Raw genomic sequence first — 230686 nt, forward strand, 5'->3', positions numbered from 1 at the left:
AATCCGGATTCTGGTTACCATAAGGCTTAAATTTTTTGGTAGCACCATGTATAGCATAATATCTATACATTCTTGTATTACCTTGGTCGCCAATACTTAAATAATAACTCTGAAGTTTTTTAAAGTCTAGACTGTCCAACTCAATATTTGGTGTATTAATAAGTCGTTTTATTTCATCCTTATGGTAGGTGAAAGTATCCCTGTGTTTAAGATAAGCTTCTTTAAACCAGCCATTCCATTCGCCCATAGCTGCTGTATCAGCTGTCTTAGCATATTCTGCCATTATAAGCTCTGGCTTATACTTAATGATTTTCTTAGCCATTGGTTTATAAGCACCTTTAACAATTTTTGGTAATTGGTGCATATCACCAACTATTAATATCTCTTGTTGTATTTGTTGAGCATTCACAGTAACTGCTAAAATGAAGAATAACCCTAAAAGTAATTTTGATAAATGATTCATGACGATGTGTTTTTTAATTACAACTCAAAGGTCATATACTTCTACTCCATTTAAAAAGAGAATCTATGAACTTTAAAGTCTTATCGGTTATTTTTCAGAGAGTTGGCTTGAAGTAAAAAAGTGAAATTTGACCGATTACAATATTGATTTCACAGATAGATTTTCTAAGAAACCTTGCAAATTCTTAGATTCGTAACTATGAAATACCAATTAAAACAGCTTTGCGTTGTATTCATTTTATACTATTTGGTTACAGATATTATAAAAGAATTGTTCGATAAAGGATTCACCAATGCCATTAACTACTTTTCTCAAGGTTATATAATAGTTCTTACCATATCAGTAATGTGCGTATTGCTTCTATATGTTATGACATCATACACCGCATTTTGGAGGTTTTATAACAAATGGACATTATGGAAAATCTTGACTGTAATTATAACGGTCTCATTTATAATCATTGGTTTAAGATATCTCCTAGAAGAAGTACTATTTAGAACCCTTTTTGGATTCGGTAATTATAAGGGCAATGTTTCTGCGTCATATTATATTCTAGACAACCTTTATTACACTATTCAGTATGTCATCTTAGGCATTATATTTTATTTCTGGCAATATTCAAAATACAATGAACAACGTAGTAACCAGTTATTAATTGAAAACCAGCAAATGGAATTAGATTTATTACGTTCTCAAACCAATCCTCACTTTTTATTTAATACACTTAATAATATTTATGCCTTAGTCAATATTGACTCCGATAAGGCATTAAGCGCCATTGAAAAATTATCACTTTTATTACGCTATTCTTTGTACAAAACTAAAACTAATGTTACTCTAGAAGACGAGATTGCACAAATTAAAAACTTTATTGATTTAGAAAGTATTAGACATCCTAAAAAACCACAGGTTAAGCTAGATTTAAATGGTGATATTTCAAACCTTAAAATACCACAGTTTATACTGTTACCTTTTGTAGAAAACGCCGTAAAACATGGCAATCTACAAAGTAAAACCACACCTGTTACGATAAAAATTTCAATTGTTGAAAATTTACTGCAATATGAAGTTATCAATGAAATAGAACAGAAACAAAAAGATAAAATTGGCGGTTTGGGACTAGAAAATTTAAGAAAGCGTTTGGAACTTTTATTTCCAAAAAGGCATAGCTTTGAGTGTAAAGCAGAAAATGGCATTTTTATTTCTAAACTCGAAATTCCTTTAAAATGACTTGTATAATTATAGATGACGAACCATTAGCAATCAAATTGCTAGAATCATATGCTTCTAAAATTGAAGATTTACAAGTTGTTGGGAGATTTAACAATGCACTTGAGGCACTTAAAATTTTAAGAGAACAAACCGTAGATATTTTATTCTTAGATATACAGATGCCAGAAATTACAGGAATTGAATTCAAAAAAATTATAAATCCAGATATAAAAGTCATCTTCACAACTGCATATTCTGAATATGCCTTAGAGAGTTACGATTTAAACGCAATAGATTATCTTTTAAAACCAATTACATTTCAGAGATTTTTACAAGCATTAGAAAAAGTAACGCAGAAAAAACAAATTGTCCAAGAAATTAAACCAACTACTGATTATTTCTTTGTTAAAACTGAATATAGACATCAAAAGCTCTTTTTCTCTGATATTTTATTTTTAAAAGGGCTAAGCGATTATGTTGCTATTCAGACTAAAGAAGGCAAGGTTTTAACGCTCCAGAACATGAAAGATTTTGAAAAGGATTTACCTAAAGACAGATTTATACGTGTTCATAAATCATATATCGTAGCTTTAGAGCATATTGATTACATTGAGCGTAATAGAATCGTAATTAATAAAGAATATATTCCAATTAGTGCAACATACAAGGAAACTTTTTGGAATATAATTGATAATAAATAGCGCATAAAAAAGCCTTTCAGTTTTGAAAGGCTTTTTCGCTATTAATCAAAGTTAAAACTCACTCTAGAATAATTTCTGATAATAATCATCTGCCATTCTGTGACTTGTAAACTTTGGAATGACATCGTCCATACCTTTAAATACAATACTTTGCCATTTCTTAGGATCATTATAGTACGTTGGAATAACTTCGTTTTCTAATATATCATACAAGTTATCTCTGTCTATGTTATCTTGTTCCCAAACCGGTAAATTGTGATCTAATTCAGGTAAAACAAAACAGTTCTTACCATGTTTTTGAAACTCAGGAATCCATCCATCATTTATTGACACATTTACAGAACCATTCATTGCAGCGGTCATACCACTTGTACCCGAAGCTTCTCGAGTTATTCTTGGGGTATTTAACCAAACATCAGAACCATCTTTTAGTTTTTTAGATAAATCCATCTCATAACCGGTTAATACGGCTAAATTCGGTGCTTCTTTAGACTGTCTTACCAAATGATTAAACACATCTATCGCATAAAAATCATAAGGATAAGGTTTGCCTGCCCAAATAATCTGAACTGGATATTTCTCATTTGAAATTAATTTTTTAAAACGTTCTAAATCCCCTAACAACAAATCTGCACGCTTATAACCCGCAAAGCGTCTTGCCCAAACAATCGTAAGTACTTTTGGATCAAATGTTTTCCCTGTTTGTTCAAAAACAGTTTCAAAAAGCTGTTTTTTTAATTTAGTTTTTCGACTCTTATACGACCTTACTTTTTTATCTGTCCAAGCTTTTTTGATGCTTTTATCTTGCCAAAAGTTTTGATTTTGTGCGTTAGTGATAGGAATAATTTTACTGACTCCTTCATAATCCTTCCACATATCATTGGCCACTTTAGCATGAAGTTTAGAAACCCCATTTGCTTTTTTAGCCATTCTTAAAGCAGAAATGGTATAATTTATCATTCCATTGTTCACCATTTCCTTAGAGAGTTCTTCTTCTGAAAGGTATCTTCCAAAGAATCCGCATCTATTTAAATGTCTTGCATCTCGTTCCTCATTTCCAGCCTTTTCAGGTGTATGTGTGGTAAACACCATTTGATTTTTCTTAATGCCTTTATCTCTTAAATAATAAAATGCTGGTAAGGCATGTCCTTCATTTAAATGATATGTATCTGCACCACCTAAAGCTTCTACCACCTTGGCACCACCAATACCTAATATAATACTTTGAGATACTCTTGTTACTTCGTTAGCATCATATAAATGGTTAGTTACAGTTCTAGACAAATGATCGTTACCTTCAACATCTGTAGTTAAAAAATACATTGGTACAGTACCAAAAACTTCAGGCTTTAATACATATGCTCTCACCTTTACATGTGGATTATCGTGCAATTGTACTTCAACTTCTATACCTGTATCTTCAAGAAACTCAAAACGTTTTTCTAAGAACTCAGTTCTTAGAGTTTCATCCTCATTTCTTGCTTGGTCGTAGTAACCATATTTCCAAAGCATACCAATTCCAATCATATTTTGCTTTTGTTCAAAAGCAGATCTCATATGAGAACCAGCCAAAAATCCTAATCCTCCTGAATAAATATTAAATCTTTGGTCAATACCAAACTCCATACTAAAATATGCGACTCTTTTGTTATATGCTTTAGCTGGTTTATATGGGTGCATCCATGTGCTATAATCTTTCATAATTTGGGTGTTATTTTTAAAGGAACAAAGTACCGTATATTAAATACATTGGAACATGACAAATGTCATTAGATTGTACTTTTATTGTTAAGAAATGGTCAATAAATAAAAAAGCCTTTCAATAAGATGAAAGGCTCAATATTCTGTTATTCATTTTGAATTAGCAGCTACTATACATGAGATGCTCAAACGTGCTCAGCTTGCACTAAGCATTAAAAAGTGGTCGTCCACCCATTAATTCATTCACTTTTTCAGCAACACCTTCTAGTACAGTTTCGTCTTCAAAATTGTTAACCACTTCATCGATTAAATCCACAACGTAGCTCATATCATCTTCCTTTAAACCGCGCGTCGTAATAGCAGGCGTTCCAACTCTAATACCAGATGTTACAAATGGTGATTCCGTATCAAATGGTACCATATTTTTATTAACAGTAATATCGGCTTTAACAAGTGCTTGCTCAGCATCCTTGCCTGTTATACTTTTATTTCTGAGGTCAATTAACATCATATGGTTGTCAGTACCACCAGAAATAAGGTTGTAATCTTTAGCCACAAATGCCTTAGCCATAGCATCAGCATTCTTCTTTACCTGAAGCATATAATGCAAGAACTCATCTGTTAACGCTTCACCAAAGGCTATAGCTTTAGCTGCTATAATATGTTCTAATGGACCACCTTGATTACCAGGAAAAACTCCAGAATCTAATAAGCCGGACATCTTTCGAAGTTTTCCGCTTTTTAAAGTAATACCAAAAGGATTTTCAATATTTTCACCCATCATAATCATTCCGCCTCTTGGACCTCTTAATGTTTTATGAGTTGTTGTTGTTACAACATGGCAGTGTGGCATTGGATCATTTAAAATACCTTTTGCAATTAAACCAGATGGATGAGAAATATCTGCTAATAAGATAGCACCAATACTATCAGCAACTTCTCTAAATTTAGCAAAATCTATATCACGTGAATACGCCGAAGCGCCAGCAATAATTAATTTTGGCTTTTCTTTCTGAGCTTGGTCAGCTAACATATCATAATCTATGTAACCTGTATCTTTCTTTACACCATAGAATGTAGGACGATATAATTTACCTGAAAAGTTAACTGGCGAACCATGCGTCAAATGTCCACCATGTGATAAATCAAAACCAAGAATAGTATCACCAGGTTTTAAACACGCATGAAAAACTGCAGTGTTTGCCTGACTACCAGAATGTGGCTGCACATTTGCATACGCAGCACCAAACAATGTTTTAGCTCTTTCTATAGCAATTAGCTCTACCTCATCTACAATCTCACATCCACCATAATAACGCTTTCCAGGATAACCTTCAGCATATTTATTTGTCAGCACTGAACCTGCAGCTTCCATTACTTGATCGCTAACAAAATTCTCAGAAGCAATCAATTCTAATCCGTCTAACTGGCGCTCCTTTTCAGCATGAATAAGTTCAAAAATTTGTTCGTCGCGTTGCATAAATTATCTCTATTATTAAATCGGAACAAAAATAATGAATCATTAGTTTTAATATCAAAAAATCATTAGGTTTGAATAGAAAATAATGAACAACTAATCAACAACAAGACTATATTAATATGCCATTATCAGCTAACGATCCAAATAGAACATCGTGGTTATATGTAAATAAATATTCTGATTTCCCAATTCAGAATATTCCATTCGGTGTTTTTCTTACAAGAGAACATATTATTACAATCGGTACACGAATAGGTGATACAGCCATTGATCTTGGTGCTATGCACCAGTTAGGTTACTTTGATGGTATCCCTCTAACTGATGACATTTTTTTACAAGATTCATTAAATGACTTCATAGCTGATGGAAGAAAAACTTGGCGTGCAGTAAGAAACCGTGTTGCTGAAGTTTTTGATTCTGAAAATGCAACCTTACGAGATAATACAAAACATAAAGAAATCATTTGTTTTCGATTAGATGAGATAGAAATGCAAATGCCTGTTCACGTTGGTGATTATACAGATTTCTACTCTAGTAAAGAGCACGCGACTAATGTAGGCGCCATGTTTAGAGATCCTGAAAATGCTTTATTACCAAACTGGCTTCATGTACCTGTTGGTTATCATGGTCGAAGTTCATCTATAGTTACAACGCACATAGCTATTCATAGACCACAAGGTCAAACAATGCCAGAAGGCGCCACTAAACCTGTTTTTGGACCAAGTAAATTGGTTGATTTTGAATTAGAAATGGCTTTTATAACCACTGACGCTAATGATTTAGGTGAGCCCATACCTGTTTCAGAAGCTGAAGAATATATCTTTGGTCTTGTATTGTTTAACGATTGGTCAGCTAGAGATATTCAAAAATGGGAATATGTGCCTTTAGGCCCTTTCTTAGGCAAGAATTTTGCTTCTTCAATGTCACCATGGATTGTAACTTTAGATGCTTTAGAGCCATTTAGAGTTGAAAGTCCTAAACAAAGTCCTAAACCTTTACCTTATCTTCAAACTAAAGGGAAACACAGTTTTGACATCCACTTAGAAGCAGGTATTGTACCTAAAGGAGGAAAGGAAACTACAGTTTGTAAAACCAATTTTAAATATATGTATTGGAATATGGCGCAACAACTAGCACATCATACTGTTAATGGTTGCCCTGTTAATTCTGGTGATATGATGGGAAGCGGAACAATTTCTGGTCCTACTGAAGATTCATACGGCTCTATGTTAGAATTGACTTGGAAAGGTACAAAACCTCTGAAAATGAAAGACGGTACAGAACGTAAATTTATCAATGACCATGATACTGTTGTAATGCGAGGTTATTGTGAAAATGATGATGTTCGTATTGGTTTTGGTCAATTAAAAACGCAACTGCTTCCTGTATTTAAGAAGTAGCTACTTAATTTAAAATTTAAATAAATCATAAAGCGCTAATAATTAGCGCTTTATTTTTTTGGCATAATCATTGGTTTATACTTCGTATAAAACCTTAAAAACCGTAAGATTATGAGACAATTTTTACTTTTAACAGTCCTTGTTTCGGTACTATTATCTTGTAGTGCCAAAAAACAAATTGAGTCAGCCATTAGTAATGGTAATTATGACCAAGCCATTTCTGAAGCATTAAGAAGGCTAGAAAACAATAAAGACAAAAAACGAAAGCAAGCTTACATTGTTATGCTTAAGGATGCTTACGATAAGGTTTTAACTGAAGATTTAAAGCAGATTGCTTATCTAGAAAAAGACGGCAATCCGGAATTATATAAAACTATATTTGAAAGCTATGTAGATCTTGAAGCGAGACAAACAGCCATTAAAAGAATTCTACCTTTAAAGATTAATGGTAAAACTGTTGCCTTTAGCTTTAACGATTACAGTACTAAAATTGTAGATTACAAATACAAAACTTCTGATTACTTGTTAGATAAAGGCACAGGTCTTTTGGATATAGATAACAAGTTTAAAGCTAGAGAAGCTTACAACCTTTTTAAGTATATAGATAACATTAATCCTGATTATGATAATGTAAGTGCTTTAATGCAACAAGCACACTTGGCTGGTATAAATTATGTACATGTATCTATTAAAAATGATACACAACAAATGATACCTCAACTTTTAGAAAATGAGTTATTAGATTTCAATACTTATGGATTAAATCAATTCTGGACAAGCTATCACGCTATAGCAGATGATACAATTGAATACGATTATGCTATGGAATTACAACTAAAACAAATTAATGTGTCACCAGAAAGAATTAATGAGAGACAACTCTTAAGAGAAAAAGACATTGTTGATGGATGGGAATATCTTTTAGATGACAATGGTAATGTTGCCAAAGACAGCTTGGGTAACGACATTAAAATTGACAGAATTATTACTACTAGAGCTAGATTCTTTGAGGTGTTACAGACTAAATCTGCTCAAGTTATTGCAGAGGTCGTTTATACCGATTTAAAACAAAATCAAATAGTTGACACCTTTACTATTGATAGCGGATTTGTATTTGAAAATGTTTTTGGAAGATTTAGAGGAGATAGAAGAGCCCTAAATAGAGATGACAGAAGACTATTGAGGCAAGAACAAATACAGTTTCCTACAAACGAACAAATGGTTTATGATTCAGGTGAAGATCTAAAGCAACAGCTTAAAGATATTATTAGAACCTATGCTTTTAATGATTAGAAATAAAAAAAACCTCTCGGAAATACCGGGAGGTTTTTTGCTTTCAATATCGACTTAAATCACAAAGGTAGTGAAACTTCAACCTTGGTCCCTTTTCCTACATCTGAAGTGATGTTAAAAATACCTTCGTGATCCTTAATGATAGAATATGTAATGTACAAGCCTAGTCCTGTTCCTTTACCTGGAGATTTTGTAGTATAGAATGGATCCATCACTTTATTTATATCTTCCTCAGATATACCTGTACCATTATCTATAATAGATATATAGACTTCACCAGATTTTATAAACGTATTAATTTCAATTTTACCTTTTAAAGGAATTGCATCAATAGCATTTGCTATTAAGTTGAGAAAAGCCTGATGAAGTTTACCGTTATTTCCCTTAACAATAACTTCTTCTGAGGTGAAATCTTTTATTATATCAACTTTATTAAAATACTTATTCCTAAGCATTAATAAGCAATCTTCTATTATTTCATGAATATTACACGACTCTACTTTCTCCTTATTTTCTCTACTAAAGAGGTTTAATCCTTTTACAATTTCTGCGCTTCTATGAAAACCCGCATCAATCCATTCTAAATATTCTAATAAATTATCCTTACTAAAATTAGTTTCAGCTCTTAACTCTTCCCTGATGGCATTGATACCACCTGATATATAATTGAGTGGATTATTCAACTCATGAGCTACACCAGCTGTTAAAACACCCAATGACGCCATTTTTTCTGACTGAATTAAATGAGATTGTGTTGCCTTTAATTTGTTTAAAGCCAATTGCCGTTCTTCTACGAGTTCCATCTCCTTTGTTATCTCATAGTCTGTCCCAAATACGGCAATTACATTTCCTTCATCATCAAATTGAGCTTCAGCTTTAACTCTTATGTATTTTATTTGATTAGTATCTAATGTTTTAATTTTATACATAAGATCCATTGGTTTCCCATCCTCGATACTTTCACGTAATGCTTTTTGAATTAATGGAACAAATTCTGGTTCTATGGTTCTTAAAAAACTTTCAAACGGTACATTATTATCTTTAAAATCTTCTTTGTTTAAACCAAATATGGCGAACTCAGTATCATCCCATAAAGCATAGTTTTGTTTAATATCTAAATACCAAACACCTACCATGGCATTTTGAGCAGCAGTCTTATAAATCTTTAATTGATTAATGATTTCCTCTTTTTCGACTGCAAGCTGCATCTCCTTCGTAATATCATAGTTAGTTCCAAACACCGCAATAGTATTACCTTCATTATCTAATTCTACCTTAGCCTTTGCACGGATATAACGTGTCTGACCTGTTTTTTGATGAATTATTCTAAACGATGTATCAAAATCAACTTGGTTTTCTATCGTAACCTGAAGTGCTTTTACAGAAGGTTCTATATCGTCAGGATGAAGACTTGTTTCCCATGCTTCATAAGCACCACTAAAACTCTCTTTGTCAATCCCATAGAGATCGTACATAATATTATCCCATATCAATGAATTATCGCGTACATCATAATGCCAAACACCAGTCTTTGCATGTTCAGCAACTAAATAATAACGTTCTAATTCTCTTGAAAGGTTAATTGCCTTTTGAGCACGTTCTTCAACTAGTTGTTCCAGATTCTTATTAATCTGTGCCAGCTCTTCTTCAGCTTTTTTTCTTTTAGTAATATCAATACCTACTGTATCCCATATGACTGAACCATCTTTTTGTTTGCTTGGCACACCTCTTAAATCTACCCATTTTGTTCTATTATTAGCAAAGACAATTCGATACTGAAATTCCCAAATGGACAGTTCAGCCGCAGATTTTTGTATAGACGGTATCATGAGTCTTACATCATCCTCATGTATTTTATCCCAAATTAAAGCTCTATCCTCAAGAGCTTCTGATTGAGTTATTTCAAACAAGTCTTCAACACCTTTACTTATATATAACAACTTGTCCGTTCCATCAGTATTTAATTGATACTTTAATACAACTCCTGGAACATTGTCAGTTACATTTTGAAATTCTTTTCGTCGTGCTTCTAATGCTAATTCAGCGTTCTTCTGATCTGTAATGTTGAAAAACACACCATTATGGACTATATTACCACTATCATCTTTAGAACCTGACGAATATGCTTCAATCCAAATTAATTCGTTTTCATTATTAAACGCCCTGAAAGTGTGAGACCAGTTGGTTTGATCATGATTAACAGCTAAAATAGATTGCATTATACCTTCATAATCATCTTTATGAATCTTTGACAACAAAAACTCTGTATTAGTCATTTGCTCTGCCGTAAAACCAAGATGATTAATTGCTTTTTCATGTACAAAAGGCATAGAAAAAGAACCGTCTTTATTAAAAACAAACTGATAAATAACTCCAGGTATAGAGTCTACTATCTGTCTAAACTGATTCTGTAGTTTATTAGTTTCTAATTCTTGTGAAACTCTATCTGTTATATCTTGAAACACACCAGATAACCCTATTAGATCATTATCTTTTATTTCTGGTCTACCTATGGCATATACCCATTTCAATCTATTTTTTGCCGTTATTATTCTCGCCTTAAAGCTGATAGTTTTTTTTAATCTAATAACATCGTTAATTGAACTTGTAACTAATTCTTGATCCTCTGGATGATAAAAGTTGATTGCATCTTCTAACGTAGGTAAAACATTGTTGGGTAAATCATGGATATCAAAAGTACTTTGAGTCCAATATAATTGATTGGTTTTAATGTTAAGATACCAACCTCCTACCTTTGCAATTTCACCAGTTCTATTTAAAAAATCTTCATTATCAATAAACACATAATCTTTAGTTTTATCATTACCGAAGTTTTTAAAACCTTTGCTACCCTTTAAATTATTTAACTCGGTTTCAATTAGTCGTAACCTTTGCTTGGTATACTCAAGTTCTTTCGTTAATTCTTTTAAATTCTTATTACCCTCGGAAGACTTCATACTACAAAATCAATAATAGATTAACTTATTTAAATGATTTAGATTGAATTTAGTTGGATTTATTTCGATATAGACTCGAGAAATAATGAATGATCCCTCTGTAATTTAATCATATTCTAGCACAATTACACTAAAGAAAAGTAAATAAGAATGTTTCTAAATTATACATCCCTATTTTGTATGAAGAAAAAAACCTCTTGAAAATTCAAAAGGTTTTGTAGTAATCTCTCTTTTTAATCATTTAATTATATATCACATTATCTATAGTTAATGCCGAAGAAAAAATATGATCCGTAACATCGGTAACGGTAAAAATTATAAATGCGGAACTACCGACATCACCAACGTCTATTGATTGATTTATCCAACCTGTTTCACCTGAATATGGATCACCATCATCAGGCATTCCGGCAAAACCATCACATTGTGTGTTAGTCGTACCAACAGTATTTACACTTGTTAAAAATTGTGAATACACCCCAGCATCGCCCACAATAGTTAGTAAAACGGAATCATCAAACTCACTATATACCCATTCCTGAAACTCAGCTGATAAAAAGTTGTAATCAAACGACACATTAGTAACATCAGATGTAATTGGACCTAAAATCATCATACTTGAGGCATCACCGATTGCATTTTCTGAGGACACCAAACTATCACCAGAAGTAATTGCTGCAAAATCATTACCCTCAGTAGCAGAAACACAACCTTGTGTTCCTTGCATAATATTTCCATCACCTAGGAAAATAACTCCATCCGATCCATTTTCAAAGCTCCCATTGTTATCAAAATTGCCTGTTGGTGTATTATCTGTAGAAAATGCTACTATATAATCTTCACCCGCATCAAAACTGTTTCCACCATCGTCGCTAAATCCACTTTTTAAAGTAAGTTCTATTGACGCATTTGGCTCAAAACCATTTTTTGGTATGAAGGTTAAAATTGCATAACCATTTGCTGCTTCGTTAATAGTAATTGTTCCGCCTTTCATTTCTCCATTTTCTGTAACTTCAAAATTACTTTCTATTGTTGAAGTATCTAACTTATCATTAAAAAATAATATAATAGGCATAGATTTAGGATATGTTGCATTTTGAACGGAAGGTACGGCCTGTGCAATTCCTAGAGCTTCATTGTCATCAGAATCAGTTTCACCATCTACAGCGCCAAGACCATTATTGACTATAGTATAAAGTGCTTCATCGGTCTGATTATTAGAATTATCTTCTTCACTACATGCGATGAAGACCAGAGTACTAAGTAATAATACTCCAAAACGTTTTAGTTGAGTCATGTCTTGGTTGTTTTTAGTTAAGACTCTCAATTTAACAAAAAAACATTGACCCACAAATCATAATTCATTAAAAACTAAACTGATACAACATAATCTAGTAGATTTTCCTATTTATGAAGTATTAATTTACACTCAATATTTACTCAAGTCTAAATCATTTATGGCACCATGAGACGCATAAGCAACCGCAATTCCATTTTTAATCACCAATAATTGCGGCGATTCATGCAATACTTGAAACTTATAACCTGTTTCATTCGAAACATCTCTGTAGCTCAACAAATCAAGATAGTATAAATCTGCATTTGTATCTAAGTCATATTGTGATACAAATTGATTCATCACCATTCGACTAATACCACAACGTGTAGAATGTTTAAAGATGAGCTGTGTTTTGGTTTTAGATTTGTCTTCTATAGCATTGAGCTGCTCAATTGAATTAAGTGCAATCCACGGTAATACCTTTTCTTCTTTAGGTTCTGTAGAACCAAACATTTTATTAAATAAACCCATGCGCTTGTTGTCGGTCTTAAATTATAGAACTTACAATATTATTCTTTAATAAATTTTTGAGTTGCCGTTGTGCCATTTTCAAAAGTGACTTCAACAACATACAAGCCTTCGTTTAAAAAAGTGATGTCATAATGTAATTGATTATTGAGATTGGTAGAGAAATCTTTTTCCTTAATTAGTCGGCCTTTTAAATCTACTATTTGAAGTTTCTTTATTGGACTTAATGTTTGAATTGATAAAGCATCCTTTACAGGATTAGGATACAAACTTATCATGTTGTTTGCATCAAATTCATCAACGGACATGGTACTTTCTTGATACACTCTCACATAATCCACTTCCATGGCACTTTCAGTAAAGCCAGTACCAACTATAGAAGGTAAAATAGCTGTATTCAAAAGTATATATTGATTTGCAATAAAAGGCCAAGTATCTAAATTTTGCACATCTGGTTCGTACACATAATGCGTAACACCATCAACTTTAAACACCATTCTGTCTGGAAACCAATCTACCGTATAAATATGAAATTCTGTTGAAACCGTCGGTATGGTTTGTCCACCATGATTTACTGTAGCACCAAAACTAGATGGCGTATGCATAGCGCTTTGTACATAGTTTTGATTATGTCCCCAATGTTCCATAATATCAATTTCACCACAAGCTGGCCAATTTGTGGTTCCAAAACCTTGTGTGGTCCAATACGCACCTGTTTCAATAATATTTTGTCCAAGCATCCACATTGCAGGCCATGTCCCAACGCCAAATGGTAATTTTGCCCTTATCTCTACTCTACCATATGTAAATGCAAACTTAGAATTCAATCGTGCTGATGTATAATCTTTTGTCACACCTTGTGATGTATAAGTTTCTTCTTTGGCAACTAAATACATAATGCCGTTGCTGACATAAGAATTATCTATGCGACTTGTGTAATGTTGTATTTCTCCATTATACCAACTATTGCCATTTGGCAATAAAAACTGATGATGCCATTTGGTATTATCTAAAGCGCCATCAACATCAAACTCATCAGACCACACCAAATTATCGTACACAGGATCATTTGGATATGGGTTATTATAAAAATGTGTAACATCGTCTATGTAGGCCACTACAAGATCATTATTATTTTCACCATTTACTTGAATTAAAACACGATTTAAATCTGTTCTTTGAATCGGAACAGGTGAGCCAGCATCTAAATTGAGATAAGCGTCATTTTCAAAATCAAAAACAATGTCTTGCCATTGGTCTAGGACTAAAGGTTTAATAATTTCAGTTTGTGTTGTCCAAGGTTGTGGTAATGTTCCGTCCTGTAATTTTAAAGACACTTGATTGTTCTGATTACCAGTAATTCCACTTGAAGGTACATATATTTTAATGCTGAAGGCGTTATTCTGAGTCAAATCGAAATTTGAAGCGGCATCAAAACGCACATTTGCATATTGCCCACCAATATCATTGTATTCTAAAACAGTAGCTGATGTGTTTTCAGCATTTATATGGGGATTTGACAGACTCGTATTTATTCCACAATCATCACCAAACCACGACGTTATATTACCGTTACCTTCAAAGTCATCAAAAGGTACTTGTGCATGCGTAACAAAAGAAAATAGTACAGCTGCGAATAGTAAACAATTCTTCATATTTCATTTTTTTTTCAAGATACATATAATCAGCAAAAACTAAAAAAGCTAAAACCACGACATAAGCCATACAAATGATGCAAAACACTCAAATACAGACAAAAAGTCATTACAAATTACCCAAAATCAGTCAAAATGTCCTTCTTTTTTAATTGGTAAGAAAATTGAACAACATCAACCAAACATAAAAATTACATAAATGAATTTCAATAATTTCACAATAAAGTCACAAGAAGCGATACAGCAAGCACAACAGCTCGCTCAAGGCTTTGGTCATCAGCAAATAGAGAACGAGCATCTCTTTAAAGCTATGATGACGGTTGATGAAAACGTCATTCCATTTATTTTAAAAAAATTGAATGTTAACGTTTCACTACTAGAACAAATATTAGATAAGGAACTCAGCAGTATTGCAAAGGTATCTGGTACAGATATTATGCTATCTAGAGAAGCTGGTAAATCTTTAAATGAAGCCTCAATCATCGCTAAAAACATGAAAGATGATTTTGTTTCTATAGAGCATTTAGTCTTAGCAATCTTTAAATCAAAAAGTAAAATTGCACAAATATTAAAGGACCAAAGTGTTACCGAAAAAGGTTTACAAGCTGCAATAGAAGAACTACGAAAAGGCGATAGAGTAACATCTCAAAGCCAAGAAGACACTTATAATTCTTTGAATAAATACGCTAAAAACTTAAATCAACTTGCTAGAGATGGTAAATTAGACCCAGTAATTGGTCGTGATGAAGAGATAAGACGTATTCTTCAAATCTTATCGAGACGCACAAAGAACAATCCAATATTGGTTGGTGAACCTGGAACAGGTAAAACGGCTATTGCAGAAGGTCTAGCACATCGTATTATTGATGGCGATATTCCAGAAAACCTTAAAGACAAACAGATTTTCGCTTTAGATATGGGTGCTTTAATTGCTGGTGCAAAATTTAAAGGTGAGTTTGAAGAACGTCTCAAAGCTGTAATAAAAGAAGTAACTACAAGTGAAAGTGATATTGTTTTATTTATAGACGAGATTCACACTTTAGTTGGTGCTGGTGGTGGACAAGGAGCAATGGATGCTGCTAACATTTTAAAACCTGCACTAGCAAGAGGTGAACTTAGAGCTATTGGCGCTACCACATTAGATGAATACCAAAAGTATTTTGAAAAAGATAAAGCTTTAGAGCGTCGTTTTCAGAAAGTAATGGTTGATGAACCGGACACAGAAAGTGCCATTTCAATCCTTAGAGGAATTAAAGAAAAGTACGAAACACACCATAAAGTTCGTATTAAAGATGAAGCTATTATTGGTGCTGTAGAACTTTCAAACAGATATATTACCAACAGATTTTTACCAGATAAGGCCATTGACCTTATGGATGAAGCGGCTTCAAAACTGCGCATGGAAATCAATTCTAAACCTGAAGAATTAGATGTTTTAGATAGAAAAGTAATGCAGCTTGAAATTGAAATTGAAGCGATTAAGCGTGAAAAGGATGAAGCAAAACTAAAGTCTTTACGTTCTGATTTGGCAAATCTAAAAGAAGAACGAAATGAGCTTAATGCTAAATGGAAATCGGAAAAAGAAGTAGTTGAAAATATCCAAAATACAAAACAAGATATTGAGAATTATAAACTTGAAGCTGAAAAAGCAGAACGCGAAGGCGATTATGGCAAAGTAGCTGAACTACGTTATGGCAAAATAAAGGAAGCTACTGAAGCTCTAGAAGCACAACAAGCTGTTTTAGCAAAGCAACAAGATAATTCTCTGATTAAAGAAGAGGTTACTTATGAAGACATTGCCGAAGTTGTTGCTAAATGGACAGGTATTCCTGTAACTAAGATGATTCAGAGTGAACGCGAAAAACTATTAAGACTTGAGCAAGAATTACACAAACGTGTGGTTGGACAAGAAGAAGCCATTGTTGCTGTAAGTGATGCTGTTAGACGTTCTAGAGCTGGACTTCAAAATCCGCAAAAGCCAATAGGTACATTCCTTTTCTTAGGAACAACTGGTGTTGGTAAAACCGAATTAGCAAAAGCATTAGAAGAATACCTATTTGATGATGAAAATGCCATGACACGTATTGACATGAGCGAATATCAAGAACGTCATGCTGTTAGTAGATTGGTTGGTGCACCTCCAGGATATGTTGGCTATGATGAAGGCGGACAACTTACCGAAGCTGTGAGACGTAAACCATATTCGGTAGTATTATTAGATGAAATTGAAAAAGCACATCCAGATACGTTTAACATATTACTACAGGTTCTAGATGAAGGCAGATTAACAGATAATAAAGGAAGAGTCGCAGATTTTAAGAATACCATTATTATTATGACGTCTAACATGGGAAGTCATATTATTCAAGAAAAATTTGAAGCTGTTAAAGATATAGACACCGCTATGGAAGCAGCTAAAGTGGAAGTTTTAGGGATTTTAAAACAATCCGTAAGACCAGAATTCTTAAACAGAATTGATGATACTATAATGTTTACGCCTTTAACAAAAGAAAACATTACAGACATCGTTGGCTTACAGCTAAAGTCTGTTACAAAAATGATTGCACAACAAGGCATTACTTTTGACGCTACACCAGAAGCAATCACATATTTAGCAGATAGAGGATTTAATCCAGAGTATGGTGCAAGACCTGTAAAGCGTGTGATTCAAAAAGAAGTATTGAATGCTTTAAGTAAAGAAATACTTGCTGGCAAAGTCACAACAGATAGCATTATTTTACTAGATGCCTTTGATGACGAATTGGTGTTTAGAAATCAAGGTGATTTAGTGAGTGAAGAATTTTAAAAATTAGTTGGTTAGTTAGTTGAAGAAGAATCAGCGCTTATCTCAATTAAGTAGATAAGCGCTGATTTGATTACTAGTTATTTATTTAGTTAGATTCTTACAAGATAATCTTAATCCCGAAGTTTATATTCATAGAGTTAAATCCGAATGAAGTTGTACCAGTAGCATCACCTTCTTTTGGCTTAACAGCGTTGTAACCAAACTGACCAAAAGTTGCCTCTAAAGTTACCTTAGGAGTTACGAAGTAATCAATTCCAGGTCTTAAATTAAATCCGTAACCTGTAGCCTCTTCAAAAAGTAAAACAGGGACGTCCGCTTGACCAAAGAAAAAGAAGTTATCAGTAATAGACCAATACTTTCTTGCTAATGGTTGAAGAATAATTGCATCTACCGCATCAGCACTACCAACAGTTGTACTTGTGTAACCAACACCTGCACCAATAGTTACCGTTGGGCTAATAAATACACCAGCAACAGGTAATATTGTAAAAGACTGTGTGTCGGTTGCTTCAGTATCAGTATATTCTAATTGACCTAAAGCCCACCAAGCACCTTCTAATCCATTATTATCAGAGTCCTGTGCATTAACACCAACTGTTATAAAAGTCATTGCGATAATTGCTAAAAATAATTTTCTCATAATTTTTCGTTTAAATGTTTGATGCAAAAATATTGTCAAGAAATGATGAAAAAACTGATAATTATCAGTACTTATTACTTTTATTCTCTTTAATCATTTTCCTGTAACAAAATGACTTTTCAATAGTCTATATTATGATTGGTTGAGAAAGCAGCACAGAAAAAATCGACGCGTAGATTTACATTATTGTGTTGCTTTCCTTTTTTCATTACTTTTTTGTAACAATTCTAATATCATTAATACCAACAGTAAAGAATTTTATTTATATGAAAAGCATTGCACTCGTATTTACCACTATACTACTTAGCATATTTAATCTCAACGCACAAGATTTAGAAGATACCTTACTTTGGGAAATTTCGGGAAATGGTTTAGAAGAATCATCCTATTTATACGGAACAATTCATATTACTTGCGACGCCACATTGAGCAGCAAAATTCTTAAAGCATTAGACAATACAGAACAACTTGTTTTAGAACTAGACATGGATGACATCAACATGCAAGCAGAAGCAATGAAATTAATGATGCTTGAAGATGGGGAAACATTGAGCGATTTTCTTTCTGAAGAAGACTATAAAACCTTGGATAAGTTTACAACAGAAAAATTGGGTATGCCACTAAAAATGTTAAACAACATGAAACCCTTTTTTATAAATGCCATGTTTTATCAAATAATGCTTGATTGTCCTTTGGAATCTTTTGAGACCGAACTTATAAAAATAACAAAGGAACAAGAAGAAGAGGTTTTAGGTCTTGAAACTGTAGCGGAACAAATTCAAGTTTTTGACGATATTCCTTACGAAGATCAATTAAAAGACATCATCAGAGGCGCAACTGATAATCTCGAATACGACAAAGCATTTTTTGAGAGTATGCTAGAAGCTTATGCAGATGAAGATTTAAATAAGCTTAATGAAATCATGAAGGATGAAAGTTATGAAGTAAGCTCTAAACATGCTGATAAATTATTAGAAAATAGAAACAAAAACTGGATACCTAAAATTGAATCAATAGCCAAGGAAAAAGCCACATTCTTTGGTGTTGGCGCTGGTCATTTACCTGGCAAATATGGTGTTATTGAACTTTTAAAGGCGCAAGGCTATACTGTAAAACCAATAACCGAGTAGTATATAATACTATTAAAATTCAATAGAACAGACTAATGTTTATTCATAACCCTTTACTGATTTTCAACAGGTTATATTATCTAACAGAAACTTTTCGATGAAATACATGTTATTTCATCGATTAAATTCACGTTTTAACGGATTAATTACTACTTTAGTCGGACCAATTAATTATCTCCATTTAAATAGATCGAAAATCTATTTGTATTCCCTCGGATTAGACAGGAATTACAATATCAAACAATTTACTTAAAAATAATATTCAACAATGGAATTGAATAAATATATAGACCATACATTATTAAGCCCATCAGCAACTGAAGGAGATATTTTACAACTGTGCAAAGAAGCTCTAGAACACGAGTTCTATTCAATTTGTGTAAACAGTTGTTATGTTCCAATAGCAAAACAAGCATTAGATAAATCAAATGTAAATATTTGTACTGTTGTCGGTTTTCCGCTAGGCGCAATGTCTTCTGAAGCCAAAGCTTTCGAAGCAAAAAACGCTATAGAACATGGCGCTACCGAAATAGATATGGTGATGAATATTGGTCGCTTAAAAAGTAAAAATTACTTGGCAGTTTTAAAAGACATTTCTGCTGTGAAAACTGCGATAGGTGATGTACCTCTAAAAGTAATTATTGAAATAAGTGAGCTTTCAAAAAATGAAATTGTCAAAGCCTGTGAAATATGTATTGATGCAAAGGCGGATTTTGTAAAAACCTCTACTGGATTCTCTAAGAGTGGTGCTACGCTGACCGCTGTAAAAATCATGAAGAAAAGCGTAAAGAATGTTCTTAAAATAAAAGCTTCTGGTGGCATTAGAGATGCAGAAACGGCACTTAAATACATAGAAGTTGGCGTGCATAGAATTGGCGCATCTTCAGGTGTTGCCATGATGTCAAATCTTACTTCGCATTCAGCCTATTAGTTTAGATTACTTTGTGTAAATTTACCGCATGAGTGTACATATCGGAGCGCAAAAAGGCGACATTGCAGAAACTATTTTATTACCAGGTGATCCACTAAGAGCAAAATGGATAGCCGAAACCTTTTTTGAAAACCAAGTTTGCTTTAACGAAGTTAGAGGTATGTATGGTTATACCGGAACTTATAATGGTAAACGCATTTCTACAATGGGCTCTGGGATGGGAATACCTAGCATGTCTATTTATGCCAATGAATTAATAAAAGATTTCGGTGTTAAAAATCTTATTAGAGTTGGAAGCGCAGGATCTTATCAAAAAGATGTTAAAATAAGAGACGTTGTTTTAGCAATGGCGGCATCTTCAAATTCTGGTGTTAACGAACTTCGTTTTGGAGGTGCTGACTATTCACCAACAGCCGATTTTGAATTATTCATAAAGGCTGTAGACATTGCCAAGACTAAAAACATACCAATTAAGGCTGGTAATGTTTTATCTTCTGATGAATTCTACGAGGACAATATAGAATCCTATAAAAAATGGTCTAAATTTGGTGTACTTTGTGTAGAAATGGAGGCTGCCGGTTTATATACTGTAGCTGCTAAACATAATGCAAAAGCATTAGCCATTTTAACAATTTCTGATTCTTTAGTTACTGGAGAACGCACTACTAGTAAAGAAAGAGAAACCACCTTTAAAAGTATGATTGAAATAGCATTAGAGTTGGCTTAATTATATTTAACATGCTTTTAAATAGAAAAGAGATTTTCTAGGCTATTTTTGAGAGTATTAATCTAACACTCACAGTATGAAACCTCTATTAATAACTTTATCTTTCTTCTTTTCTTTCTTTTTATGCGGTCAAGAGCGTTCGGACAAAGAGCTAATTGAAGCCACCTTAAACAACTATATTGACGGCTTTTATCAAGGAGACACAACCAAGCTAAAAGCGGCTCTTAAACCAAGACTATACAAATTCGGTTATTTAAAAGATAAAGAAACAGGCAAATATAAATACTATCAACATCTAAGTTATGACAATGCCTTAAAACTTGCCCAATCAATTAAAGACAATGGACGAACACGTACTGAAAGCAAAATGCGTAGTGTTAAGGTCCTAGAAATTAGTAATCACATTGCATCTGCAAAGGTCACTGCAGCTTGGGGAATTGATTATGTTTTATTATCCAAAGACAATGATAAATGGATGATTGAAGAAGTCATTTGGGAAGGTCCTTATCAAGATAAATACCAAGAAGAACAAAAGGTTACCACATATTATTTGATTAGACATGCAGAAAAAGATAAATCAGATAAACAAAATAGAAATCCACACCTAACAGACATTGGCCAAAAAAGAGCTGAAAACTGGCTTAATGTTTTTGAAGATGTTGAATTCGATATGATATATTCAACAAATTATCATAGAACCATAGAAACTGCGCTTCCAACCGCCAAAGCAAATGATTTGGAAATTATCTATTACGATCCCAGAAATATGGATATAGACACTTTCATGGAAAAAACTAAAGGAAAAACTGTGTTAATTGTAGGACATAGTAATACAACTCCTACTCTAGCCAATAAAATTATTGAAGAGGATAAGTATTCTCAGATTGATGAAACTAACAATTCAAATCTTTACATAATTAACAAGAATGATAGTTCAATAACATCTACACTTTTAAAAATTAATTGATTACAATTCAAAAGATTAGTATCTAATTTATAATAAATCTGATTCGATAAATTCATGACTTAATCGAATATTAAATCAATTCATGGATAATTCGTTTTTATTCAGAAATAATGGCTAGTTTTGGAGTAACAAATCAACCATTAACCGCTAAATAATCTATGAAAACAGTAATGATTTTAGGTGGCTCTAAAGGAGTCGGCAAAGAAATACTTAAATCTTGCCTCAATAAAGGTTATAATGTCGCATTTTGCGGAAGAGATCAAAAACTTGGTAATGAAATCATCAAGTCCCTTAATGCAGAGGATAAACTGTATTTTCATAAAATTGATTTAAACTCAATTGATGGTATTGAAAGCTATTACAATGAAACCATCAAAAAATTCAAAAAAATTGACGCTTTAGTATTATATGCTGGAGTGACTCCTGTGGCGTCTTTAATTGATACTGAAGAAGAGGTTTATGACCAAATATTTAATGTAAATCTTAAAGCACCTTACTTTTTAACCAAACATGTTATTAAAAACATGATGGAAAACAAAACAGGTTCCATCATATTCTTTGGTTCTGCACATATGGATTATGGTCAAGAGGATAGAACACCATATGCTTTGACTAAAAGTACGCTTTATACTTTATCTAACCATATTGCGCATCATTATGCCAAATATGGAGTTAGATCTAATTACTTAGTTATGGGATGGACGCATACAGAAGGTGAGTTGGCTTTACGAGCTAGTGAAGGTATAAGCGAAGAAGATTTAAAAAATGAAGCTAGTGGAATTATACCAATGGGGCGCATGCTAAGTCCATATGATCCTGTACCGGCAGTAATGCATTTTATTTCAGATGACTCTGCAATGACCACAGGTTCTATAATGAGAGTAACAGGCGGAGAATATATATAGTTTGAAATTCATGAAACCTACACTCGTTCATTTTTCTGAAACTGCTGAATTATTTGAAGGACCTATTTTCGACTCAAAACACAAACTTTTGTATTTTGTTTCTATTCTTGATGGATTGACATTTTGTTATAATCCAGAAACAAAGGAAATACTTAGTATTAAATTAGATTCGCCTTCAAGCAACATATATGTAATAGACTTTAAAAAAGTATTAGTTGCTTCAAAAAATGGCTTTTACAATATAGATTTCAATACGCTTAAAGCTGAGTTTGCCTTTCAAATTGATATAGCACCTAATGTGAGATATAATGATGGCATAGTAGATCCCAAAGGCAGATACATCATTGGCACTATGGGATATCCTGAGGTAATAGGTAATATAGGCAAGGTTTACTCCTACTCTAATGGAATATCTAAAGTAATTATTGAAAACACTACTATTTCTAATGGCTTAGCTTTTGCTGCCGACCAAAAATCTTTATTCTTTATAGATACTCCAACTCAAAAAGTGGCCAAGTATCATTATGATATTGAAACTGGTGATGTAAACTTCGATTCTTATGTGATTAAATTTACAAACGAAGGAAATCCAGATGGTATGACCATAGATAAAGATGGAATGCTATGGATTGCAGAATGGAATGGCTACTGCGTATCTCAATGGAATCCTAATACAGGAGAAAAACTAAATGAAATAAAACTACCATATAAAAATGTGACCTCTTGTTGTTTTGATAACAATTCAAACTTATACATTACAACAGCTAAAGAAGAAGATGTAACAGAAAATAATGGAAGTGGATTATTTTATGTTGAATTAAACAAGTTTTAGAATTTATGAACACACCAAAAATTAGTGTCATTGTTCCTATTTATAGAATTGAAAACTATTTACCACAATGCGTAGACAGCTTGTTAGGGCAATCTTTTAAAGATTTTGAACTGATTTTAGTCAATGACGGAAGTCCAGACAGTTGCCCACAAATATGTGATAGTTACGCAAAACAAGATTCTAGAGTAAAAGCAGTTCATAAGGCCAATGGTGGTTTGCTTTCTGCTAGAAAAGCTGGTTTAGAAGCGGCGTCTGGCGAATATATTGCTTGGGTTGATGGTGATGATTGGGTAGATCCTCATTTTTTAAGTATTTTATATAAACTAGCTAAAGAGAATGATGCAGATCTTACAGTTACCGGACATTTTAGAGAATTTGATGGTAAGATTGAAACTATAAAACCAAATAATCCAGGTGTTTACAATGAAGAAGAAATTAAGTCTTCTATCATTACAAAAGCTATCTTTAATGGAGAATTTTGTGAACATGGCATGTCTACATATGTCTGGAATAAACTATATAAAAAAGACCTACTAGAAAAAGTACTTTTTAATGTTCATAATGATATTGTAATGGGAGAAGATGCTGCCATAACATACTCATACTTAGCACTCTCTAAAAGCTTAGTAATAAGTAAAATTCCACTGTATTACTACAGACAGAGACACGATTCAATAGTAAAATCTATTGAAAATCCTGCGATGGAATATTACAGACTTGGTCTTTTAATGAATCATTTATACAGACACTTAGAGGTAGCTATTGACAAAGTTGCTCTTAAAAAGCAAATCGACTTTTATTTGTATTCTCAATTATTAGTGAGGTCTGGTGGATTAATTAATCTAGATAATGGTTCGAAAGTTTTCAATCCTTTTAAAAACATAAAAAAAGGTTCTAAAATTGCAGTATACAGTTCTGGTTCTTTTGGTCAACATGTGGTTTCGACGAATTTAAAAACCAATTACTTCAACATAATGAATTGGGTTGATATCGATTATCATGATTTAAAAATAGGGAATACCATGGTCGAGCCAATTAGCGCAATTAACAATGATGATATCGATAATCTAATTATAGCTACCATCAATCCTTCAACTCATAGAATGATAGAAAAAGAGCTCGAACTTTTTGGAATTTCAAAAGATAAAATAGAAAAAATAGAAATCAACGACTCAAAAATAAATCAGCTATTCAAAGACTTGGGTTTCGATGAGAATTTTCTTTTTCAAGCAGATATTGCAGTAAAAAAATAAATTATTTAACAAAATAAAACAACATAAACACATGTCTAAAAAAATAATAATCCTTGGTGGTAATCCTGAAACTGGCGTTTTAGTAGAAATAGCAAACAGCATGGGACTTCATACTATTGTTATAGACCCAAATCCTAATGCACCAGCTAAAAAATTTGCTACCGAAACTTTTGATATCGATGGTTTTGATATCGAAGGAATCGTTAATGTTGCTAAAGAAAATAATGTTGATGCAGTATTAGTTGGAGTTGCCGATATATTAGTAAAACCATATAAAGAAATTTGCGAAAGACTTGGTCTTCCTTGCTATGCTACAGATGGTGCTATTGAAGCTTTTTGTAGCAAAGACGGTTACAAACGCTATTGTGAAAAATACGGCGTTCAAGATATTCCTGGAATCTATATAAAAAGAGGTGAAGCAATAAGAAAACCAGACAATGTAGATTTACCTTTAATGGTAAAACCTGTTGATAGTGGCGGTGGCGTTGGTATGAAAATATGTAGAGAAGAAGCTGATTATATAGAAACTGTTAAGCATGTTCTTAAATACTCTAAAAAAGGTATTGTTTTAGTAGAAAAATACATGGATGTTAATTGCGATGATATGGCTGCTTACTACACATTTAAAGATGGTATTCCGTATTTATCTGCAATATATGATAGAACGTTAACAAGACTTCAAGGAAACTCTAGCCCTATTGGGCTTGCCACGCTATATCCTTCAAAGTATACCGAAGCATTTGTTGAAAAAGTACACCCAAAACTTTCTGAGCTTTTTAAAGGCACTAAAGTTCAAAGTGGTGTGCTTAATGTTCAATTTTTTGTTGAGAATGGAGAATTTTATAGTTATGACCCAGGGTTTAGGTTACAAGGTGAAGCACCACATATCGCTCTTGCTGATATCAACGGCTTTGACCACCGTAAAATGTTAATCAATTTTGCTTTAACTGGTAAATTTGGAGAAGATAACTTTTCAGAACAAAATGATTACATGTTAGGAGGCAAAAAAGCGTGTTCTATTTGGGTACTATTAAAAGAAGGTAAAATTGAATCTATAAAAGGGCTTGACGCTATTAAAAATCATAAAAATGTAATCTTTGTAGTAGAAAGATTTAAAGAAGGTGATACTGTAGCGCCAGAAATGGTAGGTACAGAAAGACAAGTACTTTATAGAATTTATACTGTATCTGATTCAGTCAAAGAAACAAACCAAACAATACAAGACATTCAGAACATACTAGATGTTAAGGATGAAAATGATGAGGATATGGTTTTAGAGTGGACAAAACTTTGGAATGAAGATGATTTTAGTCATCAACTATAACTAATTTATAACTAACCAATCAAAAAAACTATCATTTCAATTCTATTAAAAAATAAAAATGAAATGAGAGAATAAGTAATAAAATGAAAAAAAACATATTAGAAGCTTTTAGTTTAGAGGGTAAAAAAGCCATTGTTGTGGGTGGCGCTGGAGACCTTGGTAAAGCCATGGTTGAGGGTTTAGCTGAAGCTGGAGCTCAAGTTGTCATTATTGACCTAGATGATAGAATGTTTGAAATAGCAAAATCATTTAAAGCCTGTAACCTAAACGTAGAAGCGATAAAAGCAGATGTTAGCAAACTTGAAGAAGTTCAAAGTTCCTATAAATCAGCCTTAGAAATGTTGGGTGGTCGTGTGGATATTATGGTGAACTCAGCAGGTATACAAAGAAGATATCCTAGTGAAGATTTTCCAGAAGAAGAATGGAGTAAAGTCATTGCAATTAATCTAGATGCAACCTTCTACTATTGTAAATACGCTATTAATACGATGTTAGAACATGGTGGTGGAAAAATCATAAATATAGCATCCTTAATGAGTTTCTTGGGCGGCATTACAATTCCGGCTTATGCGGCTTCAAAAGGTGGTGTAGGGCAATTAACTAAAGCACTATCTAATGACCTCGCCGCAAAAGGTATTTGCGTTAATGCAATTGCACCAGGTTATATGGATACGCAATTAAATACGGCACTTATAAACGATAAAAAGCGTACAGAAGAAGTCTTTATGAGAGTACCTATGAAACGTTGGGGAACAGGCGATGATCTTAAAGGATTAACTGTATTCTTAGCGTCTGCAGCAAGCGACTACATTACTGGAACAATCATTCCTGTTGATGGCGGTTATTTAGGAAGATAACTAATATCCAGAAAAATATAAATAGCATTGAATATGATTCAATGCTATTTTTTTATTCTATAAGTTCTACCTCAACATTTTCTAATTCAATTTTAGAAAGTAGTTTGAGTTGCTCATCCTCAAAAGCTTTACCTAAATCAAAAAGATCGATTTTTTCTTCAGATTTGTAATTGTTATAGTCTACAATTCTAATACCCTCTAAATAACGTTCGTTGTATGATGATCTAAATCGTATCCCTATATCATCATCTTCATTATAGGAATATGCTAAATAATCAACTTTAAAGTTTTTCTTATTCACCCAATACACAAAGACATCTTCAAAATCCTCACCGCCACCTTCTTCATCAAACGTTACCTTGATTTTATAATAATTTTCATTATTTATCGATTCCTCTTCAAGTAATTCTTTGTTGACTGCTTTATCATTTAACCCAAATGGTAACACTGAAAAATAATGTACCGAATTTACTGATGCTGAATACAATATCTTTAAAGAATCTGAAAGTCTTACTGAAGAGCTATTAACTGAACGTTCAAAGTTATTGCTTGACATCAAATCAAAAATAGAATCCTTACCTTCTGCAAAAATTCTGATATAAGTCGCATTACCATTAGATCTCCTGGCCACATAAAACTTATCCCTAAAATTGAATCTTATAACAGAATTTTTAAACTTTTCGCCACCTGATACTTTAATCGATTCATTGATAATATCATCCGCTGACAAATCCTTGGCTTTATTTTCTTCTTTACACCCAAAAAATACGAAACAAATTAATCCTAGAAATATATACTTCATGTATTGTTAATTTTATGGTCTAAAACTAATTCAATTAGATATGACTTTCAAGTTTTAAGGAATTACTTTTAACTTTTCACTTTAAGGATTAACTTTGTCTTCAATGCAGAGAAACATAAACATACTCAACAAAAAGGCAAAATTTCAGTATGAAATTTTAGATAAATACACTGCTGGAATAGTACTCACCGGTACCGAAATTAAATCCATAAGAGCAAGCAAAGCTTCTATTGCTGAGAGTTTTTGTGAATTTAATGAAGGTGGCGAATTATTTGTTATTAACATGACCATTGAAGAGTATGTTTATGGAAATTACTACAATCACAAACCAAAAGCAGAACGTAAACTACTCCTCAATAAACGCGAACTCAAAAAACTTGAAAGGGAAGTTAATGTAAAAGGCAATGCTATCATTCCGCTTCGTCTATTCATCAATGAAAAAGGCCTAGCAAAACTAGAAATTGCTCTAGCTAAGGGTAAAAAACTATACGACAAAAGAGAAACTATTAAAGATCGGGATAACAAGCGTAGTTTAGATCGTATTAAGAAAAGTTTTCGATAATTTTAGGAAAATTACAACTTACCAAAACTTTTAAAAATCATAAGTTTGACTTTTCGAGACAACCATTTTACTAAAAATGACGTCTCTTATTAAAAACCATCAATCATAATTTATGAAGAAACATTCGCTTAGTGCGCTGTTCATCTTTTTATGCACAATCATTTCCACTGCGCAAGTCACAGGCACAATTACAGACACAAATCAACAACCTTTACCATTTGTAAATATTCTTATAGAAAAAACCTATAAAGGCACAACCACAAATGATGACGGTTATTATGAACTAGATATTACCCAACCAAACACATATACCATTGTTTATACATATTTAGGGTATAAAACGGTAAAAAAAACAGTCGCTATTGACAAATTTCCATTTAAACTAAATATTACTTTAGAAGAAGAATCTGTTTCGCTTAATGAAGTTGTTGTTAGTACAGAAGATAATCCTGCCAATGCCATCATCCGTCAGACAATAGCAAAACGAAAAGAAAATTTAGATAAAATTGAATCCTTTAGAGCTGAATTCTATTCAAGAGGATTAATACGAATAAAAGATGCCCCAGAAAAAATTCTCGGACAAGAAGTTGGCGATCTTGGGGGCGGATTAGATTCTACACGTAGCGGTATTATTTATCTTTCTGAAACCATTTCTAAAATACAATATCTTAAGCCTAATCAACTTAAGGAACGTATTACCGCATCAAAAGTTAGCGGTGATGATAGTGGATTTAGTTTTAACAACGCTCAAGACGTTAATTTTAATTTCTACAACAACGTCATAACTTTTGGTGGTGAAAATGTTTCACCAATTGCAAATAATGCCTTTGGATATTACCGTTACAAACTAGAAGGTATATTTTATGACGAGAGAGGAAATCTCATCAATAAAATTAAAGTTATTCCAAAACGCGAAAATGATCCTGTATTTTCGGGAACCATTTACATTGTAGAAGATCAATGGACTATTTATGCCTTAGAGTTAGATATTACAGGTATTCAGGCTAGGATTCCGGCTGCAGATATTATATCATTAAAACAAAGTTTTTCTTATTCTGAAGAAGATAATATATGGGCATTGATTTCTCAGAGTATAGATTTTAGCTATAAATTTTTTGGCATTAAAGGTGATGGAAGATTTACTGCTGTCTATAGTGATTATGAGTTTAATTCTGGGCTTACCAAAAAAGATTTTGGTGCCGAATTAGTATCGTTTGAAAATGAAGCTAACAAAAAAGATTCGCTTTTTTGGAAGACTATTAGACCAGTTCCATTAACACTTGAAGAAAAAACTGATTACACCAAGAAAGATAGTATTCAAACTGTAAGAGAATCTAAAACTTACTTAGACTCCATTGATAAGGTAGAAAATACCTTTAAATTAAGTGACGTTCTTGGCTATACTTATCAAAACTCTTACAAAGACTATAGAATCGGTTTTGACATACCGCTTAGTGGTGTCCAATTTAATACAGTACAAGGTTATACAGCTCAGGCCAATCTTTTCTTTAACAAAAGTTTTGACGATTACAAACGCTACTTTAGCGCTAGTGCCGCTATACAATACGGTTTTTCTGACAAAAGACTCAGAGCGAAAGGTTATTTAACCTATAAGTTTAATAATACCAATAGACGATTTCTAACACTTAGTGGTGGAACTGAAGTACGACAATTTAATCCAATAAATCCTATAACACCATTTGGCAACACTTTAGCTACACTGTTTTTTGAAGAAAACTACATGAAACTTTATGAGCGTCGATTTCTGCAATTAGACTATTCCGAAGAACTCTTTAATGGCTTTAGATTGTATTCTGGTTTGTCTTATGAAAACCGAACTGCTTCATTTAATGCAACCGACCAAACCTTTTATCCTCAAGAGGACAAAATATACACCTCAAATAACCCTGTAAATCCTACAAGTACAGATGCACCTTTTGAGAATCATAATATCATGAAATTCAACATCACCAGTCGCATAAATTTTGGACAAAAATATTTGAGTTATCCAGATAGTAAATTCAACATTAATAGTGATGCCTATCCTACTCTTGTGTTGAGTTATGAAAAAGGATTTGGATCAACTAATGAAGATTACAATTTTGATCAAATCAAAGCCAGAATTTACCAATCTTTTAATATTGCCAACAAAGGTAGGTTTAGTTATAACATGCGTGCTGGTAAATTCTTTAATGCTGATGATATCGCTTTTATGGACTATCAACATTTTAATGGTAACCAAATACATATAAGTAGACGTGGCAATTATACGGATGTGTTTAATAATCTCGGCTATTATGACCTCAGCACAAATGATAGTTATTTAGAAATGCATGCTGAGCACGATTTTAATGGTTTTATACTTGGTAAAATTCCTGGTTTAAACAAACTTAATTTTAATCTTATCCTAGGCGCACACAATCTATCTACACCCGATAATAAACCTTACCAAGAATTTACTGTAGGTTTAGACAATATTGGTTGGGGCAAATGGCGTTTCTTAAGAGTAGATTACATTCGTTCTTATCAAGGCGGCTATCAAGGTGATGCTATTATGTTTGGGTTGAAGTTTTTCTAATATATTTTTTTGCAATTTGGAAATTAAAATAGACGATAAAAAATTGATGTGTTTCACAACTTAATATCCTACAAATTTATTAGGAAATTACATTACTTAATTATTGTTTTCATAAATTGATATTCTTAGATCAATAGAATCCTTTTTGAATATCACCTAGGTATTCTGGATTTTTGAATCTAACAGAAAACATAATATCTAAGCATTTTATGAGGTTTAGGTCGTATTTAATTTCAGAATAATAATCGTGATAATAGATATTTATTTACAATACTTGACCAATGACAACCAAAAACCAGAGAAACAGATGATCATTAATATTAAAAGAAAGACAAAAGACGGCTAACAAAAAAAGAGCGCATTTGCGCTCTTTCTTAGTTATATGACGTTATATTAGCTTTTATAGTAATTAACACCATTTTTACGTTCCTTTTGAATTGTTACATCACTTCTATTACCAGTTCTGTCTAGAATTATTCTTTGGTTATTATGAGGCCAATAACCCTTTATTTTGCTAATATCTTTGTTTAAATTGGCACCATTAAATCCGTTCTGTCTAATAATCATTAAACTAGGCGTGCTGTTTCTTAAGTCAGAACCAAAATTCCATACTCTCTTACCTTTTACACCTAACCAATTTGCAGGAAAGTCAGCTCTGTCTGAATCATGATAAAATAATCTTCCAGCTACAAATCCATTTGGCAAAGTTCTTGTTGGTTGATTATGTGCTTTTAATACTTCACCATTATCTACTCTAAACATCTTGTAATTTCTACCATTGTTACCAAAGAATACAAAGATTTGATTAGAATTGTTTCCTGGCTGCATAATTCTAGCATCCTTAGAATTATTTTTGCTCAATGTATCCCAAAATCCGGCAATACTGCTTGATCTTGCTTCATTTATTCTAGTCCACTCGTTTGCACCTGTTCTTAAATAAACACGTCCGGGATTTTGCGAGTTTTCTTTAACAATAAACCCAAGTTCTACTTCACCTCTATTATATGCGCGATGTGTATTTCCATAAATACTTTCTACAAAATCAAACGTTGAAGTGTCTGTTAAAACATCAGTAGAAACTAAAACAGGATTTGATTTTGAATCTAACGAAGTGTCAATAGAGTCATCTACTTCTTCTTTAGAGCAAGAAAAGACAAACAAGGCTGTCAATAATAATAAACTTAATTTTCTCATAATTTCTAGTAATTTAATTAATTAATAACTTTCATAAAGATAGATTGTTAATCTTTCATTTTTCTTTAAAAAAATTGAATTTCCCTTAAAAAAATGGTTACCCCAAGGTAACTTCACCTTAAAATGCATAAAACTCCGACAAATGAATTTTCAAGACTACAAATAATTGCTTACCAAACAATTAATAGTTACCTTTTAGTAACCACTAATACATAAACACACTTTTTATTTAGATTAAATCAAATTATCTTTGAGCGTATATGACTAAGAAAAAGACTCTCATCTGCCCTTTAACAAAGTTTACAAAAATATTAGGTGGCAAATGGAAAATACCAATTCTATTTGTGCTATCGAAAGGGGAAACTCATTACGGGAAATTACATTTCTTAATTCCAAAAATTTCAAAAAAAGTACTTAGTGAAAATTTGCAATTGCTCCAAGAGCACAAATTTATTAAACGTAAGCTCAACGTTGAAGACAACAAAGTGTATTATAAATTAACCAAAAGAGGTGAAAGTATCATACCTATTCTTAAAGATATAAACATTTGGATTAAGAATACTTACCCAAATGAAAATTTTGAACCTTCAATATCTACAGAAAAATAAGAAGGCACTTATTTACACAAGTGCCTCATTGATGATTTATTAACGCTATTAATCAATCATTATTCAATATAAGATTATTTTAAACTGATTATAATAAATGCCTTTGAAATAAAGATAAACATTATTTCAGGTATGTGAATAGTGTTGACTATTTTAGTTTAGAAAAAGTGGTTACTTCGAGGTAATATCTAATTAGGATTTATTAAAGTCTAAAACAATTTAAATAACAAAAAAGAAGAACATCTTTTTATCCTTTAAAATATAAAACCTGCTAAAAACAAGCGGATTAAAAATTCGTACTCTGCAAGAACTACCTAGTTTTTCACCAACTTAAAAGTTTCTACAGCATCACCCTTTGTCACTTGAAGAAAATATATACCACCATGTAAACTACTTGCATCTATATGATCTCCAGATAAGGCAATCTCAACTTGTTTGCCTAATACATCATACATTCTAATTTCTACACCATCAAAATCTGAAGAAAGTCTAATAAAGTCAATGAAAGGATTCGGTGAAACTGTAAGGTTATCTATGCCAACCTCTTCAAGGTCTAAAACATCATTACAATTTGGATTAGTCGTTGAAGCAGTCATAAAAACACCGTTGTTCACATACCAATTTTCCCATGTACCACCGCTTCCACTCTGCCAATCAGATAGATCAAAATAATTTGTACCACCAACCATTCCTGGTACCTTATAAACCTTTACAGCTTCATTATTGCGTGTCCAATTAAGGGCATTTCCATCAGTACAGTTTTCAGGTAAAAACTCATTAGCACAATTAGATTGTAAAAAATATGCATATTCAGGGTATGTAGGGTACTCTCCATAGACATAAGCCTTACCATCATCATCTACACATACTGCCGTATATTCATTACAGGCTATCCCAAACGCGCGAGAGCTATTATCTGTGGCATATCTGGCTAAAAAAGCAGTATGTCTAGCTCTTCTATCAGGATCATCATAATGTGTGTCAGTAATTACATGTTCTAAAAAGGAAATATCTAAAAAATCATTATAACCTATTGTCATTCTGTTATGATAAGGATTAGACAACGCCTGTGCATTTGTTACAGTGCCATTTTCTGCCGAAAAATAACCGCTACCCAAAATTGCCATACCTGCACTTGTACCACCAATAACACCACCTTTTACATTTACAAAATTGTTTAAGGCATCTTCCATAGCATTATCCTTAAAGAAACTGACATAATCAAACTGATCACCACCTGCAAACCAAATAGCTTCAGCATTGTTTACTTTATCTAAAACATACGCATTTGTAGCTCCTGCTTCACTAGATATGACAAATGTTCTCACAGAATTAATAGTGACGCCTAACTGTGAATAAAAATAGTTGTTGTACCCATCACTACCAGAGGCTCTTAAAACAACAATATCACCACCATTTGCCTTATTTAAAAACCAAGCCATGGCCTCATCATTTTCACTAGCACCGCCCATTAGACAAATACCACTTTCATGACTGGTATTTACATCTGTGGCATTACCAGTTAAATATTCTGTATAACCTTGACTAAAGGAAAACTGAAATAATACAACGAATAAAAAAGTAATTTTTTTCATAGTTAGTTTTTATCTTCAAGCATTGGTACAAATCTAAACTCACCATGCTCATGTTTTTCAAATTCTTTAGGTCCTTTTCTTATAAAAAGGGTCATCACTTGCACTTCATCACCAACAGGAATCACTAAACGACCACCAACTTTAAGCTGACTTAATAACGGTTTTGGTACAAATGGGGCACCAGCAGTAACTATAATACTATCAAAAGGTGCTTCGTTTGGTAAACCTTTATAACCATCACCAAAGATGAGTTTTTTAGCTCTATAGCCTATTTTAGGGAGAAATTTTGAGGTTTTCTTAAACAATTCTTGTTGTCTTTCAATGCTATAGACTTTAGCACCTAAATCAATTAGAACGGCACATTGGTAGCCACTACCTGTACCTATTTCTAACACTTTATCACCAGGTTTAATTTGTAATAACTCAGACTGAAATGCAACCGTATATGGTTGGGAAATAGTTTGATCCGCAGCGATTGGAAAGGCCTTATCTACATAAGCATGATCAATAAAACCAGAATCCATAAATAAATGCCTTGGTATTTTACCAATAGCATTAAGTACTGCTTTATCTGTAATACCTTTTTTTATCAGAGTATCAACAAGTTGTTGTCGCATCCCTTGATGCTTAAAAGTGTCTTTCAAATCTTAGTTAGGTTTAGCGCTAAATTAGTTGAAAGAATGGCAATTTCCAATCCCATTTTTCAATTATTGAATTCGCAGTTTTTTATAGTTTCTTTTTTAAATTTTTAGAGGAAATCAATTATTTTTGTTCAAAACTGAAAAATATGCTAAGAGCTGGTGTTCTTGGTGCTGGTCACCTCGGGAAAATTCATTTAAGACTGCTTAATCAATCAGAAAAATATGAGCTTGTTGGCTTTTATGATGCTGACCCAGAAAATGCCAAACGCGTTGTAGAAGAATTTGGATACACCTATTTCGATACCATAGAAAAATTAATTGACGCTGTAGATGTCGTAGATATTGTTACACCAACCTTATCTCACTACGATTGCGCCAAAGAAGCCATAAAAAAAGGAAAGCATATATTTATTGAAAAACCGATTACAAATACGGTTGAAGAGGCTGAAACCATCAGAACTTTAGTAGCAGAACATGGTGTAAAAGGTCAAGTTGGACATGTAGAACGTTTTAATCCAGCTTTTATAAGTGTAAAAGACAATATTGAAAACCCTATGTTTATTGAAACGCATCGTTTGGCTGAGTTTAACCCTAGAGGTACAGACGTTCCTGTGGTTTTAGATTTGATGATTCATGACATAGATATTATTCTCAGTGTCGTTAAATCACCTGTAAAACATATTTCAGCAAGTGGTGTATCAGTAGTAAGTGAAACACCAGATATTGCAAATGCACGAATTGAATTTAAAAATGGCTGCGTTGCTAATTTAACGGCAAGTCGTATTTCACTAAAGAATATGCGCAAATCCAGATTCTTTCAAAAAGATGCTTATATCTCTGTTGATTTCTTAGAAAAAAAGTGTGAAGTAGTTAAAATGAAGGATGCTCCCGAAAATCCTGGAGATTTTGATATGATCCTTCAAAATGCCGAAGGTGTGAAGAAACAAATCTATTTTGATAACCCGGAAATAGAAAACAATAATGCTATTTTAGATGAACTAGAAACCTTTGCAGATGCCATAAACAACAACACTAAACCTATTGTAACTTTACACGATGGTACTGAAGCATTACGTGTGGCAACAATGATTATCAATCAATTTTAAAAAAAAGCCTTCCTTAATCCTTCCATAGGAAGGAAAATCGAAGCATACCAAATAAATAACAACTAATAGATTCCTGCTTTCGTGGGAATGAAAATAAATTTTTAATGAAAAACATAGCAGTTATTGGAGCAGGAACAATGGGCAATGGTATTGCGCACACATTTGCTCAATCTGGCTTTAAAGTACAACTTATTGATATTAGCGAAGCTTCTCTAAAAAAAGGTATAGAAACCATTTCTAAAAACTTAGATAGAATGGTTGCTAAAGAAAAAATCTCTGAAGCTGATAAAGAAGCAACTTTAAACAATATAACGACATTTAGTGATATCACTGCTGGTGTTGAATATGCAAGTCTTGTTGTTGAAGCAGCTACTGAGAATGTGGATCTAAAGCTTAATATTTTTAGACAACTTGATAAAGCTTGCCCAGATGATACAATCCTGGCAACAAATACATCTTCAATATCAATTACTCAAATTGCTTCAGTGACGTCGAGACCGGATATGGTTATTGGAATGCACTTTATGAATCCTGTACCAATTATGAAGTTGGTTGAAATCATTCGTGGATATAATACAAGTGATGAAGTGACAAACACCATTATGGAATTATCAAAAACCCTAGGCAAAATTCCAACAGAAGTAAATGATTATCCTGGCTTTGTAGCGAATAGAATTTTAATGCCTATGATTAATGAATCAATAGAAACATTATATAATGGCGTTGCTGGTGTAGAAGAAATAGATACTGTAATGAAATTAGGAATGGCACATCCAATGGGACCTTTGCAACTTGCCGATTTCATTGGTCTAGATGTGTGTCTGTCTATTCTAAACGTCATGTACGATGGATTTAAAAATCCGAAATACGCACCATGTCCTTTATTAGTCAATATGGTTAGAGCTGGGAAATTAGGTGTAAAATCTGGTGAAGGATTTTATGATTATTCAGAAAGTAGAAAAGCTGAGAAAGTTGCGAATCAGTTTACGAAATAGTTAAAAGGCATTAGGTAATAGGCATTAGAACTAAAATACTTCACACTAATTCCTGATCCCTAATCCCTAATCCCTTAAACCATGGCCAAAGTAAAACCGTTTAAAGCTGTACGTCCAACAAGAGCAATTGTTGGTTTAGTTGCTGCTCGTCCTTACCAAAGTTATACTATTGAGGAAAGAGAATCTAGAATGGATTATAATCCCTATAGTTTTCTTCATATTGTGAATCCTGGCTATAAATATGACCAAGTTATTACAGGTGAAGAACGCTACAAATTAGTTAGAAATAGATATCTCGAATTTAAAGAAGATGGCATATTTATTCAAGATGAAAAGCCTTCTTTTTATGTCTATAAAATTGTGAATAGACATGGGCAAGAATTTAATGGAATTATTGCGGCTACAAGTGCTGAAGATTACGAAAAGGATATTATTAAAAAGCACGAAGAAACCATTGCAAATCGAGAACAAACCTTTAAAAACTATTTACAAACAGTAGGATTTAATGCAGAACCTGTACTTCTCACCTATCCAGATAATGACATTATAAAATCAATTATCATAGAAACTCAAAAAGGTCATGCAGAGTTTGAGTTCACGATGACCTATAGAGACACTCATTATCTTTGGAAAATAGATAACCAAGAAACAAATGCCTTAATAGAAAAGGAATTTGAACATATAGAAACCATCTACATTGCTGATGGTCATCATAGGTCTGCTTCATCTTTTCTCTATTACAAAGACCAAAAAGAGAAAAACTCTTCTCATAATGGAAGTGAGTCATACAATTATTTTATGTCTTATTTAATTCCGGAATCTGACTTGGTTATTCAAGAATTTTGCAGATTGATAAAGGATTTAAATGGCTTATCTAAGGAAGAATTTCTAATAAAACTAGACGCTAATTTCAGAATAAAAAATAGAGGTCAAGAACCCTATTCACCTTCAAAACCCCATCATTTTAGTATGTATCTAGATGGTGAATTCTATTCTTTGTATCTCAGAAAGACCATCTATAATTTTGAGACTGCACTAGAAAAGCTTAATGCGCAATTACTTTACAAAACCATTCTACAACCTATTTTAGGAATTGAGGACCTACGAAACGATAGCAGAATTGAATACATTCATGGTAAACATGAAGTGACCTCAATGAAAAGTTCTGTTGATAGTGGTAAATTTAGTGTTGGCTTTGGTATGTGTCCTGCTACTGTAGAGCAAATGAAAGAGATTGCAGATGAAGGCTTAAAAATGCCACCAAAAAGCACTTATATTTTACCAAAATTGAGAAGTGCAATTACGATTTATGAATATTAAACGTTGTTTATCTGCTGAGTCGTTTAGGTGTTTAAGTAATTTAAACGATTAATCAGATAAACGAATCAACTATAAAATGAGGATAAGCGATAACCTTCAGAAGATACAATCATCCATACCAAGCCATGTTACGCTTGTAGCAGTTTCTAAAACAAAACCTGTTTCTGACCTTATGGAAGCCTACAATGCTGGTCAGCGCATTTTTGGTGAAAATAAAATACAAGAAATGGTTGATAAACATGAGCAAATGCCAAAAGATATACAATGGCATATGATTGGGCATGTACAAACTAACAAGGTTAAATATATGGCAGCGTTTGTTGACCTTATTCATGGTGTTGATAGCTTCAAACTTTTGAAAGAAATTAATAAACAGGCTCAAAAGCATGACAGAGTCATTGACTGTTTACTTCAAATAAAAATTGCAGAAGAAGATTCAAAATTTGGTATGTCTGCAAATGACGCTTCGGAACTACTTCAGTCTGAAGAATTTTCAGAGTTAAAACATATTAAACTAGTTGGTGTAATGGGAATGGCAACCTTTACAGAAAATATGAATCAGGTTGAAAACGAGTTTAATTATTTAAAATCTACTTTCGATAAATTAAAAACAGATCAAACTGAAAACTGTCATCTACAAACCATCTCAATGGGAATGAGTGGCGATTATAAATTAGCTATAACATGTGGTAGTACAATGGTTAGAGTTGGAAGTAGTATATTTGGTTCTAGGAATTACAATTAAAGCTAGAAACACTAAGACAGAAGCTTGAAAATGATACTAACAACTAATCCCTAATTACTTATAACTCATTTACGCAATACTAGACATAGAAACCACTGGCGGTAAGTACAACGAAGAAGGTATTACTGAAATTGCTATCTATAAATTTGACGGACACGAAGTTGTTGATAAATTCATAAGTCTTGTAAATCCAGAACGTGAGATTCAACCTTTTGTAGTAAAACTTACTGGCATTAATAACAATATGCTTAGAAATGCACCAAAGTTTTATGAAGTCGCGAAACGCATTGTAGAAATCACAGAAGACTGTATCCTTGTTGCTCATAATTCTGAATTTGATTATCGCATTCTAAAAACAGAGTTTAAACGCCTTGGTTTTGAATTCAAGAGAAAAACACTTTGTACGGTAGAGCTTTCTCAGAAACTAATTCCTGATATGGAATCTTATAGTTTAGGGAAATTAGCTAGAGCATTAGGCATACCTGTGAGTGACAGGCATCGTGCTAACGGTGATGCTATGGCAACCATAAAACTATTTAAACTATTACTGAGCAAAGACACCGATAAGTCTATTGTTAAAAATGCAATTAAAGTTGAGAAGAAGTCTAAAATTAAAGCCAACCTCAAAGAAATTTTAGAGGAATTACCAAATGCAACCGGCGTCTACTACATACATGACGCAAAAGGAACAATATTATATATAGGCAAGAGTAATAACATCAAAAAGCGGATTACACAGCACTTTACCAATACCAACTCTAAATCTAGAAAAATTCAGACATTAGTTGCATCAGTAACTTATGAAAAAACAGGTAGTGAACTTGTGGCACTTCTTAAAGAAAGTGAAGAAATAAAAAAGAACAAGCCTATTCTAAATCGTGCATTACGTCGTAACCTATATACACATGGATTATACCATTTTGAAGATAAAAATGGATATATAAACCTTAGCATAGAAAAAGCAAACAAAGAAAATTTACCAGTAACTACTTTTACCAATAGACAGAGCGCAAAGCATTTTATGCTTAAAATTATGGATGACTATATGCTATGCCAAAAACTAATAGGTATGTATCATACTAATACCAATTGTTTTAGACATGAAGTCAAAGAATGCAATGGTGCTTGTGTTTTAGAAGAGTCTTCAGCTGATTATAACAAACGTGTGCTAATGCTGATAGACAAGCATAGCTATAAAAATAAAAATATGCTTGTCATAGATCGTGGTCGTGATATTGAAGAAAAAAGTGTCGTACTCATAGAAAATGGAGTATTTAGAGGTTTAGGCTTTTTCGATTTAAACTATCAAATTAACAACCCTGACATTTTACAAACTCTAATTACTCCAATGGAAAATAATAGAGATACACAGCACATAATTCAGAGTTATATTCGTAGAAATAAACGTTTAAAAATTGTGGAATTTTAGATTAAAAAGTATAAATTACTCCACAGAATAATTCTAAAACTAAATCAATACAATTTAATGAAACACTACATGTTTATTGCTCTTGCAATAATTTCCTTTCAGGGTATTTCTCAGAATTTTTTTCCAAAAATGTCTGTATCTCAAATAGAGTTAAAAACAAACCGATATGACAAAGACACTACGGCTAACGCACTTGTAATCTATGATTATGGTAAAAGCTTTTTTGACAGTGAAACATTTTGGTTAAGGTGTCAAATAGAACAGAAAATTAAGATACTTAGACCAGAAGGTGTCGATAGAGGTCAATATGAAATAAAACTATATAAAGGCAAATCATCAAAGGAAAGAATAAAAAATATTAAGGCAACAACTTATAATTTAGAAAATGGTTCAGTTAAAACGTCTTCACTCAAAAAGGATGCTATCTTCGAAATTGAAGAGGACAAATACACAGTTGTAAAATTCGTTTTACCCGAAGTTAAGGTCGGTTCTATAATTACTGTAAGCTATGAGACTCAATCTCGATTTATTTCTAAATATCAGCCGTGGTATTTTCAGGGTAAAGATCCTGTAATTTACAGTGAATATAACACTAGTATTCCCGGTAATTATCAGTACAATATTAAACTTGTTGGTGAAATACCTTTAGATACAGAAGAAACTGGTATAGAAAAAGAATGTGTTGATTTTGGTTATAACGGTAGCGCAGATTGTAGTATTGCTAAATATGTGATGCGGAACATACCAGCTTATAAACCTGAAGATTTTACAACAACAGCATTAAACTATATGTCGCGTATAGAATATGAACTAAGTGTTATAAAAGGTTTTGATGGCAGTGTTGACAAACTAACTAAGACATGGTCAGATGTAGATAAAGAACTTAGAACAGATAAAGACTTTGGCAAACAAATTAGTAAAAAGAGTTTGGTAAAAAAGGTGTTACCTTCTGAAATTATAAAACTCGAACCAAATATAGAAAAGGCAAAAGCCATTTATAAATTTGTACAAGACAACTATAAATGGAATAAAAAATATAGTAGGTATGATGTCTCAATAAAAAACCTCCTCAAAGAAAAAATTGGAAGTATTTTTGAAATTAATCTACTATTAGAAAACTTGCTCTCTAGTCAAGGTTTTAAAATTTACCCTATTTTAATATCAACACGTTCTAATGGGTTAGCAACTAAAGTGTATCCCGTTCTAACAGATTTTAACTATGTCATTTTAAAAACAACTATTGACGGGAAAGACTACCTTTTAGACGCGACCAACCCTTATTTATCTTTTGGAGAAATTCCGTTTAGAACATTAAACCAATATGGTAGGTTAATGGATTTTGAGGATGGTAGTTATTGGGAAGACATCGTTATTGAAAATAGTTCTTACAGACAACATAGAGTACTTTTAGATGACTTTACATCCGTATCCGTTACAGGCAAAATCGAAAGTAAATTTACTGGTTATCACGCACATAATAGTAAAGAGTCCTATGACAAAAATGCAAATGCTTATAAAGAGAATAAAGCTGAACAATACGAATCCATTGAAGTGACATCTCATGATGTCGTAGACTTCGAAAAAGATAATTACGACTTTAAAGAACTCATAGATTTTGAATTTGAGCCAGAATTTATTGGGAATAAAATTTATCTAAATCCTTTCCTAATAAAATTTTTTGAACAAAATCCATTTAAACTCCAAGAACGAACTTATCCCATTGACTTTGGATATAAGGACACATACTCATACACCATGCTGATAGAACTTGGAAATGATCTTAAAATATTAGAAACTCCAAAAGCGTTAAATATTAAACTACCTAATGACTCCGGTTCATTTACGTTTAATACTAGCATTCAAAATAATATACTTACACTAAATTTCAAAGTAAGCTTTGATAAAGCAGTATACAGTTCTAATTACTATAGCTATTTAAAGACCTTTATGAATAGGGTTGTAGATATCCAAAAAAATGCACTTGTTGTACTAGAGAAATAAGAATAGAATTTTCTTTTTGTATTTTTAAATTATGGAAGCTAATACCAAACATAGCTGGCGAAGCAAACTGCATGAAATCATTTATGAAGCTGATACACCAACAGGCAAAATATTTGATGTTACACTATTAGTGTTAATTATCTTAAGTATTGTGCTTGTAATGCTAGAAAGTGTTTGCGATTCTGGTTGTACATCTGAGTATTTTGGATTAAGTGATAATAGCATTTTAAGTGATTTTGTTAAACTCTTAAATGCACAATTCTTTTACGTTGCAGAATGGGTAGTTACCATATTATTCTCATTAGAATATATTGCAAGAGTTGTTACTGTAAAAAAACCAAGTAAATACGTTTTTAGTTTTTATGGTATAATAGATTTTCTCTCCACTATACCAATGTATTTATCCTTCTTTATAGTAGGTTCTCAGTCTTTAGTAGCGTTAAGAGCATTAAGATTAATGCGTGTATTTAGAATTTTAAAACTAGCACGCTTCATCGGTGAATCTACTAATTTAATTAGAGCATTAAAGGCAAGCAGAGCTAAGATTTCGGTATTCTTACTTTTTGTTTTTGTCTTGTGCATTATTCTTGGTACCATTATGTACCTAATTGAAGGAAATGCTGAAAGTGGTTTTACAAGTATCCCTAAAAGTGTGTACTGGGCAATAGTAACAATGACAACTGTTGGTTATGGTGATATTGCTCCAACTACACCAATTGGGCAGTTTATAGCCTCAATAATTATGATAATGGGTTATAGTATTATCGCTATCCCTACGGGCATAGTATCTTCTGAAATGACAAAAGTAAATAAGCATAAAGTTGATACAAATACGCAATGCTGTGAAAATTGTTTAGCAGAAAATCATCAAGATGATGCTAGATATTGTTACAACTGCGGGCACGAATTGCATCATGACTAAATTTCTTATTTCTATAATAGGTCCTACTGCTATTGGTAAAACAGCTTTAAGTATAAAACTTGCACAGCATTTTAGTACTGAGATTGTTTCTGCAGATTCTAGACAGTTTTTTAAAGAAATGAATATTGGTACTGCTGTACCTGATGAAGGGGAACTCAATGCGGCAACACACCATTTCATTCAACATAAATCTGTCAAAGAAGACTATTCTGTTGGTGATTTTGAAAAAGATGCTATTGCTACCATAAAAGACATTCATTCTAAACATGATGTTGCCATTATGGTTGGTGGTTCTGGTTTATATGTTAAGGCTGTAACCAAAGGATTAGATGATTTTCCAGAAGTTGACTCAAGTATTAGAGAAGAACTGAACCGAATCAATGAAAAAGACGGTTTAAAACCACTTCAAAAACAACTAAAAATATTAGACCCAACTGCATACAATACCATTGCAATTGATAATCCTCAACGACTCACTAGAGCTTTAGAAATATGTATTGGCACCAATAAACCATATTCTTCATTTTTGACCAATCCTGAAAAAACACGCGACTTTGAAACCATGTCAATCGGACTTATTGCGGATAGACCAGTTATTTATGATAGAATTAATCAGCGTGTTGATATAATGGTTGCTAATGGATTAATTGATGAAGTAAAGACACTAGTTGAGTATAAACATTTAAACGCTCTAAACACAGTAGGCTATAAAGAAATCTTTAAATATCTCGAAGGTGAGTGGACTTTAGATTTTGCTATTTCAGAACTCAAAAAGAATACAAGAAGATTTGCTAAACGTCAATTGACATGGTTTCGAAAAGACAACCAAACCAAATGGTTTGATTACGAAACCAATACTGAAGACATCATCAAACACGTTGAAGACCAAATAAAAAATCCGACATAGAAGTCGGATTTTTTAATTTATATATTTAGAAAGAACTAGCTATTAATGACTAACCTAAATCCTTCACCATGAATATTTAAAATTTCAACTTTAGGATCTGGTTTCAAATACTTACGAAGTTTCGCAATGTAAACATCCATACTACGAGACGTAAAGTAATTATCATCTCGCCAGATTTTAGTTAACGCTAACTCTCTAGGCATTAAGTCATTTTCATGTAATGCCAAAAGACGTAATAATTCATTTTCTTTTGGTGATAATTTTGTTGGTTCTCCACCATCAAACTTAAGAAAACGCAATTTTGAGTTTAAATCAAAACGTCCAATTTTAAATTCAAACTGTTTGCTGTCAGCAATAGAATCTGTAGCTTTACGCTGCATAATTGCCTTAATTTTCATTAGAAGAACTTCACTATCAAAAGGCTTGTTTAAATAATCATCAGCACCTACTTTATATCCCTTAAGTACATCTTCTTTCATAGCTTTAGCCGTTAAGAAAATAATAGGTACGTCTGTGTTTTTCTCACGGATTTCTTTAGCTAAAGTAAATCCATCTTTGTAAGGCATCATCACATCTAAAATACATAGATCGTAATCTCCTTTCTTGAATTTTTCAAAGCCTTCCATACCATTTTTGGCATGAACAACATCGTAATCATTCATTATTAAATAATCCTTTAAAACAATTCCAAAATTTGGATCGTCTTCAACCAAAAGAATTTTCTTGTTCTGTTCTTCCATAATTTATTTTTATGATATTAACGGCAATCTTATAATAAAAGTACTGCCTTTTCCTTTTTCACTTTCTACTGTTATATGTCCTTGATGGTCTTCTACAATTCGTTTAACATAAGCCAACCCAAGTCCATGTCCTTTTACATTATGCACATCACCAGTATGTTCTCTATAAAATTTTTCAAACACTCTCTTTGCAACTTGCTTACTCATTCCATTGCCTTGATCAGCAATTTTAAGTATGATATTTGTCCCAACATTCTCAGTGTAAACATCAATCTTTGGCTCATCATCCGAGTATTTTATTGCATTGTCTAACATATTAACGATAACATTAGTAAAATGTGTTTCGTTTGCTAGAACTGATGATTTTACAGCATCAAAATGCGTTTTAATATAACCTTGCCTATTCTCTACAATCAGCTCTACATGAGTTATTGCGTCTTCTACTATGTCGTGTAACTTTAGACGTTCCTTACTAATATTAAGCTCGTTTTTCTCAAGTTTAGAAATACGTAATACATTTTCAACCTGAGCATGCATGCGCTTATTTTCGTCTTTAATCATCTTAAGATAACGCTTTACTTTATCTTCATCTGCAATGATTTTTGGATTTCTTATCGCATCTAAAGCCAAATTAATTGTGGCAATAGGAGTTTTAAACTCGTGCGTCATGTTATTAATAAAATCAGTTTTAATCTGAGATATACGACGTTGCTTAATTAATTGATAAATAGCACTTGAATAGGCAATAATGATTACACCTGTAAATAAAACAGATAAGAAAATCATCCACATCACTGACGAAAACAAATACTTTCGTCTTTCTGGGAAATCGACATACAAAGTATAACCCTCATTATTTGCTCCATCTAATAAAATTGAGATTCCTATAGTGGTATCTGGGTCTTTACTAAAATTTAATGTCTGAATTTTAGTAGCCAAATCCTCATCATAAATAGCGAATTCAAAATTTAAGTCAACACCTTCACTTTCTAATTCTCTTTTGAGTAATGTTGCGACTTGTTTTACAGATATCCTTTTATATATTGGAGTGGTCTCTAACAATGACTCAAATATTTTTTCATACATCTTCTTACTAATGTCAGGAAGATTTGAAAACTCAGTTATACTGCGTTGTGGCTTAATAGCATTGTTGCCATCAACACTAGACTTACTGTAATATTTTGTACTAAGTTCGTTGGTATATTTACTTATATCAATACTGTCTGCATCAATTTCAAAGAACAATGATGGCGGCACCTTAAAGCGCTCTTCTAAAACTGTATTACGGTGTACTATAGTCTGGTCATTGATATCATCTTCTGTTGTGATATACAAGTCTCTTATTATAATAGAATCTGGTTCCTTTTGATTTTGAACATAAGGTTGAATTAAATCTATATACTTCCTTAATTCATAGTCTTTTATGTCCCTAGAAACACGACTTAACGCCCTCGTAACACTTAGCGTAAAATTTTGATCCTCATTCTTTAAACTATTATTTATAAAGAAGGATTGTACAAAAATTATCCCAATAAGAGACAGACTCATTAATACTACCAATAAGATGAATAGCTTCTTGCCCATCATTCAAATTTAACATTTTAACATTTAGGGATTATGATGTTTAACCTTACATTAACAAACTACAATGTATGGTTTATGCAGTTCTTTGCAGTAGTAACTGATGTATTTCTTCTGTCTGTTTTTTTGCGGTATCTAAATCATTATTTTCGATGATAAAATCTGATTTTTTAATTTTCTCATCATCAGATAGTTGATTATTTATAATGGCTTTCACTCTATCTATTGATGAATTATCTCGCTTTACAACACGACCTATCCTTAAATCTTCATCTGCAACAACAGTAATAATAACATCATATTGCCCTTCAAGACCATTTTCAAAAATAATTGCAGCCTCTTTAATGATATACGGAGCATCTTGTTTTTTTAACCAACGTTTAAAATGCGCACCTACTTTAGGATGAACTATGGCATTCATTTTTGATAAAAGTGCCTCATCTGCAAAGATTTTTGATGACAAATAACTTCTATTAAGTTCGTCACCAACATAGGCTTTTTCACCAAACAATTTGACAAGTTTTCTTCTAATAACCTTAGAGCGTTTCATCAGATCCTTGGCTTCTTTGTCCGCTATATATACCGGAATACCCATAGATTTAAAAAACTTACCAATAGTTGTTTTACCACTACCTATTCCACCAGTTAATCCGACAATAATCATACTATAGTTTTATATAATCTATTCGATTCTGTTTAATGATTACTCGTTTAACAAACTCTGGCTTGTTCACAATTTTTGATATCATATAACTTTGATTATCTATAGCTTCGTTGTAATCACATTCCACAACAAAACTCGTTTTATCAATCTTCTTATAGTTATCTAAATCAACATAATAAGAAACTACTATTGTTTTAGGGAAGAAATTTAAGCTTATATCATTAGGCTTATTTATAACTGATACAGGCACTTCTATTTTACCTTCTGTAAAACGTTTAACTTCTGCTTTTATATTAACCACATCCGGAAATATTTCAACATCGGTAGGTTTTACAAGTTTAATATCTTCATCTATGTTATTATTGACATCTTGTTTTCGAAATTGCTCTGAGCTTATAGATTTAATTTTTGAGATATAGCTCATAGCACCAACAACCTTTACACTATCTACGTTTAATTGTATACTTTTAAAAGTATCATAGCCAGAACTAAAACTTATATCTGTATTCAATTCTATAGGAACATATTTTGATGCTCTTTTAGAATATGAAATTGTGAGTGTATCTGGTTTTAAAGATAAAACATTGTAAGATTGACCAAGTTGCGCCTCAATGAGATATTTGTGTTTTTGAACATCGAATATAAAATGATCTGGCCTAGAGACCACATCCTCATTGGCATCTAATACAATAGTCTTAGAGTCTTTAAACAGAAATGGAATTAATGAAAATCCTTTAGCTTCAACAAATGCCTCAATTTCATTTAATGAGTCATTTAATAACATAACTTCATCCTCATAATTTATGAGGTTTGGTTCTAATTTGATTTTTTGCTTATAGTCAGTAGATAATTTTGAAAACACTAAAAAGACAAAGGCAATAGCCAAAAAAATGCTAAACCGCTTTGCATTACGCTTTTTTAAAAATTCTGATATTGATGATTCCTTTTTCAAATTATTTAAGAATTCAAAAGAATAATTTAGGGAACGCTTCTTTTGGCTTTTTTCCTAAAATTACTAGTTTAAAGTAAGATTTTAAAAACCCCAAACCATAACCAGCAAATTGTACCACAATAGCTAAAACTGATTTTACAGCAACAACTATGTTTTTACTCGAAATAAAAGCTAAACAAAAAGCTATAACAAAATACAAAATATAGCCATATAACAACCAAGGTATATTAACAACTAAGAGTACCATAGAAAACATTAAACCTACCAAAAAACATGTTGGAAACCAATACACCATACTTTTAGACTCTGGATGCCATTGATTTAATATAGGTCTTACTTTACCAAATTTATTAACCTGATTAAAAAACTTAGACCAAGAAATACGACGTTTATGGAAGACATATGCCTTATTAATCAGTGTCGTTTTATAACCTAATTTATGCAGTCTTAATGATAAATCAGGATCTTCTCCAGGATGGATTTTGCCAAAACCACCAGAATCTAAAAACGCTTTTTTTGAAATCCCCATATTAAAACTTCTTGGCTGAAAATCTTCAACCTGGTTATCGCCTCCTCTTATTCCGCCTGTAGTTATAAAAGAGGTCATAGAAAAGCTAATCGCCTTTTGCAAGCTAGAAAAAGAAGGATGGGCTGCATCCGGACCACCAAAGCAATCATAATATGTTTTTGATAAGAATGAATTTATATTAATCAGATAATTACTTGGTAAAATAACATCTGAATCTAGAATGATAAAATAATTACCTTTTGCCACACGCATGCCAAAATTCCTTGAATCACCCGGTCCGGAATTATCCTTATAATAGTAAGCAACATTTAACTTAGACTTGTAAGAAATTATCACATTTTCTGAACTAAGCTCAGAGCCATCTTCCACAATTACAATTTCGAATTGAAAATTTCCTTCGAGCTCACAAAAACTATCCAAAAGTTCTTTAATTTCTTGAGGTCTATTGTAAACAGGTATGATAAAAGAAAATTCTAATGGTATCATTAGAACAAAAGTAAATAAACAAAATACAAAAGCCACCTAAAAGGTGGCTTTTGATAACTTATATAAAGTTTTGGTTATTGCTTAATAACTTTTACTGTTTTAGTAATACTAGAAATTGTTACCGCTACAAAGTAAGCACCAGATTGTAATCTAGTCATATCAATCTCACCATTTACATTGTTTGGTTGCGCTTTAAGAACAGCTTGACCTAACATATTATAAACAGTAACATTATCAATAGTATTCTGAGCTCTTAATGATAACATATTGTTTACTGGATTTGGACCAATCTTTAAGTGATTAGGATCAAACTCATCTACAGACAAAGAAGCACCTTCTGTAATATTTAGATGTTGATTTGCATTTACATTAAAAAATACGTCTTCTAAACCACTAAGCCATTTAACTTTAACGTAATCTACGGTTGTTGCAGGGCCTAGACCAAAAAACTCAGTACCTGAATTTTGAGACAAGTAACCTTCCCCTAACAATGTATAGCGATTTTGTATTTCACCGTTTATAGAAATTTCTATAAATGATCCGATACCTTGTTTATTACTTACAGTACCTTCTAAACTAACACCCAACCAATTATTGACAAAATTGGTATTATTCTTCCACAAAAATATGTTGTTGTGACTGATGTTATTGACAACTATATCCGGAAAGCCATCATTATCTATATCGCCTAATGCATTTCCATGACTTGATGCAAAATCACCCGGAACTGCGCTGTTATTAAGTGTAAATGTACCATTATCATTATTGATATAAAATGCTGAAGACAACTGATTTGATATTATACCATTATTTTCACCACTCACATATAAGTCCAAATCTTTATCATTATCTGCATCAATAAAAATAGCACTCCAAGATGTACTATTATAAGTTACATTATAACTTTGAGCCATATCAGTAAAAGTACCATCACCATTATTAACAAAAAGTACATTCCCCTGTGGTTCATTAGTAATATACATATCTAGCCAACCATCATTATTTAAATCTTCCACCGTCACCGACATAGCATCTATACTAATGTTAGTACCCGTTATGGCGCCCACCTCCGTGAAGGTCCCATCACCATTGTTTCTATACATTAAATTAGGTACAACAGTCTTATCATTTGATACATAGATATCTTGATCACCGTCATTATCATAATCTAAAAAAGCAGCACATAAAGTCATATAACCAGTTGTTAATAAACCTGCTTGATTGTTAACTAAGGTAAATGTTTTATCGCCATTATTCTTATATAAAATATTAGGTATGCTATTATCTCTTACACAAATAAAAACATCCAAAAACCCATCATTATTATAATCACCCCACGATGCACCATAATATGGAAAATTATCAGGTAACATTCCAGAAGAAGAAGTAATGTCTTGCATTATCATATTGCCTGTATTCTCATACAATCTATTTCCAGAACTGGCGGAAGTTACGAACAAATCATTATCACCATCATTATCTATATCTACCCAATTAATTTGTTTGTTTTCTAAAACATTATTTGGAATATTGATATTGTGCGAGATAAAATTCCCATTAAAATTTTTAAAAAAATGTATAGGATCACCGTCAGCAGATGCTATAGTAATATCATCCCATCCATCCTTATCATAATCATAAAAACTAATGCCGTTACCTAAAAAGGTGTAACCACAAGTTACAGAAATACCTAAATCTTGAGCCTTCTCAACAAAGCTCACTTGCGCAGAGGCCATACTGCCTACAAAAAAAATTAAAATCAAAAACCTCATAATCCTGATATCATAACTAGAAAGATATTCATTTTTTCACAAAAAAAAAAGCCGCTTCGCAGCGGCTTTTAAAAATTATCTTAAACTAAGCCTATTGCTTAATTATTCTAATAGTTTTAGTTATGCTAGAAATGGTTACTTCTACGAAGTATGCACCAGATTCTAATCTTGACATATCTAACTCACCATTAACAGCATTAGGTTGCGTCTGTAAGACCGCTTGACCTAACATGTTATATACAGTTACATTTTCTATTGCGTTCTGTGCATTTAAAGTAAGCATATCGTTTACAGGGTTTGGATAGTAAGTAAATGCCGCTTCTCTCTCTAAGTCATCAACACCTAGAGTAACTACAACATCTACATCCATATCCACAGTTACACCCCAAGAACCATTATAACAAGGGTTTGGAGTAGCCTGCCCACTATCAGCAGTTCCAATTCTCATTCTGTGCGTACCTAACGTCGCTGCAGCTAATGTAAATGACGCATCGAATGTTGTTGGATTGTCAGCGGTAGACATACCATCAAAAACTTGCTCAGTAGCTTCAAATACAAAGTCATCATTAAAGTCTATCCAAACATTAACATCATAAGTATAGCCTGTTTCAAACGTAATTTGTAAGTTGGTTGTACCATCTTGAAGAATTTCTACTGGGGAACCAATAAAGTTTTCGTATGATACAGCAGTACCTACAAAATCAGTAGTTCCTATTTGTACATTGGTAATACCATTTCCATCAATACTTGAAGGCACAGATTCACAATGTCCTGCATTAAAAGTAAACGGTCCTGCCCAAATACTAGTATCACCTCCACCACAATCTGACTGTACATATAAGTCATAAACTGAATCTGTCATTAAACCAGTAGCTGTTGCAGTTAAATCTACAGTACTTCCACTATCAACAACACTAACACCTTGACCACTACCTGTAGGCACAACTTCCCAGTTATATCCTATTGGTGCAGTACCACTTGATGGTGCAACCCATGAAATATCAGCCGAACCAGCTGGACCATATTGAGCAGCTAAACCAGTAGGCTCAAAACAAGAAGGTGCAGTACCAACACAAACATCAAAAGTAGTTTGAGCTGTAAAGTCAACACTTGATGACCATCCATATACTCTTACATAATACGTATTACCAATAGTTAGTCCTGTTAAGTCTAATGAGTTAGGATCACTTGTTGCTGTAAATACTAGAGCACCACATCCACCTGTACCATCATATACACCTATTCCCATATCAGTAGAAGTAGGACCTCCTGGTGCATCTGTAACATTTTCTAGCGATACTCTGTGCTCTGCACTAGTTGCTACAAATGTAAACCATACATCATTATTTGGAGTACCACTAACATCATCTGCTTGAGGTGACGCCGTTGCTTCTACCGTAGTTCCTGGTGTTACTACGCCACAACCATAATCAGGATTAACTGTAAGTGCTATTGCATCCTCACACTCGTCATTTGAAGGTGGACAAGCAGGATCATAAGTGCCTAATACTCTGTCACAATCCGTATCACTTTCGTGTACTAAAGTAATTTCTACTGGCGCACCAAGTGCGAAAGGTCCAACAGTAACAACACCTAAGGCGTTTACACCTGTAGTTGCAGCTACACCAGCGTCATTTGCAATGGAAATTGCAGCAGAATCACCTAAACTAGTTACATCTACATCTAATGAGAATTGGGAATTCGCACAGTCAAGTACTACAGCAACTGTTGCTTCCGCAGCGATACATGCAGGAGGTTCGTTAAAACTAACATCGTCAATAGCTATATCGTCGGCAAAATCGCCAGGAGTTGGTTCAGAGAATGTAAATCTCGCTTGAGCTGGACCAGTAAAGGTTAAACCTGACAAATCAATGACTCTTAATTCCCATCCGTTGGTGTTAGTATTATAAGTATTCATTAAATTCCATGCTGCACCGTCCCAAACCTCTACATCTAATTGAGAGTTTGCATCCGTACCTGCATCACTAATTTCATAAAATGTTAATGTTGGTGAAGTTAAACCACTAACATCAACTAATCTAGTTGTTAAGAACGAAGGACCATTATCACCACTAGCATCAACAACTGCATAATATCCGTCAGAAGCTGTGTTACCAGACAACGTTCCGCCAGACCCAACATTATTTGGTCCTGTTAGATTAAATAACCAATCTTCTCCACCACCCATTGACCAACAAGTAGGGATTGCACCAGCATTTTCAAAGTCTTGCGTATATGGTGCTGCTATTGGGTCACATGCTGTCGTAAATACAAAAGGTCCTATCCAGTCACTATCAACAGCTCCACCAAAACAAGAAGATCTGTAATATACGTAATATTCAGTCTCTGACGTTAAAGGTGAAAGTGTAGCAGTAGGATTTGTTGTTACAGATGTTGCGCCATCTTCCTCCATATTTCCTGGAGTAAAATCTGCACCAGCTTTCCACTCTACATCCCAATCCGTTGCAGATCCATTTTCAGTCCAAGTTAAAATAGCACTTGTATTAGAAACAAAATCTCCTACCATATCTGACGGGTTAGAACATAATATCGCTTCAATACAAATTTCTGATGTACCTGTCGTTGGTCCTGAATCTTTAAAAACTGCTAAATAATAGGTATTACCTGGAGTTAAACCTCCCACTTCATGAGAAGCAGCACCTGGGTTATTACAAACCACTTCTGTACCACCACATGAATCTAAAACCACTATTTCATTAGAATCAGAAGTATTTACAAATACTGCACCTGTAAATGGAGCTTCAAAAGAAAACCATAAACCAGTATTTGTTTGCCAACCTTGAGCACAAGACCCTGGTTCACCAAGATCAAATGCATCAGTATAATCCATAGTGTACGGCGTTTCAGTAGAACAATCTTCAACTACTGTTAAATCAATTGGCGCAGCACATGTCTCACCTAATGAAGGTTGTGTCCAAGTAACCTTAATCCAGTTACTAGTGTCACCACCACCACAATCTGCTTGTACATAAAAGTCATATGTTTCACCAGCAGTTAACATTGTTAAATCAACTGTTGGTGTTGTCGCCACAGACCCAGTTGTCCCAGTACCTTGCGTAAAACCAGTTACACCGTATTCATAATTCCAAGCTGTTTCAGCAGATGGTCCTGCTGACCATGAAATTGTAGCCTCTGTTAATGATGTTGCATTTGCGGATAAACCACCAGGTACAATACAAGACGGTAACTCATCAATCATAAAATCATCTATTGCAATATCATCATAAAAATCGCTAGATGTTGGCTCTGTAAATGTATATCTTACTTGTGCATCACCTGTAAAAGTTAGTCCTGATAAATCTAATGTTTGAAGTTCCCAACCTGTAGTATTAGTATTATATGTTGCAACTAAATTCCATGCAGCTCCATCCCAAACATCTACGTCTAATTGAGAATTAGCATTACCTTCATTATCACTTATAATGTAAAAAGATAAAGAAGGAGTTGTTAGACCAGAAACATCTACTAATGGACTTAATAAAATCGCATCTGCATCAGTACCTGACGCATCTACGTACCCATAATAACCACCAGAAGCAGTACTTCCTGTAATATCACCCGCATTACCTACATGATCACCACCATCATCAGCAAACACCCAGTTCTCAGCACCTGTATCAACTGACCAACACAATGGAGCAGCACCAGCATTTTCAAAATCTTGAGAATAAGGTGCCGTGAACGTAACACATTCAGTAGAAAAGGCAAACGGTCCTGCCCAGGCTGATACTGGACCACCACAATCTGCCTGTACATAGTACTCGTAGTCATTTGCAGGAGCTAAACTCATTACTGTATATGGATTTGTAACACCTGTTTCTGTTGCTGTACCTGTTGCTGTACCACCAGCTGTAATATCTACCAATTCAATATTCCATGCTGCTGCAGAGCCATTTTCTGTCCATGTTAATTCTGCAGATGTCGCTCCGACAACTCCAGTACCTAATGCTGAAGGAGTAGGACAAGCTTGCGTGATACCACCTAATATAACATTTGGTATAAACGCAGCTGTACCTGTTGCAGCAGGAGGTGCTACAGGATCAGGGTTGGTATTATCATTTCTATACCAAATAGATCTATCATTCGCTACTGCCGAACAATAAAAATCATCATCGAAGGTATCCCATCCAGCGGTATTTTCATCTACAACAACTAACAGGTTATCGGTATTGTTGTACGTAAACGGAGTATCAAACGTTACTGTGATCCATCCTGGACCTGCTGGTGTACCAAGTGTACCCGCATAAACTTGTGTTAAACCTGCATTATCTACCCAATCCGTTCCATTATCAAATTGTGTTTTAGTAGTATGAGCCATCCATACCACAATATCCTGAGTATTGGTCAAAGTAGACGTACCACTAAAATACCATTGTATAGAAGTGATATCACCACCTGCATTTACCTCCGATTGTAAGTAAATTGATTGCGAATAGGTGTAACCAAAATAGGCCTCTATGGGCACTGCTTGTGCCTCATTTGTTCCAGCACCAATAGTCACCTGAGCGTAAGACAATAATGCGCATAAGAAACTCATTATTGAAATCGTAATTTTCTTCATAAAAAACTATAAGTTTAAGTTAGTAATTCTTTAAAAATATGTTAATTCTTTAGAAGACCGCTATTGTCATTACACTAATCGATAAATGGTAATAATATTCGTTAAAAAAAGTTAAAAAAAAATGCTATTAACAGGTTATAAACAAAATAACCACCTACAGTGAGGTGGTTTATTTATTCAATTGTTGTAAGGTTATTCTTTATCTATAAATGCATCCATTACCGCATCACTTACTCCCATATTACTGAAACCACCATCATTGTATAAGTTTTGCAATGTCACACGTCTAGTTAAATCACTAAATAAGGTTACTGTGTAATTGGCACAATCCATTGCTGTAGCGTTACCTAATGGTGACATCTTCTCTGCATAAGCTATAAAACCGTCAAAACCTTTTACACCACTACCTGCTGTTGTTGGTGTTGGTGATTGCGAAATTGTATTGACTCTTACATTCTTATCTCTACCGAAGAAATACCCAAAACTACGTGCTATACTTTCTAGATACGCTTTGTTATCTGCCATATCGTTATAATCTGGAAATACACGCTGTGCGGCCATATAGGTTAAGGCAACAATACTACCCCATTCATTCATTGCATCTGCCTTATACAAAGTTTGCATTACCTTATGAAATGACATTGCCGAAACATCGGTTCCCTTTTGTGTCCAATCGTATTTTTGATCCGTATACGCTCTCCCCTTTCTTACATTAATAGACATACCTATTGAATGCAAAACGAAATCTAATTTACCACCTAAAATTTCCATAGATTTTTCTACTAAATTCTGGAGATCTTCTTCTGAGGTAGCATCCGCAGGAATGATTTGAGAGCCTGTCTTTTCTGCCAGTGCATTAATTTGCCCCATGCGCATTGCAACAGGCGCGTTAGTAAGCACAAATTCACCACCTTCTTCATGCACACGCTCAGCAGTTTTCCATGCAATTGAGTTTTCGTCTAATGCACCAAATATAATTCCTTTTTTACCTTTTAATAAATTATACATTGTATCTATTTTTAGTCAGTTTTGTTTGAATTAGGCTTCAAATATACTATTTAATTATAGATTCCTGCCGCTGTAATATTGACAATTAATTGAGTAATTGTTTTGCATGCGCCAATGCAGACTCAGTAACATTTAAGCCACCGAGCATTTGAGCAATTTCCACGATGCGTTCATCTTCATTTAATTGTTTAAGATTGGTGTGTGTTGTATCATCACTATCGGTTTTGTACACCTTAAAATGCATACTACCTTTAGAAGCAATTTGAGGTAAATGTGTAATTGCAAAAACTTGCATTCTACTACTCATTTGTTTCATAATACTTCCCATTTTATGAGAAATCTCACCTGAAACCCCAGTATCAATTTCATCAAACATTATAGATGGTAATTGAATATACTCGGCTAAAATCGCTTTTATTGCTAACATAATTCTTGAAAGCTCACCACCAGAAGCTGACTTTTTAAGCTCATTAAAACTTGAACCTCTATTAGCCATAAATAAAAACTGAAGTTCATCAGTCCCATTTGATAAGAAACGTTCAATTGATTGTAATTTAATTTTAAATTTAGCATTAGGCATTCCTAAGTCAATAAGCATGGCCTCAAGCTTTTTAATAAGTTTAGGTACAATACGCCTTCTTTTCTCGCCAATTATTGAAGCTAACTCGGTTAAATTTTTCTTTGAAGTTGCTATTTCAATTTCCTTCAAAGCAATATCGTCATCTAAACTTTCTGTATTTGAAACCTTAGTTTCGAGGTTAGCTTTAATTACTATTAATTCTTCAACTAAAGATACAGAATGCTTCTGCATTAAATTATTAATGGTTTGAAGTGTATTGCTTACGCGTTCTAGCTCTTGTGGATCAGTAATTAAACTATCTTCTAGATTATCTAATTCTGAAGAAATATCATTGAGTTCTATATTGACACTTGATACTCTGTCGTACAGTGTTTCATAAATTTTACCAAATGCGGTGAGCTTAGTCAACTCTTGTTGAATCATATTTAATTGATCCATTACTCCAACATCTTCAGTGTTGAGTATTGCTTTTGTTGCATTCAACTTCTCTCCTATTAATTCAACATTATTTAAACTTTCGTAAGTTTCTTCAAGTTCTTCTAGTCGAATAGTTTCTAATTTAACTTCTTCTAATTCCTTTAACAAGTATAAATTATAATCATACTCTTTAATCAATTCAGATTTAGCCTTAATCAGATGTTCTAATTCCTTTTCAAGTGATTTAAATTGTAATAACTGTGTTGAATATTGTTGTAAATCTTCTGAATTATTTGCTAAGGCATCTAAAACCTTAAATTGGTAATCATCCTTTGTTAACTCTTGCGTTTGATGCTGAGAATGGATATCAATGAGATGATTGCTCAATTTTGATAAATCATCTAAGGTTACCGGAGTATCATTAATAAATGCTCTTGACTTACCCGATGGTGAAATTTCTCTTCTAATAATAGTTTGCACTTCATAGTCTAAATCTAAAGTTTCAAACAAACGTTTTAGATTGTAATTAGCTATATCAAAGGTAGCTTCAATTATACATTTATAATCTTTACTTTTTACTTGAGATAAGTCTGCTCTTTTTCCAAGAACCAATGATAATCCACCAAGTAAAATTGACTTTCCGGCACCTGTTTCGCCAGTAATTATGGTTAATCCGTTTTTGAAACTAACATTTAATTCGTCAATAAGTGCGTAATTCTTTATGTATAATGACGTCAGCAATATTATTAAGATTTATAAATACAAAAATATTGAATCTAGGTAAAGTATGGACTCAAATAACAAAGATAAATATGGATATTTTAAAACTTAATGTTTCGCCATTTTTGCGAATGCATAGGCGCTATGCGGTTTAGAATATCTAAAGCTTCAGTAATGTTAACGCTGGGACCGCCAGACAATATATCCATGATTTCATCAGATTTGGCATCAAAAAAGACACGTAATACAAATGAATTTGGACGTCTTCTATGTACCTTTTGCAATTCCGAAAGCGATGCAATAATAGCTTCCTTTCCTTTCTTTATGTTATCGCTCATCAAATCTAAGGCCTCTATATGATACACATACATTGTTGATCTTACTTCTTCAAAAGTTGGCGATAAAAGGTTATCAATTAATGCAAATCTCGATTGTAATCCATCCTCAAGTTTCCAGCCTTGACCATTTAATTGTTGGGAATAATTTGCTATTGTCTGTGCTTGTGCAAAATATTCATCTCCACCATTTAATGAAAACGTATCGGCATCCATAGCCAAAATCATATACACATGAAATGATAAGACAGATATTAAATTTGACTCAAATTGCTGAGGATTATACACTAAATTTTGAAACTCTAAATATTGAAAATTAAAGTCCCTATCGTTGTAGTTATAAACTGGTGAACTGTATGTAGAATTAAAAATTGGTCGAGAAGATGAAACCTGTAACGTAGCATTAAACGCATCATTCTCGTAATTACTAACATTAATTACCATACTACAATTAATACGTTCTTCTGCTTTAAAGGTCTTTTCAGTCCACTTTGTATTATTTATAAACTCATTAAGCTGTTTTTCTAATGTCTTAAAAACAACATTATTATCATTACCTGTTTGCTGCGCAATTACACTAACTGTGCAGTTAAGCTCTTGAGACAAAAGCAATGTTGGAAATAAAAACCCTAATAAAAATAGTACTTTACGCATTAGATTGTTTTATAATCTGTTTCATTAAGTCCTTAGCAACCTCTGACTTTGACTTAAGCTCTTGATGAATAACTTCATTTGAAGCCGTTATAAATGTAACTTTATTTGTCGATACTCCAAAACCAGCACCTTTATCTCTTAGCGAATTTAAAACGATCAAATCTAAGTTTTTTGACTTTAATTTCCCTTTAGCATGTTCTAACTCATTATCTGTTTCGAGAGCAAAACCAACTAAAAATTGATTTGTTTTAATTTCACCAAGTGATTTTAAAATATCCTTTGTTTTTTCTAATTCAATACTAAACGTAGATTCTTTCTTCTTTATTTTCTGTTGAGCTACAATTTTTGGTTTATAATCTGCTACTGCTGCAGAAAGTATAGCAATATCAGAAGTATTATAGTGCTCATGAACTTCATTATACATTTCTTCAGCACTAACTACTGGCTTTACTGCTACTAATGAATGATTAATTTTTTGATGTGTAGGACCAGTCACCAAAGTAACCTCAGCACCTAAATTTGCAGCAGCGTAAGCTATTTCAAATCCCATTTTACCACTTGAGTGATTACCTATAAAACGCACAGGATCGATTGCTTCGTAGGTTGGACCGGCAGTTATTAAAATCATTTTTCCTCTTAAAGGTAATTGATCTAAAATATCATTCTCTATGAAAGCAATAATATCTTCTGGCTCTGCCATGCGGCCTTCACCAACCAATCCGCTTGCCAACTCACCAGTGCCAGCTGGAATCATTTTATCACCAAAGCTGATTAATTTCTCAAAGGATGTTTTTGTAGACTGGTGTTTATACATGTCCAAGTCCATTGCAGGTGCAAAATACACCGGACACTTTGCAGATAAATACGTTGCTAAAAGTATATTATCACAAACACCATTAGCCATTTTTGCCATAGTATTTGCAGTCGCTGGGGCTATTACAAAATAGTCCGCCCAAAGCCCCAAATCAACATGGTTATTCCAAACCTGGTTATCGTCCTCTTCATCAACAAATGACGAGTATACAGGATTTTTTGAAAGTGTAGATAATGTAAGTGGTGTAATAAAGTCTTTTGAAGCAGGCGTCATAACAACTTTAACGCTAGCGCCTGCTTTAATAAATAATCTTACTAAACTTGCAGATTTATATGCGGCAATACCGGCAGTAATGCCCAATAAAATGTTTTTGTCTTTTAGTACAGACATTAATACTTATGACTGAGTGTCCTCAGTATTTCTATGATAAATTTTATCATCTAACCATTCCTTAACCGCTAATGCATGAGGCTTTGGTAATTTTTCGTAAAACTTAGAAACTTCTATTTGCTCTTTGTTTTCAAAAATTTCTTCAAGACTATCATTATACGTCGCAAACTCTTCTAGCTTATCTATTAACTCACGTCTGATATCTGTATTAATTTGCTCAGCACGCTTAGCAATCACAGAAATTGCTTCATATATGTTGTCTGTAGGAGCATCTATCTCATTTCTGTTGTAAGTTACCGTAGAAACCGGTGCATCTGTCTTCTTTAAATCCATCTCTATAGTGATTTTATTTTGTAGTACTATATAACTTTAATTGCTCTTGCAATTCTGATTCTCTTTGTTTGGCATCATCCATATGCCCAGAACTTGGATATGCCTTTTTAAATGCGTTGTAATAACCAAGCGCATCTTCTATTCGCTCTTTCTTTAACTGCTCTATACTGTTTACAGCTAAATTATAGGCTGCATCAAATCTGTAAAACATCGCATCATCTCTTAAAGATGTTCCAGGGAAATCTAATAAAAAATTATTAAATGACTTTATTGATGCCTTGTAATCTCTGATTAAGTCGTATTGTTTAGCAATTTCGTATGCCTTTTTTTCTAGTTTATAATCCAATTCTTTTATGAGCTTATTTGCCTCTGACAAATAACTTGATGTTGGATAAGCGTTCACAAACAACTGTAGTTTTTCAATGGCCTCAACAGTTTCTTTTTGTTCCTTAGAATATACGGGCGAATTAAAATAATAACCCTTTGCTGCTAAAAACATTGCCTCTTCTGCCTTTTCACTTTGGGGATATAAATCTTTAAATTTATCAAAGTGATAACTCGAAAAGTAGTAATCCTTCATTTTGTAAGAGCACATCGCATGCATAAAAGTCAATTTTTCTGCCTGAGGTTTACCTCTATACTTAGGTAAAATTTGATCAAAAAGACGATAAGCCTTACTATATTTTTCCGCTTCAAAAAGCTCTATTCCCATTTTAAATTTTTCAGCAGAATCTTCAGATTTTAATACTTTCTGAAAATCACTACAAGAAACGAGTAAAAGTGTTACTAATAGTATGTAAAGTCCTTTTTTCATATATTTTAAACAGGTGGCAAAACTACACATAATTAACGGATTTTGAAAACAAAAATTATGAGCGAAAATAAACCATGTTAATTCTGGCTAATACAATTTAAATTAAGTTTAACTTTTACCTAATTCAGTCAAGGCCTTTTTAATGTTTTTCTTGAGATCTTCGGTAGCCTCGACTAATGGTAAACGCACGTAAGAATGAGATACATTTAGCGCCTTTAACACTGCTTTAATACCAGCCGGATTATTTTCCGAGAATATTAAATTTGTTAATGGCATTAGCTTAAAATGAATATCGTAAGCTTCTTTTGCTTTACCAGCAATCCCTAAACGAATCATTTCTGTAAATTCCTTCGGTAATGCTTGTCCTATAACGGAAATTACACCAGAACCGCCAGCCAAAGCAACACCAAGCGCTAAATCATCATCACCAGAAAGTACAAGAAAATCCTTAGGCTTTGTTCTTAGTAATTCCAAATATTGATGTACGTTATTACCAGCCTCTTTAACTGCTATAATATTTTCAAAATCATTGGCCAACCTTATTGTAGTTTCTGGGGACATATTAGAAGACGTTCTTCCGGGTACATTATATATTATAATTGGCTTTGGAGATACCGAGGCAATGGCCTTAAAATGCTGATAAATTCCTTCTTGTGTTGGTTTACTATAATATGGAGATACAGATAAAATAGCATCTATATGAGATAAATCTGTTGCTTCAATTTCTTTGATTATGCTAGCTGTATTATTACCACCAATGCCTAAAACTAGTGGTAAACGCCCATTGTTTGTTTTAATAATAAAATTGACAATTTCCTGCTTTTCTTCAGCTGTAATTGTCACACTTTCACCTGTAGTACCGCTAATAACCAGATATTCTGTTCCGTTTTTAACATTTAACTCAATTAAACGTTCTAGCGCTTCAAAATCTACAGTTAGATCTTCCTTAAATGGTGTAATTAAAGCTACTCCTGTTCCTATAAATTTGGTCATTATATCTTATTTAGTATGTTTAAGTATTTTTTAAATTCTTTTTTGAAAATGTTCATTTGTTTAGGATCTAAATCAATGATGAGATCGTATAATCGTTCGTCATTACGTGACAAACCAACTTTAAAATTTGCTTTAGACAAAGTTGTTATCATATCTAACTCTAAACCGCCTTGCCTGTAATAACTAATTAATACATCAAAATCCTCTTGAATAAAATTCTTTAAATCGATATTATTCAATTTACCTTTCCATCCAAAATCTTTTGGACTGTATATGGTATCCCAGTGATTCAGTTCTAATTTATCATTACTCGAATAAGCAATGATCCTATGTTTTGGTGACAATAATTGTAACTCTTTAAAATACGCTCTAAAAGCCTCAAAATCATCAAATTCATCAACATTTAATAACACCGCTATGGTATTCACCTTTTTATTGTTAACCATTGATTTACGGCTAGACAATAATTTGTTGATGTATTTTTGATTTGATTTTTCTTTAAATGCCTTTAAAATCATTTATATTTAGCCTTTGTGCAAATTTAACAAAAGCACTCACAAATAATTGTTAACTAATCACAAGTTATTTAATGGCTAATAAACATTATGTCTTACTTCTACTTTCGTTTTTAGTTTTATGCTGTCGGCAGAGTAATAATGAAAGTACTTTGACTAAAATTGAAGGCGAACGCATTGAAATTAACAATGATCTTAAACCTAAACCTGAAATTGAAGAATTCATAGCTCCCTATAGAGAAAACGTCAATAAAAACTTAGACAGTGTTATTTCTTATGCACCAGAGACTTATGCAAAAGGTGATGGTGCGTTTAATACGGCTATTGGGAATTTTATGGCAGATGCTGTACTTGAAGAAGGCAATATTATTTTTAATAAACGCACAGGTCATAATATTGACTTGGTTTTATTAAATTTTGGTGGAATAAGATCGATTATTTCTCAAGGTGATATAACAACTAGAACAGCTTATGAAGTAATGCCATTTGAAAATTCTGTCGTAGTTGTTGGTATGAAAGGTGACAAAGTCATGGAAATGATGAACTATCTTTCTAAGGCTAAAAAGGCACATCCGGTATCTAAACAGTTACAACTTACATTAGGAAAAGACTTTGAGATTACATCGGTCTCTATACATGGTAAACCAATAGATTTAAACAAGACTTATTATGTAGCAACGAATGATTACCTATATAATGGAGGTGACAGAATGGGATTCTTTCAGCCAAATGAAGGTTTAGAAATTTTAGATTATAAAATTAGAAATGTCCTTATAGATCATTTCAAAAAACATGATACTATTCATCCTAAACGCGATAATAGATTTATTAAACTTAATGATTAATTCATTTTCAATCCGTTGAAAAGGTAAATGAAATTTTAAATGAAAAGAAGACAGTTTTTACAAAAATCTACTGCAGCGACAGCTCTAGTCGGACTATCTGGTTTAGGTCTGCAATCTTTTGAAACGTATACCACTAAAAAAATTACCATTCTTCATACCAATGATGTCCATAGCCATATTGACCCATTTGGACCAGATCATAAAAAGAATCCAAATAAAGGTGGCGTCGCTAGAAGAGCCACTTTAGTTGATCGCATTAGGAAGGAGAACCCCAATACGCTTCTTTTAGATGCAGGTGATATTTTTCAGGGTACACCTTATTTTAATTATTATGGTGGTGAATTAGAATTTAAGCTTATGAGTATGCTTAAATATGATTTGGTAACTATTGGTAACCATGATTTTGACAATGGCATTGATGGATTATACGCTCAACTGCCACACGCAAAGTTTGACTTCGTTTCAGCAAATTATGACTTTTCTAATACAGTATTAGACACACATGTGAAACCTTATAAAACATTTGTCAAAAATGGGATTAAAATTGGTGTTTTTGGATTAGGCATTCAGCTTGAAGGTCTTGTAGACAAAAAAATGTATAAAGAAACTATTTATCACAATCCAGTAGAAATTGCCCAAGACATGTCAAGAATTTTAAAAGAGGATGAAAAATGCGACTTGGTTATTTGTCTCTCACATATTGGTTACTACTATAAGAATAGTCCTAACCGTGTTTGTGACTTAAACCTAGCCAAAGCAACAAAAGATATTGACCTTATAATTGGCGGACATACGCATACGTTTTTACCAAAACCTACGATAGAAAAAAATAGTGTTGGCAAAAATGTTCTTGTCAACCAAGTTGGAGCCTATGGACTTTATTTAGGGAAAATAGATTTTTACTTCGAAAAAGGGAAAGCACCGAAAGCAGAAGGCACAACAATATTGGTGTAATTTTTTTTCTTAAAAGTACTCTGGCTCAGGCTCAGGACCAGTAAACTTAAGCTTAGATTGCTTATACAAAAACACAAAGGCTAAAACTATGAAAAACCCATAGATAAAGTTAATAAAGGGTTCCTCGAGCACATAAAAATAGGTCAACTGCATTATCTCAGAAAATACAATACAGATTGATCCAATTAGAATGAGCATCGATTTATTATCATAGCGATGTAAATAATTTATTAAGGCCATGGATAAAACTAACATAATAATACCCGTATAAAAATATTCTACTAGTTGACTGAATATTTGATACTCATCTTTTGGTAGTTCTGAAAGTGTAACCTCCGTAACTAATATGACGAAAAACACGTCTAAAACTAGCAATACAATCGAGACGAAAGGTGACTTCAGGAGTACTTTTTTCAAATTGAGTCCCTGAATGATTTTCATTATTAAGAATGTATAGGCAGAAATATAAAGTATATTTCCACTAAAGTAAAGTGTATTTAAGGTACTTTGATTTATATCTTCAATGAAAAAGTCTATTGACGACACTAAAAATCCAAGAGTGAAAAAGAGAATAAACAACACAAAATTCGTTGCTTTGGTATTACCCCAAATTAAATAGTAGACTAAAAAAAACACTAAACTAGCTGAACCAGCAAGTAAGCTAATTTTTTCTAAACCCATCCATTGTAGCGTAACAAAGGATACGGATAAAAGGATGATTAGTATTTTTACAATTTTACTTAGCGGCATTAAGTAATTCTCTTTATTTCAAGCAAATATAAAAATAATAATCAATATTTAAACGATAAAAAACATTATTTATCGTTTAAAAGATTTATTTGAGAAGTTTTTTCTTACTATACCATTAACAAGAAGTCTTGTTCAGAGATTATTGGCACATTATTTTTTTCCGCCTTTTCGCGTTTACTAGGTCCCATTTTATCACCAGCTACAAGGTAACTTGTTTTAGAAGAAATTGAAGAAGATACCTTACCGCCATTATCTTCAATACGTTTTTTTAATTCGTTTCTCGAGATGGTTTCAAATACACCTGACACAACAAATGTTTGACCTTTTAACTTTTCGGTTTGGTTTAATAATTTGTCAGCTGAAATTTCTAATTGTACCCCAAACGTCTTTAACCGCTCAACAATTATTTTATTTTCTTCTAAGGAAAAGAACTCTACAACGCTCTCAGCAATGCGTTCACCAATTTCATCCACAGCTACTAAATCTAAAGCTGATGCAGAACTTAAAGCACCTATTGATTTATAATGTTTTGCTAGTTTCTTAGCTACTGTTTCTCCTACATATCTAATTCCTAAGGCAAAAAGTACACGCTCAAACGGAATTTGTTTAGAAGCTTCAATTCCATTTACTAAGTTCTCAGCACTTTTTTCCGCCATTCGCTCTAAAGGAATCACTTGTTCCTTTGTGAGTTCGTATAAATCAGCATAGTTAGAAATTAAACCTTCTTTTACTAACAAGGCTACTGTTTCACCGCCCAAACCTTCTATATCCATAGCTTTACGAGAAATATAATGTTGAATACGACCAACAACTTGTGGTGGACAACCATTATAGTTTGGACAGTAATGTTTTGATTCACCTTCTGGCCTAATAAGCTCAGTTCCACATTCAGGACAGTGCGAAATATATTGTGTTATTACTGAATCTTCAGGGCGTTTTGATAAATCAACTGAAATAATTTTCGGTATGATTTCTCCACCTTTCTCAACAAACACCTCATCTCTTACTCTTATATCTAACTTCTCTATCTGGTCAGCATTATGTAATGAAGCCCTTTTTACAATTGTACCCGCTAATTGAACAGGTTCAAGGTTAGCTACAGGTGTAATAGCACCCGTACGACCAACTTGATAGGTAATTTCGTTTAATCGCGTGGACACTTGTTCTGCTTTAAACTTATAAGCCATTGCCCAACGTGGCGCTTTTGCTGTGAAGCCAAGTTCATCTTGCTGATACAAGCTATTTACCTTTATCACTACTCCATCGATTTCATAAGGTAAGTTATGCCTATGCTCATCCCAATAGGCAACATAGTCTAAAACCTCTTTAATAGAATTTACCAACTTAGCTTCTTTTGGTACTTTAAAACCCCATTCTCTAGCTTTTTCTAAACCTTCAAATTGTGTTGAAATATTAAGATTATTTCCTTTTATACTATATAATAAACATTCTAATGGTCGTTTTGCAACTTCTGAACTATTTTGAAGTTTTAAACTTCCAGAAGCTGTATTTCTCGGATTTCTATATGGCTCTTCATCATTAGCTATGCGTTCTTCATTCATTTTTAAAAATCCTTCAATAGGAAGAATGATTTCGCCTCTAATATCAAATCGCTCAGGAAAATCACCTTTTAACCGAAGTGGTACCGTATTTATAGTCTTTACATTAGCTGTAACCTCATCACCTTGCACACCATCGCCACGTGTTACTGCTCTAATAAGTTTTCCGTTTTCGTAAGTCAAGTTCATTGATGCGCCATCATATTTCAGCTCGCAAGTATAATGAACATCACCATCAACCATCTTTTTGATACGTTTTTCCCAATCTTCTAAATCTTCTTTGGAATAGGAATTATCTAAGGAATACATTCTAAAATCATGAACTACAGTTTTAAAGTTTTTGGTAATAGTACCACCAACGCGTTGCGTTGGCGAATTGGCATCAAAAAACTCAGGATTGGCATCCTCCAAAGCCTGAAGCTCTTTTAATTTTATATCAAATTCATAATCACTAATTGTTGGATTATCTAAAATGTAGTAATTGTAATTATGTTGACGTAGTTCGTCTCTTAATGCTTCTATTTTTTGTTGTGTATTCATTCTGTCTGTTATTCCTTATAAGAAATAGGAATTTTATTATTTTCAATTATTGCTTTAACTTGATGAGATTCCTGCCTTGCGCCTCCGCTAAAGCTTCAACGAACGCGGACGCAGGAATGACATAATTAATAAAAATCGTAAATCTAAATTCATCAATCGTAAATCCTAAAGTCCTTCTTTATTTAACCATTTTGGTGCTGGTAAAGGCACATAATTATTCATTTTTTCTAATAACCCTTCTATAGTTGTATCTACAACCACAGCATCTAAGTTTTCTTGTTTTAAAAAACCTCGCTGCACCATAACCTTGCATTGTTCTATTAAAGCATCGTAATAGCCGTTAATATTTAAAATCCCTATCGGTTTGGTGTGCAGACCTAATTGTCCCCAAGTGGTGATTTCAAAAAACTCATCCATAGTACCAAAACCACCAGGAATAATAATAAAACCATCACTTTTATCGTACATCAACACTTTTCTGTCGTGCATATTATCTGTTATGATAAGCTCCGTAAGTTCTGTGTTTACAATTTCTTTGGTTTGTAAAAATTTTGGAATTACACCTATTGTTTCACCATTGTTATCAATAACTGCTTGTGCTACTTTACCCATAATGCCAATCTTGGCAGCACCATATACGAGTGCTATGTCTCGTTTTGCAAAAATTTCACCAAGTTGATATGCGGTTGAAATGATTTCTGGGTCATTTCCTTCACTACTTCCACAAAATACTGATATGCTTTTCATAAGCCTTCCTTAATCCTTCCACAGGAAGAAAACTGTAATGTTTTATTTAATCTTTAGTTGCTTTCACCATTCGGTCATTGCCATACAAATCTATTTTCAACTCTACATTTTTAAGCCCTTTCTCTTCAAGTAATGCTATCATTTCATCACCAAGATATTGGTTAATCTCAAAATACAATTCACCTTTTATCGTCAACTTTTTAATAGCAAAATCAGTAATTGCATTATAAAAGACGAATGGTTCATCATTCTCAACAAACAAAGCTAAATGTGGCTCATTATCCAACACATTAGGTTTCATTTCTTGTTTCTCTAATTGTCGCACGTATGGCGGATTAGATACTATAATGTCAAATTCCAAATCTTTAAAAATCAAATTCCAATTGAGAATGTCAAGGATATCTAAATTCATAAACGTCACCTCAACCTCATTCATTTTAGCATTACTCTTAGCAATCTCTAACGCTTCTTTTGACACATCTAAAGCATAAACTTTTGCATTGGGCAAGTGCTTTGCCAAACTAATTGCAATACAACCAGAACCTGTGCCAATATCAAGAATTTTTAATTGTTGAGATACTTCACTTCGTTCTGAATCACATGACAAAATCCAATCTACCAATTCTTCGGTTTCTGGCCTTGGAATAAGTACATGCTCATTAACATTAAACTTTAAACCAAAAAATTCGGTTTCTCCTAAAATATACTGAATTGGTTTTTGTTGTTTTAAATCTTCAAGTACTTGAAAAATTGCATCAGATTCAGCCTTTGAAAAAGTAAATTCTGGTTCTAACGCGAGGTGAATTCTGGGAACATTAAAGAAATGTTCTGTTGTCAAAAAGAAAAAGCTTTCAACTTCATCAGAACCATACATTTCATCTAACGTCTTGTGAAATATTTCTCTTAAATCTAGCGCTTTCAATCTTTCAAATCCTTTAACATCCATACATTACACGAGTAATGACCTGTATCACCCATTGGTTCATCAATAAATTCAAACCCAACTCTTGTATACAACTTTCTCGCGTCATCCATATATGGCATAGTTTCTAAATAGCACTTTTCAAAACCAGATTCCTTTGCGAAAGACAAACAATATTGCATCATCTGTGTGCCTACACCTCTACCTCTTGCTTCTGGCAAAAAATACATTTTCTGAAGCTCACATATATTACCTTCATAATTTGCTAATGCAGCAATACCAGCACCACCAACTATCTTTGAACCATCTTCAACAACAAAATATTTCATTCGTGGATGATTATAGGTTTCGGTCATATGATCTAACGATACATCCTCGTAAGCTGTACCAACTTTTGGCACTCCCATTTCTATGAGCACATCTCTAATGGTCTGTGCAATTTTTGGGTCGTCTTTCTTTTGTATTTCTCTGATTATTAACGCTGATTCACTCACGATAAAAGCTTATTTTTGCAGTGTGAAGATAGTTTTATTTTAAATCTTTTAAGTCAATGTCTTGATTTGATTTTTAACAACTTCATAAAACTTTTCAACCAAGTAGCTAAAATCATTTGAATAAGGACGAAATCTATATCAATAGGTGCTTACAAATAGGCAATAACGGATTAGGAACTACCAGACCAAATCCTATGGTTGGCGCTGTAGTTGTTTATAATGATAGAATTATCGGAGAAGGATTTACAAACCCATATGGTGGTGCACATGCCGAAGTAAATGCTATAAATGCTGTTGCCGACAAGTCGTTGTTAGAAGGAAGTACACTTTATGTCACTCTTGAACCATGTAGCCATTATGGTAAAACACCTCCTTGCAGTGATATGATCATTAAAAATAAAATTCCTCGTGTGGTAATTGGCTGTATAGATGACAACCCTGAGGTAGCTGGAAGAGGTGTCAACAAATTAAAGGCTGCTGGATGCGAAGTCTTAGTTGGTGTGCTTGAAAAACAATGCAAAACGCACCTCAAACGATTCTTTGCATTTCACAATAAAAAACGTCCTTATGTTATATTAAAATGGGCACAAAGTATTGATGGATTTATTGCACCAAAAACTAAACGTCATAAAAAGTCTGTTTGGATTACGAACACCTATTCGCGTCAGCTCGTGCATAAATGGCGTGCTGAAGAACAAGCTATTTTAGTCGGTTCAAATACGGTGACTGAAGACAACCCAACTTTAGACGTGAGGGATTGGAAAGGCCATAATCCTATTAGAATTGTACTTGGAAAAATCAACCAACAGGGTACTTCATTTAATATCTATAATAACAGTTCAGAAACCTTCACCTTCAACCAAGATTTTTTAGATTATAGTAAACCAATTGCCGAACAGATTTGTGCTTTACTTTACTCCAATAATATTAATTCGGTAATTATTGAAGGTGGCTCACAAACACTTCAAACTTTTATTGATGAAGATTTATGGGATGAAGCTAGAGTGTTTCATGGGAATATCCGATTTGAAGAAGGCGTTAAAGCACCACATCTCATAGGTGATTTACAATCAGAATCACAACTACTAGAGGATATCTTAAAAATCTATACACGTGATTAAGACCATTATTTTCGACTTCGGTGATGTATTTATCAATCTTGACAAAAAAGGTACGATAGAACGCGCTAAAAATATCTTTGGGTATGATATTATTTCAGAACAAAAAGGCATTGCTAGTAATGCTATTTCCGAAACAAATGAAGCTTATGAAACCGGGAAAATAACCACTGAAGCTTTTATACATTTCTACACAAAGTTTGCTAAAAATGTTTCTTCTGAAGACTTAATACATTTATGGAATGGATTGATAAAAGACTTCCCTAAACATCGATTAGATTTTATAAAACAGCTTAAAGAAGAACAGAAGTATAAACTTATTCTTTTAAGCAATACTAACGAGCTTCATATTAATCATATTATAGAATATGTTCCTTTCTATGAAGAATTCAAAGCTTGTTTTGATGCCTTTTACTTATCTCATGAAATAGGTTACCGCAAACCAAATGAAGACATTTATAAATTCGTTCTATCAGAAAACAAACTTATACCGGAAGAATGTCTGTTTATAGATGACACTAAGCAGAATACAATTGCTGCGTCTAAACTTGGTATACATACTTGGAACATAGACGAGACTAAAGAGGATGTTGTGAATTTGTTTAAAGTTAAAAGTGAATTGTTTTGATTTTCCTAGCGATCAGTATTTTATCATCAACTGGCATATTTGTATTATTTAAACTTTTTAGGAAATACAATGTTAATACGCTACATGCCTTAATAGTAAATTATATAACCGCAGTTACATGCGGACTACTCATTCAGAATAAAGAGATAAACCTAAGCGATATAATCGGTTCTAGCTATTTTTATGCTGCCATATGTCTGGGCTTTCTGTTTATTAGCATCTTTTATGTCATGGCGCTTACTGCACAAAGAAATGGTCTTTCTGTAGCATCTGTAGCAAGCAAAATGAGTGTTATTATTCCGGTTTTATTCGGAATTATTATTTACAACGAGGGCGCTGGAATGCTAAAAATAATTGGAATTATACTTGCCTTATTTGCCGTTTATCTCACCTCTGTAAAACCTAAAAGCGATATCGTTTTATCCCGATCTATATATTTACCTATTATTTTATTTCTAGGATCTGGTATCATCGACACTGGTACCAACCATTTTGCACCAGAAAATGAAAAACCTTTATTTTTAGCATTAATATTTGGAATTGCAGGCAGTATCGGCATACTAATTTCCACTTACCAATCTTTAAAAAAGAAACTTCCCTTTAAAATAAAAACCATTCCTTTTGGTGTTGCACTTGGTCTTGTAAATTATAGTTCAATGCACTACTTGCTAAAAGCCCTTAGAGTAGAAGGTTTTGAAAGTTCAACCATATTTACAGTAAATAATGTAGCAATAGTAGCCTTGAGTACACTTTTTGGACTCGTCATATTTAAAGAAAAGATATCCTCAAAAAATTGGATAGGAATTGGTATAGCGTTAATTTCAATTGTATTAGTAACGCTCTACTAATTCCTATCTTTTATAATTCAAGAATTGTTAAGGTGTATTACTCCTTAATCACCTTCACAACTTGTGATCGGTCTTCTGAAGTCACTTCTACTAAATATAAGCCGTTTGTTAGTGTTTTTAAACTAATGTCATTTACATTCAAAGCATTCAACAATAGTTTACCTGACATATCAAATACCTTTATTTCATCAAGGACAACCTGAGTAGAAAACCTCAACATATCCTTAGTTGGATTAGGATAGAATGTCAAAGAAGTTAATGTTCTGTCATCTACTGAAAGTGCAACAACACAATCATCAGATATTACATTCTGATTTTCTATAATACCTGTGTTATTAAAGGTGACATTATCAAAAGCTGGATAATCTACAGGATATCTGTGAGCTCTAAATGAACCATTACCAGTTGGTGTCGCAAACTGGTCGAATACTGCCCCATCATTAACAGGTATTATATAAACCCATGCAATTTCACCAGTATTGGTAATTTCAGTAATTCTTCCTATATCTGACTCATTAATTAAAGAATTACCATTAGGCAATACCTGATAACCACATTGCGCGCCAGCATGCATTACCTCTGTCATTATAGTACCATCCCAAGACCAAAAGTAATCATTAGGTAAAAATTTACCATTACTCATGCTATAAACCCCATTAGTGTCATTCTGGTCAATAATATGAACAGAAGATGCTGTCATATTACTCCCATAACCATCATTACAAAATACAGACATTTTACCAGCGTTTGGACCATCAGTAATCCACTTTATATCATGTTGTCTTCCTAATTTTCTGTCAGTGATAGTACCTTGATTGTATGCTTCAGGATTACCCCAACGCCATAAAAAATCACCTCCTTTACCATATGTACCGCCAGTATGGCCAGCTGCCTCAGCTGTAGTGGTACTATGGTCAATTACAAAAACTTCACTTAAATGTCTACAAGAGACAGCAATTTGATCTAATACTGGATTATAATCAATTGCATTAGCATGTATAGGGTTAGACCCATTACCATTATCATAGTTAATATTGTACAACTCCGGATGATTGGAAACATCTCCGAAATTGGGTTTTGTATTATCAAAATCTTGAACTATATGGTCTATCATTTTCCATTCCCAAACAATATTTGCCGAATCTGTACCTACAGGTTCAATTTCTATGATTCTTTCAATTACAAAAGTAGGATTAGTATATGCTGTATCCATTCCATAATTATACATCTCAGTATTTGTGTATGAATCCCTTACTAATACCAAAAAATTTCCATTTGGTAAAGGCTCAATATCATGATGTATACGCCAACCAAAAGTAGACTGATAGTTAATACTCCATAACACATTATCGTCCCAGTCTTTTATCATAGCCTCTAAACCACTGCTCAATAATATATTTCCATTTTCTAGTAAATAAGTATTTCTAGAATTGTTGGCTGTAAAAGTCCATTGATTTAAAACCTCGCCACAATTATCAATCAAATAAACATTGTCGTCTGAAGTTGCTTTAAATAAGGTATAACCTTCATACTTATCAATATTGACATCGTTGTAAACTAAACCTATCGTTTCTTGTGAATTAGAAACACTGATAAGGATCAAACTTAGGAATAATGTAATCTTCTTCATTGCTTTTTCTTTTTTTAGCTAATATAAAAAATGTCGCACAAAAATGTAAATCCTTAACATAATTCACAAATATAAAGTCATCATTTTCTACATAAACCAATAAGTATTTTGATTATCAGAAACTTATATAAAAATAGTTTTGTATTAAGAAAAAGATATAAATACAACTGAAATCTTTAGTTTAGCAACACTGAATTAATGAAATCAAAAGATACATATAAAACCATTTCTAAAAAGGCCGAAGGCGAACTTTTTAAAGACAAGAACAGTAAATTCATAGGATTTGCATTTCCCGTATTGAATGATAACGACATTAAATTGAGAATTGAAGCTGTTAAAAAAGAACATCATGCTGCAAGACATTGGTGTTATGCTTATCAATTAGGCACCAGTGAAATCGTATATAGAGCCAATGACGATGGCGAACCAAGCAACTCGGCAGGAATGCCAATTTATGGTCAGATTAAATCATTTGACGTCACAAATACCTTAATTGTAGTCGTTAGATATTATGGTGGTGTAAAACTAGGTGTTGGTGGACTAATTAATGCCTACCGTACAGCTGCAAAGTCATCATTAGAAAATGCTGAAATTATTGAAAAAACAATTAACACTGTATTTAATCTCGAATTTGACTACAAACACATGAGCAAAGTAATGCGAATTATTAAGGAATACCGATTAAACGTATTACAACAAAAATTAGAACATAATTGTAATCTTAAAATATCTGTAAGAAAAAGTAACGCACCAGAAGTTTTTGAAATATTCAATCAATTTTACCAACTAGAAATCAGTGAATTATAACGAATAATCTTGCAGTTTATCTAAAAGGTACTTAGGACATCTTGTTGGTCTATTTCTTTTTTTGTCAATAAAAGCCAGAATTGTATTACCTGTAGCTAACAATTGTTCGTTATAATTTATGAGTTCATATTCAAATTCTATAGAAGCTGTGGGCAATTTTTTCAATCTAGTTTTTACTTTAAGCAGGTCGTCATAACGTGCTGAATTTTTGTAGTTTACAGACAACGAAATAACGGGTAACATTATTCCTTCTTCCTCCATCTTACTATAACTCAAACCAAACTCTCTTAACCATTCAGTTCTTCCCACTTCAAAATACACCGCATAATTTGCATGATACACCACACCCATTTGATCTGTCTCACCATAACGAACACGAATTTCAGTAACATTACTTTTCATTAATTTTATATTTGATTTAGGAAAAAATTTGTACATTTCAACGGGATTAAACATGAGAAAAAAATTCTTAATATTCTATTAATTTTGATTTTTTTTTTAAATATTTTGTTCACATATTTGTCATGTAAAAGTCAATAAGAGAATCACATCATTCTCTTTTTTTTTGCTAATCTAACTAACAATAAAATCTAACTAAACGAATGGAGATCACAGCGCAATCTGTATGGAGTAATTGTCTCGCTTTTATAAAAGATAATATTCAACCTCAGGCATACAAAACCTGGTTTGAACCTATACAAGCTGTAAAACTTTCGGGTAATGCTTTAAGCATTCAAGTGCCTAGTAAATTCTTTTACGAATGGTTAGAGGAGCACTATGTTAAAATACTTAAAGTAGCGCTTACTAAAGAGTTAGGTGAAGATGCCAAATTGGTATACGTTATTAAAATGGAAAACACCTATGGTAACAGACAACCATTTACAGAAAAAATACCAAGTTCTAATAGAACACCTGTAAAGTCACAAGATGTTGATGTGCCATTTAATAATAAAAGTCCAGAATTAAAAAATCCATTTATAATCCCAGGGATTAGAAATGTTAAGATTGAATCTCAACTTAACCCAAGTTATAGTTTCGAAAACTTCTTAGAAGGTGACTCTAACAGATTGGCAAGAAATGCAGGTATAGCAGTTGCTAACAAACCTGGGGGCACATCATTTAATCCACTTTTAATTTTCGGTGGTGTTGGTCTTGGTAAAACACACCTAGCGCACGCTATTGGTGTTGATATTAAAGATAAATATCCAGAAAAAACGGTGCTTTACATCTCTGCAGAGAAATTTACACAACAGTATATAGATTCTGTAAAAAAGAACAATAGAAATGACTTTATTCATTTTTATCAAATTATAGATGTACTTATCATTGACGATGTTCAATTCTTATCTGGTAAGTCTGGAACGCAAGATGTCTTTTTCCATATATTCAATCACTTACACCAAAACGGTAAGCAGGTTATTTTAACAAGTGATAAGGCACCTGTAGATATGCAGGATATTGAGCAACGTTTACTCTCTCGTTTTAAATGGGGTTTATCAGCAGAGTTACAAACACCAGATTTTGAAACAAGAGTTTCAATCTTAAAGAATAAACTCTACAGAGATGGTGTTGAAATGCCTGAAGAGATCATTGAGTATGTTGCAAAGCATATTAAAACAAACGTTAGAGAGCTTGAAGGTGCTATCATTTCACTTATCGCACAATCTTCTTTCAATAAGAAAGAGATTACAATAAACCTAGCAAAAGATATTGTAGATAAGTTTGTTAAGAATACCAAACGCGAAGTTTCTATTGATTATATCCAGAAAGTAGTTTCAGATTATTTTCAAATGGATGTTAACACACTACAATCTAAAACAAGAAAGCGTCATATAGTTCAAGCAAGACAATTAGCGATGTTCTTTGCTAAGAAGTATACAAAAGCTTCTTTGGCAAGTATTGGTTCACAAATTGGGCAACGTGATCACGCTACAGTACTTCATGCTTGTAAAACGGTTGATAACTTATCCTCTACAGATAAGCAATTTAGAAAGTACGTAGAAGATCTATCTAAAAAGCTTTCGCTTTAAATCATTGTTGTTATGACTCGAATTTTAGTGGTGTGCCTTGGCAATATTTGTCGTTCACCATTAGCACATGGTATTTTAGAGTCTAAATTACCGTCTAATCATTTTTATGTTGATTCTGCCGGAACTGCATCTTATCATTCAGGAAACCAACCAGATTCTCGTTCTATTGCAGTCGCAAAAAAATATGGATTAGATATTAGTCATCAAAGTGCCAGACAGTTTACAACTATGGATTTTGATTTGTTCGATTATATCTACACTATGGATCAGTCTAACTACAATAACATCATTAGCTTAGCAAAAAGCTCTTATCATATTGATAAAGTCAAGCTTTTTCTAGAGGAAAATGATACTGTCACGAACAAAAATGTACCTGACCCTTATTATGGTGGTCCTGATGGTTTTGAACGTGTTTACAAGCTAATTGAAGAAACCTCTACTATTCTTTCAGAAAAATTGATGCGTAAGCATCTTTAAACCAAGTTTTCCTTTCAAATTGATTATTAGTATTTTTGTTAGGGTACAGAATATCTCTACTGTGATGAAAAAAATTATTATACTTCTACTCACTTGTTCTATTGAGCTTTCCTTTTCACAGAATTTAGATTTACAATTATTTGCTACCGGACTAAACAGGCCTGTGAACATAAAACATGCTGGAGATGACAAACTCTATGTCGCAGAACAAGATGGTATTATTAAAATTATAAATGCAGATGGATCTATTGAAACTCAACCATTTTTAAATATAGACCCAATAGTCAGAAGCATTGGTAATGAACAAGGTTTATTGGGTTTGGCATTTCATCCCAACTATATCAACAATGGGTTTTTCTTTGTCAATTACATAAATAATTCAGGAAATACGGTAATCTCAAGATTTACGAGAAGTACCGGAAATCCTTTGGTTGCTGATGTTAATTCAGAATTAATTTTACTTACAATCACGCAACCTTTTTCTAATCACAACGGAGGCGAGATGCATTTTGGTCCAGATGGCTATTTATACATTTCTACGGGTGATGGCGGTTCTGGAGGAGACCCTCAAAACAATTCCCAGAATCTCGGAAATTTATTAGGTAAAATCCTTAGAATTGATGTGAATAATAGCTCTGCTACCAACCTTTATGACATACCATCTGACAATCCTTTTTTTGGAAGTATTACAGCTCAAAACGAAATATGGTCTTACGGATTAAGAAACCCATGGAAATTTTCATTTGATAGAAGTACAGGTGACCTCTGGATTGGTGATGTTGGACAAAATAATAGAGAAGAAATCAACTTAACTCTAGCTTCAGATCCGGGAGGTTTAAACTATGGATGGAGATGTTATGAGGGTAATTTACCTTTCAATACAACTGGCTGCCCAAATAGCTCATCATTAACTTTTCCTGTTGGAGAGTACACTCACTCTAGTGGTAGATGCTCAATCACAGGTGGATATAGGTATAGAGGTACTGCGCATCCTGGGTTGCAAGGCACTTATCTTTATGCTGATGCCTGTTCTCAAGAAATCGGTTTTTTGCAGTTAGAAAATAACAATTGGAATTCCACTTTTATTTCTTTTTCCGGAAATTTTGTGGCATTTGGTGAAGATCAAAACGGCGAATTATATGTATCAACGCTACAAGGTGATATTTATAGCATTATTGACACCGATTCTTTGGGCATTAATGATAACAGGGAAGACGAGTTTTTAATATATCCAAACCCAGTTGACAACACACTTTTTATAGAATTTTCAGATCATACGACAATAAGAAACATCGATATTAACTTATTTGATATTCATGGCAAAAGATTGAATGTTCAGAGTAAAAACGAAGTGCATAAACTACAACTTGACGTCTCTAATCTTACAAATGGCATGTACATATTAGTCATTCAATCTGAAAATTACGGCCGTATTACTAAAAAAATAGCCATCAAATAACATGCAAATACAACCAGGCACGCTTTATCTTATCCCTACGCGTTTAGGAGATAATCCACCATTAGAAGTCCTTCCAATCTCTATTAAAAAAGTCATTGAAGACTTAGATCATTATATTGTGGAAAACGAAAAAACAGCAAGACGATTTATTAAACGTGTCACACCAAGTAAATCTCAACCGTCTTTAAAACTTAGTGTTCTTAATAAATACACCACAGAAGCTGAACGCAACACCTATTTAAACGCATGCCTTCAAGGTGAATCTGTTGGTTTACTATCTGAAGCTGGTTGTCCGGCCATTGCAGATCCTGGTTCAGATATTGTAAGTCTTGCGCATCAAATGAATATTAGGGTTGTACCATTAGTAGGACCTTCATCTATTCTGTTAGCGCTCATGGCTTCTGGAATGAACGGACAAGGTTTTACCTTTAACGGATATCTACCAATAGATAAAGGCGAAAGGAAATCAAAAATTAAAGCCTTAGAACGTATTTCTTCAGAACTCAACCAAGCACAAATTTTTATTGAAACACCCTATAGAAATATGAAAATGCTTGAAGATTTAACCAAGACATTGCAGCCTAATTCAAGAATCTGTGTGGCATGCGATATTACATTACCTACTGAGTACATCAGAACCAAGACTGCGAAAGATTGGAAACAAAATAAAGAAGACCTCCATAAGAGGCCTGCTATTTTTATAATTCAAAAAGATTAAAGAGTCACCTTAGCTTTTTTATTCGGTTTAATCACAGAAGTGTCATAACCTGCAAATCGCTTCATGTAGTATCTTACAGTAGATCCGTAAGCATCGGCAAAATTATCTGAACCATAGCTGCGTAAGAATTTCTTAACGCTTCCTGCCCCTGCAAGATGTGCAGCTGCTAAAATGCCCGATTCAGTCACCTTTACACCAGCAATTACTTTACCGTCAAAACGTTTAATATCACGTCTTAGAATCCACTTATTACGTTCAGCATTTGCTATAAATGCCTTTTCTTGTAATTCTGGGTTGTATAAGAATTGATTTGGTGAATAAATGCCTATCATCTCTAAGGTTGAAGCACCAAACTGATACTTACCAAGATAACCTAATGTATTTACTGTAAAATAGTCACCTCTTGATTCTTTGAATGCCAAAGCTTCTTTGAAACCATCAAAAGACTTACCTAAATGTGGTGTGAAGACCTCTTTTGCATCATCTAACTCAGCAGTCATTGCTAAATCTTTTGAAATATTATAATTGAGATCTAATCCTTCTGTAGAATAATCGCTAGGATTTAAGGATGAATTTGGATACAACGCCAATGCGATTAGTAAACAAATTACGAAGGGTAATACAAAGTTTTTCACTCTATTTTTAACCATAACAGCTAACCTTTATTAGTAAAATATTTCCCCAAATAGACTTTACTAAATTGCGGTGCAAATATACGAATTTTTTCTAAATACTGAAAGTCAGGCTATTAAGCTTTGTTAAAAGTTATCAAAAGTAGATATAATGCCACTTTACAGCGCCTTGACTATTTAACGAAAACGTTGGAAATGGAACTTTAATTATGTTAAAAACGCTAAAAATTGTTTTCAAGACGGAAGAATTTGTCTTAATTCGGGTAAGGTCGACATCTAAACTTAAATAAAATTGTCGCACTCTATTTTGGTTAAGAAAATTGTCATCATTTGGGTTTCCTGTTAACATGCCGTCGGCACCATAACCAAATGCAATATTTAACCATTTTGGAAAATTTTCGGTTTTAAAGAATGTACTAATATTTGCACTCAGCCAATAGGTTTGTCCATTATAATCTTTAAGAAATTCTTCAGACAAACCATTTCCTAACTTTTCTGGCCGTTGACTTACAAAATCAGATCTAGAAAAGGAATACTTAAGCAATATGCGCTGTTCTTCCCAAAGTAACTCTTGCCCTACATATAAACCTGTACCCAATCCGTTAGCCATCATATCGCCCCAAGAAAAGCCCCATTCTTGCGAAAAGCCGTCCATCACTTCTACAGCGGTTAAAAACCCTAATCCTAAAGTAGCTCCGTAAAGCAATTGATTTTTTTCAGAAACACCTGCCCAATTCAAGGTATTGGCACCCAATTGTCCTAATTGATATGCTGAGAACACATGGCCAAGCTTATCCATTTGTAACCACTCTTCATTATCATTCAGTGTTTTAAACTTTGAGCGTGGATAATCTGCGTACCAAAGTCTATCAAGAGCTACCAATGTTACAGCCGCAAAAGTTGCTTCTGTAATTACAACTGCATTTTTTCTTGAATTATTAAGGGTATCACTAGGCTTTAAAAACTGATTAATTCTAGACTGAGCTGAAGTATTACACAGAAAACAAAAGAATACTACTATGCTATAAACCGAATATTTCAATCTCTATTTGTTAATACCTTTAGAAGACAAATATCTTTGATAAGCTCTAGCATTGTTATTATGCTGCGCTAAGGTCTTTGCAAACTTATGGTATCCTACACGTTTTGCATCAGCCGCAAAGTATAGGTATTTATGACTCTCAGGATTTAATACGGCTTTTACTGCAGATAAATCTGGCATGGCAATTAAGCCTGGTGGCAATCCTTTATTTTGATAGGTATTGTAAGGTGAATCAATGTCTTTATGTACATTAAGCACACGTCTTATCACAGTATTTTTATATTTCGGTAGCTGGTAAGCGGCAAACTTTAATGTCGGATCAGCTTGTAATGGCATACCTATTCTTAACCTATTTAAATACACTCCGGCTACTCTAGGTTGTTCATCTGCTTGTTTAGATTCTTCATGTACAATGGAAGCTAAAGTCATCACCTCATTTGGTGTAAGGTTTAATGCCTTTGCCTTTTCCATTCTATCGGCATTCCAGAACCGTTTATATTCAACCAACATTTTATCTCTAAAACCTTCTGCAGACGTATTCCAAAAGAATTCATAACTATTTGGCAAATACAATCCTAATGCTGTAGCAGCACTAAATCCATTCTCAGCTAAAAAGGTTTCATCTTTCATAGCTTTAACAAGTGAAACACTATCTGCATCAATTTGACGACTTATTCTTCCTGCTAAATCTTCTAAAGTATGTTGATTGTTGAATGATAATTTTACAGGAATATTGTTACTTCTAATGGAATTAATAATGTCATTGTTATTCATTCCTTTTGTGATAGTGTATCTACCAGCTTTAATGTTTGTGGTATATTTCTTTTGTTTTGCTAAAGCGTCAAACGAACTAATATCCTTCAGTAAAGGCTCCAACTGAGCTTTAACATCCTCATAACTATCTTTACTCGAAATATTTATAAAGGCACTATCATTATTAAATTTTGTATTTGGCTCAAACATAGCACCATAAATGTAATATGCAAAGGCACCAAAAACGAGAAGTCCGATAAGTGCTATAGCCCAAAGAATTCTTTTTAAATACATAAACTATTTAGAAATACGTTGTAATATATACTGATTAGAGTATGTTTCACCATGACATATCCAATCCTTTTTTAAACCCACAATATTAAAGCCATTATTTTGAAATAGCTTTAGACTTGGCACATTATCTTCTGAAATATTTGCAAAAACTTGATGTAAATGCAATGTTTTAAAGCAATAATTCACTAAGAGATCTAGCGCCTCCTTACCGTAACCTTGATGGCGATCATTAACGTTTTTAATAAGTATACCTATCCCTGCACGCTTATTCTTTGCGTCAAAATCGAAAACATCAATAAGACCTTTTACCTCATCATTATGAGCACAAATGACCAATCGTAATTGTTTAGCTTCATAAATGTCTTGATGCGCATTTTCAAGATATTGCTTAATTAAAAATTTAGAATACGGTGTTTGCGTATCACTCAATTGCCAGAGTGACGTATCATTTTCAATGTCATAGATAAACTCAAGGTCTTCTGGCTCTAAAGCTCTTAAATAGATATGTTCACCATTTAGTGTTACCATACTATTTCACCTTTAAAAACAAACTTGGCTGGTCCGATAAGCCATATATCTTCATAGCCGTTGTCATTTTTCCGGAATTTCACACTTAACTCACCACCTTGTGTTTGTAAAGTGATGTTGTTGGCCATAGATTTTTCAGACTTATGCATGGCTAGTGCCACTGCAGTAACTCCAGTTCCGCAAGATAAAGTCTCATCCTCAACACCACGTTCATAGGTTCTTACAGCGAAAGTATCATCTGCAATTTGTTCAACAAAATTAACGTTACTTCCAGCCTTACCATAAGGTTCATTATACCTTATTTTAGCTCCATTGGTTTTCACTTCAAATTCACTAAGATTAGAAACCATCTCAACATGGTGTGGCGAACCTGTATCTAAGAATAGATGATTTTTATGAGCTTCAATACTGTCAACATCTTGCATTTGTAGTTTAACACTACCATCATTAATTTCTGCTTTGTGCAAACCATCAATGGCAAGAAATTCTGCTTCAGATTCAATTAAACCAATGTCTTTTGCAAAAGCCACAATACTTCGGCCACCATTACCACACATGGTACTTTCGTTACCATCTGAATTGAAGTAAACCATTCTAAAATCAGTATTTTTGTCATTTTCTAGTAAGATAAAGCCATCAGCTCCAATGCCAAATCGTCTGTCGCATAATTCTGCGATACGTTTGGTATCATTTTTGTCTATTTGAGATGAACGATTATCAACAATAATAAAATCGTTTCCTGTACCCTGATATTTATAAAATGTCACTTGCATAGTAGCCGCAAATATAAGAATAATGCGAGTAAAATTGAGGAGTTAAGGCAGCGTTAAAGTTAGCGTTAAATAGTCGTTAAAACAGTAATGAAGATTCAATAAAAATCTAAATTTAGTCGTTAAATAGTTAAACTTAAATCTGAAAAAATCATGAAGAGAATTTTGACATTGGTATTTGTTTCGGCATTAGGTGGTCTATTAACCCTTGGTGGTTACAAACTTTTTGTAGAACAAGACACTCAAAAAGAATCACTTGCGGTTGAACAAATTGAAGATACACCAATATATGTTCCAACAAATACCTCACCTATTTTAAATAGCACAGCTGTAACACCAAGCTTCGTTGAAGCTGCAGAAAAATCTATCGACGCCGTAGTACATGTTAAGAACACCGCTGTAGTTTCTGGAAGATACACCATGGAAGATTTATTCTTTGGTCGCAGTTCTCAAAGACAACAAATAGGTACAGGAAGTGGTGTTATTATTTCACCAACAGGTTATATCGTTACCAATAACCACGTGATTAAAAATGCCACTGAAATAAGTATTACGCTTAATAACAATAAAGTATACACTGCCGAACTTGTTGGTACTGATGAAGGCACTGACATCGCACTATTAAAAATTGAAGCTGACGAAGAATTACCGTTTATGGCATTCGGTGATTCTGATAACGCTAAGGTTGGAGAATGGGTATTAGCAGTAGGTAATCCTTTTAATCTTAATTCTACGGTCACTGCTGGTATCATAAGTGCAAAATCGAGAGATTTAAGCGGAAAGAACTTGCAATCTTTTATTCAAACCGATGCAGCAGTTAACCCAGGAAATTCTGGTGGTGCTTTAGTGAATACAAATGGTGATCTTATAGGAATAAACACTGCAATTTCATCGAGAGACGGTTCTTACATCGGATACTCATTTGCGGTACCAAGTAATATTACACGTAAAATTGTAAATGATATTATGGAATATGGTAATGTGCAAAATGGCATATTAGGTGTAGTTGGCGAAGCTTTAAATAGTAAAGCTGCCGAACGTCGTGGTATAGATATTACAGAAGGTTTTTATGTGAGTGAAGTTACTGAAGACACTGGTGCTGATAAAGCAGGCATCCAATCTGGTGACATCATTCAGAAATTAGATGATGTAAAAATTAATAAATTCTCTGATTTATCTGGCTACTTAAAAACCAGAAGTCCTGGTGATATTGTTTCGGTGACATTGCATAGAGATGGTGACAAAAAAATAGTTCCTGTTACCTTGTTGAGGAAAAATATGACCATCATCCCGATTATAGGAAGTGTAAAGAACGCCACAGAAAAAGAATTGAAAAAAAATAATCTTGAGTATGGTGTAAAAATAACTGATCTTGTTGATGATAAAGAATTTGAATCTTATTGGAAGGAAAATGGTGTGGATGAAGGCAGTATTATCACACGTATTAATGGGCAAAAATTATATACTATAAATGATGTTGAAGAGGCTATCAAGAAAAGAAGCTATAATCAAACGTTTCAAATTGAAATCTTAAATAAAGAAGGTGAAAAGGTCGTTTATAATTTTAGATAACCTTTTACAAACTATAAAATTCAAACCTTCAAGTGAGTACTTGAAGGTTTTTTTATGTCCTAAAACCTATACATACGCAACCTCATCACCTATAAATTTCTTACAAGAAAAAAATATTGACAAAACATGCTACGAAAACGTTTGAAATATGTACTTTTGATCAAATTTTAACACTAATATATCTACACAAAATGGGTTTTAATGACACTTATGAAAAAGAGTTAGCCTTTCAAGCAGATCGTCGAAGAGCGACTGTAGAATTTATTAAAACTGTAAGCGATTTATGGTATGACAATTCCATTGAATTGGTATTATTCAGAAATCAACTTATTGACAGAAACGTCAGTGAAATTTTAAACCTTCACGAATACGCAGGTGAATTTGTACAAAAGCCAATTTCAATTTTTGATTCCGTTGAAATAGCTCAAGCTATTAAACAACTTAATTTGCAACCCGCTAAATTAGACATTGGTAAATTAACGTATGAGTATCAGTTAGAGGATCAGAAATACGGAAATGCCACTGCTTTTGTTTCTGATAAACTTGTTGAAGCAAAAAATGCTAGAGTTATAGAACCTAAAGATGTGGTACTATACGGTTTTGGAAGAATCGGAAGACTTGTTGCTCGCGAGCTCATGACTCAGGCTGGTAAAGGCATGCAGCTTAGACTTAGAGCAATAGTAACTCGAGGCGAAATTAACGCCACTGTATTAGAAAAGCGCGCATCCTTATTACGAAATGATTCTGTTCACGGTGACTTCTCTGGTATGGTATCTATTGATGTTGAACAGGACTCACTTATTATTAACGGTACTACCGTAAAGATTATTTCGGCTAATAATCCAGAAGATATTGATTATACTAAATATGGAATTAATGATGCTTTAGTTATTGATAACACAGGTGCTTTTAGAGACGATAAAGCCTTAGGAAGACATTTAAAAGCTAAAGGCGTTAGTAAAGTTTTACTTACTGCACCAGGCAAAGGAGTGCCAAATATTGTTCATGGTGTTAATCATAAAGAACATGACCCTGAAAAAGTAAACATCTTCTCTGCAGCATCTTGTACCACTAATGCTATTACGCCTGTTTTAAAAGCAATGGAAGATTCATTTGGTGTAAAATCGGGTCATTTAGAAACTATACATGCGTATACTAACGATCAGAATTTGGTGGATAATTTCCATAAAAAATACAGACGCGGTAGAGCTGCTGGTTTAAATATGGTTATCACAGAAACTGGAGCAGGAAAAGCCGTGAGTAAGGCTTTACCATCTTTGGAAGGTAAATTAACATCTAACGCCATTAGAGTACCAGTACCTAACGGATCTTTAGCAATTCTAAATCTTGAATTAGAAAAGAAAACCTCGGTTGATGCAGTTAATACCATCATGAAAAAATATGCGCTTGAAGGTAATTTGGTAGAGCAAATTAAATATGAAATGAGTGATGAACTAGTGTCTAGCGATATTGTTGGTAGTTCTGCACCATCTATTTATGATAGTAAAGCAACTATTGTAAGACCAGATGGAAAAAACGCTATTCTATATATCTGGTATGATAATGAATATGGCTATTCACACCAAGTAATACGCCTGGCAAAATATATTTCTAAAGTAAGACGATTTACTTACTATTAGAATAGAAATGAAGAAGAAAGAAGAGAATCTTGCCGATTGGCAAGATTTTTTTGTTTTAACGCAACCAAATTGCAATTTCTGTATCTAAATAATATAACGCTAAAAAATCAATCATGAAAAAGCATTTCTTGTGTTTCGGTATCATTTGTGTACTTATCACTAGCTGTATCGGTTGGGGTCTAGACGATGACGTCGTTAATGAAGATCCTTTTGGTCCAACTTTCAATTATCAACCTGTTACTATGAATCGCGCTGAGTTTGAAACTACAACTTCTGTAGAATCTACACCACGTACCATTATTAATTCAGGAAAGATTTATGTAAAGGGTAATTATATTTATGTCAATGAAGTTAATAAAGGATTTCATATTATTAATAATACAGACCCAACAAATCCTGTAAACATTGGATTTATACAAGTACTGGGTTCTTCAGATTTAAGTATTAAAGAGAATGTCTTTTACGTAAATAATGCCACTGATCTTCTCGCTTTTACTTTAGACGAAAGTACAGAAACCATTACTATCACCAAACGCTTAGAAAATGTGTTTCCACAGATTTGGACACCTGAAGGTCCAGGCTTTTATGACATTGCAGACAATGAAGTTATCATAGATTGGGAATTTATAAACTAAATCATCATGAAATCAATTATTCAACATATAAAATTGCACATATCATCACTTTTTAATTTTAAGAACTATACTTTTTTGCTTTGTACATTAATACTCATAGGCTGTAGTTCGGATAATGCAGGTGGCACCGCAAATGACGCTGGTTCATTTTCAGAGAATGGCCAAGGAGGTTCTTTAGCAAGATTTGCTATATATCAAGATTATCTTTATGTGGTTGACGAAAGCGATTTAAATGTATTCGCCATTACCAATAGAGAACAACCAGTCCTTGTTAATTCTATACCTATTGGTTTTAATATTGAGACACTCTTTAATTATAAAAACTATTTATATATAGGCTCTAGAAATGGTATGTTTATTTATAGTGTAACAAATCCTGAATTGCCTTCATATATGTCAGATGTGCAACACTTTACAGCTTGTGATCCGGTTGTAGCAAATGACACACACGCCTTTGTCACTTTACATACTAATATAGGTTGTGGAATAGATATTAATGTCCTAGAAATATATGATGTTACAGATGTTACAAACCCGATCTTAATCTCTAGCAGAAACTTAGTACGTCCTATAGGTCTTGGTCTTTTTGGTGATTACCTTTTTGTGTGTGATGATGAATTGAAGGTGTTTGATGTATCTAATCCAGAAAGTTCTCAACTGGTTACATCAATAGACGTAGAAGCATTTGATGTTATTATTAATAACGGTAAGTTGGTTTTAATTGGCGACAATGGATTATATCAATACAGCTTGGATAATAACGACATTACAAATATCACACATTTAAGCACCATAAACATCTAAATTGGGTGATGTAGGCGTATATAAACCGTCAAATTATAATACTCTTAATTGACCTAAAGGTTTATTTTATTATTATATTGGCATCGTTTATTACTAACAAACCAAAATTAATCAAAGATGAAATTCCTAATAAGAATTGCCTTTTTATTAGCCATAGTATATAGTGTTGAAGTCACCGCTCAAAACTCAAATGATCAAACTGAAGAACAATATTCCTTAAATAGTGGAACAATAGATAATCAATTTGAATATGTATTTAGAAAATCTGGAAATTTTAAAGGTACAGATGGTTCTAAGTACGAAGCAGTGAAATACTCTAATTTACTGACTTTAAAAAATCATGTTTTAGACTCACTTAAGACGACTTATAAAAAATTAGAGAATTCTGAGAATACAGTTCAAAATCAGGCTAATGAAATTGAAGACTTAAAGACGAAGTTACTAAACACACAAAGTACATTAGACCAAACTAATACAGAAAAAAATAATATGGCACTACTCGGTATGCAAACTAGCAAAACAAGTTATAAAGCCATTATGTGGAGTATTATTGCTGCCTTATTTGCACTACTCTTATTCTTCATCTTTAAGTTTAAGAATAGTAATTCCTTAACTAAACAAGCCAAATACAAGCTAGAAGAAGTTGAAACCGAATTTGAAGAACACCGACGCGTCGCTTTGGAGCGCGAACAAAAAGTAAGGCGTCAACTTCAAGATGAAATCAATAAAAATAAAACGAAATAAATCCATAAATCCGCAAAATCATTGCGGATTTTTTTTACCTATACACATATCCAATTAAAAGTCTATCTTTGCGGCAAATTCCTCAGCGTGAGGATGTGTTACAAGAAGTTTAGGTTTAAAGTATGTCGATACGCTTCTAAGGTAACACCTTATAACAAATATCGCATACATTAAACATTAGAATGAGTACATTCCAAGAACTAGGTCTTAATGCAGACCTAATTAACGCTATTGAAGATTTAGGCTTCAAAACTCCAAGTGAAGTCCAACAAAAAGCCATACCAGTTTTATTAGAAGAAGAACGTGATTTGGTGACATTAGCCCAAACAGGTACAGGAAAAACTGCTGCTTTTGGTTTTCCGATGTTACAAAAGATTGATGTTGGCAGTCGTACAACGCAAGGATTAATTCTATCTCCAACACGAGAACTTTGCCTTCAAATTACTAATGAATTAAAAAACTACGGCAAGTACTGTAAAGGTTTAAATGTTGTTGCTATTTATGGTGGCGCTAGTGTTACTGATCAGGCAAAACAAATAAAAAAAGGAGCGCAAATTGTAGTAGCTACACCTGGTAGAATGAAAGATATGATCAACCGAAAGTTGGTTGATATTTCAAAAATACAGTATAGTGTACTTGACGAGGCTGATGAAATGCTTAATATGGGATTTTATGAGGACATCACTTCTATCCTATCGCATACACCAGACGATAAAAGTACTTGGTTGTTCTCTGCAACTATGCCAAAGGAAGTCGCAACCATAGCAAGAGATTTCATGTACGACCCTATTGAAATCACAGTTGGAAACAAAAATGAAAGTACAAGTCAAGTTTCTCACGAATATTATTTAGTCAATGGTCGCGATAGGTATTTAGCTTTAAAACGTTTGGCTGATGCCAACCCAGATATTTTCTCGGTTATCTTCTGTAGAACTAAACGCGATACACAACGTGTTGCTGAAAAATTAATTGAGGATGGATATAGTGCAGGTGCCTTACATGGTGATTTGAGTCAGAATCAGCGCGATTTGGTAATGAAAGCCTTTAGAAACAAACAGATTCAAATGCTTGTGGCAACCGATGTAGCGGCTCGTGGTATTGATGTGGATGACATTACTCATGTTATTAACTATCAATTACCTGATGAAATAGAGACCTACACGCACAGATCTGGTCGTACCGGTCGTGCAGGAAAAACAGGAGTTTCTATGGTGATTGTTGCTAAGAGTGAAGTGCGTAAAATAAAGAGTATAGAGCGTATCATTAAAAAGCAGTTTGAAAAGAAAGATATTCCTTCTGGTATAGAAATCTGTGAAGTGCAATTAATGAGTCTTGCTAATAAAGTTCACAATACCGAAGTAAATCATGAGATTGACACGTATCTAAATAGTATAAACGCTCTTTTTGAAGACACCGATAAAGATGAATTGATTAAGAAATTCTTCTCTGTTGAATTCACCAGATTCTTTAACTATTATAAAGGTGCTAAAGATTTAACAGTGTCAGAATCTAGAGAAAGTAGTGGTTCTGGTTCTGGTGATGATGTACGTTATTTCATTAATGTAGGACGAAAAGATGGTTACGATTGGATGTCTTTAAAAGACTTCTTAAAAGAGATTTTAGAGTTGGGTCGTGACGATGTCTTTAAAGTAGATGTTAAGGATAGTTTTTCATTCTTTAATACCGAAAAGGAGAACGAGAAAAAGGTTTTAGATTTCTTCACAGATTTTAAATATAATGGGCGTTATGTTAATGTAGAAATCTCTGAAAATAAAGGTAGAAGTGGCAGAAAACGTAGCAGAGGCGGAAAACGTAGAGATGGTGGTGATAAATCACATGGCGAAAGACGATCTCGCAGAAGTGATCATTCAGAAAACAGAAGCGAAAGACGCGGCAGACGATCTGATAGTCCTAAACCAAGACGATCTGGATCAAGATCTGGTTCGGACAGACCAAGACGTTCAAGAAGAAGATAAACTTTATTAGATAGTTAGATCTTTAGACTGTTTAGATCTTTAGATGGTTAGATTATTAGATGGTTAGATTTTGGAATTTGGCTGTTGGCTATTGGGTTTTAGAATTTGATATTTACCTATTGGCCTAATTTTTGAATTGAATCTTACAGACTTTTGTTAATTTTAAGACAAAACTATAATTGCTAAAAACAAAATGCGTTTAGTTTAGTACATTTACCACGTAAATTATGTTAATGCGCTACATACTTATCTTACTTCTTTGTTTTACTACAGTTTTCAGCTATGGTCAGGATAGTACTGCTACAAAACTTCCTGAAAAGGTAAAAGGAACCATTACCAGTAGTACTACAAAAAAGCCATTAAGTGAAGTTAATATTGTAAACATTAATCAGGTTGTTGGTGTCGCTACCGATGATGAAGGTAAGTTTGAACTAAAGGCAAAAGTTAACGATACACTTCATATTTCTTATCTGGGTTATAAATCAATTAAAGTAAGAGTTACCAATGACTGGCTAAAATTTGGGAATACAGAGATTGTAATGACTGAGTTAGCATTGGCCTTAGAAGAAGTAACCGTTAGATCTTTACAGCTTACCGGTTATCTCGAGGTAGATATGAAGCAAGTGCCTATACAATCTAACAATCGCTACAGAATAAACGGTATTTATGGCAAAGGTTACGAGACAGCAAAACCAAATATTGCAACTAAGGTATTAGGAGCCATATTTAATCCAGCAGATTTCCTTTATAACATGTTTGGTAAAAAGCCAAACGAAATGCGTAAGCTAAAAAAGATGAAGGAAGACGATGAAATTAGAAATCAGCTTGCCAAGCGTTTTGATCGAGAAATGTTGATGGTTTTACTTCAAGTAACTAAATATGACTTAGATGAGATTGTAAATCAATGCGACTATTCTAGAGACTTTATTAATACGGCTAATGATCTTCAAATTTTAGATGCTATTAGCGAATGTTACGAAAATTACAAGGTAATTCAGCGCAGTAAAGAGCGTAAAAAAGACAAGAAGAAAAGAAGACGAAGATCTTAGTTATATTAATTTTGGTCTGACTTGTAACGCGTTACAATATCATCATAGTTTTTAAGCGTTTTCTTTACCCAATCAAAGCGTTTTTCGATCAGTTCAGATTCTGACAGCTTCCATTCTATTTGAGACTTTCGTAACTTAGAAGTAACGTGTTGCAATATGATGGCGGCTGATACCGAAATATTAAGACTTTCTGTAAACCCAAACATTGGAATTTTCAGAAATGTATCAGCTTCGTCTAAGACCTGTTGAGACAGACCTTCTGTTTCTCTTCCGAAGAAAAAACAAGATTTTTTTGTAATGTCAAAATCAATAAGCTCACAATCTTCAACATGCGGACTTGTAGCTACAATTTGATAGCCTCGTGATCGTAAATCTGAAATACAAGATTTTGTTGTATGGTATCGGTTAAGGTCTACCCATTTTTGTGCGCCCATTGCAATTTCTCTATCAATACGTTTAGAGTTCACCTCTTCAACAATATTCACTTCTTGAATTCCAAAGACATCACAAGAGCGAATCACAGCACTTGTATTATGCAACTGATACACATCTTCCGTGGCTACGGTAAAATGTTTGGTACGCTCTGTTAAAACCTTTTGAAATCGTTGTCTTCTATGATCGGTAAGAAAAGATTCTAAGTACTGTAAAAGTTTTTTGTCTGACATGAGTCAAAAATAGCAAACCTTATTAGTAATTACGAATCTTCAATATCTATTTCAATCTAAAAAAGATTACCACGTCATATTGTTCCTCGTAATGACATTTCTTATTTTTAAATTATGAAACACATTGTTGTATTAACCGGTGCCGGCATGAGTGCTGAAAGTGGTGTAAAAACCTTTAGAGACCATGATGGTTTATGGGAAGGTCATGATGTGATGCAAGTAGCATCACCAGATGGTTTTAGACAAAACCCTGAGTTGGTATTAGAATTTTATAATCAACGGCGTCGACAGCTGAAAGAAGTTCAACCAAATCAAGCACATAAAGACTTAGCACAATTAGAAAGCACTTACAAAGTCACCATTGTAACTCAAAACGTAGATGATTTGCACGAACGTGCAGGTAGCACTAATGTGGTGCATTTGCATGGCGAACTTAAAAAAGTTCGTAGCACTGGTAATCCTAGAGATGTTAAAGTTTGGACAGAAGACATAAAACTTGGTGATACTTGCGAGAGTGGTTATCAACTAAGACCTCATATTGTTTGGTTTGGTGAAGATGTGCCAATGATCGATAAAGCCGTAGAGATTTGTCTTACTGCAGATATTCTTTTAATAATAGGTACAAGCATGCAAGTATATCCAGCAGCAGGATTAATGCATTATGTAGACGAATCTACACCAATTTATTACATAGATCCTAAACCTGCTACCGTACGCCATCAAAATATAAATGTCATTGCCAAAACAGCAACAGAAGGCTTAAAAGTACTGATCGATATATTGGAGTAATTCTTAAGAAATACTGTATTTTTATACTATGGATTACAAACCATTTTTGGACTATATTAACCACTATATTTCGCTTACCGAAGCGGAAGAAGCACTTTTATTATCTAAGGTTATCCCTAGAAGTTATCTAAAGCACCAATTTATTGTGCAACAAGGTGATGTCTGCAAGAGTGCTAACTTTATTGTGTCTGGTTGTACGAAAATGTTTTATATGGATGCTGACGGACAAGAACATGTGGTAATGTTTGCTATTGAAGATTGGTGGTCTTCTGATTTGGGGAGTTTTATTACCCAATCGCCAGCAGATTATAATGTGCAATGTTTAGAACCTTGTGAAGTCATTCAGTTTACTTATGAGAATCTAGAAGAACTCTATGCCGAAATTCCGAAACTAGAACGTTTATTTAGAAAAATAGTAGAGCGCGCATTTGTAGCCTCACAAAAACGCATTGTTAGAAATTTTAGTCTTAGTGCTAAAGAACGTTACCAATTATTTAGAACTACTTACCCAAAGATAGACCAGCGTGTACCACAATATATGATTGCCTCATACTTAGGAATTACTAAAGAGTTTCTCAGTAAAATAAAACGCGAACTTGCCAAAGCTTAAAAAAGTTAAACTAGATTAACATCATTTTGTATTCTAGTTCATTTTTTCTAAAACCTGTATTTCAGAATTTTGTCTTGTCAAATTAAAATACAATTTACAATCATGAAAAATACAATTAGAAAAACCTTTGCATTATTATTAGTCGCATTTACAACATTTGCCTATGCAACAGAAGACAAAGACAAAAAAGCAGTTAAAACCACAAACAGTACAGTAGTTTGGAAAGGTTATAAAGTAACAGGTTCTCACACAGGTACAATCGCTATTAAATCTGGTGATTTAGAATTTGATGGTGAAACCTTAGTTGGTGGCTCTTTTACTATAGACATGACAAGTATTGTGGTAACGGATTTAGAGGGAGATTCTAAGGCAAGTTTAGAAGGTCACTTAAAATCTGATGATTTCTTTGGCGTAGATAATTACAATACTGCGTCATTAACCTTTACAACCGTAAAGGCTACTGGTAAAAATTCGTATAAAGTTACTGGTGATATTACTATTAAAGGTACAACAGAATCTATTACTTTTGATTTATCAGTATATGGTAATAAGGCCAATGCTACTTTAAAAGTAGACCGTACAAAATTTAATGTAAGATATGGTTCGTCTAGTTTCTTTGACGGATTAAAAGATAAAGTCATCTATGATGAATTTGATTTAGTCGTAGACTTAGAGTTTTAGTAGAAACCCTTGATTAATAGCCCGAAACCGCCTTAAGCAACATGCTTAAGGTGGTTTTATTTTTCAACCCACTTATATTTCCTTATTGGTATTTACTATCTTTAGTGCAACGATGAAGAATTCGTTTGAGTATTTATTACAATAAATGCTTTTACAACACATTAGCTGCTATTAGAAATGGAAGAAACAATTAATAAATTTTGTCCACGGTCTGGAAAACCTGTATCTAAAGATTCACTCACAACATATAGAGGCTTTACAGTTGGATTTTGTAATCCGGGCTGTCGAGATAATTTTGCCAAAAACATAAAGGATAATCCTAATGATTCTAATTACTTTGATATAGTGATTAAAGAAAACCAATTGCTTTAAAATTAATTGACAGGTCATATTAGCTTCTTCAAAAAGATACTACTCATAACCGAGACCGTTGGCAAACATTTGAAATCGATGACTAAAAAAATAATTTGCGTTTGGATTGGAACTTTTGAATCAGAAGATAAACTCTACAAAAACTATCTGAATTTTGACTATGAAAACGAAGATGAGCCTAAATCTGAATTCGGAAAAGATGCTGAATTGGAATATTACGATGAGGATTTCATGGAAAGTTGGTGGTTTAACAAACTTGAATTGAATAAACTGACTGAATATAGAAAAGACCTACTCGACTCTGAATTTTTTTTCGATGAACTTATTGCGGAATTAGAAAATAGAGATGTAACAAATCGGAATTCAATTTTGTTCTTATTCGGAGAAAATGAAGAGCACTTAACAAATGAAATGCTATTTGAATACAACGGAATGAAAATAAATAACAAACCGATTGAATTCGTCTTCCGAAAAGAATATGAACCTAAATAAAAAACGAACGCCTAACAATAGCTATAATTAATTGCTACTACTCACCTATTCCGAAAAATAGTTTAACTTTAGTAGAACGAATCACTTAATAGTTGGAAATACTAACTCAGGTAAACGACGTATTTAAATCAATTAATCAAACACCAAAGGATAATGAAATTAGGAGCATTTTCTGTAAGTCTAAACGTAAAGGACTTAAAAACATCAAGAGCATTTTACGAAGTTTTAGGTTTTACTGTCTTTGCAGGAAATATAGACCAGAACTACCTAATTATGAAAAACGACAAAACACTTATTGGACTTTTTCAAGACATGTTTCAAGGTAATATTCTCACTTTTAATCCGGGTTGGGATGAAAATGCAAACAATTTAGAGGCTTTTGAAGATATTCGTACCATTCAGCAAAAACTAAAACACGCTGGGATAGCGTTAACTACCGAAGTGGACGAAAAGTCACATGGCCCAGCAAGTCTTATGCTCACAGATCCAGATGGAAATGTCATCCTATTAGATCAACACAGGTAAATAAAATCAGTCATAAAACCCCTTATGTTTTCATAAGAAAAATTCGACTTCAATAGTTAAATTTATTGGTAGACCACGAACTAAATCTAATATTCAAATTTAACGCACCGTATTTTTTACGTTTGCGGTGATCTAAACATACTCTTTTTTATCAAAAGTCTATTTTAATTTTTTGATTAACTTTATACAACTTCATTTCTACTAAAATAGAATTACTAAAATCAGTTTGCTTAGTTTAATAAGACTGTAATTCTAACTTAAAGGACAGGATATTCTGAAAGTCACGAACTAAAAATTTATTCTTAGCCTAAAACTTTGTTGGTAATTTAAAGATATGAAAGCCGCTATATTCCTTTGTTTTTTTGCAATAATATTCAGTTGTACTAATGACAAACCAAAGATGGATAATGAAACATCATTAAGGTTTGAAAAAATTAATTATTACAAATACCCTAAACAGGCGAATCAGAAACCATTTAAGTATCGTCTCACTTATTACTTTAATGACAACAGACCACACCGCTGGTTAGAACTTGATTCATTAAAACAAATAGAAACTGAATATATCTATCAATACAATACAGCTAATCTACATATAGGTGCAAAATACCGTGAAGAAGGCGAAGAAGACTATAGTATTGAAATAGTTAGTTTCATAAATGAAACGATCCAGGTTACCGAATGGTTAGATTCTAATGGTGAAGTGTATTATACAATGACAGATTATCTCAATGAAAATGGCAAAACAATACGTGCTGAGTTTAAAGGAGATAAAATTCATGGGTATGATTCTACCTTTTATACATCTCAAGGATTTCCTAAACGTATATTCTTCACTAATATCAAGGGTAAAATCTTTAATGACCGCACGTTTATATATGATTCAATCAACCCATTCGGTGATTGGATAGCTAGAAAAAAAATAATGTCAGACACCATACGCGAGATACAAATTCGGGAGGTATACTATAACAACCATTTTACAACAGAGGACAGCATTTATTATCCCAACCTTATTTCAACGCGTAAAAAATCACAGAACGTTTTCAGTTTTACAGCGGACAAAAAAAGTCTTTTCTTAACAGAAACAGAGGATTGGGATATTCAAAAAGGTAAATTATACACTTATGCCAATGGCTTATATACATTATCTAAAACACCTACATTTTTAGACACTTTATATAATGGAGCCATTTCACCTTCAGGTAATCGTATAATATTCACAAAAAAAAATGATAATATAGAAACCAATTGGCTTATTGAAAATAATGGCACAGATTGGTCTAAACCAGTAAACATTACTCAAAACTCAAATATATCAGGTGGTTATTTTCATTGGCACAATGAAACAGATTTATTTTTTTATACCAAACATGGTAATGGCGATATTGTTCAGGGAAAAATAAACAACAATCAATTGGAAATTACGGATAAGCTAAAAAACTTAAATTCCAATTTGGCAACTGAGTTTAGTCCATATGTGGATAAACAAAAATCATATATAATTTTCACAAGATATTTGAAAGGAGAAGAATCACAACAAGGATTTTTTATTAGTTATAATTCTGGGTCTTATGATCAACCAATATGGGAAAAACCAGAAAAAATAAAGGCGCTTTCTTATGGTTGGAATGCCCGTATAATAAATAACAACAATCAATTTCTTTATACCGATGGTGACAATATAAAAAGCGTACCTGCTGAAAAACTAAATATTAAACTATGAATCCAAGAACAATCTTAGTGACGTTTTTTGTAATATCAGTGTTTCATCAAGCGCTCATTGCCCAGAATACAAATACAACATTTAAAATATTAGAAGGTTATTGGGAAGGTGCTTTTATAAAAAATAATAGTTCTCAGAAGTTTGAGATAAATTTTTTCAAAAATAAAGATCAAATGATGTCGTTTCAAATTATAGAAGAATGGCATCCACAATTTGGGGAATTTGAAATACCGATTGAAATTGATTCTCTTCATAATATAAGCTTTAATACAGGCTACGGAAAAGCTAACCTCAATCTAGATAGAAACGCCTTAGAATTAAATGGAAACATTGAGAACACCTCAACGCCAATCTACTTGCATTTGAAGAAAGCACCTAAGCCGCCACCAAAAAACTATACTACTGTTGCAAAGACTATTGAAAATGATGGTGTAATATTAACTGGTCATATGCACATACCCAAATTAGCCACTAATACTGCTATGATTATAATTGGCGGAAGAGGTTGCTATGCTGGTTCAACCAAATATGACCTTTATGCCAAACTTTTGCGCTCTTATGGAATTACAGTATTAGTTTATAATAAGCGAGGAACAGGAAAATCTACTGGCAATTGTGAAATGGCTACAATTTCAGATTTAGCAAGTGACGTTGTGGCATGGAAACGCTTTTTAGAAAATGAATATCAACAATTTACAAACATTGGCATTTTAGGAAGTAGCGCTGGTGGTTGGGTAATGACTAAGGCACAAGAAGATGGTGCCAATTTCGATTTCATGATTGGCATTGTGGCGCCTTCAACTTCTGTGAAAGAGCAGCAATTACAATCTATGCAATATGGCGCTAATTTTTATAAGTTAAATGAAAATGCAAAAGAACATCTCAAAGCATACACAAACTTAATGTTAGAGGCCAAAGCAACGCAAAAGAATTTTGAACGATTTAAAGAATTACTCAACTACAGCCAAGCAGAAGGATGGCGAGAATTATTAGATGATACAGACATACCTAAAAGTAAGGATGATATTAATAACCTATGGGTAAGAAGACATGATTACGACCCCGAATCTGCACTTCATAATTTCAATAAGCCTTTATTAGCTATTTATGGTGAAATAGATTGGATTGTACCGTTTAAAGAAAATGTAGACGTATTGCATAAGATTTATAAAAATGAGAAGCGTAAACTCCTTAAAACTATTATTGCTTATGATGCCGAGCATGGCACTGAAACAGAAGAAAAGCTCGTGACTTTGACCAATAAAATATCTTATTGGCGCTTTTATCGAATAGCACCAATTGTGCAAATCAGTATTATAGATTTCCTATATGACAACCAATTTATTAAAAGGGATGACTAAAACCATCAAAACCATAGTAGTACTAAGCCAAATTTTTATTTTTATTACGGCTTGTCATCAAAATAAAAAGGACGAAGCTATTGGTATGCCTAGTATATCAAAAATTAAGATAGAACGTTATAGAGTTACAAATGAAAAGAAAGATACCCTTACACTTTCAAGTTATATAATTAAAGAATTTGATTCTTTGGGCAATGAAGTTCGTTCAATTTACTACACCAAAGAAGATTCAATAATGATGCAGTTTGAAAACAGCTATACTCATGGTAATAAAACTAAGGTAACTTGGCGAAACAAAAACAATGTCATTGTACGCTATGTGAATATGACTTACAATAAAGATGGTAAAATAATCAAAAGTGAATCCTTCAAAGCTGATGGTAAATTTGTTGAAGGCTATTTACATCGTTGGAAAGATAATGGCAAAATTGAAGAAAAAGGACCTTTAAATGACAGTATTTTTAGACCTAATTCAATTTATAGTTATACTGATTTTAATGAGTTTGAAACCTTAATAGAATACGATTTAGTCAACGATAGTCTTTATGGTCAATTTCAATGGAAATACACCGAATTTGATTCCAATAAAAATTGGCTAAATAGAGAAGTATATTTTAATGAAAAACTAACAAGTTTAGAAAAAAGAGAAATAAAATATCTTGCAGATTGATGTCATTTACCTCAACAGAAAAGCAAAAAATAGTTTAACTTTAGTCAGCTTAATTTTTACAGTTAATCAATATATAAACTCAAAAGGCCGCGATTAAATGAAATACTTCTCTGCTCGTCTCTATGAAAAAATGCTTAACTGTGCCATTGCTGAAGGCATGGTTGAAGACGATTTTAAAGACTGGAGGACTTCTTTAGAAGAGGCAAAAAAATTAGAAGTCATTTCTGCAGAAGAATTTTTAATTGCACACGAATTACTTGATGATGCGCTTGGTCCAGGATTTAGTGTCCGTGTTGGGCAACAAATGGTAATTGAAGATTATGGTGTATTAGGTCTATCTTGGCGCACGTGCTCTCGAGTGGGCGAAATTTATGAGCGGAGTGAACGTTTTTTTAAACTTCTATCTAACACTTTTGTATGGCAAACACAGATAGAAGGAGACATCTCTCATGTTATTCTTCATAGAGAAGCACATAGAAGAGGTATGGAACTATCTACAGAAGCAAGTCTATCGGCTACGGTTGTTGTTTTACAAGCCATGTCTGATCAAAAAATATTGCCAACTCAAGTCAGTTTTAAGCACAGTGCACCAAAAGATTTATCGAGTTTTCATAAAGCATTTAACTGTCCCATATTATTTGACCAAACTCAATATGCTATAAGCTATAAAACAGAAGATCTTAATTTAAGAACAGCCAAAGCTGATGCTAGTATTAATAATTATTTATTACAACAAGTTGATGAGAAAACAAAAGGCATTAAAATACCAGGCTCAAAATTTGTGCGCGACGTTGAATCTCTAATTAAAGATGCATTGCCTACTGGTATCCCAAGTATTTATCATATTGCCGATCTCACAGCAATGAGCAATCGTACACTCACCAGAAGATTGTCCGAAGCTGGTGTAACCTATAGGGACTTAATTAAAAAAACCCAAGAGTCTATTGCCAAAAATCTTCTCCGTAACACTGAACAAAGTATAGGTGAAATATCCTTTCTCACAGGTTTTTCAGAGCAAAGTGCTTTCAATCGCGCATTTAAGAAATGGACAAACCAAACACCACTAGAATTTAGAAATTCTAACCAGAAATAGCTTTTTGGCGTAAAATGTCAAAACCTTGTCTTTAAGTGTCAAAAATTCCCTTTGAACACTTTGCACCTTTGTATCATCAAATTAATTAACACAATTTAATGATGCTGACACTTGGGAAATTTTTAATAGGACTGATTGGGATACTTCTAGTAAACGTAATTAATAACTACGCTTCAAATGAGCAGTACAACGCATATACTACGGTAGCTAATCTATCAAACGAAACTATTACAGATTCTAAAACAACAGCCTTTCAAGTATTAGACAATAAATGTAACGTTTGCCATCGCAAACGTAATAAAAGATGCGTTTTCACGGCCAACAATATGGATTCTTGGGCTGATCGTATCAATACCCAAGTCTTTGTAAAGAAGCGCATGCCGAAAGGCAAAAATATAAAGCTCACCTCTAGAGAATATAAAGATTTACAAACTTGGATATCATCCACAAAAACTTCAACTCATGGAATTTAAACTAAAATTTATCGTATTTGTATTGGGCCTAGTATTTACTGGTCTAACTGCAGGACTTTGTTTTACTTGGTCTAATGCTGTTACACCTGGTATAGGACGACTTGATAACCTCGAATTCTTAAAAGCTTTTCAAGTCATGAATAGGGCTATCATAAACGGAACATTTCTAACTGTATTTTTCGGTCCTGTTATCCTATTATTTCTTAACACATATCTATTCAGAGATTACAGCACTAGTTTTTGGCTATTTCTAATGGCAGCAGTACTTTTTTTCGTAGGAATAGGTTTAGTAACCATTTTTGGTAATGTCCCTTTAAACGAAGTTTTGGATAAAACGAACCTTGAGATACTTTCAACAGCCGAGTTAGAAACGCTTAGAGAGAAATTTGAAAAGCCTTGGAACCAATTACATACTATTAGAACACTTTCATCAATTAGCGCCTTTTTGCTATTAATTATAGGAATACTCTATTCAAAATAATGCCATTCATCAATCAAAAAACGAACTGTTAATTTAAATCTTAAACATCATGAAAAAATTGAAGATCATAGTTATTGGGATTATAATATGGACTATTGGCGTTAGTATTTACTTACTTTCCTTTCAATTCCCAATTATAAAAAACACAGAATTACAAGCTAATATTTTACTGTCCTTAGGCATATTGCCGGTAGTATGGTTTGGAACAAAAGTATACTACAGAAAGAAAAGTACAACAAAAGGATATTGGTTAGGCTTAGTTTTCTTTTTAATTGCAACTACTCTAGACGCACTAATTACAGTTCCCTTTTTAGTGGCACCATATGGAGGAACGCACTACAGTTTTTTTACTGCTACCGGTTTTTGGCTCATAGGGTTAGAATTCATAGCAACGACAACTGCGTTTTGGTTCATCAAAGTACAAGGTAGAAATAATGCTGTTAAATATTAATGAACGAAATATCTATTTATAAAATTATATAACATGAAGAAAATCATCACAATCGCTGGAAGTAATAGCAAGACCTCTATCAACAAAAGTTTGTTGTTATATACATCGGGCCTATTAGAAGATGTTGAAGTCATTTCGATTGATTTGAACGACTATGAGCTTCCGATTTATGGCGTCGATTTAGAAGCTGAAAATGGTATACCGAAAGCAGCAAAAAAACTAAATGATCTATTAGATCTAGCTGATGGGTTCATCTTATCGCTAGCAGAACATAACGGTACGTATACAGCCGTATTTAAAAATACCTTAGACTGGTTGTCTCGTGCAAATATGAATGTATGGAGAGACAAGCCCGTATTTTTAATGGCGACTTCACCTGGTGGTCGCGGCGGTGCTACTGTATTGCAGGCCGCAGTCAACTACTTTCCGTTTTTAGGTGCTAAAGAAATTACAGATTTTTCATTGCCGAGCTTCTTTGATAATTTCTCAGATGGTAGCGTGTCTAACACAGAATTAAATAAGGATTTGACGCAAAAAGTTCAACTTTTTAAACGACACCTAAATATTCAATAAATCAAATAATAATAAATAATAAAAATTTAAAATCATGAAATCAGAAAACATTTTAGTTATCGGAGGTACAGGAAAAACTGGAAGCCGAGTTGCAAGAAATTTAACAAAACTAGGTCACAACGTGCGTGTTGTAGGGAGAAAAACAGCACCATCTTTTGATTGGGAAAATACTGACACCTACGACGCAGCTTTAAAGGATATGGATAGAGCTTACATTGTATACTATCCAGATTTGGCTGTTCCAGGTTCAAGAGATGCCATTACAACACTAACTAAAAAAGCCTTAGAAGCCGGATTAGAAAAAGTGGTATTACTGTCTGGTAAAGGAGAAACTGAAGCTGAAGCTTGTGAGGATATTGTTGCCAATTCTGGTTTAAATTACACCTTGGTAAGAGCATCCTGGTTCAATCAAAACTTTAGTGAAGGTGCATTCTTAGATTTTGTACAAGAGGGTACAGTGGCACTACCAATGCCTAATGCCGAAATACCATTTGTAGACGCCGATGATATTGCAGACGTTGTGTCTAAAGTTCTTATTGATGATACTTATAACGGACAAACCATAACAGTTACAGGACCTCAAAAAAGAACATTTAAAGAAGTAGTAGATATCATGGCTGAAGCTGCCTCGAAGCACATTCAGTATGTACCAATAACAATAGAAGAATTTAAAGATGGTATGCAAAAAGCAGGATTACCAGATTCTTATGTTTGGCTTTTTGGGTATTTGTTTAAAGAAGTATTAGGTAACCCTGATAACCAGGACGTTTCAAATGATGTTGCTAAAGTGTTAGGCAGACCTGCAAAGGATTTTGAGACCTATGCCCAACAAACAGCTGCTACAGGTATTTGGACTCAAGTCAGCGTTAAATAATTATAATAATTTAATGATGTCATAGCGATTTGAATTAAAATTCAAATCGCTATGACTGCTAAATACAGCATTCATTAATCAATCAATCAATCAAAACTCACAACATGCATTTATTTTTTAAACCTATTATTTTCAGTCTAGTAATATTCATTTCCTTTAGCGCCTTTACTCAAGATAGAAAGACGGAATTGTTTCATAAAATCGATACGTATTTAGAATCAAGCACAAAAAATGGTTTTTCAGGAACAGTATTAGTCGCAATAAAAGGAGAAGTTATTTTATCTAAAGGCTATGGTTGGGCTGATCGAGAAAATAAAATTCCTAATTCACCTTCAACCGTATTTAATATTGGTTCTATAACAAAACAATTTACAGCTTCCGCTATTCTTAAACTTGTAGAACAAGGAAAACTTAAAACATCTGATAAATTAATCACATATTTTCAGCAGGCACCTTCTGACAAGCAAGATATAACCATTCATCAATTGTTAACACACACATCAGGTATTTCTCATAAGACAGGAGGTTTTAGATATAACGAGGCAAGTAAAGAACAATTCTTAGAAGAATTTTTTGAATCAAAATTACAGTCTAAACCCGGAACAGAGCATTTATATGCTAACGCTAATTATATAATGCTAACTGCCATTATTGAAATTGTTTCAGGCCAAACATATAGTTCATTTCTTCATGAATATTTATTTAAGCCAACTCAGTTGGAGAGCACCGGTTATAAAAGTATCCGTTTTATTACAGATAGATTAGCACATGGCTATTACTATAACAGAAATGATGAGCAATGGACAGATTGGGGAACGACTCAACAACACCTTCCATACAATCATAACCATTGGTACAGTATAGGTAAAGGTGATATTCACTCCACCGTTGAGGATTTGTATCAGTGGCACGTCGCTTTAAAAAACAATATAGTTTTAACATCAGAAACCAGATCTCTTCAAGAAACACCATTTGTAGCTGAAAATGATGAGGACACATCATTTTATGGATACGGTTGGGCTATATTTCAAAGTGATAGAAACACTAAAATCGTTACTCATAACGGTAGTAATGGACTATATTTTGCTGATTTTGTAAGATTTATAGATGATGTTGTTGTTGTTATATATATGACAAACGCATTTCTTGGTCGTGAATCAGAATACGTTGCTAAAGAAATTGGTAATATCATTTTTGATGAAAACTACAACCCAACACCAATTTCCAAAAACATTTATGAATTAGTTCATGACTTTATGAAGACTAATCCATCTGAAAATGCGGAAAACTTACCAAAATATTTAAATCAAGCACTTAAAAATGAATTTAACGACCATGCTATACTCAATCGGCTCGGACACGCTAGATTAAAAAAAGAAGATAAACCAGGTTGGGCGTTAGAATTGTTTAAGCTTAATGTAAAGTTATTTCCAAACGATGGAAACTTATGGGATTCACTAGGTGAAGCCTATATCAAGTATAACGAAAAAGAAAAAGCTATAGAATGCTACAAAAAGGCTATTGAATTAGGTTATGAAAGGTCTAACATGACACTGCAAGACATACTGAAAAATAAACTTTTATCTAAAGTAAAGACAACACATTAAAATTTATAATGATAAATGAACAACGTTCTTTATTTTAGAATTTTCTAATCGGAATTTAAATCTCTTTAATTATCTTTGATTTAAATCGGGAATACACTGAATACATCAACATCAAAGACGAAATGAACCAACAGCCATTTGAAGAATTTGAGAACGAACTTACAGATATAGAAGAAGGCAAACTACTTTACCAAATTTGGTTTCAACCTAAAGAAACTTTAAAATACATATTAAAAAACTGCCCAGAAAAGTACATGATTGTTCTATTTATGCTGGGTGGAATTGTCGATGCCATCTCTAGAGCTTCGGACAAAGGTCTTGGAGACTCAAGATCTACACTTTCAGTTTTATTAATAGCCTTTCTATTTGGTGGTATATTCGGTTTAATCACAAATTTTATTTATGCTTGGGCGCTAAGTGTTACAGGACAATGGCTAAAAGGTAAAGCTAATGCCTCAAAATTTAGAACTGTTATTGCATGGTCTTTAGTACCATCAATAGCATCATTATTTCTAATAATACCAGAACTTATAATTTTAGGTGACGATTTATTCAAAAGCGAACCCATTGTTGATACTGCCGTAAACAGTATCGCTTGGTTTATTTTCGGCATTATGGAAATTACCTTAGGAGTATGGACAATAATTATTCTGGTTAAAGGTATAGCTATGGTACAAAACTTTACCATCGGTAAAGCAATTCTCAATATGATTCTCCCCATTTTAATTATCCTAGCACCTTTAATGCTTTTGCTTCTCATAGTATCTATATAAAATGTATAATCAACCTTTTAGATTTATATGAATAAAGCCCTTAAAGAATTTGAATCATCTATAAAGAAAAAACACAGTTTTCATTGGTGGGAACCGAATCATGAAGAAGATTTTAGAACCCATCTTCAGCAGCACATTTTTATTGCAATTGTTCTAAAAACGTTTGAGATTCTAGAATGGGATATCGTATACAAAGATGATACATCTGCCGAAGCTAAAAGACAAGGTGAATGGAATCGCTGGACAGAGAAAATTACTGTTTCTTACCATTATGGTACTGTAAAAGTAAAAAGTGTCTCACTAGGAAATGAAATGTGGGACAATGGCCGAAACTCAAAAAGAGTACGTTTGTTCATTCATGCGTTTAATGAAACTTTAAAAACCTATGATCGTGAGGCTCTAAAAAAACTAGAAGTTGAAATTGAGAAAGCGAATAATTGGGAAGACTATGATATCCCTACAAGCTTACCTCAGTCTCATAAAACAAGATCACCTAAATTGTGGATTCCAATTACCGGTGGCCTTATTTCTGCACTATTGTTAGGTGTTATAATTGCTACACTCACGCTTAATGGTGTTTACATCATGATACTTTTTGAATTTGGTGCAGGATTAACACTTATGTTTATGTTGAATCAGCTCATAAAAATGAGTAATTATACGTTTTATGACCATTTGCATTATATTTTGATTGGAATGATAATCTTAACCTATATCTCAAACCATTTTTTTCAATACCAAATTATAGTGTATAGGTACAATCTTGAACCATTTGGCTTTTGGGATTTTATGAAAGCAAGAATGAATACAGGTTTAGGATTTGATGATTTCAATACTGGTTGGGTAGGTTTATTAGTCAGTTGGGTTTTACAAATGATCTTTACCTACATTATTGCTATTCTAAGACTCTCATCAATGCTAATAAAATACCTCATCAATAGAGTACCAATGGAAGTTGTTGACTTTGCCTATTACCACATGGTGAAAGATAAAAAAGAAGAAGAAATCAGAGCAGAATTAACAAAAATGGGTTGGGATACCATACAAGATCAAAATGAAGTATTCGAAGTTTTCAGCGCTATTGAAGGTGCAAATGAGTTTAGACGTGCCTAAATACCTTTCAATAAATTCTCAAATTCATCCCTATTGGTGAAATTATTATTGCATCAAAAACAAATGAAACAATCACAATTCATTATCTTTAGTAAAAATGAGATGCCTGTCGTCATGGTTTTGTTGAAAAAAGCTAAACGCTAACAATTGTATCTCCAACGAAAAAAAATACTAACCGATATGAAACAATTACTTTTTGTCTTTACCTGCCTACTGCTATTATCATCATGTAATTCTTCAGATAGCACCGCAAAGAAAGACACAAATACCTCTGACTTAAAAGATACAACTAACAAAAAATCAGTAGACAAAACACATTTAGTACCCATTGATACAGATACTGCCTTAATCGCTACGGCATTAATGGCTGCACCAAAGGAAAGTAGAGATAACTGCACGGTTATAGGCTATAATATGGCTGGTGAGTTTGTGACTTTAAAAGAAGGAAATAATGAGTTTATAGTCTTAGCAGACAATCCCAATGATTCTGGTTTTAGTGCTGCATGCTATCACAGAGATTTAGAACCTTTTATGGCGCGTGGTAGAGCATTAAAAGCAATGGGCAAAAGCAGAACAGAAATCTTTGAAATTAGAGAGGAAGAAGCCAAATCTGGTAAATTGGATATGGGGAAACCAGGATCTACCCTACACATTTACTATGGGCAAGATGCATTATATGATCCAAAAACGTCTGAAGTAGATGGTGCTATTTACAGATATGTGGTGTATTTACCGTTTGCAACTTCAGCATCAACAGGACTACCTGAACAACCAATAAGCTCCAATCATCCTTGGATAATGAATCCAGGTACACATAAAGCGCATATTATGATATCGCCTAAATCAGATAAAAATTAATTTCTTAGGATTATGTTAAGTGATGCCTCAGCACATTGCATAAATAAGTCTAGTAATATGAAAACAGAAAAACCAAAAAAATTCAAAAAAAGCTTTTTCTTCGGATTGATTGTAGGAGCTATTGGCTACGGTATTTTTAAGGCATTCATTTGGCCTTTATTTTCTTAAAAATTATTAATAGTTGGGTATGACAATTGACAACCTAAAATCAAATGTACAATGGTGGGAAAGCAAAAGATGGATTTATAATTTACTGGTAGGCCTAATAGGAATTGTAGCAATTTATTTCGCAATTTCTGAAAAACCATATGATTGGAAAATATTGGATACTCTAAGTGTTCTATTTTGGGGCATCGGTGCTAATCTCTTTTATTCCTTTGGCACATTAATAGAACTGTTTGATTGGTATTATTTTAACAATAAACTTTCCGTAAAGAAACTGAGGTTACTCTTTTTTATATTAGGAACAGGTTTTAGTTGTTTATACTCGTTTTGGTTTGTAATGGTGACTCATTTTGGTGCTAATTGGTAAATAAAAGTGATCAATTTAGATGTTGTAGAGTTTTCAATTTACTATATTTGAGAAAGGTATTTATCACTTTGTAGTTGTACAGTTTGTGAAACATAATATTGGAATCATATATGCTTCTGTTGACGGACACACCAAAAAAATTTGTGAGGCGCTCCAACAGACATTAAGTAAAGAAAATCTTTCCTCAGAATTGCACCATATAGACCATTTAGATTTTAATATTTCAGAGTATAATACCATAATTATTGGTGCTAGTGTACGGTACGGTAAACACAATAAAAACATCATTAATTTTATCCAAAACAATGCAAAACAACTTAATACCCTAAACACAGCTTTGTTTTCGGTGAACCTTGTGGCAAGGAAAGAAGAAAAGAGTTCGCCTACTACAAATCCATACATGATTAAACTATTGGAATCCATTAATTGGAAAGCTGACTTTATGGAAGTGTTTGCTGGTAAGTTAGATTATAAGTCCTATGGTTTTTTTGATAAATTAATGATAAAACTCATCATGAAGTTTACCAATGGCCCAACTACAACTGATGAACCTATCGTTTATACAAATTGGGAAAAAGTACATACTTTTGGAATGAAGATTGCTGACCATATTAAAACACTTAGCTAAAAAATGAAATATTACTTATACCTTATATTAATGCTAGTCTGTATGTCAACCTACGGACAGGAAACTGCTATGTTCGACAGAAGTTTTCATAAGAAAACAGATGACCCAAGGAGTAAAAACAAAAGAGAATATACGGTAACAGATAGCCTGATAACGGTAAAAGATTACAAAAAATCAAGGTTATATAGAACCGGAGAGTTTTATGGGTTCACCGATCTTGAAAACTTAGATGAATTTATTTGGTACAACTCAAACGACCAATACGATAGAAACCCTAATCTTAGAGTTACTAATAGAAAAGGATATGTTAAGTACTATAATATAAAAGGTAATGTCACCAAAGAAATTCTCTATGATGAAGACAAAACCAAATACCTACAAGTTTGGTATGATAGTATTCCTTATTTGGTTGAAGGCACCGGAAAAATTGAACTTGAGTTTAAATCGGTCAATGAAAAATTAGTGCGTATTTTTAAAGATTCTACTGAGACAGAAGGTTATTTAATCAGAACACTTAAAAAGGATACCATTCATATTAAAACAGATACTGACGCTTATCCGAAAACCGGTTTACGTCCATTCTATCAAGATTTAGCCGAGAATGTAAAGTACCCAGGTTTTGCACAGTTGTTGGGTATTGACAAAAGAATTACTATAGAATTTATTGTTGACGAAAACGGGAATCTTACAGATTTTAAACCACTGAACAAAGAAAGTTTAAACTTTGAAAAGAAGGCCATAAGAAAACTTGAAAGAATGCCAAAATGGATTCCGGCAACGTTTAATGGTAAAAATGTAAAAACTCGTTTTAGGATACCGTTGACGTTTAAATTTGACTAATAGACATTACTGCAAATAATTAATGCAATTAAATCAATTGCAAACTAACCACACAAGGACTATCTTTATGAAGTCAATACTTATGTTATTGACAACTTTCTAAAAGATATTAGCCTTATGAATCAACGCATTGTAATTATCTCAATCGTTCTTCTTCAACTTTGCTTTGGTTGCAAAGAAAAAGAAAACAAAGACCTTCCTAACAAGGACGAAAAACCAGAATGGACAATCGATTTCTTTGACGACTTTGAAACCTTTAATGCAGAGCATTGGCAAGACCAAATGATCTGGGTGAATAATGAGAATCATTGCTATGTACCTAATGGTAAATATAATACTAGAGAAGTAAGCAATGGTACACTAAAGCTGAGAGTTATTGATCTTGGTGAAAAGCAACCATGTGATAATTTAGATGTAAAAACTGGTGCGCAACATCCAGAAACTCAATATGTAGCTGGGCGAATTATTTCAAAAAATCGTAAGGAATTTATTAAGGGAAAATGGACGGCACGCTTAAAAGTTGAGAATAGTGGTCAATCAGGTATGTTTCCTGCTTGGTGGTTACTTGGTGCAAGAAATAACGAACCGCCAATTGAAGATGAAGATGAAACAGTATGCTGGCCATTAACTGGCTCTGGTGAAATTGATGTTTTTGAACATCATAGTGATGGTGGACCAAATCATTATGCCGCACGTGCTATTGTGAACCTTGGGGAATGTCAAAGTGGAGATTGGCAAGGTAAAATGTTAGTTCAAGAAGCTGAGTTAGGTGAATTTCATGATTATTCTGTAGAATGGGACGGAAAAGACTTGGTATTCCGCTTAGATAATGAAGAAGTGTATAGAGCCAAAGATCAAGGCGATAATTTCCCTGAGCCATTGTTCGCCATTCTAAATTTTGCAAAAATTAACGATGCACCAATGACTCAAAATTGGGAAATGGAAGTTGATTGGGTAAAGCATGAATTTAAAACCAAAAAATAGAACCATGACCTTTAAAAAAACGTATAAAGCACTTATAGTCCTTTCATTCATAATAACCATTGTCCTAACCTCTTGTCTATCGCAACATGAAGCTAATACTAACACATCAATCACAGAGGCTGAAATTAAAATAGCTAAAGACCTTATTCAGGGATCATTTGATGATTTGTGGGCAGGTGGAGATTCTACAAAAATAATGTCTTACCATACCGATGATTTTATCATCTTAGAACAAGGTGAAATTTGGGACAATGAAAGAATTAAAACCTATATGCGTGGTATGGTATCAAATCCAAACCGTGCTAAACGCACTAATAAGATGGAATATATTTCTATTGATAAATATGGACCATCAATCCAAATTGCATACTATAACTACGCTGAATTTACCCAAGCAGATACACTTGTCGGAAAGGCAAAATGGCTCGAAAGTGCCCTTGCAGTGCCAACGGATGATGGCTGGCGATTAAAAATGATGCACTCTACAAGAGCAAGAGATTAAAATCATATGTAATTCATACCAACTCAAATCTTATAATTATGAAGTCTGCTTTATTTATCCTTACCATTTTATGCCTTAATACGACAGTTTTTTGTCAAGAAAAATGTGAAATAACAGAAGTATACGCTCAAATTTTCACGATAACAAAGGAGACTTTTCGCGATCGGGAATTTCTAATGAAAAAGGTAAATCCAATAGATTCTTCATCTTGTTTTTCTAAATTAATCAATGAGAATATCCGTTACATTGATTACTTAAGAACTCATTTTACTGATAACTCAAAAAATGAGAAACTAAAGGCCATAAAGGATTCTATAAAACTTCAACGGACTTACATAAAGCATTTAAAAAATGATAGTGTTTTTAATAGTGTCATGCAAAAGCTAACAAAAAAAACACCTAATGATAAGTCATTTGTTGCAGATACCATATCAACTGATGATCTTATGAATATTGCAGTAAAGTTTTTTTCAATTAAGGGTATTACCCAAGAAGGCTACTATGAAGGAAAGGTCTGTGTTGGTATCAATGGGATAAAACTTACTGAACCTATAAGACAACCTCATGTTGAGGCTTTTTGTTTCACTACTATATTGAATCATCTTAATTCTGAAGAGTATAACCTATATAACGAATTTGTTAATGGTATAAAAGCTTTATACACGCTCAACTTAGGCATTGATGCTAACCAAAGACTTTTAAGAGCGCAAGGTGCAATGTTTATGTATATGCGAAATAATGAAATACTTAAAAAAGCACTTCTAGCTACTTACAGAAAAAAGAAGGACTTTCTACCTTTTGTTCTAACCTTAGAATAGAACTAATTTTTAGCAATGCTATTTTATTAACTACGATGACCAAAATCATAAAACACTAATTAAATATTCATTAGTTTTAGTAGTTAATTAATCGTACGATGAAACTTATTGAAGTTACACCAGAAAACGCTTTACAAGAGACATTTTTTTGTATTAAGGATACCAAACGTCATGGCTTTAAGGACAAATATAATTGGTTTAACAAACGCCATAAAGAAGGTATGCGCATTAAAATTCTAAAAAGTTATGCGGACAAGATGCTCGGATTCATTGAGTATGTACCAGCAAAATTTGCTTGGCGCCCTATTGAAGGTGATAACTACATGTTTATACATTGCATCTATATCTATTCTAAAAAAGAGCGCCAAAAAGGCTATGGTGCTCTATTACTAAAAGATGCTGAAAATGAAGCGAAAGCAAATGGATTAGACGGACTTTGCGTTATGACAAGTGATGGCGGTTGGCTAGCAAACAAATCATTATTCGAAAAGAATGATTTTCATCAAATTGAAACTAAGGACAGATTTCAACTTCTGGCGAAAACTTGGAATACCGCCGCCTTACCACCAAAACTAATAGATTGGCACGCAGAACAAAAAAAATATAAAGGATGGCATCTTTTATATTCAGATCAGTGTCCTTGGAATGAAAAGTCTGCAGAGGCCATTTTAAATCTAGCAATGGACGTAGGACTAGATATGACACTTACTAAAATTACGTCAGTGAAAGAGGCCAAAGCAGCACCTTCCGGTTTTGGTGTCTTTAACTTATTAAGAGATGGGCGACTTATTGTAGACCATTATATCAGTAATACAAGATTCAAAAACATTCTTAAGAAAGAACTCAATTTAAAAGTATAATATTATGGAATTGCAAGATTTAATAACCTTCTTCGGATATATGTCTCTAATTAACTTTGGTGTGCTTTTATTTAGTTTCACCATAATCACTATATCTGGTAAATGGGTGCATCGTTTGCATGGTAAGATTTTTAATATACCTGAAGAGACCGTTGGTAAATCCTTATATCTAACCATTGCTTTTTATAAAATTCTGATTATTCTTTTCAATGTAGTACCTTGGATTGTACTAAAATTAATGGCTTAACTTTAAGGAATTAAACACGCTTAAGTATTGAATTTATTAGACTATTGCGTTTCTTTAAGACATCAAGGCCTCAACAAAAACGAGATTAAAGCCAAATTAAAAGAAAAAGATGTTGATAGTATTCAAATAGAGCACTATTTGAAAAAGTCTGATGAGATCTATTTAAATCAACTTGTAAATAATAAACAAAAGCAAAAGTCTAAAACCACCTTGGATCGCAATATTAAAACTGTGCTTTTAATATTGAGCCTTTTACTTCTGGTCGTTGCATTTTATGGCTACGCCACCATCGGACTAATAGGTCTATTTGCTATTTGGAGCATAGTTGATTATGGTTCGTATAGAAAATAAACTAACCAAATATCATAAGACATAATAAAAATAAAGCCACTGCATTAAAAGTAGCATCAAGGCTTGTTTCTCTTAAATTTCCGTGATAGGAAAATATTTACAATTTTCATATATTTGAGAGAATACCAATATCTAGACAGTTTTTCTGATAAAGAATTTCAGTCTTATTAAACACCTTTTTGTTCATGGACCAATCATTAAAAGACATTTGTAACTCTAGTAAAACTAAGTTTGATTTAACATCGGCTTCAGATCAGACTTATTTATACGACCTTATTGAGACTATTAAGGACTACCCTATAAGTGATATTCTTGAGCTTGGTAATGATAAAAACTCGCCTTTAGCATTTAGAATGGCAGCGAAAATTGCTGATTCTAAAAAATATATTGATGACTCAAATCATAAGCTAAAAATAGGTGTGGTATATGCCATGTGGGGCGAACAAAATAGACTAAAGAAAAGAAGCGACGATAATCCTAATGGCGAAGATTCTTTAAACGTTAAAGTGAATCAGTTATCATGGCTTTTGAAGGACTCTAATATAGAATGGAAACTCTATGCTGTAGATGATGGTTGTCCTCATGGCAGTGGAGATTTAGCAGAATCTATACGTAAGTCTTCAGAATACGCAGATCAAATTGAAGTTTTATTTCTAGAAAAAAACTTACCATCCACTAGTCAACCTTTGAAAAATTTAAAATCTGCTGACGACTCTAGAAAAGGTGGCGCTATTCTTTTAGGTTGTGACAAAGCACTAAAGGATAATGTAGATGTTGTTATTTATACGGATGCTGATAATTCGGTGCATTTATCTCAAATAGGATTGCTGCTAAGACCTCATCTTGAAGCTGGACATAACGTTGTTTTAGGAAACAGAAAGGACCCAAATGCCGTATTAGTAAAGCAAGAGAACCGTTGGGGAATTGGTATTAAAGCCTTAAGACATATGCAACGCATGATTGGTGTTAATATTTTTTCTCGTAACATTAGGGACTCACAGGCTGCATTTAAACTATATCATAAAGATATCGCTACAGAAATCTTGAAAAACCCTTCTGTTTTTGACTTCTCATTCGACTCAGATTGGATTGCCTGTGTTATTGGAATGGGTGAAGAATTTGCAATGGTTCCTTTTGCATTTGTGGACTCATTTGCTGAGTCTGCATCCATAGTTCAAGGCCCTATGACAACTTGGGAAACCCTTTTAAAAGGCTTAATAACTGCGCTTAGAGCTAGAGGAATTGATCATAATGAAGATATGGCAAGAGTTGTGATGGAACATATCGAAACACATCACGACCTAGATCTTCTTATAAATGATTTACCAGAAGAACTTGTTGATGCTGAAGATAAAGACCTTGGTGATCCTAATGTAATGTCACCAAAAGCTATGGAGGATTGGATTATCAGCAAAAAGAAAACAAGCTAAATGTTAGAACACAATCTTAATCGCAACCTAAATACGTCATATTTTATAGTAGTAGATTAAGTATCTCATGGCATTTTTAAGAAGAATACGCGATTATATTGAACGAGAAATGTTTCTAAATGAGCTATATGACGATGCTAGGAATCTAGATCATGTGTTACTCGCCAAACGGTTAGAACTACTTAACAACATAGCAACACCACTTTTTAGAGATATTGGCTTAAACCATTGGAATGGCAAATACCAGTGGTACAGTGATTTTAATTCGGAAGGTATAAAGCATGTTATTGAATTTAATTTACTCAAAGGTTTTTCAGGTGGTTTCACATATGGTAATTGCTACAATTTTGTACCAACATTTTCTGGCAAAAAATTAATACATCACCGCACAGAAAAATCAACAAAGCTTATCTATTATAAACGATCAGACCGTTGGCAAAATGCAATTGAAACTCATCGACCTATAAATCCTGATCGTATAAATACCGCCAATGCAAAGAAGTTTCAAAAAACCTTAAAATACGTTCTTAAAAAAAACATTACACCTTTTAACACGTGGTTTAAACAAAATAGCACCATTGATGACAATATTTTATCACTAAAGAAAGAATTACTTCACCCATCACAAGAAGCAGGAATACGGATCATTTCAGACGAGTATATATTAGCATTCTTGTACAAACAAAAAGAAGATTTAACTAACGCCGAACATTGGATGCAAGAGCACTTTAAAAAAGGGGTTCATAATGACATTCAGATGGAATTGTTAATGAAGCGATTAAAAAATTAAAAGAGTTTGAAAAAAAGATCTTATAAACTCATATGGTCCGAAGAATTTAATATTGATGTTCTTAACTCAGATATTTGGTCTTTTGAAGAAGGTGAAGTTCGTAATAATGAAAAACAATATTACACCAAAAACCGAAATAAGAATTGTCGAATTACAGACGGAAAACTCATTCTTGAAGCACATAAAGAAGACTACAAAGGATATCAATATACATCCAGCAGTATCATAACAAAGCATAAAAAAGAATTCCTCTATGGCAGAATTGAGGTTAGTGCTAAATTACCGCAAGGTAAAGGCATTTGGCCAGCTATATGGATGTTGGGTACAAACATAGATGAGATACATTGGCCTCTATGCGGTGAGATAGATATAATGGAAAATGTTGGCTACGATCCTAACAAAGTACATGGTAATATTCATACAAAGGCATTCAACCACAATTTAGAAACTAATAAAGGAGCTTTTATTGAAAATGATACGTTGCACGAAAAGTTTCATCTTTATGCCATTGACTGGACTGAAGATCAAGTAGATTTTTATTTTAATGATACTAAGTATTTCAGTTTTTATTATGACAAAAAAAATGACATCAAAACTTGGCCATTCAGTCAACCGCACTATTTACTTATTAATCTTGCCGTAGGTGGTTTTTGGGGTGGAAAAGAAGGTATTGATGATTCTATTTTTCCACAAAAGTATATGATTGATTTTATAAAGTATTATGAAATTATCTAGGTTGCCTTACAAAGAGTTTATTTATTCTTCTCCTCTATCCATTTACTCAAATACTTGGTGCTTTGCAAAGTCTGATGTTGCAAGATATTCCCTATAAAATTGTTTTCTCTATGTGTTTTAAGTGTGCCTCTTAAATTAGATACTTTTGCGGCGAAGCCTTCACTAAATTGAGAGGTATTAAACCTATCATTTATAACTTTAAAACCTTTGGCTTGTTTGGTATTCCAAACACTTGCATCAGTATAAAGCGAAACCGCCTTTGTAGCAAACGCTCTAACATCATCAATCACAAATCCGTTAGGTTCTAATTCACCAAACATACCTTCAGAGGCAATTGTTGACATCATACATGGTGTTCCATTTTTCATGGCATCAAAAAGTTTACCTTTAAGACCTGCGCCAAAACGTAAAGGAGCTAGACAAACTCTATAATGTTGCATCACTTCATTAACATTCTCAACAAAACCTTTTATTAAAAAGCCATCCTTATCATTACGCAACTGGGTAACTTTCTGAGGCTCATACGCGCCATAAATATGTAATTCTGCCTTTGGAAGTTTCGCTTTAATTAATGGCCATATCGTTTGTTTTAAGTATAACACATTATCATAATTTGGTGGATGCAAAAAATTGCCAATAGTCATAAAGTGTTGTCGTTCTTCAAAAGCTGGCAGATGGTTTGTGTTTTCTTCAGTAATCTTATCTAACAAAAACGGTAAATAGTGTAGTAAGCTATCATCAATACGAAACTGATTTCTAAGAATATCTATTTCAGCTTCAGAAATCATTATACTTAAATCACTGCGATATATACTAGCTATTTCTCGCTTTGTTGTATCATTTTGAAGTAATTCTACTGATAATTCAGTATTGGCTTTTAAAGCTTGTTCCCTAGCCTTTCTTAAGCCATGAAAGTCTTCTGTGTCTAAAATTCGAACTGCCTTGGGACATTGCTCAGCTATTCGCCAACCATATTGTTCTTCAATCATAAAGCGATCGAATACGACAATATCAGGATTCAATTCTGCAACAAAGGCATCGAACGTACTATCATTTAACTGAATCTCTGTAGTCTCAACATTGATAGCATTTAGATTGTAAGTCTTGTCAGAGATTTTAGCAGCGCAAGCAAAAACAATATCATAAGCTTGACTTTGAAATTGCTCAATAATCTGCAACATTCGGCTTCCTGCTGCTGAGCTATCTGGCTCAGGCCACACGAAACCTATGATTAATAACTGTTTTGTCATTAATTTGATACTTTACAATCTGATTGAGACAAAGATTAAATGCATCTTTTAAGGCTATTGTGGTTCCTTTAAAAACGCATATTTAATGCGAGCTGTTTGCACCCATTTTTCAACGGACTCAATCTGTTCCTTTGTTAATTTAGCATCACTATGCGTCCAAGTGTAACTTGGTAAAGGCATGTGTCCTTCTTCTACTTCTTCGGCTAGCTCTTCTAATTTATGGTCTTTCTTTTTATCGGAGTAATCATCCCACTTTGAAACATTAAAATGTCCCTTGCCATGTTCTATATGATCATTTAACCAATAATTTACTGGTGTAATATTGTTATACCAAGGATATCTTGTATGATCGCTATGACAATCTAAACATGCATTTTTAAGTATGAGTTTCACATCTTCTGGTGGATTGGTGTCTTCAAAAAACGCCTCTACAGACGCCAAATCACCTTCATTTTTCTCAGGGCCAAAAAACTGGGCAATAACTAATACAACTAAAAGTACAATACCTATTTTCTTCAGAGATTTTTTTATCATGGTTTTTTACTATTTTACGTCGGTTAAAATAACAAAGGTTTTGACAAAAGACCAACTTTATAAAGAATTAAATTACGTCAATCACTCTAGAAAGAAACGCCTTTTCTACGCCAACATGGTAATAGAAAATCCTAATTTAATAGCACCATTACTAGAAATTCTCTTTGAAGTAGACGATAAAATATCTTGCAGAGCAGCATGGGTTTTTGAGTTTATGTGTGGTGAGAAGTTAGAGGCCATCATCCCTCATTTAGATGTCTTTACTGCAAATGTATCTAAAGTTCATTTAGATCCGGCTGTGAGACCAATGGCAAAGATTTGTGAATATCTCATCAAAGCTTTCTATGCTAAGAAACCATCTAAAATAAAATCGGCTTTGACTGAAAAGCATAAAGAAAAAATTATTGAAGCCTGTTTTGATTGGATGATAAATGATGAAAAAATTGCACCAAAGGCATACTCTATGAATGCTTTATATCTTTTAGGTTCTGAATACGATTGGATACATCCGGAATTGGCGTTGATTTTAGAGCGCGATTTTCAGATGCAAAGTTCGGGTTTTAAAGCAAGAGCAAGACATATTTTAAAGAAAATAAAGTCCAAAATTATGGATTAGTTAAGTGTAAAAAACTTCTAACCCCTAACTTCTTACTTTATACTTACTTTGTTATCTTTGAAGCTTTAAAATTTTGAACTCAGATGGCACTTTCACAACTTAATGCAATTTCACCAATTGATGGCAGATACAGATCAAAAGTAGATGCTCTAGGTAACTATTTCTCTGAAGAAGCTCTTATAAAATATAGAGTCCTCGTTGAAATAGAGTACTTTATTGCATTATGCGAATTACCATTACCACAATTAGCGTCTGTTTCTAATACGCTTTTCGATAGTTTGAGATCTATTTATAAAGATTTTACCGTAGAAGATGCTACTGCAATAAAAAACATAGAGAAAGTCACAAATCATGATGTTAAAGCTGTTGAGTATTTTATTAAAGAAAAATTTGATGCTTTAGGCTTATCTGAATATAAAGAGTTCATTCACTTCGGATTAACATCTCAAGATATCAATAATACTGCAATTCCGTTAAGTATTAAGGATGCCATGAATGATGTTTATGTACCAGAATATCTGACATTATTAAAGAAAATTGAGGAATTGGCTGGGGACTGGGCAGAAGTTTCGATGTTAGCAAGAACACATGGTCAACCTGCTTCACCAACGCGTCTAGGAAAAGAAATCCTGGTATTTGCGACAAGATTAAAAGAACAATTTAATTTATTGAATGACATACCAAGTGCTGCTAAATTTGGTGGTGCAACTGGTAACTTTAACGCGCATAAAGTAGCATATCCAAATATTGACTGGAAAGCTTTTGGAACCAAATTTGTACAAGAAAAATTAGGTCTACAACACTCATTCCCAACAACTCAGATTGAGCATTACGACCATGCAGCAGCTTTATTTGATACTTTAAAACGTGTAAATAATATTATTATAGATTTAGATAGAGACATTTGGACCTATGTTTCTATGGACTATTTTAAACAAAAAATTAAAAAAGGAGAAGTTGGTAGTTCAGCCATGCCACATAAGGTGAATCCTATTGATTTTGAAAATAGTGAGGGAAACCTAGGTATTGCTAATGCTATTTTTGAACATTTGGCTGCAAAACTTCCGATTTCAAGATTACAGCGAGATCTTACAGATAGTACTGTTTTAAGAAATGTTGGTGTGCCTTTTGGACATACTATTATAGGATTTAAATCTACATTAAAAGGCTTAGGTAAGTTATTATTAAATGCTTCAAAATTTGAAGAAGACTTAGAGAATAACTGGGCTGTTGTTGCGGAAGCGATTCAAACCATATTAAGGCGTGAAGCTTATCCTAATCCATATGAAGCTTTAAAAGGTTTAACGAGAACCAATGCCGCAATAAACCAAAATTCTATTTCGAATTTTATTGATACCTTAGAGGTTTCTGATGCAATAAAAGCTGAATTAAAAAGCATAACACCAAGTAATTATACAGGTATATGAGTTTAGTCTCATTAAATAAAAATACGATAGCCTTAATTGTAGTAAGTATCATTGCCATTGCATTTTTTGTGTGTGGAATGCTAGACATACTCGATTATGTTATTGTGAAGGCACTTTTATTTTTGGGTATAGCTACAATATCAATAATAGCATTTGTTTCGGGTATAAATAATGCAACAAAAAATCGCTCTAAAGATTAACTCGAGAGCGACCTATTAACATTCTAAATAACTGTCAGTTTATTTAAAAAAATCTGTAATTCCATTTAAATTGGCATCTTCAAAGTTCATATCCTTTAGCGCCGATTGAAGCGACATTAGTTTTCCTGCGTTCATATCATCACCTAATACTCTTGCAACTAAAAAACCTTTATCATTGGCATTTGCAAATACAATGAGCTCATCTATGCTGTCTACATCACCTATAAAATTCACTGAAAATTTACCATCAGTGCTATTTCCCCCACGCATTAATTCCTCGTACTTCTCATTCTTAAGTATCACCTTAACTTTTTTCAGTTCTTCTTTATACTCTTCAATATTATCTACATCAACTTTAAATGCTAATACATTTAATTTGTCGATAGATTCATAAGCTTCTTTTTGCTCATCAGTAAAATCAACGTTTTCAACATTAATTAAACTCGTTGGTAAATCTGCAGAAATAAAACCTGGTTTAAGCTCATTGTCCACAAAATACGTTTGCAATGATGGTCCTTGATTGCAGCTTGTAAAAGCCACAACCAAAGTCAGCATCGCGATTATTTTTTTGATTGATTGTTTCATGGTATACTTATTATTCACCAGCTTTTTCTAATTGCTCACCACCTGGAATATCCATTGTTTTTGTAATCTTAGAGATTTGTCTTAAATCTATATCACCTGTAAGTGTCAATAAAACAGTTTCTATTTCACGTTTTTTGCCATTAATTTCAATGTTTTGACCTTCAGTTACCTCTTTAAGTCCACTTACAAACATTAATAATTCTTTTACGTGATTCTCATCTTTACCTTCTAAAACATAAAACTTTACAGTTTGACCACCATCTTTAATTCTCATTAACTCTTCTAAATCTGAAGACTTAATATATTTTGCCACAGTAGCCTTCATGTCAGCAGAGATCTTTTCATCACCTGTGGTAAACACTTTAAGACCTGTGATTTTCTTGATCATTTCTAAAGTTTCTTGTGCTTCAGGATCATCCATATCCATATCGATACTTGCGATCATCTTAAACATCTTCTGATTTACAATTACAGATGTTACCTCTTCTAAATCTTCATACTTATCAAAGATACTTTGAGCGCCTGATAACATTGGTGCTGCAATAAGTGCTAGAATAATTACTATTTTTTTCATGATTTCTTGTTTTGTGTGTTTTACTTGTTCTTTAAAATTCTACTTGTTTGTTTGTTAAATTCACTTAGTCTATTGACTTGCGATACACCACTATTAAGATTATCGCTAACTAGAGCTAAGTTGGTCATTTGTGCTTTACCTTCATTCATGCCTAGAGAAATTAAACTTAAAGCTTCCATGGTTTGATTGTATGTTTCCATGGCTATCTGCTGTTGTCTGATTTCTTCCTCGGAAGGCCCTAGAAGTTGAGGCACCATAAAACCTAGCATTAGAACTGCAACTGCTGCGACAGAAATCCATTGATACAATTTTGTTCTCTTAGGTTTTAATGGAACGTCTTTAGTATACTGTTCGTTTTGCGCTTCTGAGAAGTATAAAAATAACGGCTTGTAATGCTCTAAATGTGGCGCTACATCTTCACTTTCAAAATAAGCTCTTAATTGTGCTTCCTCTTTAAGTGTGGTCTCTGCATTATTATACTTTTCTATAAGTGTTTCTATATTATTTAATACCATAACGATGTGTATTAGTCAATTTTTCTCTTATTGTTTTTCTTGCTCTTGACAGATTAACTCTTATCGCAGTTTCATTCATTTCTAGCATTTTAGCTATTTCTGAAAATTCATACTGTTCAATATCTCTTAGTTGTACTATCATCCTTTGTTGTTCTGGTAGGTCTTCCATAATCTTTGAGACCCAACTCATACTATCTTTTGCTTCTACTTGTTTCTGTAATGACGAACTATTGTCGGTATAATTACTATGTACGATTTTTAAATTTTGTGCTTGTTTAGATTTTAATCTGTCCAAACAAAAATTCTTAGTCATTGTCATTGAAAAAGCTTCCACATTTTTATATTCACCAATCTTTTCTTTGTTCCGCCATAATTTTAATAATATTTCTTGCGTAGCATCTTCAGCTTCTTCTTGAGAAACTAGTAAACGTTTCGCTAAACGAAACACCTTATCTTTAAATGGCATTACTAAGCTTACAAAATCTGTTTGCTTCATTACTTTTTTGATTGGTTGGCGACTACCTTTTTATTGGTCTTCATAACTACGACGAGAGACATTACATTTTGTTACAAACTTTTTTTTATTAATAATAATGTAAGTAAATTTAAAGTCTTATCGACTATTAAAAACAATTGCGCAAACTATGAAAAAGTTATTATTGTTATGTGTTGTACTCACCACATTTATGAGCTGTTTTGAAGATATGGATGACAATGCCATTTCTAGTACAGACGTTAAGGATTTTGTATGGAAAGGCATGAATGCCTACTATCTCTACAACGGTCCAGATCAATCACCAAATCTCACAAATGATAGATTTGGTATAAATGGTATACAAAATCGTTATGAAAAACCAGAAGAGTATTCAGAGTTCTTAGATGGATTCGATACACCTGAAGCATTATTTAACGCACTTACATTTGATGATTTAGATGAATTTAGTGTTATTGTTCCTAACTATTTTGATGTTTTAAATGCCCAACAGGGCACAATTTTATCTAATGGTCTAGAATTTAGATTATACTTTGTCCCTGGTAGCACAACTGAAGTCTTTGGTGCAATTACATTAGTTTTAAATAATAGTGTGGCTGATAATCTTGGTTTAACACGTGGACAACTTTTTAGAGCAGTGGATGGAGTAAACCTAACTAATAACAATTTTAATGAGCTATTAAGTCAAAATACATATACACTTAATTTTGCAGATTATGGCACCAACGGTACGTCTGAAGTTGATGATGATACTGTAACTTTAAATGGTAATAGCACAAGTTTAACTAAAGAAAATTACACTGAAAACCCTGTACATATTGTAGAAACGTTGAGTTTTGATGGCATCAACGTTGGCTATTTAATGTATAACGGTTTTGTTAGAAATTTTGATAATCAATTAAATGATGCCTTTGGTCAGCTTCAAGCTAATGGTGTGCAAGAACTTATATTAGATCTTAGATATAATGGTGGTGGCAGTATACAAACAGCAGCCTATTTAGCGAGTATGATTACAGGACAATTTAATGGTGAGGTGTTCTCAAAATTATTTTTCAATAATAATCAAGAATCCAGTAACAGAGATTACGAATTTACCAGCGGTATCATTAATGGTCCTGCGATTAATAGCTTAAACCTTAATAAGGTATATGTATTAACATCTGACAGATCGGCTTCTGCTAGTGAATTAATTATAAATAGCTTAAGTTCATACATAGACGTTATTCATATTGGAGATTTTACAGCAGGTAAAACACAGGCAAATAGATTATTTTTTGATTCAGCTAATTTCGAGGGTAATGATGTTAATGTTGGTCATACTTATGGTATCATCCCTTTAATTGCGAATTCTACTAATGTCAACGATGAATTGGTACCTACAAATGGTTTGGAACCAGATATTACTCTTACTGAAATGCCAGGTAATCTTGGTACTTTAGGCACATCATCAGATCCGTTATTGGCTGCGGCTATTGTGGAAATCACAGATAGTGACAGAACTTCTCTAAATCCAAACTTAAGAGGCATAGAAGAACTAGATTCTAGCAGACTAAGGTCATTTATTGATGGTCTTATGTTTGAAGACTAAAAAAGACTGAACGATCACATAGTTTTTTATTTCAATATGACCCACAAAACCTATTTTAATTGGAGTTCTGGGAAGGATTCTGCATTGGCGCTGTTTTATTTATTACAAAATAAAAAGTACTCTATTGAGAAACTCCTTACAACCACTAATGAAGCGACTGAACGAGTCACTATGCACGGGCTAAGAGAGGAGTTACTTATTAAACAAATAGAATCTATAGAAATATCATCTCATATTATAAAGCTTCCTAAAGAACCCTCAATGGAAATTTATAATGATCTTATGACAGATACTCTAAATAGTCTTAAAAAAGAAGGTTTTACACATGCTGCTTTTGGAGATATCTTTTTGGAAGATTTAAGAATGTATAGAGATGCACAATTATCTGCTCAAAATATTGAAACCATTTATCCACTTTGGAAAAAAAACACATCTCAACTTATTAATGAATTTATAGAATTAGGCTTCAAAACCATAGTCGTTAGTGCTAGTGCTAAATATTTTGATAAACGTTTTGTTGGTACTATCATAGACAAAGATTTTATAGATAAGTTACCTAAAGATGTCGACCCATGTGGGGAAAACGGTGAGTTTCACACCTTCTGTTTTGATGGTCCGATATTTAAACAACCTATTAATTTTGGTATTGGGCAAAAAGTGTATCGAGAGTACAAAGCGCCAAAAACAGATACAGATAACACTTTAAAAGAAGAAAAAAGGGGATTTTGGTATGTTGATTTATTTTCTTCGTAAAAATGGTGATTTCTTACTAAACAACCTCTTTTTCAAACGCCATAAAGTGAGTTGTTTGTTCATTATATAACGGAATTACATTTACTTGACACTTGTATGGTGTTCCGTCCTTTTTATAATTAATTATAACTTCTTTAAAAGGCTTACAATCAATAACATTTTGACGTATTCTGTTTCGCACTGTAATTGAAGTATCTTCTCCTTGTAAAAACTTTGGCGTTTTGTTTTTAGCAAACGACTTAGAATAACCATTCATTTTTGTAAAACCATCATTTACCCAAATAATATTTTGGTTTTTATCTGTAACAATTAAGGCTTCATAGTCATTTTCTTTAAAGGCTGTTTTAAGATCATTTTGCCATTTATATTTCTTAGCTAAAGACAATACTTCCTTTAGTTCGTTGTTTTTTATTGTTTCAGAAATTCTTTCTTGATAACCCATCATATAAATATCCCAACTCATTAATGGCATAGTTTTAAATCTTTTCAATTCCATAGCTTTTTTGATGTCTTCGTGTTGAGAACTCTCATCACTAGTTATAAAAATATCTAAACAACCCATATAATTTGGATCTTTCATCAGCTTAGTGTTATTAAATTAGATATGTTTTAATTATTTAATAAAAAGCCACAACATTGCAACGCTGTGGCTTTTGATATTAATAGGTTTTAGTTAAAATAAACATCACCAGGAATAATATTTACTGTAGTAGAATTGATTAATGCATTGGTATTTAAATCATACGCAAAAAGAGAACCGTTACTTACAAAATCAACAGCATCTACTCCATATAAAACAGAATTATTAACTGTCATACCATAAAAGTTTACTCCTGTTATATTAGCAGTTGTAGGTAGCGTTAAAGAACTATCATCCATTTCATAAACACTTCCAGACATGTAATAGTACAGTTTACCATTTTCAAATGCCAAGTAATTTGGATGTTCTGTTGTTGCAAAATCAATAGATGTTACACTATTATTACTTATATTAATTTTTGACAATTTACCAGCTGTTTCATCACCTGTCCAAGCTGGTTTTCCTCCAGATAATACCCAAAGATTATTACCTTCTAACACTAAAGAATTAGGCACATCACCAACAGTGATTGTTGTTGAAACAACATCATTATTAGCATCTATAACAGATATCACATTATTTTGATTAAATCCACCTTGGTGAGCAACATAAACCGAATTACCTGAAGCAACAATTTCTTCTGGACCTTCTTCTACTGCAATGGTTTGAGCGTTAATAGTATTTGAAGCTACGTCGAAAATAGCAATATAATCATCTGTTGTAACAAAGCCATCGCCCCAATTAGTTACATAACCTTTACCGTTTGCAAAAGCAATATATCTTGGGTTATTTAGACCTGTATTTATAGTTGCAACAGATTCAAATGTGTATCTATTAACAACTTCAATTTTATTAGATACATTTAATACGATATAGGCAAAATTACCATTAAAGGCAATACTTTGAGCTGTGTCACCTAACAATGTACTATTGACATTATTAAAAATGTTGTTTTCAACAGTACTTAAATCATAAGACACATATGATACTGAGGCATTTCCCATTCCGAAGTTACCTTCGTGAGATACTAATATACCATTATCATAATCGCCTAATGGTTCATTGTTGTTATTGTCGTCGTCGTCACTACAAGAGTTAAATAATAACCCTACGCATAAGAAAAGTAAAAGAAGTTTTTTTGTGTTCATAATTAAAAGTTTAAAGTTAGTCTCATGTTTAAGTTTCGGTTTGGCATTGGTCGTAATGCCACATTTTCGTAATATGTATTGTATATATTATTGATATTTAAATCAACTGTGTAATCTAGTTTAGAATTTGATTTGAAATTATACGACAAACCAATGTTTGCAACTTGGAATTCCTTAAGTGTATTACCTATAATATTAACCTCACCATTAAATAAATGTTGATAGATTGCACTAAAGGATTTATAATTATATGAAGCCGATAGGTTTGCTTTATGAATTGGCACATAAATCAAAGGTTCTTGTCTTTCAACATCTTCAGTTTCCGTATAGGAATAAGAACCAACTAATAAAAGTTTATGATTATTAAATTCCTTCTTAAATCTTAAGTCTGCCTCTAACCCATAATGCTTGGTACTCGCAATATTAATGGGTAACCAATATCCTAAAGAACTATCTGGTCGCCATTGAATGAGGTCTGAAGTTTCGATATAAAATGTATTGATATCAAATTCCACCAATTTGGTAGTGAAACTATGACCTAAATCTATCTGATACGATTCTTCTGGGTTTAAATCTAGGTTGCCGCCAGGTGTCCAATACAAATCATTAAATGTTGGTACTCTAAAGTTTTTTGAAGCATTTAATTTTACAGTATAATTTTTGGTTAGTTCATAACTTAAATCACCAGAGAACACAAACGGACTTTCAAAATCTGAAATAAAATCTTTTCTAAGATTAAGATTATAAGCTAGTTTATTATTTGGTTGATGGCTAAAAATTACTGTCGTAGAAAATGCATCACGTTTTGGGTTATCAAAACTATTTCCCTCAGCAGTTATGGTTGTATAATCTGTAAGTACAGTAGTGGTAATACTATTAGTAAGCTTTCGTTCATAGTTATGTTTTAAGTACCATGTTGTTGCTTGACCTTTAGAAAAGATATCTAAATCCTTATTTTCAAAATATTTAAATTGTTCTGATAAATGAGCAGCCTTTAATACTGATTTATAACTTTTTTCTGCATGAACCCAATCAATCATCGTGCGATAATCTTCAGATTCATATCTACTGTTAGATGGCGCTACAATTGTGGCTGATAAATTTCTATCACTTCTAAAATTTTGGTGATATAACTTCAATACATCTTTATCTGATAATGTATAGCCAAGATTTAAGTTAATATCTAAATTATTGAATTGCCCATTCTCATTCCTTCTATCAAGTCCAATAAACTCATAATCATTTTCTGAGTCTACATAAGCCACACCAAAATTACCTGACCATTTTTCCTTTCCGAATGAAAAATTATAATTTGTGTTAAATGTGTTAAAGCTTCCATACCCAACTCTTAGGGTATGGTCAGTATGTTCTGAAAAATCAAGCTCATTAGACAGATGTACAGTACCACCAATAGCTCCACTTCCATATTGTACACTTCCACCAGAATTTCTAATGGTGACATTGTCATAATTAACAGATGAAATAATATTGAAATCTACTTGACCGTTGAGTATAGAATTTATATTAATACCATTCCAAATGACTCCTGTTTGAGAAGCATTGGTTCCTCTAAATGATGGCGAAGACACCATTCCATAACCATTCTCTTTAAAATAAATACTTGAGTTAAACCTTAAGACATCAGTTAATGAGGTAGTATTCTTTTTTAGGACAGAATCGTTTAAAACAATGAGTTTATAACCGTTTGCAAAACGCTTTAATTTTACATCACTAAGCACAACCTCATCTAACCTCTGAATAGAATCCAAAGGCTTCTGTGCGTAACCATAAACGCAACCCAGCAGTATGTAAACCAATAGCAATAACCTCATGTCACTCTAAACTTTTATCCCGAAAGTTTGACTTCATTGTTGAAATTGGCAGGTCTCCTGACTTATTCTTTACTATTTTACCTTCCCAAGAATGTCTTTACGAAGTTGACTTAAAGTCAACTGTGGCAATCTCTCAGTGGTATTGCAGAAAATAGTAACCTTTTTAAAAGGTACCGAAACGACACTTCGACTGCGCTCAGTGTGACAGTTCGGTATGAACTTACAGTTGCGGGAACAGTTTTGGATTTACACCAAATTCCCTTTTAATCGATTTAGAATATTTTCTAAATCAAACCAAAATTCTTTGCGAAAGTAAAACAATTTATTGAAGCACTTATCAAAAGTCTAAATAATCTTATTTTTGATTCAAATTCTATACTATGAAAAAGCTATTTTTCCACTCAATAATTTGTTTGTCTATTCTTCTAGTAGGCTGTAAGAATGAAAAACCAAAGGACAGAACGCTTCCGAGTTTAGATAAAAAAGCTCTTCATCTAAAATATGCTAAAGGGTTTTCATTAGAAGATTATTCTACTCACAAGATTCTCTCTATTAGTAACCCTTGGCCCGAATCTAAAAAAACTTACAAATATCTATTAGCTTCTAATAATAACGCTGATAACTTGAATTATGATAAGAATGCATTTGACGCTATTATTACTGACAATATTCAAAAATTAGTAGTTACTTCAACAACACACATTCCAGCTTTAGAACTTCTCGGTGTAGAACACACTTTGGTTGGTTTTCCAGGAACAGATTATATTTCCTCAGAAAAAACCAGAAAGCGTATTAGTTCTGGTAAAGTAAGAGAATTAGGAAAAAATGAAGGTATTAATACAGAAGTGCTATTAAGCTTACAACCTGATATTGTTGTTGGTTTTGGTGTTGATGGTGTTAACAAGACTTTTGAAACCGTAAAAAAAGCTGGTATTCCTGTAATATATAATGGTGATTGGGTAGAATCATCAGCACTTGCAAAAGCGGAATGGATAAAGTTTTTTGGGGTATTATTTAATAAAGAAAAAGAAGCGGATTCTATTTTTAAAGACATAGAAAACAACTATAACGAAGCCAAAAAGATTGCTTCTCAGGCAAAAAGTTCGCCAACTGTTTTAAGCGGTGCAATGCACAAAGATGTTTGGTATTTACCGAATGGCACAAGTCCAGAAGCACAATTCTTAAAGGATGCTAATGTCAACTATTTATGGAGTGAAACCACAGGAAAAGGCAGTCTGGCACTTAACTTTGAAACGGTCTTTGAAAAAGGACAAGATGCAGAACTTTGGATTAATCCTTCATATTATGGGAGTTTAGAGCAGATTGAAAATGCCAATGCGCTGTATAAGAATTTTGAAGCCTTTAGGAGTAAAAAGGTATATTCATTTGCTAATACCAAAGGAGAAACTGGTGGTGTATTGTATTATGAATTAGGAACAACAAGACCAGACTTGGTACTTAAGGATATCATAAAAATCTGTCATCCTGAATTATTACAAGATTACCAGCCATTTTTCTTTAAAGCACTGAAATAGATTTAGCATTATTCATCAAATTCTGAATAATCTTTTATCTTACATTTGGAAAAGAAATAACACATTCGATAGAATCATTTTTTTTTGAAACCTAGCAACACATATCGACTATCATTTATTGTACTGTCGCTGGTACTTATACTATGTTTTGTTGCCAATATTAGTTTAGGCTCTATCTACATACCATTTAATAGTATTTTTGGTAGTCTTTTTGGAACAATAGATAATTCAAAATGGGAATTTATTGTTACAAACTATAGGTTACCAAAAGCCATTACTGCAATCATTGTCGGATCCGGATTAGGGATTTCTGGTTTACTTATGCAAACACTGTTTAGAAATCCACTTGCTGGTCCATTTGTATTAGGTATTAGTTCAGGAGCTAGCCTTGGTGTAGCAATAGTTATATTGGGTTCAGGCCTATTTGGTGGTGTATTGGCAACTATACTTGGTTATAAATGGAGCATTTATATTGCTGCTGCTTTAGGAAGTTTTTTAGTGTTGTTAGCCGTTTTAGCAGTGTCTAGCAAAGTTAGAGACACTATGGCTATTCTTATTATAGGTTTAATGTTTGGAAGTATTACCGCAGCTATAGTAAGTGTGCTATCCTATTTTAGCTCAGCTGAGCAATTACAACAATATGTGTTTTGGGGATTAGGAAACATTAGTAATCTTACTTGGGAAGAGTTAAAAGTCTTTTCTAGACTTTATGGTATTGGATTAGTACTCGCTATTGTTTCTATTAAACAATTAGATGCCTTTTTACTTGGTGATAATTATGTGAAAAGTCTTGGTGTACCCTTAAAACGAGTTAGACATGTGGTTATATTATCTGTAAGCTTATTAGCTGGTACAATTACTGTTTTCACAGGTCCTATAGCGTTTATCGGTTTAGCTATACCTCATCTAACAAGACAAATATTTAGAACCTCTAGTCATAAAATATTATTGCCTGCTGTTTTAATCATTGGTGCAATTGTAATGTTAGTTTGCGACAGTATTGCTCAAATTCCGGGTAGCGACTACACATTACCTATAAATGCGGTAACAGCATTGGTTGGTGCACCTGTAGTCATTTGGTTGTTAGTAAGAAAACGTAGAATGATGTTTTAATGAATAATAATATAAAACATATCATTCTAAAGGCAAACGACCTTTCCATTGGTTATAAAACCAAGAAAGCAGAAAGTGTCGTGTCTTCTAATATTAATTTTGAATTAGAAAAGGGTCAACTAATAGGATTGGTTGGTGCTAATGGTATTGGTAAATCTACTCTACTAAGAACACTCATTAAAGTACAACCAGAATTATCTGGAACTATTAAAATTAATGATAAAGACATTAGTACAGTTCCATCTCAACATCTTGCCAAAGAATTAAGTATTGTTTTAACAGACGCCTTAACCTCTAAAAACTTAACCGTTTACGAATTGATCGCTTTAGGAAGACATCCATACACAAATTGGATAGGCACTTTAAGTCTTGAAGACAAGACTATTATTGACAATGCCATAACATTGGTGAACATAACAGATTTAAAACACAAACGTTGTTACGAACTCAGTGATGGCCAATTACAAAAAGTGATGATAGCACGTGCTCTAGCCCAAGATACAGATATAATTATTTTAGATGAACCTACTACACATCTAGACATGTATCATAAGGCTTATATTTTAAAACTGCTTCAAAAATTGACTAAAGAAACTGGTAAAACCATTTTATTTTCATCGCATGAAATAGATTTAGCCATTCAATTATGCGATACCATGATTGTAATGTTGCAAGACCAATTGGTTTGCGACCAACCGTGTAACCTTATTTCAAAAGGTGTTTTTGATTCGCTCTTTCCAAAAGATTTAATTTCATTCGATAATCAAACAGGAAGTTTTAGGGTTTCTAAGTAATTCTTATCCTCGTGAAAGTAGGAATCAACACTGTATCTAAACTAATCTCTTATCACTTTACACTTATAACATTTAGAACTATCTTTGATGAAATCTTTTTCATAACTAATGAACGAAACACTTATTCTCTTTATAGCAATTATCATCTCAGCCGGAATTGGTGCTTATATTGGACTAAAATTTGGGCAGTTAAAAAGTAAAAGTGATAAAAGCACACTTGAAGAACGCCAACTACAACTGAATAATACCATCAACGAGTTAAAACAAACTGTTGAAAAAACAGAAACAGAACGCGAAGAAATAAGAAGAGAAAAAGAATTTCTAAATACCGAACTTTCTAGACGTAATACTGAGTTTGAAAACCTTCAACAACAAAATCTTAAACGTGATGAAGAATTAGCCAAACAACAAGAACAGCTTCGAAAAGATTTTGAACTTATGGCTTCAAAAATTTTGGAAGAAAAATCAGAGAAATTCACTATCCAGAATAAAGAGAATATCAAAAATATTTTGAATCCACTCGAAGAAAAGATAAAAACCTTCGAAAAGAAAGTTGAAGATTCTCAAAAGGAAAGCATTAGTATGCACTCCGCGTTAAAAGAGCAATTACTAGGGCTTAAAGACCTTAACCAACAAATGGCTAAGGAAGCCACCAACCTAACTAAGGCGCTTAAAGGCGATAGTAAAACCCAAGGTAATTGGGGCGAATTGGTGTTAGAACGTGTATTAGAAAAATCTGGATTAGAAAAAGATAGAGAATATTTTGTACAACAAAATTTTCAGAGAGAAGATGGTACACGTGTTATGCCAGATGTTGTATTGCATTTACCAGACTCTAAAAAGATGATTATTGATTCTAAGGTATCATTAACGGATTACGAACGTATGGTCAATGCCGAAGATGAAGAGCGTAACATCTATTTAAAATCCCACGTCAATTCTATTAAAAAACATGTAGACCAGCTATCTGCAAAGAACTATCAGGACTTATATGATATAGAGTCACCAGATTTTGTACTTATGTTTATTCCGATAGAACCTGCTTTTGCAGTTGCCATAAACGAAGACAACACACTCTATAATAAAGCCTTTGAACAAAATATAGTTATTGTAACACCTTCAACCCTACTGGCAACCTTACGCACTATTGATAGCATGTGGAACAATGAAAAGCAACAACAAAATGCCATTGAAATCGCGAGACAAGCTGGTGCTTTGTATGATAAGTTCGAAGGTTTGGTAACCGATTTAACTGGTGTAGGTAAAAAGATTGATGCTGCAAAAAGTGACTATTCTGCAGCGATGAATAAACTCGTAGAAGGACGTGGAAACCTTATCAGTCGTGTTGAAAATATTAAAAAAATGGGAGCGAAAGCAAAGAAATCGCTCCCTGATAGTATTATAAAAAGAGCTACAGAAGAATAATTTATCTTACAATGGATCATAAAACCATAGACTCATCTCGAGTACAAATTTCACAATTAATGCTACCATCTAATGCTAATTTTGGTGGTAAAATTCATGGTGGTTATGTCTTAAACCTTATGGACCAGATTGCCTTTGCTTGTGCTTCTAAGCATTCTGGTAGTTATTGTGTTACGGCTTCTGTAGATACTGTAGATTTTATAAACCCAATTGAAGTTGGCGAATTGGTTACTATGAAAGCATCGGTAAATTATGTAGGTAGATCCTCAATGGTTGTTGGTATACGAGTAGAATCTGAGAATATTCAAACTGGTGAAACTAAACATTGTAATTCTTCATACTTTACTATGGTAGCTAAAGGAGACCATGGTAAACCAACGGAAGTTCCTGGGCTCATTATTAATGATAAGGTTGAAGTGATGCGCTTCCTTAAAGCCATAAAGCGTTCAGAAACCAAACGTCAACGTAAACTAGAATTTGATAGCACTAACTTTTCTGTTGAAAATTACCTTAAAGAACTAGAAGGTTATAGAGTAAAAGTCACGTTACCTGAAAACTAAAAAAGTCATTCCTATATTTAGAAATGACTTGTTTTTATATTTTAAATATTAATTATTTATTGCTTAATAAATCTTTTAGTCTGCAGAAAATCATTCCCGCTAACTCTTACTAGATATACTCCACTTTTCCAATTAGAAATATTAACTGTCTTACGCAATTGTGTAATCTTTCCATGATAAACACGTTTTCCCAACACATCAAATACTTCTAACTTAATATTATTATTTATGTTTGGTAATTCAATGTTTAGGCTATTTTTTCCTGGATTAGGGGAAATTTCAAAATCCTTAGTGTTTTGTTCAAAGTCGTTATTACTCAAAAGTGCCTGCGCAGTGATATTATCGATGTGCATTTCAGCACTAGTAACTTGACCACGCCAAGCTGGATTATTATTACTAATAATTCTCATTTCAGTTACATTAGCCAATGTCGCATTTATATCTGTTCCTGCATTACCACCATCTAAACCATCTGAAACTGAAGTCCAATCCGCAGAATTAACATTGATATTAAGATCCGACCAACCAGAACCAGCTTCAACTAAATATCCAGCTGTTGTAGAAAATTTACCACCTGGACCTGTAATGGAAAGTCGCACAGTTATGTTTGAATTTAATGCTCTTACTTTTAATGCTATATTATCAATATTTTGGCTTGTTGGGTTGGTACTATTCCAATCACCTACCCATGACGTGGTGTTTCTTATAATCATTCGTGATCCAGCACCAGCACCAGCACCAGTTGTAAAATCTCTTAAATAATTACCAGTAGTACCTGCTTGCTCATCGTCTGGAGCGTTTTCAACAGTCTCTGTAGGTGAGCCATTTTCAAACCAACCTTGTTTGGTGCCATCCTCAAAATCATCAACTTGTCCTACTGTTACTTGAGAGTATAACAACGAAGAATATAAACTAATTAGAAGTATTGCAAGTAATCTTATTTTCATAGACTAGACATTATAATTATCCAAAGTACAATTTTTATGGACAAAAATTGAACCATTTTATAAAAAATAGATGAACTACTTACTTAAATACATCTTACGTCGAGAATACAAATCGTAAAATTCGTCTTCTTTAAGGTTGTCTATAAACAAAATACTTTCACCTGTACTCTTCATTTCTGGTCCTAATTTCTTGTTTACATTAGGGAACTTATTGAAAGAGAACACTGGTTGCTTAATCGCATAACCATCTAATTGTGGATTAAAGTCAAAATCAGTCACCTTCTTCTCACCTAGCATTACTTTAGTCGCATAATTTACATATGGTTCTTTATATGCTTTTGCAATAAATGGTACAGTACGAGATGCTCTTGGGTTTGCTTCAATGATATAAACCGTATCATCTTTTATTGCAAACTGAATATTGATAAGACCTACAGTGTTTAATGCTAAAGCAATTTTCTTTGTATGGTCTTTAATTTGTTGCATCACAAACTCACCTAAGTTAAATGGTGGCAAGGTTGCATTACTATCACCTGAGTGAATTCCACAAGGCTCAATGTGCTCCATAATACCAATGATATACACATTTTCACCATCACAAATGGCATCTGCCTCTGCTTCAATAGCACCATCTAAATAATGGTCTAAAAGTAATTTGTTGTTTGGTATTTTTCTTAAAAGGTCAACAACGTGCTCTTCTAATTCTTGCTTGTTGATTACAATCTTCATGCCTTGTCCACCAAGTACATAAGATGGTCTCACTAAAATTGGAAAGTCTAATTTATCTGCAATGGCAAGAGCCTCATCAGCAGTTTCTGCTGTATCAAACTCAGGATAAGGAATGTTGTTTTCTTTTAATAAGGTTGAAAAGTTTCCTCTATCTTCAGCTAAATCTAACGATTGAAAACTTGTCCCAAGAATCTTAACACCATAACGTTCTAATTTTTCAGCAAGCTTTAAAGCTGTTTGCCCGCCTAACTGAACGATAACACCTTCTGGCTTTTCATGCTGAATGATGTCGTAAATATGTTCCCAGAATACTGGTTCAAAATATAACTTATCTGCAATATCAAAATCTGTAGATACCGTTTCTGGGTTACAGTTAATCATGATGGTTTCGTAACCACATTCTGCAGCTGCTAATACACCATGTACACAACAGTAATCAAACTCAATTCCTTGGCCAATTCTGTTTGGACCAGAACCTAATACAATAATTTTCTTTTTATCTGAGACAACACTTTCATTAGCAACAGAAACCACACCATCTGCCGTTTCTACTTCACTTTCAAACGTTGAATAGTAATATGGGGTTTGTGCTTTAAACTCGGCAGCACAAGTATCAACGAGTTTATAAACTCTATTGATTTTAAGCTCTCTACGTCTGTTGTAAACTTCACTTTCAAGACAATTAAGCATATGCGCTATCTGTCTGTCACCATATCCTTTTTGTTTAGCTTCTAATAACAGCTCTTTATCTATAGTATCTACAGTATATGTAGAAATCTCTTTTTGTAATTGGAATAATTCCTCATATTGCTTTAAATACCACATATCTATTTTTGTGATATCATGAATACGACTTAATGGAATACCCATTTCAATGGCATCAAAAATAACGAAAACTCTATCCCAACTCGCATGAGTTAGTTTTTCAATGATTTGGTCATAATTCTTGTAACCTTTTCCATCTGCACCAAGACCATTACGTTTAATTTCTAATGACTGCGTTGCTTTGTGAAGTGCTTCTTGGAAAGAACGTCCAATCGCCATTACTTCACCCACAGCTTTCATTTGTAAACCTAAAGTTCTATCAGAACCTTCAAATTTATCAAAGTTCCAACGTGGTATTTTTACGATGACATAGTCTAATGTTGGTTCAAATAATGCAGAAGTAGATTTTGTAATTTGATTACTTAATTCATCTAAAGTATAACCTAAAGCTAACTTCGCTGCAATCTTAGCAATTGGGTAACCCGTTGCTTTACTTGCTAAAGCCGAAGAACGCGATACACGTGGATTAATCTCAATCGCTATTATTTCTTCTTCTTCATCTGGACTAACAGCAAACTGTACATTACATCCACCAGCAAAATCACCAATACTTCGCATCATATGAATTGCCATATCACGCATTTTTTGGAACGTCTTATCTGATAATGTCATTGCAGGTGCAACAGTAATAGAATCACCAGTATGGATTCCCATTGGGTCCATATTTTCAATTGTACAGATAATAACAACGTTATCATTTTTATCTCTAAGTAACTCTAGCTCGTACTCTTTCCAACCCATCATTGCTTTATCAATCATTACCTCATGGATTGGTGAAATTTCTAAACCACGAGTCAATGCTTTATCAAATTCTGCTTCATCATACACAATAGAAGCTCCTGCTCCACCTAATGTAAATGATGCTCTAATACATAATGGAAAACCAAATTCTTGTGCTATTTCTTTTCCTTTTAAGAAAGAAGTTGCAGTAGCCTGAGGTGCCATGCCAACACCAATTTCAGTCATTAATTCTCTAAACTTCTCTCTATCTTCTGTAATATTAATAGCATCAATATCAACACCTATAATTTCTACGCCAAAATCTTCCCAAATTCCTTTTTCATCAGCTTCAATACAAAGATTTAATGCTGTTTGTCCACCCATTGTTGGTAAAACAGCATCTATTTGAGGATGCTCTTTTAAAATCTTTAAAATAGATTTTGTATTCAATGGCAATAGATAAACATGATCCGCCATTGATGGATCTGTCATTATCGTTGCAGGATTAGAATTAATAAGAACAGTCTCAATGCCATCTTCTCTTAATGAACGTAATGCTTGAGAACCAGAATAATCAAACTCACACGCTTGACCGATTACAATTGGACCTGAACCTATAAGTAAAATTGATTTGATTTTGTCGTTTTTTGGCATGCTATTGTGTTTTGTTTTGCAAAAATAGTTATGAATGGTGTATAAAAAAAGGCGTTACCAATAAGCAACACCTTTATATTATTAACAATTGTTAATCATTATTTTTTATGTCTAGATTCTGAAGACACAGACAATTTCTTTCTTCCTTTAGCTCTTCTACGTGCTAAAACTTTTCTTCCGTTAACAGAAGCCATTCTTTCTCTGAAACCGTGCTTGTTTCTTCTTTTTCTTTTTGACGGTTGAAACGTTCTTTTGCTCATGTCTTATATCTTTAAAATCTTGAAATCTTTATTATATATGTTTGAGGCTTCCTCAAAACTGCGTGCAAATATACAACAAGTTTTTACTTTAACAAGTACCTAAATAAAAATATTTTTATTAGTTTTTATTACCTTTGCTGACCTTAAAAAATATATAAGATATATGTTCAATAAAAATATAAAACTCGTCATTACAGGATTAATTATAGCTTATGCCATATACCAATTTACAGAAGGATATATAGGTAATGGTATTATGTATATTCTTTTCTCAACGATATTTATTTTCTTATACTTTAAAAATGAAATGATACTATTGGCTTTCTTAAAATTGAGAAAGCAAGATTTTGAAGGTGCGAAGAAATGGCTAGATAAAATTAAAAATCCAGAAACGGCTCTTGTAAAAAAGCAACAAGGTTACCTCAACTACTTAAATGGTATAATGGTATCTCAGACCAATATGAATGAAGCTGAAAAATATTTTAAAAAAGCTATTAGTCTTGGTCTATCAATGGATCATGATTTAGCTATGGCAAAATTAAACCTTGCAGGTATCGCATTTTCTAAACGTCGTAAGCAAGAAGCAACTAAACTTTTATCTGAGGCTGAAAAATTAGACAAAAGAGATATGCTTGCAGACCAAATAAAAATGATGAAGCAACAGATGAAAAAGGCGTCAATACCAAGACAACATTACGGACAGCCAACTTCTGCAAGACAACATAGAAGAAGTAGACGATAGTGAGTAGTGAAACTGCTACTTTTTAAATTGAAGCTGCAATCTTAAACACATAAACTTATTACTATCTACTTTTATTAATAACTTATTATTTGTAGTAACCTTCTTTAGGAATCTCAATTTTATATGACTTCCTTGACTTATTATTCAGATGTTTCTCTCTTAGCCATGGATTATGAATCTTTAGAATCTTATAATTAATACCAAAGGTTTTCGCAAACTGAGAAAAATCTGTAACTGCTGTATCTACTTCTACTTTATAAGTAGGAATTGCATTATATAACTGATTGGTATTAAAATTAAATCCATATTTAGTAGGATTATTTAGAATTTCTTTTAGAGCCACTATTCTAAATAAATAACGGCCTGTTTCTTCCCCTAACAACAAATCATAATAATTAGAGACTCCTTGCTCTTTTAACTTTTTAGATACGCCATAATTACCTGCATTATATGCTGCTGCAGCTAGCGTCCAAGAACCTAACTGATCTTTAGCCTTTTGAAGATATCTACAAGCCACTTCGGTAGCCATTTCTACATGGTAACGCTCATCAACATTCTTATTCACCTCTAAACCGTTTTCTCTGCCTGTTGTTGCCATGATTTGCCATACACCAACTGCTTTTGCAGGTGACTTTGCTGTTGGTATTAGTCCACTTTCAATCACAGCCAAATATTTGAAATCTTCTGGTATACCATTTTTCTTTAAAATTGGTTCAATAATTGGAAAGTACTTTTGCGTTCTTTTAAACATTAGAAGCCCATTAGATTGCCAATAGGTGTTCACCAACAATTCTCTATCCATACGTTCATAAATATCAGGATTCTCTATTGGTATTCTTTCACCAGCAAAATTTAAATCCTCTGGCATCTCTAAAGCATAGACGTTATAATCATTAACTAAAGGAGTTTCTTTTCCTATATTATTATCTGATGGTGCTTTTTGCATGGAAAAAATAAATAATCCCGATACTCCAATTAATCCAATTGCTGCGAATATGTTTTTTAAAATTTGCATAGCGTATTTTTCTTTAAATATAAGTGTCAATTTAATCCTTTCAAAATCAAGATTCAATAATATTTGGTAAATTTTCATTAAACCAATGGTATTTGGTAATAATCATGGCGTGTGTTCCACCTTTAACAACAATTGTACCATCTGTACATGAATTCGGAAACACAGTATCCTTATCTCCATGAATGTAAATCACATCATCCATTGGTTCTTCCTGATCCCAACAGACTATCTGTTTTATAGACCAATCTAAGTAATGCTTATCAGAGACATACAGATATCTTCTGTAATTATCTATACGCTTTTTCATAGTTTCGCCAAAAGCATACTTGGCCAAGGTTTCAACGTTTTTAACTAAATGTGTTGGTAATATTTTATAAATCTTAGTGTACTTCGCAAGTTTCATACGTTTTGGTAATTCGTGACGAGACTTTATACTCGAAACCACAATAATTTTTTTAAAGTCTTTATACTTTCGCATTTCTTGAGCTAAGATTCCACCAAAAGACACACCTAAAAGCACGACATTATCATGTTTTATTTCCTCATTCATTCGTTTGGCATAGCTTGTTAAGCTTTCATTTTTCTTTGGAAGAAACCATTCTAACCAATGTATTTTATACTTGTCTTCTGGAAGCTTAATGTACTCAAAAATAGTAGGGTTAGCAGCCATACCAGGCATTAAATACACATGTGTTAAAACTCTATTCATTACTGTTTATAGGCTTTTAAAAAGGAAAGGTAATTGATTATGATTTAATGTTTTAACAACCTCAATTTAAAATTTATGTTAAATTTTTGTACCTTTGCCCTGCAAAACTATGAAATATAGTTCCCACCTACCAACCTTAACTTTATAAACGAAGAAAAATTATGACAGAAACTGCTGAATTGATTGATAATGACTTTCTACGCCAATACGAATTAAAGGTTGAAAATAACATGGCTGTTATAGAATACTCTTTGCAAGAGCGCAAAATATTCTTAACTAAAATGGTAATTCCTGAGACTATTGAATCAACCGATTTTAAAAAAGAATTTTTAGAATTAGTTTTTGCTGATATTAAAGATAGAAATATCAGTGTTGTTCCTACCAGTCCTGAAATTGCAAAATTTGTAAGAAGCAATAGAAAATACAAACGAATGTTACCTGTTGGTATTAGAATATAAAATTGAAACATATTTTATAAAAAAAACCGAAACTTTTGAGTTTCGGTTTTTTTTATATTGTATGTAATTTTAGAAATCTATTGTCTTGTATAAACTTTTGTTGATGTTAAATAAGACACAACTTCTGTTCCTGCTTCGTTTTGAATTTCTACAGCATCAACTGTAACCGTGGTCATGGTATTGCCTTCTAAAATATATGACTCTAAATCCTCACGAGTATATACTACTGCATTACTTATTATGCCTTCACCACAATTGTATTGAAACGTGTAATTTGACATATCAACATCTCGCAATCTAATATCAACTATTGGTAAGTATTCTAAACGATGTGTCATTAATCCTTCAGAATCAAATGAGACAACTTCTTTAAAGTCGCAATCAAATTCATCTAAAATATTGGTGCTCATAATACCATCATTATTAAAATCTGTATCAATACCAATATTCCACTCCACCAATTGCCATGAACCAATATGAGCGTCTTGTTGTGAATCTTCTTTAGAGCAACTTGTAGTACAAATAAATGCGAATACTAATAAAACTAATTGTAAACTATTCTTTAACATTTGGGGCGTATAGAAGTTTGATACAAATATATATCGGTATTCTACTTTACTAAAAACTTATAGACTAGCACTACTATTCTAACGATTAACTGCAGAAAATAAACCTAAACTGGAAGATTCATAAAGTCGAATCTTACCAGGCCGTCTTCATCTATTTTGGAAAGCTTTACCTGATGAAGTGTATTAACTAACTCTGGATTCCAAGGAGTTTTCACTTTGACATAGTTTTCGGTAAAACCATGGATGTAGCCTTCTTTATTCTCACTTTCAAATAATACTGTTCGCTCTGTATGTATTTGATTTTCGTAAAAAGCTCTTCGTTTTTTTACAGATAATCCACGAAGCATTTTACTGCGCTTAGCTCTTACATTTTTAGGCACAACACCATCCATTGCTGCGGCTTCTGTATTATCACGCTCAGAATACGTAAACACATGCAAATAGGAAATATCTAATTCGTTTAAGAAGTTATAGGTTTCCAAAAAATGTTCTTCAGTTTCGCCTGGGAAACCAACAATAATATCAACACCAATGCAAGCATGCGGCATCACTTCCTTTATTTTGGTAACACGATCAACATATAATTCTCGCATATAACGACGCTTCATTTTCTTTAAAATGTCATTACTACCACTTTGTAATGGCACATGAAAATGAGGCACAAAAGCTCTTGATTGAGACACTAAATCAATCGTTTCGTTCTTCAATAGGTTAGGTTCTATTGAGGATATTCTCAATCGCTCAATACCTTCAACTTTATCTAGCTCTGTAACTAAATCAAGAAACGTGTGCTCGTGTTTCTTATTACCAAATTCACCTTTACCGTAATCTCCAATATTCACACCAGTAAGTACAATTTCTTTAATACCTTTTTCTGAAATTTCATGTGCATTCTTTAGCACATTTTCCATAGTATCACTTCGAGAAATTCCTCTTGCAAGAGGAATAGTACAATAGGTACATTTATAATCGCATCCGTCTTGAACCTTTAAAAATGCTCTAGTTCTGTCACCTATTGAATAACTACCAACATAAAAATCGGCATCTTCAATTTCGCAAGAATGTACTTCACCAAAATCGTTCTTGGATAGGTCATTAAGATAATCGGTAATTTTAAATTTTTCCGTTGCACCAAGCACCAGATCCACACCATTAACATCTGCGAGTTCTTCTGGTTTTAGTTGTGCATAACAACCAATAGCTGCAACAAAAGCTTCAGGATTGACCTTCTGAGCTTGCTTAACTATGGTTTTAAAGCGTTTGTCAGCGTTTTCGGTTACAGAACACGTGTTTATAACATAAATATCTGCTTTTTCACTAAAGTCCACACGATCAAAACCTTCGTCTTTAAAACTTCTAGCAATTGTAGAGGTCTCTGAGAAGTTTAGCTTACAACCTAAAGTATAGAAAGCTACTTTTTTATTCATTTGTCTATCAACTACTTCAGCCAAGTCAGAAATCTATTTATATTTACTTGTTAAAATTAAAGTGCGCAAATTTACGCAATTGTTAGACAATCTCACAATTAACTCAGACCTCAAACGTTAAAACTCAATAAACTACATCTTATATGTCTAAAGTTGATGCAAGAATTGCAGAAGTCAAATCATTTTTTAGAAATAATGATACTGTTCTTGGATACAGAAAACTCATGGATTGCGTCATTGATAGGCAAGACCTAGATATTTATAACGAAGTCATTTCATTAACAGATTGGAAAGAAAAACATCCGAATGAGGAAAAAGAACTGATTGAAAGGTCATTACAAATTCTAGATCGTGTTTCTAAAATACCTGTAACCGAATATGATACCAACAAACCATTAGTCATTGGTAAAAAGCTCATTAAAAGCTATGGATATAAACGCTTTAAACTTGGACCTATATCTATTAAAATACATAAAGGTGAAGTTTATGGTTTAGTCGGTGAAAATGGAAACGGAAAGACAACATTACTTAGATTACTTGCCAAAGAATTAAAACATAATAGTGGTTCTTTAGATTTTGAATTTGATAATAGTTATGATTCGGATTATGACCTTAGAACTAATCTCGTTTATATACCACAACGTACACAAAAATGGTACGGTAGCCTAAAGGACAATCTCAAATTTGTGTTATCTAGTTATGGTGTTTCACCAGAAGAAAATGAGACTCGCGTATTAATGATGATTGCTCGTTTTGGATTATGGAATTATAAGCATCTAAAATGGAGTGAACTGTCATCTGGTTATAAAATGCGATTTGAACTGGCAAGAACTATGCTTAGACAGCCAGAATTACTATTACTTGATGAGCCATTAGCTAACTTAGATGTTTTAGCACAACAAGTAATATTAGAAGATTTAAAATCACTTTGTAACTCTATAAACAATCCTGTAGCACTTATTTTAAGTTCTCAACAGCTGTACGAGGTTGAAAAAATATCAGACAAGGTTATTTATCTTAAGAATGGACAATACAAGGACAACAAAGAAGAACAAGTAGAAGATGAAAATCAATTAATTGTTGAAATTGATTGTAATGCCGATCGTGAAAAACTACTTTCAATATTTGAAGGTTTACAATTAAATAAGCTCATATTTAATGGAGGAATTTATGTTGGTTATTTTGATGAAACAACAGCATTTCATGAAGTTCTCCAAGTTTTAGGTCATCATGAAATAGATGTGACTTATACTAGAAATATTACTAAATCAACCAGACGCTTTTTTGTTTCGTAATGCTGCCTGCAATGAAAAAATTTATATACAATACAAATCAATATTTACTAGAACGCTTTCCTAATATCTGGAATACTAAAATTGTTTGGATGCTTGGCATCAGCGCTATCATTCACTTGGTATTCTACATCCTTGGTTTTATCGCATTGTCTAATGTAGAGACGCTTCATAAAAAAAGAAACGTGGATATTTTCTTTGAGAATGGTTCTATCTTTTTTAGCATTCTTATATCCATACTGCTTATTGTAATTTGGTTGACCCAAATGTTTAAGAATAATGGTTTTAAAAACTTCTATCCTACCAGTAAATACAAATTGTTTTTACAATTTGTATATTATTTCATAATCGTTTTTGTGAGCTGTACATTCTACTTTTCTTACATGTTCGGACTAAAACACTATATCAATCTGACTTATGATGATGACGTTTTTGTAGAAGAGGTGAATAACGCAAATAAAGCTGCCGTATTCCTTTCGCATAATTTAAATGATTACATGATTAATCATAGAAAATATCCATCACCATACGACACAATTTATTGTGAGACCAACTCAGGATTAGTTGATGGAAGATTTACCTATTTAGAATACTATGATAAGTCTTATCAGTTTTATACATTAAGAAAAGAAATCATTGATTTTAAAGATGTTTACTCTAATGAAAACATACAGAAAAAAGGTTATGTTTATTTTATTACATCAGACTCAACACGCACCTACTACTACAAGGAAAATGTTGTAGATATTAAAGATCTTCATACTTCATATCAAACATTTCCATTAAGTTTTAATGAATACAGCTATGAGGCTGAACCTTCTTATTTTAATTTTTCAAATGCGTTTTACAAACTGAAAAACGGGAATGACAATGATTATTCAGAATTTGAGTTTGATTATTTAAGCACATATCCATATCAAAAGAAAAAGAACAGTATTGAGCGTGCAATACGAAACAAATCAAATCATGATTTACTTTTAGAAAATGATGCAACTAAAATTAAAAATACATTAGAAACATTTTTATCCTATTGTAGCAAGTATAACATCGAAACAAATATTTCTGTAGAAACATGGTACAACATCATAAATACAGGACCAGAATACAAAGTCAAGGCTTTAATAGGACAATCTAAACCTATTAAAGGAGAATTTCAATTCGCTGAGGAACGTACAGCACTAGAAGAATACATTGATGAGATTACTACCAATTATTATATTAAATCTGAAGATTTAGAAACAGCGTTTAAGAATATTGACACCATAAAAAACTATACGGTTATCAACGGCTCAATTCACGTCTTTTTATGGATTGCCTTTTCATTGTCAATACTCATATTTTGTTTTAGAATTAGCAACCTAAGAACTTTTATTTTCTCAATAATTGCAGGTGTTGTGTTATTCTTATTTACACTTTTGATTATTGCTATTTATGGTTACTTAGTCAAAGGTGATTTTAGTGAATATTTTGCAATGTATTTAACTTTAATTATTTCAACAATTGTTCTAATAATTCCATTGTTCTATAAAGATAAATTCAGAAAACTATTAGTTGGGGTTTGCCTTAACCTAACCATCGCAGGTTTTATTCCATATGTTTTACTCATTCTTGCCATAATTACAAGTCATCAAAGTGATTATTGTAGAAGTTTGGTTTTTGAGGAGAGAGATTGTTTTGTCCTTTTAAATGATATAGGCTTTGTAACTACCAGCGTTTTCTTGTTTGTCTCTGCACTCGTATTTATGTACTTTTATGCTTCTATAATTAAACAATGGCGAGCACTACCAGAACAATAAGTATTTTTAATTCAACTGTTAAATATCTTTATGTCGTAATTGTCATTTGTGGTATTTTAATCTCTTGCGACAGTGATAAATCTAAAAGTCTAGACCATCTCGTTTTTAGATATAATGAACATAAGAATATTAGTTCGTTAGATCCCGCATTCTCCAAAGATAACGCAGATATATGGGCAACACACCAACTCTTTAATGGCTTGGTGCAAATGGATGATCAACTTAATGTAAAACCTTGTATTGCTAAACATTGGACAATCACTGATAGTGCAACCACCTACACGTTCAACTTACGTAAAGATGTATACTTCCATAAGCACCAATTATTTGGTAACGATTTAACAAGAACAGCAACAGCTCATGATTTTGAATATAGTTTTAATCGCATAAAAGATAAAGCTATAGCATCACCAGGTAGTTGGGTTTTAAATAAGGTTGAAGAATTTGGCGCAGTAAACGATTCTACGTTTCAAATTAAACTGAAACAGCCATTTCCTGCTTTTCTTGGTTTATTAACCATGAAATACTGTTCTGTAGTTCCTAAAGAAATTGTAAATCATTTCGGTAGTGATTTTAGATCTCATCCTATTGGAACTGGTCCGTTTGAATTTAAACGTTGGGAAGAAAATATTAAACTCGTTTTTAGAAAAAACAATAACTATTTCGAAAAAGACAGTACAGGAAAATTACTACCACATCTTGAAGCCATTGCTATCACTTTTTTACCAGATAAGCAAAGTGAGTTCCTGCAGTTTGCGCAAGGAAATATAGATTTTGTTTCAGGATTGGATGATTCTTATAAAGATGAAATATTAACCGCGGATGGAAAATTAAGGTCTAAATATGTTGATAAGGTTAACATGATTAGAGGCCCATATTTAAATACAGAGTACTTGGGATTTTACATGGAAACTGAAATCAAAGAATTTCAATCCGTAAAACTTAGGAAAGCCATAAATCTAGGTTTTGATAGAAGTAAAATGATGACCTATTTACGTAACGGTATTGGCATACCTGCATATGGAGGCTTTATCCCTAAAGGTTTACCAGGATATGATGATACCATTGGCTTTACTTACCAACCAGAGACTGCCAAACAACTCATTTCTGAATTTAAATCTGAGACAGGTATTCAAAATCCAGAAATAACCATCACAACTATCAGTAATTATTTAAGTTTTTGCGAATTTATACAAAGAGAATTTCAAAAAATTGGCTTACAAGTTAATATTGATGTAATACCTGCATCTAGTCTTAAAGATGGTAAGGCAAACGGGCAACTCGATTTTTTTAGAGCAAGTTGGATTGCAGATTACCCAGATGCAGAGAACTATTTGTCTTTGTATTACAGCGAAAACTTTGCCCCAAATGGACCTAATTACACGCATTATTCTAATAGAGAATTTGATGCTTTGTACGAAGCGGCTTATTTAGAAACGAATCCAACGGCAAGAGCACAACTCTATACCAAAATGGACTCTTTAGTAATGACTAATGCGCCTATTGTACCTCTATTCTATGATGAAGTGGTACGCTTTACCAGAAAAGAAGTTGAAAATTTAGGTATAAATGCAACTAACCTGCTAGAACTTAAAAATGTAAGGAAAGCTGAAAGTGATTAGTGATTAATGATTAGTAATTAGTCGACATCGTAAATCGTTAATCATCTTAAAATTTTTCAAAATAGTACAAATCGTCACCACCTTCACCTTTGAGACGTCTTGACGAAATATATCCTGTTGTTAAATCATCATTTAAGAAAAAAGAAAAATCATCTCCTCTGCTATTTATTGGTGCAGCTAATGATTTTGGTTTTTGTTCTTCATCATTAGATTCTAAATCATAGACATAAATATCTAGTCCGCCTTTACCTCCGCGTCTATTAGATGTAAAATAGAGCTTATTATCAGCACTTATGAATGGAAATATCTCGGTACGTGAAGAATTGATATCGTCATCCAATCTTACAACATCACCGTAAGTTATATGATTTGACACTGACACTTTATATAAATCAGATTTACCCTTTGTACCTTCTCTATCAGAAATAAAATAAAGTGTACTCCCATCAGGACTTAAAGCCGGATGCGCATAATTAAAATCTTGTTCGCAAAAAGGCAAAACTTCAAAGTTAGTCCAACCTTTGCCTTGAACATATTCAGCTCTACTGATCTGCAAGTTATAAGTATCAATACCTTTGAGTTTATTTGTCCCTTTACTCAATTGATTCGTCGTAAAATACATGTACTTTCCATCTTTAGAAAATGTTGCAGCAGACATATTGAACGCACTCAAATCTGTTTTTTTTACAGGTTTTGGATTTAGTATTTCACCATCTTCACTAACTTCAGAGGTATACATGGTATAAATGTAACCATCAAACTTATCCTTAATTGGTCTTCCGCGTTTTGTGGTAAGGTTATAACTAAAATACAAGGAATCACCCACAACTCTCGCAGCAAAATGATCGTACCTGTTATTAATGTCTAGTTTCTTTACTTCTACATCTTTACTTTGACAAAAAGAAATAGAAAACATTAAAATAAAAAGAAGTGTTAGTGGGGCTTTATTCTTCATTATTCTCTTCTATATTGTTTAGTTTCTTCAAAAATATGTTCTAAAATGGCTTTATCTTTATCGGTTAAGGCTTCATTGCGTCTTGCCATAACAACCTCAGCAACCTCAAAAGCTTTATTTGTTTTATAAGTGACAAACCCTTTACTTCCACCCCATGAAAAACTTGGTACAAAATTTCGAGGAAAACCACTTCCAAAAATATTAGAACTCACACCAACAACTGTACCAGTATTAAACATGGTGTTAATTCCGCATTTACTATGATCACCCATCATAAGGCCGCAGAACTGCAAACCAGTTTTTGCAAAACCACCAGTTTCATAATCCCATAATCTTACTTCAGCATAATTATTTTTAAGATTACTGTTATTGGTATCCGCGCCAAGATTACACCATTCACCTAAAACAGAATTTCCTAAAAACCCATCATGCCCTTTATTAGAATATCCAAAAATCACCGAATTGTTAACCTCACCACCAACCTTACTAAAAGGCCCTACAGTAGTTGGACCATAAATTTTAGCACCTAACTTTAATGCTGCATGTTCACACAACGCAAAAGGACCTCTTACAATAGAACCTTCCATAACTTCAGCATTTTTACCTATGTAAATTGGCCCAGAACTTGCATTTAATGTTGCAAAAGTCAATTTAGCACCTTTTTCAATAAATATATTTTCAGGGTTAATAACATTTACTGTACTTGGTATAGGTTCTGAAGTTCTGTCGTCTGTAATCAAGGTAAAATCTTCTGCAATGACTTCACCATTTTTAGAAAAAATATCCCAAGTGTTTTCAATCTTTATAATATCACCTTCAAACTCTATAGCTTCAAAGGTTGAAAAATCACTAACTTCTTCTCCTTCTTTTGCAAAAAAGGCAATAACATCTTCATCTTTAAACAATGCATGGTTATGACCTAAGTTCTTTACAATTTCTACAACTTCTCTGTTTGGTAAAAAGGATGCATTAATCATAATGTTATCTTCCATTTCTACCATAGGATATTTATCAGACAAATAATCTTCTGTAACTGTAGTAGTGGTATATTCGAGGTAAGATTCCCACTTCTGACGTATGGTCAATATACCAACCCTAATATCCGCAACAGGTCTTGTATAAGTAAATGGTAAAAGACTATTTCGATAAGGTCCATCAAAAAGTATATAGTTCATTGAAAAAGATTTAGTTGTCGTATTACTTCAAAATTAGGGTAAATACAGAAAACAAAAAAGCCTTTCTTGAATAAAGAAAGGCTTTTTCGAATATAAGTAGACTAAGTTATTATTTCTTAAACTTAGCGTATTTACTTTTAAATTTATCAATACGACCAGCAGTGTCAACTAACTTAGACTTACCAGTGTAATAAGGATGAGATGTTCTTGAAATTTCTAATTTTACAAGTGGATATTCAACACCTTCAACCTCGATAGTTTCGTTTGTCTCTGCAGTAGACTTCGTTAAAAACACATCATCATTAGACATATCTTTGAATGCTACTACTCTATAATTTTCTGGATGTATTCCTGCTTTCATCGCTAAATGCTTTATTTAATTTCGATTTTTTCGAGGTGCAAATTTAATTATTTTTTACAAACCTACAATCTTTTTCAACAAGTTTTTTAATTAAAATTCATACATACACATTGCTTTTAATGTAGCTCTAAAATCTAATCCTGTCTAATCTAGTAAGAATTAGACATTCTTAAAAATTAATTGTAACAATTCGTTATCTTTAGGTACTAACTAATCGATTAACTAAAAACCAACAAATCATGGAAAAAAAATCATATCGTTCATCCGCAATTAATTACGGGATTTATTTAGCATTGGGACTTTCTGCGTTCACTATCATCGGCTATGCTGTTAGTTTAGAATTATTGACTAACTTTTGGTTTTACCTTCTTATATTGCCATTAACATCAATTGCAGTTGGAGTAATTTCTACAGCTAAAGCTAAAAGTATATTAGGTGGATTTATAAGTTTTAAAGATGCATTCTCAGCTTATTTCATAACAATTGCAATTGCGATGATCATTAGTTCATTAGTTTCAATTGTAATTTTCAATTTTATTGACCCAGAAGCTGCAACTACAATTCAAGAAATTGTAATGGAAAAAACAAGAACTTTCATGGAAAACATGGGCGCACCAGAAAGTGAAATTGACAAAGCAATGGAACAAGCGGCTAATCAAGACAATCTAGGTGTTTCAGCTCAAATTTACAACATAGCCAAAGGTCTTATATTTTATGCAGTCATTGGGTTGATTGTTGGTCTTATTATGAAGAAAAAAGATCCTGACGCAGCTTAATTATTTTCTTTTATTTTTGAAGTCTAGATTTTAGACAACATTAATATGAATATATCAGTAGTTATACCACTACTTAACGAAGAAGAATCTTTAAAAGAATTACACGATTGGATTGTATCTGTGATGCAATCCAATTCATTTTCATATGAATTACTCTTTATTGATGATGGTAGTACTGATGACTCTTGGAATGTTATTGAATCGCTTGTTACGAGCAATCCTAATGTAAAAGGTATCCGTTTCTTTAAAAATTTTGGAAAATCTCAAGCTTTACATGCTGGTTTTGCAAAAGCCCAAGGTGATGTAGTCATTACTATGGATGCTGATTTACAAGATAGTCCAGATGAAATCCCTGAACTTTTTGACATGATTACCAATAAAAATTATGATCTAGTTTCAGGCTGGAAGAAGAAACGATTTGATTCTGTAATCACAAAAAACCTGCCTTCAAAACTGTTCAATTGGGCAGCAAGACGCACCTCCAAGGTAAAATTACACGATTTTAATTGTGGTTTAAAAGCCTTTAAAAATACTGTAGTAAAACATATCGATGTTTATGGTGAGATGCATCGGTACATTCCAGTACTAGCTAAAAATGCTGGGTTTATTAAAATTGGGGAAAAAGTAGTCACCCATCAAGCAAGAAAATATGGCGAAACTAAGTTTGGAATGAACCGTTTTGTCAATGGATTTTTAGACTTAATAACCATTTCATTCATTTCAAGATTTGGAAAGCGTCCAATGCACTTATTTGGCTCATTAGGTGTAATTATGTTTTTAATCGGCTTTGGTTTTGCTGGATATTTAGGAATTGATAAGCTGTTTATTAATACCTCTGGTAGACTAATTACAGAAAGACCTCAATTTTACATTGCTTTGGCAACCATGATTATTGGTGCTCAATTATTTATTGCCGGCTTTTTAGGTGAACTTATTCTTAGAAGTAAACGCCAAGGTCAACGTTATCATATTAGAGAAGAAATTAATATTTCTTAAGAATCTTGATATTATTAACTTAGAGATAAAGCAATAAAAACCTTATTTGTTTACATTTGTCTTACAATAAACTTTATTACATGACTTATATAAAACCAGAGATTTTAGAACGTGTAAACACTTGGTTAACACCTACTTTTGATGAAGAGACTCAAAATGAAATCAAAAATTTAATTGCTTCAAACCCTAAAGAACTTGAAGAAAGTTTTTATAAAGATTTAGAATTTGGAACTGGAGGAATGCGAGGTATTATGGGTTTAGGTACCAACCGCATTAATAAATATACCTTAGGAAAGAACACACAAGGTTTAAGCAACTACTTAAAATCTACTTTTTCTGGTGAAACTATTAAAGTGGCAATTGCATATGATTGTAGACATAACAGTAATACATTTGGTAAAGTAGTAGCTGATGTATTTTCTGCAAATGGCATAAAAGTATTTTTATTTGAAGACTTAAGACCTACTCCAGAACTTTCTTTTGCACTAAAACATTTAGGTTGTCATTGCGGTATTGTTTTAACCGCATCACATAACCCACCAGAATACAATGGTTATAAAGTATATTGGCAAGATGGCGGACAATTGGTGCCACCGCAAGATGGTGAGATTATTGCTGAAATTAATAAACTAGATTATTCAGAAATTAAATTTGAATCAAACTCAGATATAATTCAATATATAGGAATAGATGTCGATGATGTGTTTATTAATGCTTCTATTGAAAATGGAAGTTTTGATACATCTTCCGAAGCTAAAGAAAACTTAAATATTGTTTTTACATCGCTTCATGGCACATCTATCATGTCTATTCCAGAAACACTAAAACGTGCTGGATATACCAATGTAAATATTGTTGAAGAACAACGCGAACCTAACGGAGATTTCCCAACTGTGGCTTCGCCTAATCCAGAAGAAACTGAAGCTTTAAAAATGGCAATGGAACTTGCTCAAAAAGTGGGTGGAGACATTGTTATTGGTACAGATCCGGATTGTGATCGTCTAGGAGTTGTAGTACGTGATTTAGATAACGAACTTGTAATTCTTAACGGAAACCAGACCATGATTTTAATGACTGATTTCTTATTAAAACAATGGAAGAATTCAGATAAAATTAATGGCAATCAGTTTGTAGGTTCTACAATAGTATCTACACCAATGATGTCTGTTTTAGCTAATGCATACAATGTTGAATGTAAGATTGGTTTAACCGGTTTTAAATGGATTGCTAAAATGATAAAAGACTTCCCACAACTAGATTTTATTGGTGGTGGCGAAGAAAGTTTTGGTTTTATGGTTGGTGATTTTGTGAGAGATAAAGATGCAGTGACTTCTACGCTTTTAGCATGCGAAATTGCTGCACAAGCAAAAGCTGAAGGAAAAACTTTATATCAAAAACTCATTGATTTATATGTTGAACATGGCTTCTATAAAGAGCGTTTAGTATCATTAACTAAAAAAGGAATTGAAGGTGCACAAGAAATCAAACAAATGATGATTGATGCACGCGAGAATCCATTAAAAGAAGTCAATGGTTCTAAAGTTGTACGTATTGAAGATTACCAATTATCGATAGCTAAAGATGTAGTTAATAACACTGAAGAAGCAATTGACATTCCGAAATCTAACGTACTTATTTACTACACTGAAGATGGTAGTAAAGTAGCATTAAGACCTAGTGGTACAGAACCAAAAATTAAATTCTACATTAGCGTAAATACAAAACTTGACAATGTGTCTGCTTTTAAAGAAACGGAGCAGTTATTGGAACACAGAATTGACGCTATCCTCAAGGATATGAATTTATAATAGATGAATTATATAAAAAAGCTTTCAAAATTTATTATCCCATACAAACGCCATGGGATTTTAAATATCATAGCAAATGTATTCTATGCCCTTTTTAGCACCTTAGCCATGGTATCTCTGATGCCTATGATAAATGTATTATTTGGCAAAGGAGCAAAAGTAACTGAAAAGCCTGTTTATAAAGGTTTTGAAGAAATAAAAGATTATTTAGAAAACTCTATAAATTATTTTATAACTACAACATCAGAAGAGTTCGGACCTCAGCGTTCTTTGCTGTATATGATTATTCTGATTATCTCTTTATTTTTATTAAAAAATCTTTTTAATTATTTGGGTCTTTATTTTATTACGTTTCTAAGAAATGGTGTCTTAAAAAGCCTAAGAAATGAAATTTATGATAAGGTCTTAAACCTACCAATATCTTACTATTCTGAAAAGAAAAAAGGTGATATTATAGCAAGAATTTCTGGTGATGTAAATGAGGTAAAGAATTCACTTTTGGCTATACTTGAGTTAATTGTGAAAGAACCTTTAACTATAATATTTGCAATCATTGCAATGTTTACTATTTCTGTAAAACTCACCATTTTTGTATTTCTTTTTATTCCTATTTCTGGTTTCATTATTTCAAGAATTGGAAAAAGTTTAAAGAAAAAGTCCAATAAAGTTCAAACAGAACAAGGTGTGTTTTTATCGACATTAGAAGAGACGTTAAGTGGATTAAAAGTCATCAAAGGATTTAATGCTGAAGATAAGTTTAATAACCAATTTCAAGAGTCAACCAGTCGCTTCTATAATTTTTCAAATAAGCTAATGAATCGCCAAAACCTGGCATCACCAACAAGCGAATTTTTGGGGATTGTAACTATTGCGGCGCTTTTATGGTATGGTGGATCAATGGTGTTAATTGAGAACTCATTGTCAGGTGGGGCGTTTATTGGTTATATGGGTTTAGCTTATCAGATATTAACACCAGCGAAAGCAATTAGTAAGGCAAGTTATAAAGTAAAAGCAGGAAATGCAGCTGCTGACAGAATTTTAGAAATTTTAGAAACCATATCACCTTTAGAAGATAGACCAAGTGCTAAATCTAAACACAACTTTAATTCTGAGATAAATCTAAATCATATCTCTTTTAAGTATGAAGATGATTTAGTTCTAAAAAACTTCTCACTAAATGTACCTAAAGGAAAAACAGTCGCGTTGGTAGGGCAATCTGGAAGTGGAAAAAGTACTATCGCTAATTTAGTAACACGTTTCTATGATGTTAATCAAGGATCTATTTCTATAGATGGAGATAATATCAAAGAGCTTTCAAAAAAATCATTGAGAGGTCTTATGGGATTAGTTACTCAGAAATCTATTCTATTTAATGATACTGTGGCTAACAACCTTAAGATTGGTAAAGAAGACGCAACAGAAGGTGAAATTATCGAAGCCTTAAAAATTGCCAATGCCTGGGAATTTGTAAAAGACTTGCCTCAAGGTATTCATACAAATATTGGAGATTCTGGCGGTAAGCTGTCTGGTGGCCAGCAACAACGTTTGAGTATTGCTCGTGCTGTATTGAAGAATCCACCAATAATGATACTCGATGAAGCAACATCTGCTCTAGACACAGAAAGCGAACGTATCGTTCAAGATGCTTTAGAAAAAATGATGCAAAACAGAACGTCAATAGTTATTGCGCATCGTTTGTCAACCATTCAGAATGCAGATGTAATTGTTGTCATGCAAAAAGGTGAAATTGTTGAACAAGGCACACATACAGAACTAATTAATAAAAATGGTGTGTATAAGAAACTTGTTGAGATGCAAAGCTTCGAATAAAACTAAAAAGACTATAAATATAAAAAGGATGCAGTATTTCATGCATCCTTTTTTTTTATGTTATCAAATTTGGGGAAGTTGATAACAAAGTTAATAGGTTAAGCTGGGTCAAACTTAAAGTAAAAAAACATATAAACCAAGAAAAAATTGCTTTTTGTCGTATTTTTTTGCTTTTAATCGATATAATATTATCTATCTACCTGTTTTTCAACACTTTAAATAGATGCTAGAATTTTATTAATTTCTAATTAAACTTTTAGTAATTTATCTGGTCTAAACTACCAAAGCAAAACAATTGACCAACGAACAAGATTTTATAAAACACCTACAAGATTCGCAAACAAAAGAATCTGCCTTTAGAGAGTTATTGCAGCTCTATAAAGAACGATTGTATTGGCACATACGTAAAATTGTTATTAGTCATGATGATGCCGACGATGTGTTACAAAACACATTTATAAAAGTATATCGCAGTATAGACAAGTTTAAAGGTGATAGTAAATTATTTTCTTGGATGTATCGTATAGCAACAAATGAGTCTATTACGCATATTAATAAAAACGCTAAACAACAACATATATCTAACGAGGAATATCAAAAGAACGCTATAAATAACCTTACAGCTGATGTGTATTTTGAAGGTAATGACATTCAGATAAAATTACAGAAAGCCATTGCTACCTTACCACAAAAGCAACAACAAGTATTCAATATGAAATATTTTGATGATTTAAAATATAAAGAAATGTCCGAAATACTGGATACAAGTGAAGGAGCATTAAAAGCATCGTATCATCTGGCAGTACAAAAAATAGAAAACTATCTGACCTCAAATTAAACCATTTCATCAATTTGAAGTCATATAAATAGAGACTGAATTAAGTTCAGAAATATGAAAAAAGAAGATTTAAATAATATATCAGAAACTGGCTTTAAAACACCAGACAACTATTTTGAGTCCTTTGAAGATAAGCTTTTTGAACGCTTAGCAGACCAAAACGACAATATTGGTGTTAATGATACAGGTTTTAAAGTTCCTGATAATTATTTCGATACATTAGAAGATACTATACTAGACAAGTTAGACAAAGAAGAAACACCTGTGGTGCAACTTCGACCTAGGACTAAGTTCTATTACATTGCAGGTATTGCAGCTTCAATAGTATTAATCTTAGCTCTTTTTATAAATAGAAACACAGTTGATGAACTTTCTGTAGAAATGGTAGAGTCTTATTTTGAGAATACAGATTTAGACAGTTACGAATTAGCAGAATTACTTACTGAAACAGAAATCTTGGAAGAAGATTTTGAAATTATAGAAACAAATCTAGATGAAGAAAACATAGAAACTTATCTTTTAGATAACGCAGATTTAAAATACATTTTAGAATAATATAAACATCATGAAAAGAACAATCACAGTACTAATTTTACTTGTAAGTCTCTCAGGATTTGCACAACGCGGCGGAAAAATGATGCATGAGCGCATCAAATCTCAAAAAATTGCATTTATCACAGAACGTCTAAACCTCACTTCTGAGGAAGCAGAAAAGTTTTGGCCGATTTATAATGAGATTGAAGAGAAAAAACATGAGCTTAGAGAAAAATCTAGCTTAAAAAAAATAGGCAAGCGACCTGCTGATATGACAGAAGCAGAAGCAGACAAATTATTGCAAGAAATGCTAAAAATGAAAGATGAAAGACATGCCTTAGATAAAGAATTGATCTCAAAACTTTCAGATGTCATCTCAAGTAAAAAGATAATAGCATTAATGCGTGCCGAACGTGAGTTTGACAAAAAACTTATTGAGCGTTTGAAACAGCGCCGAGAAAAGCGAAAAGGAAAGAAGTAGTAAATTATATAAAGGAAGCAGGAGCTTCCTTTTTTTATTTAAATGATAACTTACTTATCCTACCATTGCCTGCAGCGTATGCTGTAGAATCATTAAGGAATCTAATAGTGTAAAAGCCTTCATCACTGAGATGCTCCCATGTATTACCAGCATCGTTACTGTAATCTATACCTTTAAAACCTACGGCTACTAATTTTTTAGCGTCACTATTTGGGACATATTGCACACAACTTCTATAACCAGGACTTTTTCCATCTGCTACGACCTGCCATGTTTTCCCTCCATCAGAAGTTCTAATCTTATTAGCAATTGTATCCTTAGGTTTTGTGTAATCGCCACCAATAGCAAAACCATTCTTTTTATCATAAAAATCTATAGAATACATACCTGTAGTTTCTTTGCCTTGAATAATTGGTGTATCATAAACTTTCCAAGTATTACCTTTATCTGGCGAATATAAAATACGACTACTTTTTCCACCCGTAGCTACCCATGTATGGTCACCAACAATTGCAATATTGGTATCACTAGCTGCAAAGGCTGCTTCACCATCTTTTATTTTTGGTAGCACATCACAAGATAATTTATTCCAAGTTTCACCCGCATCTCTTGTTATAATAACACTTATGCAGTCATCTGTTGGGTCACCAATTGCTATGCCTTCATTATCATTCCAAAATTCCATAGAATCGTAGAATGCTTTTGGGTGGTTATCTTGGTAAACTATTCTTTCATTAGATGTTTCAACACTAAATAATAGAGCAGGATTACCAATACCTAATGCAAATCCTCCTTCGCTATTGGCAGCAATTGACCTAAAATTTGGAATTATAGAATCATACTTTTGTTGAACTAAAAATTCTAGTTCAAAGATTCCATTGTCTACTGAAAAAGCACCTATTTCTCCTTTAGAAGTAGCAAAGCACGCAAACGAATCACCATAAACTTCTAATGCCCTCACATTCAAAAGTGAATCTTGTATTAAATGTTCAATTTCAATCGTTGAAAATTTCTTGTCAGGTTGAGTTATTTCAGATTTACAAGACACAACACCGAAAAATAATAAAACTAAAATGGCTAGGTGTTTCATAACTTAATTTTTATTTAAAATAATGATTATAAATACCTTTAATTGATATTAAATTTAAAGGAAACTCAAAAAACACGTGCATAAGACTAAGCATCAATAAAAGGGTCAATCCAATTTTATAATCGACTGCATAAATTATCATTGATATGATCCAAATGCCAATTATCAAGAATGTCTTGGTTTTACTTAAATTCTTATGCCAGCCAATAATGGAAGTTTTAGAAAACCAATTTAAATAATGATATGTATAAGCAAATGCGATAAAAATTTGAATTTTTATATCAATAATTTCATTGAAAAAGAAACTTGTTCCATCTGAAAGTCCTAAAAACTTTGAAACATTAATATTTAACAAATGAAATCTGCTTTCTATAATTAGTGATTCCACAGTTGAAGAAAACCGATATAAATTAACTTCTAACGATACTAAGAAAATGATTAAAGGAATCAAAGCCAAATAAACAATATTTATTGTACCCCATTTACTATTATCCTTTACAGTACCATACCACATAAATAATAAGGTAAAAAAGTAAACATGAATAATTGTAGGTAAAAAAATACCTATCCAAACATTATAGACGTCCAAATCCTTAAGAAATATGGTTAATACAATACTTATTACCAAAACTGTAATTTGCCAATGTTTCTCTTTTATGAATAACAAAGCGTATGCGAACATAAAGCTTCCAAATATTAAACCGTTTGTATAGTTTGCTAGGTCTGTATTTAAAAAATTTACAATTGAGGAATCACTATTCTTAAAAATATTGAGCCTCATAATTGCAGGAAGAGAAACGATAAAGGCAAATAAAATAACAGTATAAATCCAAGTCTTGCTTTTTACAAAATAATTTTTATTTCTAATCCAATTGATTTCAGTTAAGTAATGTAATGGTCCTAAAATGGCATAGACAATTAAAAATAACTCAAACGGAAAAATAATCGCTAGAAAAAGAGATATGGTAATTAAAACCAAATTAAGTATGTCAATATTATACCTCATAGTAGGACATAAAAAAACTGTTTAAATAAGAATATATTTAAACAGTTTTTAAATATTTGATTACAAATTTATTCAATTATCATTTTCTTACTGTCGAATTTCTTACCTTCTATGTACAGAGTATAATAATACATACCTGCTTGCAGCCCTTGTTTATTCACAATCATCTCATTCTCACCTCTTTTATCTAATTCAATATTAGATAAAATTTTACCAGTAGTGTCACTAAACACGAGATTAGCTCTATTAATACTATTTGGTAAATAGTAACGAATCGACGAAGTTTCATTGAAAGGATTAGGTATGTTTTGATATAAAGCTGGACCTTGTTTTCCAGCGATGTTGTCATCAACCTCTAAAGTTTGACATGCACAGTCTTCAAGTGCAACAACTCTAGTTAACAAATCATCAATTAGTAGTTGCTGATTATTATTCTCTGTTTCTAAAGCGCCCAAAATAGGTGCTAAATCAACATTTACTGAAGTTCCACCTTCAATTGACACTGTCAAAGTAGTTCCAGATAAAACTGCCGATGTCAGATTTTGATCATCAGTTCCAGATCCATCTTGTAAAGACGACAAATCAACCCCTGATCCACCAGTTATATTCAAGGTTGTACCTGTCAAACTTAAATCCTGATTGTCTGTACCCGTACCATCTTGTAAAGTCGCTAAATCAACACCTGTACCACCTGAAATATTTAATGTTGTCCCTGATAAGGATAAATCTTGTTCATCTGTATTAGCATAACCAGATAAATCAACTGTAGAAGCGTTTCCGGTGATACTTAAAGTATTACCACTTAAAGCAATAGCCTGACTATCTGTACCCGTACCATCTTGTAGAGATGCTAAGTCCACTCCTGTACCACCAGAAATATTTAATGTTGTTCCTGTTAATGATAAATCTTGATTATCTGTACCTGTACCATCTTGTAATGACGCTAAATCAACTCCTGATCCACCAGTGATATTTAATGTTGTTCCTGTTAATGATAAATCTTGACTATCTGTACCTGTACCATCTTGTAATGACGCTAAATCCACTCCTGTTCCACCAGAAATATTTAATGTTGTACCTGTCAATGATAAATCTTGATTATCTGTACCTGTACCATCTTGTAATGATGCTAAATCCACTCCTGTACCACCTGTGATACTTAATGTTGTACCTGATAAAGATAAATCTTGACTATCAGTATTATCTAAATAAGGCGATAAATCTACAGTACCTGCATTTCCAGTGATGCTTAATACATCTGAACTTACAGAGATTGCTTGTGCATCTGTATTATCTAAATATGACGAAAGATCTACAGTAGAAGCATTGCCTGAAATACTTAAAATATCTGATGTCAAAGAAATAGCCTGCGCATCTGTATTATCTAAATAAGTAGTTAAATCTACTGTAGCTGAACTACCTGTAAGTCCTAATTCATTAGTTGTTAAAGATAATTCTTGATTATCTGTATTATCTAAATAAGGCGTTAAATCCACAGTTGCTGCACTTCCTGTAATACTTAAGATGTCCGAAGTCACAGAAATGCCTTGTGCATCAGTATTATCTAGGTAAGGTGTTAAATCTACCGTTCCTGCACTTCCTGTAATACTTAAAATATCTGAAGCTACTGAAAGTTCTTGGGAATCAGTATTCGTAGCACTACTCCATGCTGCACCATCCCATACATACACAGCACCAAGATCAGTATCATATACTAATAGACCGTTTTCTGTAGCAGTCAAAGAACCTTCTATGGTTGTTCTTTCAGCTGTTGTTAATCTATTAAGAAGTAATCCCTTATTAGAACCCGTAAGGTCTAAGGATGCATTTATATTTGGTGTATCTGTCCCAATACCTACGCTAAGCGGATTTGTAGCACCGCCAAGCACCATGGTATTATCGTTTATTGCTGTTGCGGCATTACCAATGGCAACAGCATTTGTGCCCTGTACGTTTGCGGCATTACCAATGGCTATATTATTTGTTGGATCTACAGCACTAGGGTCTGTGGACGAGGCTTGATAACCAATAACAATAGCACCATCATTCGAAGCTACTGTTGTAGAACCTATGGCTATAGCAAAAGGATTATCAATATCTACAGAACGTCCAATACCAACAACATCATTTTCTTCAATATCAATACGATCACCAATACCTACAGAATAATCTGCTTGATTAGTCATGTTACCTAAATACCCCATCATAATAGAATAATCTCCGCGTATATCGTGGTCTATACCCATTGAAATTGAATACTGCCCATCTAAGAAAGACTCATTACCAAAGCCCATTACATTATTATTACTTGCTGTAATATTGTAACCAAAAAACATAGTATTTGAACGGTTGGTGTTATCAAAATCCGCTTGTGACCCCATACCAACATTATATTGTCCCTCACGATTTGTAAAACCAGCAGAGAAACCTACATAAGTATTATGATTAGCATTTGCTGTATTATTTGTTCTATTATTGTCCCATCCTGCTTGCGCCCCGATAAAAGTATTATAATCTGCCCATTCGGTTGCAACCCCTGCGGCCGCCCCAAGGAAAGTGTTATAAATACCATCTCCTACATCAATCCCAGCAGAATCGCCAATACCCGTATTATGATGACCATCATCTACATCGCTCATAGACTCACTACCCAAGCCTGTATTTCTGTAACCAACATCCGATGAAATACCAACTTCATTCCCTACAAAGGTATTTTTATATCCAGTAGTATTACTAAAACCGGCATCTTCCCCAATAAAGGTGTTTTCGTATCCAGTTGTGTTATTCGCACCAGCTTCTTCTCCGACGAAAGTATTATCATATCCTGTGGTATTATTCTCCCCAGCTTCAGCACCCACAAAAGTATTATCACCACCATTTATAGTTAATCTACCTGCTTCATATCCGATAAAGGTATTATCAAATCCTGTAGTATTAGAGTATCCTGCAAGATACCCAATGGCTGTAAGTTCACTTGTTGTTACACTGCGCCCTGCACTATATCCAAAAAGTGTATTCCGAGATCCTGATGTGACAAACGATCCTGTACTATCACCGTAAAAGGTATTAAAATCTCCCGAAGAAATACTTACACCAGATCCTGTTCCTGAGGTTTCATTTAATGTCTGTGCACTCAATCCTAGACTGAGTAAGGCAAACAAAAAAATAAAAAAATAGTTGTTCTGTTTCATTAGTTTTGGTTTTGGTTATGTTTTACTTAGCAAGGCTTTTTGAACTTGAACAACATTCGATAAATTTGTTCCGCCTTTGCCTTGTTTTTTTGATTTCAATGTAATTATAATATTGAATCTTAATTTACCATCATTTGTGAATTGGAGCGAGGTGAACATGATTTTGTCTTTTGTATCATACGTGCTGTAAAGTACACCTTTTATTAAAGTTGCCATAAACTCTAATCCTTCTTCATCTGTTATGGCATAATAACCTTTTTCTTCATCTATGATATGTAAAAGATATTTATTGACAATTTTATTTTCACCTTGATAAAACGAAAATTCGTACTCAAAAACTTCCTTATCGTTAGTTTTTTTTATTATAAAATCTGTTGGTACATTTGCTATACTACCTGTAGGGTCCGCAACATTTAAATTACCCGAATAGGTGCCAAGATACTCATACGGAAATGCTACTGGCGTTGGAAATTCTTCATCTACTTGTTTATTATTCTGTGCATCTAGCACAAGGCAACAACCTGATGTAAAAGTTAACAGAAAAAAAAGCAAATAACTAGCTTTATTGTGCCTAGAAACTATAATATTCATTCATTAGTTAGTGATTGGTTGTGTTTCAAAGTTAATTAAAATTTTAAAGAAAACAAGAATAGCAAAGTTAAACAAAATTTATTTTATGTTTACAACTTTTTAATTCAGGTAAAATCATTGTTACGATACAGAAAAAAAATCAATACATTAGCGAAATCTAAAGTCAAAACTAAAAACTACAGCTTAGATGTTTAAAGCAAAATATCTTGTCGAATTCAGTCTTTTTTGTATTATTTTTTTGGTTTATGCTTATTGCACCTCAAATACAATAAACTTTTGGGACAGCCCAGAGTTTATAACTAGCAATTACACTATGCAGGCTTCGCACCCACCAGGTGCACCGCTGTACACAATTTTTTCAGGGACGCTACTGTTTTTTTTCTCTGCACAATATGCAGTTTTAATTAGCAATCTAGTTTCTGCTTTCTTCGGCGCTAGCACAGTAGTAATGGTTTATAAAATCACTGCCTTTATTATTGCCATTTACAACCCTACTGAAAACAAAAAACAAATCATTAAAATCCAGGTATTAGGTGGTTTATTGGCTGCTTTAAGCTTGGCGTTTTCAACTAGTTTCTGGACAGCGTCAATAGAAGCAGAGGTATACACTATGTCTTTTGCGCTTTTTACATTATTAATCTACAGTAGTTTAAAATGGTATAAAGAAAAATGTCTCAAGAAAGAAAAAAAATATTTCCTTCTTTTCTTCTTATTATTAGGACTATCAGTTGGAGTACATTTAATTTTATTAGCCGCAATAATTCCTGCCTCATTACTTTTTGTTAGCAAAAAACTAAATACAAGTTTTAAAAATCTAACCTTAGGCTTAGTAATTGGGGTAATTAGTTTCTTTACACTGTATGCTGTGATATTAAAAGGTGTTATTGGTTTAATGTCGAGAATTGACATCTACAGTGTTAACAATCTAAATTTACCTGTTAATTATGGTGCAATTATAACTATTGTATTCGTTTTATCATTTTTACTTATTTCTCATTTATTACTATTGAAAAAGGAAAAGCATAAAATCGGTTTATTAAATTTATCCCTTCTATTATTCTTAGCAGGATCGAGTTTATATGCCTTTCCAATAATAAGATCTAACACAAATACTTTGGTAGCCGAAAAGGTTAAAACTACAAATAGATTAGGTGGTTATATTAGTGGTGAACGTTTTGGTGTAGACAATATACCCTTAATTTATGGGCCTAATTTTAATGCCCAACTCGATGAGAAAAGACCATTCTTAAATACTGATCCAATTTTATCGTATGATACATTTTCCAAAAAGTACATTGAAGCTCATGATGGTGTATCAAATAAAATTAACTACAGTTCTAAATTTAAGACAATTTTTCCTCGAATGTATGATGCAAAAAATGCTCCCAATTATAGTGCTTGGACTTCTATAAAAGGTGAAGCGATAGCTCACAACATTAATGGAGAGATTAAAAATATTATATCGCCTACTTTTTCTGAAAATTTAAGCTTTTTCTTTAATTATCAAGTCATTTGGCTTAATCTAAGATATTTATATTGGAACTTCATTGGACGACAAAATGACCATCATGGTTTAGGCTATATAAAAGATGGAAATTGGGTTACTGGTCTTAATTTTATAGACAAACACAGAGTTGGAGATATTGAGCTTTTACCTACGTATTACGAAAACAATAAAGCCTACGATTATTATTATCTTTTGCCATTTCTATTAGGAATAATTGGCTGTATTTCGACTTTTAAAAGAAAAGGAATTTTCCTATATCTTACATTTCTTTTTTTAACCTTCGGGATAGGTATAACTGTATTTGTAAATCCACTGCCTTCCAGTATTTTAATACGAGAGAGAGACTATATTTTTATAGGTTCATTTATTATTTTCACCATTTGGATAGGCTTATCTGCAGTGGCATTTTTTAAACTTTTTGCAAAGATTAGTAAAAACAGAGAAATCCAAACAGCATTGTTATTACTTCTTATTTTAGCCTCTCCTATTCAGCTATGCGCAAAAGGTTGGGATAATCATCAAAATTCTAAAGACACCTTCCCTGTTGATTTCGCTAAGGCTTATTTAGATTCTTGCCCAAATCAAGCCATATTGATTACTAATGGCGATAATATGACCTTTCCCCTTTGGTATTTGCAAGAAGTTGAGAACTATCGTAAAGATGTAAGAGTTATAAACTTTGATCAATTAAATATTGATACACATATTGACAATCTCAAAAGAATAAAAGGAGATTCTAAACCAATAAGCATAGATTTAGATAAAGATTTGTATATAAATGGCATTGAAAAAATAGTACCGTTACAAAAAGAAACAAATGATTTTATTGAACTTGAGATATTGACTCAGTTTTTAAATTCTGACAAAACATTAACCAATTGGAACGGAAGAGGACGACATTATGTTCCTGGTGATAGTTTTAAAATTAGTGCTGATTCGTCAATAGGTTATATTCAAAAAGAAAAAAACAAAACCTATAATTTAAAGCTATTGAATGAAATTAATTGGACCTACACAAAAAAATTCTACGGCTTAAATGATCTAGTTGTACTTAATTTAATTAAAAACAACTTTGGGAAAAGACCAATTTGCTTTGCAATTAATGGAAAAAATAGTCATCTAATAGGATTAAACAAATTCCTCATTCAAAAAGGTATGGTTAGTGAACTTTTACCTTTTGTCAGAGATGATAAAAATATGAATCCAAAATTAGTAGATACCCAAAAATCCTATGAAATACTTGTTGTTGATTCTAATTTTAAGGCTTTTGATTCTAATAGCATTTATATAAAGGATGAAAATAGAACTTATGCAAGAGAGATAATAAGACAAAATTATTATTTCTTAGCACAAGCCTTATATGAAGAAAACAATATTGAAAAAGCAAAGGAAACACTTAATAAATGTTTTGAACTGTTTCCAAATCATGAGATACCTTTTAAACAATTCGCTTATGCATGCGGTAGACTATATTACAGAATGGGTTTTAAGGAAAAAGGCGATAAAATTTGCCAATCAGCAATGGTGAACATTTGGAACGAATTACAATGGATAACCTCGCTAGATCCGCCAAATCCAATTATTAATGTAAGACATGCAAAAAAACTTATAACAATGTATCAACAAATGATGAATCAAATTAAACCCTTTAATGAGACTTATTATGAATCGTCAAAATCTCAATTAGAAGCGTTTGCAAACAAATATGATACTTGGTACATTAATAACTGGCCATACTAACTTTTATGACCTCTTTTTCTACTGAAGTCACCTCTTCGAAAATTCTTTCTGATCGTCCATTATATCTAAGAACCCGTAAGGCTTACGAAATCATAAGTAATAAAGCACAAGGAGACACCCTAGAAATCGGTTGTGGTGAGGGTTACGGAATACCTCATTATATTGAGAATGTAAGGTCATTAACCTTAGTAGACAAGTCTAAAAGTAACCTTAAAAAAATTAAAAAAACATATCCTAAATGTACTTTTTTCTTTAAAAGAATACCACCTTTAAATATGTTTGAGGATAATACTTTTGATACAATTATTTCGTTTCAAGTTATAGAACACATCAAAGATTATAATCTTTTTCTAAAGGAGATAAAAAGAGTTTTGAAACCTAGCGGTAAAGCTTATATTACAACACCTAATAAACTAAAAACTGTAGCTCCCAATCCATGGCACTATAGAGAATTTTCATTTGATGAACTAGACGCTTTACTAAAACCTCTTTTCAAAACCTATGAAATTTTGGGTATTCAAGGTAATTCTAAAACTGAGGAATATTACACAAAAAGTAATTCTTCGGTACTAAAAATTCTATCCTTTGATATTTTTAATTTGCACAAACACTTACCACGTGCCTTGCTAAAAATTCCTTATGAAATTTTAAATCGACTGAATCGCGCATCTGTTTTTAATGTTAATAAGCAACTTATAGAGGATATAAATTCAAATGATTATCAACTAAAACCGTACAATCGAGATACATTAGATTTATTCTGTATTTTGAACAAAGAGCCGATACCATCTAAAAATCTGAAACTTAAAAATTAAAGAATAAGCTATATGCTGAAATGGGTCGTTTTTATTATTAGTATTACAAGTATTTCTGCACAAAGTAATAAGAAGTTAAATGACATTTTTGACAATGCTTTGATATCTGATGTAAAAGACAATATCGATAGAATTAATCCCATTCAAATAATTGAGACTGATGAACAAAATAGCAGAATTAAGACAAATTATTTAAATTTAGAGAACTTAAAAAATAAAGAAGGAAAATACGAAAAATGGTTTCTTACACAAGGTGAGGAGGCTTCTACATTGGTTGAAATAAAAAAATTGATTACAGTTCAGGTTGGATCACTCTAGGAAAAACATTGTGTGGCAATTTTAATATGGATGATGGCGAAACTTTAGAATTTTTCAACCCTTTTATAAACTATGAAATCGTTAATAACAAACCTTTATTAGATTCTTATCCTACCTATATTGATGACAACTACATTGGCTATATACAATCCGGTGGTATCATTAAAAGAAAGGCAAATGACTATGTTCTGCTTTTACCTGTTGTATTCGGCGCACATAAACACCGAGCTATTTATTATGCAACAAGTACAAATCTTGAAAGTTGGACTTTTCATAAAAGAAAAATACTCGACACTAATAGTATTGAATTTGCCAAAAAGGATGGTAATATTTTCAGCACTAATAATCCATTTCTTTTCGAAGAGAATAAATATTTAGTTTTATTAGGTGTAGAATGCCCAGACGGGAATTATACGGCGGCATATATGATAATTGATTCTGATTTAAATATCATCCAAAAACCAACAAAAATAAGAATTCCTCAACTAGAAGGAAATTTAAATAGTTATTATCCCTTATCTATTATAAACCATGATGGCGTATACCGATTTTTGATTTATGACAATAATAGAAATTACAATACACATAAGATTTATGAAGTAACGACATTAGATATTTTGAAAAACTTTAATGAAGGAATAAATAATCAGTCTTTACAATGCATAATCGATAGTGAAACTTCTTCAGGTTACTTAAAAGGTAAAATGGATGATGCAAGTTATATTACTTATAATTCTGAACTGTATATTATTATTGGAAGTGAAGAATATCCATCAGAATATCTCACTTCTTTAAATCGAGAATACGGACTAATTCATTTAGACAAGACAAAATGGGCTCATGACAATAGAAGTCCATTAATAATCAATCCTATGACGCTGCACCATAAATTCCCTGAATTAGAATGGGCTGCTGATCATTTAGGCGGCTTCATTTCGCCAATCTTTAAGGACAATTATTTATACCTGTTTTTAACTATGGGTTCTGATAATCCAGACTATCTACTTTCAGGTATAAAACTAAAGCTAGAATAATTTTATCAATACTGCTTCACAAAAATCAAATGCAAACTTTAAATTTAAAATTTTAAACAAAAAAATATCTGTAAGGACATACACAGAACAAAACCCATATTATTAAAGATTTAGATTACCTTTGCACGCCTTATAATACTTAAACATTAAGCATCATGCGATTACACAGAAATCTTTGCTTTGCAGTTATCGACGGATTACACCTCATTTTTAATGAAGGTGAATATGCCGATAAAGTGATTCAGCAACTGTTAAAGCGCGATAAACGCTGGGGAAGCAGAGATCGATCCTTTATTGCAGAAACGGTTTACAGCATTGTTAGATATAAAAGATTATACAGTGAAATTGCAAATGTAAAGGCACCTTTTACCCGTGACGACTTATGGCGCTTATTTGCTGTTTGGGCAACGTTAAAAGGCATCAGACTACCAGATTGGAAATACTTTATAGACACACCGACACGAAAAATAAAAGGTCGTTTTGATGAACTTTCTAAAATTAGAAAGTTTAGAGAATCAATTCCTGATTGGATTGATGAACTTGGTGTAAAAGAAATCGGTGAGTCCGAATGGACTAAAGAAATCACCAAACAAAATGAACAGGCTGATGTCATTTTAAGAGTAAACACTTTAAAAACCAACAAAAAAGATTTACGTCTAAAGCTACAGTCAGAAGACATAGAAACTGAGTTTTTATCAGATTATCCATCAGCTTTAAGACTTACTGAACGTGCTAATGTTTTTAAAACCGAAGCTTTTAAAAATGGTTGGTTCGAAGTGCAAGATGCGTCATCGCAACTTGTGGCAGACTTATTAGATGTGCAACCAGGAATGAAAGTTGTGGATTCTTGTGCTGGAGCTGGAGGAAAAACATTACACCTAGCTTCTTTAATGCAAAACAAAGGGCAAATCATTGCCATGGATATTTACGAAAGTAAATTGAAAAAACTAAAAGTAAGAGCGCGTAGAAATGGGGTTCATAACATCGATATGAAGGTCATAGATTCTACAAAACCTATTAAAAAACTTTATGGTAAAGCAGACAGATTGCTGATAGACGCACCATGTTCTGGATTAGGTGTTCTAAGACGTAACCCAGATGCAAAGTGGAAATTACAACCAGAATTTGTAGAAAACATCATTAAAACACAGTTTGAAATTTTAGAACAATACTCTAAAATGGTAAAACCTGGCGGAAAAATGGTGTATGCAACCTGTTCAATTCTCCCTTCTGAAAATCAGAAACAAGTTGATAAATTCTTAACATCAGAAGCCGGAAAAGCATTTACCTTTGTCAAAGAAAAAAAAGTATTAGCTCACAAATCTGGCTTTGATGGCTTTTACATGGCTTTACTAGAAAAAAATAAAGACAACTAAATCAAAAGATAAATCCTATCAGATGAAACAATTTTACCTTCTATTTTTATTCGTAACATTTGCAACATACGCACAAGTGCCTTCAAATTATTACGATTCGGCAAATGGATTAACTGGTTATACTTTAAAAACCCAACTCAAAACTATTGTTACCAACGGTCATACCTATAATGCTGGTAGTTATGATAACTTATTCACGGCTTATGCGTCAACAGATAGAGATTACTATTATGAAAATGATGGCTCGTTACTAGACATATATTCAGAAAACCCTTCAGGTTCGGAGACTAGCTATAATATTCCTAATGACGAATGTGGTGGTAGTATACCTAATGAAGGCTTGTGCTACAATAGAGAGCATTTATTTCCTCAAGGATTCTTTAACAATTCAGATGCATTACCGATGGTATCTGATATTCATACCGTAGTGCCTACAGATGGATTTGTTAATAATGGAAGAAGTAATTACCCATTTGGTGTTGTCTCTAATACTAATACTTCCTATTCTAACGGATCAAAATGGGGAACAGGAAATAACTACGGATATACTAATAGGGTTTTTGAACCAATCGATGAATTTAAAGGTGATATCGCAAGAGCCATGCTTTATTTTGCAGTAAGATATGAGGACAACTGGAATGATAGCGGTTGGGAAGCACCTGATGCATCACCTTACAACCCATTAAATGGAACCAGTGATCAATTTTATGAAACATGGTTTATCAATACCATGTTAGATTGGCACGCGGCAGATCCTGTTAGTCAGAGAGAATTAGACAGAAATGACGAAGCTTATAACTTTCAAGGTAACGCCAATCCATTTGTGAATCATCCTGAATATGCAGCATTAATTTGGAATCCAGTACCAGATACTCAAGCACCAACAGATCCTTCAAATTTGGTTGCTTCTAACCCAACTGATAATAGCATTAATTTAAGTTGGACAGCTTCAACTGATAATGTAAGTGTAGCTTCATATGATATTTATCAAGATGGTGTTAATCTTTACAACACAGTTACAACCTCTTTTGTAGTTACCGGACTTAGCGCAAATACAAATTACTGTTTTACTGTTAGAGCAAATGATGGATCTGGTAATTCTTCAGGCTTTAGCAATCAAGCTTGTGAAACAACCTCAGATAATGGCTCACAAACAACTGACCTTTTTATCTCTGAATATGTTGAAGGAAGTGGAACAAATAAAGCCATAGAAATCGCAAATTTCACTGGTGGTCCAGTAAGTTTATCTAATTATACTTTAAAATTGGCCTCTAACAGCAACAACTTTTCAACCACATATACGTTTCCAAATAGTCCAACAATAGCAAATGGTGATGTGTTTGTAGTTGCAAATAGCGGTCTAAATTCTGGGTGCCAATCAGAACAAGATGATGTTAATAATAGTATCACTGGTTTTAATGGAAATGATGCTATTGGTCTATTCAAAAACGATGTCCTCATTGATATCTTGGGTATTGAAGGTGATGGTAATGACTTTGCAAAAAATGTAACGTTAATCAGAAAACCAGAAATTCAGTTTCCATCAACTACTTATGACGCCAATGAGTGGAATGTAGTAAGCATTGATGATTGTTCAGATTTGGGTCAGCACAACCAAACCTTAAGCATACAAAACAGTAATGTTAAATTCGTATCAATTCATCCAAACCCAGTAAAATCATTATTATCAATAAACCTTAAAACTGATAATAACGCAAGTATCGAAATTTACGATGTACTCGGAAAGAAGGTTTTAAGTGAAATGATACAAACTACGAAAAGCATTAATGTACAATCATTAAAAACTGGTGTTTATATTATAAAAATTAGTCAAGGTAATTCTAGTATCTCAAAACGATTGATAAAAAACTAAGAACTAACATATAATTAATAGTGAAAAGCAACTCAAATGAGTTGCTTTTTTTGTTTAAAACCTGTTGACTTCTTCAATATATGACAATTAAATTATATCTAGAATAACCTAAAATGCATTAAATTTGCATTTTTAAAACGCTAACGAAAAATCATCACATAATGATTCATTTCTTCGGAAACCAAAACAGTAAAGTATTTGCTGTTCAAGTAACAAAAGAATTATCTACAGAAGACATTTCAAAATTGGTATGGCTTTTTGGTAACCAACCTAAAATAGAACAAGCATCAATAGATGCTTTTTTTGTTGGTCCAAGAGCTGCAATGATAACGCCTTGGAGTACAAACGCTGTTGAGATTACCCAAAATATGGGAATTGAAGGTATTATTAGAATTGAAGAATTTGAATCTATTACTGAAAATTTCAAAGATTATGACCCAATGATTTCTGAAAAGTTCTCTGGTCTTAATCAAGACATCTACACAATCAATATAGAACCTGAAGGTATTCAGAATATTGAAGATATAGTAGCATACAACCAACAAGAAGGTTTAGCACTTAGCAATGAAGAGATTGAATACCTTGAAGGTGTTTCTAATAAAATTGGACGACCATTAACAGATTCTGAAGTTTTTGGTTTTTCGCAAGTAAACTCAGAGCATTGTCGTCATAAAATTTTCAACGGAACTTTTGTCATTGATGGTGAAGAAAAAGAGACGTCTCTTTTTAAAATGATAAAAGAAACGTCTAAACAAAATCCAAACGATATTGTTTCAGCATATAAAGACAACGTAGCATTTATAAAAGGTCCTGTTGTTGAACAATTTGCACCAAAACGCGCTGATGTTCCGGAATATTACGAAACTAAAGATTTTGAATCTGTAATTTCATTAAAAGCAGAAACACACAATTTCCCAACTACTGTTGAGCCATTTAATGGTGCTGCAACTGGTTCTGGTGGTGAAATTAGAGATAGACTTGCTGGTGGAAAGGGTTCTATTCCTTTAGCTGGTACCGCTGTTTATATGACAGCGTATTCTAGACTTGAAGACGAACGTCCTTGGGAAAAAGCGTTCCCAGAGCGTAAGTGGTTATACCAAACACCAATGGATATTCTAATTAAAGCAAGTAATGGTGCTTCAGACTTTGGAAACAAATTTGGGCAACCTCTTATTTGTGGTTCGGTTTTAACTTTTGAACATCAAGAGGAAGCTGATAAAATTGGTTACGATAAAGTCATTATGCAAGCTGGTGGTATTGGCTACGGAAAAGCAGACCAAGCTATTAAAGATGTTCCTCAAGCAGGTGATAAAATCGTCATTCTTGGTGGTGACAACTATCGCATCGGAATGGGTGGAGCTGCGGTTTCATCTGCTGATACTGGTGAATTTGATTCAGGTATTGAATTAAATGCTGTACAACGTTCTAATCCTGAAATGCAAAAACGTGCTGCTAATGCTGTTCGTGGTATGGTAGAAAGCGAAGAGAACTTTATTGTTTCTATTCACGATCACGGAGCTGGTGGACACCTAAACTGTTTATCAGAACTTGTTGAAGATACTGGTGGAAAAATTGACTTAGATAAATTACCTGTTGGTGACCCAACATTGTCTGCTAAAGAAATTATTGGTAACGAGTCTCAAGAACGTATGGGATTAATTATTGCAGATAAACATTTAGATACACTTCATAAAATTGCAGACAGAGAACGCTCACCAATTTACGATGTTGGTGATGTTACAGGTGAACATCGCTTTACGTTTGAGTCTAAAACCAATGGTGACAAACCAATGGATTTAGCGCTAAACGATATGTTTGGAAGCTCACCAAAAACGATAATGAATGATGTTACTGTCGCTAAAAACTACAGTGATGTATCATATAATTCAGATAATTTTTATAATTATTTAGACCAAGTACTACAACTAGAAGCTGTGGCTTGTAAAGATTGGTTAACTAATAAAGTTGATCGATGTGTTGGTGGAAAAGTTGCCAAACAACAATGTGTTGGTCCTTTACAAATTCCTTTGAATAATGTTGGTGTTATGGCATTAGATTTTAAAGGAAAAGAAGGTATTGCAACTTCGGTTGGCCACTCACCTATTTCAGGTTTAATTAATCCTGAAGCTGGTAGTAGAAATTCAATTACCGAAGCTTTAACTAACATAATTTGGGCACCTCTTAAAGATGGTTTAACTAACGTTTCACTTTCTGCAAACTGGATGTGGCCTTGTAAAAACGAAGGTGAAGATACGCGCTTGTATGAAGCTGTAAAAGCAGTTTCAGAGTTTGCTATAGATTTAGGAATCAATGTTCCAACAGGAAAGGATTCGTTGTCTATGAAGCAAAAATATCCTGAAGGTGATGTTATTGCACCAGGAACTGTGATTATTTCAGCTGCTGCTAATTGTAATGATATTACTAAGGTTGTTGAGCCTGTTTTCAAAACTGGAAAAGGCAACATTTACTACATCAATATTTCGCAAGATGATTTTAAACTTGGTGGTAGTTCGTTTGCTCAAATTTTAAATAAAATTGGAAACGAAACACCAAACGTTCAAAATGCAGCGTATGTAAAAACTGTGTTTAATACCATTCAGCAGTTAATCAATAACGATCAAATTATTGCAGGTCATGATGTTGCTTCTGGTGGTTTGATAACCACATTATTAGAATTATGTTTTGCTGATAATAATGTTGGTGCGGAATTAGATATTTCAGCATTAAATGAAACCGATTCTTTAAAGGTGTTGTTTGCTGAAAACTCAGGAATTGTAATTCAGGCAGAAGATGAAATCGAATCTACTTTAAAAGACGCTGGAATTACATTCCACAACATAGGAAAAGTTACAGAAAGTGATGTTTTAAGTGTAATTAACAACAATGATGTGTTTACGATGACCATTTCTCGATTAAGAGATATGTGGTATAAGACCTCTTTCCTACTCGACCAAAAACAAACTGCAAACGGATTAGCAAAAGACCGTTTTGACAATTATAAAAATCAGCCGCTTCAATATAAATTTCCTGAGCATTTCACAGGAAAATTAGAAGATGTCATTGCAAGCGACGCGAAGCAATCTCGTCCTAAAGCAGCCATACTTCGCGAAAAAGGAAGTAACTCTGAACGCGAAATGGCAAACGCTATGTATTTGGCTGGTTTTGATGTTAAAGATGTACATATGACCGATTTAATTTCTGGTCGTGAAACATTAGAAGACATTCAGTTTTTAGGTGCTGTTGGTGGATTCTCAAATTCAGATGTATTGGGTTCTGCAAAAGGATGGGCAGGCGCCATTAAATACAACGAAAAAGCCAACAAAGTGATTAAAAACTTCTTTGAAAGAGAAGACACCTTATCTGTTGGAATTTGTAATGGTTGTCAGCTTTGGATGGAATTAGACCTTATCAATCCAGACCACGAGGTTCACGGAAAAATGGTTCATAACGATTCTCATAAGCATGAAAGTTCGTTTACTTCAGTAAAAATTCAAGAGAATAACTCAGTAATGTTATCATCTTTAGCAGGAACATCTCTAGGTGTTTGGATTTCTCACGGTGAAGGTAAATTCAACTTACCATATTCTGAAGATAAATATCAAATTGTTGCAAAATATGGCTATGAAGGATATCCACATAATCCAAACGGTTCAGACTTTAACACTGCCATGATGAGTGACAAAACTGGTCGTCATTTAGTAACGATGCCACATATTGAGCGTTCTACTTTCCAATGGAATTGGTCGAACTATCCTGATGGTAGAAAAGATGAAGTATCGCCTTGGTTAGAAGCTTTTGTAAATGCTAGAAAGTGGATTGAAAACAGATAACTCAATCAATAAAGATTACAATTTGTAATCAAAAAAATACAATTCAGTAATTCCATTTTTACAGCGTATGTAGAATGATGCATCTTTGTGTAAACAAATTAAATATGGATTTAGTAAGGCTATTAATTATTGTTCATGCTACTTTAGGTGGCATTGCGCTAATCTCGGGTAGCATAAGCATGTTTAGTAAAAAGGGAAGTCAACTTCACAAACGAACTGGTAAACTATTTGTAGGTAGTATGATTTTAAGTGCGGCAATTTCAATTCCTGTGTGTTTTACTCCAGGACATGAAAATATGTTACTTTTTTCCATTGCAGTATTTACTATTTACTGTATTCTAAGTGGACAACGTGCTTTGCTTTTTAAACCAACAAATTTATTACATTTAAAACTTTGGAAAGATTGGCTCATTAGTGGTGTAATGTTTTCATTTGGTATTGCTCTAATGTTAGAAGGTACCTTTAAACTTCTTTATCCTAATGGACCAACACTGTTATTTTATTTTTTTGGCATATTAAGCCTGTTTTTCTCAATTCAAGATTTTTTGTTCTTCGCAAAAAAGAATAAGCCAGCAAACGAGTTTATAAAGCGCCATATTGGTTTAATGTCTGGCGCATATACTTCATCTTTCACCGCCTTTTTACTTGCAGGGTTACAATTAAAACATTGGCTCGTTTGGATAGTCCCGACAGTACTAATCACTATTTGGATAATATATTGGATGAGAAAATATTCTAAAATCTAAAGGCTATAAAACAGAAAAACCTCGAAATATTGCTACTTCGAGGTTTTTCTTTACAAACTATGGAAATACTACAACGTAGTCTTAATTGCTGCTTGTGCAGAGACTAAACGTGCAATTGGCACGCGGAAAGGAGAACAACTCACATAATCCATACCTGTATTATAGCAGAACTCTATAGAACTTGGCTCTCCACCATGTTCACCACAAATTCCAACTTTTAAATTTGGTTTTGTACTTCTACCGCGTTCTGTTCCTATTTTTAATAATTGACCAACACCTTCTTGATCAATAACCTCAAATGGATCTACTTTTAAGATACCTTTTTCAATATATTTTGGCAAGAACTTGCTTGCATCATCTCTAGAATACCCAAATGTCATTTGAGTTAAATCATTTGTACCAAATGAAAAGAAATCAGCTTTTTCAGCAATGAGGTCTGCCATAAGCGCAGCTCTTGGAATTTCTATCATTGTACCTACAGAATATTCAACAGAGTCATTTCGCTCTTTAAAAATAGTTTTGGCTGTTCTACGAATAATCTGCTCTTGCATTTCAAATTCTTTAACTGTACCAACTAAAGGAATCATTATTTCAGGTTTACAAACTACTCCTCTTTCTTTTAAGTTAAGTGCAGCTTCAATAATTGCTCTTGCTTGCATCTCAGTAATTTCAGGATATGTGTTACCTAATCTACAACCTCTGTGACCTAACATTGGGTTGAATTCTTCAAGTTCTGCCACTTTATTCTTAACAGCTTGTAATGAGATATGCATATCTTCAGCAAGTTCTTTTTGAGTAGCTAATTGGTGAGGTACGAATTCGTGTAATGGTGGATCTAAAAGTCTAATGGTTACGGCACAACCTTCCATTGCTTCAAAAATACCTTCAAAGTCAGAACGTTGCATTGGTAATAATTCCTCTAATGCTTGTTTACGACCTTTAACAGTATCCGCTAAAATCATTTCTCGCATAGCTTTCATTCTGTCCAATTCAAAAAACATATGCTCTGTACGTGTTAGACCAATACCTTGTGCACCAAAACTACGTGCTACCTTTGCATCTCTTGGCGTATCGGCATTTGTTCTCACTTTTATTTCACCATACTTATCTGCTAAATTCATAATTTCTGCAAACTCACCGCTTAATTGAGGTTCTTTAGTGGCTACTTTACCTTCAATGATATTACCAGTAGATCCATTTAAAGAAATCCAATCACCTTCATGATATTTTTGATTTCCTATAGTCACTGTTCTTCTCTTATAATCAATTTTAAGTGCACCTGCACCAGAAATACAACATTTACCCATACCTCTAGCAACAACAGCAGCATGAGACGTCATACCACCACGAGCGGTTAAGATACCTTTAGCTATGTTCATGCCTTCTAAATCTTCTGGTGATGTTTCAATTCTCACCAAAATACTGTTCTTGTATTTATCAGCTTCATCAGCAAAGAATACAATTTTACCAGTGGCTGCACCAGGCGAGGCTGGAAGACCTTGAGCGATAACTTTTGCTCGTTTTAGTGCCTCTGGATCAAACACAGGATGAAGCAATTCATCTAATTTATTAGGCTCTACTAACAATAAAGCTTCCTTCTCATCAATCATACCTTCTTTTTGAAGATCCATTGCAATTTTAACCATGGCAGCACCAGTGCGCTTACCATTACGAGTTTGTAAGATCCAAAGTTTACCATCTTGAATTGTAAACTCCATATCTTGCATGTCTCTATAATGCTTTTCTAAAATATCTTGATATGAGTTAAGCTCTGAGAATATGGTTGGCATTAACTCTTCTAATGACGGATAATTCTCTGCACGATCTTTTTCTTCAATTTTAGCTAATTCTGCCCAACGTTGTGATCCAATTTTTGTGATCTGTTGTGGCGTTCTAACACCAGCTACAACATCCTCACCTTGCGCATTAATAAGATATTCACCATTAAATATGTTTTCACCTGTACCTGCATCTCTAGTAAAACAAACACCAGTACCTGAGTTTTCGCCCATATTACCATATACCATGGCTTGCACGTTAACTGCAGTTCCCCAATCTGCTGGATAACTATTCATATTTTTGTAATACACAGCTCGATCGCCGTTCCAGCTATTAAATACCGCTATAATTGCACCCCAAAGCTGATCCCATGGATTTGTCGGGAAGTTTTTACCTGTTCTCTTTTTAACAGCATCTTTAAAATCGTAAACTAAATCTTGTAAATCTTGAAGTGTAAACTCAGTATCTAAAGTAATACCTCGCTTTTCTTTAAGATGCTCCATGATTTCTTCAAACGGATCTATATCTTCTTTTGAAGCAGGCTTCATACCTAAAACGACACCACCATACATTTGAATAAAACGGCGATAAGAATCCCATGCAAATCTCTCGTTATTTGTCTTTTTAGCTAAACCTAAAACAACCTCATCATTAATACCTAAATTTAAAACGGTATCCATCATACCTGGCATCGATACTCTTGCACCAGATCTCACAGAGATTAATAATGGATTATCCTTATCCCCAAAAGTAGCACCCATTTGAGATTCTATACTCGCCACTGAAGCTTCAACTTCATCTTTAATTAAATTGATAGCAGCAATCTGCCCTAGCTCATTGTATTCGGTACATACTTCTGTCGTAATTGTAAATCCAGGAGGAACAGGAATACCAATTGAACTCATTTCAGCAAGATTCGCACCTTTACCTCCAAGAAGGTTACGCATCTCGCTGTTGCCATCTGCGGTTTTGTTACCAAATTTGAAGACTCTTTTCTTCACGTCTTGTAATACTTCCAAGATTTGTTATATTAAAATTATTTTATTTAAAAAGTTTCTATAAAAGTACTTCTTAGTATTACCAATTATTATGATATAAATCATGTTAAGCCCTTTATTTACAAGGAATAATAGTTTTTAAGGTATTCGTTCTAAAAAATTTAAAGAGATATCATTTTTAACAATTAAAGATGACATTTCTCATTTTTACTGTGTCATCAAATCTCTATTTTAGGTGCTGTGAAAACTATACTTAATACAAAAGTCCCAGAAGGACCATTAGAAAAAAAATGGAGCAATTATCAGTTGAATTCTCAACTCATAAATCCTGCAAATAAGAAGAAACTAAACGTTATTGTGGTTGGCTCTGGTCTTAGTGGTGCTGGTGCCGCTGCGACCTTAGCAGAACTTGGTTATGATGTAAAATGTTTTTGTTACCAAGATTCTGCAAGACGCGCGCATTCAGTCGCTGCTCAAGGTGGCATAAATGCTGCCAAAAACTATCAGCATGATGGTGATAGCGTCTACAGAATGTTTTATGACACTTTAAAAGGTGGGGATTTTCGATCTAGAGAGGCTAACACATATCGTCTAGCAGAATTATCTGCTCCGTTAATTGATCATTTTGTACAACAAGGTGTGCCTTTTGCGAGAGAATATGGTGGCACACTTGTAAATCGAAGTTTTGGTGGTGTACAAGTACAAAGAACTTTTTATGCTCGCGGCCAAACAGGACAACAATTATTGTTGGCCGCCTACTCTCAGCTTTATAAAATGATTAAAGCCAAAAAGGTGCAAATGTATACGCGTAGTGAAATGATGGACTTAGTGGTTATTAATGGTAAAGCCAAAGGCATCATAGTTAGAAATTTGGTTTCTGGTGAATTAGAGCGCTATGCTGCAGATGCTGTAGTGTTGGCTACAGGAGGCTACTCAAGAGTGTTTCGATTGTCTACATTAGCCATTGGTTGTAATGGTAGTGCAATCTGGAAAGCTCATAAAAAAGGTGCATTTTTTGCTGCACCAAGTTTTACTCAGATTCACCCAACAGCGCTGCCACAATCAAGTGAAGCACAATCTAAACTGACACTAATGTCAGAATCACTTAGAAACGATGGTCGTATTTGGGTACCCAAACAAAAAGGAGATAAAAGATTACCAAAAGATATTCCAGAAAGCGAGCGTGACTATTACTTAGAGCGTCGTTATCCTAGTTTCGGAAATTTAGCACCTAGAGATATCGCGTCTAGAGCAGCTAAAGAAAGAATTGATACTGGATTTGGTGTTGGAAGACTTAAAAATGCGGTGTATTTAGATTTTAAACATGCTATTGAAAAATTTGGCCTAGATACTATTAAAGACCGCTATGGTAATCTATTTAAAATGTACCATAAAATTACCGGTATTGATGCCTACACAACACCAATGTTAATTTCTCCAGCTGCGCATTTTTCAATGGGAGGACTTTGGGTAGATTATGAATTAATGACTACAGTTCCTGGACTTTATGCTGTTGGGGAATGCAATTTCTCGGATCATGGTGCTAATCGTCTTGGAGCAAATAGTTTGTTACAAGCAAGTGTTGATGGTTACTTTATTTTACCCAATACGATAAATAATTATTTGGCTAATGAAATAAAATCTGATCATCCTTCAACAGATCATCCAGAATTTGATAATGCGGAAAAAAGCACACGTGCTCATATTAAAAACATTTTGTCCGTAAACGGCACCAAAACCGTAGACCATTTTCATAGAGAACTCGGAAAAATTATGTGGAATGAGTGCGCAATGAGTCGAACAAAAGAAGGCCTAGAGAAAGCTATTGTTCAAATAAAGCAACTCAAAGAAGACTTCTGGACTGATGTTAAAGTTACAGGTGACTCTAACGAAATGAATACAGAACTTGAAAAAGCATATCGTTTAGCAGATTTTATTGAACTCGGAATTTTAATGTGTACAGATGCCTTACAGCGAGACGAATCTTGCGGTGCACATTTTAGGGAAGAATTCCAAACTAAAGATGGTGAAGCAATGCGCGTAGACGATGATTACGCTTATGTGTCCGCATGGGAATATGATAATGGTAATTTCAATCTCCACAAGGAAGAATTAGAATTCCAATTTGTAACACCAACAGTAAGAAGCTATAAATAAATTAACATGAAGGTAACCTTTAAAATATGGCGTCAAGACAATCCGAATTCGGATGGAAGTTTTAAATCTTATGAATTAGACAACTTAACTGAAGACATGTCTTTTCTTGAAGCTTTAGATCAGCTTAATGAAGAATTGGTTTTAAAAGATGAAAAAGTTATTGCTTATGAATACGATTGTCGCGAAGGTATCTGTGGCCAATGTGGAGTCTTTATTAATGGTAGAGCTCATGGACCTCATGCTAATATGACGACATGTCAATTGCATATGAGAAGTTTTCAGGATGGTGATACCATTACTGTTGAACCTTGGCGTGCAAAAGCTTTTCCAATAATTAAGGATTTGGTTGTAGATCGTTCGGCTTTTGATCGTATTATTGAAGCTGGTGCGTACATCAGTTCTAAAACTGGTACTGCACCGGAAGCAAATGCCATTCCAATACCAAAATCAGTAGCCGATAAAGCAATGGATGCTGCGGCTTGTATAGGATGTGGTGCTTGTGTGGCCACATGTAAAAATTCTTCTGCTGTTCTTTTTACCTCAGCTAAAATCATTCATTTTAATAATTTACCTCAAGGAAAAGCTGAAGCTAAAGACAGACTGCAACAAATGACTTACCAAATGGATCTAGAAGGATTTGGAAATTGTACCAATACAGGAGCTTGCGAAGTGGAATGCCCGGAAGGGATTTCAATAAAAAATATTGCCGAATTAAATTCTAGCTGGATAAAGTCCATGTTTTAATTTCATAATCATTACTTAAAATGAAAAAGCCAATAATGAATAATCACTATTGGCTTTTTACGTCATATTGAATATAAAAAAATAGAACCCTAGCTAAGCTAGTTTAAGTTTTTTATGCAAACGTTTGTCTTTATCTTGATGTGCTTTGTCCACGGTTCGTTTCATGAATAAGGAAACAACTAAAGCAACAACAAATAATCCTACAAACACCATAAGTGTTGTGTCTAATGAACCTGTTGCCTTTTTAACCATATCGTAAACTGTTGGACCAACCACACCAGCTAAAGCCCATGCTGTTAAGACCATACCATGAATTGCACCTAATTGTTTTGTTCCGAATAAATCTCCTAAAAATGCAGGAAGCGTCGCAAAACCACCACCATACATAGTTATTACAGTAAATAACACCACCAAGAAAACTATTTCTACACCAATTTTTGGTAACAAGAAAAAAGCTAAAATTTGAAATCCAAAGAAGATGATATAGGTATTAGCTCTTCCTAAATAGTCAGATAAACTTGACCATAAAATTCTACCTAATCCATTAAACACTCCAATAAGACCGACTACAGCAGCAGCTTCCATTGGTGTATAATTCAATTTTTCTTGCATCATCGGACTTGCTGCAGAAATTATTGCAATACCACAGGCAATGTTTATGAACATCATAATCCAGATGTAATAGAAACGGTTGGTTTTTAAAGCTTCATTTGCTGAAATATTTGCTAAATCCTTTTTTATTGTTTTGCCTTCACCAGGCTTAAAACCTTCAGGTAAATAACCTTCTGGTGGACGCTCAATATATCTTGCAGATGATAAAATGAGTATCATATAAATAAGACCTAAGATGTAAAAAGCATTAGATACACCAACATAGTTAAATAATGATTGCATTACAGGTCCAAATATCAAAGCTGCAAAACCAAAACCCATAATCGCCATTCCGGTTGCTAATCCGCGTCTATCCGGAAACCATTTTACCAATGTACTTACTGGTGTTATATAACCTAAACCAAGACCAATACCACCAATAACACCATAGCATAAATAAAACAGCCATAATGATTCTAATTGTACTGCCAAACCAGAACCTAAAATACCTACACCATAGAATAATCCGGCTGCGGTTCCACTTACTTTAGGGCCAACTTTCTCAACCCATCTTCCTAAAAATGCTGCAGAAAGCCCCAATAATAAAATAGCAATTTTAAATGCCCATTTTATGACACTTCCATCTACATCAAATATATCTTTTACTGGATTGGTCATTACTGAATAGGCATATACCGAACCAATAGAAATATGAATTCCTACGGCAGAAGCAGCAATTAACCAACGATTTTTTAGTTTTTGTGTTTTCATGTTTTCTTAAAAGTCTACAGATAGCATTACTATCTTAATTCACTCTTACCTCTTTAAAATACTGCTGAAGTATATCTACGGCTGCATCAATTTCTTCTGCTGTGTTTTCTCTGGCGTCTTTTAAAGGATAATTCATTCCCATGGTTTCCCATTTGTGGACACCTAACGTATGGTATGGCTGAATCTCAATCTTTTCTATAGTCTCATAATCCTTAAAATAATCACCCATAGAATGAAGAAGTTCAGGTTTCCCTGTAATTTCAGGAATTAAAACATAGCGTAACCACATTGGTTTGCCTGAAGCCTCGCGATATTTGGCAAAATTGAAAGTCGTTTCTTTATTTTTCTGACCTGTGATGTATTGAAAACCTTCTTCAGTCATATGTTTAATATCTAACATCACTAAATCCGTATACTCATCTAACAATTCTTCCGTAAAATGATTAAGAATTCTTCCGTTGGTATCTAGATTTGTATGAATGCCTTCTTCTTTCAATCTTTTGAAGAACTGCACCAAAGCTTTAGATTGTAATACTGGTTCACCACCAGATACTGTAACTCCACCTTTTTTACCAAAATATGGTTTTTGTCTAACCGCTTGCTGTACCAAATCTTCGATATCATATTCCTTACCAGCATGTGTATCTATGGTATCAGGATTATGACAATACAAACAATTGAGTTTACAACCTTGTAAAAACACAATCATTCGAACACCAGGACCATCATGTGTACCCATAGATTCTATAGAATGAACTCGCAGTATGTTATCTTTAGTATTGATAATTATTAGTTTTAAAATTAGCACCTAAAAACAAGACTTTGACGTCTCATTTTTAGGTACTAGTATTAATAAATAGAGTTGTTTCTTAAATTGATTCGTGGAAAGACCTAGTAATGACTTCCATTTGTTGCTCTCTAGTTAAGCGGACAAAGTTTACAGCATAACCAGAAACTCTAATAGTTAATTGTGGATATTCCTCAGGATGTTCCATAGCATCCAATAATGTTTCTTTATCCAAAACATTAACGTTAACGTGTTGTGCACCTTTTAAGAAGTAACCGTCTAAAATTGATGTTAAGTTATCAATTCGGTCTTCATCTGTTGCACCCAAAGATTTTGGAACTATAGAAAATGTATTTGAAATTCCATCTAATGAATCATTGTAGTCAATTTTTGCAACCGAGCTTAATGAAGCAATTGCACCATTTGCATCTCTACCATGCATTGGGTTTGCACCTGGCGCAAATGGCACGCCCATAGCTCTACCATCTGGTGTAGCACCTGTTTTTTTACCATAAACTACATTTGATGTAATGGTAAGTACAGACATTGTTGGTTGTGCATCTTTATAAACCGACAGTTGTTTTAATTCATTATTAAAATCTGCAACGGCATTTGCTGCTAAAACGTCAACGCGATCATCATCATTACCATAGCAAGGGAATTCACCTTCAATTTTAAAATCTACAGTTAAACCTTCTTCATTTCTAATTGGCGTTACTTTAGCATATTTAATTGCAGAAAGCGAATCGGCTACGATTGAAACACCTGCAACACCATATGCAATATCAATACTTGGATTGGTATCTATAAGTGCCATCTGAGCTTTTTCGTAGTAGTACTTATCATGCATGTAATGAATAATATTCATCGCATCATTGTACACTCTAGCTACTTCTTTCATAGCAATTTTGTAGTTCGCCATGACTTCATCGTAATCTAAAACTTCTGATGTTAAAGGTTTAATACCATCAACCATTTGAGTTCCTGTGATTTCACAACGTCCGCCATTTAAAGCTAATAATAAGGTCTTAGCAAGATTTGTTCTTGCACCAAAGAATTGAATAGATTTACCTAACTCTTGGTAAGACACACAACAAGCAATACCATAATCATCAGAACCACGAGTTACGCGCATTAATTCATCATTTTCAAATTGAATTGACGATGTATCAATAGCAACTTTAGAACAGAAATCTTTGAAGTTTTGAGGTAATTCTCTAGACCAAAGAATTGTCATGTTTGGTTCTGGTGAAGGTCCTAAATTGTATAAGGTATTTAAGAAACGGAACGATGTTTTAGTCACCTTAGTTCTTCCATCTTCAAACATACCACCAATAGCTTCAGTTACCCAAGTTGGGTCACCAGCAAAAATTTCGTCATAAGCACTCATTCTTAAATGACGTACCATACGTAATTTCATTACAAATTGGTCTATCATTTCTTGAGCTTCAACTTCTGTAATAAGACCTTCTTGTAAATCTTCTTCTATATAAATATCTAAAAATGTAGATACATTACCCAAAGACATTGCTGCACCATCTTGTTCTTTTACTGCAGCTAAATAACCCATATACGTCCATTGTACTGCTTCTCTTGCATTTTCAGCAGGACGCGTTAAGTCTAAGTTATATTTAGCACCAAGCGCTATGATTTCTTTTAATGCCTTAATTTGGTCTGTAACTTCTTCACGTAATCTTATGACAGCATCTGTCATAGGACCAGTAATATTGGTTAAATCGCGTTTTTTAGCTTCTATTAATGCATTAACACCATATAAAGCGATACGACGATAATCACCTATAATTCTACCACGTGCATAATTATCTGGCAAACCAGTTAAAAACCCTAAAGAACGGTATTTTTTAATCTCTTCGTTATATGCAGCAAATACACCATCATTATGGGTTTTTACATATTTTGAAAATAATTCAGTAAGATTTTCATTGGGTTTAACACCTTGCTCAGCAAGTGCTTTTTGTACCACTTTAAAACCACCAAAAGGTTTCATGGTTCTTTTAAGTAATTCGTCTGTTTGTAAACCTACGATAACTTCATTGTCCTTGTCTATATAACCGGCACTAAAAGCACTAATTGTAGAAATTGTGTCTGTATCTAGGCATCTAACTCCATTGTTTTTTCTTTCTTCTAATGTAGCTTGTTTACATACCGCCCATAATTTTTGGGTTTTGTTGCTTGGACCAACCAAAAATTCGTGTGTTCCATAATAAGGTGTAATGTTATTGAAGACGAAATTCCTAACATCAATCTTATCCGTCCAAATTCCTGGTTTAAAATGTTTTACTTCCATTACTCTATTTATTTAAGATATTGAAAAATTATATGCGCTTTTTATACTCTCAAAGTTAGCAACAGAACACGTGAAGATTTATGATATTTATCAGTAAACCCTTATTATGAAAGGTTTTATACAATTTTAGATATAATTGAATAAACACAATTTTAAAAGGATTACTAAATCGATTTCGGTTTAATTATTCTCAAAAAAAAGCGTTAAAAAATTAATAATTCGAAAATTAAATTGTGTTAAATTTTGTAATTTGAAGTATTATTGCATTCGTGTTTGAATAAAAAAGGTATTCTGCCTTGGTATTTTCAAACTCTAAAAATCATTTGACTTTTATATTAAAGATTTAATATTTGCAATTCTTTATGACTGATATTACACGCCTTTTTGATTTTCCTTATTATCAATTAGAACACAAACCTAACTCCAAAGCTCTTGTTACAAAATATGATGGTAAATGGACTGCTATGTCCACTGAAGAATACCTCAATAAAGCCAATGCGGTTAGTAGAGCTTTAATAAAGTTAGGTGTAAAAAAAGATGATAAAATTGCTGTAATTTCTTCAACAAATCGCACAGAATGGAATATTATGGATATAGGTGTACTGCAAGTCGGCGCTCAAAATATTCCTATTTATCCAACTATTTCGTCAGAAGACTATGAATATGTATTGAATCATAGCGAATCGATTTATTGTTTTGTTTCTGATGAAGAAGTATTGGCTAAAGTGAATAAGATTAAAGCAAATACCAAATTAAAAGAAGTGTTTTCTTTTGATCATATTGATGGATGCAAACATTATTCTGAATTATTCGAGCTAGGTAAAGATCAGAGTACTCAGCCAGAAGTTGAAACTAGAAAAGATGCCGTAAAACCTGAAGATTTGGCTACCATTATTTATACGTCAGGAACAACTGGCAAACCAAAAGGTGTTATGCTATCGCATTGGAATATTACTAGTAACGCAGTTGATGCCTCATTGCGTCTTCCAAAACTTGATGGTGATACCAAAGTCTTAAGTTTCTTGCCTATATGTCACATTTTTGAACGTGTACTTATTTATATCTATCAATATGCAGGCGCAAGCATTTATTTCGCTGAAGCCTTAGACAAAATTGGTGATAATGCTAAAGAAATAAAACCTAACTTAATGAGTGTTGTACCACGTTTATTAGAAAAGGTTTTTGATAAAATTATGCTTAAAGGTGAAGAGCTAACAGGTATTAAAAAAGCATTATTCTTTTGGGCTGTTAGCCTTGGAGAACAATGGAAACCGTACCAAGCAAATGGTTCATGGTATGAATTTAAATTAAAGATAGCAAACAAACTTATTTTTAGTAAATGGCGTGAAGCTTTAGGTGGTGAATTAACAACTATGGTTTCTGGAAGTGCTGCCTTACAACCAAGATTAGCTCGTGTTTTTGGAGCGGCTCAAATGCAAGTGATGGAAGGTTATGGTTTAACTGAAACCTCACCAGTAATTTCTGTTGGTCAATATGATGGTAATAAATATAAAGTAGGCACAGTAGGAAAACCTATAAAGAATGTTGAAGTAAAAATTGCTGAAGATGGTGAGATTATGGTTAAAGGTCCTAATGTGATGATGGGCTACTATAAGGACCCAGAAAGAACAGCTGAAGTTATGACAGGTGATTATTTTCACACCGGCGATAAAGGGAAAATTGATGAAGACGGTTTCTTAAAAATTACAGGACGTAAAAAAGAAATGTTTAAGACTTCCGGTGGTAAATACATTATTCCGACATTATTAGAAAATGACTTTAAACAGTCATTGTTTATAGAACAGGTTATGGTTGTAGGAGAAGGTGAAAAGATGCCATGTGCACTTATCCAACCCAACTTTGATTTTGTGAGAGATTGGATAGACCATAAAGGACATACTATTGGCACGAGCGAAGCAGAAATTTCTTCTTCTGAAATTGTAGTTGCTCGCATTCAAAAGGAAATAGATAAATACAATAAAAACTTCGGAAAGTGGGAACAAGTTAAAAAGTTTGAACTTACCAAAGAGGCTTGGACTATTGATGAAGGACATTTAACTCCAACAATGAAAATGAAACGTAGCGTCATATTAGACATTTACAAAGACCTATACGAAAAAATGTATCGAGGATAAAAACTTTTCCTGCTCTGATTATTGTTCAGGGCAACAAAGAATAATTAAATCACATTCTACGAATGTGATTTTTTTGTTTTTAAAACAACATATTTCACAATTTATAATCAATCAACAGAACTAAGAATCTTAAAATATTCACTCCTGTTTATTAAGATATTCTTAGTAATCACCTGATAAATTAACAATATCAAAAAACATTTGAAAATTTATTATGCACGCATAACATATTTTACTATATTTGTGTCCCGATGATAAAACCCTATGAAGGATAAAACTATAGATTACATATTTAGAACAACATGGTTAGCCATTAACAAAATGTATAATGAAGAAGCCGCAAAGTTTGACACAACTATGGCAACCGGATTTGTTCTAATTAACATAGATAGAGAAAACGGTACACCATCTACTTCATTAGGTCCTAAAATGGGTATGGAAGCCACAAGCTTATCCAGAACCTTAAAAAATATGGAAGACAAAGGACTTATTATAAGAAAACCGAATCCAGAAGACGGTCGAGGAGTTCTCATCTGCTTAACGGAATTTGGAAAAGAGAAAAGAGCATATTCTAGAGAAAAAGTTTTAACATTTAATGAAGCTATACATAACAATGTATCAGAAGAAGAATTAGAAAGCTTTTATAAGGTTGCAGATATCGTAAATCATCTGATCTCAAATAAAAAAATATATAACCAAAACGAAACCATTTCAAACAAAAATGAGTAAACGTAGAATTAAAAAAGTAGCAGTAATCGGTTCCGGTATAATGGGAAGCGGTATTGCATGCCATTTCGCCAATATTGGTGTTGAGGTTCTGCTTTTAGACATTGTTCCTAGAGAACTTAATGATGCCGAAAAAGCAAAAGGTCTAACACTTGAAGACAAGGCAGTTCGAAACAGAATTGTAAACAATTCGCTTCAAGCTTCTTTAAAATCAAAGCCATCACCTATTTATTCACAAAAGTTTGCTAGTAGAATTAGTACAGGAAACTTAGATGATGATTTACACAAAATTAAAGATGTTGATTGGGTAATGGAGGTTGTTGTTGAGCGTTTAGACATCAAACAACAAGTTTTTGAAAAGGTTGAAAAATATAGGACACCAGGCACGTTAATTACATCAAACACATCTGGTATTCCAATTCAATTTATGAACGAAGGACGAAGCGAAGATTTTCAAAAACACTTTGCGGTAACGCACTTCTTCAATCCACCAAGATATTTAAAGCTTTTTGAAGTAGTTCCTGGTCCTAATTGCGACCAAGACGTTACTGATTTCTTAATGATGTATGGTGAAAAATTCCTTGGTAAAACATCGGTTTTAGCAAAAGACACACCTGCATTTATTGGTAACAGAATAGGTACTTTCGGAATCTTTGCCTTATTCAATGTCATTAAAGACTTAGGTATGACAGTTGAAGAGGTTGATAAATTAACTGGTCCAGTTATTGGTCGTCCAAAATCGGCAACCTTCAGAACTGTAGATGTTGTTGGTTTAGATACTTTAGTTCATGTAGGTAATGGTTTATATGATAACTGTAAAGACGACGAACGAAGAGAAGCTTTTAAAATGCCAGAGTTTATCCAAACTATGATGGATAACAAATGGTTAGGAAGCAAAACTGGTCAAGGTTTTTACAAAAAATCTAAGGGTGCAGATGGCAAAAAAGAAATCCTTACTCTAGATCTAGATAATATGGAGTATCGCTCTAAAAAGAGTGCGAAATTCGCCACTTTAGAGCTAACTAAAACCATAGATAACGTTACCGACAGATTCCCAGTATTATGTAACGGAAAAGATAAAGCTGGTGAATTCTACAGAAAAAGTTTTGGTGCATTATTCGCATATGCATCACAGAGAATTCCTGAAATTTCAGACGATTTATACAAAATTGATGATGCCTTAAGAGCCGGATTTGGATGGCAACACGGACCATTCCAAGTTTGGGATGCTGTAGGTGTAGATAAAGGTATTGAATATGCTAAAGCGGAAGGTTTAGAAGTTGCTAGTTGGGTGACTGATATGCAAGCTGCAGGTATCACATCTTTCTATAGCGTTAAAGATGGTGCAACATACTACTACGACATTAGTCAAAAGGCTATGGAAAAAATTCCTGGTCAAGATGCGTTCATTATTCTAGATAACATCAGAAAAACAAATGAAGTTTTCAAAAACTCTGGTGTTGTGGTTGAAGATTTAGGTGATGGAATCTTAAACTGTGAGTTCCAATCTAAAATGAATACTATCGGTGGTGATGTTCTGGCAGGATTAAACAAAGCTATTGATTTAGCCGAAAAAGATTTTGAAGGCTTAGTCGTTGGAAATCAAGGTGCAAACTTCTCAGTTGGTGCAAACATCGGAATGATTTTTATGATGGCTGTTGAGCAAGAATATGATGAGCTTAATATGGCTATTAAATACTTCCAAGACACTATGATGCGTATGCGCTACTCTTCTATTCCAACCGTAGCTGCACCTCATGGAATGACACTTGGTGGTGGTTGTGAGTTATCAATGCACGCAGATAAAGTTGTTGCTGCAGCAGAAACATATATAGGTTTGGTTGAGTTCGGTGTTGGCGTAATTCCAGGTGGTGGAGGCTCTAAAGAAATGGCTTTAAGAGCGCAAGACCTATTTCACAAAGGAGATGTACAACTTAATGTATTACAAGAACATTTTTTAACTATCGGAATGGCAAAAGTTGCCACTTCTGCTTATGAAGCCTTTGATATGAATGTGCTTCAAAACGGAAAAGATATAGTGGTGGTAAATACAGCGCGCCAAATTGCAGAAGCTAAGAAGCATGCTTTACTAATGGCTGAAGCGGGTTATTCTCAAAAACCAATGCGTAAAGATATATTGGTATTAGGAAAACAGGCTTTAGGAGCATTTATGGTAGGTACCGATTCAATGAAAGCCTCTAGATACATCTCAGAACACGACCAAAAAATTGCAAATAAATTAGCTTATGTAATGGCTGGTGGAGATTTATCGGCTCCAACAAAAGTTTCAGAACAATACTTATTAGATATAGAGCGTGAAGCATTCTTAAGTTTATGTACAGAGCGTAAAACTCTTGAACGTATTCAGCACATGTTAAAAACAGGGAAACCACTAAGAAACTAAAAAATGAAAACAGCATATATAGTAAAAGGATATAGAACTGCCGTAGCAAAATCAAAAAGAGGTGGTTTTAGATTTAAAAGAGCCGATGAACTTGCGGCAGAAACCATCCAATACATGATGGGTAAAATGCCAGAATTTGATGTAACACGCATAGACGACGTCATTGTTGGTAATGCTATGCCAGAAGGTTCTCAAGGGTTAAACATGGCACGTATTATTTCTTTAATAGGATTAAATACTGTTGATGTACCTGGTGTCACTGTAAATCGTTTTTGCTCTTCAGGATTAGAAACTATTGGTATGGCAGTAGCAAAAATTCAATCTGGAATGGCAGATTGTATTATTGCAGGTGGTGCCGAAAGTATGACTTCTGTTCCTATGACAGGATTTAAACCTGAACTGAACTATGATATCGTAAGCAACGGAAACGCTGACTACTACTGGGGAATGGGAAATACCGCTGAAGCTGTTGCGGATAAATATAATGTATCTAGAGAAGACCAAGATGAGTTTGCATACAACTCTCACATGAAAGCTCTAAGTGCTTTAGCTGAAGACCGTTTTCAAGACCAAATTGCACCAATAGAAGTTGAAGAAACTTACTTAGATTCAAAAAGTAAGAAAGCAACTAGAAAATTTACAATAACTAAAGACGAAGGTCCACGTAAAGGTACAAGCAAAGAAGCTCTAGCGAAATTACGTCCAGTATTTGCTGCTAATGGTAGTGTAACTGCAGGTAACTCGTCGCAAACAAGTGATGGTGCTGCTTTTGTATTAGTAATGAGCGAAGAAATGGTGAAGGAATTAAATCTTGAACCTATTGCCAGAATGGTAAGTTATGCAGCAGCAGGTGTTCCACCAAGAATAATGGGAATTGGTCCAGTAGCGGCAATTCCAAAAGCCTTAAAGCAAGCTGGTTTGCAACAAAGTGATATTGAACTTATTGAGTTAAATGAAGCCTTTGCTTCGCAGTCTTTAGCTGTAATGCGCGAACTAGATTTAAACCAAGACATCGTTAATGTAAATGGTGGAGCTATTGCATTAGGACATCCATTAGGTTGCACAGGTGCTAAACTTTCGGTGCAGTTATTTGACGAAATGCGTAAACGTAACATGACCGGAAAACATGGTATGGTTACAATGTGTGTAGGAACAGGTCAAGGTGCCGCTGGAATTTTTGAATTTTTGAATTAAACCAATTAATAAATCATAATCGTAGGAGAGCAACATTCTTACTAAAAACAATACCCAAAAAAATTATGGAAACACTAGAGAAAGACATTTTAAGAGGAGGACAGTTTCTCGTTAAAGAAACAAGTTGTGATGACATTTTTACCCCTGAAGATTTTTCAGAAGAACAAAAAATGATGCTCGAAACCGTAAAAGAGTTTGTAGATAGAGAAATTTGGCCAAAAAAGGAACAATTTGAGAAAAAAGATTACGCACTTACTGAAGAAATTATGCGTAAAGCTGGAGAATTGGGACTCTTAGGCATAGCTGTTCCAGCAGAATATGATGGTTTAGAAATGGGCTTTGTTTCTACCATGTTAGTATGTGATTACATTTCTGGGGCAACAGGATCCTTTTCTACGGCTTTTGGTGCACATACTGGCATTGGTACAATGCCAATTACACTTTATGGGACCGAAGAACAAAAGAAAAAATACGTTCCTGCTTTAGCTTCAGGCGAAAAGTTTGGTGCATACTGTCTAACAGAACCTGGTGCAGGATCGGACGCTAATTCTGGTAAAACTAAAGCCGTATTATCTGAAGATGGTAAGCATTATTTGATTTCAGGACAAAAAATGTGGATTTCAAATGCCGGCTTTGCTGAAACTTTCATCGTTTTTGCACGTATTGAAGATGATAAAAACATTACTGGTTTTATAGTTGAATACGATAAAGATAACCCTAATGGCATGACCTTAGGTGAAGAAGAACACAAATTGGGTATTCATTCATCTTCTACCCGTCAAGTTTTCTTTAATGATACCAAAGTACCCGCTGAAAATATGCTTTCTGAGCGAGGCGGCGGATTTAAAATTGCAATGAATGCTTTAAACGTTGGTCGTATTAAACTAGCCGCAGCTTGTTTAGACGCGCAACGTCGTACAATTACTGAAGCTGTAAAATACGCTAATGAACGTGTTCAATTTAAAACACCTATTGTTCAATTTGGCGCAATTAAATCTAAATTGGCAGAAATGGCCACTAGCGCATATGCTGGTGAATCTGCCTCATACAGAGCGGCAAAAAATATTGAAGACAGAATTGCAATTCGTCAGGCATCTGGTAATACACATCAAGAAGCTGAACTAAAAGGTGTTGAAGAATACGCCATAGAGTGTTCTATTCTTAAAGTAGCAGTTTCAGAGGATACTCAAAACTGTACTGATGAAGGCATACAAGTTTTTGGAGGTATGGGATTCTCTGCAGACACACCAATGGAGTCTGCTTGGAGAGATGCTCGTATTGCCCGCATCTATGAAGGTACTAACGAAATCAACAGAATGTTAGCTGTAGGCATGTTGGTTAAAAAAGCAATGAAAGGACATGTTGATCTTTTAGGACCTGCAACAGCGGTAGCTGACGAATTAATGGGAATTCCTTCTTTTGATACGCCTGATTATTCAGAATTATTTTCTGAAGAAAAAGAGATGATTGCAAAACTTAAGAAAGTATTCCTAATGGTTGCTGGTGCTGGAGTTCAAAAATATGGACCTCAATTAGAAGAACATCAACAATTACTAATGGCTGCGTCAAATATATTAATTGAAGTATATATGGCAGAGTCCACTATTTTAAGAACAGAAAAAAATGCTAAAAGATTTGGTGAAGAGGCGCAAAGTCATCAAATAGCTATGGCAAAATTATACCTATACAATGCAGTTGATATTGTCATTAAAAATGCAAAAGAAGGTATTGTAAGTTTTGCTGAAGGCGATGAGCAACGAATGATGCTTATGGGTCTTAAACGATTTACGAAATATACGAACATGCCAAATGTAGTGGCATTAAGAACGCAAATTGCTGATAAGTTATCTGAAGAAAACAGATACTGTTTTTAGTTAAGTTTAAGTTAGAAAGAAAAGAACCAGTTCGCATTGAACTGGTTTTTTTTATGCATAAAAAAAGATCCCAAATTGAGTGTTTGAGATCTTTTTAACTAACTAACTAAAAAATATGAAGATTAAATTACATTTTTAATACATTCTTAAAAACATTTGAAGTACATCTGTAAGAGTATTTGTGTTTTTAATCTGAAGCTAAGATACATGTTTTTTCGATAAAAACAACATTTTATTCGATGAAATGCGTTTTTATTATCAAATGTTAACATTTTTGATAAAATCAGATCTCATAGATATTACATGAATTAGGTTTATCATTATATTTATCAATACAATGCTATTAACAATATGAAACACTTCATTTTATCTATTTGCCTCCTCTTTTCTGCAATTCTATTAGCACAAGAAAATACAGAAGTTTATCTGTTTGACCTCTCAAAAGAAGCTAATAATATCGCTATAAAATATCAGAAGAACCTATCAAAAAACGATGGATACGATAATCAACCATCATTTTACAATGATCGTTACATATTATTTGCTTCTTCAAGAAATGAACAAACAGATATTGCAAAATACGACCAGAGGTATAATTCTAGAACCTGGTTAAATTATACTGCAGGTGGAGAATATTCGCCTCAATCAATTCCTGACAGCGACGCCGTATCTGCTGTTAGATTAGATAAAGACGGTAAACAACGATTATATCGTTACTCTTGGAGTAATGGCGAATCCCAAGAACTTATAAAAGATCTAATGGTGGCATATTATACCTGGTTTGATAAGAATACAATAGTATCTGCTGTTATAGAAGGTGAAGATTTAAATCTATATGTCACGAATCTTTTAGATGGTAAAAGTAGAAAGTATGCTACAAACGTTGGAAGATCATTTCATAAAATTCCTGGTACTAGTCTCATAAGCTACATATCTAAAACTAGTGATAAGGAATGGGAAATCCGTTCACTCAATCCAAAAAATGGCGTTACTAAACTTGTTGCATATACGATTAAAGGCGTTGAAGACTTATGCTGGGTAGATAATAGAACACTTATTTCTGGTAATGGTAGTGATTTATATAAACTCACACTAAAAAAAGATTTGAAATGGAAAAAGATTGCTAATCTTTCCGAATATGGTATCAATGCAATTACACGACTTAATCTCGATTCTAGTAAAACAAAACTTTTACTTGTAGGTAATACATCTAATGGAGCAGACACTGAAGAAAACGACGAAATCGAAGAAATTGAACCAGAGGATCCTGATTTAATTTCCGAATTTGAGACTATTGTACAAAAACAACTCGACGCATATAATTCCAAAGATGTTGAAACGTTTATGGCGCAATTTTCTGATGATATTCAGTTATACAATTATCCAAACGAGCTTTTATCACAAGGTAAAACACAAATGCGAAAAGATTATTTAGCCTGGTTTAATCGCACACCCGATCTAAAAGCAAAAGTCACTGACCGAATTGTTATAGGTAATAAGGTTATAGATAAAGAACATGTTACAGCTAATGGTAAATTATTTAAAACTGTTGCCATTTATGAAATTACAAACGGATTAATAAGCAGAGTCACTTTTATGCAGTAATACAATGAAAAAGGTTATCATATTTTTTACTCTAATCTCTTTATGCTGCCAAGCTCAGCAGAATACTCTAAAACCTAAACTTGAAAACATTTCATGGATTGCCGGCACATGGCATGGAAAAGCATTCGGTGGTATTACAGAAGAAATATGGAGTGAACCTTCTAGTGGTTCTATGATGGCAACCTTCAAACTTATTAATGATGGAAAAGTCACCTTTTATGAAATTGAAATTATTCGTGAAATAGAAAACTCACTAATACTTCAATTAAAACACTTTGGACCAGATTTAAAAGGTTGGGAAACAAAAGACGAAACTGTAGATTTTCCATTAAAAGAAATCACTCTAAACAAAGTTGTTTTTGAAGGAATGACTTTTGAACGTATTTCAGATAATGAAATGATTGTACATGTGGACATGAAAGAAAAAGATGGTTCCGTATCTGTAATGCCATTTCATTACACTAAAGACATTCTGAACCAAAAGCCTATTAAACAATTAATAGAGGTGAATTATTCAAAGGATGTACCAGTAATCGATGGACTGCCAAATGAAAGCATTTGGAAAAATTCTCAATGGCATAGTATCGACCAATTATGGATTGGCTCACCTGTTTCGTCTGACGATTTTAAAGGTAGATATAAACTAGCATGGAGAGAAGACGCCTTATACCTATTGGCTGAGATTAAAGATGATACACTACGAGACGTTTTTAAAGATCCTCTTAAAAGATGGTGGGATGAAGACTGCCTAGAAATTTTTGTAGATGAAGACAATAGTGGTGGTGGCCATCAGTACACTCATAATGCATTTGCTTATCACGTAGATTTAGAAGGAAATGTAGTAGACGTTAATTATACAAAAGAAGGCAAACTATACAATTCTCATGTCCGTTCAGCTAGAAAAACTGACAATAACACCACTATTTGGGAAGTTAAGATTTTACTTTATGATGACAGCTATATTGATGATGTAAAAAATAACACCGTAAAATTATACCCAAACAAAAATATTGGGTTTGCATTAGCTTACTGCGATAACGATTATAGTGAACATAGAGAAAACTTTATTGGCTCAATATTTGTTGAAGGAGTTGATAAAGATCGTGGTTGGATAGATGCAAATATATTTGGGACACTGCGGCTCATAAAAAATAATTAAACATTGAAATACAATATATTCTTTTTCTTTACGCTGATATTTTTTTCAGCTGAAGCACAGTTGCTAAAGGATAAATCTCAATTTACAAGACAAGACACATTAAGAGGCAGTATTACACCTGAGCGCGAATGGTGGGATCTCACCTATTATCATTTAGATATTGAAGTTTCACCAGATGAAAAGTTTATTTCAGGAAAAAACACCATTCACTACAAGGTATTAAAATCAAAACAGGTGATGCAAATTGATTTGCAAGATCCTATGCAGATGTTAAAGGTGACTCAAAATGGTCAAAACCTTGATATTGTACATGACGGAAATGCACATTTCATTTCGCTTAATAAACCTCAAAATATTGGTGACTATAATTCAATCGTTGTGCATTATAAAGGTTACCCGAGAGAAGCAAAACGTGCTCCGTGGGATGGTGGCTTTTCATGGAAAAAAGACAATAATGGTAAACATTTTATTGCGACGTCATGTCAAGGATTAGGCGCAAGTGTTTGGTGGCCTAATAAAGATCATATGTATGATGAAGCAGATAGTATGCTGATAAGTGTTACAAATCCTAAAGGATTAATGAATGTTTCTAATGGTCGTCTTAGAAAATTGGAAGACCTCGGTGCAAAAGTAAAATCGCATTGGTTTGTTAGTAACCCAATTAACAATTATGGTGTAAACGTTAATATTGGTGATTATGTAAATTTTTCTGAAGAATATAACGGCGAAAAAGGTAAACTAGACATGGATTATTGGGTTTTGTCGTATAACCTAGAAAAAGCAAAAAAACACTTTAAAGATGCACCAAAAATGATGAAGGCCTTTGAACATTGGTTTGGTCCATATCCGTTTTATGAAGACAGTTTTAAATTGGTGGAAGTACCATATTTAGGAATGGAACACCAAAGCTCAGTAACTTATGGCAACAAGTACAAAAAAGGATATTTAGGTAGTGATTTATCTAGTACAGGTTGGGGTTTAAAGTTTGATTTCATAATTATACACGAAGCAGGACATGAATGGTTTGCCAATAACATAACTAATAAGGATGCTGCAGACATGTGGATTCATGAAGGATTTACAGCATATTCAGAAAACCTATTTTTAGATTACTATTATGGTAAAAAAGCATCCGCTGATTATGTCATTGGCACAAGAGATAACATTAATAACAGAAAACCAATAATTGGTCCTTACGGTGTAAATAAAGAAGGTTCAGGAGACATGTATTACAAAGGTGCTAACATGCTTCATACATTGAGGCAATTAGTGAAGGATGATGAATTATGGCGAGAGATTCTACGTGGATTAAATTCAGATTTTTATCATCAAACGGTAACTACTAAGCAAATTGAAGATTACTTCAGTAAAAAAACAAAAAAAGATTTAACGGCTTTCTTCAATCAATATTTAAGAGATATTCGTATCCCTAAATTTGAATATAAAATTTCGGATGATGTACTTTCCTTTCGTTATGTCAATATTGTAGATGGTTTTGATATGCCTATTGAAGTAGAAATTGATGGAAAAACCAAGTGGATATTCCCCAACTCAGAGTGGAAATCAATCCCATATCAAGGGAAAACGTTTGAAGTTGATAGAGATTATTATGTCTATGCAAAACAGGTGAATTAAGTATGGAATTCCCAGAACTCTATTTTGAACGAGATACCGATTGGTACAATTGGTTACTTCATAACCATGACAAACACAAAGCGGTTTATCTTATATTCTACAAACTAGAAACGGGCATGCCATCCATGCGCTGGGAGGAAGCTGTAAAAGTTGCACTTTGTTTTGGGTGGATAGATTCTACAGTTAAAAGCTTAGGTAACGGAAAACGCAAACAATACTTTTCACCTAGAAACCCTAAGAGCTCTTGGAGTGCTCTAAATAAAAAATACATTACTGATCTTGAAGTCAATGGTCTCATCCAAGAATCTGGTTACAACATGATTAATCTTGCTAAAGCAACTGGCAAATGGACTGAAATGGATGATGTAGAAAATGGTGTGATTCCACCAAATCTACAAAAGGCTTTTGATGAAAATCCACGAGCTTTTGAAAATTACAAAAACTTCTCTAAGGGCTACAGAAAAAGTTATTTATCGTGGTTACACAGTGCTAAACGCGACGCAACAAAACAAAAAAGAATCGCAGAAATCATAAGACTCTGCGATGCTAATATTAAAAGCCGAGATACTTGGTGAATATCTACTAAGCTTCAAGTTTATTTAAAAGATTCATTTTTTGAATTAAATCCCCTGTAATTGCAACAACTGCTGGTTTTGGAATGTTGTCGCCATCAAAAGGCCATAAACTTGTTGGATTGTTTTTATCTTTAGTTTGTTCACCAGGATGTTGTACACTTAAAAACAATGTTTTGCCATCTGGTGAAAACCAAGGTCCTGTTAATTCAGCATCTCTAGGCGCTGATGCCACTCTAACAACTTTACCGGCATCATTACCATATCTTGGAATTACAAATAAGCTATTATTCTTAAATGGAAAATAGGGCTTATCTGCTCTATTCATAGCATAACCAGACATATCTGAAGTAAACCAAAGATTCCCAGACTGATCAAAGGCTAAATTATCTGGACAAGAAAAACCGTTTTCCTCTCCACCAGCTTTATAAGTAGAAGCTTTAAAAGTCAAAGCATCAAAATCTCCATTGAATTCTTCAATTTTTAAAATTGACCCATGAAAATCACCCTTAGTTTTATTATTGGTTAATGACACAAAAATATTTCCTGTAATAGGGTCAATTTCAATATCTTCTGGTCTATTAAGTTCTGTAGCTCCGAGTATTTTTGCAGCTGCTCTTGCTCTTATCAACACTTCGGTTTGATCTTTAAACCTAGCCTGTAATACGGGCTGATTTTCCCAGTCTATTGCCAACCATTTACCATTTACTGTGTCAGCAACATACAATGTACCTTCTTTTAAGGAATTAGGTTTTGAGGACACAAACTTGTATAAATGTTCGTTATTAGAATCATCACCAGTGTAAGCAACAACACGCTCATCTTTTAGGCGATAAATTGTACAACACTCATGCGCAAAACGTCCTAAAGCAATGTGTTTTTGAGCTGTTCCATCTTTTGGATTTACCTCAACAACCCATCCATAGTGTTCTGGTGGATAATCATAATGATCTTCCCACCAATTGTATTTACTAGGCACTCTGGTTGCTACATTATTTTCATCATAAACATTTTCACCATAACAATCGTCATAGTTTTCTTCACATGTAAGAAATGTATTCCAAGGTGTAATACCGCCAGAACAATTGGCTAATGTTCCTATAGCAGTTGATGATCCTTTTACAGGTAGATCCCAATTAAATTTAATTTCAGTTTTAGCGGTTATACGTCTGTTATGAGGATCGTTTTTAACGACTTTCCAAACGCCATTTTCTTCTTTGATTCTAACAATACTGCCACCAACATTATACATTTCTTTGTCTACATGTGCCTTAGTATGATGCTTTCGAGGTTCTTCAAAATCGTATTGATTAAAATCTGAAACATAGATTGGATTTACATATTCATGATTCACCCACAATAACCCATCTTTAGGATTGTTTTCGTCTAATGGAATGAAGCATGTAAAATCATTATTAAAACCAAAGGTGTCATTATCACTTATACTATCACCCCATTTTATAATGGTGTGATAGTCTAACCCATTAGCTAAAACTAAATCGTCTTTATCTGATGCTGGTACAGCTTCTAAAATTAACTTCTTTAATCTCTCTAAGTGTTCTTCTGATAAATTGCCGTTAGTAATTGGTTTGCTAGAATTACCACATCCCAATAAAAATGGCGGTACTATCGCAGCACCTAGACTGGCTTTACCCAAAAAGGAAATAAATTGTCTTCTGCTATAACTCATAGTGTTTATGCCTCTAGATTTTTTAAATCTATAACTTCAAAATTTCTAGCATCAAAATAATCATCGATACCATGACCTGTATTTATTATAACACCACCTAAAAGTGTCACTTTATCTGCATGAAATTCGTCTTTACATGATGCTATATGTTCATGGATTTTTTTATCAATAATCTTAAACGTTGCGTCTGTAATTGCTTTCTGAGGATTATCACTATTAAGTATTTCCTCTCTATATGGTAACAAACTTTCCTCTAACTTCATTTGTTGATAATCGTCATCATTCAGTACAGGTGTGTAGGACTCGTTTTCTAATCTACTCAGTGCTAACATTAACGCACCACAAGAATTTCCTTTTTCTTCCATTCTTGGCCTGTACATTTTCCCTAATTCTCCTTCTAAGGTAATACCAATATGAGGTCCGTAGAATATGAACGCACTTCCTTCATCCGGAATATGATGTGCAAAAGCAGTCATCCCTGTTTGTCCAACAAAAGGAATACCGCCAAGTCCACCCATAACAAATGGTCCAAATAACACATTAAAAAACGTTGTTGATGGAATATTTATATCATCTGAACATAGTGATGTTGCCATGAGAATTTTAGAAATATCTAAGCCATACTCTGATTGCATTTTACCCAAATAATGGATAGATGTATCCTTAGCATCTTTAGCATTAGGATATTCGTTTTTAACAATTTCGTCGAATTTTCTTTGTAACATGATTTATTGATTATAGTTAGTTCTAATTATTCCTAAAGATAGGATATAAATGGAAAAAGCATCACTCAACGACATTTATATTTTCGTTAAGCAATGCTTTTCAAAATGTTTTTATTGGTACAACCTATTTTGTAACAACAGTTAATTCATCAATGATATTGGTTGCGTTTGAATATTTATCGATTAACCAAAGTACATAACGCATATCTACATTAATTGTACGTTGTAAATCTTTATCAAAAATAACATCTCCTGCCATAGCTTCAATGTTACCATCAAAAGCCAAACCAATTAATTCACCTTTACCATTCAGTACAGGTGAACCTGAGTTACCACCAGTAATATCGTTATCTGTTAAAAAGTTAACCACTAATTCTCCTTTTTCATTGGCATATCTTCCAAAATCTTTTGCTTTAGCAGCATCTAACATATTTTGTGATAAATCAAACTCATGGTCATTTGGCTTATACTTATTCATCATACCCTTAAAGGTTGTATAATTATTGACTGAAGCATCGTTTCTTGCATCCTTAGGCAAGGCTCTAACTTTACCATAAGTTAAACGTAATGTTGAATTAGCATCTGGATATTGAATGGTACTAATACCTGATTTACGTAACCCATCAACTAACAATCTAAACGATTTTTCATAGTCATTTAATGGTTGTGCTAATGCTTCAGGTGATTCTCTATACTTATCTAATAAAGCCATTGATAACTTATACATAGGATCATTTGCAAGCATATCAGCATCTGGATAATCTAAAAACGCAAGTAGCCTTTCTTTTGAAGAGAACATACTTAAATTAAAGATGGCTTCAACATAAGTATTAATGTCTTTAGTCTTTAAACCTTCAACGAGTTCTGGTAACTCATAGTTAGACTTTGATGAGTAAAGGCCTAACTGCGCTGCTAAAATTTCTTTCTCTAGTGGTAAGTGATAATCTTGAAACTGACCTTCAATGAAACCAGCTAAACGTGGCGTCAATTCCTTACGTTTCGCTTCGTTAGAATTAACATAATTTTCTAAACCTCGACCTACTCTGTATGGAAGCACAGCAAATTTACTAGAACGTAATAGAGAAATTAAATAGTTATCATGCTGAGACTTTTCATTTGTAAGACTATAGTAGTTGTTGATATTGCTAATTACATCACCATACATGGCTTTATTGGCTGATTTACTAGCCCATTTTTCAAACTTTTTCTCAATCTTACGTTTTTTAGCCGCTGTTTCATGTTTGGTTAAAGCATCAATCATTCCTTGACGATTTTTCCAATAATTGGCAATTCCTGCATATTGTGATGCGTACATTAAGTTCACAGACTCATCTTTGTCCATATACTTTTTCATGACGTCCATACTCAATTTTGAGCCTTCAACCCAAGCAGGATAAGCATATTTTACATTTTGCTCAATACCTTCAGCTGGCATCCAACGGTTTGTACGACCAGGATAGCCTAAAATCATGGCAAAGTCATTTTCTTTTACACCACCAATATTTACTGGTAAATGGTACTTAGCTTGTAATGGTACATTATCCTCTGAGTAAGCAGCTGGATTACCATCTTTATCAGCATAAACTCTAAATAAAGAGAAATCACCCGTATGACGCGGCCATTCCCAGTTATCTGTATCTCCACCATACTTACCAACACTTTCTGAAGGTGTACCAACTAATCTAACGTCTGTATAATCTTGATATACGAAATAATAGAACTCATTACCTTGATAGAAAGATCTTACTGAAACTGTATATTTTCCGCCTTCGTTGTTTTCTTCTTGAATCTTAGCAATTTCTTTGTTAATAGCAGCTTCACGCTCTTTCTCTGTCATAGAATCATTTACCTGACCAAGGATGCGCTTACTGACATCATCCATTCTTACAAAGAATCTTACAGACACTCGACTAGGACTAAGTTCTTGATCTAATGATTTTGCCCAAAAGCCATTTTTTAAATGGTTTTGTTCTGCAGTAGATAATTCAGCTATTAAGTCGTAACCACAGTGATGGTTTGTAAGTACTAAACCATTACTTGAAATAATACTTGCTGTACAACCACCATTGAACTGTACAATAGCATCTTTTAAGCTTTGATTATTTATACTATAGATTTCTTCAGCAGTTAGCTGAAGCCCCATTTTTTGCATATCTCGTTGATTTAAACGCTTAATATGCATTAAAAACCACATACCTTCATTCGCAAATATGGACGTCGGTAATGCAATTAGTAGGGCTAATAAAACAAAATTTAGTCTTCTCATTATTTATATATTAAATTATTTAGGTTTAACTTATTTATCTAATTATTAAATGGCGTAAGCACGATCAACTGGCCATTGATCTTCATAACCTTCTTCCCAATCTCCTGTTGCTAATTCTGCATCCGTTGACAAACACTGATCGAGATGAGAACGTATTAAGGCTTCATCCATATCTATGCCAATAAATACAATTTCATTTTTACGGTCACCAAAATCTTTATGCCAATCGAGTTCAATATCATCTTTATTTTCGACAAATGCATATTGTTGAATTCTACTTTCAAAAGGCATACTACTCCACCAAACACCGGCACTATCCGCTTTCAACGAACCTCCTGCTTGTCCCCAAATTAAAGCTTGAGCTGGTCTTGAAGCCAGCCAGAATAAACCTTTACTACGAACAACAGACACAGGAAAACCGGTCTGAATATAGTTTAAAAAACGTTCTGGGTCAAATGGTTTTTTTGTTCTGTAGACAAAAGATGAAATTCCGTATTCTTCGGTTTCTGGTGTGTGTTCCTCTTTATTCAATTCTTCAATCCAACCAGCACTTTGCTCTGCTTCTTCAAAATCAAACAATCCAGTATTTAAAATACGACTTGGGTCTACTTTACTATAACTAGATTCTATGATTTGTGCTGATGGATTTAATTTATGAATTGTCGCCTTTAAAACGCCTAGGTGTTCATCAGAAACTAAATCTGTCTTATTTAGAATGATCACATTTGCAAACTCTATTTGATCTGTCAATAAATTTACGATAGTTCTGTAATCACCTTCAATATCTGTAAGTTCCCTATCCATTAAAGTTTCTGGACTACCAAAATCTTTAAAGAAATTAAAAGCATCCACCACGGTTACCATAGTATCCACATAACTAAAACGCGAAAGGTCTATACCATTTTCCTCATCTACAAATGAAAATGTTTGCGCTACAGGTATAGGTTCACTGATTCCTGTACTTTCAATAAGAAGGTAATCAAATCTATTTTCTTTAGCCAAGCGTTCTACCTCAACCATTAAATCTTCACGAAGTGTACAGCAAATACAGCCATTACTCATTTCTACCAATTTTTCTTCAGTACGAGACAAGGTGTTTTCACTTTTTACAAGTTCTGCATCAACATTAACTTCACTCATATCGTTAACAATCACAGCAACCTTTAGACCTTGCTTATTATGTAAAACATGATTTAAAAGTGTAGTCTTTCCTGCACCTAAAAATCCGCTCAAAACTGTCACCGGTAATTTCTTTTCCATTTCTTTTATTATTAAAACATATTGAATTACAAATTTACTTTAAATTTCGCTAAACGCAACTAAGTTGCATTTTTCGAAAACTCTTGCTTTTTAACATCACCATTAATACTCCAATCAAAATAGGTGAGAATAGCATTACCCATGTAAAAGACATATTTCACAACATTAGCTATATTGCCTTGAAGTGCATTTTTTAGTAACTGCATAATGTTATAAATAAACCATACGAAAAAGGACTCTTCATACTTAAAAGCGATTCCAACATTCCCTATTAGTGAAATTCCGAAAATAATGGCAATACTATGCTTAAAAAACGGACTTACCACATCTGTCGCCGATGGAAACAAATAAAACCCCAAATACACTAAACTGTATGAGACAACAAAGGCTAAAGCTGACAACGCAAAATATAAGGTATCAGCCTTTTTAATACGTTCACCACCATACCATTTCTTAGTTGATAATAAAGCCAGTCCGAAAGTTATAGGATAGGTTAAAATTGCCGATGTATTGCCTAATAAATAATCAATTGTACCTGAATTAATCGTTGTAAATATCCAAATTACATTTCCGAAATTCTGCTGTCTAACCATTAACCTAGTTGACAATAAAGAAAACATTGCACCAGCAATAGATAAGAACCCTAATGGAAATGCTCCTTTAGCAATATAATCCCCTAACTCTGAAAATGGTATTCCAAACTGTATACCTCCATTGTGGTAAATGGTCTCATGAAAGTTTCTGTATAGGCAAACACCTAGTATTAAAACTGCCCCAAATACATCTATGTATTTTGAATGGGTGATTTTCCTTAACTTAGGACGAGGCACCGAAGTCGAACTCATTAATATTTGGTTCTCTAATTAATTTAACAACGCAAAGTAACGAAAAAACAGCGGCTTATAGACCACTTATATAACTTCCATAAGGATCCTTAATTTGTAAACCTTCAGCGTAGCGATATTTACTTAACTTTTTATACTGTACCAGACCCCAAAGAATAAATTCTTTTTCAAAATATACGTCTCTTGGATCTATATCTGGTTGATGATCTGCAATTAATACATCTAATGGTGAGACTTCATCTAATTTAGCTTTGTATGCCTCGTCATTAAAGTTATCTAATAGTTCAAATCCTTCACCATTAAAGAACCAAGAAATTATGTCATCATATGGGGTTTCTTCGTCTTGTTTTTGAAGTTTTTCAATCTTCGGAAAATACTGTGGAAATAAGGTTTTAATTGCTTCGTCTATTAGAGTATTAGCGACAAAATCTGCACCTTCTTGTTCACCTTCATAAACCAATTCTACTTTTCCTGTTATGGATGGTATGACACCGATAAAATCAGAAAGCCTTACTGAGGTATTATCATCACCAGCCAATAATGCACGACGCTCAGCCGTACTTAATAAGTTTTCGAAAGCGGTAATACTCATACGCGCACTTACACCACTTTTCACATCAACATACTCACTATCTCTGGCTTCAAAGCTAATTTGCTCTAGTAATTCTTTTGCTAATTCTGGCACATACACTGAATTTGATTGACGCTCATCTAACTTAGCTTCTTGAGATGTAATGATTTTTGCAGTATCTACAGTTGCAGGATAATGCGTTAAAATCTGAGAACCGATTCTATCTTTTAAAGGTGTTACGATACTTCCGCGATTGGTATAATCTTCAGGGTTTGCAGTAAATACAAATTGCATATCTAAAGGTAAACGTAACTTAAATCCTCTAATTTGTATATCTCCTTCTTGTAAAATATTGAAAAGTGCCACCTGAATTCTAGCCTGCAAATCTGGTAACTCATTAATGACGAAAATACAGCGGTTTGCTCTTGGTATCATTCCGTAATGAATAACACGGTCATCTGCATAACTCAATTTTAAATTGACTGCTTTTATTGGATCAACATCTCCAATAATATCAGCAACCGTTACATCTGGTGTCGCAAGCTTTTCAGCAAAGCGCTCACTACGATGCACCCATGAAATCTGGGTAAAATCTCCCTTTTCAGCAATAAGCTCTAAGGCATATCTCGAAATAGGTTTCAAGGGATCGTCATTAATCTCCGAACCTTCTACAATTGGTATGTATTCATCTAACAGGTTCACCATCATACGGGCCAAACGTGTTTTTGCTTGACCTCTTAAACCTAACAGATTGATATTATGTCTTGATAAAATAGCACGTTCTAACTCAGGAATCACAGTATTTTCATAACCATGAATCCCTTGAAATGTTGTGACTTTGTTTTTAATGTTATTAATGAGATTATCTCTCAACTCATCTTTTATAGATTTAGATTGATATCCTGATTTTTTTAGTTCTCCTAAAGTTTTTATGTCTTTCATTTTCTAGATTTTGCCTGTTTGCTTTTGGTATTCTGCTATTTTTCTTTTTAAGCTAAGAACTCTGATACCTAAAAGCCAACGGCTAATTATTTATCCTTTAATTCTTCTTTTTCTATTGTTTTCGTAATCTTCAAAAATCATTTCACCAAGACCTTTCAATCCAGTGTAAAATGCTTTACCTCTATTTGCTTGTGTAAACTCTCGTACAAATCGCATAAGATATGGATCTTCAGCAATCATAAAGGTTGTTATTGGTATATGCAAACGTCTCGCTTGTTGTGCCATGGCATAACATTTATTGGTAATAAAAGGGTCTAACCCATTACTATTCTTATAATATTGACCATCTGGCATACGCAAGCAACTCGGTTTACCATCTGTAATCATAAAAACCTGTTTGTTGGTATTTCGCTTTCTTCGCAACATATCCATAGCTAGTTGCAAACCAGCTACTGTATTGGTATGATAAGGCCCAACTTTTAGATATGGTAAATCTTTAATCTTTATAGGCCATGCATCATTTCCAAACACTAAAATCTCCAAAGAATCTTTAGGATATCTTGTCGTAATCAACTCTGATAAAGCCATAGCTACCTTCTTCGCTGGTGTGATTCTATCTTCACCATAAAGAATCATACTGTGGCTAATATCTATCATTAAAACGGTACTCATTTGACTTTTATGAAGTGTTTCTTCAACCACCAAATCATCTTCAGTAAGATTGAAATCTCCTACTCCATGATTTATTTGGGCATTTCGCAAACTTTCTGTCATAGAAACTTTCTCTAAGGCATCGCCAAACTGATATGCTCTAAAGTCTCCTGTATGCTCATCCCCTAATCCAACACCTTTACTCTTATGATTTCCTGAACCACTACGTTTTATTTTACCAAAAATATGATCTAAGGCTTGCTTTCGTATGGCACGTTCTGTTTTTGCGGTTATGGTAGTTTTTCCTTTTCCTGTACCATCACCAGTCGGATCTATTTCTTCTTTGATGTAACCTTTATTTTTTAGGTCTTCAATAAAATCATCAATAGTATATTCTGGTGTGGTTAGCTTATATTCTTTATCAAGTTGTCTTAACCAATCTATAGCTTCATCAAAATCACCGGAAGTATAAGTGATTAACTCTTTAAAAATCTCAAAAAGCTTATCAAAAGGTGATTGATAAGGTGCTTCATAGGTTTTGAATATAAAACCCGATTTTTTAGTGTTTCTTTTCATAGCAGTATAAAAATAATGCATTTTGTAATGCATACAAAACCCTCTATTTATTCTAACATTTAATTAACTGTCAGAATAAAATCGAAATCCTTACTGCTTGACACTAACAGGAAAATCTTGACCAAACCCAAAACTTGACGGATACTGTGGCGTCCCTTTATATTGTTCTGAAAGTTCAGGAACGCGAGATTCTATGTAAGCCTTAATTTCATTGACAGTTATTTTTGAATCGCCACTATCCGCTTTGCCCGATAATGCCTCTAATAATGCATATGTAAATGCACCATGACCTAACTCGGCAAACTCCGTAGCAAATTGTTCTGAGCCACTAGCAGTAAGCCAATGCGTACCGGTACTTCTTGCTAATTGCGCTATGGCCTTTTCTTCTGCCGCTCCACGAGCAATGAGACTATTTAAAGCTCCTGCACTTTGGCATGCATCTAATACAAACAATTGTTTTTGAGCTAAAATATTGCTAGACAACGCTTTTAATTCTGCTGCCGAAACTCCTTTGAGTTTTAGAGCATCATCATTGCCGTAAAATTGAGTTAAATCGTGAGGAATAAGATAGAATTCTTTCTGCTGACCTTCGCTCATAACACCATGACCAGCAAAATAAAAGATTAAAATATCTTCTTGCTTGGCATTTTTAGATACGGTTTCTAAAGTTGAAATAATTTTCTTCTTATTCGCTTCAGAATCTTTAATCTCGTATGTAATAATGTCTGGTACTAAAGCTTTTATTCCTGATGAAATGGAAGCATTAAAACCTTCTGCATCAGCAACCGCATAATTGAGATTATACTTAGGGTTTTTGTACTTATCAATTCCGATAGTTACAAGATGTAAATTGATATTCTTATTGTCTTCTTGTGCCTTCTTTCTCTTTCTTACGCGCAAAGTTCTTGGTGCACTTTCAGTATCTTGACTATTTACAGCAATAGCTTCAATTTTATTTTCACCTTCAATCAGTTGCAAATCAACTTTGAGTGAAGCATCTTCTAAATTACTATCTAATAAAATACGTTTACCATTTTGATATAGTCGAATTTCTTTAACATCATCATTAAACGCATCTGCAGAAAGCGTAATAGACAAGTCTTCTTTTTCTACGTCAATAGTTCCTTCATCTGTTTTAACATTTCGTTTTCCATCAACTAAATCTATTGAAACTACTGGCGCTTTATTTAACTTTGAAATGTCTAAATCTGAATTAATTCTAGATGTATCTTGCAATACATTATACACCAAATTTGGTGTATAGAACTGTGTAAACACCCGATTTAACGGCACAACTTCTGTTCCTTTAGTAAAAATGACTCTATTCCATGCTTTTTGTGAACCTTCAAACTGTCCGTTTGGTGCATGTGCTAACCATTCATTATCCAAAAAAATATACAATCTCAATAACTCTTGATGCGTATTAACATTATAAAATCTAAAATGCCCATTGATTAATAACATGTACACATCATCATTGATAAAACTAGCTTTAGAATAGTCTTCATTAAACTGATTTGTACTTGTCATTTTTTCACCAGTTACAAGATTGTATATGCTTAAATCTTTACGATATCCAGACACTAACATAAAGCTTTCTGAAGGATTCAAATCTACACTATCGCTAAAACTGATATCAGAAACTTTAAACGAACGTTCTAATTTTCCTGTTTCTGCATTAAGAATTTCAAAATCTTGTTTAGAGATATTAAAGGCTGCTAGCTGTTTTCCATCACCTATAAACATTACATTATCATAATCGCCTTCTTTTTGCCATAATAACTTCTTAGTGCGCTTGTTATAAACATCTATTCTTCGCTTATATTCTTGATCAAAAACAACTTCATCGTTCAACAGAATAGCAAACTGATGTTCACTAAAAGCAGTATTAAAACCTACAATAGTATTTACATTTTCTATTGCTATGGTTTGTCCTTTACTGGTAGCATTATCATATACATCAAAACTTTTGTCTCCTCGTACAATTACGAACTCATCTTTGGAATCAATAATTGCTTTCTGTTTTTGATTATCTGAAATAAAATGTTGTTTAAAACTTTCAGTCTTATTAAGCTTAAATGATTTAATACCTTCTTTTTTACCCATGCAGTAAAAAACCTGCTTTGTTTCTTCATTTATTTTAAATTTTCCACTTAAACCAATATCTTGATTGTATTGTGTTAGGTAATTACTCAATTGAATACCATGAGGATTAATTGAAAAAGAGCCAATATTCCCACTTAGGTCATTAAACACAAAACCGTTTTCTTTAGAAGTAAAAAAAGGTTCAAACCTATTAGCATTAAAAATTGAGTAACCATAGGTTGCTAATGGTATATTACTATAGCGTTTGTATTTATTAAAATATCCTGAAGCTTTAAGAGAACTCGATGTGCGCTCTAAGATGTACACATAATTATTGTCTGCTATAATCTTAGTTTTGTACTTATCTGAAGTCATCACTCCTTTAACTTCACCAGTTTTAGCATCCAACTCAAAAACATCAGATGTAGAGGTCATCACCCAAATCCCAGATTCATCAAGTGTAAAAACAGCTTGTATGCTTTGTGTTCTTCCTATAAGTTTGGTGTCTTTAACATCTATCAGCTTTTCCCAAACCACTTTTTCATTTCTGGCGTTATATCTAATAAGCTTCACTTGTTTTTCATCAACGATATCAGCATATAACAAATCATAATTACTAAAAAAGCCTAGATGGTTGCTATTAAAATTCACGAATTGACCAGACGCAGGATCAAAATATATGTTTTCTAAAAAGTTAGTTTTAAACTCAATAAAATTGTTGCTACCAACCAGTTTGGCTTTGTTAGGGTAACCTTGACTTGGCCATTTAGAACTAGATTCTATGTGCTTGCCAGTGGTAATATCTAACACATAAAATGTATTAACACCATTAAATTCTTCAGTGCCAGCAACGTAATAGATGGTTTCATGCTTAGGGAAATACACAAAGTTCTTAAGGTATTGTATCTTATATTCTTTAACGACACTTAATTTTTTATTACTTATAGCTTTAATACCATACTTGTTGGATATGTATGTCAATCCCTTATCTGCATCTATCTGTATGTTAGAAATTGGCACGTCATTATCAATAACTTTCATCATGTTACCGGTAGACAAATCCCAAAACTTTACAGATTTATCATCAAAACTACCATAAGATACCAGCACGTTTTGCACACTATCAATTTTAGCAAAAGTGATATGACCAGCATGAGCAGATTGTATTTCTATCTTAGATTTTTGAGCAGTACTAAATTGAATACAAACAACACTAAGAATGATATATATTTTGAATAAAAAAGCGGATTTCATGTATTCTGATTTCTAATCAACAAGTTACTAGGTACAAAAACAAAGCCAAAACAGACTTTATGTTGTCATTAAAGATATCAAAAATCGTATTTCAATCTTCAATCATTATAAAAATAGATTAACATCCTTTTGTGAATCTATAGTGCCTTTTTCCTTAATTTTATGCAACAACTAAACTAACTTTAAATTTATGAGAAAACACATATCTCTACTTCTACTCCTTGTTATTGGATCGCTTTCTGCACAAAAGCTTTCAATGGATTTAGTTAAAAACATGGCACCAAGAAATATTGGTCCTGGCGGCATGTCTGGTCGTGTTACAGCGATAGATGTTGTGGTTAACAATCCAGATATTATGTATGTTGGCACTGCTTCTGGTGGACTTTGGAAATCGACTTCAGGTGGCATAAAATGGGAACCTATTTTTGATGAAGAGCTAACTGCATCTATTGGTGCTGTTGAAATTCAGCAATCTAATCCAAGTGTCATTTGGGTTGGTACAGGAGAAGGAAATCCTCGTAATTCGCTTAATGGCGGATATGGTGTTTACAAGTCTATAGATGGCGGAAAATCATGGATGGCAATGGGTCTTGAAAACACTAGACATATTCATAGAATAATCGTTGACCCAACAAATCCAGATGTGGTCTATGTTGGTGCCATTGGTTCGCCTTGGGGCATTCATCCAGAACGTGGCGTTTATAAAACAACAGATGGTGGTTTAACTTGGAAAAAAATCCTTTATGCTAACGACAAAACTGGTGTTGCTGATTTGGTGATGGATCCTTCAAATCCTAATAAACTTATTGCGACATTATGGGAACACAAGCGCGATCCTTGGTTTTTTAAATCTGGCGGAAAAGGTTCTGGTCTTCATATTACGCATGATGGCGGAAAAACATGGAAAAAAATCACAGAAGATGATGGATTTCCTAAAGGTGACCTAGGAAGAATTGGTGTTGCCATAGCACCTGGAAAACCCAATGTAGTTTATGCTCTAGTAGAAGCTAAAAAAAATGCTTTATACAAAAGTGAAGATGGTGGTTTTAAATGGAAAAAGATAAATGACAAAAATGATATTGGTAACCGACCATTTTATTATTCTGAAATATATGTAGATCCGCAAAACGAAAATAGAGTCTATTCCATTTTTACATACGTTAATGTGTCTGAAGATGGAGGAAAGAACTTCACCCAATTAATGCCTGCTTATGGTGTTAGTAATGGTGTGCATCCAGACCATCATGCGTGGTGGATTCATCCTGAAAATGGAAACTTTATGATTGATGGCAATGATGGCGGAATGAACATTACAAAAGATGGTGGCAAAACATGGCGTTTTATTGGTAATCTTCCTGTGGCACAATTCTATCACATTGCCGTAGATAATGAATTCCCATACAATGTTTATGGTGGTATGCAAGATAATGGCTCATGGCGTGGACCAGCTTATGTATGGCGCTCACAAGGCATTAGAAACAGCTATTGGCAAGAAATAAGTTTTGGTGATGGCTTTGATGTGGTACCAGATAAGGATGATTCTCGTTATGGTTGGTCTATGAGTCAACAAGGTTATGTAAGTCGTTATGATTGGCAAACAGGTAATAATTATAGTGTGAGACCTACACATCCAGAACCTGATGTAGAATTGCGATTTAATTGGAATTCAGCAATAAATATTGACCCTTTTGATAATAGCACTATCTATTTTGGTAGTCAGTTTGTACATAAATCAACCGACAAAGGAGAAACTTGGACCATAATATCAGATGATTTAACCACGAATGATCCTGAAAAACAAAAACAAGGAGAAAGTGGTGGTTTAACAATGGATGCCACAGGTGCAGAAAATCACTGTTCTATTTTAGTTATTGAACCATCACCCGTAGAAAAAAACATGCTTTGGGTTGGCACAGATGATGGTCGTGTGCATTATACCACTGACGGTGGAAGCAGTTGGATAGATGTTACAAAAAATATTAAAGATCTTCCCGAAGGCAGTTGGATTCCTCAAATAAAAGCGTCAAACAAGAATAAAGGTGAAGCGCTGCTTGTAGCAAACGATTATAGACGTTTTAACTACTCCGCATATGTTTACAGAACTAAAAATTACGGCAAAACTTGGGAACGAATTGTTGACGATAAAGACGTTAAAAGTTATGCACTAGCTATTGTTGAAGACCTTATAGAACCTAACCTAATGTTCTTAGGAACTGATGATGGTTTATACATAACCATTGATGCTGGTGAAAATTGGACAAAATGGACCGAAGGTTTCCCAACAACATCTGTAAAAGATTTAGTGATTCATCCAAGAGAACATGATTTAATCATTGGTACATTTGGTAGAGCTGCTTGGGTATTAGATGACATAAGACCTCTAAGAGCAATAGCAGCGAATAAGGAAGTTATAAATGCTAACATTCAACTTTTTGATACACCAACTGCTTACCAAGCAGCTTACCAACAACCAACTGGTAGTCGTTTTGGTGGCGATGCTTTATACCATGGTGAAAATCGTGGCGTCGGAGCACGATTTACTTATGTATTCAATAAAAAAGAACAATCGGACAGTGAGGCTCTCAAAGCGAACGACGATGAAATTAAAGAGGCTTCAAATACCTCAGCCTCCAAAAATGAAAAAACTGTAAGATGGGATTCGTTAACATTGAAAATTTATGATGGAGAACGTTTAATACGAACGCTAAAACGTAAAGCGCCAAAAGAAAATGGACTTCATAAGTGGACTTGGTATATGAACGAATCGGGAGTTGACTATCCTTCAAGAACTATTAGAAAAAGAAACAGAGAGCCAGGTGGAGTTTCAGTAAAACCAGGTACATACAAAGCCGTGTTGCATTATGGCGATAAAACCTCTGAAACTACAATTAAAGTTGCGTCTGACCCACGTTTAAATATATCACAAAATAATATCAATGAAGTTTACAATGCCAGTAAGCAACTTGAACAGTTACAGCAAACGGCTGCTGATGCTGTTAAACAGTTGGTTGAAAGTAAAACGATAGCGCAAAACTATAAACAGAAATTGTCTAAACACGATAAAGAATTGTACAAAACACAGATTGACTTATCAAAAGAGACCATTAAGACTATAGACAGTCTAATTGATAAGTTTTTAGGTAAAGTAGATAAAAGACAAGGAATAACTAGGAATCCTGAAGTTACGCCAATGCAAAGATTAGGCACAGCGCAATGGTATGTTGGTGAAAGTCAAAATGGATTGACATCTACAGAGAACACACTTATTAAACAAGCTAAAGATGCATTAGATGAACTATTGGGTGAAACCAATAACTTTTTCACTGAAAAATGGAAAGCATATCAAAGCAAAATGGAAAATATAGCAGTGAATCCTTTTAAAGAAACCAAGGTATTTAGTATCGATTAAATAAAATTGTAAGTTTTAAAAAAGCTGTTTGATTACCTTCAAACGGCTTTTTTATTTAATAATTACTTATCCTAGACTTAATGATTTGAGCTCATTAATAGATTCCACGCCTAATTGAACCATATTATTTTTTAAATCATCGGTGAGTATGTGTGTTACATGGTCGGGACCACATTTACCGAGTGCAGCAACACCATATAGAAAAGGCCTACCTATCATTACAAAATCAGCACCTAAAGACAGCGCACGCATAACATCTAAACCAGTTCTTACGCCACTATCTAATAAAATAGGAACTCTTTTATTTACAGCCTTTGCAACCTCAGGAAGCGCTTTAATAGAAGCTGGTGCACCATTAAATTGACGTCCTCCATGATTAGAAACCCAAATACCATTTAATCCTATTTTTATAGCTTGGTAAGCATCTTCAGGATGTAAAATTCCTTTAATAATAACAGTTCCTTTCCAATACGCTTTGAGTGTTTTGCAATAATCCCAATCTAATGTTCCACCTAAACGATTGCCAACAAAGCCGCTTACAAATTTAAAATCGGTTTTACCCACATAATCTTCAATAGTTCTTAATCTAGGCAACCCTCTTTGTATGGTTTTAAGTGACCATACAGGATGTTTAATACCATCCCATGTAAGTTTTGGAGTCATCTTTGGTGGCATTTGCATACCAGCACGTTTAGTGCGTTCACGCCTACTTGCCATAGGTACATCTGCAGTAATTACAAGTGTATGAAATCCAGATTTTTTTGCTCTATCTAAAATTGAAAAAGCCAGGTCTAAAGACTTTGGTGGATATAATTGAAACCAGCCTTGGTTTCCTACTACGCTACCTACTTCTTCAGGTGTTTCCGTTGCTACCGTACTTAGACAAAAAGGAATTTGCAATCGGTTGGCTGCTTCAGCAAGAATAAGTTCTGCTCGAGGCCATATTAATCCAGTTAATCCTATTGGAGATATACCTATTGGACATGCATACTTCTTACCTAAAAGTTGAATACTAGTATCAGCTTCTATGTGTCCTTTGCAAAACCTTGGGGTAAATTCTATGGCATTAAATGCAGCTCTATTTCGTTTTAGTAAATCCTCATCACCAGTACCAGATTCTAAATATGCCCATGCAACTTCAGGAATTCTTTTTTTGGCTTTTATTGCCAAATCCTCTATTGCAGGAAATTGATTAGAAAGTTTGGTTTTATACTTTTCGTAAGACATTAAATGAAACTAGAAATCTCTACTCAATCCATTGCAACTTTTTATAGTTGTCAATTTTGATTTGTTTTCCTTTGGTAGAAATTAAACCTTCTTTTTTGAATTGAGATAAAATTCTAATGGCAGATTCTGTAGCTGTACCAACTATGTTTGCGTAATCTTCACGAGATAAAATTATATTTAAGAAGTCGTCTTCATCAGTACCAAAACTATCATGCACGTACATTAAGATTTCTGCCATTCTGCGTTTAACAGACTTCTGAGCCATGTTAACAATAGTGTTGTCAGACTCTTTTAAATCTTGAGCCATACCTCTTAGTACATCCATAGTGAATTTAGGATTCTTTTGAAGATCTGACATAATTTCACTCTTTGGTATAAAGCACATTTCCATGTCTGTTAATGCCGTAGCACTCAGATTAGATTTTTGCTCAGTTACAAGTGAACGCTTACCTAATAGCCCACCTTTAACTACAAGTTTGACAACTTGATCTTTACCATTTTCGCTCAGTTTTGTCAATTTACAAACGCCATCTTTAACGCAATAAACACCATTTATAGTGTCTCCTTCTTCAAAAACAGGCTGACCTTTTTTATATAATTTACCAGTTTTACATGCAGAGACGCGCCTTAATTCGTCTGTAGATAAAGACTTTAACGCATTAAACTCTTTAATAATACACGATTCACATTTACCCATACCAATTGATTATAGTGATTATATCAAATATAAAAATTACATGACAAATATCATATTATATCCTTTAATATAATGTGACTTTTGTTACAGGTATAATTGAGCAAATAAAAAATGGAAAACAACACCTGTTTTCATTGTGGTGACGATTGTGGTACTAACCCTATTTCGTTTCAAGAAAAATCGTTTTGTTGTAATGGTTGTAAAACTGTCTATGAGATTTTTAACGAAAATGACTTAACTTGTTACTACGATTTACAAAACTCACCAGGAGCAGTTCCGAAGGAAATAGAAGGTAAATACGATTTCTTATCACAAGAAAATATCATAGAACAACTTACAGAATTTAGAAGTGACGATATTGAAATCGCTACACTTTACATTCCTCATATTCATTGTAGTTCTTGCATTTGGATATTAGAAAACTTAAAGAAACTTAACCCTAACATCACTGATTCTCAGGTTAATTTCGGTAAGAAAACCGTACGCGTCACCTATAAATCTCAAGACACTGATTTAAAATCTATAGTGCTATTATTAAGTTCTATTGGTTACGAACCTTATATAAGCTTAGACGACTTTAAATCTGGTAAAAAACACATCAATAGAACACTTATTTACAAACTTGGTGTTGCAGGTTTTGGGTTTGGAAATATTATGTTTTTGTCTTTTCCAGAGTATTTTGAAATCAATGAATATTGGTTAGAACAATACAAACATATGTTCCGTTGGTTGATGTTTGCATTATCGGTTCCTGTGGTGTTTTACTCGGCACAAGACTACTTTATTTCAGCTTATAAAGGATTAAAGGCAAAACTTTTAAACATAGATGTACCAATTGCTCTCGGCGTTTCTGTGTTATTCATTAGAAGTACTATTGAAATTGCCTTTGATATTGGTTCCGGCTTTTTTGACAGCTTAGCAGGGCTCGTATTTTTTCTTCTTGTTGGGAAGTATTTTCAACAAAAAACATACGATTTCTTATCCTTTGAACGCGACTATAAATCCTATTTTCCAATTGCTGTTACCAAGATAGAAAAAGATGGTACCGAGAATTCAATTCAGGTTTACGATATTAAAAAAGGTGACCGTTTATTAATTCGAAACGAAGAACTAATTCCTGTAGATGGCATCCTCATTAATGGTAGAGGTAAAATTGATTACAGTTTTGTTACTGGGGAATCACAAACCGTAACCAAACAATCTGGTGATAAACTTTTTGCTGGTGGAAAACAAACCTCTGGTGTTATAGAAATCGAAACACTTAAATCTGTTGAGCAAAGTTATCTCACTCAGTTATGGAGTAACGATGTTTTTAATAAAGATAAAGAAGATGGCTTTACCAATATTACAAATTCTATAAGTAAATATTTCACCTATGCCATTTTAACAATTGCAGTTATAGCAACATCATATTGGTTATTTGCTGATGCCAGCAAGGCTATGAATGTTTTTACAGCTGTACTTATTATTGCTTGTCCTTGTGCTATTGCACTTTCTGCGCCATTTACTTTTGGTAATCTTCTAAGAATATTCGGAAAGCTTAAGTTTTACATTAAAAATGCAAGTGTCATTGAGCAACTTGCGCAAATCAATACGATTATTTTTGATAAAACAGGAACCATAACTTCTAACAAAAGTAGCAATGCTGTTTATGATGGATTAAAACTTTCTGATTCTGAAAATTTAGTTTTAAAAAATTCGCTTCGTGGGTCTAACCATCCATTAAGTAGAACCTTATATAATATTCTTGATGAACACAACATTGTCACTCTTGACAATTATCAAGAATATGTTGGTAAAGGTATTGAGGCTCAACATAACAATATAAATCTAAAGATAGGTTCGGCAAGTTTTGTCGGTAACAATACAAATACCTCAACACTTAACACTACTGTTCATATTAGTAGTAATGACAGGTACAAAGGAAAATTTACATTCTACAACAGTTATAGAAAAGGTGTTTCGAAGTTATTCAATCTATTGAAGAAAGATAATGACTTGGTTATTCTGTCTGGTGATAATGAAGGTGAACGCGAAAACCTCAAAAAGCTATTGCCGGCGAAAACCAAACTCATCTTCAATCAAAAACCAGAAGACAAATTAGACTTTATAAAATTTCATCAATCTGAAGGTGCAAAAGTCCTTATGATTGGTGATGGACTTAATGATGCTGGTGCATTAGCACAGAGTAATGTTGGTATAGCAATTTCTGAAGATATCAATGTATTCTCGCCTGCCTGTGATGCCATTTTAGATGCTTCAAAATTTAGCGATTTATACAGATTTATTAGAGCATCGAAGTCAGCAATAAAAATCATAAAATGGAGCTTTGTACTCTCATTTATATACAACGTCATTGGATTATACTTTGCAGTAACTGGACAATTAGCACCAGTTGTTGCTGCCATTTTAATGCCGTTAAGCTCTATAAGTATTGTAGTGTTTACAACGATTTGCACCAATATTTTAGGACAAAAACTGAAATAAAAAAAACCACATGATAAATATCATGTTTTAAAAAAAGGATCAAAAGTATTTTTGACCCATAACTTCAAATAGGTATGAGTGTTATATATATTGTCTTAACTGTAAGCGTCATTGTTGGTGTGGCTTTCTTTATCGTTTTTTTAATGGCTGTTAAATCTGGTCAATACGATGATAGCTATACACCATCAGTACGTATGCTGTTCGAAGACGAACTCGTAAAAGAAAACACTAATAAATCAATACAAACAAAAACCGACTAATTTATTCAATATGGAAATGCAACAATTTTACTACGATAACAAAATCGTTAAAAAATTCCTCTACGCCACCATAATTTTCGGAGTTGTTGGGATGCTTGTTGGGCTAATACTAGCCTTCATGTTTTTATTCCCAAATATGACAGACGGAATTTCATGGCTTAGTTTTGGACGTTTAAGACCACTGCACACTAACGCAGTAATATTTGCCTTTGTAGGTAACGCATTATTTGCTGGTATATATTACTCTATGCAGCGACTACTTAAAGCAAGAATGTTTAGCGATTTGCTAAGTAATATTAATTTTTGGGGTTGGCAATTAATCATTGTTGGTGCCGCAATTACTTTACCATTAGGTATTACTACTTCAAAAGAGTATGCCGAACTAGAATGGCCTTTTGATATCGCCATTGAACTTGTTTGGGTAGTTTTTGGTATTAATATGATTGGTACAATTTTAAAGCGTCGTCAACGTCACCTTTATGTTGCAATTTGGTTCTATATCGCAACATTTGTAACTGTTGCGGTTCTTCACATTTTTAATAGTTTAGAACTACCAGTAAGTGCACTTAAAAGTTATTCTGTTTACGCAGGTGTACAAGATGCATTAGTGCAATGGTGGTACGGACATAATGCGGTTGCATTCTTCTTAACCACACCATTCTTAGGATTGATGTATTACTTTGTACCAAAAGCTGCAAATAGACCTGTATATTCATACAGACTTTCTATTGTACACTTCTGGTCATTAATTTTCATCTATATCTGGGCTGGACCTCACCACTTATTATATACTGCTTTACCTGAATGGGCACAACATTTAGGTGTGGCTTTCTCTGTAATGTTAATTGCACCTTCTTGGGGTGGTATGATAAACGGATTATTAACACTACGTGGTGCTTGGGATAAAGTACGTACAGACCCAGTCCTTAAATTTATGGTAGTAGCCATTACTGGATATGGTATGGCAACGTTTGAAGGCCCAATGCTTTCATTAAAAAATGTAAATGCCATCGCTCACTTTACAGATTGGATTATTGCTCACGTGCACGTTGGTGCATTAGCATGGAATGGTTTTATGGCATTTGGTATGATTTATTGGTTAATACCTCGCTTATTCAAAACAAAACTACACTCTATTGGGTTAGCTAACGTTCACTTCTGGATTGGTACACTTGGTATCATCTTATATGCACTTCCTATGTATGTAGCTGGATTTACTCAAGCAAGTATGTGGAAACAATTTAATCCGGATGGAAGCATCGTTTACGGTAACTTCTTAGAAACTGTAACTGAAATTATCCCAATGTACTGGATGCGTGCAATCGGTGGTACACTTTACTTAGCTGGTATGTTAATCTTAGTATACAATGTTATTGTAACTATAGTAAGAGCTAAATCTAAGGTCACTGATGAATTGGCTGAAGCACCTGCATTGCAACGTGTATCTGCGAAAAGAGTTGCTGGTGAAGGTTGGCACACTTGGTTAGAGCGTAAACCAGTATTATTAACTATCTATGCTACTGTTGCTATTCTAATTGGTGGTATTGTCCAAATTATTCCAACGCTGGTCGTTGAATCTAACATTCCAACTATAAGTAGTGTAAAACCATATTCACCTCTAGAACTTGAAGGTCGAGACATTTATATTAGAGAAGGTTGTGTTGGCTGTCATTCTCAAATGATTCGTCCGTTTAGAAGTGAAGTAGAACGATACGGTGAATATTCTAAAGCTGGTGAATATGTTTATGATCATCCATTCCTTTGGGGAAGTAAACGTACAGGACCAGACTTACATAGAGTAGGTGGTAAGTATAACGACAACTGGCACTTTAACCATATGTACGACCCACAAAGTACATCTACAGGTTCTATTATGCCAGCATACAAATGGTTAATTGTTGGTGAAGGTGCAAAACTGGATAAGTCTATGACCGAAAAGAAAATGGAAGCTATGGTGAGTCTTGGTGTTCCGTATTCTGAGGAAGACATTGCTAATGCACAAGCATCAATGTTAGAACAAGGTGCTCAAATTGAGAAAAACCTTTATAGTGATCCTGATTTTGCAAAATCATACGAAGCGGATAAAGCAGCTGGCGGTGAGAACTTTGTAGAAATGAAAAACAGAGAGATTGTTGCACTTATTGCTTATCTGCAACGTCTTGGTACAGATATTAAAGTAAAAGAAATCATAGAAGAAACTGCTTCAAACGAATAAGATTATGCTAAAATTTGTAAAACATCATATGGAAAGTATTACTGGGATAGAAATCTACCCATTAATATCGCTCTTAATCTTTTTCATCTTTTTTGTGACCTTATTTTATTGGGTAATCACTGCGAAAAAGGATTACATAAACACTGTAAGTAATATACCATTAGACAACCAAAACGATACTAAACAATGAGACATTTAATTCCATCATACATAAGAGTTCCAGTAGTGTTTTTCACTATTGCAGGACTTATAGAATACTTTGTAGATTCTGGTGATGAGCCAGCCTTCTTAGCCCAACCAGTAATCATGTTATTCCTATTACTTGTATTACTATTTCTAATTGCAATAGAAGGTATTGTAAGCACAATGGACAATATCTTATATCAAAGTCTAGATGCAGAAGGTAAAGCAAGATATGATGCACAAAAAGCAGCACCTTCTAAACTGTCATTATGGGTTCAAAATACGTATAAGAAACTTCTGGGTTCTAAACCTATTGAGCAAGAAGGTGAGATCATTTTAGATCATAACTACGATGGTATAAAAGAATTAGACAACAGTCTTCCACCTTGGTGGTTGTATGGTTTTTATATTACTATAGTATTTGCAGTAGTTTACCTAGCAAAGTATCATATTTTTAATGCAGACGATCAGTTTGCGGAATACGAAATAGAATATGCTGAAGCCAATAGAGCAATTGAAGAGTACAAAAAGACGGCTAAAAACTTAGTAGATGTTAATACCGTTGAGTTACTTACTGAGTCTTCTGACTTAAATGCTGGTAAATCAATTTTTGAAACCAACTGTGTGGCATGTCATATGGCAGATGGTGGTGGAGGAATTGGCCCTAACCTAACAGACAAACATTGGATTCTTGGTGGTGGTATTAAGAACGTCTTTAGAACAATTTCTGAAGGTGGTCGAGACGGAAAAGGAATGGTTGCTTGGAAAGCCAACCTTAAACCACTTGAAATGGCCCAAGTAGCAAGCTATGTTTTACAATTTGAAGGTACAACACCAGCAAACCCTAAAGCTGCTGAAGGTGACATTTGGGTTGATGAGTCTGCTACAACTGAAGAAACTGCAGAAGATAATGTAGAGACTGAAGAAACACCAGCTGAAGACACCACTGAAGAAGTTACTGTGGAAAATACCACTATAACTTCATCTAACTAGACTAATAATTCAATAGCTGCAAAGTAAAATGGAAACACCACCAAACGAAGTCTTTAGAGACTCTATTGGAACCATAAATGAAGAAGGAAATAGACATTGGATTTTTCCAAAGAAGCCTTCTGGACCATTTTGGGAAAAAAGAAAGCTCGTAAGTTACTTTCTTTTGGCCTTCTTATTTGCAGCGCCATTTATAAAAATTAACGGAAACCAATTCTTGATGTTTAATGTCCTAGAAAGACGATTTAACATCTTTGGTTTCCCATTTTGGCCACAAGATTTTCACCTATTTGTAATCTCTATGATAATAGGTGTGGTTTTTATCACACTATTTACCGTTGGATTTGGTAGAATTTTCTGTGGATGGATTTGCCCACAAACCATTTTTATGGAAATGGTATTTAGACGCATTGAATTTTGGATTGATGGTGACCGCAACAAACAAATGCGTTTAGATAGACAAAAATGGGATGCAGAAAAAATAAGAAAACGTCTGCTTAAATGGTTTATCTTTTTAGTGATTTCATTTTTAATTGCTAATGTGTTTTTAGCCTATTTAATTGGAAGTGATAAGCTTATAAATTACGTCGTTGAAGGTCCAATGAAACATATGGGCACTTTAATTCCGCTACTAATATTTACAGCTGTATTCTACTTTGTTTTTGCTTGGTTTAGAGAGCAAGTCTGTATCATTGCTTGTCCTTACGGAAGGTTACAAGGTGTGCTTTTAGACAATAAATCAATAGTTGTGGCTTACGATCACAAACGTGGTGAAGGCGAAAATGGTAGAAAGAAATTCAGAAAAAATGAAGATAGAGAAGCCTTAGGTCATGGCGATTGTATAGATTGTTTTCAATGCGTGCACGTTTGCCCTACAGGAATTGATATAAGAAACGGTACACAATTAGAATGTGTGAATTGTACAGCATGTATTGACGAGTGCGATACCATAATGGAGAAGATAAAAAAACCTAAAGGTCTTATCCGTTATGCAAGTGAAAACAATATTGAAAAGAAAGAGTCTTTTAAGCTAACCGCTCGCATGAAAGGTTACATTGCAGTTCATGTAATATTGATTGGAGTACTATTAGGTATGTTAGCACTAAGAAATGATGTTGAAGCTAGAATATTAAGATTACCAGGACAGCTTTATGAACATAAAGACAATAACATTATTAGCAATGTGTACACCTACAAACTTGTAAATAAAACCACTGAAGATATTAATGATGTAAGTTTTAAACTTAGAGGCATTGCCGGAGAAATTAAATTAGTTTCTACAACGAACACATTTGAAGTAAAAGAAAATGGATTAGCAGAAGGCACCTTATTTATCGAGTTAAAGCAAAGTGATTTATCTGGTGACAAAAACAAAGTAACCATAGATGTTTATAGTGGTGATCAATTGATTGAAACAACTTCGGTGTCCTTTTTAGGGCCTCGAAGTTATAATTAAAAAATAAGTATTAAGGCTAATTAAAATAGTAATGTTATGAAAGTAAATTGGGGAACTGCAATTGTAATTGCATTTATAGGCTTTATCGGATTCATCATGTATTTTGTAGTAAACATGGCTACAGACGACAAATACGACCACGACTTAGTAGTTGAAGATTACTACCAACAAGAATTAGCATTTCAAACAGATATAGACAAAGAAAAAAATGCTAAAAAACTTGCAACAAATATCACTTGGAAAAAAACCAATGAAGGTATTGTTTTTACATTCCCTCAAGAACTAAATATAGAAAACATTCAAGGTACAGTGTTCCTATACAGACCATCTAATAAACACCTAGATATTGAAACGCCTATTTCTCTATCTAACCACAATTTGCTCATACCTGACAATCGTTTACTGGATGGTCGTTGGAACATTAAAATTGACTGGCAGCACAACAATCAATCGTACCTATTTAAAGAGGCAATAACATACTAAGTAAATTATGCTTTACTCAGCATTTATATTAGGTTTATTGGGTAGTTTACACTGTGTAGGCATGTGTGGGCCAATAGCTTTTATGCTTCCTGTAGATCGTTCCAATTCCTTTAAAAAAATAAGCCAAATTAGCATCTACCATATTGGTAGACTTATTTCTTATAGTCTAATAGGCTTAGTTTTTGGTCTAGTTGGTAAAAGCCTTTACATATTCGGAATGCAACAACAGCTGTCTATAGCTGTGGGAATATTAATGATTATACTTGTTATAATTCCTTATAAGACTATAGGTAAATACAATTTATCTAAACCCTTAAATAGACTCATATCTAAAGTTAAATCAAGCTTAGGATCAGCCTTAAAAAAGAAAACAGCAGATACTTTTTTAACCATTGGGTTTCTTAATGGATTTTTACCTTGTGGATTAGTCTACATGGCTGTTTTTGGCGCTATTGCAACTGGAAGCTTATTAGAAGGTAGTATTTACATGATACTTTTTGGTCTTGGCACTATTCCATTAATGACATGTGCCATTTATTTGGGTAAATTTTTAAACCAAACCATTAAACAACGTATTCAAAAAGCAATTCCAGTATTTGTAGTGATTATTGGTGTCTTATTCATTTTAAGAGGCCTAGGTCTTGGCATACCTTACATTTCACCAAGTCCTGTGGTTGAAATAGCTACAAGTCAAATGAATTGTCATTAAAAAGTAAACTAATTAACTAACTGTTATATAAAAGAAAACGCCGAAGACTAATTGCTTCGGCGTTTTTTTTACTTGATATTTTATTTTACGAACTAACTAATAATATCAAGAACTACTATTAAATTTTAAATGTCATTACAGGTAAGGTTGAATGATTGGCGACATCTTCTGATATACTACCTTCAAAGAAATGTGCTAAACCTTTTCTTCCGTGTGTAGCTACGGCAATTAAATCAGCACCTATTGTATTAGAAAAGTTTAAAATTCCTTTCTCGATAGAATAATCTGAAACCACATGCACATTCGCCATATTATCTAAATGACCATCTGCTTTTTTCAGGAAGTTTGACACTCGCTTATCAATCTCTGCTGAACTTCTAAAGTTACCATCTGGTGAATTTACATAGACTAAATGCATCTTAGCACCAATCTTTCCAAAGGTTACCTTAGCATTGAGATAAGGTCTTATAGCTTCTTCAGAAAAGTCACTTGCAAACACGCCATTATCAAAGTCTAAAAGTATTGGATTATGTTTTATAACAAGTACAGGCACATCAGAGTGTCTTATTACCTTCTCGGTGTTTGAGCCAACTATAGCACCTTTAACTCCACTAGCACCATGAGATCCCATGACAATAAGATTTGCACCATTGTCATTGGCAACAACATTCACTTCTCGCCAAACCTTAAAATGCTTTATAATTGGAGTAACCTTTAGATCCTTTAAGTAAACTTTATCTAAAAAAGCTTCAAATTTTTGTTCAGCCAGTTTTACATAAAATGTGGCTTCTTCGTTTAAGGACTCATTATCAGCAGAAATTATTGCGTTAGAAAGTTCTAACATGTGTAATACAAATAATTCTGATTTATGTTTACGAGCAATATTGGCAGCTGCCTCTAAGGCAAACTCTGAATGCTCAGAAAAGTCGACAGGTACAATAATTTTTTTCATCTTTTCCAGATTTAAATTGTCATGGAAAATAATTGGGTATTAGGTTTCTTTCTTTGCAAACGCAAATCAAAAGCCATACAAATATTTCTTATAAAAGGTTTCCCTTTTTCAGTTACAGTTATCTTTTTTCTTTCAAAAGTTAATAAACCGTCTTGTTCAAATTCTTTTAATTTCACCAATGTCTCAGGTAATGCAGTAAAGGTCATATCGCCATTTAACCACGACGTTTCGAAGTGACACATTAGATTAAGAATATGCTTTCTAATGATTAAATCTTCTTCATTTAAAATATGTCCTCTATATACTGGTATGGTATCTTCTTCTAATAATTGATAATAATCTTCAATTGACTTTACATTTTGCGCAAAACCATACCAACTATCGCTGATAGCTGAAACACCTAAACCAATCATAAGTTGCGTTTTGGAGGCTGTATAGCCCATAAAATTTCGATGCATCTTTTGGTTATTTGCAGCTTCATAAAGTGAATCACTCTTTAAGGCGAAATGATCCATACCAATTTCAGTAAAACCTGCTTGTTGAAGATAATATTTACCCATTTCATATTGCAATCGTTTGCTTTCTGCACTTGGTAAATCTTCGTCTTTAAAACCACGTTGACCATTACCTTTTATCCATGGCACGTGTGCATAACTGTAAAAAGCGAGTCGATCTGGTTTAATTAATTTGGTTTTAGTGATTGTTTGTAATACATCTGATTCCTTTTGGAATGGTAATCCAAAAATGATATCATGTCCCACTGACGTATAACCAATCTCTCTAGCCAGTTGGGTTACCTTTTGAACATTCTCAAAAGTCTGAACCCTATTTATGGCAGCCTGAATCATTGGATTATAATCCTGAACCCCAAAACTCACACGTCTAAAACCTAAATCGTATAAAGTTTGAAGATGTTCTTTTGTTGTGTTATTTGGATGACCTTCAAAACTAAATTCATAATTATCATCAACATCAGATGTTCGTAATAATTCTGAAATTAATAATTTGAGGTTTTCTGGTGAGAAAAAGGTAGGTGTTCCTCCACCGAGATGCAATTCTTTAATTTTTGGTCTTTTATTTAATATATCTCGATAAAGCTTCCATTCTTTTAAAAGAGCATTTATATACGGTAATTCTACCTCATGACGCTTGGTGATTCGTTTATGACATCCACAAAAGGTGCATAAACTTTCGCAAAAAGGTAAATGCAAATACAAACTTATACCTTCGTCTGTATTACTTTCTTCGTAAGATTTAATTAATGATTGCTTCCAATTAGCTAAGGAAAACGTTTCAATATCCCAGTATGGTACTGTTGGATAGCTGGTGTAGCGTGGCCCAGCAACGTTGTACTTATCTATTAAACTATAACTCATACCTATGTAATTACGTGTCAAAGATACATGTGCTCTATAGCTTAAATTATGACTTTTGTCATATGTTATTAAATAGGCTTTTTTCCTCATCAATAAATAATAGCAAAACATTAGATCAAAGCTTTCTTTATAAGGAAAATAGCTTGGAAGTAAACTGTGATATGCTTAACTTTACTTCAAAAACAAACGACACATGAAGCATTTTAAATTAGCAGCTTTAGCCATAACGCTAATACTGACAACAGCTTGTAAAAATGAAAAAGAAAATGAGCCAAAAACTGCTGAAACATCAGCGGAAAGCACTATCAAATTTGTTGCAAAACCAGAAGCTACAAAGGTAAAATGGACAGCTTATAAAACAACAGAAAAGAAAGCTGTAGGTGGAGAGTTTACTACAGTGAATTTTGAAAATAAGCAAGGTGCAACAGCGGTAGAAGCACTTAATGGTTTAGAGTTTTCTATTCCGGTTAAAAGCCTTTTTACAAAGGATGAAGGTAGAGATGCCAAAATTAAGGAGTTCTTTTTTGGCGCTATGTTAAACACAGAACTTATTAGAGGAAAAGTAAATCATGTTGACGGTGCCTAT

At 33.3% G+C, this 230686-nt stretch carries 202 protein-coding genes and 1 riboswitch (2 of these 203 cut by a window edge); of the genes, 123 read left to right on the forward strand and 79 right to left on the reverse strand.

The window, feature by feature from the left end:
- Window positions 1–463 carry the 5' portion of a DUF5694 domain-containing protein gene (locus tag HRU50_RS04490; protein WP_296348595.1) on the reverse strand. The gene continues 467 nt to the left of window position 1, outside the view, so 463 of the gene's 930 nt are visible here — the first part of the coding sequence; it begins with the start codon at window positions 461–463; its stop codon lies off the left edge, out of view.
- A gap of 198 nt (window positions 464–661) precedes the next feature.
- Here HRU50_RS04490 and HRU50_RS04495 point away from each other — a divergent pair, with 198 nt between their 5' ends.
- Both HRU50_RS04495 and HRU50_RS04500 read left to right on the forward strand, forming a co-directional pair.
- Window positions 662–1693 carry a histidine kinase gene (locus HRU50_RS04495; protein ID WP_296348597.1) on the forward strand — a complete coding sequence of 344 codons (1032 nt, stop codon included), beginning with the start codon at window positions 662–664 and terminating at the stop codon, window positions 1691–1693.
- Complete coding sequence (locus tag HRU50_RS04500) at window positions 1690–2376, forward strand: DNA-binding response regulator (RefSeq protein ID WP_296348599.1); 687 nt, start codon at window positions 1690–1692, stop codon at window positions 2374–2376. Before HRU50_RS04495 ends, HRU50_RS04500 begins: the two co-directional genes overlap by 4 nt.
- 63 nt (window positions 2377–2439) lie before the next feature.
- Here HRU50_RS04500 and glgP read toward each other — a convergent pair whose 3' ends face one another.
- Both glgP and glyA read right to left on the reverse strand, forming a co-directional pair.
- Complete coding sequence (glgP, locus tag HRU50_RS04505; protein ID WP_296348601.1) at window positions 2440–4077, reverse strand: alpha-glucan family phosphorylase; 1638 nt, start codon at window positions 4075–4077, stop codon at window positions 2440–2442.
- 205 nt (window positions 4078–4282) lie between these two features.
- Window positions 4283–5557 (reverse strand): serine hydroxymethyltransferase, encoded by a 1275-nt coding sequence (gene glyA / locus HRU50_RS04510; protein ID WP_296348603.1) that lies wholly within the window; start codon window positions 5555–5557, stop codon window positions 4283–4285.
- Between the two features lie 119 nt (window positions 5558–5676).
- Here glyA and fahA point away from each other — a divergent pair, with 119 nt between their 5' ends.
- Both fahA and HRU50_RS04520 read left to right on the forward strand, forming a co-directional pair.
- On the forward strand, window positions 5677–6957 hold the full coding sequence (fahA, locus tag HRU50_RS04515) for a fumarylacetoacetase (RefSeq protein WP_296348605.1): 1281 nt from the start codon (window positions 5677–5679) through the stop codon (window positions 6955–6957).
- Between the two features lie 111 nt (window positions 6958–7068).
- On the forward strand, window positions 7069–8250 hold the full coding sequence (locus tag HRU50_RS04520; protein WP_296348608.1) for a hypothetical protein: 1182 nt from the start codon (window positions 7069–7071) through the stop codon (window positions 8248–8250).
- Between the two features lie 59 nt (window positions 8251–8309).
- On the opposite strand, the gene HRU50_RS04525 is transcribed toward HRU50_RS04520, so the two are convergent.
- The 4 genes from HRU50_RS04525 to HRU50_RS04540 form a co-directional block, all read right to left on the reverse strand.
- Window positions 8310–11207 carry a PAS domain-containing protein gene (locus tag HRU50_RS04525; RefSeq protein ID WP_296348610.1) on the reverse strand — a complete coding sequence of 966 codons (2898 nt, stop codon included), beginning with the start codon at window positions 11205–11207 and terminating at the stop codon, window positions 8310–8312.
- 241 nt (window positions 11208–11448) lie between these two features.
- A complete protein-coding gene (locus HRU50_RS04530) occupies window positions 11449–12504 on the reverse strand; it encodes an Ig-like domain-containing protein (protein ID WP_296348611.1) in 1056 nt (351 codons plus the stop codon).
- 132 nt (window positions 12505–12636) lie between these two features.
- Complete coding sequence (ytxJ, locus tag HRU50_RS04535; RefSeq protein ID WP_296348613.1) at window positions 12637–13017, reverse strand: bacillithiol system redox-active protein YtxJ; 381 nt, start codon at window positions 13015–13017, stop codon at window positions 12637–12639.
- Window positions 13018–13055: 38 nt separating this feature from the next.
- Window positions 13056–14669 carry a family 16 glycosylhydrolase gene (locus HRU50_RS04540; protein ID WP_296348615.1) on the reverse strand — a complete coding sequence of 538 codons (1614 nt, stop codon included), beginning with the start codon at window positions 14667–14669 and terminating at the stop codon, window positions 13056–13058.
- A gap of 199 nt (window positions 14670–14868) precedes the next feature.
- On the opposite strand from HRU50_RS04540, the gene clpB reads away from it, so the two are divergent.
- Window positions 14869–17475 (forward strand): ATP-dependent chaperone ClpB, encoded by a 2607-nt coding sequence (clpB, locus tag HRU50_RS04545; protein ID WP_296348617.1) that lies wholly within the window; start codon window positions 14869–14871, stop codon window positions 17473–17475.
- A gap of 97 nt (window positions 17476–17572) precedes the next feature.
- Here clpB and HRU50_RS04550 read toward each other — a convergent pair whose 3' ends face one another.
- Window positions 17573–18115 (reverse strand): hypothetical protein, encoded by a 543-nt coding sequence (locus tag HRU50_RS04550; RefSeq protein WP_296348619.1) that lies wholly within the window; start codon window positions 18113–18115, stop codon window positions 17573–17575.
- Between the two features lie 266 nt (window positions 18116–18381).
- Between HRU50_RS04550 and HRU50_RS04555 the strand changes: the two genes are divergently transcribed.
- The 9 genes from HRU50_RS04555 (at window position 18382) to HRU50_RS04595 (ending at window position 27041) form a co-directional block, all read left to right on the forward strand.
- The gene (locus HRU50_RS04555; RefSeq protein ID WP_296348621.1) at window positions 18382–19245 is read left to right on the forward strand and encodes a TraB/GumN family protein; all 864 of its coding nucleotides are present in this window, start codon (window positions 18382–18384) and stop codon (window positions 19243–19245) included.
- A 268-nt stretch (window positions 19246–19513) separates the two neighbouring features.
- On the forward strand, window positions 19514–20176 hold the full coding sequence (deoC, locus tag HRU50_RS04560) for a deoxyribose-phosphate aldolase (protein ID WP_296348623.1): 663 nt from the start codon (window positions 19514–19516) through the stop codon (window positions 20174–20176).
- A 28-nt stretch (window positions 20177–20204) separates the two neighbouring features.
- Window positions 20205–20903, forward strand: a complete 699-nt coding sequence (deoD, locus tag HRU50_RS04565) for a purine-nucleoside phosphorylase (protein WP_296348625.1) — start codon at window positions 20205–20207, stop codon at window positions 20901–20903.
- A gap of 76 nt (window positions 20904–20979) precedes the next feature.
- A complete protein-coding gene (locus HRU50_RS04570) occupies window positions 20980–21870 on the forward strand; it encodes a nuclear transport factor 2 family protein (RefSeq protein WP_296348627.1) in 891 nt (296 codons plus the stop codon).
- A gap of 158 nt (window positions 21871–22028) precedes the next feature.
- Window positions 22029–22775, forward strand: coding sequence for an SDR family oxidoreductase (locus HRU50_RS04575; RefSeq protein WP_296348629.1), 747 nt, complete (start codon window positions 22029–22031; stop codon window positions 22773–22775).
- A gap of 10 nt (window positions 22776–22785) precedes the next feature.
- Window positions 22786–23607 carry an SMP-30/gluconolactonase/LRE family protein gene (locus HRU50_RS04580; protein ID WP_296348631.1) on the forward strand — a complete coding sequence of 274 codons (822 nt, stop codon included), beginning with the start codon at window positions 22786–22788 and terminating at the stop codon, window positions 23605–23607.
- 5 nt (window positions 23608–23612) lie between these two features.
- The gene (locus HRU50_RS04585) at window positions 23613–24860 is read left to right on the forward strand and encodes a glycosyltransferase family 2 protein (protein ID WP_296348633.1); all 1248 of its coding nucleotides are present in this window, start codon (window positions 23613–23615) and stop codon (window positions 24858–24860) included.
- A gap of 31 nt (window positions 24861–24891) precedes the next feature.
- On the forward strand, window positions 24892–26184 hold the full coding sequence (locus HRU50_RS04590) for a carbamoyl-phosphate-synthetase (protein WP_296348635.1): 1293 nt from the start codon (window positions 24892–24894) through the stop codon (window positions 26182–26184).
- An 83-nt stretch (window positions 26185–26267) separates the two neighbouring features.
- Window positions 26268–27041, forward strand: a complete 774-nt coding sequence (locus HRU50_RS04595; RefSeq protein WP_296348637.1) for an SDR family oxidoreductase — start codon at window positions 26268–26270, stop codon at window positions 27039–27041.
- Window positions 27042–27093: 52 nt separating this feature from the next.
- On the opposite strand, the gene HRU50_RS04600 is transcribed toward HRU50_RS04595, so the two are convergent.
- Complete coding sequence (locus tag HRU50_RS04600; protein ID WP_296348639.1) at window positions 27094–27843, reverse strand: DUF6503 family protein; 750 nt, start codon at window positions 27841–27843, stop codon at window positions 27094–27096.
- Window positions 27844–27946: 103 nt separating this feature from the next.
- Between HRU50_RS04600 and smpB the strand changes: the two genes are divergently transcribed.
- Window positions 27947–28405: an SsrA-binding protein SmpB gene (smpB, locus tag HRU50_RS04605; protein WP_296348642.1), complete on the forward strand. Its 459-nt coding sequence runs from the start codon at window positions 27947–27949 to the stop codon at window positions 28403–28405.
- A gap of 112 nt (window positions 28406–28517) precedes the next feature.
- Window positions 28518–30983, forward strand: a complete 2466-nt coding sequence (locus HRU50_RS04610) for a DUF5686 and carboxypeptidase regulatory-like domain-containing protein (RefSeq protein WP_296348644.1) — start codon at window positions 28518–28520, stop codon at window positions 30981–30983.
- Between the two features lie 393 nt (window positions 30984–31376).
- On the opposite strand, the gene HRU50_RS04615 is transcribed toward HRU50_RS04610, so the two are convergent.
- Window positions 31377–32177 (reverse strand): hypothetical protein, encoded by an 801-nt coding sequence (locus HRU50_RS04615; protein ID WP_296348647.1) that lies wholly within the window; start codon window positions 32175–32177, stop codon window positions 31377–31379.
- Between the two features lie 260 nt (window positions 32178–32437).
- On the opposite strand from HRU50_RS04615, the gene HRU50_RS04620 reads away from it, so the two are divergent.
- On the forward strand, window positions 32438–32785 hold the full coding sequence (locus tag HRU50_RS04620; protein WP_296348649.1) for a helix-turn-helix domain-containing protein: 348 nt from the start codon (window positions 32438–32440) through the stop codon (window positions 32783–32785).
- Window positions 32786–33099: 314 nt separating this feature from the next.
- On the opposite strand, the gene HRU50_RS04625 is transcribed toward HRU50_RS04620, so the two are convergent.
- Window positions 33100–34380, reverse strand: a complete 1281-nt coding sequence (locus HRU50_RS04625; protein ID WP_296348651.1) for a T9SS type A sorting domain-containing protein — start codon at window positions 34378–34380, stop codon at window positions 33100–33102.
- A 2-nt stretch (window positions 34381–34382) separates the two neighbouring features.
- Window positions 34383–35024, reverse strand: a complete 642-nt coding sequence (locus tag HRU50_RS04630; protein WP_296348653.1) for a protein-L-isoaspartate(D-aspartate) O-methyltransferase — start codon at window positions 35022–35024, stop codon at window positions 34383–34385.
- 143 nt (window positions 35025–35167) lie between these two features.
- On the opposite strand from HRU50_RS04630, the gene HRU50_RS04635 reads away from it, so the two are divergent.
- The 8 genes from HRU50_RS04635 to miaA all read left to right on the forward strand — a co-directional run bounded on the left by HRU50_RS04635 (window position 35168) and on the right by miaA (window position 44446).
- Window positions 35168–36127, forward strand: a complete 960-nt coding sequence (locus tag HRU50_RS04635) for a Gfo/Idh/MocA family oxidoreductase (protein WP_296348655.1) — start codon at window positions 35168–35170, stop codon at window positions 36125–36127.
- 104 nt (window positions 36128–36231) lie between these two features.
- On the forward strand, window positions 36232–37122 hold the full coding sequence (locus HRU50_RS04640; protein ID WP_296348658.1) for a 3-hydroxybutyryl-CoA dehydrogenase: 891 nt from the start codon (window positions 36232–36234) through the stop codon (window positions 37120–37122).
- An 81-nt stretch (window positions 37123–37203) separates the two neighbouring features.
- A complete protein-coding gene (locus HRU50_RS04645) occupies window positions 37204–38442 on the forward strand; it encodes a DUF1015 domain-containing protein (RefSeq protein WP_296348660.1) in 1239 nt (412 codons plus the stop codon).
- A gap of 76 nt (window positions 38443–38518) precedes the next feature.
- Window positions 38519–39187 (forward strand): YggS family pyridoxal phosphate-dependent enzyme, encoded by a 669-nt coding sequence (locus HRU50_RS04650; RefSeq protein ID WP_296348662.1) that lies wholly within the window; start codon window positions 38519–38521, stop codon window positions 39185–39187.
- A gap of 67 nt (window positions 39188–39254) precedes the next feature.
- On the forward strand, window positions 39255–40616 hold the full coding sequence (locus HRU50_RS04655; protein ID WP_296349087.1) for an exonuclease domain-containing protein: 1362 nt from the start codon (window positions 39255–39257) through the stop codon (window positions 40614–40616).
- 57 nt (window positions 40617–40673) lie between these two features.
- Complete coding sequence (locus HRU50_RS04660; RefSeq protein WP_296348664.1) at window positions 40674–42617, forward strand: DUF3857 domain-containing protein; 1944 nt, start codon at window positions 40674–40676, stop codon at window positions 42615–42617.
- A 31-nt stretch (window positions 42618–42648) separates the two neighbouring features.
- Entirely contained in the window at window positions 42649–43539 is an 891-nt protein-coding gene (locus tag HRU50_RS04665; protein WP_296348666.1) for an ion transporter, read from the forward strand.
- Complete coding sequence (gene miaA, locus HRU50_RS04670; protein WP_296348668.1) at window positions 43532–44446, forward strand: tRNA (adenosine(37)-N6)-dimethylallyltransferase MiaA; 915 nt, start codon at window positions 43532–43534, stop codon at window positions 44444–44446. The genes HRU50_RS04665 and miaA overlap by 8 nt, the downstream gene beginning before the upstream one ends.
- A gap of 35 nt (window positions 44447–44481) precedes the next feature.
- Here the strand turns inward: miaA and HRU50_RS04675 are convergent, their stop codons facing one another.
- The 15 genes from HRU50_RS04675 to HRU50_RS04745 form a co-directional block, all read right to left on the reverse strand.
- A complete protein-coding gene (locus tag HRU50_RS04675; RefSeq protein WP_296348670.1) occupies window positions 44482–45186 on the reverse strand; it encodes a response regulator transcription factor in 705 nt (234 codons plus the stop codon).
- Window positions 45187–45195: 9 nt separating this feature from the next.
- Window positions 45196–46773, reverse strand: a complete 1578-nt coding sequence (locus HRU50_RS04680) for a HAMP domain-containing sensor histidine kinase (RefSeq protein WP_366927342.1) — start codon at window positions 46771–46773, stop codon at window positions 45196–45198.
- A gap of 70 nt (window positions 46774–46843) precedes the next feature.
- On the reverse strand, window positions 46844–47431 hold the full coding sequence (coaE, locus tag HRU50_RS04685) for a dephospho-CoA kinase (RefSeq protein WP_296348672.1): 588 nt from the start codon (window positions 47429–47431) through the stop codon (window positions 46844–46846).
- A 1-nt stretch (window position 47432) separates the two neighbouring features.
- Window positions 47433–48383 carry a hypothetical protein gene (locus HRU50_RS04690; protein WP_296348674.1) on the reverse strand — a complete coding sequence of 317 codons (951 nt, stop codon included), beginning with the start codon at window positions 48381–48383 and terminating at the stop codon, window positions 47433–47435.
- Between the two features lie 13 nt (window positions 48384–48396).
- On the reverse strand, window positions 48397–49398 hold the full coding sequence (locus tag HRU50_RS04695) for a glycosyltransferase (protein WP_296348676.1): 1002 nt from the start codon (window positions 49396–49398) through the stop codon (window positions 48397–48399).
- Between the two features lie 74 nt (window positions 49399–49472).
- The gene (locus HRU50_RS04700; protein WP_296348678.1) at window positions 49473–51161 is read right to left on the reverse strand and encodes an FG-GAP-like repeat-containing protein; all 1689 of its coding nucleotides are present in this window, start codon (window positions 51159–51161) and stop codon (window positions 49473–49475) included.
- Window positions 51162–51261: 100 nt separating this feature from the next.
- Complete coding sequence (locus HRU50_RS04705; protein WP_296348680.1) at window positions 51262–55752, reverse strand: T9SS type A sorting domain-containing protein; 4491 nt, start codon at window positions 55750–55752, stop codon at window positions 51262–51264.
- 192 nt (window positions 55753–55944) lie between these two features.
- The gene (locus HRU50_RS04710) at window positions 55945–56760 is read right to left on the reverse strand and encodes an SDR family oxidoreductase (protein WP_296348681.1); all 816 of its coding nucleotides are present in this window, start codon (window positions 56758–56760) and stop codon (window positions 55945–55947) included.
- 85 nt (window positions 56761–56845) lie between these two features.
- A complete protein-coding gene (recN, locus tag HRU50_RS04715; protein ID WP_296348683.1) occupies window positions 56846–58498 on the reverse strand; it encodes a DNA repair protein RecN in 1653 nt (550 codons plus the stop codon).
- An 80-nt stretch (window positions 58499–58578) separates the two neighbouring features.
- Entirely contained in the window at window positions 58579–59466 is an 888-nt protein-coding gene (locus tag HRU50_RS04720; RefSeq protein ID WP_296348685.1) for a DUF4835 family protein, read from the reverse strand.
- The gene (coaBC, locus tag HRU50_RS04725) at window positions 59459–60670 is read right to left on the reverse strand and encodes a bifunctional phosphopantothenoylcysteine decarboxylase/phosphopantothenate--cysteine ligase CoaBC (protein WP_296348688.1); all 1212 of its coding nucleotides are present in this window, start codon (window positions 60668–60670) and stop codon (window positions 59459–59461) included. The genes HRU50_RS04720 and coaBC overlap by 8 nt, the downstream gene beginning before the upstream one ends.
- Before the next feature lie 6 nt (window positions 60671–60676).
- Window positions 60677–61003, reverse strand: coding sequence for a DNA-directed RNA polymerase subunit omega (locus HRU50_RS04730; RefSeq protein WP_296348690.1), 327 nt, complete (start codon window positions 61001–61003; stop codon window positions 60677–60679).
- A gap of 13 nt (window positions 61004–61016) precedes the next feature.
- Window positions 61017–61817: an outer membrane protein assembly factor BamD gene (gene bamD, locus HRU50_RS04735; protein WP_296348692.1), complete on the reverse strand. Its 801-nt coding sequence runs from the start codon at window positions 61815–61817 to the stop codon at window positions 61017–61019.
- A 108-nt stretch (window positions 61818–61925) separates the two neighbouring features.
- Window positions 61926–62810, reverse strand: a complete 885-nt coding sequence (gene dapA, locus HRU50_RS04740; protein ID WP_296348693.1) for a 4-hydroxy-tetrahydrodipicolinate synthase — start codon at window positions 62808–62810, stop codon at window positions 61926–61928.
- Complete coding sequence (locus tag HRU50_RS04745) at window positions 62810–63256, reverse strand: hypothetical protein (protein WP_296348694.1); 447 nt, start codon at window positions 63254–63256, stop codon at window positions 62810–62812. Before HRU50_RS04745 ends, dapA begins: the two co-directional genes overlap by 1 nt.
- A gap of 143 nt (window positions 63257–63399) precedes the next feature.
- Between HRU50_RS04745 and HRU50_RS04750 the strand changes: the two genes are divergently transcribed.
- Both HRU50_RS04750 and HRU50_RS04755 read left to right on the forward strand, forming a co-directional pair.
- Window positions 63400–64170, forward strand: coding sequence for a 5'-nucleotidase (locus HRU50_RS04750; RefSeq protein WP_296348696.1), 771 nt, complete (start codon window positions 63400–63402; stop codon window positions 64168–64170).
- Between the two features lie 39 nt (window positions 64171–64209).
- Window positions 64210–65124 (forward strand): bifunctional UDP-sugar hydrolase/5'-nucleotidase, encoded by a 915-nt coding sequence (locus HRU50_RS04755; RefSeq protein ID WP_296348698.1) that lies wholly within the window; start codon window positions 64210–64212, stop codon window positions 65122–65124.
- A 9-nt stretch (window positions 65125–65133) separates the two neighbouring features.
- On the opposite strand, the gene HRU50_RS04760 is transcribed toward HRU50_RS04755, so the two are convergent.
- The 5 genes from HRU50_RS04760 to HRU50_RS04780 form a co-directional block, all read right to left on the reverse strand.
- A complete protein-coding gene (locus tag HRU50_RS04760) occupies window positions 65134–65874 on the reverse strand; it encodes a hypothetical protein (protein ID WP_296348700.1) in 741 nt (246 codons plus the stop codon).
- 107 nt (window positions 65875–65981) lie between these two features.
- Window positions 65982–67973, reverse strand: a complete 1992-nt coding sequence (ligA, locus tag HRU50_RS04765; protein WP_296348702.1) for an NAD-dependent DNA ligase LigA — start codon at window positions 67971–67973, stop codon at window positions 65982–65984.
- A gap of 165 nt (window positions 67974–68138) precedes the next feature.
- Window positions 68139–68720 (reverse strand): TIGR00730 family Rossman fold protein, encoded by a 582-nt coding sequence (locus HRU50_RS04770; protein ID WP_296348704.1) that lies wholly within the window; start codon window positions 68718–68720, stop codon window positions 68139–68141.
- 46 nt (window positions 68721–68766) lie between these two features.
- Complete coding sequence (gene prmC, locus HRU50_RS04775; protein ID WP_296348706.1) at window positions 68767–69666, reverse strand: peptide chain release factor N(5)-glutamine methyltransferase; 900 nt, start codon at window positions 69664–69666, stop codon at window positions 68767–68769.
- A complete protein-coding gene (locus tag HRU50_RS04780; RefSeq protein ID WP_296348709.1) occupies window positions 69639–70136 on the reverse strand; it encodes a GNAT family N-acetyltransferase in 498 nt (165 codons plus the stop codon). Before HRU50_RS04780 ends, prmC begins: the two co-directional genes overlap by 28 nt.
- 116 nt (window positions 70137–70252) lie before the next feature.
- On the opposite strand from HRU50_RS04780, the gene ribD reads away from it, so the two are divergent.
- From ribD to HRU50_RS04795, 3 genes are read left to right on the forward strand one after another with little or no spacing between them, the layout of a single operon-like run.
- Window positions 70253–71257, forward strand: a complete 1005-nt coding sequence (ribD, locus tag HRU50_RS04785; protein ID WP_296348711.1) for a bifunctional diaminohydroxyphosphoribosylaminopyrimidine deaminase/5-amino-6-(5-phosphoribosylamino)uracil reductase RibD — start codon at window positions 70253–70255, stop codon at window positions 71255–71257.
- Window positions 71250–71882, forward strand: a complete 633-nt coding sequence (locus HRU50_RS04790; RefSeq protein WP_296348714.1) for an HAD family phosphatase — start codon at window positions 71250–71252, stop codon at window positions 71880–71882. The genes ribD and HRU50_RS04790 overlap by 8 nt, the downstream gene beginning before the upstream one ends.
- Window positions 71879–72730 (forward strand): EamA/RhaT family transporter, encoded by an 852-nt coding sequence (locus HRU50_RS04795; RefSeq protein ID WP_296348716.1) that lies wholly within the window; start codon window positions 71879–71881, stop codon window positions 72728–72730. Before HRU50_RS04790 ends, HRU50_RS04795 begins: the two co-directional genes overlap by 4 nt.
- 37 nt (window positions 72731–72767) lie before the next feature.
- Here the strand turns inward: HRU50_RS04795 and HRU50_RS04800 are convergent, their stop codons facing one another.
- A complete protein-coding gene (locus HRU50_RS04800) occupies window positions 72768–74360 on the reverse strand; it encodes an aryl-sulfate sulfotransferase (RefSeq protein ID WP_296348718.1) in 1593 nt (530 codons plus the stop codon).
- 198 nt (window positions 74361–74558) lie between these two features.
- Between HRU50_RS04800 and HRU50_RS04805 the strand changes: the two genes are divergently transcribed.
- Window positions 74559–75167 (forward strand): YigZ family protein, encoded by a 609-nt coding sequence (locus tag HRU50_RS04805; protein WP_296348720.1) that lies wholly within the window; start codon window positions 74559–74561, stop codon window positions 75165–75167.
- Here HRU50_RS04805 and HRU50_RS04810 read toward each other — a convergent pair.
- Entirely contained in the window at window positions 75162–75569 is a 408-nt protein-coding gene (locus HRU50_RS04810; RefSeq protein WP_296348723.1) for a thioesterase family protein, read from the reverse strand. The two genes, HRU50_RS04805 and HRU50_RS04810, sit on opposite strands and share 6 nt — an antisense overlap.
- A gap of 200 nt (window positions 75570–75769) precedes the next feature.
- Between HRU50_RS04810 and dnaA the strand changes: the two genes are divergently transcribed.
- From dnaA to HRU50_RS04830, 4 genes are all read left to right on the forward strand, one after another.
- Window positions 75770–77197, forward strand: a complete 1428-nt coding sequence (gene dnaA / locus HRU50_RS04815; protein WP_296348725.1) for a chromosomal replication initiator protein DnaA — start codon at window positions 75770–75772, stop codon at window positions 77195–77197.
- A gap of 12 nt (window positions 77198–77209) precedes the next feature.
- Complete coding sequence (locus HRU50_RS04820) at window positions 77210–77674, forward strand: low molecular weight protein-tyrosine-phosphatase (RefSeq protein ID WP_296348727.1); 465 nt, start codon at window positions 77210–77212, stop codon at window positions 77672–77674.
- A gap of 64 nt (window positions 77675–77738) precedes the next feature.
- Entirely contained in the window at window positions 77739–79133 is a 1395-nt protein-coding gene (locus HRU50_RS04825; RefSeq protein ID WP_296348729.1) for a PQQ-dependent sugar dehydrogenase, read from the forward strand.
- Window position 79134: 1 nt separating this feature from the next.
- Window positions 79135–79851, forward strand: coding sequence for an SAM-dependent methyltransferase (locus HRU50_RS04830; protein ID WP_296348731.1), 717 nt, complete (start codon window positions 79135–79137; stop codon window positions 79849–79851).
- Here HRU50_RS04830 and HRU50_RS04835 read toward each other — a convergent pair.
- From HRU50_RS04835 to dapF, 5 genes are all read right to left on the reverse strand, one after another.
- Complete coding sequence (locus tag HRU50_RS04835; protein WP_296348733.1) at window positions 79848–80501, reverse strand: peptidoglycan-binding protein LysM; 654 nt, start codon at window positions 80499–80501, stop codon at window positions 79848–79850. The genes HRU50_RS04830 and HRU50_RS04835 overlap by 4 nt on opposite strands.
- A gap of 118 nt (window positions 80502–80619) precedes the next feature.
- Window positions 80620–81525 carry a DUF2279 domain-containing protein gene (locus tag HRU50_RS04840; protein WP_296348734.1) on the reverse strand — a complete coding sequence of 302 codons (906 nt, stop codon included), beginning with the start codon at window positions 81523–81525 and terminating at the stop codon, window positions 80620–80622.
- Between the two features lie 3 nt (window positions 81526–81528).
- A complete protein-coding gene (gene mltG, locus HRU50_RS04845; RefSeq protein ID WP_296348736.1) occupies window positions 81529–82572 on the reverse strand; it encodes an endolytic transglycosylase MltG in 1044 nt (347 codons plus the stop codon).
- 3 nt (window positions 82573–82575) lie between these two features.
- Window positions 82576–83100: a GNAT family N-acetyltransferase gene (locus tag HRU50_RS04850; RefSeq protein ID WP_296348738.1), complete on the reverse strand. Its 525-nt coding sequence runs from the start codon at window positions 83098–83100 to the stop codon at window positions 82576–82578.
- Complete coding sequence (gene dapF / locus HRU50_RS04855; protein WP_296348740.1) at window positions 83094–83873, reverse strand: diaminopimelate epimerase; 780 nt, start codon at window positions 83871–83873, stop codon at window positions 83094–83096. Before dapF ends, HRU50_RS04850 begins: the two co-directional genes overlap by 7 nt.
- 150 nt (window positions 83874–84023) lie before the next feature.
- Here dapF and HRU50_RS04860 point away from each other — a divergent pair, with 150 nt between their 5' ends.
- The 7 genes from HRU50_RS04860 to HRU50_RS04890 all read left to right on the forward strand — a co-directional run bounded on the left by HRU50_RS04860 (window position 84024) and on the right by HRU50_RS04890 (window position 92290).
- Window positions 84024–85442, forward strand: coding sequence for a trypsin-like peptidase domain-containing protein (locus HRU50_RS04860; protein WP_296348742.1), 1419 nt, complete (start codon window positions 84024–84026; stop codon window positions 85440–85442).
- Between the two features lie 191 nt (window positions 85443–85633).
- Window positions 85634–87082, forward strand: coding sequence for a glyceraldehyde-3-phosphate dehydrogenase (locus HRU50_RS04865; RefSeq protein ID WP_296348744.1), 1449 nt, complete (start codon window positions 85634–85636; stop codon window positions 87080–87082).
- 113 nt (window positions 87083–87195) lie between these two features.
- The gene (locus tag HRU50_RS04870; protein WP_296348746.1) at window positions 87196–87717 is read left to right on the forward strand and encodes a hypothetical protein; all 522 of its coding nucleotides are present in this window, start codon (window positions 87196–87198) and stop codon (window positions 87715–87717) included.
- Window positions 87718–87723: 6 nt separating this feature from the next.
- A complete protein-coding gene (locus HRU50_RS04875) occupies window positions 87724–88521 on the forward strand; it encodes a hypothetical protein (RefSeq protein ID WP_296348748.1) in 798 nt (265 codons plus the stop codon).
- Window positions 88522–88638: 117 nt separating this feature from the next.
- Window positions 88639–89265 (forward strand): tRNA (guanine-N1)-methyltransferase, encoded by a 627-nt coding sequence (locus HRU50_RS04880; RefSeq protein ID WP_296348751.1) that lies wholly within the window; start codon window positions 88639–88641, stop codon window positions 89263–89265.
- A 182-nt stretch (window positions 89266–89447) separates the two neighbouring features.
- Entirely contained in the window at window positions 89448–91241 is a 1794-nt protein-coding gene (locus HRU50_RS04885) for a DEAD/DEAH box helicase (protein ID WP_296348754.1), read from the forward strand.
- A 227-nt stretch (window positions 91242–91468) separates the two neighbouring features.
- Window positions 91469–92290 carry a carboxypeptidase-like regulatory domain-containing protein gene (locus HRU50_RS04890; RefSeq protein ID WP_296348756.1) on the forward strand — a complete coding sequence of 274 codons (822 nt, stop codon included), beginning with the start codon at window positions 91469–91471 and terminating at the stop codon, window positions 92288–92290.
- A gap of 5 nt (window positions 92291–92295) precedes the next feature.
- On the opposite strand, the gene HRU50_RS04895 is transcribed toward HRU50_RS04890, so the two are convergent.
- Window positions 92296–92955, reverse strand: a complete 660-nt coding sequence (locus HRU50_RS04895; protein ID WP_296348759.1) for an RNA methyltransferase — start codon at window positions 92953–92955, stop codon at window positions 92296–92298.
- 114 nt (window positions 92956–93069) lie between these two features.
- Here HRU50_RS04895 and HRU50_RS04900 point away from each other — a divergent pair, with 114 nt between their 5' ends.
- The 30 genes from HRU50_RS04900 to HRU50_RS05045 all read left to right on the forward strand — a co-directional run bounded on the left by HRU50_RS04900 (window position 93070) and on the right by HRU50_RS05045 (window position 117194).
- Window positions 93070–93744 carry an NAD-dependent deacylase gene (locus tag HRU50_RS04900; RefSeq protein ID WP_296348761.1) on the forward strand — a complete coding sequence of 225 codons (675 nt, stop codon included), beginning with the start codon at window positions 93070–93072 and terminating at the stop codon, window positions 93742–93744.
- Between the two features lie 28 nt (window positions 93745–93772).
- Window positions 93773–94354 carry a Crp/Fnr family transcriptional regulator gene (locus tag HRU50_RS04905; RefSeq protein ID WP_296348764.1) on the forward strand — a complete coding sequence of 194 codons (582 nt, stop codon included), beginning with the start codon at window positions 93773–93775 and terminating at the stop codon, window positions 94352–94354.
- Window positions 94355–94456: 102 nt separating this feature from the next.
- A complete protein-coding gene (locus HRU50_RS04910; protein ID WP_296348766.1) occupies window positions 94457–95035 on the forward strand; it encodes a YceI family protein in 579 nt (192 codons plus the stop codon).
- 450 nt (window positions 95036–95485) lie between these two features.
- Complete coding sequence (locus tag HRU50_RS04915; RefSeq protein WP_296348768.1) at window positions 95486–95899, forward strand: immunity 22 family protein; 414 nt, start codon at window positions 95486–95488, stop codon at window positions 95897–95899.
- A 153-nt stretch (window positions 95900–96052) separates the two neighbouring features.
- Window positions 96053–96424 carry a VOC family protein gene (locus tag HRU50_RS04920; protein ID WP_296348769.1) on the forward strand — a complete coding sequence of 124 codons (372 nt, stop codon included), beginning with the start codon at window positions 96053–96055 and terminating at the stop codon, window positions 96422–96424.
- 334 nt (window positions 96425–96758) lie between these two features.
- On the forward strand, window positions 96759–98150 hold the full coding sequence (locus HRU50_RS04925; protein ID WP_296348771.1) for a hypothetical protein: 1392 nt from the start codon (window positions 96759–96761) through the stop codon (window positions 98148–98150).
- Window positions 98147–99511: an alpha/beta hydrolase gene (locus tag HRU50_RS04930; RefSeq protein WP_296348773.1), complete on the forward strand. Its 1365-nt coding sequence runs from the start codon at window positions 98147–98149 to the stop codon at window positions 99509–99511. Before HRU50_RS04925 ends, HRU50_RS04930 begins: the two co-directional genes overlap by 4 nt.
- Complete coding sequence (locus HRU50_RS04935; protein WP_296348776.1) at window positions 99480–100181, forward strand: hypothetical protein; 702 nt, start codon at window positions 99480–99482, stop codon at window positions 100179–100181. Before HRU50_RS04930 ends, HRU50_RS04935 begins: the two co-directional genes overlap by 32 nt.
- A 97-nt stretch (window positions 100182–100278) precedes the next feature.
- Entirely contained in the window at window positions 100279–101274 is a 996-nt protein-coding gene (locus HRU50_RS04940) for an AraC family transcriptional regulator (RefSeq protein ID WP_296348778.1), read from the forward strand.
- 98 nt (window positions 101275–101372) lie between these two features.
- Window positions 101373–101747: a hypothetical protein gene (locus tag HRU50_RS04945; protein ID WP_296348780.1), complete on the forward strand. Its 375-nt coding sequence runs from the start codon at window positions 101373–101375 to the stop codon at window positions 101745–101747.
- Complete coding sequence (locus HRU50_RS04950; protein WP_296348782.1) at window positions 101737–102228, forward strand: DUF1772 domain-containing protein; 492 nt, start codon at window positions 101737–101739, stop codon at window positions 102226–102228. The genes HRU50_RS04945 and HRU50_RS04950 overlap by 11 nt, the downstream gene beginning before the upstream one ends.
- 49 nt (window positions 102229–102277) lie before the next feature.
- Window positions 102278–102679, forward strand: coding sequence for a DUF5367 family protein (locus HRU50_RS04955; protein WP_296348784.1), 402 nt, complete (start codon window positions 102278–102280; stop codon window positions 102677–102679).
- Window positions 102680–102712: 33 nt separating this feature from the next.
- Window positions 102713–103252 carry an NAD(P)H-dependent oxidoreductase gene (locus tag HRU50_RS04960; RefSeq protein ID WP_296348785.1) on the forward strand — a complete coding sequence of 180 codons (540 nt, stop codon included), beginning with the start codon at window positions 102713–102715 and terminating at the stop codon, window positions 103250–103252.
- Window positions 103253–103286: 34 nt separating this feature from the next.
- Complete coding sequence (locus HRU50_RS04965) at window positions 103287–104126, forward strand: NmrA family NAD(P)-binding protein (protein ID WP_296348787.1); 840 nt, start codon at window positions 103287–103289, stop codon at window positions 104124–104126.
- Window positions 104127–104230: 104 nt separating this feature from the next.
- Complete coding sequence (locus tag HRU50_RS04970) at window positions 104231–105733, forward strand: serine hydrolase (protein ID WP_296348788.1); 1503 nt, start codon at window positions 104231–104233, stop codon at window positions 105731–105733.
- Window positions 105734–105855: 122 nt separating this feature from the next.
- Entirely contained in the window at window positions 105856–106506 is a 651-nt protein-coding gene (locus HRU50_RS04975) for a YIP1 family protein (RefSeq protein WP_296348791.1), read from the forward strand.
- 27 nt (window positions 106507–106533) lie between these two features.
- Window positions 106534–107619 (forward strand): hypothetical protein, encoded by a 1086-nt coding sequence (locus HRU50_RS04980; protein ID WP_296348793.1) that lies wholly within the window; start codon window positions 106534–106536, stop codon window positions 107617–107619.
- Window positions 107620–107799: 180 nt separating this feature from the next.
- Complete coding sequence (locus HRU50_RS04985; protein ID WP_296348795.1) at window positions 107800–108477, forward strand: hypothetical protein; 678 nt, start codon at window positions 107800–107802, stop codon at window positions 108475–108477.
- Between the two features lie 187 nt (window positions 108478–108664).
- Window positions 108665–109009, forward strand: coding sequence for a hypothetical protein (locus tag HRU50_RS04990; protein ID WP_296348797.1), 345 nt, complete (start codon window positions 108665–108667; stop codon window positions 109007–109009).
- A gap of 85 nt (window positions 109010–109094) precedes the next feature.
- The gene (hemG, locus tag HRU50_RS04995) at window positions 109095–109637 is read left to right on the forward strand and encodes a menaquinone-dependent protoporphyrinogen IX dehydrogenase (RefSeq protein ID WP_296348799.1); all 543 of its coding nucleotides are present in this window, start codon (window positions 109095–109097) and stop codon (window positions 109635–109637) included.
- Window positions 109638–109640: 3 nt separating this feature from the next.
- Window positions 109641–110477, forward strand: a complete 837-nt coding sequence (locus tag HRU50_RS05000) for an energy transducer TonB (protein ID WP_296348802.1) — start codon at window positions 109641–109643, stop codon at window positions 110475–110477.
- Between the two features lie 117 nt (window positions 110478–110594).
- Entirely contained in the window at window positions 110595–111461 is an 867-nt protein-coding gene (locus tag HRU50_RS05005; RefSeq protein WP_296348803.1) for a glycoside hydrolase family 16 protein, read from the forward strand.
- 4 nt (window positions 111462–111465) lie between these two features.
- Complete coding sequence (locus HRU50_RS05010; RefSeq protein ID WP_296348805.1) at window positions 111466–111963, forward strand: nuclear transport factor 2 family protein; 498 nt, start codon at window positions 111466–111468, stop codon at window positions 111961–111963.
- Between the two features lie 176 nt (window positions 111964–112139).
- Complete coding sequence (locus HRU50_RS05015; RefSeq protein WP_296348807.1) at window positions 112140–112781, forward strand: hypothetical protein; 642 nt, start codon at window positions 112140–112142, stop codon at window positions 112779–112781.
- 98 nt (window positions 112782–112879) lie between these two features.
- On the forward strand, window positions 112880–113641 hold the full coding sequence (locus HRU50_RS05020; protein WP_296348809.1) for a GNAT family N-acetyltransferase: 762 nt from the start codon (window positions 112880–112882) through the stop codon (window positions 113639–113641).
- Window positions 113642–113645: 4 nt separating this feature from the next.
- Window positions 113646–113888: a DUF6868 family protein gene (locus tag HRU50_RS05025; RefSeq protein WP_296348810.1), complete on the forward strand. Its 243-nt coding sequence runs from the start codon at window positions 113646–113648 to the stop codon at window positions 113886–113888.
- Window positions 113889–113915: 27 nt separating this feature from the next.
- Window positions 113916–114239, forward strand: coding sequence for a hypothetical protein (locus tag HRU50_RS05030; RefSeq protein WP_296348812.1), 324 nt, complete (start codon window positions 113916–113918; stop codon window positions 114237–114239).
- Window positions 114240–114424: 185 nt separating this feature from the next.
- Entirely contained in the window at window positions 114425–115669 is a 1245-nt protein-coding gene (locus tag HRU50_RS05035) for a glycosyltransferase (RefSeq protein ID WP_296348814.1), read from the forward strand.
- 67 nt (window positions 115670–115736) lie between these two features.
- Entirely contained in the window at window positions 115737–116459 is a 723-nt protein-coding gene (locus HRU50_RS05040) for a hypothetical protein (protein ID WP_296348817.1), read from the forward strand.
- Window positions 116460–116465: 6 nt separating this feature from the next.
- Window positions 116466–117194: a glycoside hydrolase family 16 protein gene (locus HRU50_RS05045; protein WP_296348821.1), complete on the forward strand. Its 729-nt coding sequence runs from the start codon at window positions 116466–116468 to the stop codon at window positions 117192–117194.
- 17 nt (window positions 117195–117211) lie between these two features.
- Here the strand turns inward: HRU50_RS05045 and HRU50_RS05050 are convergent, their stop codons facing one another.
- Both HRU50_RS05050 and HRU50_RS05055 read right to left on the reverse strand, forming a co-directional pair.
- A complete protein-coding gene (locus HRU50_RS05050) occupies window positions 117212–118444 on the reverse strand; it encodes a glycosyltransferase family 4 protein (RefSeq protein WP_296348823.1) in 1233 nt (410 codons plus the stop codon).
- 54 nt (window positions 118445–118498) lie between these two features.
- Complete coding sequence (locus tag HRU50_RS05055; protein ID WP_296348824.1) at window positions 118499–118978, reverse strand: heme-binding domain-containing protein; 480 nt, start codon at window positions 118976–118978, stop codon at window positions 118499–118501.
- A 40-nt stretch (window positions 118979–119018) separates the two neighbouring features.
- Here HRU50_RS05055 and HRU50_RS05060 point away from each other — a divergent pair, with 40 nt between their 5' ends.
- The 3 genes from HRU50_RS05060 to HRU50_RS05070 all read left to right on the forward strand — a co-directional run bounded on the left by HRU50_RS05060 (window position 119019) and on the right by HRU50_RS05070 (window position 121221).
- Window positions 119019–119594, forward strand: coding sequence for an adenylosuccinate lyase (locus HRU50_RS05060; RefSeq protein WP_296348825.1), 576 nt, complete (start codon window positions 119019–119021; stop codon window positions 119592–119594).
- Window positions 119595–119677: 83 nt separating this feature from the next.
- Entirely contained in the window at window positions 119678–121021 is a 1344-nt protein-coding gene (gene purB, locus HRU50_RS05065; RefSeq protein WP_296348827.1) for an adenylosuccinate lyase, read from the forward strand.
- On the forward strand, window positions 121018–121221 hold the full coding sequence (locus tag HRU50_RS05070) for a hypothetical protein (RefSeq protein WP_296348828.1): 204 nt from the start codon (window positions 121018–121020) through the stop codon (window positions 121219–121221). The genes purB and HRU50_RS05070 overlap by 4 nt, the downstream gene beginning before the upstream one ends.
- Window positions 121222–121260: 39 nt before the next feature.
- Here HRU50_RS05070 and HRU50_RS05075 read toward each other — a convergent pair whose 3' ends face one another.
- From HRU50_RS05075 to HRU50_RS05090, 4 genes are read right to left on the reverse strand one after another with little or no spacing between them, the layout of a single operon-like run.
- Entirely contained in the window at window positions 121261–121806 is a 546-nt protein-coding gene (locus HRU50_RS05075; RefSeq protein ID WP_296348829.1) for a DUF4252 domain-containing protein, read from the reverse strand.
- Between the two features lie 10 nt (window positions 121807–121816).
- Window positions 121817–122380 carry a DUF4252 domain-containing protein gene (locus HRU50_RS05080; RefSeq protein ID WP_296348830.1) on the reverse strand — a complete coding sequence of 188 codons (564 nt, stop codon included), beginning with the start codon at window positions 122378–122380 and terminating at the stop codon, window positions 121817–121819.
- Window positions 122381–122400: 20 nt separating this feature from the next.
- Complete coding sequence (locus tag HRU50_RS05085; RefSeq protein WP_296348831.1) at window positions 122401–122895, reverse strand: hypothetical protein; 495 nt, start codon at window positions 122893–122895, stop codon at window positions 122401–122403.
- On the reverse strand, window positions 122882–123391 hold the full coding sequence (locus tag HRU50_RS05090) for a sigma-70 family RNA polymerase sigma factor (RefSeq protein WP_296348832.1): 510 nt from the start codon (window positions 123389–123391) through the stop codon (window positions 122882–122884). The genes HRU50_RS05085 and HRU50_RS05090 overlap by 14 nt, the downstream gene beginning before the upstream one ends.
- Before the next feature lie 148 nt (window positions 123392–123539).
- Between HRU50_RS05090 and HRU50_RS05095 the strand changes: the two genes are divergently transcribed.
- Together HRU50_RS05095 and HRU50_RS05100 are read left to right on the forward strand one after the other, a co-directional pair.
- Window positions 123540–124976 carry a S41 family peptidase gene (locus HRU50_RS05095; RefSeq protein WP_296348834.1) on the forward strand — a complete coding sequence of 479 codons (1437 nt, stop codon included), beginning with the start codon at window positions 123540–123542 and terminating at the stop codon, window positions 124974–124976.
- Between the two features lie 36 nt (window positions 124977–125012).
- Window positions 125013–125729: an adenine nucleotide alpha hydrolase gene (locus HRU50_RS05100; protein WP_296348836.1), complete on the forward strand. Its 717-nt coding sequence runs from the start codon at window positions 125013–125015 to the stop codon at window positions 125727–125729.
- 16 nt (window positions 125730–125745) lie between these two features.
- Here the strand turns inward: HRU50_RS05100 and HRU50_RS05105 are convergent, their stop codons facing one another.
- The 3 genes from HRU50_RS05105 to HRU50_RS05115 form a co-directional block, all read right to left on the reverse strand.
- Window positions 125746–126309: a PAS domain-containing protein gene (locus HRU50_RS05105; protein ID WP_296348837.1), complete on the reverse strand. Its 564-nt coding sequence runs from the start codon at window positions 126307–126309 to the stop codon at window positions 125746–125748.
- An 89-nt stretch (window positions 126310–126398) separates the two neighbouring features.
- Window positions 126399–127457, reverse strand: a complete 1059-nt coding sequence (locus tag HRU50_RS05110; RefSeq protein ID WP_296348839.1) for a DUF5074 domain-containing protein — start codon at window positions 127455–127457, stop codon at window positions 126399–126401.
- A gap of 2 nt (window positions 127458–127459) precedes the next feature.
- Complete coding sequence (locus HRU50_RS05115) at window positions 127460–129289, reverse strand: TonB-dependent siderophore receptor (protein WP_296348840.1); 1830 nt, start codon at window positions 129287–129289, stop codon at window positions 127460–127462.
- Between the two features lie 29 nt (window positions 129290–129318).
- Window positions 129319–129603: riboswitch (cobalamin riboswitch) on the reverse strand.
- Between the two features lie 66 nt (window positions 129604–129669).
- Between HRU50_RS05115 and HRU50_RS05120 the strand changes: the two genes are divergently transcribed.
- The 5 genes from HRU50_RS05120 to HRU50_RS05140 all read left to right on the forward strand — a co-directional run bounded on the left by HRU50_RS05120 (window position 129670) and on the right by HRU50_RS05140 (window position 134716).
- Complete coding sequence (locus HRU50_RS05120; protein ID WP_296348841.1) at window positions 129670–130824, forward strand: ABC transporter substrate-binding protein; 1155 nt, start codon at window positions 129670–129672, stop codon at window positions 130822–130824.
- An 84-nt stretch (window positions 130825–130908) separates the two neighbouring features.
- The gene (locus HRU50_RS05125; protein ID WP_296348843.1) at window positions 130909–131937 is read left to right on the forward strand and encodes an iron ABC transporter permease; all 1029 of its coding nucleotides are present in this window, start codon (window positions 130909–130911) and stop codon (window positions 131935–131937) included.
- Window positions 131937–132731: an ABC transporter ATP-binding protein gene (locus HRU50_RS05130; protein ID WP_296348844.1), complete on the forward strand. Its 795-nt coding sequence runs from the start codon at window positions 131937–131939 to the stop codon at window positions 132729–132731. Before HRU50_RS05125 ends, HRU50_RS05130 begins: the two co-directional genes overlap by 1 nt.
- Window positions 132732–132839: 108 nt before the next feature.
- Window positions 132840–134156, forward strand: a complete 1317-nt coding sequence (gene rmuC, locus HRU50_RS05135; protein WP_296348846.1) for a DNA recombination protein RmuC — start codon at window positions 132840–132842, stop codon at window positions 134154–134156.
- 11 nt (window positions 134157–134167) lie between these two features.
- Entirely contained in the window at window positions 134168–134716 is a 549-nt protein-coding gene (locus HRU50_RS05140) for an acyl-CoA thioesterase (protein WP_296348848.1), read from the forward strand.
- Between the two features lie 56 nt (window positions 134717–134772).
- On the opposite strand, the gene HRU50_RS05145 is transcribed toward HRU50_RS05140, so the two are convergent.
- The 3 genes from HRU50_RS05145 to rpmH form a co-directional block, all read right to left on the reverse strand.
- Window positions 134773–135663 carry a T9SS type A sorting domain-containing protein gene (locus tag HRU50_RS05145; RefSeq protein ID WP_296348850.1) on the reverse strand — a complete coding sequence of 297 codons (891 nt, stop codon included), beginning with the start codon at window positions 135661–135663 and terminating at the stop codon, window positions 134773–134775.
- 75 nt (window positions 135664–135738) lie between these two features.
- Window positions 135739–138591, reverse strand: coding sequence for a carbamoyl-phosphate synthase large subunit (gene carB / locus HRU50_RS05150; protein WP_296348852.1), 2853 nt, complete (start codon window positions 138589–138591; stop codon window positions 135739–135741).
- Window positions 138592–138689: 98 nt separating this feature from the next.
- Complete coding sequence (gene rpmH / locus HRU50_RS05155; protein WP_296348856.1) at window positions 138690–138851, reverse strand: 50S ribosomal protein L34; 162 nt, start codon at window positions 138849–138851, stop codon at window positions 138690–138692.
- Window positions 138852–139014: 163 nt separating this feature from the next.
- Between rpmH and HRU50_RS05160 the strand changes: the two genes are divergently transcribed.
- Window positions 139015–139593 carry a DUF2892 domain-containing protein gene (locus HRU50_RS05160; RefSeq protein ID WP_296348858.1) on the forward strand — a complete coding sequence of 193 codons (579 nt, stop codon included), beginning with the start codon at window positions 139015–139017 and terminating at the stop codon, window positions 139591–139593.
- 85 nt (window positions 139594–139678) lie between these two features.
- Here the strand turns inward: HRU50_RS05160 and HRU50_RS05165 are convergent, their stop codons facing one another.
- Window positions 139679–140608 carry a lytic transglycosylase domain-containing protein gene (locus HRU50_RS05165; RefSeq protein ID WP_296348861.1) on the reverse strand — a complete coding sequence of 310 codons (930 nt, stop codon included), beginning with the start codon at window positions 140606–140608 and terminating at the stop codon, window positions 139679–139681.
- Between the two features lie 46 nt (window positions 140609–140654).
- On the reverse strand, window positions 140655–141317 hold the full coding sequence (locus tag HRU50_RS05170; RefSeq protein WP_296348863.1) for an alpha/beta hydrolase: 663 nt from the start codon (window positions 141315–141317) through the stop codon (window positions 140655–140657).
- A gap of 161 nt (window positions 141318–141478) precedes the next feature.
- On the opposite strand from HRU50_RS05170, the gene HRU50_RS05175 reads away from it, so the two are divergent.
- Window positions 141479–141775, forward strand: coding sequence for an N-acetyltransferase (locus HRU50_RS05175; RefSeq protein ID WP_296348865.1), 297 nt, complete (start codon window positions 141479–141481; stop codon window positions 141773–141775).
- A 77-nt stretch (window positions 141776–141852) separates the two neighbouring features.
- Here HRU50_RS05175 and HRU50_RS05180 read toward each other — a convergent pair whose 3' ends face one another.
- Both HRU50_RS05180 and mtaB read right to left on the reverse strand, forming a co-directional pair.
- Window positions 141853–142344 carry a hypothetical protein gene (locus tag HRU50_RS05180; RefSeq protein WP_296348867.1) on the reverse strand — a complete coding sequence of 164 codons (492 nt, stop codon included), beginning with the start codon at window positions 142342–142344 and terminating at the stop codon, window positions 141853–141855.
- A 104-nt stretch (window positions 142345–142448) separates the two neighbouring features.
- Window positions 142449–143771, reverse strand: a complete 1323-nt coding sequence (gene mtaB / locus HRU50_RS05185; RefSeq protein WP_296349092.1) for a tRNA (N(6)-L-threonylcarbamoyladenosine(37)-C(2))-methylthiotransferase MtaB — start codon at window positions 143769–143771, stop codon at window positions 142449–142451.
- Window positions 143772–143914: 143 nt separating this feature from the next.
- Between mtaB and HRU50_RS05190 the strand changes: the two genes are divergently transcribed.
- Genes HRU50_RS05190 through HRU50_RS05200 form a run of 3 tightly spaced genes read left to right on the forward strand, consistent with a single transcriptional unit; the run spans window position 143915 to window position 148481 of the window.
- Window positions 143915–145066: an ATP-binding cassette domain-containing protein gene (locus HRU50_RS05190; RefSeq protein ID WP_296348869.1), complete on the forward strand. Its 1152-nt coding sequence runs from the start codon at window positions 143915–143917 to the stop codon at window positions 145064–145066.
- Between the two features lie 11 nt (window positions 145067–145077).
- Window positions 145078–146859, forward strand: a complete 1782-nt coding sequence (locus tag HRU50_RS05195) for a hypothetical protein (protein WP_296348871.1) — start codon at window positions 145078–145080, stop codon at window positions 146857–146859.
- Complete coding sequence (locus HRU50_RS05200) at window positions 146835–148481, forward strand: ABC transporter substrate-binding protein (protein ID WP_296348872.1); 1647 nt, start codon at window positions 146835–146837, stop codon at window positions 148479–148481. Before HRU50_RS05195 ends, HRU50_RS05200 begins: the two co-directional genes overlap by 25 nt.
- 46 nt (window positions 148482–148527) lie before the next feature.
- On the opposite strand, the gene HRU50_RS05205 is transcribed toward HRU50_RS05200, so the two are convergent.
- The 3 genes from HRU50_RS05205 to HRU50_RS05215 form a co-directional block, all read right to left on the reverse strand.
- On the reverse strand, window positions 148528–149436 hold the full coding sequence (locus HRU50_RS05205) for a hypothetical protein (RefSeq protein ID WP_296348874.1): 909 nt from the start codon (window positions 149434–149436) through the stop codon (window positions 148528–148530).
- Window positions 149436–150611, reverse strand: a complete 1176-nt coding sequence (locus tag HRU50_RS05210) for a GlmU family protein (RefSeq protein ID WP_296348876.1) — start codon at window positions 150609–150611, stop codon at window positions 149436–149438. Before HRU50_RS05210 ends, HRU50_RS05205 begins: the two co-directional genes overlap by 1 nt.
- 109 nt (window positions 150612–150720) lie before the next feature.
- Window positions 150721–150972 carry a type B 50S ribosomal protein L31 gene (locus HRU50_RS05215; protein ID WP_296348878.1) on the reverse strand — a complete coding sequence of 84 codons (252 nt, stop codon included), beginning with the start codon at window positions 150970–150972 and terminating at the stop codon, window positions 150721–150723.
- Between the two features lie 239 nt (window positions 150973–151211).
- On the opposite strand from HRU50_RS05215, the gene HRU50_RS05220 reads away from it, so the two are divergent.
- From HRU50_RS05220 to HRU50_RS05250, 7 genes are all read left to right on the forward strand, one after another.
- A complete protein-coding gene (locus tag HRU50_RS05220; RefSeq protein ID WP_296348881.1) occupies window positions 151212–151748 on the forward strand; it encodes a DUF4199 domain-containing protein in 537 nt (178 codons plus the stop codon).
- A gap of 45 nt (window positions 151749–151793) precedes the next feature.
- Window positions 151794–152744, forward strand: a complete 951-nt coding sequence (locus HRU50_RS05225; protein ID WP_296348882.1) for a glycosyltransferase family 2 protein — start codon at window positions 151794–151796, stop codon at window positions 152742–152744.
- An 80-nt stretch (window positions 152745–152824) separates the two neighbouring features.
- Entirely contained in the window at window positions 152825–154552 is a 1728-nt protein-coding gene (locus tag HRU50_RS05230) for a phospho-sugar mutase (RefSeq protein WP_296348884.1), read from the forward strand.
- A 3-nt stretch (window positions 154553–154555) separates the two neighbouring features.
- Entirely contained in the window at window positions 154556–156382 is a 1827-nt protein-coding gene (locus HRU50_RS05235; RefSeq protein ID WP_296348886.1) for an ABC transporter ATP-binding protein, read from the forward strand.
- Window positions 156383–156677: 295 nt separating this feature from the next.
- Entirely contained in the window at window positions 156678–157220 is a 543-nt protein-coding gene (locus HRU50_RS05240; protein ID WP_296348888.1) for an RNA polymerase sigma factor, read from the forward strand.
- A gap of 54 nt (window positions 157221–157274) precedes the next feature.
- On the forward strand, window positions 157275–157775 hold the full coding sequence (locus tag HRU50_RS05245; protein WP_296348890.1) for a hypothetical protein: 501 nt from the start codon (window positions 157275–157277) through the stop codon (window positions 157773–157775).
- A 10-nt stretch (window positions 157776–157785) separates the two neighbouring features.
- Window positions 157786–158235: a sensor of ECF-type sigma factor gene (locus HRU50_RS05250; protein ID WP_296348892.1), complete on the forward strand. Its 450-nt coding sequence runs from the start codon at window positions 157786–157788 to the stop codon at window positions 158233–158235.
- A 34-nt stretch (window positions 158236–158269) separates the two neighbouring features.
- On the opposite strand, the gene HRU50_RS05255 is transcribed toward HRU50_RS05250, so the two are convergent.
- The 4 genes from HRU50_RS05255 to HRU50_RS05270 all read right to left on the reverse strand — a co-directional run bounded on the left by HRU50_RS05255 (window position 158270) and on the right by HRU50_RS05270 (window position 164113).
- The gene (locus HRU50_RS05255; protein WP_296348895.1) at window positions 158270–159325 is read right to left on the reverse strand and encodes an oxidoreductase; all 1056 of its coding nucleotides are present in this window, start codon (window positions 159323–159325) and stop codon (window positions 158270–158272) included.
- Window positions 159326–159335: 10 nt separating this feature from the next.
- On the reverse strand, window positions 159336–160331 hold the full coding sequence (locus HRU50_RS05260) for a hypothetical protein (protein WP_296348896.1): 996 nt from the start codon (window positions 160329–160331) through the stop codon (window positions 159336–159338).
- A gap of 68 nt (window positions 160332–160399) precedes the next feature.
- Window positions 160400–163522: a hypothetical protein gene (locus HRU50_RS05265; RefSeq protein WP_296348899.1), complete on the reverse strand. Its 3123-nt coding sequence runs from the start codon at window positions 163520–163522 to the stop codon at window positions 160400–160402.
- Between the two features lie 15 nt (window positions 163523–163537).
- Window positions 163538–164113, reverse strand: coding sequence for a hypothetical protein (locus tag HRU50_RS05270; protein WP_296348901.1), 576 nt, complete (start codon window positions 164111–164113; stop codon window positions 163538–163540).
- 187 nt (window positions 164114–164300) lie between these two features.
- On the opposite strand from HRU50_RS05270, the gene HRU50_RS05275 reads away from it, so the two are divergent.
- The 8 genes from HRU50_RS05275 (at window position 164301) to HRU50_RS05310 (ending at window position 177352) form a co-directional block, all read left to right on the forward strand.
- On the forward strand, window positions 164301–167360 hold the full coding sequence (locus HRU50_RS05275; RefSeq protein ID WP_296348903.1) for a DUF2723 domain-containing protein: 3060 nt from the start codon (window positions 164301–164303) through the stop codon (window positions 167358–167360).
- A 5-nt stretch (window positions 167361–167365) separates the two neighbouring features.
- Window positions 167366–168175 carry a class I SAM-dependent methyltransferase gene (locus HRU50_RS05280; RefSeq protein WP_296348905.1) on the forward strand — a complete coding sequence of 270 codons (810 nt, stop codon included), beginning with the start codon at window positions 167366–167368 and terminating at the stop codon, window positions 168173–168175.
- A gap of 12 nt (window positions 168176–168187) precedes the next feature.
- Window positions 168188–168493 carry a hypothetical protein gene (locus HRU50_RS05285; RefSeq protein WP_296348907.1) on the forward strand — a complete coding sequence of 102 codons (306 nt, stop codon included), beginning with the start codon at window positions 168188–168190 and terminating at the stop codon, window positions 168491–168493.
- Window positions 168494–168501: 8 nt separating this feature from the next.
- Window positions 168502–169527, forward strand: coding sequence for a hypothetical protein (locus HRU50_RS05290; RefSeq protein WP_296348908.1), 1026 nt, complete (start codon window positions 168502–168504; stop codon window positions 169525–169527).
- Between the two features lie 155 nt (window positions 169528–169682).
- Window positions 169683–170903, forward strand: coding sequence for a methyltransferase domain-containing protein (locus tag HRU50_RS05295; protein ID WP_296348910.1), 1221 nt, complete (start codon window positions 169683–169685; stop codon window positions 170901–170903).
- Window positions 170904–170925: 22 nt separating this feature from the next.
- Window positions 170926–172776: an endonuclease gene (locus HRU50_RS05300; RefSeq protein ID WP_296348912.1), complete on the forward strand. Its 1851-nt coding sequence runs from the start codon at window positions 170926–170928 to the stop codon at window positions 172774–172776.
- A gap of 161 nt (window positions 172777–172937) precedes the next feature.
- The gene (gene purL, locus HRU50_RS05305; protein ID WP_296348914.1) at window positions 172938–176606 is read left to right on the forward strand and encodes a phosphoribosylformylglycinamidine synthase; all 3669 of its coding nucleotides are present in this window, start codon (window positions 172938–172940) and stop codon (window positions 176604–176606) included.
- A 104-nt stretch (window positions 176607–176710) separates the two neighbouring features.
- Window positions 176711–177352 carry a hypothetical protein gene (locus tag HRU50_RS05310; protein WP_296348916.1) on the forward strand — a complete coding sequence of 214 codons (642 nt, stop codon included), beginning with the start codon at window positions 176711–176713 and terminating at the stop codon, window positions 177350–177352.
- 68 nt (window positions 177353–177420) lie between these two features.
- Here HRU50_RS05310 and ppdK read toward each other — a convergent pair whose 3' ends face one another.
- On the reverse strand, window positions 177421–180150 hold the full coding sequence (ppdK, locus tag HRU50_RS05315) for a pyruvate, phosphate dikinase (protein ID WP_296348918.1): 2730 nt from the start codon (window positions 180148–180150) through the stop codon (window positions 177421–177423).
- A gap of 228 nt (window positions 180151–180378) precedes the next feature.
- On the opposite strand from ppdK, the gene HRU50_RS05320 reads away from it, so the two are divergent.
- Window positions 180379–182286 carry a fumarate reductase/succinate dehydrogenase flavoprotein subunit gene (locus HRU50_RS05320; protein ID WP_296349095.1) on the forward strand — a complete coding sequence of 636 codons (1908 nt, stop codon included), beginning with the start codon at window positions 180379–180381 and terminating at the stop codon, window positions 182284–182286.
- A gap of 6 nt (window positions 182287–182292) precedes the next feature.
- A complete protein-coding gene (locus HRU50_RS05325; protein ID WP_296348920.1) occupies window positions 182293–183030 on the forward strand; it encodes a succinate dehydrogenase/fumarate reductase iron-sulfur subunit in 738 nt (245 codons plus the stop codon).
- 93 nt (window positions 183031–183123) lie between these two features.
- On the opposite strand, the gene HRU50_RS05330 is transcribed toward HRU50_RS05325, so the two are convergent.
- From HRU50_RS05330 to pflB, 3 genes are all read right to left on the reverse strand, one after another.
- Window positions 183124–184392 carry an OFA family MFS transporter gene (locus HRU50_RS05330; protein ID WP_296348922.1) on the reverse strand — a complete coding sequence of 423 codons (1269 nt, stop codon included), beginning with the start codon at window positions 184390–184392 and terminating at the stop codon, window positions 183124–183126.
- A gap of 34 nt (window positions 184393–184426) precedes the next feature.
- Window positions 184427–185200, reverse strand: a complete 774-nt coding sequence (pflA, locus tag HRU50_RS05335) for a pyruvate formate-lyase-activating protein (RefSeq protein ID WP_296348924.1) — start codon at window positions 185198–185200, stop codon at window positions 184427–184429.
- Window positions 185201–185261: 61 nt separating this feature from the next.
- A complete protein-coding gene (gene pflB, locus HRU50_RS05340) occupies window positions 185262–187487 on the reverse strand; it encodes a formate C-acetyltransferase (RefSeq protein WP_296348926.1) in 2226 nt (741 codons plus the stop codon).
- A 362-nt stretch (window positions 187488–187849) separates the two neighbouring features.
- Between pflB and HRU50_RS05345 the strand changes: the two genes are divergently transcribed.
- The 9 genes from HRU50_RS05345 to HRU50_RS05385 all read left to right on the forward strand — a co-directional run bounded on the left by HRU50_RS05345 (window position 187850) and on the right by HRU50_RS05385 (window position 200794).
- Complete coding sequence (locus tag HRU50_RS05345; RefSeq protein WP_296348928.1) at window positions 187850–189622, forward strand: long-chain fatty acid--CoA ligase; 1773 nt, start codon at window positions 187850–187852, stop codon at window positions 189620–189622.
- 264 nt (window positions 189623–189886) lie between these two features.
- Window positions 189887–190351 carry a MarR family transcriptional regulator gene (locus tag HRU50_RS05350; protein ID WP_296348930.1) on the forward strand — a complete coding sequence of 155 codons (465 nt, stop codon included), beginning with the start codon at window positions 189887–189889 and terminating at the stop codon, window positions 190349–190351.
- Window positions 190344–192752, forward strand: coding sequence for a 3-hydroxyacyl-CoA dehydrogenase/enoyl-CoA hydratase family protein (locus tag HRU50_RS05355; protein ID WP_296348933.1), 2409 nt, complete (start codon window positions 190344–190346; stop codon window positions 192750–192752). Before HRU50_RS05350 ends, HRU50_RS05355 begins: the two co-directional genes overlap by 8 nt.
- Window positions 192753–192755: 3 nt before the next feature.
- Window positions 192756–193946, forward strand: a complete 1191-nt coding sequence (locus HRU50_RS05360; RefSeq protein WP_296348935.1) for an acetyl-CoA C-acyltransferase — start codon at window positions 192756–192758, stop codon at window positions 193944–193946.
- Between the two features lie 65 nt (window positions 193947–194011).
- On the forward strand, window positions 194012–195820 hold the full coding sequence (locus tag HRU50_RS05365) for an acyl-CoA dehydrogenase family protein (protein WP_296348937.1): 1809 nt from the start codon (window positions 194012–194014) through the stop codon (window positions 195818–195820).
- A gap of 351 nt (window positions 195821–196171) precedes the next feature.
- Window positions 196172–197425, forward strand: a complete 1254-nt coding sequence (locus tag HRU50_RS05370; protein WP_296348939.1) for a nuclear transport factor 2 family protein — start codon at window positions 196172–196174, stop codon at window positions 197423–197425.
- Window positions 197426–197429: 4 nt separating this feature from the next.
- Window positions 197430–198584, forward strand: a complete 1155-nt coding sequence (locus HRU50_RS05375) for a DUF6265 family protein (protein ID WP_296348941.1) — start codon at window positions 197430–197432, stop codon at window positions 198582–198584.
- Between the two features lie 33 nt (window positions 198585–198617).
- Complete coding sequence (locus HRU50_RS05380; protein WP_296349097.1) at window positions 198618–200219, forward strand: M1 family metallopeptidase; 1602 nt, start codon at window positions 198618–198620, stop codon at window positions 200217–200219.
- Between the two features lie 2 nt (window positions 200220–200221).
- Window positions 200222–200794 carry a YdeI family protein gene (locus HRU50_RS05385; RefSeq protein ID WP_296348943.1) on the forward strand — a complete coding sequence of 191 codons (573 nt, stop codon included), beginning with the start codon at window positions 200222–200224 and terminating at the stop codon, window positions 200792–200794.
- Window positions 200795–200801: 7 nt separating this feature from the next.
- On the opposite strand, the gene HRU50_RS05390 is transcribed toward HRU50_RS05385, so the two are convergent.
- From HRU50_RS05390 to HRU50_RS05425, 8 genes are all read right to left on the reverse strand, one after another.
- Window positions 200802–202481: an alkaline phosphatase PhoX gene (locus HRU50_RS05390; protein WP_296348944.1), complete on the reverse strand. Its 1680-nt coding sequence runs from the start codon at window positions 202479–202481 to the stop codon at window positions 200802–200804.
- Between the two features lie 5 nt (window positions 202482–202486).
- Entirely contained in the window at window positions 202487–203206 is a 720-nt protein-coding gene (locus HRU50_RS05395; protein ID WP_296348946.1) for a hypothetical protein, read from the reverse strand.
- A gap of 124 nt (window positions 203207–203330) precedes the next feature.
- Window positions 203331–205472: a S46 family peptidase gene (locus HRU50_RS05400; RefSeq protein WP_296348948.1), complete on the reverse strand. Its 2142-nt coding sequence runs from the start codon at window positions 205470–205472 to the stop codon at window positions 203331–203333.
- A 45-nt stretch (window positions 205473–205517) separates the two neighbouring features.
- Complete coding sequence (locus HRU50_RS05405) at window positions 205518–206732, reverse strand: GTP-binding protein (RefSeq protein ID WP_296348951.1); 1215 nt, start codon at window positions 206730–206732, stop codon at window positions 205518–205520.
- Window positions 206733–206791: 59 nt separating this feature from the next.
- A complete protein-coding gene (locus HRU50_RS05410; protein WP_296348953.1) occupies window positions 206792–207577 on the reverse strand; it encodes a nicotinamide mononucleotide transporter family protein in 786 nt (261 codons plus the stop codon).
- A 55-nt stretch (window positions 207578–207632) separates the two neighbouring features.
- Window positions 207633–209090 (reverse strand): magnesium chelatase, encoded by a 1458-nt coding sequence (locus tag HRU50_RS05415; protein ID WP_296348955.1) that lies wholly within the window; start codon window positions 209088–209090, stop codon window positions 207633–207635.
- 90 nt (window positions 209091–209180) lie between these two features.
- Window positions 209181–210317, reverse strand: coding sequence for a VWA domain-containing protein (locus HRU50_RS05420; protein ID WP_296348958.1), 1137 nt, complete (start codon window positions 210315–210317; stop codon window positions 209181–209183).
- Window positions 210318–210407: 90 nt separating this feature from the next.
- The gene (locus tag HRU50_RS05425; protein ID WP_296348960.1) at window positions 210408–213656 is read right to left on the reverse strand and encodes a caspase family protein; all 3249 of its coding nucleotides are present in this window, start codon (window positions 213654–213656) and stop codon (window positions 210408–210410) included.
- Between the two features lie 190 nt (window positions 213657–213846).
- Between HRU50_RS05425 and HRU50_RS05430 the strand changes: the two genes are divergently transcribed.
- Window positions 213847–217065, forward strand: coding sequence for a hypothetical protein (locus HRU50_RS05430; RefSeq protein ID WP_296348961.1), 3219 nt, complete (start codon window positions 213847–213849; stop codon window positions 217063–217065).
- Between the two features lie 66 nt (window positions 217066–217131).
- Here the strand turns inward: HRU50_RS05430 and HRU50_RS05435 are convergent, their stop codons facing one another.
- Together HRU50_RS05435 and HRU50_RS05440 are read right to left on the reverse strand one after the other, a co-directional pair.
- Window positions 217132–218292 (reverse strand): alpha-hydroxy acid oxidase, encoded by a 1161-nt coding sequence (locus HRU50_RS05435; RefSeq protein WP_296348963.1) that lies wholly within the window; start codon window positions 218290–218292, stop codon window positions 217132–217134.
- A 19-nt stretch (window positions 218293–218311) separates the two neighbouring features.
- Entirely contained in the window at window positions 218312–218989 is a 678-nt protein-coding gene (locus HRU50_RS05440; RefSeq protein ID WP_296348965.1) for a Crp/Fnr family transcriptional regulator, read from the reverse strand.
- Between the two features lie 111 nt (window positions 218990–219100).
- On the opposite strand from HRU50_RS05440, the gene HRU50_RS05445 reads away from it, so the two are divergent.
- The 8 genes from HRU50_RS05445 (at window position 219101) to HRU50_RS05480 (ending at window position 227772) form a co-directional block, all read left to right on the forward strand.
- Entirely contained in the window at window positions 219101–221476 is a 2376-nt protein-coding gene (locus HRU50_RS05445) for a heavy metal translocating P-type ATPase metal-binding domain-containing protein (protein WP_296348967.1), read from the forward strand.
- 74 nt (window positions 221477–221550) lie between these two features.
- Entirely contained in the window at window positions 221551–221736 is a 186-nt protein-coding gene (ccoS, locus tag HRU50_RS05450; RefSeq protein WP_296348969.1) for a cbb3-type cytochrome oxidase assembly protein CcoS, read from the forward strand.
- A 10-nt stretch (window positions 221737–221746) separates the two neighbouring features.
- Window positions 221747–223951 (forward strand): cytochrome-c oxidase, cbb3-type subunit I, encoded by a 2205-nt coding sequence (gene ccoN, locus HRU50_RS05455; protein WP_296348971.1) that lies wholly within the window; start codon window positions 221747–221749, stop codon window positions 223949–223951.
- A gap of 4 nt (window positions 223952–223955) precedes the next feature.
- Complete coding sequence (locus HRU50_RS05460; RefSeq protein WP_296348973.1) at window positions 223956–224141, forward strand: CcoQ/FixQ family Cbb3-type cytochrome c oxidase assembly chaperone; 186 nt, start codon at window positions 223956–223958, stop codon at window positions 224139–224141.
- Complete coding sequence (locus HRU50_RS05465; protein WP_296348976.1) at window positions 224138–225127, forward strand: cbb3-type cytochrome c oxidase N-terminal domain-containing protein; 990 nt, start codon at window positions 224138–224140, stop codon at window positions 225125–225127. Before HRU50_RS05460 ends, HRU50_RS05465 begins: the two co-directional genes overlap by 4 nt.
- A gap of 28 nt (window positions 225128–225155) precedes the next feature.
- A complete protein-coding gene (gene ccoG, locus HRU50_RS05470; protein ID WP_296348977.1) occupies window positions 225156–226580 on the forward strand; it encodes a cytochrome c oxidase accessory protein CcoG in 1425 nt (474 codons plus the stop codon).
- 36 nt (window positions 226581–226616) lie between these two features.
- The gene (locus tag HRU50_RS05475; RefSeq protein WP_296348979.1) at window positions 226617–227063 is read left to right on the forward strand and encodes a FixH family protein; all 447 of its coding nucleotides are present in this window, start codon (window positions 226617–226619) and stop codon (window positions 227061–227063) included.
- A 7-nt stretch (window positions 227064–227070) separates the two neighbouring features.
- Window positions 227071–227772, forward strand: coding sequence for a sulfite exporter TauE/SafE family protein (locus tag HRU50_RS05480; RefSeq protein ID WP_296348981.1), 702 nt, complete (start codon window positions 227071–227073; stop codon window positions 227770–227772).
- 118 nt (window positions 227773–227890) lie between these two features.
- Here the strand turns inward: HRU50_RS05480 and HRU50_RS05485 are convergent, their stop codons facing one another.
- Window positions 227891–228724, reverse strand: coding sequence for a universal stress protein (locus HRU50_RS05485; RefSeq protein WP_296348983.1), 834 nt, complete (start codon window positions 228722–228724; stop codon window positions 227891–227893).
- Window positions 228725–228735: 11 nt separating this feature from the next.
- Entirely contained in the window at window positions 228736–230100 is a 1365-nt protein-coding gene (gene hemN, locus HRU50_RS05490; protein ID WP_296348985.1) for an oxygen-independent coproporphyrinogen III oxidase, read from the reverse strand.
- A gap of 193 nt (window positions 230101–230293) precedes the next feature.
- Here hemN and HRU50_RS05495 point away from each other — a divergent pair, with 193 nt between their 5' ends.
- Window positions 230294–230686 carry the 5' portion of a YceI family protein gene (locus HRU50_RS05495; protein ID WP_296348987.1) on the forward strand. The gene runs 234 nt beyond the window's last position, so 393 of the gene's 627 nt are visible here — the first part of the coding sequence; its start codon is at window positions 230294–230296; its stop codon lies off the right edge, out of view.

The organism is Winogradskyella sp. (genome assembly GCF_013213835.1).
Classification (GTDB): domain Bacteria; phylum Bacteroidota; class Bacteroidia; order Flavobacteriales; family Flavobacteriaceae; genus Winogradskyella.

Bases quoted from the DNA above. Each gene is read 5' to 3' on its own strand.
- HRU50_RS04495 (WP_296348597.1), top strand. From the start codon at position 662: ATGAAATACCAATTAAAACAGCTTTGCGTTGTATTCATTTTATACTAT.
- HRU50_RS04500 (WP_296348599.1), top strand. From the start codon at position 1,690: ATGACTTGTATAATTATAGATGACGAACCATTAGCAATCAAATTGCTA.
- glgP (WP_296348601.1), bottom strand. From the start codon at position 4,077: ATGAAAGATTATAGCACATGGATGCACCCATATAAACCAGCTAAAGCA.
- glyA (WP_296348603.1), bottom strand. From the start codon at position 5,557: ATGCAACGCGACGAACAAATTTTTGAACTTATTCATGCTGAAAAGGAG.
- fahA (WP_296348605.1), top strand. From the start codon at position 5,677: ATGCCATTATCAGCTAACGATCCAAATAGAACATCGTGGTTATATGTA.
- HRU50_RS04520 (WP_296348608.1), top strand. From the start codon at position 7,069: ATGAGACAATTTTTACTTTTAACAGTCCTTGTTTCGGTACTATTATCT.
- HRU50_RS04525 (WP_296348610.1), bottom strand. From the start codon at position 11,207: ATGAAGTCTTCCGAGGGTAATAAGAATTTAAAAGAATTAACGAAAGAA.
- HRU50_RS04530 (WP_296348611.1), bottom strand. From the start codon at position 12,504: ATGACTCAACTAAAACGTTTTGGAGTATTATTACTTAGTACTCTGGTC.
- ytxJ (WP_296348613.1), bottom strand. From the start codon at position 13,017: ATGGGTTTATTTAATAAAATGTTTGGTTCTACAGAACCTAAAGAAGAA.
- HRU50_RS04540 (WP_296348615.1), bottom strand. From the start codon at position 14,669: ATGAAGAATTGTTTACTATTCGCAGCTGTACTATTTTCTTTTGTTACG.
- clpB (WP_296348617.1), top strand. From the start codon at position 14,869: ATGAATTTCAATAATTTCACAATAAAGTCACAAGAAGCGATACAGCAA.
- HRU50_RS04550 (WP_296348619.1), bottom strand. From the start codon at position 18,115: ATGAGAAAATTATTTTTAGCAATTATCGCAATGACTTTTATAACAGTT.
- HRU50_RS04555 (WP_296348621.1), top strand. From the start codon at position 18,382: ATGAAAAGCATTGCACTCGTATTTACCACTATACTACTTAGCATATTT.
- deoC (WP_296348623.1), top strand. From the start codon at position 19,514: ATGGAATTGAATAAATATATAGACCATACATTATTAAGCCCATCAGCA.
- deoD (WP_296348625.1), top strand. From the start codon at position 20,205: ATGAGTGTACATATCGGAGCGCAAAAAGGCGACATTGCAGAAACTATT.
- HRU50_RS04570 (WP_296348627.1), top strand. From the start codon at position 20,980: ATGAAACCTCTATTAATAACTTTATCTTTCTTCTTTTCTTTCTTTTTA.
- HRU50_RS04575 (WP_296348629.1), top strand. From the start codon at position 22,029: ATGAAAACAGTAATGATTTTAGGTGGCTCTAAAGGAGTCGGCAAAGAA.
- HRU50_RS04580 (WP_296348631.1), top strand. From the start codon at position 22,786: ATGAAACCTACACTCGTTCATTTTTCTGAAACTGCTGAATTATTTGAA.
- HRU50_RS04585 (WP_296348633.1), top strand. From the start codon at position 23,613: ATGAACACACCAAAAATTAGTGTCATTGTTCCTATTTATAGAATTGAA.
- HRU50_RS04590 (WP_296348635.1), top strand. From the start codon at position 24,892: ATGTCTAAAAAAATAATAATCCTTGGTGGTAATCCTGAAACTGGCGTT.
- HRU50_RS04595 (WP_296348637.1), top strand. From the start codon at position 26,268: ATGAAAAAAAACATATTAGAAGCTTTTAGTTTAGAGGGTAAAAAAGCC.
- HRU50_RS04600 (WP_296348639.1), bottom strand. From the start codon at position 27,843: ATGAAGTATATATTTCTAGGATTAATTTGTTTCGTATTTTTTGGGTGT.
- smpB (WP_296348642.1), top strand. From the start codon at position 27,947: ATGCAGAGAAACATAAACATACTCAACAAAAAGGCAAAATTTCAGTAT.
- HRU50_RS04610 (WP_296348644.1), top strand. From the start codon at position 28,518: ATGAAGAAACATTCGCTTAGTGCGCTGTTCATCTTTTTATGCACAATC.
- HRU50_RS04615 (WP_296348647.1), bottom strand. From the start codon at position 32,177: ATGAGAAAATTAAGTTTATTATTATTGACAGCCTTGTTTGTCTTTTCT.
- HRU50_RS04620 (WP_296348649.1), top strand. From the start codon at position 32,438: ATGACTAAGAAAAAGACTCTCATCTGCCCTTTAACAAAGTTTACAAAA.
- HRU50_RS04625 (WP_296348651.1), bottom strand. From the start codon at position 34,380: ATGAAAAAAATTACTTTTTTATTCGTTGTATTATTTCAGTTTTCCTTT.
- HRU50_RS04635 (WP_296348655.1), top strand. From the start codon at position 35,168: ATGCTAAGAGCTGGTGTTCTTGGTGCTGGTCACCTCGGGAAAATTCAT.
- HRU50_RS04640 (WP_296348658.1), top strand. From the start codon at position 36,232: ATGAAAAACATAGCAGTTATTGGAGCAGGAACAATGGGCAATGGTATT.
- HRU50_RS04645 (WP_296348660.1), top strand. From the start codon at position 37,204: ATGGCCAAAGTAAAACCGTTTAAAGCTGTACGTCCAACAAGAGCAATT.
- HRU50_RS04650 (WP_296348662.1), top strand. From the start codon at position 38,519: ATGAGGATAAGCGATAACCTTCAGAAGATACAATCATCCATACCAAGC.
- HRU50_RS04660 (WP_296348664.1), top strand. From the start codon at position 40,674: ATGAAACACTACATGTTTATTGCTCTTGCAATAATTTCCTTTCAGGGT.
- HRU50_RS04665 (WP_296348666.1), top strand. From the start codon at position 42,649: ATGGAAGCTAATACCAAACATAGCTGGCGAAGCAAACTGCATGAAATC.
- miaA (WP_296348668.1), top strand. From the start codon at position 43,532: ATGACTAAATTTCTTATTTCTATAATAGGTCCTACTGCTATTGGTAAA.
- HRU50_RS04675 (WP_296348670.1), bottom strand. From the start codon at position 45,186: ATGGAAGAACAGAACAAGAAAATTCTTTTGGTTGAAGACGATCCAAAT.
- HRU50_RS04680 (WP_366927342.1), bottom strand. From the start codon at position 46,773: ATGATGGGCAAGAAGCTATTCATCTTATTGGTAGTATTAATGAGTCTG.
- coaE (WP_296348672.1), bottom strand. From the start codon at position 47,431: ATGATTATTGTCGGATTAACTGGTGGAATAGGTAGTGGTAAAACAACT.
- HRU50_RS04695 (WP_296348676.1), bottom strand. From the start codon at position 49,398: ATGATACCATTAGAATTTTCTTTTATCATACCTGTTTACAATAGACCT.
- HRU50_RS04705 (WP_296348680.1), bottom strand. From the start codon at position 55,752: ATGAAGAAAATTACGATTTCAATAATGAGTTTCTTATGCGCATTATTG.
- HRU50_RS04710 (WP_296348681.1), bottom strand. From the start codon at position 56,760: ATGTATAATTTATTAAAAGGTAAAAAAGGAATTATATTTGGTGCATTA.
- HRU50_RS04720 (WP_296348685.1), bottom strand. From the start codon at position 59,466: ATGCGTAAAGTACTATTTTTATTAGGGTTTTTATTTCCAACATTGCTT.
- coaBC (WP_296348688.1), bottom strand. From the start codon at position 60,670: ATGTCTGTACTAAAAGACAAAAACATTTTATTGGGCATTACTGCCGGT.
- HRU50_RS04730 (WP_296348690.1), bottom strand. From the start codon at position 61,003: ATGGATTTAAAGAAGACAGATGCACCGGTTTCTACGGTAACTTACAAC.
- bamD (WP_296348692.1), bottom strand. From the start codon at position 61,817: ATGAAAAAAGGACTTTACATACTATTAGTAACACTTTTACTCGTTTCT.
- dapA (WP_296348693.1), bottom strand. From the start codon at position 62,810: ATGACCAAATTTATAGGAACAGGAGTAGCTTTAATTACACCATTTAAG.
- HRU50_RS04745 (WP_296348694.1), bottom strand. From the start codon at position 63,256: ATGGTTAACAATAAAAAGGTGAATACCATAGCGGTGTTATTAAATGTT.
- HRU50_RS04750 (WP_296348696.1), top strand. From the start codon at position 63,400: ATGGCTAATAAACATTATGTCTTACTTCTACTTTCGTTTTTAGTTTTA.
- HRU50_RS04755 (WP_296348698.1), top strand. From the start codon at position 64,210: ATGAAAAGAAGACAGTTTTTACAAAAATCTACTGCAGCGACAGCTCTA.
- HRU50_RS04760 (WP_296348700.1), bottom strand. From the start codon at position 65,874: ATGCCGCTAAGTAAAATTGTAAAAATACTAATCATCCTTTTATCCGTA.
- ligA (WP_296348702.1), bottom strand. From the start codon at position 67,973: ATGAATACACAACAAAAAATAGAAGCATTAAGAGACGAACTACGTCAA.
- HRU50_RS04770 (WP_296348704.1), bottom strand. From the start codon at position 68,720: ATGAAAAGCATATCAGTATTTTGTGGAAGTAGTGAAGGAAATGACCCA.
- prmC (WP_296348706.1), bottom strand. From the start codon at position 69,666: ATGGATGTTAAAGGATTTGAAAGATTGAAAGCGCTAGATTTAAGAGAA.
- HRU50_RS04800 (WP_296348718.1), bottom strand. From the start codon at position 74,360: ATGAAGAAGATTACATTATTCCTAAGTTTGATCCTTATCAGTGTTTCT.
- HRU50_RS04805 (WP_296348720.1), top strand. From the start codon at position 74,559: ATGAAATCAAAAGATACATATAAAACCATTTCTAAAAAGGCCGAAGGC.
- HRU50_RS04810 (WP_296348723.1), bottom strand. From the start codon at position 75,569: ATGAAAAGTAATGTTACTGAAATTCGTGTTCGTTATGGTGAGACAGAT.
- dnaA (WP_296348725.1), top strand. From the start codon at position 75,770: ATGGAGATCACAGCGCAATCTGTATGGAGTAATTGTCTCGCTTTTATA.
- HRU50_RS04820 (WP_296348727.1), top strand. From the start codon at position 77,210: ATGACTCGAATTTTAGTGGTGTGCCTTGGCAATATTTGTCGTTCACCA.
- HRU50_RS04825 (WP_296348729.1), top strand. From the start codon at position 77,739: ATGAAAAAAATTATTATACTTCTACTCACTTGTTCTATTGAGCTTTCC.
- HRU50_RS04830 (WP_296348731.1), top strand. From the start codon at position 79,135: ATGCAAATACAACCAGGCACGCTTTATCTTATCCCTACGCGTTTAGGA.
- HRU50_RS04835 (WP_296348733.1), bottom strand. From the start codon at position 80,501: ATGGTTAAAAATAGAGTGAAAAACTTTGTATTACCCTTCGTAATTTGT.
- mltG (WP_296348736.1), bottom strand. From the start codon at position 82,572: ATGTATTTAAAAAGAATTCTTTGGGCTATAGCACTTATCGGACTTCTC.
- HRU50_RS04850 (WP_296348738.1), bottom strand. From the start codon at position 83,100: ATGGTAACACTAAATGGTGAACATATCTATTTAAGAGCTTTAGAGCCA.
- dapF (WP_296348740.1), bottom strand. From the start codon at position 83,873: ATGCAAGTGACATTTTATAAATATCAGGGTACAGGAAACGATTTTATT.
- HRU50_RS04860 (WP_296348742.1), top strand. From the start codon at position 84,024: ATGAAGAGAATTTTGACATTGGTATTTGTTTCGGCATTAGGTGGTCTA.
- HRU50_RS04865 (WP_296348744.1), top strand. From the start codon at position 85,634: ATGGGTTTTAATGACACTTATGAAAAAGAGTTAGCCTTTCAAGCAGAT.
- HRU50_RS04870 (WP_296348746.1), top strand. From the start codon at position 87,196: ATGAAAAAGCATTTCTTGTGTTTCGGTATCATTTGTGTACTTATCACT.
- HRU50_RS04875 (WP_296348748.1), top strand. From the start codon at position 87,724: ATGAAATCAATTATTCAACATATAAAATTGCACATATCATCACTTTTT.
- HRU50_RS04880 (WP_296348751.1), top strand. From the start codon at position 88,639: ATGAAATTCCTAATAAGAATTGCCTTTTTATTAGCCATAGTATATAGT.
- HRU50_RS04885 (WP_296348754.1), top strand. From the start codon at position 89,448: ATGAGTACATTCCAAGAACTAGGTCTTAATGCAGACCTAATTAACGCT.
- HRU50_RS04890 (WP_296348756.1), top strand. From the start codon at position 91,469: ATGTTAATGCGCTACATACTTATCTTACTTCTTTGTTTTACTACAGTT.
- HRU50_RS04895 (WP_296348759.1), bottom strand. From the start codon at position 92,955: ATGTCAGACAAAAAACTTTTACAGTACTTAGAATCTTTTCTTACCGAT.
- HRU50_RS04900 (WP_296348761.1), top strand. From the start codon at position 93,070: ATGAAACACATTGTTGTATTAACCGGTGCCGGCATGAGTGCTGAAAGT.
- HRU50_RS04905 (WP_296348764.1), top strand. From the start codon at position 93,773: ATGGATTACAAACCATTTTTGGACTATATTAACCACTATATTTCGCTT.
- HRU50_RS04910 (WP_296348766.1), top strand. From the start codon at position 94,457: ATGAAAAATACAATTAGAAAAACCTTTGCATTATTATTAGTCGCATTT.
- HRU50_RS04915 (WP_296348768.1), top strand. From the start codon at position 95,486: ATGACTAAAAAAATAATTTGCGTTTGGATTGGAACTTTTGAATCAGAA.
- HRU50_RS04920 (WP_296348769.1), top strand. From the start codon at position 96,053: ATGAAATTAGGAGCATTTTCTGTAAGTCTAAACGTAAAGGACTTAAAA.
- HRU50_RS04925 (WP_296348771.1), top strand. From the start codon at position 96,759: ATGAAAGCCGCTATATTCCTTTGTTTTTTTGCAATAATATTCAGTTGT.
- HRU50_RS04930 (WP_296348773.1), top strand. From the start codon at position 98,147: ATGAATCCAAGAACAATCTTAGTGACGTTTTTTGTAATATCAGTGTTT.
- HRU50_RS04935 (WP_296348776.1), top strand. From the start codon at position 99,480: ATGACAACCAATTTATTAAAAGGGATGACTAAAACCATCAAAACCATA.
- HRU50_RS04940 (WP_296348778.1), top strand. From the start codon at position 100,279: ATGAAATACTTCTCTGCTCGTCTCTATGAAAAAATGCTTAACTGTGCC.
- HRU50_RS04945 (WP_296348780.1), top strand. From the start codon at position 101,373: ATGATGCTGACACTTGGGAAATTTTTAATAGGACTGATTGGGATACTT.
- HRU50_RS04950 (WP_296348782.1), top strand. From the start codon at position 101,737: ATGGAATTTAAACTAAAATTTATCGTATTTGTATTGGGCCTAGTATTT.
- HRU50_RS04955 (WP_296348784.1), top strand. From the start codon at position 102,278: ATGAAAAAATTGAAGATCATAGTTATTGGGATTATAATATGGACTATT.
- HRU50_RS04960 (WP_296348785.1), top strand. From the start codon at position 102,713: ATGAAGAAAATCATCACAATCGCTGGAAGTAATAGCAAGACCTCTATC.
- HRU50_RS04965 (WP_296348787.1), top strand. From the start codon at position 103,287: ATGAAATCAGAAAACATTTTAGTTATCGGAGGTACAGGAAAAACTGGA.
- HRU50_RS04970 (WP_296348788.1), top strand. From the start codon at position 104,231: ATGCATTTATTTTTTAAACCTATTATTTTCAGTCTAGTAATATTCATT.
- HRU50_RS04975 (WP_296348791.1), top strand. From the start codon at position 105,856: ATGAACCAACAGCCATTTGAAGAATTTGAGAACGAACTTACAGATATA.
- HRU50_RS04980 (WP_296348793.1), top strand. From the start codon at position 106,534: ATGAATAAAGCCCTTAAAGAATTTGAATCATCTATAAAGAAAAAACAC.
- HRU50_RS04985 (WP_296348795.1), top strand. From the start codon at position 107,800: ATGAAACAATTACTTTTTGTCTTTACCTGCCTACTGCTATTATCATCA.
- HRU50_RS04990 (WP_296348797.1), top strand. From the start codon at position 108,665: ATGACAATTGACAACCTAAAATCAAATGTACAATGGTGGGAAAGCAAA.
- HRU50_RS05000 (WP_296348802.1), top strand. From the start codon at position 109,641: ATGAAATATTACTTATACCTTATATTAATGCTAGTCTGTATGTCAACC.
- HRU50_RS05005 (WP_296348803.1), top strand. From the start codon at position 110,595: ATGAATCAACGCATTGTAATTATCTCAATCGTTCTTCTTCAACTTTGC.
- HRU50_RS05010 (WP_296348805.1), top strand. From the start codon at position 111,466: ATGACCTTTAAAAAAACGTATAAAGCACTTATAGTCCTTTCATTCATA.
- HRU50_RS05015 (WP_296348807.1), top strand. From the start codon at position 112,140: ATGAAAAAGGTAAATCCAATAGATTCTTCATCTTGTTTTTCTAAATTA.
- HRU50_RS05020 (WP_296348809.1), top strand. From the start codon at position 112,880: ATGAAACTTATTGAAGTTACACCAGAAAACGCTTTACAAGAGACATTT.
- HRU50_RS05025 (WP_296348810.1), top strand. From the start codon at position 113,646: ATGGAATTGCAAGATTTAATAACCTTCTTCGGATATATGTCTCTAATT.
- HRU50_RS05035 (WP_296348814.1), top strand. From the start codon at position 114,425: ATGGACCAATCATTAAAAGACATTTGTAACTCTAGTAAAACTAAGTTT.
- HRU50_RS05040 (WP_296348817.1), top strand. From the start codon at position 115,737: ATGGCATTTTTAAGAAGAATACGCGATTATATTGAACGAGAAATGTTT.
- HRU50_RS05050 (WP_296348823.1), bottom strand. From the start codon at position 118,444: ATGACAAAACAGTTATTAATCATAGGTTTCGTGTGGCCTGAGCCAGAT.
- HRU50_RS05055 (WP_296348824.1), bottom strand. From the start codon at position 118,978: ATGATAAAAAAATCTCTGAAGAAAATAGGTATTGTACTTTTAGTTGTA.
- purB (WP_296348827.1), top strand. From the start codon at position 119,678: ATGGCACTTTCACAACTTAATGCAATTTCACCAATTGATGGCAGATAC.
- HRU50_RS05070 (WP_296348828.1), top strand. From the start codon at position 121,018: ATGAGTTTAGTCTCATTAAATAAAAATACGATAGCCTTAATTGTAGTA.
- HRU50_RS05075 (WP_296348829.1), bottom strand. From the start codon at position 121,806: ATGAAACAATCAATCAAAAAAATAATCGCGATGCTGACTTTGGTTGTG.
- HRU50_RS05080 (WP_296348830.1), bottom strand. From the start codon at position 122,380: ATGAAAAAAATAGTAATTATTCTAGCACTTATTGCAGCACCAATGTTA.
- HRU50_RS05085 (WP_296348831.1), bottom strand. From the start codon at position 122,895: ATGGTATTAAATAATATAGAAACACTTATAGAAAAGTATAATAATGCA.
- HRU50_RS05090 (WP_296348832.1), bottom strand. From the start codon at position 123,391: ATGAAGCAAACAGATTTTGTAAGCTTAGTAATGCCATTTAAAGATAAG.
- HRU50_RS05095 (WP_296348834.1), top strand. From the start codon at position 123,540: ATGAAAAAGTTATTATTGTTATGTGTTGTACTCACCACATTTATGAGC.
- HRU50_RS05100 (WP_296348836.1), top strand. From the start codon at position 125,013: ATGACCCACAAAACCTATTTTAATTGGAGTTCTGGGAAGGATTCTGCA.
- HRU50_RS05105 (WP_296348837.1), bottom strand. From the start codon at position 126,309: ATGAAAGATCCAAATTATATGGGTTGTTTAGATATTTTTATAACTAGT.
- HRU50_RS05110 (WP_296348839.1), bottom strand. From the start codon at position 127,457: ATGAACACAAAAAAACTTCTTTTACTTTTCTTATGCGTAGGGTTATTA.
- HRU50_RS05115 (WP_296348840.1), bottom strand. From the start codon at position 129,289: ATGAGGTTATTGCTATTGGTTTACATACTGCTGGGTTGCGTTTATGGT.
- HRU50_RS05120 (WP_296348841.1), top strand. From the start codon at position 129,670: ATGAAAAAGCTATTTTTCCACTCAATAATTTGTTTGTCTATTCTTCTA.
- HRU50_RS05130 (WP_296348844.1), top strand. From the start codon at position 131,937: ATGAATAATAATATAAAACATATCATTCTAAAGGCAAACGACCTTTCC.
- rmuC (WP_296348846.1), top strand. From the start codon at position 132,840: ATGAACGAAACACTTATTCTCTTTATAGCAATTATCATCTCAGCCGGA.
- HRU50_RS05140 (WP_296348848.1), top strand. From the start codon at position 134,168: ATGGATCATAAAACCATAGACTCATCTCGAGTACAAATTTCACAATTA.
- HRU50_RS05145 (WP_296348850.1), bottom strand. From the start codon at position 135,663: ATGAAAATAAGATTACTTGCAATACTTCTAATTAGTTTATATTCTTCG.
- carB (WP_296348852.1), bottom strand. From the start codon at position 138,591: ATGCCAAAAAACGACAAAATCAAATCAATTTTACTTATAGGTTCAGGT.
- rpmH (WP_296348856.1), bottom strand. From the start codon at position 138,851: ATGAGCAAAAGAACGTTTCAACCGTCAAAAAGAAAAAGAAGAAACAAG.
- HRU50_RS05160 (WP_296348858.1), top strand. From the start codon at position 139,015: ATGTTCAATAAAAATATAAAACTCGTCATTACAGGATTAATTATAGCT.
- HRU50_RS05165 (WP_296348861.1), bottom strand. From the start codon at position 140,608: ATGCAAATTTTAAAAAACATATTCGCAGCAATTGGATTAATTGGAGTA.
- HRU50_RS05170 (WP_296348863.1), bottom strand. From the start codon at position 141,317: ATGAATAGAGTTTTAACACATGTGTATTTAATGCCTGGTATGGCTGCT.
- HRU50_RS05175 (WP_296348865.1), top strand. From the start codon at position 141,479: ATGACAGAAACTGCTGAATTGATTGATAATGACTTTCTACGCCAATAC.
- HRU50_RS05180 (WP_296348867.1), bottom strand. From the start codon at position 142,344: ATGTTAAAGAATAGTTTACAATTAGTTTTATTAGTATTCGCATTTATT.
- mtaB (WP_296349092.1), bottom strand. From the start codon at position 143,771: ATGAATAAAAAAGTAGCTTTCTATACTTTAGGTTGTAAGCTAAACTTC.
- HRU50_RS05190 (WP_296348869.1), top strand. From the start codon at position 143,915: ATGTCTAAAGTTGATGCAAGAATTGCAGAAGTCAAATCATTTTTTAGA.
- HRU50_RS05195 (WP_296348871.1), top strand. From the start codon at position 145,078: ATGAAAAAATTTATATACAATACAAATCAATATTTACTAGAACGCTTT.
- HRU50_RS05200 (WP_296348872.1), top strand. From the start codon at position 146,835: ATGGCGAGCACTACCAGAACAATAAGTATTTTTAATTCAACTGTTAAA.
- HRU50_RS05205 (WP_296348874.1), bottom strand. From the start codon at position 149,436: ATGAAGAATAAAGCCCCACTAACACTTCTTTTTATTTTAATGTTTTCT.
- HRU50_RS05210 (WP_296348876.1), bottom strand. From the start codon at position 150,611: ATGAACTATATACTTTTTGATGGACCTTATCGAAATAGTCTTTTACCA.
- HRU50_RS05215 (WP_296348878.1), bottom strand. From the start codon at position 150,972: ATGAAAGCAGGAATACATCCAGAAAATTATAGAGTAGTAGCATTCAAA.
- HRU50_RS05220 (WP_296348881.1), top strand. From the start codon at position 151,212: ATGGAAAAAAAATCATATCGTTCATCCGCAATTAATTACGGGATTTAT.
- HRU50_RS05225 (WP_296348882.1), top strand. From the start codon at position 151,794: ATGAATATATCAGTAGTTATACCACTACTTAACGAAGAAGAATCTTTA.
- HRU50_RS05230 (WP_296348884.1), top strand. From the start codon at position 152,825: ATGACTTATATAAAACCAGAGATTTTAGAACGTGTAAACACTTGGTTA.
- HRU50_RS05235 (WP_296348886.1), top strand. From the start codon at position 154,556: ATGAATTATATAAAAAAGCTTTCAAAATTTATTATCCCATACAAACGC.
- HRU50_RS05245 (WP_296348890.1), top strand. From the start codon at position 157,275: ATGAAAAAAGAAGATTTAAATAATATATCAGAAACTGGCTTTAAAACA.
- HRU50_RS05250 (WP_296348892.1), top strand. From the start codon at position 157,786: ATGAAAAGAACAATCACAGTACTAATTTTACTTGTAAGTCTCTCAGGA.
- HRU50_RS05255 (WP_296348895.1), bottom strand. From the start codon at position 159,325: ATGAAACACCTAGCCATTTTAGTTTTATTATTTTTCGGTGTTGTGTCT.
- HRU50_RS05260 (WP_296348896.1), bottom strand. From the start codon at position 160,331: ATGAGGTATAATATTGACATACTTAATTTGGTTTTAATTACCATATCT.
- HRU50_RS05265 (WP_296348899.1), bottom strand. From the start codon at position 163,522: ATGAAACAGAACAACTATTTTTTTATTTTTTTGTTTGCCTTACTCAGT.
- HRU50_RS05270 (WP_296348901.1), bottom strand. From the start codon at position 164,113: ATGAATATTATAGTTTCTAGGCACAATAAAGCTAGTTATTTGCTTTTT.
- HRU50_RS05275 (WP_296348903.1), top strand. From the start codon at position 164,301: ATGTTTAAAGCAAAATATCTTGTCGAATTCAGTCTTTTTTGTATTATT.
- HRU50_RS05280 (WP_296348905.1), top strand. From the start codon at position 167,366: ATGACCTCTTTTTCTACTGAAGTCACCTCTTCGAAAATTCTTTCTGAT.
- HRU50_RS05285 (WP_296348907.1), top strand. From the start codon at position 168,188: ATGCTGAAATGGGTCGTTTTTATTATTAGTATTACAAGTATTTCTGCA.
- HRU50_RS05295 (WP_296348910.1), top strand. From the start codon at position 169,683: ATGCGATTACACAGAAATCTTTGCTTTGCAGTTATCGACGGATTACAC.
- HRU50_RS05300 (WP_296348912.1), top strand. From the start codon at position 170,926: ATGAAACAATTTTACCTTCTATTTTTATTCGTAACATTTGCAACATAC.
- purL (WP_296348914.1), top strand. From the start codon at position 172,938: ATGATTCATTTCTTCGGAAACCAAAACAGTAAAGTATTTGCTGTTCAA.
- HRU50_RS05310 (WP_296348916.1), top strand. From the start codon at position 176,711: ATGGATTTAGTAAGGCTATTAATTATTGTTCATGCTACTTTAGGTGGC.
- HRU50_RS05325 (WP_296348920.1), top strand. From the start codon at position 182,293: ATGAAGGTAACCTTTAAAATATGGCGTCAAGACAATCCGAATTCGGAT.
- HRU50_RS05330 (WP_296348922.1), bottom strand. From the start codon at position 184,392: ATGAAAACACAAAAACTAAAAAATCGTTGGTTAATTGCTGCTTCTGCC.
- pflB (WP_296348926.1), bottom strand. From the start codon at position 187,487: ATGGAAGTAAAACATTTTAAACCAGGAATTTGGACGGATAAGATTGAT.
- HRU50_RS05345 (WP_296348928.1), top strand. From the start codon at position 187,850: ATGACTGATATTACACGCCTTTTTGATTTTCCTTATTATCAATTAGAA.
- HRU50_RS05350 (WP_296348930.1), top strand. From the start codon at position 189,887: ATGAAGGATAAAACTATAGATTACATATTTAGAACAACATGGTTAGCC.
- HRU50_RS05355 (WP_296348933.1), top strand. From the start codon at position 190,344: ATGAGTAAACGTAGAATTAAAAAAGTAGCAGTAATCGGTTCCGGTATA.
- HRU50_RS05360 (WP_296348935.1), top strand. From the start codon at position 192,756: ATGAAAACAGCATATATAGTAAAAGGATATAGAACTGCCGTAGCAAAA.
- HRU50_RS05365 (WP_296348937.1), top strand. From the start codon at position 194,012: ATGGAAACACTAGAGAAAGACATTTTAAGAGGAGGACAGTTTCTCGTT.
- HRU50_RS05370 (WP_296348939.1), top strand. From the start codon at position 196,172: ATGAAACACTTCATTTTATCTATTTGCCTCCTCTTTTCTGCAATTCTA.
- HRU50_RS05375 (WP_296348941.1), top strand. From the start codon at position 197,430: ATGAAAAAGGTTATCATATTTTTTACTCTAATCTCTTTATGCTGCCAA.
- HRU50_RS05385 (WP_296348943.1), top strand. From the start codon at position 200,222: ATGGAATTCCCAGAACTCTATTTTGAACGAGATACCGATTGGTACAAT.
- HRU50_RS05390 (WP_296348944.1), bottom strand. From the start codon at position 202,481: ATGAGTTATAGCAGAAGACAATTTATTTCCTTTTTGGGTAAAGCCAGT.
- HRU50_RS05395 (WP_296348946.1), bottom strand. From the start codon at position 203,206: ATGTTACAAAGAAAATTCGACGAAATTGTTAAAAACGAATATCCTAAT.
- HRU50_RS05400 (WP_296348948.1), bottom strand. From the start codon at position 205,472: ATGAGAAGACTAAATTTTGTTTTATTAGCCCTACTAATTGCATTACCG.
- HRU50_RS05405 (WP_296348951.1), bottom strand. From the start codon at position 206,732: ATGGAAAAGAAATTACCGGTGACAGTTTTGAGCGGATTTTTAGGTGCA.
- HRU50_RS05410 (WP_296348953.1), bottom strand. From the start codon at position 207,577: ATGAGTTCGACTTCGGTGCCTCGTCCTAAGTTAAGGAAAATCACCCAT.
- HRU50_RS05415 (WP_296348955.1), bottom strand. From the start codon at position 209,090: ATGAAAGACATAAAAACTTTAGGAGAACTAAAAAAATCAGGATATCAA.
- HRU50_RS05420 (WP_296348958.1), bottom strand. From the start codon at position 210,317: ATGAAAAGAAACACTAAAAAATCGGGTTTTATATTCAAAACCTATGAA.
- HRU50_RS05425 (WP_296348960.1), bottom strand. From the start codon at position 213,656: ATGAAATCCGCTTTTTTATTCAAAATATATATCATTCTTAGTGTTGTT.
- HRU50_RS05430 (WP_296348961.1), top strand. From the start codon at position 213,847: ATGAGAAAACACATATCTCTACTTCTACTCCTTGTTATTGGATCGCTT.
- HRU50_RS05435 (WP_296348963.1), bottom strand. From the start codon at position 218,292: ATGTCTTACGAAAAGTATAAAACCAAACTTTCTAATCAATTTCCTGCA.
- HRU50_RS05440 (WP_296348965.1), bottom strand. From the start codon at position 218,989: ATGGGTAAATGTGAATCGTGTATTATTAAAGAGTTTAATGCGTTAAAG.
- HRU50_RS05445 (WP_296348967.1), top strand. From the start codon at position 219,101: ATGGAAAACAACACCTGTTTTCATTGTGGTGACGATTGTGGTACTAAC.
- ccoS (WP_296348969.1), top strand. From the start codon at position 221,551: ATGAGTGTTATATATATTGTCTTAACTGTAAGCGTCATTGTTGGTGTG.
- ccoN (WP_296348971.1), top strand. From the start codon at position 221,747: ATGGAAATGCAACAATTTTACTACGATAACAAAATCGTTAAAAAATTC.
- HRU50_RS05460 (WP_296348973.1), top strand. From the start codon at position 223,956: ATGCTAAAATTTGTAAAACATCATATGGAAAGTATTACTGGGATAGAA.
- HRU50_RS05465 (WP_296348976.1), top strand. From the start codon at position 224,138: ATGAGACATTTAATTCCATCATACATAAGAGTTCCAGTAGTGTTTTTC.
- ccoG (WP_296348977.1), top strand. From the start codon at position 225,156: ATGGAAACACCACCAAACGAAGTCTTTAGAGACTCTATTGGAACCATA.
- HRU50_RS05475 (WP_296348979.1), top strand. From the start codon at position 226,617: ATGAAAGTAAATTGGGGAACTGCAATTGTAATTGCATTTATAGGCTTT.
- HRU50_RS05480 (WP_296348981.1), top strand. From the start codon at position 227,071: ATGCTTTACTCAGCATTTATATTAGGTTTATTGGGTAGTTTACACTGT.
- HRU50_RS05485 (WP_296348983.1), bottom strand. From the start codon at position 228,724: ATGAAAAAAATTATTGTACCTGTCGACTTTTCTGAGCATTCAGAGTTT.
- hemN (WP_296348985.1), bottom strand. From the start codon at position 230,100: ATGAGTTATAGTTTAATAGATAAGTACAACGTTGCTGGGCCACGCTAC.